General features: G+C 71.6%; 206 protein-coding genes and 6 pseudogenes (1 of these 212 cut by a window edge). 92 read left to right on the top strand and 120 right to left on the bottom strand.

Translation table 11 applies throughout. The features are described from left to right. Nucleotides 1–94: 94 nt before the first annotated feature. Nucleotides 95–1117 (bottom strand): 4-hydroxy-3-methylbut-2-enyl diphosphate reductase, encoded by a 1023-nt coding sequence (locus IEY56_RS17060; protein WP_189038080.1) that lies wholly within the window; start codon nt 1115–1117, stop codon nt 95–97. A gap of 248 nt (nt 1118–1365) precedes the next feature. Here IEY56_RS17060 and xseA point away from each other — a divergent pair, with 248 nt between their 5' ends. From xseA to IEY56_RS17075, 3 genes are all read left to right on the top strand, one after another. Beyond that, nucleotides 1366–2580, top strand: a complete 1215-nt coding sequence (gene xseA, locus IEY56_RS17065) for an exodeoxyribonuclease VII large subunit (RefSeq protein ID WP_189038081.1) — start codon at nt 1366–1368, stop codon at nt 2578–2580. Nucleotides 2581–2589: 9 nt separating this feature from the next. After that, entirely contained in the window at nt 2590–2934 is a 345-nt protein-coding gene (locus tag IEY56_RS17070; protein WP_189038082.1) for an exodeoxyribonuclease VII small subunit, read from the top strand. 136 nt (nt 2935–3070) lie between these two features. Continuing rightward, a complete protein-coding gene (locus IEY56_RS17075; RefSeq protein ID WP_189038083.1) occupies nt 3071–3664 on the top strand; it encodes a malonic semialdehyde reductase in 594 nt (197 codons plus the stop codon). A gap of 156 nt (nt 3665–3820) precedes the next feature. Here IEY56_RS17075 and IEY56_RS17080 read toward each other — a convergent pair whose 3' ends face one another. After that, a complete protein-coding gene (locus tag IEY56_RS17080) occupies nt 3821–4483 on the bottom strand; it encodes a DUF4245 domain-containing protein (RefSeq protein ID WP_268241332.1) in 663 nt (220 codons plus the stop codon). Between the two features lie 179 nt (nt 4484–4662). Here IEY56_RS17080 and glpX point away from each other — a divergent pair, with 179 nt between their 5' ends. Further along, entirely contained in the window at nt 4663–5697 is a 1035-nt protein-coding gene (gene glpX, locus IEY56_RS17085) for a class II fructose-bisphosphatase (protein WP_189038085.1), read from the top strand. A gap of 143 nt (nt 5698–5840) precedes the next feature. Here the strand turns inward: glpX and IEY56_RS17090 are convergent, their stop codons facing one another. Together IEY56_RS17090 and IEY56_RS17095 are read right to left on the bottom strand one after the other, a co-directional pair. Continuing rightward, nucleotides 5841–6212: a WhiB family transcriptional regulator gene (locus IEY56_RS17090; protein WP_045862824.1), complete on the bottom strand. Its 372-nt coding sequence runs from the start codon at nt 6210–6212 to the stop codon at nt 5841–5843. Nucleotides 6213–6519: 307 nt separating this feature from the next. Further along, a complete protein-coding gene (locus IEY56_RS17095) occupies nt 6520–7218 on the bottom strand; it encodes a DUF1707 SHOCT-like domain-containing protein (RefSeq protein WP_189038086.1) in 699 nt (232 codons plus the stop codon). Nucleotides 7219–7422: 204 nt separating this feature from the next. Here IEY56_RS17095 and IEY56_RS17100 point away from each other — a divergent pair, with 204 nt between their 5' ends. After that, nucleotides 7423–9126 (top strand): fumarate hydratase, encoded by a 1704-nt coding sequence (locus tag IEY56_RS17100; RefSeq protein WP_189038087.1) that lies wholly within the window; start codon nt 7423–7425, stop codon nt 9124–9126. 97 nt (nt 9127–9223) lie between these two features. Here IEY56_RS17100 and IEY56_RS17105 read toward each other — a convergent pair whose 3' ends face one another. Next, nucleotides 9224–9538, bottom strand: coding sequence for a winged helix-turn-helix domain-containing protein (locus tag IEY56_RS17105; RefSeq protein ID WP_229711958.1), 315 nt, complete (start codon nt 9536–9538; stop codon nt 9224–9226). Further along, on the bottom strand, nt 9531–10016 hold the full coding sequence (locus tag IEY56_RS17110; RefSeq protein WP_189038088.1) for a hypothetical protein: 486 nt from the start codon (nt 10014–10016) through the stop codon (nt 9531–9533). The genes IEY56_RS17105 and IEY56_RS17110 overlap by 8 nt, the downstream gene beginning before the upstream one ends. Nucleotides 10017–10220: 204 nt before the next feature. On the opposite strand from IEY56_RS17110, the gene IEY56_RS17115 reads away from it, so the two are divergent. From IEY56_RS17115 to IEY56_RS17130, 4 genes and pseudogenes are all read left to right on the top strand, one after another. Beyond that, nucleotides 10221–11615: a class II fumarate hydratase gene (locus IEY56_RS17115; RefSeq protein WP_189038089.1), complete on the top strand. Its 1395-nt coding sequence runs from the start codon at nt 10221–10223 to the stop codon at nt 11613–11615. 216 nt (nt 11616–11831) lie between these two features. Beyond that, a pseudogene (gene fomD, locus IEY56_RS17120) lies at nt 11832–12590 on the top strand (cytidylyl-2-hydroxypropylphosphonate hydrolase); the annotation flags it as partial. Between the two features lie 487 nt (nt 12591–13077). Continuing rightward, nucleotides 13078–13788 carry a class I SAM-dependent DNA methyltransferase gene (locus IEY56_RS17125; RefSeq protein WP_373292110.1) on the top strand — a complete coding sequence of 237 codons (711 nt, stop codon included), beginning with the start codon at nt 13078–13080 and terminating at the stop codon, nt 13786–13788. 63 nt (nt 13789–13851) lie between these two features. Then, the gene (locus IEY56_RS17130; protein WP_189038092.1) at nt 13852–16212 is read left to right on the top strand and encodes a SpoIIE family protein phosphatase; all 2361 of its coding nucleotides are present in this window, start codon (nt 13852–13854) and stop codon (nt 16210–16212) included. 178 nt (nt 16213–16390) lie between these two features. Here IEY56_RS17130 and IEY56_RS17135 read toward each other — a convergent pair whose 3' ends face one another. From IEY56_RS17135 to IEY56_RS17150, 4 genes are all read right to left on the bottom strand, one after another. Beyond that, complete coding sequence (locus IEY56_RS17135) at nt 16391–17092, bottom strand: response regulator transcription factor (protein WP_229711960.1); 702 nt, start codon at nt 17090–17092, stop codon at nt 16391–16393. Nucleotides 17093–17141: 49 nt separating this feature from the next. Further along, nucleotides 17142–18434, bottom strand: a complete 1293-nt coding sequence (locus IEY56_RS17140; protein ID WP_229711961.1) for a sensor histidine kinase — start codon at nt 18432–18434, stop codon at nt 17142–17144. 221 nt (nt 18435–18655) lie between these two features. After that, nucleotides 18656–19189, bottom strand: coding sequence for an alkyl hydroperoxide reductase (locus IEY56_RS17145; protein WP_189038095.1), 534 nt, complete (start codon nt 19187–19189; stop codon nt 18656–18658). Nucleotides 19190–19196: 7 nt separating this feature from the next. Next, nucleotides 19197–19751 (bottom strand): peroxiredoxin, encoded by a 555-nt coding sequence (locus IEY56_RS17150; RefSeq protein ID WP_189038271.1) that lies wholly within the window; start codon nt 19749–19751, stop codon nt 19197–19199. Nucleotides 19752–20391: 640 nt separating this feature from the next. On the opposite strand from IEY56_RS17150, the gene IEY56_RS17155 reads away from it, so the two are divergent. Then, nucleotides 20392–20595: a hypothetical protein gene (locus IEY56_RS17155; RefSeq protein ID WP_189038096.1), complete on the top strand. Its 204-nt coding sequence runs from the start codon at nt 20392–20394 to the stop codon at nt 20593–20595. A 140-nt stretch (nt 20596–20735) separates the two neighbouring features. Continuing rightward, complete coding sequence (locus IEY56_RS28515) at nt 20736–21092, top strand: ANTAR domain-containing protein (protein ID WP_229711962.1); 357 nt, start codon at nt 20736–20738, stop codon at nt 21090–21092. Nucleotides 21093–21139: 47 nt separating this feature from the next. Here IEY56_RS28515 and IEY56_RS17165 read toward each other — a convergent pair whose 3' ends face one another. The 4 genes from IEY56_RS17165 to IEY56_RS17180 form a co-directional block, all read right to left on the bottom strand. Further along, entirely contained in the window at nt 21140–22363 is a 1224-nt protein-coding gene (locus IEY56_RS17165; RefSeq protein ID WP_189038097.1) for an FUSC family protein, read from the bottom strand. Nucleotides 22364–22609: 246 nt separating this feature from the next. Continuing rightward, nucleotides 22610–23437, bottom strand: coding sequence for a SigB/SigF/SigG family RNA polymerase sigma factor (locus tag IEY56_RS17170; RefSeq protein WP_189038098.1), 828 nt, complete (start codon nt 23435–23437; stop codon nt 22610–22612). Nucleotides 23438–23836: 399 nt separating this feature from the next. After that, on the bottom strand, nt 23837–24334 hold the full coding sequence (locus IEY56_RS17175) for a hypothetical protein (protein WP_189038099.1): 498 nt from the start codon (nt 24332–24334) through the stop codon (nt 23837–23839). Between the two features lie 163 nt (nt 24335–24497). Further along, a complete protein-coding gene (locus tag IEY56_RS17180; protein ID WP_189038100.1) occupies nt 24498–24929 on the bottom strand; it encodes a hypothetical protein in 432 nt (143 codons plus the stop codon). 191 nt (nt 24930–25120) lie between these two features. Here IEY56_RS17180 and IEY56_RS17185 point away from each other — a divergent pair, with 191 nt between their 5' ends. The 5 genes from IEY56_RS17185 to IEY56_RS17205 all read left to right on the top strand — a co-directional run bounded on the left by IEY56_RS17185 (nt 25121) and on the right by IEY56_RS17205 (nt 27623). Beyond that, entirely contained in the window at nt 25121–25825 is a 705-nt protein-coding gene (locus IEY56_RS17185) for a hypothetical protein (RefSeq protein ID WP_189038101.1), read from the top strand. Between the two features lie 190 nt (nt 25826–26015). Beyond that, nucleotides 26016–26171, top strand: a complete 156-nt coding sequence (locus IEY56_RS17190) for a hypothetical protein (RefSeq protein ID WP_189038102.1) — start codon at nt 26016–26018, stop codon at nt 26169–26171. A 26-nt stretch (nt 26172–26197) separates the two neighbouring features. Then, on the top strand, nt 26198–26467 hold the full coding sequence (locus tag IEY56_RS17195; RefSeq protein WP_189038103.1) for a DUF4190 domain-containing protein: 270 nt from the start codon (nt 26198–26200) through the stop codon (nt 26465–26467). Between the two features lie 318 nt (nt 26468–26785). Beyond that, nucleotides 26786–27025, top strand: coding sequence for a DUF5133 domain-containing protein (locus tag IEY56_RS17200; RefSeq protein ID WP_189038104.1), 240 nt, complete (start codon nt 26786–26788; stop codon nt 27023–27025). A 112-nt stretch (nt 27026–27137) separates the two neighbouring features. Then, nucleotides 27138–27623 (top strand): DUF6098 family protein, encoded by a 486-nt coding sequence (locus IEY56_RS17205; RefSeq protein WP_189038105.1) that lies wholly within the window; start codon nt 27138–27140, stop codon nt 27621–27623. Nucleotides 27624–27859: 236 nt separating this feature from the next. Here the strand turns inward: IEY56_RS17205 and IEY56_RS17210 are convergent, their stop codons facing one another. The 6 genes from IEY56_RS17210 to IEY56_RS17235 form a co-directional block, all read right to left on the bottom strand. Beyond that, a complete protein-coding gene (locus IEY56_RS17210) occupies nt 27860–29203 on the bottom strand; it encodes a PP2C family protein-serine/threonine phosphatase (protein ID WP_189038106.1) in 1344 nt (447 codons plus the stop codon). Nucleotides 29204–29470: 267 nt separating this feature from the next. Further along, entirely contained in the window at nt 29471–29650 is a 180-nt protein-coding gene (locus IEY56_RS17215; protein WP_189038273.1) for a type II toxin-antitoxin system antitoxin, read from the bottom strand. 191 nt (nt 29651–29841) lie between these two features. After that, entirely contained in the window at nt 29842–30810 is a 969-nt protein-coding gene (locus IEY56_RS17220) for an SPFH domain-containing protein (RefSeq protein ID WP_189038107.1), read from the bottom strand. Nucleotides 30811–31061: 251 nt separating this feature from the next. Continuing rightward, nucleotides 31062–33437 (bottom strand): ABC transporter permease, encoded by a 2376-nt coding sequence (locus IEY56_RS17225; protein WP_308424148.1) that lies wholly within the window; start codon nt 33435–33437, stop codon nt 31062–31064. Then, a complete protein-coding gene (locus IEY56_RS17230; RefSeq protein ID WP_189038108.1) occupies nt 33434–34156 on the bottom strand; it encodes an ABC transporter ATP-binding protein in 723 nt (240 codons plus the stop codon). The genes IEY56_RS17225 and IEY56_RS17230 overlap by 4 nt, the downstream gene beginning before the upstream one ends. Then, entirely contained in the window at nt 34153–34677 is a 525-nt protein-coding gene (locus IEY56_RS17235) for a PadR family transcriptional regulator (RefSeq protein ID WP_189038109.1), read from the bottom strand. Before IEY56_RS17235 ends, IEY56_RS17230 begins: the two co-directional genes overlap by 4 nt. Before the next feature lie 321 nt (nt 34678–34998). On the opposite strand from IEY56_RS17235, the gene IEY56_RS17240 reads away from it, so the two are divergent. Further along, nucleotides 34999–36975, top strand: coding sequence for an alpha/beta hydrolase (locus IEY56_RS17240; protein WP_189038110.1), 1977 nt, complete (start codon nt 34999–35001; stop codon nt 36973–36975). Between the two features lie 52 nt (nt 36976–37027). On the opposite strand, the gene IEY56_RS17245 is transcribed toward IEY56_RS17240, so the two are convergent. The 4 genes from IEY56_RS17245 to IEY56_RS17260 form a co-directional block, all read right to left on the bottom strand. Next, a complete protein-coding gene (locus tag IEY56_RS17245) occupies nt 37028–38524 on the bottom strand; it encodes an AI-2E family transporter (RefSeq protein WP_189038111.1) in 1497 nt (498 codons plus the stop codon). Nucleotides 38525–38771: 247 nt separating this feature from the next. Next, a complete protein-coding gene (locus tag IEY56_RS17250; protein ID WP_189038112.1) occupies nt 38772–39461 on the bottom strand; it encodes an aggregation-promoting factor C-terminal-like domain-containing protein in 690 nt (229 codons plus the stop codon). Nucleotides 39462–40051: 590 nt separating this feature from the next. Further along, nucleotides 40052–41374 carry an RNA 5'-3' helicase PhoH2 gene (phoH2, locus tag IEY56_RS17255; protein WP_189038113.1) on the bottom strand — a complete coding sequence of 441 codons (1323 nt, stop codon included), beginning with the start codon at nt 41372–41374 and terminating at the stop codon, nt 40052–40054. A gap of 367 nt (nt 41375–41741) precedes the next feature. Further along, entirely contained in the window at nt 41742–42503 is a 762-nt protein-coding gene (locus IEY56_RS17260) for an isoprenyl transferase (protein WP_189038114.1), read from the bottom strand. Nucleotides 42504–42624: 121 nt separating this feature from the next. Between IEY56_RS17260 and mgrA the strand changes: the two genes are divergently transcribed. Further along, complete coding sequence (mgrA, locus tag IEY56_RS17265; RefSeq protein WP_189038115.1) at nt 42625–43695, top strand: L-glyceraldehyde 3-phosphate reductase; 1071 nt, start codon at nt 42625–42627, stop codon at nt 43693–43695. 278 nt (nt 43696–43973) lie between these two features. Here the strand turns inward: mgrA and IEY56_RS17270 are convergent, their stop codons facing one another. The 3 genes from IEY56_RS17270 to IEY56_RS17280 form a co-directional block, all read right to left on the bottom strand. Then, nucleotides 43974–44906 carry a prepilin peptidase gene (locus tag IEY56_RS17270; protein WP_308424149.1) on the bottom strand — a complete coding sequence of 311 codons (933 nt, stop codon included), beginning with the start codon at nt 44904–44906 and terminating at the stop codon, nt 43974–43976. Between the two features lie 483 nt (nt 44907–45389). Beyond that, nucleotides 45390–45599, bottom strand: a complete 210-nt coding sequence (locus IEY56_RS17275) for a DUF397 domain-containing protein (RefSeq protein ID WP_189038116.1) — start codon at nt 45597–45599, stop codon at nt 45390–45392. Further along, nucleotides 45581–46423, bottom strand: coding sequence for a helix-turn-helix domain-containing protein (locus tag IEY56_RS17280; RefSeq protein WP_189038117.1), 843 nt, complete (start codon nt 46421–46423; stop codon nt 45581–45583). Before IEY56_RS17280 ends, IEY56_RS17275 begins: the two co-directional genes overlap by 19 nt. A gap of 175 nt (nt 46424–46598) precedes the next feature. On the opposite strand from IEY56_RS17280, the gene IEY56_RS17285 reads away from it, so the two are divergent. Then, complete coding sequence (locus IEY56_RS17285; RefSeq protein WP_189038118.1) at nt 46599–46889, top strand: hypothetical protein; 291 nt, start codon at nt 46599–46601, stop codon at nt 46887–46889. A 35-nt stretch (nt 46890–46924) separates the two neighbouring features. Next, on the top strand, nt 46925–47140 hold the full coding sequence (locus IEY56_RS17290; RefSeq protein WP_189038276.1) for a hypothetical protein: 216 nt from the start codon (nt 46925–46927) through the stop codon (nt 47138–47140). Between the two features lie 64 nt (nt 47141–47204). Here IEY56_RS17290 and IEY56_RS17295 read toward each other — a convergent pair whose 3' ends face one another. From IEY56_RS17295 to IEY56_RS17365, 15 genes and pseudogenes are all read right to left on the bottom strand, one after another. After that, nucleotides 47205–47669 carry a hypothetical protein gene (locus IEY56_RS17295; RefSeq protein WP_229711963.1) on the bottom strand — a complete coding sequence of 155 codons (465 nt, stop codon included), beginning with the start codon at nt 47667–47669 and terminating at the stop codon, nt 47205–47207. A gap of 529 nt (nt 47670–48198) precedes the next feature. Next, on the bottom strand, nt 48199–48438 hold the full coding sequence (locus IEY56_RS17300; RefSeq protein ID WP_189038120.1) for a hypothetical protein: 240 nt from the start codon (nt 48436–48438) through the stop codon (nt 48199–48201). Nucleotides 48439–48488: 50 nt separating this feature from the next. Then, nucleotides 48489–49244, bottom strand: a complete 756-nt coding sequence (locus IEY56_RS17305) for an OmpA family protein (protein ID WP_189038121.1) — start codon at nt 49242–49244, stop codon at nt 48489–48491. Between the two features lie 4 nt (nt 49245–49248). Beyond that, nucleotides 49249–49830, bottom strand: a complete 582-nt coding sequence (locus IEY56_RS17310) for a hypothetical protein (protein ID WP_189038122.1) — start codon at nt 49828–49830, stop codon at nt 49249–49251. 32 nt (nt 49831–49862) lie between these two features. Then, nucleotides 49863–50414, bottom strand: coding sequence for a pilus assembly protein TadG-related protein (locus tag IEY56_RS17315; protein ID WP_229711965.1), 552 nt, complete (start codon nt 50412–50414; stop codon nt 49863–49865). Between the two features lie 35 nt (nt 50415–50449). Continuing rightward, complete coding sequence (locus IEY56_RS17320; protein WP_189038278.1) at nt 50450–50659, bottom strand: hypothetical protein; 210 nt, start codon at nt 50657–50659, stop codon at nt 50450–50452. 313 nt (nt 50660–50972) lie between these two features. Beyond that, complete coding sequence (locus IEY56_RS17325; protein WP_189038123.1) at nt 50973–51863, bottom strand: DUF5936 domain-containing protein; 891 nt, start codon at nt 51861–51863, stop codon at nt 50973–50975. 19 nt (nt 51864–51882) lie between these two features. Then, nucleotides 51883–52827, bottom strand: coding sequence for a type II secretion system F family protein (locus IEY56_RS17330; RefSeq protein WP_189038124.1), 945 nt, complete (start codon nt 52825–52827; stop codon nt 51883–51885). Nucleotides 52828–52957: 130 nt separating this feature from the next. After that, on the bottom strand, nt 52958–54310 hold the full coding sequence (locus IEY56_RS17335) for a TadA family conjugal transfer-associated ATPase (protein WP_189038125.1): 1353 nt from the start codon (nt 54308–54310) through the stop codon (nt 52958–52960). A gap of 138 nt (nt 54311–54448) precedes the next feature. Then, nucleotides 54449–54856: a TadE family protein gene (locus tag IEY56_RS17340; protein WP_189038126.1), complete on the bottom strand. Its 408-nt coding sequence runs from the start codon at nt 54854–54856 to the stop codon at nt 54449–54451. A gap of 5 nt (nt 54857–54861) precedes the next feature. Next, nucleotides 54862–55203: a TadE/TadG family type IV pilus assembly protein gene (locus tag IEY56_RS29210; RefSeq protein WP_444544893.1), complete on the bottom strand. Its 342-nt coding sequence runs from the start codon at nt 55201–55203 to the stop codon at nt 54862–54864. Between the two features lie 531 nt (nt 55204–55734). Then, nucleotides 55735–56915 (bottom strand): annotated as a pseudogene (locus IEY56_RS29215) (CpaE/TadZ family protein); the annotation flags it as partial. A gap of 14 nt (nt 56916–56929) precedes the next feature. After that, a complete protein-coding gene (gene cpaB, locus IEY56_RS17355; RefSeq protein ID WP_189038128.1) occupies nt 56930–57658 on the bottom strand; it encodes a Flp pilus assembly protein CpaB in 729 nt (242 codons plus the stop codon). A 3-nt stretch (nt 57659–57661) separates the two neighbouring features. Beyond that, complete coding sequence (locus IEY56_RS17360) at nt 57662–58687, bottom strand: hypothetical protein (protein WP_229711966.1); 1026 nt, start codon at nt 58685–58687, stop codon at nt 57662–57664. 285 nt (nt 58688–58972) lie between these two features. Beyond that, nucleotides 58973–60289 carry an Nramp family divalent metal transporter gene (locus tag IEY56_RS17365; protein ID WP_189038129.1) on the bottom strand — a complete coding sequence of 439 codons (1317 nt, stop codon included), beginning with the start codon at nt 60287–60289 and terminating at the stop codon, nt 58973–58975. Between the two features lie 205 nt (nt 60290–60494). Between IEY56_RS17365 and IEY56_RS17370 the strand changes: the two genes are divergently transcribed. Then, a complete protein-coding gene (locus tag IEY56_RS17370; RefSeq protein ID WP_189038130.1) occupies nt 60495–61532 on the top strand; it encodes a chitinase in 1038 nt (345 codons plus the stop codon). Between the two features lie 190 nt (nt 61533–61722). Here IEY56_RS17370 and IEY56_RS17375 read toward each other — a convergent pair whose 3' ends face one another. From IEY56_RS17375 to IEY56_RS17395, 5 genes are all read right to left on the bottom strand, one after another. After that, nucleotides 61723–62589 carry a S1 family peptidase gene (locus IEY56_RS17375; protein ID WP_189038131.1) on the bottom strand — a complete coding sequence of 289 codons (867 nt, stop codon included), beginning with the start codon at nt 62587–62589 and terminating at the stop codon, nt 61723–61725. A 193-nt stretch (nt 62590–62782) separates the two neighbouring features. Further along, entirely contained in the window at nt 62783–64252 is a 1470-nt protein-coding gene (locus IEY56_RS17380; protein ID WP_189038132.1) for a GntP family permease, read from the bottom strand. A 126-nt stretch (nt 64253–64378) separates the two neighbouring features. Then, nucleotides 64379–64792 carry a RidA family protein gene (locus IEY56_RS17385; protein WP_189038133.1) on the bottom strand — a complete coding sequence of 138 codons (414 nt, stop codon included), beginning with the start codon at nt 64790–64792 and terminating at the stop codon, nt 64379–64381. After that, nucleotides 64789–65553, bottom strand: a complete 765-nt coding sequence (locus IEY56_RS17390) for an IclR family transcriptional regulator (RefSeq protein ID WP_189038134.1) — start codon at nt 65551–65553, stop codon at nt 64789–64791. Before IEY56_RS17390 ends, IEY56_RS17385 begins: the two co-directional genes overlap by 4 nt. Then, entirely contained in the window at nt 65550–66626 is a 1077-nt protein-coding gene (locus IEY56_RS17395; protein ID WP_373292111.1) for a sugar kinase, read from the bottom strand. Before IEY56_RS17395 ends, IEY56_RS17390 begins: the two co-directional genes overlap by 4 nt. 98 nt (nt 66627–66724) lie before the next feature. On the opposite strand from IEY56_RS17395, the gene IEY56_RS17400 reads away from it, so the two are divergent. Together IEY56_RS17400 and IEY56_RS17405 are read left to right on the top strand one after the other, a co-directional pair. Beyond that, a complete protein-coding gene (locus IEY56_RS17400; protein ID WP_189038135.1) occupies nt 66725–68005 on the top strand; it encodes an alanine racemase in 1281 nt (426 codons plus the stop codon). A 58-nt stretch (nt 68006–68063) separates the two neighbouring features. Beyond that, the gene (locus IEY56_RS17405) at nt 68064–69668 is read left to right on the top strand and encodes an N-acyl-D-amino-acid deacylase family protein (protein WP_189038136.1); all 1605 of its coding nucleotides are present in this window, start codon (nt 68064–68066) and stop codon (nt 69666–69668) included. Nucleotides 69669–69770: 102 nt separating this feature from the next. On the opposite strand, the gene IEY56_RS17410 is transcribed toward IEY56_RS17405, so the two are convergent. After that, nucleotides 69771–70334: a DUF3291 domain-containing protein gene (locus IEY56_RS17410; protein ID WP_189038137.1), complete on the bottom strand. Its 564-nt coding sequence runs from the start codon at nt 70332–70334 to the stop codon at nt 69771–69773. Nucleotides 70335–70665: 331 nt separating this feature from the next. Further along, on the bottom strand, nt 70666–71262 hold the full coding sequence (trhA, locus tag IEY56_RS17415) for a PAQR family membrane homeostasis protein TrhA (RefSeq protein ID WP_229711991.1): 597 nt from the start codon (nt 71260–71262) through the stop codon (nt 70666–70668). A 487-nt stretch (nt 71263–71749) separates the two neighbouring features. Between trhA and IEY56_RS17420 the strand changes: the two genes are divergently transcribed. Continuing rightward, a complete protein-coding gene (locus IEY56_RS17420; protein WP_189038139.1) occupies nt 71750–73588 on the top strand; it encodes a phosphoenolpyruvate carboxykinase (GTP) in 1839 nt (612 codons plus the stop codon). A gap of 100 nt (nt 73589–73688) precedes the next feature. Here the strand turns inward: IEY56_RS17420 and IEY56_RS17425 are convergent, their stop codons facing one another. The 4 genes from IEY56_RS17425 to IEY56_RS17440 all read right to left on the bottom strand — a co-directional run bounded on the left by IEY56_RS17425 (nt 73689) and on the right by IEY56_RS17440 (nt 79109). Next, on the bottom strand, nt 73689–74099 hold the full coding sequence (locus IEY56_RS17425; protein WP_189038140.1) for an SCO4983 family protein: 411 nt from the start codon (nt 74097–74099) through the stop codon (nt 73689–73691). 403 nt (nt 74100–74502) lie between these two features. Then, nucleotides 74503–75714 (bottom strand): pyridoxal phosphate-dependent aminotransferase, encoded by a 1212-nt coding sequence (locus IEY56_RS17430; RefSeq protein WP_189038141.1) that lies wholly within the window; start codon nt 75712–75714, stop codon nt 74503–74505. 104 nt (nt 75715–75818) lie between these two features. After that, nucleotides 75819–77867, bottom strand: a complete 2049-nt coding sequence (locus IEY56_RS17435; RefSeq protein ID WP_189038142.1) for a thioredoxin domain-containing protein — start codon at nt 77865–77867, stop codon at nt 75819–75821. A gap of 78 nt (nt 77868–77945) precedes the next feature. After that, the gene (locus IEY56_RS17440) at nt 77946–79109 is read right to left on the bottom strand and encodes a hypothetical protein (protein ID WP_189038143.1); all 1164 of its coding nucleotides are present in this window, start codon (nt 79107–79109) and stop codon (nt 77946–77948) included. 112 nt (nt 79110–79221) lie between these two features. On the opposite strand from IEY56_RS17440, the gene IEY56_RS17445 reads away from it, so the two are divergent. Continuing rightward, nucleotides 79222–80400 carry a cystathionine gamma-synthase gene (locus tag IEY56_RS17445; protein ID WP_189038144.1) on the top strand — a complete coding sequence of 393 codons (1179 nt, stop codon included), beginning with the start codon at nt 79222–79224 and terminating at the stop codon, nt 80398–80400. Between the two features lie 96 nt (nt 80401–80496). Here the strand turns inward: IEY56_RS17445 and IEY56_RS17450 are convergent, their stop codons facing one another. The 3 genes from IEY56_RS17450 to IEY56_RS17460 form a co-directional block, all read right to left on the bottom strand. Then, complete coding sequence (locus IEY56_RS17450) at nt 80497–80745, bottom strand: hypothetical protein (RefSeq protein WP_189038145.1); 249 nt, start codon at nt 80743–80745, stop codon at nt 80497–80499. Beyond that, nucleotides 80742–81320, bottom strand: a complete 579-nt coding sequence (locus IEY56_RS17455; protein WP_189038146.1) for a sigma factor-like helix-turn-helix DNA-binding protein — start codon at nt 81318–81320, stop codon at nt 80742–80744. Before IEY56_RS17455 ends, IEY56_RS17450 begins: the two co-directional genes overlap by 4 nt. Nucleotides 81321–81384: 64 nt before the next feature. After that, nucleotides 81385–81918 carry a MarR family winged helix-turn-helix transcriptional regulator gene (locus IEY56_RS17460; protein ID WP_189038147.1) on the bottom strand — a complete coding sequence of 178 codons (534 nt, stop codon included), beginning with the start codon at nt 81916–81918 and terminating at the stop codon, nt 81385–81387. A 201-nt stretch (nt 81919–82119) separates the two neighbouring features. Here IEY56_RS17460 and ilvA point away from each other — a divergent pair, with 201 nt between their 5' ends. The 3 genes from ilvA to IEY56_RS17475 all read left to right on the top strand — a co-directional run bounded on the left by ilvA (nt 82120) and on the right by IEY56_RS17475 (nt 85475). Further along, complete coding sequence (gene ilvA / locus IEY56_RS17465; RefSeq protein WP_189038148.1) at nt 82120–83349, top strand: threonine ammonia-lyase; 1230 nt, start codon at nt 82120–82122, stop codon at nt 83347–83349. Between the two features lie 210 nt (nt 83350–83559). Then, nucleotides 83560–84612, top strand: coding sequence for an ATP-binding cassette domain-containing protein (locus IEY56_RS17470; RefSeq protein ID WP_189038149.1), 1053 nt, complete (start codon nt 83560–83562; stop codon nt 84610–84612). Continuing rightward, complete coding sequence (locus IEY56_RS17475; RefSeq protein ID WP_373292112.1) at nt 84609–85475, top strand: ABC transporter permease; 867 nt, start codon at nt 84609–84611, stop codon at nt 85473–85475. Before IEY56_RS17470 ends, IEY56_RS17475 begins: the two co-directional genes overlap by 4 nt. Nucleotides 85476–85629: 154 nt before the next feature. Here IEY56_RS17475 and greA read toward each other — a convergent pair whose 3' ends face one another. After that, nucleotides 85630–86127 (bottom strand): transcription elongation factor GreA, encoded by a 498-nt coding sequence (gene greA, locus IEY56_RS17480; RefSeq protein WP_045862885.1) that lies wholly within the window; start codon nt 86125–86127, stop codon nt 85630–85632. A gap of 132 nt (nt 86128–86259) precedes the next feature. Then, nucleotides 86260–86724, bottom strand: a complete 465-nt coding sequence (locus IEY56_RS17485; RefSeq protein WP_189038150.1) for a DUF4307 domain-containing protein — start codon at nt 86722–86724, stop codon at nt 86260–86262. A gap of 112 nt (nt 86725–86836) precedes the next feature. Here IEY56_RS17485 and mca point away from each other — a divergent pair, with 112 nt between their 5' ends. The 10 genes from mca (at nt 86837) to msrA (IEY56_RS17540) (ending at nt 97262) form a co-directional block, all read left to right on the top strand. Next, the gene (mca, locus tag IEY56_RS17490; RefSeq protein WP_189038151.1) at nt 86837–87706 is read left to right on the top strand and encodes a mycothiol conjugate amidase Mca; all 870 of its coding nucleotides are present in this window, start codon (nt 86837–86839) and stop codon (nt 87704–87706) included. A gap of 13 nt (nt 87707–87719) precedes the next feature. After that, the gene (locus IEY56_RS17495) at nt 87720–88019 is read left to right on the top strand and encodes a hypothetical protein (protein ID WP_189038282.1); all 300 of its coding nucleotides are present in this window, start codon (nt 87720–87722) and stop codon (nt 88017–88019) included. A 37-nt stretch (nt 88020–88056) separates the two neighbouring features. Continuing rightward, nucleotides 88057–88722 (top strand): peptide-methionine (S)-S-oxide reductase MsrA, encoded by a 666-nt coding sequence (msrA, locus tag IEY56_RS17500; protein WP_189038152.1) that lies wholly within the window; start codon nt 88057–88059, stop codon nt 88720–88722. A 323-nt stretch (nt 88723–89045) separates the two neighbouring features. Continuing rightward, nucleotides 89046–89828 (top strand): Crp/Fnr family transcriptional regulator, encoded by a 783-nt coding sequence (locus IEY56_RS29245; protein WP_189038153.1) that lies wholly within the window; start codon nt 89046–89048, stop codon nt 89826–89828. A gap of 117 nt (nt 89829–89945) precedes the next feature. Next, a complete protein-coding gene (locus IEY56_RS17510) occupies nt 89946–91022 on the top strand; it encodes a hypothetical protein (protein WP_189038154.1) in 1077 nt (358 codons plus the stop codon). Continuing rightward, complete coding sequence (locus IEY56_RS17515; protein WP_189038155.1) at nt 91019–93079, top strand: hypothetical protein; 2061 nt, start codon at nt 91019–91021, stop codon at nt 93077–93079. The genes IEY56_RS17510 and IEY56_RS17515 overlap by 4 nt, the downstream gene beginning before the upstream one ends. A gap of 25 nt (nt 93080–93104) precedes the next feature. Then, nucleotides 93105–93857, top strand: coding sequence for a hypothetical protein (locus tag IEY56_RS17520; RefSeq protein WP_189038156.1), 753 nt, complete (start codon nt 93105–93107; stop codon nt 93855–93857). 1015 nt (nt 93858–94872) lie between these two features. Further along, on the top strand, nt 94873–95865 hold the full coding sequence (locus tag IEY56_RS17530) for an alpha/beta fold hydrolase (protein WP_189038157.1): 993 nt from the start codon (nt 94873–94875) through the stop codon (nt 95863–95865). A 165-nt stretch (nt 95866–96030) separates the two neighbouring features. After that, nucleotides 96031–96357 (top strand): EthD family reductase, encoded by a 327-nt coding sequence (locus IEY56_RS17535; RefSeq protein WP_189038158.1) that lies wholly within the window; start codon nt 96031–96033, stop codon nt 96355–96357. Between the two features lie 266 nt (nt 96358–96623). Further along, complete coding sequence (gene msrA / locus IEY56_RS17540; RefSeq protein ID WP_189038159.1) at nt 96624–97262, top strand: peptide-methionine (S)-S-oxide reductase MsrA; 639 nt, start codon at nt 96624–96626, stop codon at nt 97260–97262. A 67-nt stretch (nt 97263–97329) separates the two neighbouring features. On the opposite strand, the gene IEY56_RS17545 is transcribed toward msrA (IEY56_RS17540), so the two are convergent. Continuing rightward, nucleotides 97330–98127 (bottom strand): class I SAM-dependent methyltransferase, encoded by a 798-nt coding sequence (locus IEY56_RS17545; RefSeq protein WP_229711968.1) that lies wholly within the window; start codon nt 98125–98127, stop codon nt 97330–97332. Between the two features lie 88 nt (nt 98128–98215). On the opposite strand from IEY56_RS17545, the gene IEY56_RS17550 reads away from it, so the two are divergent. From IEY56_RS17550 to IEY56_RS17565, 4 genes are all read left to right on the top strand, one after another. Beyond that, the gene (locus tag IEY56_RS17550; RefSeq protein ID WP_189038161.1) at nt 98216–98878 is read left to right on the top strand and encodes a TetR/AcrR family transcriptional regulator; all 663 of its coding nucleotides are present in this window, start codon (nt 98216–98218) and stop codon (nt 98876–98878) included. A gap of 106 nt (nt 98879–98984) precedes the next feature. Beyond that, a complete protein-coding gene (locus IEY56_RS17555; RefSeq protein WP_189038162.1) occupies nt 98985–99788 on the top strand; it encodes a MerR family transcriptional regulator in 804 nt (267 codons plus the stop codon). After that, on the top strand, nt 99785–100639 hold the full coding sequence (locus IEY56_RS17560; protein ID WP_229711969.1) for a hypothetical protein: 855 nt from the start codon (nt 99785–99787) through the stop codon (nt 100637–100639). Before IEY56_RS17555 ends, IEY56_RS17560 begins: the two co-directional genes overlap by 4 nt. Nucleotides 100640–100754: 115 nt before the next feature. Beyond that, nucleotides 100755–101129, top strand: coding sequence for a hypothetical protein (locus tag IEY56_RS17565; RefSeq protein ID WP_189038163.1), 375 nt, complete (start codon nt 100755–100757; stop codon nt 101127–101129). A gap of 334 nt (nt 101130–101463) precedes the next feature. On the opposite strand, the gene IEY56_RS17570 is transcribed toward IEY56_RS17565, so the two are convergent. Further along, the gene (locus tag IEY56_RS17570; RefSeq protein ID WP_189038164.1) at nt 101464–102012 is read right to left on the bottom strand and encodes a hypothetical protein; all 549 of its coding nucleotides are present in this window, start codon (nt 102010–102012) and stop codon (nt 101464–101466) included. A gap of 718 nt (nt 102013–102730) precedes the next feature. On the opposite strand from IEY56_RS17570, the gene IEY56_RS17575 reads away from it, so the two are divergent. Then, the gene (locus IEY56_RS17575) at nt 102731–103840 is read left to right on the top strand and encodes an MFS transporter (RefSeq protein ID WP_229711970.1); all 1110 of its coding nucleotides are present in this window, start codon (nt 102731–102733) and stop codon (nt 103838–103840) included. Nucleotides 103841–103983: 143 nt separating this feature from the next. After that, a complete protein-coding gene (locus tag IEY56_RS17580; RefSeq protein ID WP_189038165.1) occupies nt 103984–104517 on the top strand; it encodes a type 1 glutamine amidotransferase domain-containing protein in 534 nt (177 codons plus the stop codon). Nucleotides 104518–104714: 197 nt separating this feature from the next. Here IEY56_RS17580 and IEY56_RS17585 read toward each other — a convergent pair whose 3' ends face one another. After that, nucleotides 104715–105953: a L,D-transpeptidase gene (locus IEY56_RS17585; RefSeq protein WP_189038166.1), complete on the bottom strand. Its 1239-nt coding sequence runs from the start codon at nt 105951–105953 to the stop codon at nt 104715–104717. A 253-nt stretch (nt 105954–106206) separates the two neighbouring features. Then, complete coding sequence (locus tag IEY56_RS28540; RefSeq protein WP_229711971.1) at nt 106207–106689, bottom strand: hypothetical protein; 483 nt, start codon at nt 106687–106689, stop codon at nt 106207–106209. Nucleotides 106690–106828: 139 nt separating this feature from the next. Between IEY56_RS28540 and IEY56_RS17595 the strand changes: the two genes are divergently transcribed. Next, entirely contained in the window at nt 106829–107221 is a 393-nt protein-coding gene (locus IEY56_RS17595) for a hypothetical protein (RefSeq protein ID WP_189038167.1), read from the top strand. Here the strand turns inward: IEY56_RS17595 and hutH are convergent. The 3 genes and pseudogenes from hutH to IEY56_RS17610 all read right to left on the bottom strand — a co-directional run bounded on the left by hutH (nt 107194) and on the right by IEY56_RS17610 (nt 111302). Then, the gene (gene hutH, locus IEY56_RS17600) at nt 107194–108747 is read right to left on the bottom strand and encodes a histidine ammonia-lyase (RefSeq protein ID WP_189038168.1); all 1554 of its coding nucleotides are present in this window, start codon (nt 108745–108747) and stop codon (nt 107194–107196) included. The genes IEY56_RS17595 and hutH overlap by 28 nt on opposite strands. A 347-nt stretch (nt 108748–109094) precedes the next feature. Beyond that, a pseudogene (locus tag IEY56_RS17605) lies at nt 109095–110345 on the bottom strand (GGDEF domain-containing protein); the annotation flags it as partial. Nucleotides 110346–110492: 147 nt separating this feature from the next. After that, nucleotides 110493–111302 (bottom strand): enoyl-CoA hydratase/isomerase family protein, encoded by an 810-nt coding sequence (locus tag IEY56_RS17610; protein ID WP_189038170.1) that lies wholly within the window; start codon nt 111300–111302, stop codon nt 110493–110495. A 109-nt stretch (nt 111303–111411) separates the two neighbouring features. Here IEY56_RS17610 and IEY56_RS17615 point away from each other — a divergent pair, with 109 nt between their 5' ends. Further along, entirely contained in the window at nt 111412–111867 is a 456-nt protein-coding gene (locus IEY56_RS17615) for a VOC family protein (protein WP_189038171.1), read from the top strand. A gap of 103 nt (nt 111868–111970) precedes the next feature. Here IEY56_RS17615 and IEY56_RS17620 read toward each other — a convergent pair whose 3' ends face one another. Next, complete coding sequence (locus IEY56_RS17620) at nt 111971–113215, bottom strand: adenylate/guanylate cyclase domain-containing protein (protein WP_373292113.1); 1245 nt, start codon at nt 113213–113215, stop codon at nt 111971–111973. Between the two features lie 326 nt (nt 113216–113541). Further along, complete coding sequence (locus IEY56_RS17625; protein WP_189038173.1) at nt 113542–114465, bottom strand: biotin--[acetyl-CoA-carboxylase] ligase; 924 nt, start codon at nt 114463–114465, stop codon at nt 113542–113544. Between the two features lie 223 nt (nt 114466–114688). Here IEY56_RS17625 and IEY56_RS17630 point away from each other — a divergent pair, with 223 nt between their 5' ends. The 4 genes from IEY56_RS17630 to IEY56_RS17640 all read left to right on the top strand — a co-directional run bounded on the left by IEY56_RS17630 (nt 114689) and on the right by IEY56_RS17640 (nt 117618). Then, nucleotides 114689–116290: an acyl-CoA carboxylase subunit beta gene (locus IEY56_RS17630; protein WP_189038174.1), complete on the top strand. Its 1602-nt coding sequence runs from the start codon at nt 114689–114691 to the stop codon at nt 116288–116290. 12 nt (nt 116291–116302) lie between these two features. Further along, nucleotides 116303–116545 carry an acyl-CoA carboxylase subunit epsilon gene (locus tag IEY56_RS17635; protein WP_189038175.1) on the top strand — a complete coding sequence of 81 codons (243 nt, stop codon included), beginning with the start codon at nt 116303–116305 and terminating at the stop codon, nt 116543–116545. 195 nt (nt 116546–116740) lie between these two features. Then, nucleotides 116741–116869, top strand: coding sequence for a morphogenic membrane protein MmpB (gene mmpB / locus IEY56_RS28865; protein WP_268241334.1), 129 nt, complete (start codon nt 116741–116743; stop codon nt 116867–116869). Between the two features lie 71 nt (nt 116870–116940). Beyond that, nucleotides 116941–117618, top strand: coding sequence for a Maf family protein (locus IEY56_RS17640; protein ID WP_189038176.1), 678 nt, complete (start codon nt 116941–116943; stop codon nt 117616–117618). A 63-nt stretch (nt 117619–117681) separates the two neighbouring features. On the opposite strand, the gene IEY56_RS17645 is transcribed toward IEY56_RS17640, so the two are convergent. After that, nucleotides 117682–118149 (bottom strand): hypothetical protein, encoded by a 468-nt coding sequence (locus IEY56_RS17645; RefSeq protein ID WP_373292116.1) that lies wholly within the window; start codon nt 118147–118149, stop codon nt 117682–117684. Nucleotides 118150–118584: 435 nt separating this feature from the next. Here IEY56_RS17645 and IEY56_RS17650 point away from each other — a divergent pair, with 435 nt between their 5' ends. Further along, nucleotides 118585–120357: an acetyl/propionyl/methylcrotonyl-CoA carboxylase subunit alpha gene (locus IEY56_RS17650; protein ID WP_189038177.1), complete on the top strand. Its 1773-nt coding sequence runs from the start codon at nt 118585–118587 to the stop codon at nt 120355–120357. Between the two features lie 164 nt (nt 120358–120521). Here IEY56_RS17650 and IEY56_RS17655 read toward each other — a convergent pair whose 3' ends face one another. Beyond that, nucleotides 120522–121535, bottom strand: a complete 1014-nt coding sequence (locus IEY56_RS17655) for a DeoR/GlpR family DNA-binding transcription regulator (RefSeq protein ID WP_229711973.1) — start codon at nt 121533–121535, stop codon at nt 120522–120524. Nucleotides 121536–121692: 157 nt separating this feature from the next. After that, nucleotides 121693–123180: an NAD(P)H-quinone dehydrogenase gene (locus IEY56_RS17660; protein ID WP_189038179.1), complete on the bottom strand. Its 1488-nt coding sequence runs from the start codon at nt 123178–123180 to the stop codon at nt 121693–121695. Between the two features lie 265 nt (nt 123181–123445). On the opposite strand from IEY56_RS17660, the gene IEY56_RS17665 reads away from it, so the two are divergent. The 3 genes from IEY56_RS17665 (at nt 123446) to IEY56_RS17675 (ending at nt 126714) form a co-directional block, all read left to right on the top strand. Next, on the top strand, nt 123446–123883 hold the full coding sequence (locus IEY56_RS17665; RefSeq protein ID WP_189038180.1) for a gamma-glutamylcyclotransferase family protein: 438 nt from the start codon (nt 123446–123448) through the stop codon (nt 123881–123883). A gap of 248 nt (nt 123884–124131) precedes the next feature. Continuing rightward, complete coding sequence (locus IEY56_RS17670; RefSeq protein WP_189038181.1) at nt 124132–124950, top strand: purine-nucleoside phosphorylase; 819 nt, start codon at nt 124132–124134, stop codon at nt 124948–124950. A gap of 75 nt (nt 124951–125025) precedes the next feature. Then, nucleotides 125026–126714, top strand: a complete 1689-nt coding sequence (locus IEY56_RS17675) for a phospho-sugar mutase (protein ID WP_373292114.1) — start codon at nt 125026–125028, stop codon at nt 126712–126714. Between the two features lie 81 nt (nt 126715–126795). Here the strand turns inward: IEY56_RS17675 and IEY56_RS17680 are convergent, their stop codons facing one another. The 3 genes from IEY56_RS17680 to IEY56_RS17690 all read right to left on the bottom strand — a co-directional run bounded on the left by IEY56_RS17680 (nt 126796) and on the right by IEY56_RS17690 (nt 129573). Beyond that, nucleotides 126796–127698 carry a helix-turn-helix domain-containing protein gene (locus IEY56_RS17680; RefSeq protein ID WP_189038183.1) on the bottom strand — a complete coding sequence of 301 codons (903 nt, stop codon included), beginning with the start codon at nt 127696–127698 and terminating at the stop codon, nt 126796–126798. A 213-nt stretch (nt 127699–127911) separates the two neighbouring features. Further along, nucleotides 127912–128322 (bottom strand): hypothetical protein, encoded by a 411-nt coding sequence (locus IEY56_RS17685; RefSeq protein ID WP_189038184.1) that lies wholly within the window; start codon nt 128320–128322, stop codon nt 127912–127914. A 393-nt stretch (nt 128323–128715) separates the two neighbouring features. Next, a complete protein-coding gene (locus IEY56_RS17690; protein ID WP_189038185.1) occupies nt 128716–129573 on the bottom strand; it encodes a PH domain-containing protein in 858 nt (285 codons plus the stop codon). 179 nt (nt 129574–129752) lie between these two features. Here IEY56_RS17690 and deoC point away from each other — a divergent pair, with 179 nt between their 5' ends. The 5 genes from deoC (at nt 129753) to IEY56_RS17715 (ending at nt 134244) form a co-directional block, all read left to right on the top strand. Further along, nucleotides 129753–130742, top strand: coding sequence for a deoxyribose-phosphate aldolase (deoC, locus tag IEY56_RS17695; RefSeq protein ID WP_189038286.1), 990 nt, complete (start codon nt 129753–129755; stop codon nt 130740–130742). Between the two features lie 7 nt (nt 130743–130749). After that, nucleotides 130750–132189 carry an aldehyde dehydrogenase family protein gene (locus IEY56_RS17700; protein ID WP_189038186.1) on the top strand — a complete coding sequence of 480 codons (1440 nt, stop codon included), beginning with the start codon at nt 130750–130752 and terminating at the stop codon, nt 132187–132189. After that, nucleotides 132182–133180: an aldehyde dehydrogenase family protein gene (locus IEY56_RS17705; RefSeq protein ID WP_189038187.1), complete on the top strand. Its 999-nt coding sequence runs from the start codon at nt 132182–132184 to the stop codon at nt 133178–133180. The genes IEY56_RS17700 and IEY56_RS17705 overlap by 8 nt, the downstream gene beginning before the upstream one ends. A 123-nt stretch (nt 133181–133303) precedes the next feature. Next, complete coding sequence (locus IEY56_RS17710) at nt 133304–133447, top strand: prevent-host-death family protein (RefSeq protein WP_189038188.1); 144 nt, start codon at nt 133304–133306, stop codon at nt 133445–133447. A 161-nt stretch (nt 133448–133608) separates the two neighbouring features. After that, a complete protein-coding gene (locus IEY56_RS17715) occupies nt 133609–134244 on the top strand; it encodes a hypothetical protein (protein WP_229711974.1) in 636 nt (211 codons plus the stop codon). A gap of 394 nt (nt 134245–134638) precedes the next feature. On the opposite strand, the gene IEY56_RS17720 is transcribed toward IEY56_RS17715, so the two are convergent. Then, on the bottom strand, nt 134639–135454 hold the full coding sequence (locus IEY56_RS17720; protein ID WP_189038189.1) for a SigE family RNA polymerase sigma factor: 816 nt from the start codon (nt 135452–135454) through the stop codon (nt 134639–134641). 299 nt (nt 135455–135753) lie between these two features. On the opposite strand from IEY56_RS17720, the gene afsQ1 reads away from it, so the two are divergent. The 5 genes from afsQ1 (at nt 135754) to IEY56_RS17745 (ending at nt 139829) form a co-directional block, all read left to right on the top strand. Beyond that, nucleotides 135754–136431: a two-component system response regulator AfsQ1 gene (gene afsQ1, locus IEY56_RS17725; protein WP_078873923.1), complete on the top strand. Its 678-nt coding sequence runs from the start codon at nt 135754–135756 to the stop codon at nt 136429–136431. Next, a complete protein-coding gene (locus IEY56_RS17730; RefSeq protein WP_373292115.1) occupies nt 136428–138155 on the top strand; it encodes a sensor histidine kinase in 1728 nt (575 codons plus the stop codon). Before afsQ1 ends, IEY56_RS17730 begins: the two co-directional genes overlap by 4 nt. Next, nucleotides 138152–138898, top strand: a complete 747-nt coding sequence (locus IEY56_RS17735) for a hypothetical protein (RefSeq protein ID WP_229711975.1) — start codon at nt 138152–138154, stop codon at nt 138896–138898. The genes IEY56_RS17730 and IEY56_RS17735 overlap by 4 nt, the downstream gene beginning before the upstream one ends. A 58-nt stretch (nt 138899–138956) precedes the next feature. Beyond that, nucleotides 138957–139553 carry a VanZ family protein gene (locus tag IEY56_RS17740; protein ID WP_189038190.1) on the top strand — a complete coding sequence of 199 codons (597 nt, stop codon included), beginning with the start codon at nt 138957–138959 and terminating at the stop codon, nt 139551–139553. Nucleotides 139554–139631: 78 nt separating this feature from the next. After that, the gene (locus tag IEY56_RS17745) at nt 139632–139829 is read left to right on the top strand and encodes a PspC domain-containing protein (protein WP_045862923.1); all 198 of its coding nucleotides are present in this window, start codon (nt 139632–139634) and stop codon (nt 139827–139829) included. An 81-nt stretch (nt 139830–139910) separates the two neighbouring features. On the opposite strand, the gene IEY56_RS17750 is transcribed toward IEY56_RS17745, so the two are convergent. After that, on the bottom strand, nt 139911–140324 hold the full coding sequence (locus IEY56_RS17750; protein WP_189038191.1) for a hypothetical protein: 414 nt from the start codon (nt 140322–140324) through the stop codon (nt 139911–139913). 201 nt (nt 140325–140525) lie between these two features. Beyond that, nucleotides 140526–141647 (bottom strand): adenosine deaminase, encoded by a 1122-nt coding sequence (locus tag IEY56_RS17755; RefSeq protein ID WP_189038192.1) that lies wholly within the window; start codon nt 141645–141647, stop codon nt 140526–140528. A gap of 149 nt (nt 141648–141796) precedes the next feature. Here IEY56_RS17755 and IEY56_RS17760 point away from each other — a divergent pair, with 149 nt between their 5' ends. Continuing rightward, nucleotides 141797–142780, top strand: coding sequence for an alpha/beta fold hydrolase (locus IEY56_RS17760; protein ID WP_308424151.1), 984 nt, complete (start codon nt 141797–141799; stop codon nt 142778–142780). Nucleotides 142781–142893: 113 nt separating this feature from the next. Here IEY56_RS17760 and IEY56_RS17765 read toward each other — a convergent pair whose 3' ends face one another. Together IEY56_RS17765 and IEY56_RS17770 are read right to left on the bottom strand one after the other, a co-directional pair. Further along, the gene (locus IEY56_RS17765; RefSeq protein ID WP_229711976.1) at nt 142894–143820 is read right to left on the bottom strand and encodes a class I SAM-dependent methyltransferase; all 927 of its coding nucleotides are present in this window, start codon (nt 143818–143820) and stop codon (nt 142894–142896) included. Nucleotides 143821–144010: 190 nt separating this feature from the next. Then, complete coding sequence (locus IEY56_RS17770; RefSeq protein WP_189038193.1) at nt 144011–144952, bottom strand: LysR family transcriptional regulator; 942 nt, start codon at nt 144950–144952, stop codon at nt 144011–144013. Between the two features lie 91 nt (nt 144953–145043). Here IEY56_RS17770 and IEY56_RS17775 point away from each other — a divergent pair, with 91 nt between their 5' ends. Next, complete coding sequence (locus tag IEY56_RS17775) at nt 145044–146351, top strand: MFS transporter (protein ID WP_189038194.1); 1308 nt, start codon at nt 145044–145046, stop codon at nt 146349–146351. Between the two features lie 45 nt (nt 146352–146396). Here IEY56_RS17775 and IEY56_RS17780 read toward each other — a convergent pair whose 3' ends face one another. The 12 genes and pseudogenes from IEY56_RS17780 to IEY56_RS17835 form a co-directional block, all read right to left on the bottom strand. After that, nucleotides 146397–146987, bottom strand: coding sequence for a Uma2 family endonuclease (locus tag IEY56_RS17780; RefSeq protein ID WP_189038195.1), 591 nt, complete (start codon nt 146985–146987; stop codon nt 146397–146399). 104 nt (nt 146988–147091) lie between these two features. Further along, a pseudogene (locus tag IEY56_RS17785) lies at nt 147092–148344 on the bottom strand (thymidine phosphorylase). A gap of 164 nt (nt 148345–148508) precedes the next feature. Next, nucleotides 148509–148922 (bottom strand): cytidine deaminase, encoded by a 414-nt coding sequence (locus IEY56_RS17790; RefSeq protein WP_189038196.1) that lies wholly within the window; start codon nt 148920–148922, stop codon nt 148509–148511. Continuing rightward, nucleotides 148919–150262 carry an ABC transporter permease gene (locus tag IEY56_RS17795; protein WP_189038197.1) on the bottom strand — a complete coding sequence of 448 codons (1344 nt, stop codon included), beginning with the start codon at nt 150260–150262 and terminating at the stop codon, nt 148919–148921. Before IEY56_RS17795 ends, IEY56_RS17790 begins: the two co-directional genes overlap by 4 nt. Continuing rightward, complete coding sequence (locus tag IEY56_RS17800) at nt 150259–151344, bottom strand: ABC transporter permease (protein WP_189038292.1); 1086 nt, start codon at nt 151342–151344, stop codon at nt 150259–150261. Before IEY56_RS17800 ends, IEY56_RS17795 begins: the two co-directional genes overlap by 4 nt. 20 nt (nt 151345–151364) lie before the next feature. Continuing rightward, the gene (locus tag IEY56_RS17805; RefSeq protein ID WP_189038293.1) at nt 151365–153107 is read right to left on the bottom strand and encodes an ABC transporter ATP-binding protein; all 1743 of its coding nucleotides are present in this window, start codon (nt 153105–153107) and stop codon (nt 151365–151367) included. 253 nt (nt 153108–153360) lie between these two features. Beyond that, entirely contained in the window at nt 153361–154398 is a 1038-nt protein-coding gene (locus tag IEY56_RS17810) for a BMP family lipoprotein (protein ID WP_189038198.1), read from the bottom strand. A gap of 397 nt (nt 154399–154795) precedes the next feature. Next, nucleotides 154796–156091: an amidohydrolase gene (locus IEY56_RS17815; RefSeq protein ID WP_189038199.1), complete on the bottom strand. Its 1296-nt coding sequence runs from the start codon at nt 156089–156091 to the stop codon at nt 154796–154798. Nucleotides 156092–156187: 96 nt separating this feature from the next. After that, nucleotides 156188–157474, bottom strand: coding sequence for a hypothetical protein (locus IEY56_RS17820; protein ID WP_373292118.1), 1287 nt, complete (start codon nt 157472–157474; stop codon nt 156188–156190). A gap of 311 nt (nt 157475–157785) precedes the next feature. Then, on the bottom strand, nt 157786–158739 hold the full coding sequence (locus IEY56_RS17825) for an N-acetylneuraminate synthase family protein (RefSeq protein ID WP_189038200.1): 954 nt from the start codon (nt 158737–158739) through the stop codon (nt 157786–157788). A gap of 118 nt (nt 158740–158857) precedes the next feature. Next, nucleotides 158858–160195, bottom strand: a complete 1338-nt coding sequence (locus tag IEY56_RS17830; protein WP_189038201.1) for an acylneuraminate cytidylyltransferase — start codon at nt 160193–160195, stop codon at nt 158858–158860. Nucleotides 160196–160367: 172 nt separating this feature from the next. Then, nucleotides 160368–161732, bottom strand: a complete 1365-nt coding sequence (locus IEY56_RS17835) for a DUF6716 putative glycosyltransferase (protein ID WP_189038295.1) — start codon at nt 161730–161732, stop codon at nt 160368–160370. Between the two features lie 316 nt (nt 161733–162048). Between IEY56_RS17835 and IEY56_RS17840 the strand changes: the two genes are divergently transcribed. The 3 genes from IEY56_RS17840 to IEY56_RS17850 all read left to right on the top strand — a co-directional run bounded on the left by IEY56_RS17840 (nt 162049) and on the right by IEY56_RS17850 (nt 164952). Further along, nucleotides 162049–163035: a glycosyltransferase family 2 protein gene (locus tag IEY56_RS17840; RefSeq protein WP_189038202.1), complete on the top strand. Its 987-nt coding sequence runs from the start codon at nt 162049–162051 to the stop codon at nt 163033–163035. A gap of 125 nt (nt 163036–163160) precedes the next feature. Next, entirely contained in the window at nt 163161–164531 is a 1371-nt protein-coding gene (locus tag IEY56_RS17845; protein WP_189038296.1) for a polysialyltransferase family glycosyltransferase, read from the top strand. Between the two features lie 103 nt (nt 164532–164634). Next, nucleotides 164635–164952, top strand: coding sequence for a hypothetical protein (locus IEY56_RS17850; RefSeq protein ID WP_189038203.1), 318 nt, complete (start codon nt 164635–164637; stop codon nt 164950–164952). A 31-nt stretch (nt 164953–164983) separates the two neighbouring features. On the opposite strand, the pseudogene IEY56_RS17855 reads toward IEY56_RS17850, so the two are convergent. Both IEY56_RS17855 and IEY56_RS17860 read right to left on the bottom strand, forming a co-directional pair. Further along, nucleotides 164984–166388, bottom strand: a pseudogene (locus IEY56_RS17855) (GntP family permease). Between the two features lie 134 nt (nt 166389–166522). Further along, nucleotides 166523–167020: a gluconokinase gene (locus IEY56_RS17860; protein WP_229711995.1), complete on the bottom strand. Its 498-nt coding sequence runs from the start codon at nt 167018–167020 to the stop codon at nt 166523–166525. A 246-nt stretch (nt 167021–167266) separates the two neighbouring features. On the opposite strand from IEY56_RS17860, the gene IEY56_RS17865 reads away from it, so the two are divergent. Next, entirely contained in the window at nt 167267–167989 is a 723-nt protein-coding gene (locus IEY56_RS17865) for a FadR/GntR family transcriptional regulator (RefSeq protein ID WP_189038205.1), read from the top strand. A gap of 28 nt (nt 167990–168017) precedes the next feature. On the opposite strand, the gene IEY56_RS17870 is transcribed toward IEY56_RS17865, so the two are convergent. Both IEY56_RS17870 and IEY56_RS17875 read right to left on the bottom strand, forming a co-directional pair. Next, the gene (locus tag IEY56_RS17870) at nt 168018–170096 is read right to left on the bottom strand and encodes an elongation factor G (RefSeq protein WP_189038206.1); all 2079 of its coding nucleotides are present in this window, start codon (nt 170094–170096) and stop codon (nt 168018–168020) included. Between the two features lie 200 nt (nt 170097–170296). After that, nucleotides 170297–171742 (bottom strand): amidase, encoded by a 1446-nt coding sequence (locus tag IEY56_RS17875; RefSeq protein ID WP_189038207.1) that lies wholly within the window; start codon nt 171740–171742, stop codon nt 170297–170299. 119 nt (nt 171743–171861) lie between these two features. On the opposite strand from IEY56_RS17875, the gene IEY56_RS17880 reads away from it, so the two are divergent. The 3 genes from IEY56_RS17880 (at nt 171862) to IEY56_RS17890 (ending at nt 175071) form a co-directional block, all read left to right on the top strand. Continuing rightward, nucleotides 171862–172593, top strand: a complete 732-nt coding sequence (locus IEY56_RS17880) for an HAD family hydrolase (protein ID WP_189038208.1) — start codon at nt 171862–171864, stop codon at nt 172591–172593. A gap of 118 nt (nt 172594–172711) precedes the next feature. Further along, on the top strand, nt 172712–174034 hold the full coding sequence (locus IEY56_RS17885; protein ID WP_189038209.1) for an MFS transporter: 1323 nt from the start codon (nt 172712–172714) through the stop codon (nt 174032–174034). A gap of 146 nt (nt 174035–174180) precedes the next feature. Continuing rightward, complete coding sequence (locus IEY56_RS17890; RefSeq protein WP_189038210.1) at nt 174181–175071, top strand: L,D-transpeptidase family protein; 891 nt, start codon at nt 174181–174183, stop codon at nt 175069–175071. 565 nt (nt 175072–175636) lie between these two features. Here the strand turns inward: IEY56_RS17890 and IEY56_RS17895 are convergent. The 3 genes from IEY56_RS17895 to IEY56_RS17905 form a co-directional block, all read right to left on the bottom strand. Then, nucleotides 175637–176704: a hypothetical protein gene (locus IEY56_RS17895; RefSeq protein ID WP_189038308.1), complete on the bottom strand. Its 1068-nt coding sequence runs from the start codon at nt 176702–176704 to the stop codon at nt 175637–175639. Between the two features lie 299 nt (nt 176705–177003). After that, nucleotides 177004–177654 carry an RNA polymerase sigma factor gene (locus IEY56_RS17900; RefSeq protein WP_189038297.1) on the bottom strand — a complete coding sequence of 217 codons (651 nt, stop codon included), beginning with the start codon at nt 177652–177654 and terminating at the stop codon, nt 177004–177006. Nucleotides 177655–177950: 296 nt separating this feature from the next. Beyond that, nucleotides 177951–179543, bottom strand: coding sequence for a beta-N-acetylhexosaminidase (locus IEY56_RS17905; RefSeq protein ID WP_189038211.1), 1593 nt, complete (start codon nt 179541–179543; stop codon nt 177951–177953). A gap of 281 nt (nt 179544–179824) precedes the next feature. On the opposite strand from IEY56_RS17905, the gene IEY56_RS17910 reads away from it, so the two are divergent. The 6 genes from IEY56_RS17910 to IEY56_RS17935 all read left to right on the top strand — a co-directional run bounded on the left by IEY56_RS17910 (nt 179825) and on the right by IEY56_RS17935 (nt 185295). Then, nucleotides 179825–180475 (top strand): 2-oxo-4-hydroxy-4-carboxy-5-ureidoimidazoline decarboxylase, encoded by a 651-nt coding sequence (locus IEY56_RS17910; protein ID WP_189038212.1) that lies wholly within the window; start codon nt 179825–179827, stop codon nt 180473–180475. A 205-nt stretch (nt 180476–180680) separates the two neighbouring features. Beyond that, complete coding sequence (gene sdhC, locus IEY56_RS17915; RefSeq protein WP_189038213.1) at nt 180681–181061, top strand: succinate dehydrogenase, cytochrome b556 subunit; 381 nt, start codon at nt 180681–180683, stop codon at nt 181059–181061. Between the two features lie 5 nt (nt 181062–181066). After that, complete coding sequence (locus IEY56_RS17920; protein ID WP_189038298.1) at nt 181067–181555, top strand: succinate dehydrogenase hydrophobic membrane anchor subunit; 489 nt, start codon at nt 181067–181069, stop codon at nt 181553–181555. 26 nt (nt 181556–181581) lie between these two features. Beyond that, nucleotides 181582–183336 (top strand): succinate dehydrogenase flavoprotein subunit, encoded by a 1755-nt coding sequence (gene sdhA / locus IEY56_RS17925; RefSeq protein ID WP_189038214.1) that lies wholly within the window; start codon nt 181582–181584, stop codon nt 183334–183336. Further along, nucleotides 183336–184106 carry a succinate dehydrogenase iron-sulfur subunit gene (locus tag IEY56_RS17930; RefSeq protein ID WP_189038215.1) on the top strand — a complete coding sequence of 257 codons (771 nt, stop codon included), beginning with the start codon at nt 183336–183338 and terminating at the stop codon, nt 184104–184106. The genes sdhA and IEY56_RS17930 overlap by 1 nt, the downstream gene beginning before the upstream one ends. Nucleotides 184107–184323: 217 nt before the next feature. After that, nucleotides 184324–185295 (top strand): trypsin-like serine peptidase, encoded by a 972-nt coding sequence (locus IEY56_RS17935; protein WP_189038299.1) that lies wholly within the window; start codon nt 184324–184326, stop codon nt 185293–185295. Nucleotides 185296–185414: 119 nt separating this feature from the next. On the opposite strand, the gene IEY56_RS17940 is transcribed toward IEY56_RS17935, so the two are convergent. Continuing rightward, a complete protein-coding gene (locus IEY56_RS17940; protein WP_189038216.1) occupies nt 185415–186392 on the bottom strand; it encodes a GlxA family transcriptional regulator in 978 nt (325 codons plus the stop codon). Nucleotides 186393–186473: 81 nt separating this feature from the next. Between IEY56_RS17940 and IEY56_RS17945 the strand changes: the two genes are divergently transcribed. Next, the gene (locus IEY56_RS17945) at nt 186474–186710 is read left to right on the top strand and encodes a hypothetical protein (RefSeq protein WP_189038217.1); all 237 of its coding nucleotides are present in this window, start codon (nt 186474–186476) and stop codon (nt 186708–186710) included. A 96-nt stretch (nt 186711–186806) separates the two neighbouring features. Here the strand turns inward: IEY56_RS17945 and IEY56_RS17950 are convergent, their stop codons facing one another. Further along, nucleotides 186807–187724: a transglutaminase-like domain-containing protein gene (locus tag IEY56_RS17950; protein WP_189038218.1), complete on the bottom strand. Its 918-nt coding sequence runs from the start codon at nt 187722–187724 to the stop codon at nt 186807–186809. Between the two features lie 92 nt (nt 187725–187816). Here IEY56_RS17950 and IEY56_RS17955 point away from each other — a divergent pair, with 92 nt between their 5' ends. After that, nucleotides 187817–189112: an acyl-CoA thioesterase/bile acid-CoA:amino acid N-acyltransferase family protein gene (locus IEY56_RS17955; protein WP_229711978.1), complete on the top strand. Its 1296-nt coding sequence runs from the start codon at nt 187817–187819 to the stop codon at nt 189110–189112. Nucleotides 189113–189411: 299 nt separating this feature from the next. On the opposite strand, the gene rocD is transcribed toward IEY56_RS17955, so the two are convergent. Next, nucleotides 189412–190617 (bottom strand): ornithine--oxo-acid transaminase, encoded by a 1206-nt coding sequence (gene rocD / locus IEY56_RS17960; protein WP_045862957.1) that lies wholly within the window; start codon nt 190615–190617, stop codon nt 189412–189414. A 259-nt stretch (nt 190618–190876) separates the two neighbouring features. Here rocD and trpS point away from each other — a divergent pair, with 259 nt between their 5' ends. From trpS to IEY56_RS28545, 3 genes and pseudogenes are all read left to right on the top strand, one after another. Further along, on the top strand, nt 190877–191890 hold the full coding sequence (trpS, locus tag IEY56_RS17965) for a tryptophan--tRNA ligase (RefSeq protein WP_189038220.1): 1014 nt from the start codon (nt 190877–190879) through the stop codon (nt 191888–191890). Nucleotides 191891–191958: 68 nt separating this feature from the next. Next, nucleotides 191959–192582, top strand: coding sequence for a 2'-5' RNA ligase family protein (locus tag IEY56_RS17970; protein WP_189038221.1), 624 nt, complete (start codon nt 191959–191961; stop codon nt 192580–192582). 96 nt (nt 192583–192678) lie between these two features. Continuing rightward, a pseudogene (locus tag IEY56_RS28545) lies at nt 192679–193503 on the top strand (YihY/virulence factor BrkB family protein); the annotation flags it as partial. Between the two features lie 181 nt (nt 193504–193684). Here IEY56_RS28545 and IEY56_RS17980 read toward each other — a convergent pair. Further along, the gene (locus IEY56_RS17980; protein ID WP_229711979.1) at nt 193685–195115 is read right to left on the bottom strand and encodes a D-alanyl-D-alanine carboxypeptidase family protein; all 1431 of its coding nucleotides are present in this window, start codon (nt 195113–195115) and stop codon (nt 193685–193687) included. A gap of 108 nt (nt 195116–195223) precedes the next feature. Here IEY56_RS17980 and IEY56_RS17985 point away from each other — a divergent pair, with 108 nt between their 5' ends. The 3 genes from IEY56_RS17985 (at nt 195224) to IEY56_RS17995 (ending at nt 197915) form a co-directional block, all read left to right on the top strand. Then, nucleotides 195224–195508 (top strand): SCO4848 family membrane protein, encoded by a 285-nt coding sequence (locus IEY56_RS17985; RefSeq protein WP_189038222.1) that lies wholly within the window; start codon nt 195224–195226, stop codon nt 195506–195508. 12 nt (nt 195509–195520) lie between these two features. Continuing rightward, the gene (locus IEY56_RS17990; protein ID WP_189038301.1) at nt 195521–196969 is read left to right on the top strand and encodes a metallophosphoesterase; all 1449 of its coding nucleotides are present in this window, start codon (nt 195521–195523) and stop codon (nt 196967–196969) included. Between the two features lie 205 nt (nt 196970–197174). After that, entirely contained in the window at nt 197175–197915 is a 741-nt protein-coding gene (locus IEY56_RS17995; RefSeq protein ID WP_189038223.1) for an isocitrate lyase/PEP mutase family protein, read from the top strand. A 195-nt stretch (nt 197916–198110) separates the two neighbouring features. On the opposite strand, the gene IEY56_RS18000 is transcribed toward IEY56_RS17995, so the two are convergent. The 5 genes from IEY56_RS18000 to IEY56_RS18020 form a co-directional block, all read right to left on the bottom strand. After that, on the bottom strand, nt 198111–199070 hold the full coding sequence (locus tag IEY56_RS18000; RefSeq protein ID WP_189038224.1) for a glycine betaine ABC transporter substrate-binding protein: 960 nt from the start codon (nt 199068–199070) through the stop codon (nt 198111–198113). 54 nt (nt 199071–199124) lie between these two features. After that, complete coding sequence (locus IEY56_RS18005; RefSeq protein ID WP_189038225.1) at nt 199125–201173, bottom strand: ABC transporter permease; 2049 nt, start codon at nt 201171–201173, stop codon at nt 199125–199127. A 73-nt stretch (nt 201174–201246) separates the two neighbouring features. Then, nucleotides 201247–202350: a quaternary amine ABC transporter ATP-binding protein gene (locus IEY56_RS18010; protein WP_189038226.1), complete on the bottom strand. Its 1104-nt coding sequence runs from the start codon at nt 202348–202350 to the stop codon at nt 201247–201249. After that, nucleotides 202350–203924, bottom strand: a complete 1575-nt coding sequence (locus tag IEY56_RS18015) for a GMC family oxidoreductase (RefSeq protein WP_189038227.1) — start codon at nt 203922–203924, stop codon at nt 202350–202352. Before IEY56_RS18015 ends, IEY56_RS18010 begins: the two co-directional genes overlap by 1 nt. Before the next feature lie 58 nt (nt 203925–203982). After that, nucleotides 203983–205485, bottom strand: coding sequence for an aldehyde dehydrogenase family protein (locus IEY56_RS18020; protein WP_189038228.1), 1503 nt, complete (start codon nt 205483–205485; stop codon nt 203983–203985). A 421-nt stretch (nt 205486–205906) separates the two neighbouring features. On the opposite strand from IEY56_RS18020, the gene IEY56_RS18025 reads away from it, so the two are divergent. Next, nucleotides 205907–206497, top strand: coding sequence for a Uma2 family endonuclease (locus tag IEY56_RS18025; protein WP_189038229.1), 591 nt, complete (start codon nt 205907–205909; stop codon nt 206495–206497). Between the two features lie 28 nt (nt 206498–206525). On the opposite strand, the gene IEY56_RS18030 is transcribed toward IEY56_RS18025, so the two are convergent. From IEY56_RS18030 to IEY56_RS18060, 7 genes are all read right to left on the bottom strand, one after another. Continuing rightward, nucleotides 206526–207317: a serine/threonine kinase C-terminal domain-containing protein gene (locus IEY56_RS18030; RefSeq protein WP_189038230.1), complete on the bottom strand. Its 792-nt coding sequence runs from the start codon at nt 207315–207317 to the stop codon at nt 206526–206528. Nucleotides 207318–207339: 22 nt separating this feature from the next. After that, complete coding sequence (locus IEY56_RS18035) at nt 207340–207780, bottom strand: hypothetical protein (RefSeq protein ID WP_189038231.1); 441 nt, start codon at nt 207778–207780, stop codon at nt 207340–207342. After that, complete coding sequence (locus tag IEY56_RS18040) at nt 207777–209408, bottom strand: AbeC-like domain-containing protein (RefSeq protein ID WP_189038232.1); 1632 nt, start codon at nt 209406–209408, stop codon at nt 207777–207779. The genes IEY56_RS18035 and IEY56_RS18040 overlap by 4 nt, the downstream gene beginning before the upstream one ends. Nucleotides 209409–209752: 344 nt before the next feature. Beyond that, nucleotides 209753–210742 (bottom strand): malate dehydrogenase, encoded by a 990-nt coding sequence (locus IEY56_RS18045; protein WP_189038233.1) that lies wholly within the window; start codon nt 210740–210742, stop codon nt 209753–209755. Nucleotides 210743–211251: 509 nt separating this feature from the next. Further along, nucleotides 211252–212706, bottom strand: coding sequence for a DUF2690 domain-containing protein (locus IEY56_RS18050; protein WP_189038234.1), 1455 nt, complete (start codon nt 212704–212706; stop codon nt 211252–211254). Nucleotides 212707–212925: 219 nt separating this feature from the next. After that, nucleotides 212926–213342 (bottom strand): DUF3017 domain-containing protein, encoded by a 417-nt coding sequence (locus tag IEY56_RS18055; protein WP_189038235.1) that lies wholly within the window; start codon nt 213340–213342, stop codon nt 212926–212928. Nucleotides 213343–213388: 46 nt separating this feature from the next. After that, on the bottom strand, nt 213389–214261 hold the full coding sequence (locus tag IEY56_RS18060) for a bifunctional methylenetetrahydrofolate dehydrogenase/methenyltetrahydrofolate cyclohydrolase (RefSeq protein ID WP_189038236.1): 873 nt from the start codon (nt 214259–214261) through the stop codon (nt 213389–213391). A gap of 428 nt (nt 214262–214689) precedes the next feature. Here IEY56_RS18060 and IEY56_RS18065 point away from each other — a divergent pair, with 428 nt between their 5' ends. Beyond that, the gene (locus IEY56_RS18065) at nt 214690–215463 is read left to right on the top strand and encodes an RDD family protein (protein ID WP_189038237.1); all 774 of its coding nucleotides are present in this window, start codon (nt 214690–214692) and stop codon (nt 215461–215463) included. Nucleotides 215464–215638: 175 nt separating this feature from the next. Continuing rightward, a complete protein-coding gene (locus IEY56_RS18070) occupies nt 215639–216226 on the top strand; it encodes a hypothetical protein (protein WP_189038238.1) in 588 nt (195 codons plus the stop codon). Nucleotides 216227–216332: 106 nt separating this feature from the next. Here the strand turns inward: IEY56_RS18070 and purH are convergent, their stop codons facing one another. Further along, nucleotides 216333–218012: a bifunctional phosphoribosylaminoimidazolecarboxamide formyltransferase/IMP cyclohydrolase gene (purH, locus tag IEY56_RS18075; RefSeq protein WP_229711980.1), complete on the bottom strand. Its 1680-nt coding sequence runs from the start codon at nt 218010–218012 to the stop codon at nt 216333–216335. After that, the gene (gene purN, locus IEY56_RS18080; protein ID WP_189038239.1) at nt 218005–218679 is read right to left on the bottom strand and encodes a phosphoribosylglycinamide formyltransferase; all 675 of its coding nucleotides are present in this window, start codon (nt 218677–218679) and stop codon (nt 218005–218007) included. Before purN ends, purH begins: the two co-directional genes overlap by 8 nt. Before the next feature lie 285 nt (nt 218680–218964). Here purN and IEY56_RS18085 point away from each other — a divergent pair, with 285 nt between their 5' ends. Then, nucleotides 218965–219822 (top strand): hypothetical protein, encoded by an 858-nt coding sequence (locus IEY56_RS18085; RefSeq protein ID WP_189038240.1) that lies wholly within the window; start codon nt 218965–218967, stop codon nt 219820–219822. A gap of 79 nt (nt 219823–219901) precedes the next feature. Here IEY56_RS18085 and IEY56_RS18090 read toward each other — a convergent pair whose 3' ends face one another. Next, nucleotides 219902–221398, bottom strand: coding sequence for a cell division protein PerM (locus IEY56_RS18090; protein ID WP_189038241.1), 1497 nt, complete (start codon nt 221396–221398; stop codon nt 219902–219904). Nucleotides 221399–221514: 116 nt separating this feature from the next. On the opposite strand from IEY56_RS18090, the gene IEY56_RS18095 reads away from it, so the two are divergent. Next, entirely contained in the window at nt 221515–222630 is a 1116-nt protein-coding gene (locus IEY56_RS18095) for a sigma factor-like helix-turn-helix DNA-binding protein (RefSeq protein WP_189038242.1), read from the top strand. 102 nt (nt 222631–222732) lie between these two features. Here the strand turns inward: IEY56_RS18095 and sucD are convergent, their stop codons facing one another. The 4 genes from sucD to IEY56_RS18115 all read right to left on the bottom strand — a co-directional run. Then, nucleotides 222733–223617: a succinate--CoA ligase subunit alpha gene (gene sucD, locus IEY56_RS18100; RefSeq protein WP_189038243.1), complete on the bottom strand. Its 885-nt coding sequence runs from the start codon at nt 223615–223617 to the stop codon at nt 222733–222735. 40 nt (nt 223618–223657) lie between these two features. After that, a complete protein-coding gene (sucC, locus tag IEY56_RS18105; protein ID WP_189038244.1) occupies nt 223658–224830 on the bottom strand; it encodes an ADP-forming succinate--CoA ligase subunit beta in 1173 nt (390 codons plus the stop codon). Between the two features lie 490 nt (nt 224831–225320). After that, on the bottom strand, nt 225321–225821 hold the full coding sequence (locus IEY56_RS18110; protein ID WP_189038245.1) for a hypothetical protein: 501 nt from the start codon (nt 225819–225821) through the stop codon (nt 225321–225323). A 239-nt stretch (nt 225822–226060) separates the two neighbouring features. Next, a protein-coding gene (locus tag IEY56_RS18115; RefSeq protein ID WP_189038246.1) for a hypothetical protein crosses the window boundary here: on the bottom strand, nt 226061–227158 show its 3' portion. Its footprint extends 72 nt past the window's final position; the window shows 1098 of its 1170 coding nt (coding positions 73–1170); its start codon lies off the right edge, out of view — the gene reads right to left on this strand; it ends in the stop codon at nt 226061–226063.

A 227158-nucleotide genomic window follows, 5' to 3' on the forward strand; every position in this document is an offset into this window, starting at 1 on the left:
TTGCACCCGCACGCACCAGACGACGCGAGCCCCGCCCTCCGGGCGAACGGCGCCATTTGTCAGACAGCCCCTAGCCGGCGGGAGCTTGACGGAGTCAGCCCGCCCTGCGCGCCGCCGCTTCCGCGCGCAGGTCGCGGCGCAGCTCCTTGGGCAGGGAGAACTGCATGCGCTCCTCGACGGGCTGGACCAGCTCCACGTCCTCCCAGCCGCGTTCCGAGAGCCACTCCAGAACCTCGTCGACCAGGACGTCCGGGACCGAGGCGCCCGAGGAGAGGCCCACCGTCGTCACACCTTCGAGCCACGCCTCGTCGATCTCGCCCGCGTTGTCGATCAGGCGTCCGTCGCGGGCGCCGTGGGCGATGGCGGTCTCCACCAGGCGCACGGAGTTCGAGGAGTTCCTGGAGCCGACGACGAGGACGAAGTCGGCGTCCCGCGCCACCTGCTTGATGGCCGTCTGGCGGTTCTGCGTCGCGTAGCAGATGTCGTCGCTCGGCGGGGAGAGGAGGTTCGGGTAGCGGCCCTTCAGGGCGTCCACGGTCTCCATCGTCTCGTCCACGGAGAGCGTGGTCTGCGAGAGCCACACGACCTTCTCGGGGTCGCGGACCTCGACGTTCTCCACGTCCTTCGGGCCGTCGACGAGGGTGATGTGCTCCGGCGCCTCCCCGCTCGTGCCGATGACCTCCTCGTGGCCCTCGTGGCCGATCAGGAGGATGTCGTAGTCCTCCTTGGCGTAGCGCACGGCCTCCTTGTGGACCTTCGTCACCAGCGGGCACGTGGCGTCGATCGTCGCCAGCTTGCCGCGCTCAGCCTCCTTGTGGACCTCCGGGGCGACGCCGTGCGCCGAGAAGATCACGATCTCCCCCTCGGGCACCTCCGCCGTCTCCTCGACGAAGATCGCGCCCTTCTTCTCGAGGGTCTTCACCACGTACTTGTTGTGCACGATCTCGTGGCGCACGTAGACCGGGGCGCCGTACTGTTCGAGGGCCTGTTCCACGGCGATCACAGCCCGGTCGACCCCCGCGCAGTAGCCACGGGGTGCGGCGAGCAGGACACGGCGGCGTTCGTCGGGGGCGTCTGTGGCGGGCTGGCGGGAGGGCGTTGCAGACATGCGTCCCATCGTAAGGGCGAGCGGTGCGCCTCGATGTTGACGGCGGGCGACACCCCCCTTGCGGGGCATCGCGCACATGCCGGACGGGCGTCTCCGGTCCGTCCGGTCCGTCCGGGGCGTCCGGGCCGGGAGGGCGGCGGAGGGCCGCACCCGGAAGGACGCCCGGCCGCGCGGGTGCGGGGGCATCGCGCGGGTGCGGTCGGCGGCGGACAGGTCCGGCGGGTCCGGCTGTCCGAGGCGGCCGTTAGTGTCGTCGCATGGCTCTCATCACCTCACCCGAAGCCCCGGTTCCGGTCGGTGAGATCTCCCGGCTGATCGGCGGGTGGATCGACCGGCTCGGGGCGGTCTGGGTCGAGGGGCAGATCATCCAGCTCTCCCCGCGCCCGGGTGCGGGCATGGCGTTCCTCACGCTCCGCGACCCCTCGCGGGACGCGTCGATCAGCGTCACCTGCTTCCGCGAGGTCTTCGACCGCGTGAAGGACGTCGTCAGCGAGGGCTCGCGCGTCGTCGTGCACGCCAAGCCGGTCTGGTACGGGCGGGGCGGCACCCTGTCGCTGCGGGCCGCCGACATACGGCCCGTCGGCATGGGCGAACTGCTCGCGCGGCTGGAGCAGTTGAAGAAGACACTGGCGGCCGAGGGCCTGTTCGCCGCGGAGCGCAAGCGCAGGCTGCCCTTCCTCCCCCACCGGATCGGGCTGATCACCGGGCGCGCCTCCGACGCCGAGAGGGACGTGCTGCACACGGCACGCGAGCGGTGGCCCGCCGTCCGCTTCGAGGTGCGGAACACGGCGGTGCAGGGCGTGCGGGCGGTGCCGCAACTCGTCGAGGCCGTGCGGGAGCTGGACTCCCACCCCGAGGTCGACGTGATCATCGTGACGCGCGGCGGCGGGAGCGTGGAGGATCTGCTGCCGTTCTCGGACGAGGAGCTGGTGCGCACGGTCGCGGGCTGCACCACCCCCGTCGTCTCGGCCATCGGGCACGAGGCGGACTGCCCGCTGCTCGACCTCGTCGCCGACCTGCGCTCGCGTACGCCCACGCACGCGGCGAAGGACGCCGTGCCCGACGTCGGCGAGGAGCACGAGCGGGTGCGGGAGCTGCGGGCGCGGGCGTACCGCGTGGTCGACTCCCTTCTGGAGCGCGAGCACCGCGGTCTCACCGAGGTCATGAGCCGTCCCGCGATGGCCGATCCGCACTCGATGCTGGAGGAGCGCGACGCGGAGGTCGCCTCCCTGCTGGAGCGCGCGCGCCGCACGCTGGGCCACCGCCTGGACCGCGCCGAGGACGAGCTGACCCACACGCGGGCGCGGGTGCTGGCCCTCTCCCCCGCGGCGACGCTCCAGCGGGGGTACGCCGTGCTGCAGCGGGCCGACGGCACCGTGGTCCGCGCGCCGGAGCAGGCCGGCGAGGGGGAGCAGCTCCGGGCCAGGGTGGCCGAGGGGGAGTTCGGCGTCACTGTCGGTCCGCACGCTTAGGGTGGCCCCATGACCTCGCAGACGACCTCGGACACGACTTCCGGCACCGGGCCGGAGACGGCCGCCGCCGACGCCGGGAAGGCGCTGTCCGCGCTCAGCTACGAGCAGGCGCGCGGCGAACTGGTCCGCGTCGTGCAGCAGTTGGAGGCGGGCGGCACCTCGCTGGAGGACTCGCTGGCGCTGTGGGAGCGCGGCGAGGAGCTGGCGCGGGTCTGCAGGGAGTGGCTGGAGGGCGCGCGCGCCCGGCTGGACGCGGTGCTGGAGGCCGAGGCCGGCGAGGAGCCCGAAGAGCCCGGAGCCGGCACGTCCGCGGCGGAACCGGCCGATGCGGAAGACGCCGAAGAGGCGGACTGAGCGGGGCACAGGCGCGGCATCACGGTAAACGGAAGCCTGCTGGCTGGCGTCGGCCCCATGGAACGGGCGGCCGGTTCCCGCTTACGGTGGACCGTCCGTACTCGAACAACCGCGCGTAAAGGCAAGGCTTCCGCACATGACAGTCGCCCTCGACCAGGCCGCCCAGGATCTGCTCTTCCGTGAAGCGCACACGGCGCACACGTTCACCGACGAGCCCGTGACAGACGAGCAGATGCGGGAGGTGTACGAGATGGTGAAGTTCGCCCCGACGGCCTTCAACCAGTCGCCGCTGCGCGTCACTCTCGTCCGCTCCGCCGAGGCCCGGGCACGTCTCGTGCAGCACATGTCGGAGGGCAACCGGCCCAAGACCGGCACCGCGCCGCTCACGGCCATACTCTCCGTGGACCTCGAGTTCCACGAGCGCCTGCCGGAACTGCTCCCGCACGCGCCTCAGTTGAAGGACACCTTCTTCGCGGAGGCGGACACGCGGGAGGCGCACGGAACCTTCAACGCCACGCTGCAGGCGGGGTACTTCATCCTCGGAGTCCGGGCGGCCGGGCTGGCCGCCGGCCCCATGAGCGGATTCGACAGGGACGCCGTCGACAAGGAGTTCTTCGGCGACGGCAGGCAGAAGTCGCTGCTCGTGGTGAACATCGGCAGGCCCGGCGAGGACGCCTACAGGCCGCGCAACCCGCGGCTTCCCTACCAGGACGTGTGCACGACGCTCTGACGTCTGACACCTGACTTCTGACAGGTGACAGCTGGCATTTGGCGTCAGACATCTGACAGATGACGTCTGACAGGTGACAGCTGACAGCTGACAGCTGACGCCAGATGTCAGTCCGGCCCCGGCAGCCGGACACCGGGCGCCGGGCGCTCCGGCTGATCAGCGGGTGCGGCCCTTGCCCTCGTCCTTGCCGCCCTCGCCGTCGCCGTCGCTGAGGGCGGCGGCGAGGCGGCCGAGCTGCTCGAACGAGGCCGTGCCGGTGACGACGACGGTGTGGCCGCGGGCCCCGTCCTTCCGCGCGCCGGTCTCCGCCTCGCCCTTCTCCGCCTCGGCCGGGCGGCCCTTCCCGTCGCCGGCGGCGGGGACCTCCCGGACGAGCGCGTCGTACTTCTCGCCCTCGTAGCGCGTCCACTCGACGCCGTCGATGCGGCTCGTCGCACCGGTCTTGCGCGCACCCTGCGTGACGTCCGCCACGTACTTCTCCGAGCGTGCCGCGTCGCTCTGCTCGACTGCCGCGTACTCGGTGTTCGGCGTGACGAAGCCCAGGTGCCAGGTGGCGCTCCTGGAGGGGTCGCCGTCGTACCTCACGGACGTGGCGCGCCAGCTGTCCGGAAGCCCGGCAGGGGCCAGCACGGGGTACGGGGCGGCGCGGCGCGCCGACTCCAGCTCGACGTGGTAACCGACCGGCTTGACGGGGTCGATGTCCTCGTCGTGCGGGACGAAGAGGTAGATGAACCCCGCCGCGAGCAGGACGACCGCGAGCGAGGGCACCATGCCCCGCACCGTCCGCCTGCCTTGCCGCTTCTCTGCTTCTGCTGCCACGCCCTCATCGTCTCGTACGGCCGGGACGGGCCGGACGACGGGTCGGGCCTCGCCCGCGGCGGCCACCGCGAGGGCGCTCATCCGTGGGGCCCTCTGCTCACTCTGGCGGATGCTGGGTACCCTCGTAAACACCCTCAGTAGCCCGGCAGACGTCCAGCCGCGCAGAAAGGTGTGCCCCGATGACCGATCATCAGCACCTCCCCTCCCCGCTCGACGTCAGCCCCGAGGCCCCCGACCGGAACCTCGCCCTGGAACTCGTGCGGGTCACCGAGGCCGGAGCGATGGCGTCGGGGCGCTGGGTGGGCCGCGGCGACAAGAACGGCGCGGACGGTGCCGCGGTGAAGGCCATGCGCACGCTCGTTTCCACCGTCTCGATGAACGGCGTCGTCGTCATCGGGGAGGGCGAGAAGGACGAGGCGCCGATGCTCTTCAACGGCGAGCGGGTCGGCGACGGCACCGGCCCCGAGTGCGACGTCGCGGTCGACCCCGTGGACGGGACGACTCTGACGGCCAAGGGCATGGCGAACGCCGTGTCCGTACTGGCGGTCGCAGAGCGGGGCACGATGTTCGACCCGAGCGCCGTCTTCTACATGAACAAGCTGGTCACAGGCCCGGACGCGGCGGAGTTCGTCGACATCACCGCGCCGCCCGCGGTCAACGTGCGGCGCATCGCCAAGGCCAAGGGCTGCACGCCGGACGATGTGACGGTCGTCGTCCTCGACCGTCCGCGCCACGACGGGATCGTCAAGGAGATCCGGGAGTCGGGCGCCCGCATCAAGTTCATCTCGGACGGCGACGTGGCCGGCGCGATCATGGCCGTGCGGGAGGGCACGGGCGTCGACATGCTGCTGGGGATCGGCGGCACGCCGGAGGGCATCATCGCCGCCTGCGCGATCAAGTGCCTCGGCGGCACCATCCAGGGCATGCTGTGGCCCAGCGACGACGAGGAGCGGCAGCGCGCGCTGGACGCCGGACACGACCTGGACCGCGTACTGCACACCGAGGACCTGGTCAGCGGCGAGAACGTCTTCTTCGTCGCGACCGGCATCACCGACGGCGACCTCCTGCGCGGCGTGCACTACCGGGGTGAGCGGGCGTACACGGAATCGCTGGTGATGCGTTCGAAGTCCGGGACGATCCGGATGATCGACTCGACCCACAAGCTGTCGAAGCTGCGCGCGTACAGCTCCGTGGACTTCGACCGCGCACGCTGACCGTCCGGCCGCAGCCGACGCCGCACGCTGACCGTCCGCCGGCCGTCCGGCCGCTCTGGCACGCGGACCGCCCGGGGGCGGCATCGCCCCGCGACGAGCCCCCGGGCGGCTTGCGTGCCCAGGGGCTGTGAGCGTGCGGTGGATCAGGCGATGCGCGAGACCTGCCCGGCGTCACCGGCCGCGGCGGCGGCCTCGCGCCGCCTGCGCCGGGCCAGGACGACGCGGCGCTCCGCCGCGGTGAGCCCACCCCATACGCCGTACGGCTCGGGCAGCACCAGCGCGTGCTCGCGGCACTCGACCATCACCGGGCACCTGGCGCAGACGCGCTTCGCGGCCTGCTCCCGGGACAGCCGCGCCGCTGTGGGCTCCTTCGATGGAGCGAAGAAGAGTCCCGCCTCGTCCCGGCGGCAGACTGCCTCCGAGTGCCATGGCCCCGCCTCGTCCTCGCGCGCGGAGCCGCGTTGCGCGGGGACGGGAGCGGCAGCCTGAAGGGACTGATGCGGCGGTTGCAGCACGGTCTACTCCTGACGAGACGACGAGGGGGTCACTACACCCGACTTGCTGCGCACGGCAGTTCGCGCTGCCGCCGTACGAGAGACGATGCCCCAGCTCTACCCGCTGTACGCACCGGTATGCATACCGTAGGAATGCGCGCGGTCACTCACCGCTCAGCCGCTCGGCGCCCGTTCGCCGCGCCCCGTCGGGAACCCCTCTCAACTCCCTTTGCCAGGCCGGGAGTTGCCGCATCACCAGGGCTGGAGCCGTTCACGGAACCGTCCGTTCAGGAACCGCCCGTTCACGGAGCCGTCCCGTACTCGGAGTTCAGAGTTCCTTGCGCATCCGGTCGCGGAGATCGCGGAGGAACTTGCCGCGCTTCGGCTTCGCCTCGACGCCGCCGAAGACCGCCGCCCCCTGCACCAGCACCACGGGCGCGTGCGGGTCGTCGGCCTCCGAGGTCCGCACCTCGAAGCCTCCGAAGATCCCGGCGCCCTTCTGCCGGAGCGTGACGTTCTCCGGGACGCGGATCTCGATGCCGCCGAAGACGGCCGTCGCGTTGATCAGGAGGTGCTGCTGCTCGAAGACGGCCTCGGTCAGGTCGATCTCGATGCCGCCGAAGCAGGCGAAGGCGTTGATCTTGCGGGGTGCGCGGTAGCGACCCTTGCGGGTGGAGCCGCTGAAGATGGCGACGAGATTGTCCGTGGGCCCGCCCGCGGCGTCCCCCGGTGCCTCGGGGGCGTACGCCGGCGCGGGACGGTGCGCGGCATGGTGGTGGCTCTGCCCCTGGGGCAGGTCGCGGACCAGCGGCTCCAGCTCGCCGAGCGTCTTGGCGGCGTACACGCCGTCGAGGCGGTCCGAGTGCTCCGCCGTGTCGAGCCTGCCCTCCGCCAGGGCCTCGCGGAGGATCTCCGCGACGCGGTCGCGGTCGGCGTCCGAGGCGCGTACGGAGGCCACTTCCGCGGAGGGGGCGTCCTTGGCCTCGGGGCTGGTCGCGGGCTTCTTTTCCAGCGGAGAATCTGTCACACGAGCAGCCTACCCAGACGCGATAGATCGCGACTAGCCCACGGCTCGGACCGATGCCGCCCGAGAGCCTGGGCGGACCTCTCCTCCACGTGCCCGGCCGGGCGCTCTACGCTGGGCGGGCGCTCTCCTCCCGGCTCGTGTGCCCGGACCGGCCCGGCCGGGAGGTGCCGCAGTCGAGAGCCGTACGAGAGGGAGACTCCACCGATGGCCGCCAGCCCGCGCTCGTCCCGCCCGGACTTCACCTACACGGATCTGCTTCCGGTGGGCGAGGACCCCACTCCGTACCGCCTCGTGACGGCCGAAGGAGTCAGCACCTTCGAGGCCGGCGGGCGCACCTTCCTCCAGGTCGAGCCGGAGGCCCTGCGCAAGCTCGCCGCCGAGGCCATGCACGACATCTCGCACTACCTGCGGCCGGAGCACCTCGCGCAGCTGCGGCGCATCCTCGACGACCCGGAGGCCAGCGCCAACGACCGCTTCGTCGCGCTCGACCTGCTCAAGAACGCGAACATCGCCGCCGCGGGCGTCCTCCCGATGTGCCAGGACACCGGCACGGCGATCGTCATGGGCAAGCGCGGCCAGCAGGTCCTCACCGAGGGCGGCGACGAGGAAGCCCTCTCACGGGGCATCTACGACGCGTACACGGAGCTCAACCTGCGCTACTCGCAGATGGCGCCGCTGAACATGTGGGACGAGAAGAACACCGGCACGAACCTGCCCGCGCAGATCGAGCTGTACGCGACCGACGGCGACGCCTACAAGTTCCTCTTCATGGCCAAGGGAGGCGGCAGCGCCAACAAGTCCTTCCTCTTCCAGGAGACGAAGGCCGTGCTCAACGAGGCGAGCATGATGAAGTTCCTGGAGCAGAAGATCCGTTCGCTGGGCACGGCGGCCTGCCCCCCGTACCACCTGGCGATCGTCGTGGGCGGCACCAGCGCCGAGTACGCGCTGAAGACCGCGAAGTACGCCTCGGCCCACTACCTCGACGAACTGCCCGCCGAAGGCTCCGCCGCCGGCCACGGCTTCCGGGACAAGGAGCTGGAGGAGCAGGTCTTCGAGCTGACGCAGAAGATCGGCATCGGCGCGCAGTTCGGCGGCAAGTACTTCTGCCACGACGTACGGGTCGTCAGGCTGCCCCGGCACGGCGCGTCCTGCCCCGTCGCCATCGCCGTCTCCTGCTCGGCCGACCGTCAGGCCAAGGCGAAGATCACCGCTGAGGGCGTCTTCCTGGAGCAGCTCGAGACGGACCCGGCGCGCTTCCTGCCGGAGACGACGGACGAGCAGCTGACGGAGGACGCGGGCGCCGACAACACCGACGCCGTGCGCATCGACCTCGGCCGGCCGATGCCGGAGATCCTCGCCGAACTCTCGAAGCACCCCGTCAAGACCCGGCTGTCGCTGACGGGCACGCTCGTCGTGGCCCGCGACATCGCGCACGCGAAGATCAAGGAGCGGCTGGACGCGGGCGAGGAGATGCCGCAGTACCTCAAGGACCACCCCGTCTACTACGCCGGCCCCGCCAAGACCCCCGAGGGTTACGCGTCCGGCTCCTTCGGCCCGACCACGGCAGGGCGGATGGACGCCTACGTCGCCCAGTTCCAGGCCGCGGGCGGTTCGATGGTCATGCTCGCCAAGGGCAACCGCAGCCCGCAGGTCACCGAGGCGTGCGCGGAGCACGGCGGTTTCTACCTCGGGTCCATCGGCGGGCCGGCGGCGCGGCTCGCGCAGGACTGCATCAAGAAGGTCGAGGTCCTGGAGTACGAGGAGCTCGGCATGGAGGCGGTCTGGCGCATCGAGGTGGAGGACTTCCCCGCGTTCATCGTCGTCGACGACAAGGGGAACGACTTCTTCACCGACCCGGGTCCCGCCCAGCCCTTCGTCACCTCGATCCCCGTACGCAGCGGCTCGTAGGACGACTGCGCCCCGTCCGCACGTCCGTCCGTCCGTACGTTCGTCCGTCCGGCTCTCCATGCCTCTGGCCGGGGTCGGCGCCTGATCGCGCTCCGGGTCACGGAGAGCCGTCGGACGTGCCGTCGACGAGCCGCTGGAGCTGCGCCACGTGTCCTCGGTAACGCTCGCCGCCGAGCGGGGTGAGACGGAACCACGTGCGCGGCCGGCGCCCGACGCCGCCCTTGCGGACCTCCAGGTATCCGGCGTCCTCCAGGGTCCTCGTGTGCTTGGAGATCATCGAGTCGGACAGGCCGGTGGCCTCGCGCACCGAGCGGAAGTCGACCCAGCGCGGCCCCGCGGCCAGCAGCGCGCAGATGGACAACCGGGGCAGGGGGTGGATGAGTGGGTCCAACTCCGGGGAACGCTCAGGCACTTCCCGGCCGGCCTTCTCGGATGTCGGCCCGGATCTCGCGGTTGACGCGGCGGAGCTGCGCCGCGACCAGGACCCCGTGCAGGGCGGCGAACACCAGCGCAGCCCATGACGCGGCGATCCACCGGTCCCCGAGCAGATACAGCCCAAGCTCGACGACGGCGCCGCCGGCCACCACACCGGTTGTGCGCGCCTGCAGGCGCTTCAGCGCCGGGTAAGGAGTGCTGCGCCACAGCAGGTGGAGCCCGGACCGGCGGCGGAACACGACCAGCAGGACGGCGAGGGCCGTCGCCGCAACGAACGTGTAGGGGAACAGGGGGATTCCCAGCCGCTCGTGGTCGCGCGCGGCGGTCGTACCGCCGAGCAGCGCGGCCCAGACGACCGCGAACAGCGCCGGATACGACCACGGCAGACGCACCTTGGCGGCTGCCGCACCTCTCTGACGTGCGACTTCTGCGAGCGCACCGCCGGGGTCACTCATCACTGCACCTTCGGTCGGCAATTACTTTCCAATGAGAAAGTAGTTGCCGGACCATAGGAGCACAAGGGGCCCGCCGCGAGCGCACCCTGCGCCCTGTGCGTCCGGAGGGGCGCGCGCATCACTGCCTGCGCCCGGGCGGGGTACACGCCCCGCCCGGGAATGTCCTCCCCCGCGGAGGACGCCGGCCCGTACGGAGGTGCAGGAATGAGCGACAGCGAGGAGTTCCGGACCGAGCGGGACTCGATGGGCGAGGTGCTGGTGCCCGTGGACGCCAAGTGGCGTGCGCAGACGCAGCGCGCCGTGGAGAACTTCCCGATCAGCGGACAGCGCCTGGAGAGCGCCCACATCGCGGCGCTGGCCCGCATCAAAGCGGCAGCGGCCGAGGTGAACGGTGAACTCGGCGTGCTGCGGCCGGAGATGGCGCAGGCTGTGAGCGCGGCGGCGGAGGAGGTCGTCACCGGGCGCTGGGACGGCGAGTTCCCCGTCGACGTGTTCCAGACGGGATCAGGCACCTCCTCGAACATGAACATGAACGAGGTCGTTGCGACCCTCGCGAGCGAGCACCTGGGCGAGCCCGTGCACCCCAACGACCATGTCAACGCCAGCCAGTCGTCGAACGACGTCTTCCCCTCCTCCATCCACATCGCCGCCGTGTCCGCGATCACCTCTGACCTCCTGCCCGCGCTGGAGCACCTGGCCCGGTCGCTGGGACGCAAGGCGGACGAGTTCGCGGACGTGGTGAAGTCCGGCCGCACCCACCTGATGGACGCCACCCCGGTCACCCTCGGGCAGGAGTTCCGCGGCTACGCGGCTCAGGTCCGGTACGGCGTCGAGCGCCTGGAGTCCGCGCTCCCCCGGCTCGCCGAACTCCCCCTCGGCGGGACGGCGGTGGGGACGGGCATCAACACGCCGCCCGGCTTCGCCGCGGCCGTCATCGAGCGGATCGCCGCCTCCAGCGGCCTGCCGCTGACCGAGGCGCGCGACCACTTCGAGGCCCAGGGGGCGCGGGACGCCCTCGTGGAGACGTCGGGGCAGCTCCGCACGGTCGGCGTCAGCCTCACCAAGATCACGAACGATCTCCGCTGGATGGCCTCCGGCCCGCGCACCGGCCTGGCCGAGATCTCCCTCCCCGACCTCCAGCCGGGCTCCTCGATCATGCCGGGGAAGGTGAACCCGGTCGTCCCGGAGGCCGTCCTGATGGTCGCCGCGCAGGTCACCGGCAACGACGCGACGATCGCCGCGGCCGGGGCCGCGGGCAACTTCGAGCTGAACGTGATGCTTCCGGTCCTCGCGAAGAACCTGCTGGAGTCGGTCCGGCTGCTGGCCAACGCCTCTCGCCTGCTGGCGGACCGCACGATCGACGGCATCGAGGCGAACGTGGAGCGTGCACGCGAGTACGCCGAGTCCTCGCCGTCGGTCGTCACCCCGCTGAACAAGTACATCGGCTACGAGAACGCGGCCGCCGTCGCCAAGAAGGCGCTCGCGGAGCGGAAGACGATCCGCGAGGCGGTCCTGGAAGCCGGCCATGTGGAGCGAGGCGACCTCACGCTCGAAGAGCTCGACGAAGCCCTCGACGTCCTCCGCATGACGCATCCGTGACGCACCGGCGGGACGTCGGCGCGGCTCGACGCTCCACCCTCCGCGGCTCGAACCAGCGCCCTCGCGGCTCGACCCTCCGCCCTCCGCGGCTCGACGCTGCGCCCGCGCGGCTCGACCCTCCGCCCTCCGCGGCTTGACCCAGCGCCCTCGCGGCTTGACGCCGCGTACGGCCCGCAGCTCACGGCCGTACCAGGCACGCGCACCTAAGATCTGCGCATGACAGCGGAGACGGCAGGGACGACGGGACCGTCCGGCGCACACGGCGCCGGGCGTGCGGACCCCGGCGCGTACGACGACGGCGGCCGGGCCTCCGATCCCCGGGCAGCCCGCCCCGGCGGCAGCGGCGGACCCGCCGGACGCTGGGCGCCCGGCACCCGGGTCCTGTGGCGTTACCGGGCCAACGGCGCCGGTCACGCGCACATCTGCCGTCCCGTCACGATCGTCCGCGACACCCCCGACCTGCTGGCGGCGTGGGTGGCCCCGGGCACGGTGTGCGTCAAGCCGGAGATGGCGGACGGCACGCCCGTGCACCACGAGCCGCTGGAGACCCGCTACACCAAGCCGCGCAGGACCGTGCTGTCACAGTGGTTCGGCACCGGCGTGCTGAAGCTCGCCCGCCCCGGCGAGCCCTGGTCGGTGTGGCTGTTCTGGGAGCGGGACTGGCAGTTCAAGAACTGGTACGTCAACTTGGAGGAGCCGCGCCACCGGTGGGCGGGCGGCATCGACTCCGAGGACCACTTCCTGGACATCGCCGTCTACCCGGACCGCAGTTGGGAGTGGCGGGACGAGGACGAGTTCGCAGCCGCACAGCACGCCGGGCTGGTCGACGACGAGCTGGCCGCCCGCGTGCGGGCGGCGGGACGCACCGTCGTCGAGCGGATCGGAGCGTGGGCGGCCCCGTTCCGCGACGGCTGGGAGGACTGGCGGCCCGACCCGCGCTGGCCGGTCCCCCGCCTGCCCCACGACTGGAACCGGTGGTCGCCGCCGCCGGAGGCCCGGAAGGAGACGGCCGCGGCGGACGACGTCCTCGCCGGCGGGCGGGACCTCCCTGCGCACGGCACGTCCACGGGCCGCGGCGCGAGCCGCGAGGCCGGCCCGGGCACCCCCGCGGGACGGGCCGGAGACCGGCCCGCACGTCCGTGAAGCGGACCGGGGCACCGCGGCCCGTCCGGATTCCGGTGCGCCGGCGGTCGTCGGGCACCCCCTCGGCGGCCGGTCGCGGCGTCCCGGACGGGAGCGGAGGCCCCGGAGAGGCGGGCGTCGGGTCACGCCGAGCCCCTGTTGTTCCGTACTTGCGGGGATGTGCCGGATCTTTCGGACGACACGCGCCTGCTTCGACCTCCCGTTCCCCCTTGCTGCGCCCCCATACTGCAAACGTAGGATCAACCTCCGTAGGCGCACTGCTGCAACAACTCCCCTCCCCCCTCGGGGATTTGGCACGTGGCCAGAGAGGAGATCGATCGTGAGCAGCACGAACGGCAGTGGGAGCCCCCCGGAGCGGGGCGGAACCGGCGGCGCGTACCGGGACTTCGACTGGGACGGCGTGGACCGTACCGGTCAGGCGGAGGCCTTCGACGCGATCGGCGACCGCTACGACGAGGCCTTCCCGCACAAGGAGGGCCAGGTCGCGGGCGGCAGGTGGCTGGCGGAGCAGCTGCCCCCCGGATCCCACGTGCTCGACCTCGGCTGCGGCACGGGCCTGCCCACCGCCCGCCAGCTCGTGGAGGCGGGGCACCGCGTGACCGGGATCGACCTCTCACCTGAAATGGTGAAGCTGGCCCGCGAGCACGTTCCCGAGGGCGACTTCCGGCGGATGGACATCGCCGACGTCGAGAAGCAGGGGCTGGGGCCGTTCGACGGCGTCGCCGCCTTCTTCTCCCTGCTGATGCTCCCCCGGGTGGAGATCCCCTTCGCCCTGCGCATGCTCCACCAGCAGACGCGGGAGGGCGCCCCCCTGGCCCTTTCCATGGTGGAAGCGGACGTGGACGACTTCACGCTGCCGTTCCTGGGCAACACGATCCGGGTATCGGGCTATCTGCGGGACGAGTTGCGGAGGATCGTTCAGGACACAGGATTCGAAATCGTGGGAGAGGACGCCTATGCATACGCTCCGGCGAGCACGGACGTCCCACCCGAGATCCAGCTTTTCCTGCAGTGCCGGCGACGCTCGTAGCAGGCGCGGAGTGACTGCTACGAGCGGAAGACGCGCAGCCCCGGATGGACGGAAACCGAACGCGTGACGGAGCACGAACAGCCTGCGGCCGGTACAGCAGTGCCGCCGGTCCAGCCCGCCGGCCGGGCCACGCCGAGTGGCCCGGCGACGGGCCCCTTCGGCGTACCGGCGGGCGCACCGCCCCTCACCGGCGGTCCGGCGGCGGACAGCGCCGGCCCGGGCCCCGGCGACGGTCCCGCGCGGCCGGCCGGGCTCTCCGCCTCCCCCGGGGGGTTCGCCGACTCCGGTACCTCACAGGCCTCGCGTGCCGGCGACGGCGCGCAGCGGCAGGCGGCCGGTCCGGGGACCGGCGGGGCGGAGCAGGCACGCCCCGGCGGCCGGCCGCAGACGGGCTCCGCACGAGCGCCAGGGAAGAGGGGCGCCGCCGAGAAGGGCGCCCGTAGCAGTACCAGCAGGGCCGTGCCCGACCCCGCGCCCGGCGCGGACTCCGGACCCCAGCCGTCGCACGCGCCGCAGGAGGCGCGTCAGGCTCCGTCACCACCTACGACCGCGGAGAGCGGTGCCGTGTCACATCCCAGCACCGGCGAAATGACCGCCGCCGGAATCCCACCCGCCACCCCGACGAAGCCGGGCGGCGGCGCGCCGGACGACGGCGACGCCGCCGAGCGTGAACGCCGCGGCGGCGACCGTCTGCGCTTCGTCGGCGCCGCGACCCGCCGCATCGCCCGCGGCATGGACCTGGACGAGACGGTGCTCGGCCTGTGCCGGGCCAGCGTCCCCGCCTACTCCGACGCGATCCTCGTCTACCTGCGCGACCCGCTCCCCGTGGGGGACGAACGCCCGACGGGGCCGCTGATGCTGCGGCTGCGCCGGAGCGACCGCATCCCCGACGATCCGGCCGCCATGGTGGCCGCCGCGTCGGCGACGGGCGACCGCGCGCAGCGGGACGGCGGGGACGGCCCGTCCGGCGGGGGCCCGTCCCTGTCGGCAGTATCCGACGGCACCGCCGGCGCGGCCGAATACGTGGAGGTGCTCAACGGCGGCCCGCTGGCCGAGGTGCTGCGCGGGGTGCGACCCGTCTTCGCCGACGCGCCGGCCGCCCGTGACGCGCTCCCCGAACTGCTGGGCACCGACCCGGACGTGCCGTCCGGGCACCGCGCGATACTCGCACCGCTGCGGGGGCGGCGGCGGGTCATCGGTGCGGCGGTCTTCCTGCGCAGGCCGGAGCGTCCTGCCTTCGAACCCGACGATCTGCTCATCGCCGCGCAGCTCGCCACGCACACCGCGCTCGGTGTGGACAAGGCGGTGCTGTACGGCCGCGAGGCGTACATCGCCGACGAGCTGCAGCGCACGATGCTGCCGGACGAGCTGCCGCAGCCCACCGGCTGCCACCTGGCCAGCCGCTACCTGCCCGCGGCCGAGACCGCGCGGGTCGGAGGCGACTGGTACGACGCGATTCCGCTGCCCGGCAGCCGGGTCGCCCTCGTCGTGGGCGACGTCATGGGCCACTCCATGACATCGGCGGCCATCATGGGCCAGCTGCGGACGACGGCGCAGACGCTGGCGGGGCTCGACCTGCCGCCGCAGGAGGTGCTGCACCACCTCGACGAGCAGGCGCAGCGCCTCGGCAGCGACCGCATGGCGACGTGCCTCTACGCGGTCTACGACCCGGTCGCCCACCGCATCATCATCGCGAACGCCGGTCATCCGCCGCCCGTCCTGCTGCATCGCGACGGCCGGGCGGAGGTGCTGCGCATACCGGCGGGCGCCCCCATCGGCGTGGGCGGTGTCGACTTCGAAGCCGTGGAGCTGGACGCACCGGCGGGCGCCACGCTGCTGCTCTACACCGACGGGCTGGTCGAGTCGCGCCAGCGCGACGTGTGGACGGGCATCGAGCACCTGCGGGAGAAGCTGACGGCGACGGCACGCCTCACACGTCCGGACGCGTCCGCACCGCTGGAGCCGCTGTGCGACGAGGTGCTCGACATCCTCGGGCCGGGCGACCGCGACGACGACATCGCGCTGCTCGCGGCACGGTTCGACGGCATCGCGCCGAGCGACGTCGCGTACTGGTTCCTCGACCCCCGGGCGCAGACGGCCGGGCAGGCGCGCAGGCTGGCGCGGCGCGCGCTGGCCCGCTGGGGCCTGGAGGAGCTGAGCGACTCGGTCGAGCTGCTGGTGAGCGAGGTCGTCACGAACGCCGTGCGGTACGCCGAACGTCCCATCACGCTGCGGTTGTTGCGCACGGACACGCTGCGGTGCGAGGTCGGGGACGACGTGCCGCAGCTGCCGCGTCTGCGGCAGGCACGCGCCACGGACGAGGGCGGGCGAGGGCTGTACCTGGTGAACCGGCTCGCGCGGCGCTGGGGTGCCACCCGGCTGTCGACGGGCAAGGTCGTCTGGTTCGAACTGCCCGTGAACTGACGGCTGTCCGCGACACCGCGGCGGCCCTGCACGTGACAACGGCTGAGGCGGCCCCCTGGCCAGGGGGCCGCCTCAGCCGTTTCCGCGCCGGACACGCTTCCGCCGTGCGCCCACCGCACGTTCGAGACGGCCGAGCGTCACGTCCACTGGGCGTTCGCGTCCACCCGCGCACAGCGCGTCAGCCGGGCCGCTGCTCCTCCGCGTCGCCCGTCCCCGCGTCGTGGGCCAGGAGGGCGATCTGGACCCGGTTGTTGAGCCGCAGCTTGGTGAGGATGCGCGACACGTGCGTCTTCACCGTCGGCACGCTCATGTACAGCTCCGCCGCGATCTCCGCGTTCGACCTGCCCTTGCCGACGGCGACGGCGACCTCGCGCTCGCGGTCGCCGAGCGCGCCGAGCTGCCTGCGCGCCCAGATCGCCCGCTTGTCGCGGTCGTCGCCGCCGGACACCCGGGAGATCAGCTGCCGGGTGACCTCGGGCGACAGCACGGGCTCGCCCGCGGCGACCTTGCGCACGGCGTCCACGATCAGGGCGGGCGAGGTGTCCTTCAGCACGTAGCCGGCGGCGCCGGCCCGCAGGGCCCGTAGCACGTGCGCGTCCGAGTGGAAGGTCGTCAGCGCGATCACCTCGGGCGGCGACCGGCGCCTGCGCAGCGCCTCCGTCGCCTCCAGACCGTCGACCACCGGCATCCGGATGTCCATCAGCACGACGTCCGGCGCGTGCTCGTCGACGAGCGGCTGCACCTCGCTGCCGTCCGCCGCCTCGCCGACGACTTCGACGTCCGGCGCCCCGCCGAACATCAGCCGCAGTCCGGAGCGTACGAGGGGGTCGTCGTCGACCAGCAGCACGCGGACGACGGAGGGTGCGGCGGAAGCGTTCACCAATGCGGCCTCGGAATCCGTTCGTTCGGGCGGGACGGCACGCATCCGCTCACAGGGCGGGGTCCGGTGCCGGCGCGGCCGCCTCCAGCGGGTCGCGTCCCGGCGCCCACGGTAGCCAAGCCCGGACGCGGAAATCAGCGCCGAACCGGCCGTATTCCATCGTGCCCCCGGCGAGTTCCGCGCGCTCGGCGAGCCCGACGAGACCCTGGCCCGCGCCCGGGACTCCGGACACGACCGCTTCGGGGGCGAAGGCCCCCGGCTCCCCCGCGTCAGGTCCCGGCTGGCGGCGCGCGTCGGCCGGGGCGGGATTGCGCACCAGGACGGTCAGCCCTTCCCCGGGTCCGCCGGAGACCGTCACGGTGACGGGCGAGCGCGGGGCGTGCTTACGGGCGTTGGTGAGCGCCTCCTGCACGATGCGGTAGGCGGTGCGCCCGACGGCGGCGGGCGGCGCGGCGGAGCCGCCGCGTCCGCCGCCGGCCGCGCCTCGGGAGCCGTCCGCGCCGTCCCGCCAGGAGGCGGTCTCCACCCGCAACGTGACGTCCGTGCCCGCCGCCCGCGACTCCTCTGCGAGCCGCCCCAGGTCACCGAGCTCCGGCTGCGGTCGCGCCGTCTCCGACGACGCCGTCCCGCGCAGCACCCCGATGACCTCCCGCAGGTCCTCCAGCGCCTCGTGGGCGCTCTCCCTGATCACTCCCGCCGTGCGCTGCACCTCCTCGGCCGGCGCCTCCGGGTTGAACTGCAGCGCGCCCGCGTGGACGCTCAGCAGCGACAGGCGGTGGGCCAGCACGTCGTGCATCTCCCGTGCGATGTCCTCCCGCGCCGTCCGCCGCGCCTCCTCGTGCGCACGCTCCGCGCGCTCCCGCAGGGACGCGACGAGCTGCCGCCGCGAGCGCACGAACAGCCCCCAGCCGATCGCCGCCGCCAGCAGCGCGAAGTACGTCATGCCGGAGACGGTCCGGGGGTCGTCCAGCGCGGGCCCGGAGGCGAGGAAGAACGGGACGGGCGCGAACGCGACGCCGGCCACCAGACCCGTCGTGCGGAGCGGCCGTCCGGCGGCGACGGTGAAGACGGCGACGACCGTCGCCCCCGTGACGAAGTGTGAGAAGACTCCCGCCACCAGCAGCACCACTGCGAGCTGCACGGGCCAGCGGCGCCGCACGAACAGCGAGGCGCAGGCGAGGGCGCCCACGGCCTGGTCGACGAAGAGCGCGTCCGGGGAGGGGCGTTCGCCCGCGAGGACCGCGTCAGCGGTCAGGACGGCGAAGCACGCCGCGAAGAGGAAGAGACCGATGTCGGCGATCCGGTCGCCTGCTGCACCTGCGGTACCTGCTGTACGGGACACGGTCCGGAATGTACGCGCGGTCCGCGCGGGACGGCAGGGCCGGGCGGCTTCCATGGACCATCGGACGACATCCCCTGCGGCTTCCGCTACTTCCGGCGTACCGGCCCGGGCAGCACCCGGGCGGACAAGCGTGAGAGGGCCCGCGGAACTACCGCGGACCCTCTCCCCTACGGTTCCGGTGCTGCCCTGGGGCCACCCCGTACGTCCCGCGCCGCGGGCTCTCACGCGGCCAGTTGTGCCTCGGCCTCCAGCGTCGTGCCGACCGCCTGGACGACGGCAGCGATCTTGAACGCCTCCTGCACGGTCTCCCGGTCGACGCCCGCCTTGCGGAGCACCTGCTCGTGAGAGTCGAGGCACTGCCCGCAGGCGTTGATCGCGGAGACCGCGAAGGACCACAGTTCGAAGTCCGCCTTCTCCACGCCGGGGTTGCCGAGGACGTTCATCCGCAGACCCGCGCGGAGCGTGCCGTACTCGGGGTCCGAGATGAGGTGGCGCGTGCGGTAGAAGACGTTGTTCATCGCCATCACCGCGGCGGCGGACTTGGCCGCCTCGTACGCCTCGGGGCTCAGGTTCTCCTTCGCCTCCGGCTCCAGCGCCCGCAGGACGATGCCCGAACGCGACGCGATGGCGCAGGCCAGCACGGTGCCCCACAGCTGCTGCCGCGGGAGCTCCGAGTTGCCTATGACGGAGCTGAGGTTGAGCTTGAGGTCCTTCGCGTACCCCGGGAGGGCGGACTTCAGGTCGTCGAGAGCCATCGCCCGGTCACTCCCCTGCCAGCAGCTCGACGGGGTCGAGGGTGTCCTCGCCCTTCGTCCAGTTGCACGGGCACAGCTCGTCGGTCTGCAGGGCGTCGAGGACCCGCAGGACCTCCTTGGGATTGCGGCCCACGGAACCGGCGGTGACCATCGTGAACTGGATCTCGTTGTTCTGGTCCACGATGAAGACGGCGCGCTGCGCGAAGCCGTCCTCGCCCTGGACGCCGCAGTCCCGCATCAGCTCGTGCTTGGTGTCGGCGAGCATCGGGAACGGCAGGTCGCGGAGGTCCTCGTGGTCCTTGCGCCAGGCATGGTGCACGAACTCCGAGTCGCCGGAGACGCCGAGGATCTGGGCGTCCCGGTCGGCGAACTCCTCCTCCAGCTTGCCGAAGGCGGCGATCTCGGTGGGGCAGACGAAGGTGAAGTCCTTGGGCCAGAAGAAGACCACCTTCCACTTGCCCTCGTGGGTCTTGTGGTTGATCTGGTCGAACTCCTCGCCCTTCTCCAGCGAGACACAAGCGGTCAGTTCGAACTCGGGGAACTTGTCACCGACGGTGAGCAACGTGCACTCCTTGCGCGGAAGAATGCCCAACTTGCGCAGCATTCCTAGGGTCTTGTCGGAGCCCACAGTGCCACAGGGCGCGTTGATCGGAAAAATCGCGTCCAGCCCGCCCGTACGACACGCACACTCGGCTGACCAGGGGGAACGCGGCTCACCGCACTAGAAGGGCGACCCGGACGTGTGGTCTTTCCGACACCTTGCGCCCCAGACGTTTCACATGTCCCATACGCCCCCCGGACCCTTCTCCGAATGCGCGCCGCGTGCCGAATACGCCCCTCGCGCAACTCTTTCGACGATGGGAGGACCGGAGCCGGTCGAACGGGGCGCGCCCGCGCGGGAGGCAGGCAGGCGCGGCACGTCACGAATTCGCGCCCCGCGAGGGGATCACGAACGCCCGCATCTCCTCGCCGATGTGCCGAACCGGCCGGCCGACGTACCTGTCATGGTCGTTCTGGGTTCGAAGGCCGACCAGAAGCCCTGTCCTCGCCTCCCGCTGACAGGGCCCCGGAGCGGTGGCGCACGGCAGCACGCCGCTGCCGGGGACGTCATGGTCTTCCGGCAGCCACGCCTTCTTCGTCCCGCACGTCCCGCGAGCCCCGCTCCGGATGCGCGCCGACGCCGCGTGGAGCACGCTGGGCGTATGGCCGCGCCGATCGTCGTGCATCCCCCGAGCCCGTCCGGCGGGCGCCGCGTCACCGCCGACGGGCGGATCCTCGGCCTCGCCCACGACACCAGGGACCTGGCCGAGTTCCTGCGCCGTGCCGGCATGGACGTCGGCAGTGTCCGGCTCGACGACCCGGAGCTGATCGAGTGGCGCGGCGGCGGCCCCGAGGTCTGGCATTGAGCAGGCGGGGCCCCGGAGCGCGGGGCTCGGGTTCGCGCGGGTCCCGCGCGCCGGGTTCCGGCGGCGGGGACGGGGCCGCGCCCTCCCCCGCAGTGGGGCCTCACCGTGCCCCTCCGCCGCTACGCGGAGGGGACCTCGCTGTGAACCACCCGGCCGCACCGGCCGAGACGGCCGAGACAGCCGAGACGGGTCACGCACGAGAGCGGCCGGATCCGCGGGATCCGCGAAATCCGAAGGATCCGCGGACCGAGCTGGAGCAGCTGCGCAGGGCCATGGAGACCCGCCCCGTCATCGACCGCGCCCACGGCGTGCTGATGGCCACCTACGGATGCACGCCGGACGAGGCGTGGCAGGTGCTGAAGTCGGCCTCCCAGGAGACCAACATGAAGCTGCGCGCCGTCGCCGGGGAGATCACGGACACGACCCAGGGCCGGGCGCTCTCCCGCGCCGTGCGGAAGGCGGTCTGGGCCGCGCTCGCGACGCTCGGGAAACGCTGAACCGGCCGCGGGGCACAGGGCCGGGCACCGACCGGTCAAGTGGCAGGTCAGGTCCGGCAGGCCGGGGCGCCTTCCACGGCCTGCCGGAGGACGTCGCAGGTGTGCTGGATCTCGTCCATCAGCCGTGTCGCCTCCCCGATGAGGATCCCGTACGGCTCGGAGGGATCGGCCAGTGGCAGCGAGCTCTCACTGGCGAAGTCCGCGAGCTTGTCGTGGCTTTCCCGCGCCTCCTCCGCGAAGTTGCACAACTCCTCGGACTGCTGCGGCAGTTCCTCTTCATGGAGCTGGCTGAAGAGCTCCGTGATGCGTGCGAGGGAGGCGATGAAGTCCCCGTAGCGGGTGAGGAACTCGCGGTGCTCGGAGCTGTCCTCGCCGTCGTGCCACTGGTCGAAGCTGCGCGTCATCGACGCCACCTGGTAGGTCACGCGCTCCAGCGCGTCGACGAGGGCCTGGTAGCCGGTGAAGGAGGCCCGGCCGTGGTGCCTCTGCAGCCGGCGGCGGGGGTTGTAGTACGTGCTCTCCCAGGCCGTCCGCACAGAGGACTGCGCCTGTTCCGTCAGCGGGCCCAGATTCGTCGCACGGTGGCGCCAGTGCTTCGTGCGCTCCTCGTCCAAGTCGCCCTCGCGGAGGGCGGGATGGATGTCGCCGAACAGGTCGCTCAGCGTCTTCCCCAGCGTCTGGATGCCGCTCTCCGCGCTGCGGTACCGCATAGGCGGCAGCAGCAGGACGTTGACGAGCACGCCGACACCGCAACCGATCAGCACGAGCAGGACGATCTGCCCGAGTTGCATGAAGCCCTGCCCCGTGCTGGTGGCGGAGATGTAGGTGGAGAAGGAGAAGAAGGCCGCCGTGGCGACGTTGGAGCCCTGCGAGCCGAGCGGCCGCCACCTGCCGATCGCGAGCGCGGCCAGCGCCATCAGCACGAACGTCAGCATGTCGGGGCCGCCGAGGAGGCCGAAGGCCCCCTGGAGCAGCACGCCCAGCGCCACGGCGCCGACATAACGGAGTGAGTGCAGCAGCGACTGGTAGACGGTGACCTGCATGATCAGGACGGCGGAGAAGGGGGCGAACGCCGGACTCTGCGCATGCATGACGTCGTTGGCGAGGTACCAGGAGAGGGTGGCGGCCAGCGCGCTCTTGACGATGGTGATCAGCGCGTCACGTTCGTGACCGCCCGCTCCCCCTCGTGCTCTGCGGAACCACTGCCGTGTCCTGGCGACCCTCCCCTGATCCGCGGGCTCCTCCCGCTGCGGCGCCGCTTCCTCGGACACGTATGCCTCCCCTGGACCATGAGATGTGATGTGGATGTGGCCGGACGGTCTCTTGTACCCGTCACAGGGCGAACGAAGCCGGGACGGGACTCGCCGCGCGCAGTGCTCCTCGTCACGGTGGCCCGCGCCGGCCGCGCCGCTCCGGTGACCGCCGTCAGCAGGCCGGGAGGCGCTGGGCAGGCGCCGTCCGAGGTTCCTCCGTGAATCGTGAACCGTGCACGGAGGAACCCCGGGCGGTGCGGTGCCTCAGGCGGCGGCGAGCTCGCGCTCGGCTGCGCGGTCCGCTTCCGCTTCGCGGCGGAGCTTCTCGCACGTGCCGGAGATCAGCCGCGAGACGTGCATCTGGGAGCAGCCGAGCTCCCGGGCGATCTGCGACTGCGTCTGGCCGCGGAAGAAACGCAGGAAGAGGATCCGGCGCTCGCGCTCGGGGAGGCGGCGCAGCAGCGGCTTCGCCGTCTCGCGCCAGTCGGTCAGTTCGAATCCGGGCTCCGTGCGGCCCATCCCGTCGAGCATGGCGAAGCCGTCGCTGTCGTCGCCGCCCACGGGCGCGTCCAGGGACAGGGACTTGTAGCTTCCGAGCGCCTCCAGGCCGAGCTGCACGTCCTCCTCGCTGAGCCCGCTGTGCTCGGCGACCTGTGCGATCGTCGGCTGCCGCGCCTCCACGCCGGTGCTCAGGTCGCGGATGCTGCTGCGGACCCGGTTGCGCAGGTCCTGGACGCGGCGGGGGACGTGCACGTCCCAGGTGTGGTCCCGGAAGTGGCGCTTCAGCTCACCCATGATGGTGGGGATCGCGAAGCTTTCGAACGCCACGCCCCTGGACGGGTCGTACCGGTCCACCACCTTGAACAGGCCGAGCGCGGCGACCTGCTCCAGGTCCTCCAGCGGCTCGCCCCGGTTGCGGAACTTGGCGGCCAGGCGGTGTGCCATGGGCAGCCAGGCGGCCACCAGCCTCTCCCGGAGAACGTCGGCTTCGGGCCCATTCGGCAGGGCAGCCAGCCTCTCGAAGTCGGCAGCCGTGTCGGGGGCGTCGTCGTGCGGGTGACGGGACTGCGAGCGGAGCGTCGCGACGGTCATGATGATGCTTCCCTCCCTGGGTACTGCGAGCTCGTTCCGCGGGAGGACAGACCACACCGGCGGAGAATCCCAGATCAGGGATGTCGTCTCCCGCGGATGTGCCTGCTGTCCGAAGCACTGGGCGTCCGTTTGTCCATGGCCCCGGCACGCAAACATGCCGATTTTCGCCGGCTGTTTCGTGCCGGTTCCCCACCGGATGACCCGTGCCGGACTCGCGCCGGCCCGTACCGGTTCCCACCTGCTGACTCGCCCCCTGGACGCGGCCCGGCGCACGCCGGGAAGCCTTCGCCTCCGCCCGCAGAACGCCCGCAGAACGGCCGTGCCGCTCCGGTGTCGCTCGGGCCTCACTCAGGCGTTCGGTCCGATGTCAGTCCGCTGCCACTCCGCCGTCGCCCGCCGTCAGTCCGGCGCGGCCGGTACCTGCGGGGCGACTTCGCGCGCCCGCGTCCTGATCCAGGCGAGCTGCGTGCGGATCTCCTCGTCCAGGCCGGTGACCTCGTCGAGGAGTTCGCGGTCCCGTACGGCTCGCGCGGCCTGCTTCAGCAGCGCCAGATGGACGGCGGCGGGCTGGGCCTTGAGATGCAGATCCCTCAAGTCCCGCAGCAGGAGCAGCTCTTGGGGCGGACGGCTGCCGACGAGCGCGGCGAGCCCCTGCTGGAGCGAGTCGGCCGCCGCGGCCAGGGCGCCGGAGTCGCCGCGGTCCGGGAGCTCCTCGTCGTAGCGTCCGGCGAGCCGACGGACCCGTCCGGCGCACCGGTCGCACCGCTGGGCGAGAGTCCGGCACAGGCGGCGGGTCCGCTCGTCGGTCTCCTGGCGTCCGGCGACCCTGCGGAAGGCGAGGGCGAGGTCTGCTTCGGCGTCGTGGAGGCCGGCCAGGATCATGACGATCTTGTCCACCGCCGCTCACCTCCCACCGTCGCGCCGGACGCCCGGTCTCGCCCCGGCTTCACCGCCGAGGCCGGCAACCCCGGTCGCAGCGCGGGTGTTCAAGCCGGTTCCCCGGCCGCGGGAGGACAAACGCCCGCCGTTACGGAGGCCCGCCGTTACGGACGCGGGGCGGTTACGCGGCGAGCCGGGCGCCGACCGCCAGGGTGCTGCCGGACGCGAGCGCCTCCACCACCGAGGCACCCTGGACCTCCCCGCCGTCGCCGCACTGGAAGACGAGGAGGGCGCTGCCCGACGCGCGGACCATCTCGCACCACTCGGGCGGCGTGGTGACGGTGCCGGTGATGTGGGTGACGCCCCTGAAGTCGACCTCGTAGGTGCCCTCGGGGAGAAGGCGGACCGTCCAGTCGGGGTGGGGGACCATCTGGAACCTGCTGAAGTCCCTCAGCGGTTCGAAGCCCGCCTGAATCAGCTCCTGCTCGATGGGGGTCGGTGCTCCCCCGGCCCGGAAGGACGTGTACCGGGGACGCATCCCGACGACGGGGAGGGGCGTCCGGCCCAGCTTCAGCGCTATGGCCTTGGCTCTGAACTCGAGGTCTACTTCCATGGCGTGAGGTTAATCCAGGCGCGCGGCGCACGGGCCAGGCCCTTGTCGCTTCGTCCCTCGACCCTTTGTCTCTTGGCCCTTTGTCTCTTGGCCCTCTGCCCTTTGCTTCCTGGCCCTTGACCCATGCCCCTTGGCCTTCGTCCCTTGGCCTTCGACGACAGATGGTGCGGCCGGCGGTCCACAATGAGGTGGTGGCCCCTCCGCCCCGCAGCCCGCAGTCCCCCGCTCCGGCGGAGCTGCCCCACGGCCTGGAGCAGGCGCTGCTCGGGGCCGACCCGGCGCTGGGCCTGCTCGACGCCCCCGAGGAGACGTGCGCGGACCTGCGCGCCCTCGGCTACGCCGTCCGGCCTGGACAGTCCGGCGGCACCCACCTCACCCTCGCCGGCTGGGACGCCCGCGCCCGGCTCCTCGGCACGCCCCGTGCGGACACCTCCGCGTTCGCCCCCGCAACCGGCCACGAAGCCCTCGGCGACACGGAGGCGGCGTCCGCCGCAGGCGTCGCGGTGCGCGCCTGGGGCTCGCTGCTGGAGATCCGCCGCGTCACGGCGGGCGGCCTGGAACTGCCCGCCGAGTGGGAGCGGCGGCGCCCCCTGCACGCCGTCGCCCTCGCCCTGCAGGCCTCGGGCTCCCCGCCCGCGGCGGTCGGCAGTGGTCACCGCTGCCTCCGCAGCGGCTACCAGGTTTCCGAGGGCCCGGCTCCGCGGTCCGTACGCGTCGACTGGCGGCAGCAGCCGGGCAGCGACGGCCCCTCCCCCGGCGAGGGTCTAGACACGTGCCAGGAGGTGCTGGACGCCCGGGGCTGGGCGTCCGACCGGTACCTCGGCGCCCGTCACCGCCCCTACCTCGTCTCACGCCCCCGCGACGAGCGGGCGCCGCTCCTCGGCGGGTCCGCCTGACGCCTCCGCGGGTTCCGCCTCACGCCTCGGCGGCCCCGATCTCAGGCATCACATTCGTGAAGACCTCGCAACTACCGCGTGACGCAAGGCCGTTGGGCGCATCGACGCCGCCGGAGGGGTACCCGCGCGTCTAAGCGGCGCCGCCCGGAAGCGACCCGGAAGCGACAACCCGACGAGACAAGGGGTACCGATGATCCTCCCCCTCCTGGTCCCGCTCGCGCTCGAAGCGGTACTGGGCGCCTCAGCCCACCTCCCGCTCCCCGTGGCACTGGCCGCCGGCGCGGCCATAGGCCTCTGCGTCCTCGCCTTCACTGCCCGCGAGCGCGGGCGCAGTCGGCACGCCTGAGACGGGGGAGGCGAGGAAGGAGAGCCATGGAAATCACTGCCGACTCGCGAGCCCGCACGGGAGGGAACGACACCGACGGCATGGCCGTCACCTCGTTCGTGCTCGGCCTCGTGGGACTTCTCGTACTGAACGTCGTGCTCGGGCCGATCGCCGTGGTCCTGGCCCTGCGCTCGCTCAAACGCGGCACGGGCCGCCGCTCCCGCGCGATCGCGGGTCTCGTACTGGGCATCGCCGACGTGGTGGTCTACGCCGTACTCGTCGCCGCGGACGGCTCGACGGCGCTCACCGGGATGTGAACTCCCGCCGACAGACGACAGACGACAGACGACAGACGACAACTAACAGCTATCAGGTATCAGGTATCAGGTATCAGGTATCAGGTATCAGGTATCAGGTATCAGGTATCAGGTATCACCTAACAACTGACAACTGACAACTGACAACTGAGTGTCACCGCCCACCGCCCACCGCGGAAACCGCGTCGTGAAAAAGGCGTGGCGCCGCCGCATTCCCGCGCACCGCGCGGGCATGCGGGAGGGCGGTGCGCGGCGGATTTGCCGCCGGCCGCTCCCGCCGTGCAAGGTGCCCGAAGAACCGACCGAAGGAGGCAAGCCATGCTGATGGCCCACTCCGCCGTACTCGGCAAGACGCTCCAGCAGTACGAGATCCTCCGCGAACTCCACGCGGAGGAGGGCACGCCCGAAGCCCGGCGGCGCCTCGACGACGTGGCGTACAACCTGTGCATCGCCACCGGCACCAACGACATCGACGCGGCTCTCGTCGCGGCCCGGCACCGCCTGCCGGGCGCCCGCCCGCACGACGACTCCCTGCTCACGGCTCGCCGGGAGCGCTGAACGTCCCCGTCCCCGTGCCGCCGGCTGGCGGCACGGGCGGACGCGGGCACGGTGCCGCGGCGGGACGGCCCCGTAGGAGTGGGCCACCGCCCCCAGGGGTAGTCGGGGCGTCGTGGAGAGCGACCTGCCTGTCTACACCTCACTCGCCCAGCTCGCGGACCTCATCTCGCGGGGCGACCCGGTCTTCGTCAGGTGGTCCCGCGGACCCGAGACGGACCGGTACGGCTGCCCCGGCAGCAAGGACGAGCTGACGGGAACGGAGCTGCCCGGCCTGTCGGCCAACTCCCTTAACCCGGAGCCGTGGTGGGAGGGGCGGCCTACGCTGCTGTGGGTCGCGCGGAGGCTGTACGACTACAGCCACCTGCGGGAGGACAAGGGACCGGACGTTCACCCCTGGGTCCTCGTCGGCGAGGAGGCGGGACGCGGTCCGGACAACGAACCCCTCGTCCGCCGGATCCTGCCCGTCGCCTGGATCGGAGGGAGCGTGATCGAGGAGGCCGAGGCCGAGGTGGCCCGGCAGCGTGGTGCGTGGGGGCCTATGCGGAGGCCGGCCCGTTTCTCGGCCGGTGAACGCGGCGAGGGCTCGCAGACGGGGTGAGGGCCGCCGGCGCGGACAGGGTGAGGTGCCGTTGACGGACGGGACGCCGCCCGAGGCCGGGCGCATACCCCGTGGGCCGAGGTCCCGCCGGGCTCACGCCCCGCGTTGGTCGCCGTCAGGAGCCACGGCCTCACCCGGACTCACACCCCCGCCGGAGCCAGGCCCCAACCGAAGTCGAGACCCCACCGAAGTCGAGGCCCAACCGAAGTCGCGGCCCGCAGGAGGAACGCCGCGTCTCAGGTCGGCCGCCGCCCGTTCGGCGAGGTGTCCTGGTCGGACCAGGCCGTCCCCGACCACTCCAGGCAGAGCACCGTCGCGTCGTCACGCGGGTCGTGTCCCGTGGCGTGGAGCACGGACTTGGTGAAGGTACGCACCGCGTCGCGGGGGTGCTGCGCGGCCGTCTCCTCGATCAGCCGGCTCAGGGCCCGCGGGTCCCCGCCCGGTTCCAGCATCCCGTCGGTGATCAGCACCAGCCTGTCGCCCCTGCGCAGGTCGAGCGTCTGGAGCCGGTACTCGTGCTTGGGGTCCACCCCGAAGGGCAGGTCGACGAGGGGGGTGATCTCCCGGACGCGCCCTCCCCGCAGCAGCAGGGGCCATACGTGCCCCGCGTTGACGTACGTGGCGGCGCCCGTCTCGAAGGACACCCACATCATCTGCCCCGTCGCCATGGCCTGCGCCCCGTGCCGGGCGAGAGCGTTCTTCACCTTCGCCGGCTCCGTGACGACCGCGCGGTGCTCCTGCACGGCGTGCTCGGCCACGGCGACGTTGGCGGCGGACGCCTGCGCCACGAGGTCGAGCCCGGCGCGGCGCGCGTTGCGCAGGGCGCTGACGACGACGGTGGCAAGCTGCGCCGCCCGCACGTCGTGGCCCATGGCGTCGGTGAGCGACAGGTACAGGCCCGACTGGTTCAGGGCGTAGTCGAAGGTGTCCCCGCCGATCTCGGCGGCCGGCTCCAGCGACCCGGCGACGATGAAGGGGCCCGCGTCGCAGGTGAAGGACTCGGGCAGCAGCCGGTGCTGGATCTCGGAGGCCAGCGACATGCGAGTGCTCCGCCGTCCCCACTCGAAGAGGTCCGTGAACCGCCTGTTGACGATCACGACGTAGGCCAGCGCGTGGGCGGCCTCGGCGACCTGCTGCAGCATCTCGTGGTCCGGGCGGCCGGGGAGGGTGAGTTCGAGCAGGCCGATCGCGTCGCCGCGGTCGGAGACGGGCGCGACGATGTGCGCCGTCGGAGGCGTTTCCGTGGTGCCCGGCCCCTGCCCTTCCCCCTCCGGGCCGCCGTCGCCGCCGGCCTGCCGTGCGCGCACGTCGTCGTCGACCCAGAGCTGCTGGGAGCGGATCACCCGCTCGTAGAGGGTTCCGGCGAGGGCGAAGCGCTCGGGTTCGCCCCGGCCGACCTCGTCCTGGAAGCCCGTGAGGCGTACCACGGCGTTCCCGCCGAGGTCCGTGATCATGAAGGAGACGTCCAGGGCTGAGAACTTCTCCTTGAGGACGCGCTCCATCACCGCGACCGACTTCACCGGCGGCGCCGCCTGAACCGACGCCAGCAGGTCGCTCATCCACCCTCGGCCGTGGGTCACGGTGCGCGCCCTTCCTTCGCCGCCGGAACCGCCCAGCCGGTACGGACGGGCACGGCACCCGGTGTGACGGCCGCGACGCGAGTCCAAGATCGTGCGAGCGGTTCTCCTCCCCGCAGTATCGGCACCGGCCGGACGGGGCCGCCACGCTTGGTGGCCTGATCGGATGACCGTCGGGGAGTGGTGGTCCAGGGGCGGCACGCCTCACGCGGGTGTGCCGCGGGGGAAGCCGCTGAGCCGCCCGGGGGACGTGCGTACGTCCCGGGCGGCTCATTCGTCGCGGGGCGGGCGGCCTCGTGGCGGGTGGGGGCGGGCGTTCCCCGGCAGCCGCCGCGCGTCGGCGAGGGCCTTGCGCAGCAGGTAGTCGATCTGGGCGTTGCTGGAGCGCAGCTCCTCGGCCGCCCATCGCGCGATCGCGTCGTAGATGGCCGGGTCCAGCCTCAGCAGCACCTGCTTGCGCTGCCGCTGAGGCCGGCGGGCGGGTCTCTGGCGCGGAGCGTCCCCGGCGCCGGAGCCGTCAGCCGTGCCGGCGGGGTCCTCGCCGGGCGGCTCTCCGCGGGAGGAGCCCTTCGGCGAGGGCCCCTCCTGAGGCGGCACGGACGGCTCCGGTTCCGCGGCTTCCGCGCGTTCCGGAGGGTCGGTCACTGGTAGAGGGTCCCCGTGTTCATCACCGGCTGCGGCGAGCGGTCACCGCAGAGCACGACCAGCAGGTTGCTGACCATGGAGGCCCTGCGCTCCTCGTCCAGCTCGACGAAGTCCTGGGCGGCGATGCGCGTGATGGCGTCCTCGACCATGCCGCACGCCCCTTCCACGATGGTCTTGCGGGCGGCGACCACGGCGCCCGCCTGCTGGCGCTGGAGCATCGCGGAGGCGATCTCCGGCGCGTACGCGAGGTGCGTGAACCTGGACTCGACGATCTTCACACCCGCCGCGCTGACGCGTGCCGTCAGCTCGACCGCGAGCTTCTCGGTGATCTCCTCGGCGTTGCCGCGCAGCGACAGGCCGTCCTCGTCGTGCGAGTCGTAGGGGTACTCGATCGCGATGTGACGCACGGCCGCCTCGGTCTGCGTGGACACGAACTCGACGTAGTCGTCCACGGAGAACGTGGCCTGCGCCGTGTCCGCGACCTGCCAGACGACCACTGCCGCGAGCTCGATCGGGTTGCCGTACGCGTCGTTCACCTTCAGGACGGCGGTCTCGTGGTTCCTCACGCGCGTCGAGATCTTCGCGCGGCTCGTGAGCGGGTTGACCCAGCGCAGACCGTCCGTGCGGATGGTGCCCGTGTAGCGCCCGAAGAGCTGGACGACGCGGGCCTCGCCCGGCGCGACCATGTTCAGGCCGCACATCGCGAAGATCGATCCGATGAGGACGACGACGCCCACGACGATCAGCACCGCGCCGAGTCCGGTGTCGCCCTCCGCGGCGAACCCGCCGCCGAGGATTATCCCGCCCAGGCCCAGCAGGAAGCCGATGAGGCCGAGGAGCAGCGCCAGGCCGCCGGGGATGCTGTGCGCGGTGACCTCGCGGACCTCGGGAGCCGGCATGTCCGGCAGGTCCTGCGCGTCGGCCGCGTCGGGAGTGGGTGTGCGTGCGGGTTCTTGAGCGGACATCAGGGTTCCCCCGTTTCAAAGGTGTGTCGGCGAGCGCCCGCGGCGGTGTTCGCCGCCGCACAGGCGTTCTGCCTCTTCCTCGTACGGTTCCGGACGCACCGGCGGCCCGCCGGACCGTACGAGACTGTCTAGCAAAGTGATATCACTTTAACGCAGAAGCGCGGTTCCGGCCAGCATGGGGGCCTGACCGGAACCGCGAACCCGGGGACCGTCGTACGGTCAGAGCCTCGAGGAGCGCTTGTCGGTGCAGGTCACTCGGTGCGCAGTCCGTCGGGCCGCATCATCCGCCACAGGAACGGCAGGCTCACGAGCGTCACCAGCCCGATCACCCCGGCGCCCGCTCCGGCCACCGGCAGGAAGACCAGCCAGTCCCCGGCCGGGGCCTTCATCAGACGCAGCAGCCCCCAGCCGAGCCCCAGCCCGAAGACGACGGCCAGTCCGATCCCCAGGACGACGGGGACCGCCGTCTGCCACAGCACCGAGGCACTGAGCGTCGAGCGTCGCGTTCCGAACGCCACCAGGACCGACAACTGCCGCTTCCGCTCCCGCAGTTGCTCCACCATCGAGACGGCCATGCTGGCCCCGATCAGCAGCAGCACCGCCACGGCGGCGGCGAGCACCGCACGCCGGATCGTGACGAACTCCGCGCTCGTCTCCTCGTCCAGCCGCTCGAAGACGTTGTATGCCGGGTCCGCCCTGAACACGGCCGTGCGCAGCTTCTCCAGCGCGGCGGCGGTGTGGTCGGTGACGACCCACGCCTGGTAGTTCGGCGAGTCGAGCGCGTCGACGGGTACCGCCGACGGGGTCGCCAGCAGTCCCTCCAGCTTGCCGCCCTCGGGCCCCTCGATCCCCTCGACGGTGCGGGCGCGGGGCGTACGCCAGATCTGCTTGCCGTCCTCGCCGAGGACCGCCGTGCCGGCCGGCGGGGCGCCGGTCTCGCCCTCCTCCGGCGGGACCTTGTAGACCTCGCCCTCCCGGCAGTCGTCGATGCGGGCGATCCGGCGCAGCGTCGCGCAGTGGCCGACCGCGATGGTCATGCCGTCGTCGGAGCCCCGCACCTCCTGGTACGCCTGCAGGTAGCCGACCGCCTCCCGCACGCCGTCGGTGCGCCGGAGCTGTGCCGTGAGGGTGTCCGCGCTCCCGACCGTGGCGTGGGTTCCGTAGATGTTCACCACGCTCCCCTTCTCCGCACTGCTCTCGTCCTGCACCGTCTGGTCGGCCTCCACGGCCGAGAAGAGCATCTGCAGGGCGATGGCTCCGGCCACCGCGATCGTGATGCCGCTGACGGCGCGGGAGGCGTTGCCGCTGCTGAGCTGGAGCCGCCGGGTGGCGAGCTGCCATGACACCGGTCCGCCGCGCAACCACCCGACGATCCTCTCGACGAGCCAGGGCAGCAGCAGCGCCACCCCGCCGAGCAGGAGCACCACGGCGGCGGTGATCTGCACCCCGCTCACGGAGGCTCCCTCACCGGCGACCGACCCCGCGAGCGGCAGCAGCAGCGCGGCGCCCGCCGCGGGCGGGACCAGCCGCCACCACAGGCGCCTGGGACGCTGCTCCGACTTGCGGACGAGACCGAGCGGTTCGATGGCGACGCCGCGCAGCGCGAAGATCGTGACCGCCACGGACGTCACCGGCACGGCGACGACGATCAGCGCGCCGAGTCCGAGGGAGGGCGCCACGTCCGCCGGGTGGACGCTGAAGCCGAAGAGTTCGATCCTGCCGACGAAGACGCGTCCGAGGAGGAAGAACCAGCCTCCCAGCAGCACGCCCAGCAACGCCCCGACCAGCGCCTCGCCCGCGGCCATCCGCCGGGTCGTGGCCGCGTCGGCGCCCACCAGGCGGAGGGCGGCGAGCCTGGCGTCGCGCTGCTCTCCCCCGAAGCGCACCGCGGTGGCGATGAAGACGGCGACCGGCATGATGAGCACCGTGCACGCCACCACGATCAGCAGCACCAGCGCGGGGTCCAGCGGCCGCTCGTCGGATTCCGGCGCGCCGAACTCCTCTACGCGGTCCGCCCCTTCGCCGGCCGAGAGGTCGTCCGCCCCCTTGTAGAAGGCCAGTTCGGCCGGGCCCAGCAGACCGTCCTCCTCGATGGTCCCGGTGACGCGCCCGTCCAGCCGCTTCGCGAGCGCCCGGCCCTCCGGGGACTCCAGGAGTTCCTTCAGGGCGGGCGAGACGACCAGTTCGCCGGCGGCGGGGATCTCGCCGAGCCCCGGCGGCCTGACGGGGCTCGATCCGTCCGCCTGCAGGAGGCGCCCGTAGAGAGTGGTGCCCCGGTAGTGGGTGTTGGCGTTCTTCGTCAGGACGGTCTTCTCGGTCGGCTCGGCGTAGTGGCCGGCCGTGCCGAGCCCGCCGGAGCGTGCCTCCTCGCGGGCGTCGAAGGCGGCGGCGATCTGCGGCACCGCCGCGGCGAGCAGCAGTACTGCCACGCCGAGCGCGACGCCCACGGCCGTCAGCAGCGTCCGCGTCCACCCTTGCCGGCCGCCGCTGGTGGCGAAGCGCGCGCCCATGGCCAGGTCGCGGCCCCAGTCCGCGGGGCGGGCCCGCCCTGCCGGCCGGTCGCCGGGGCCGCTCCCGTCCTCGACCGGGGCCGGGGCGCCCTCGCGGGTCGCCGTCCCGGCGCTCACAGGGCACCGGCCATGCTGCGGGCGCGTCCGTCCCGGACGACGACCTCGCGGTCCGAGTAGGCGGCGACGCGCGACTCGTGGGTGACGAGGACGACCGCCGCGCCGGTCTCGCGGGCGGCCTCGGTGAGGAGCTGCATGACCCTCTCCCCGTTGAGCGAGTCGAGCGCGCCGGTCGGCTCGTCGGCGAAGAGCACGCTCGGACCGGCGGCCAACGCGCGGGCGACGGCGACGCGTTGGCCCTGCCCGCCGGAGACCTGGCCGGGACGCTGGCCGCGTACGTCGTCCACTTCGAGCCGCTCCAGCCAGGAGGACGCACGCGACTCGGCCTCCCTGCGACCGAGGCCCGAGAGCCGCAGCGGCAGGGCCGCGTTCTCCAGGCAGCTCAACTCGGGTACCAGCTGGCCGAATTGGAAGACGAAGCCGAAGTCGCGCCGGCGCAGCGCGCTGCGCCGGGCGTCGGGCATCCGCGAGAGCGTCTCTCCCCGGTACGTCACCGTGCCCGAGTCGGGCTGGACGATCCCCGCGAGGCAGTGCAGCAGCGTCGACTTGCCGGAGCCGGACGGCCCCATCACGGCGACGATCTCTCCGGCGCGGATCTCGAAGCCGGCGCCGTCGAGGGCGGCCGTCGAGCCGTACGTCTTGTGCAGGTCCGAGGCGGCGAGCAGGGATCCGGCGCCGGCTCCGCCGTCGTGCGGGCCGGCCGGTGCGTGGGCGGTCATGGCCGTACCTCCGAAGCGAGCTTGTCGAGTCGTGCGGCCGTCAGTTCCAGCCACCGCAGGTCGGCTTCGAGGTGGAACAGGGCGTGGTCGCAGATGAGCTGGTCCGCCAGGTCGCCGCCCTGCTTGCGCTTGGTCAACTCGCGCATGAGACGGAGGTGTTCGGCGCGCTGGCCGTCGAGCAGATCGCCGGCGTCCCGGCCGGTGAGGAGGGCGAGCACGACCTTGGTGTAGAGGGTGCTCTGCAGGTAGGGCTCCGGCTTCTCGGGACGGGCGAGCCAGCCGGCGACGTCGGTGACGCCCGCGTCGGTGATGGCGTACCGCTTGCGGTCGGGCCCGCCGCCCGCCTCGATGCCGTCGACCTCGACGAGGCCGTTCTTCAGCAGCCGCGACATCGTCGAGTAGACCTGCCCGTAGTGCAGGGGGCGGTCGTGGCCGAAGCGTTCGTCGAAGGCCCGCTTGAGGTCGTAGCCGTGGCGGGGGCCGGACTCCAGGAGGCCGAGCAAGGTATGGCTGATGGACATGGCGGAGACTATACACACTATGTATACCCCCTGTGTATAGAAAGCGGGATACCGCTCCGGCCTGCGAAGACAGTGCGCTCCCTTCCCCCCACGGCCCGCTCCGGGGCGTACGTCCGGCCCTGCCCGCCCGGGCGTCCGGGCACCCCGCGGCCCCGGTCGCGGCGCGCTCGGCGGGGAGGACACGGCCTCGTCCAGGTCCGGCCTCTCCCTGCCGCAGCCCCGTACCGCGCACCCGGGCAACCCCCGGACCCGCTCCTGCGTCAGCGATACCGGCACCGCTGTGGGTGCCGCGCCGTGATCGAGGACCGGGGGGTGCGATCGATGGCACGCACTGCGGAGGAGCGCGCTCCCGTCTCCGGGACGTATCCGCCTGAACGGGACGGGGCGACCGGCACGCGTGCGGCACCCCCGGGGCTCCGCCCCGTCGCGGCGCCTCCCCCGCCGCCTCACGCTCCCGCCCCCGCGCTCCCGGACGACCCCGGGCGGACGCCCGCCCGGCGCGCCCGGCACCTGCTCGCGGTGGTCCGGCGCCCGTACTGGCAGCGCCCGCACCCCACTTGGCTGGTGCGGCGCTGGCCGGACCTGACCGCGACGTGCGCCGCCACCGTCTTCTTCTGGCTCTCCCTCACGCCGTCACTGGTGCCGCGGCCCTGGCTGCTGCAGGGCGTCATCGGCGGCATCACGGCGGCGATCGGCTACACCCTCGGCTCGCTGCTGGGCTGGCTGGTGCGCGGCGCCCTCGTACGGCTCCGCCCGCGCCTGCCCGCGCCGTCCCGGCTTCCCGCGGCATCCCGCCTGCACGCGGCGGCCCGCATGCCGCGCGAACGGGCGCGGGCCCACGCCTGGCAGGCGTACTACGTGCTCGCGGCTGGCCTCACCGTGCTGGCCCTCTCGGAGAGCGCCCGCATGCAGCGCGAACTGCGGGCGCTGCAGGAGCTCCCGGAGACCCTCACCTGGCACTCGATGATGATCGCGCTGGTGGCGCTGGTCCTGTGCGGGACGCTGCTGCTCCTGGCCCGCACGGTCCGGCTGTGCACCCGCGAGCTGATACGCGGCCTGTGCCGGTTCGTTCCGCGGCCTCTGGCCGTGGTCGCGGGCGTGCTGATCAGCGCCTGCGTGGTGGTCGTCGGCACCCGCGACGTCGTCTTCGACCGCGGTGTGATCGACGTCGTGTCCCGGATCGCGGCGGCCACCAACGACCGCACGAAGGACGGCATGGTCCAGCCGGGCTCTCCGTACGTCTCCGGCAGCCCCGGCTCCCTCATCAAGTGGGACGAACTGGGCTACGAGGGCCGCAACTTCACCGCCTCGTCGCTCACCGCCGCCCAGATCCGCGAGGTGACGCGGCGCCCCGCCGAGGACCCGGTGCGCGTCTACGTCGGCAAGCAGAGCATCGAGGCGCAGACGGCCGACGGCGACGAGGCGTCGACGTACGAGGCGGGCGCCCAGATCGCCGTCGCCGAACTGGAGCGGACCGGCGCCTTCAGCCGGGAGGTGCTGGCCGTCGCCGGCACCACGGGCATGGGCTGGGTCAACTCGGCCGACGCGGAGCCCCTGGAGTACATGCACGGCGGCGACACGGCGATCGTGGCCATGCAGTACTCCTACTTGCCGAGCTGGGTCTCCTTCGTCGTCGACAAGGAGCAGGCGGGCCGGGCGAACCGGGCGCTGGTGAAGGCCGTCCGCGCACGCTGGCTGCGGGAACCGCCGCAGAGCCGCCCGCGGCTGGTCGTCTTCGGCGAGAGCCTCGGCGCCTACGGCATCGAGGCGGCCTTCGACGGGCCGCGCGACCTGCTGTCGAAGGTGGACGGCGCGGTGCTGGCCGGTTCCCCCAACTTCTCCCCCATCCGCCGGGAACTCACCGCGGGCCGCGACGCCGGCAGCCCCGTGTGGCGTCCGCAGTACGACGACGGACGGCACTTCCGCTTCGCGCAGTGGCCGCGGAAGGACCTCGCCCGGCCGCCGGGCCCCTGGCACGGTCCGCGCGTGGTCTATCTGCAGAACGCCTCGGACGCGATCGTGTGGTGGTCGTGGGATCTGGCGCTGGAGCGGCCGCCCTGGCTGCGGGAGCCGCTCGGCCCGGACATCACGAAGGAGGTCGGCTGGTTCCCCTTCGTCACCTTCTGGCAGACCACCGTCGACATCGCCGTCTCCTACGAGGTGGACGCCCCCCACGGCCACCGCTACGGCACCGGCTCGGTGGAGGCGTGGGGCGCGGTGGCGCCTCCCGACGGCTGGAGCGCCGCCGATCAGAGGCGCCTGAAGCGCCACATGGACACCCGCCAGGCCCCGTACTGACGCCGCAGCCGGGGAGAGCACCCCCGGCCCGCGGAAAACGTCACAACCGCCCCTACGGCGTCCCGCCGGGCTTCCCCGGAGAGTCCGGGCCGTCCTGGGGGCGGGCCGGCGGGGCGCCGTCCGCCGCCTCCGTGGGAGAGGCGCCGGGTTCCGCGGGCGTGGTCTGGCCCTTCTGCAGTGCGGGAGCCTCCCCGGCTCCGGCGCCCTTGCCGGCCGGCGCTTCCCCGGCGGGCCCCTGCGGCCCGCCGGCGACGGCGAGTACGCCCGGGCCGCGCGGGTGGGTCCCTTCCGAGAACGCCCGCAGATACCCGACCGCCGTGTTGAGCACGGCCACGAGCGGCACCGCGACGACCGCGCCCGGGATGCCCGCGATGAGGCTGCCGCCGGTGACCGCGAGCACCACCGCCAGGGGATGCACCCGTACGAGACGGCCCAGGATGAACGGCTGCAGGACGTGGCTCTCGATCTGCTGGACCAGCAGCACGACGCCGAGCACCAGCAGACCCGTGACGGGCCCGTTGGTGACGAGGGCGACGAGCACCGCCAGCGCCCCGGAGACCACCGCGCCCACGATCGGCACGAACGCGAAGATGAAGATGAGCACGGCCAGCGGCACCGCGAGCGGCACGTCGAGGATGTAGATGCCCACGCCGATGAAGATCGCGTCGATCATGGCGACGATCACGGTCCCGCGTACGTACCCGGTGAGCGTGGTCCAGGCACGCGGTCCGGCACCGGCGACTCCCTCGCGCGCCGCCGCGGGCACGAGCTTCAGCACCCAGTTCCAGATGCGGTCGCCGTCGTAGAGCAGGAAGAGCGTGATGAACATCGCCAGCGCCGCGCCGGAGAGGAACTCCAGCAGCACCGTGACACCTTCGAGCCCGGCGGAGGTGACTTCCTTGCTGTTGTCGCCCAGCCACTGGCTCAGGTTCTTCGCGACGTCGTTGACCTGCTGCTCGGAGACGTGGAACGGGCCCTGCACCGCCCAGCGCTGACCCTCGTCGATGGCCTGCTGCACCCGCTCGGTGAGGGTGGGCAGGTTCTCGGTGACCTGCCAGACCACGAACCAGCCGACCAGGCCCATCACCACGAAACCGGTGATGAAGGTGATCGCGGTGGCCAGTCCGCGTCCCACGCGGTGGCGCCTGAGGCGGGCGACGGTGGGCTGCAGCAGCGCCGTCACCAACAGGCCCGCGGAGAAGGCGAGTACGAGCAGGCTGATCGAGCTGATCACCTGTATCAGCACCCAGACGAGACCCGCGAGCACCAGCAGCCGCCAGGCCGACTCGCCCGCGACCCGCAGCCCCCACGGCACGACGGAGGCGGGCGCCGGCCGGCCCCCTCCGGACGCGGGTGCGGATTCCGGCGCCATCGGCGGCGGAGTACCGGGCGGCGCCTCCGCACCGGTCTGCGCGCCCTGCGAGGCGTACCCCCCGGCGCCCACGCCGGTGATCGCCTCCTGCCTGGCGAGCTGCTCCGCCCGCCTCTCCGCGATACGGGCCCCCAGTCGCGCCACGCCGTCGCGCAGCCTGTCCACCCTGTTCGTCATCCCGCGTCCTCCGCCCCCTGCTGAACTCTTCCGGGCCGCCTGCGGACCGGGAGGCGCACCCAAACCCGGCCGTCATCGCTGCCGTTGGATGACGACGTTACCGGCGTGGAGGTTGCTTGCGTCATGGACGCGCGATGACGTTCACCACCCGGGCACACCGCACGCTCACCCCCGGCCCGTGGATCCGGGCCGGGGGTGAGTCGCTGAAGCTTGTGGAGGTGTGAGGTTCAGCGCAGGGCGCTGCCGCTCAGTACCAGTTGTTGGCCTGCCAGAAGTCCCAGGCACCACAGGGGCTGCCGTAGCGGCTGTCCATGTAGTTCAGGCCCCACTTGATCTGGGTGGCGGGGTTGGTGCGCCAGTCGGCACCCGCGGAGGCCATCTTGGAACCGGGCAGAGCCTGCATGAGGCCGTAGGCACCGGAGGAGGGGTTGCTGGCCTGGTAGTTCCAGCCCGACTCGCGCTCGACGATCTGCGAGAAGCACTGGAACTGGCCCGCGCCGACGATCTTCTTGGCCATCGACTGGACTTCGGCCGTCGTGTAGGAGGCCTTCTGCGCGAAGTCTCCCGCGTCTGCACGCGCGGAACGACTCGCCGCCTCCTTCGCCGCACGCTCCTTGGCTGCCTTCTCCGCTGCGGCCTTCTTGGCCGCCGCGGCCTCGGCTGCCTGCTTGCGCGCGGCCTCCTCAGCGGACTTCTTCGCCTCCGCGTGCGCTGCGGAGGACGCGGAGTCCGCCTGCTGCGTCAGGGAAGCGGTCTGAACCTGGGCCTGCTGACCCGCCGGTATGTCTGCGAGGAGCGTCGCGTCAGCAGCGGTGGCCTCGACGTCGTTCGTCGTCTGGCCCTGCTGGCTACCGGAAGCCACACCGACGACGGCGCCGACGGTGGTGACCGCGGTGGCGGACGCCACGGCGAATCCCCGGACGGAGATCCGAGTCACACGTTTTCCTTCCAACGTGCCCGCTTGAGTGACCGCGCGGGCGCAATCGTGCCCCTGGCACTGACCCCCTCGGAACTTGGTCACCGGAGGTACTGGCCCGGTTGGGCTTCCCCGACGAACGGGAAGAGCCCGCGTGGTGCTCGGGCGGCATACGGCGTGACTGCTGTTCAGTTCTGTACTGCCGTGCGGTGCCGCACCTTTGGGGGTGCCGCTGTGCCGTATGCGGGGCCTGACAGGAACCACACCCTGCCGGACGCGAGCAGTCCGAGGCAATTCCGCACCGAGTGGGATAGGTCACAGGGAGTTTGGCTGTCACATTCCCCGGAAAGCAGGGCGTACCACGGGGCGCCCGGCTAGGCTGCTGGACCCTCTCGCGGCTCCCCCGCCAGTGGTGCGACCTATGGTCGACTCCCGTGTCATCGCCGCAGGTCAGGGCGGCACGGAGGGAGTCCGGAAGGAGAGCGCGGGCCGGCGGCGAACATCACCCGCACGAGGTATCAGCGGTCCGCCCCGCACTCGCGGCCCGCACGCCGACGCGACGGCGCCGGCCGTCCCGTGGGGACGACCGGCGCCGATCACCTCAACTGCCGTCAGATATTCACCTCTTCAAGCATTTCGGTCACAAGCGCCGCGATGGGCGACCTTTCGGACCGGCTGAGTGTGATGTGCGCGAAGAGCGGGTGGCCCTTCAGCTTCTCCACGACCGCGACCACCCCGTCGTAGCGCCCGACGCGCAGATTGTCCCGCTGCGCCACGTCATGGGTGAGTACGACCCGCGAACCGGAGCCGATCCGGGAGAGGACCGTCAGCAGGACGTTCCGCTCGAGCGACTGGGCCTCGTCCACGATCACGAAGGCGTCGTGCAGCGAGCGTCCCCGGATGTGCGTCAGCGGCAGCACTTCCAGCATCCCGCGCTCCACGACCTCGTCGATCACCTCGCGGCTCGTGACCGCCGAGAGGGTGTCGAAGACCGCCTGCGCCCAGGGGTTCATCTTCTCGGCCTCGGTGCCCGGGAGGTAGCCCAGATCCTGACCGCCGACCGCGTACAGCGGCCGGAAGACCATGACCTTCCGGTGCTGCCGGCGCTCAAGCACCGCCTCCAGACCGGCGCAGAGCGCGAGGGCGCTCTTACCCGTGCCGGCACGCCCGCCCATGGACAGGATGCCGACCTCGGGGTCGAGCAGCAGGTCGAGAGCGATGCGCTGCTCCGCGCTGCGGCCCTTGATGCCGAACGCCTCGCGGTCGCCGCGTACGAGCTTCACCCTCCCCTGCGGCGTCACCCGTCCGAGCGCTTTGCCCTTCTCCGACTGGAGCACCAGGCCGGTGTGGACGGGCAGTTCGGCCGCTTCGGGGACGAAGACGCTGTCCGCTGCGAAGAGTTCGTCGACGTCCTCGCCGGCGAGGGTCAGCTCGGACATGCCGGTCCAGCCCGACTCGGTGATCGCGAGCTCCGCGCGGTACTCCTCGGCGAGGAGCCCGACCGACGACGCCTTGATCCGCAGCGGCAGGTCCTTGGAGACGACCGTCACGTCGTACCCCTCGGCCTGCAGGTTGCGGGCCACCGCGAGGATCCGCGAGTCGTTGTCCTCCAGCCGGAAGCCTGCCGGCAGGACACCGGTGTCGGAGTGGTTGAGCTCCACGCGCAGGGAGCCGCCCACCTCCCCGATCGGAATGGGAGCGTCGAGCCGGCCGTACCGGACGCGGTACTCATCCAGCCTCCGCAGCGCCTGACGTGCGAAGTAGCCGAGCTCCGGGTGATGCCGCTTTGCCTCCAACTCGGTCACGACGACGACGGGGAGCACCACTTCGTGCTCCTCGAAACGGTCCATTGCCGTCGGGTCTGCGAGCAGCACGCTTGTGTCGATCACATACGTGCGCCGGTCGGAATCGTTGCGCTTCTTGCTTGTCACCACGGGTGGACGAACCCCCTCGGAAGAGGTCGGGGTGCGACGGCGTCGCAAGGGAAGAGACCGGTCCGGACCCGCGCGGAGCGGGCCGTGCACCGGCCCTCCGCGACATCCGCGTCGCCGCAATGCCTCTGCGGTCGTCCGTGGTCTGCAATCGGGCCTCCCGGCACCGGAGCCTGTGGAGGGCCCCGGCCATGAAGCTGATATTCCCCTGGGCGGCGACAAGCATGCAACGGCATATGCGGTGGTCCACGCGCGGGTGACCGAGGGGACCCGAAACGGGGATTTCCCTGCAGCTCCCGGCCCTGAGCGCTTTCGCAGAGCCCGCATATCCCTTACGCGCTCCCCCGGGCGCCGTGCGCGCCCGGCGGGGTCAGTTCCCGTAGCGCCGGTGGCGGGCCGCGTAGTCGCGGAGGGCCCGGAGGAAGTCGACCTTGCGGAAGGCCGGCCAGAACACTTCGCAGAAGTAGTACTCCGAGTGGGCGCTCTGCCAGAGCATGAAGCCCGAGAGGCGCTGCTCGCCGCTTGTGCGGATGACCAGGTCGGGGTCGGGCTGGCCGCGGGTGTAGAGGTGCTCCGAGATGTCCTCGACGGTCAGGCTCTCCGCGAGGGCGTCGAGGCTCATGCCGCGCTCGGCGCGGTCCGCGAGGAGCGACCGGACGGCGTCGGTGATCTCCTGGCGGCCGCCGTAGCCGACGGCCACGTTCACGAGTATCCCGTCGATGTCCCCGGCCTGCTGCTCGGCCTTCTTGAGCACCTGCTGCGTGCGGTCGGGCAGGAGGTCGAGCTGGCCCACGTGGTGGACGCGCCAGCGGCCGTCCGCCGCCAGGTCGCGCACCGTGTCCTCGATGATGCCCAGCAGCGGCAGCAGCTCCCGCTCCGGCCTGTGCAGGTTGTCCGTCGAGAGGAGCCACAGCGTGACGACCTCTACGTCCGTCTCGGCGCACCAGGTCAGCAGCTCCTGGATCTTCTCCGCGCCCGCCTGGTGGCCCTGCTCCGTGGTACCGCCCGATGCCCGCGCCCAGCGCCTGTTCCCGTCCAGGATGACGCCGATGTGCTTCGGCACCTGGTCGGTGTCGAGTCGGTCCTCCACCCGGCGGGCATACAGCCTGTACACCAGGTCACGAAGCTTCATGGGAATGGCCAGCCCCTCCTTGGCGAGTCCGGGATTCTTGAACCTTACTGCCGGTGAAGACCCCGGACGAAGCCGGGCGGCTCCCGGGGCCGGGCCGCGGGGAAACTGATAGTAAAGGCCCATGACGCACGACTCCTCCCTCCCCTCACAGTCCTCTCTTTTTCCCTACAGCGCCGACGAAAGCCGCTACGGCTCCATGGCCTACCGGCGCACCGGACGCTCCGGCCTGAAGCTGCCCGCCGTCTCTCTCGGGCTGTGGCACAACTTCGGCGACGACCGTCCCCTGGAGACCCAACGGGCCATCCTGCGGCGGGCGTTCGACCTGGGCGTCACGCACTTCGACCTGGCCAACAACTACGGACCGCCGCCCGGCTCGGCCGAGCTGAACTTCGGCAAACTGATGGCGCAGGACTTCCGCCCGTACCGTGACGAGATGGTCATATCGACCAAGGCCGGCTATCTCATGCACCCGGGCCCGTACGGCGAGTGGGGCTCCCGCAAGTACCTGCTGTCGTCCCTGGACGCCTCCCTGCGGCGCATGGGGCTCGACTACGTCGACATCTTCTACTCCCACCGCTTCGACCCGGAGACCCCGCTGGAGGAGACGATGGGGGCGCTCGCCTCCGCCGTGCGGCAGGGCAAGGCCCTGTACGCGGGCGTCTCCTCCTACAACGCGCGGCGCACGCGCGAGGCGGCGGGCCTGCTGCGGGAGATGGGCGTTCCGGCCCTCATCCACCAGCCGTCCTACTCGATGCTGAACCGCTGGACGGAGGAGGACGGGCTGCTGGACACCCTGGAGCAGGAGGGCATGGGGTGCATCTCCTTCGCCCCCCTCGCACAGGGCCTGCTCACCGACAAGTACCTGGACGGCGTTCCGGAGGGCTCGCGGGCCGCGCAGGGCAAGTCGCTGGACCCGGGGCTGCTGACCGAGGACGTCGTGAGCCGTCTCCGCGGGCTCGACGGCATCGCCCGTCGACGCGGGCAGACGCTGGCCCAGCTCGCGCTGCGGTGGGTGCTGCGGGACGAGCGGATGACGTCGGCGCTGATCGGCGCCAGCAGCGTGCGGCAGCTGGAGGCGAACGTGGCGGCGCTCGAAGGGCCGCCCCTCACGGAGGAGGAGCTGCGCGAGATCGACTCCTACGCCGTCTCCGAGCCGGGGACCAACATCTGGTCACGCAGCAGCGAGAGTTGAGCCTCGGCTGACGCGCGCGGAGCCGCGCCGGCGGCCCGTGGGGAGGGGCGCCGCGGCGGCTCACGGCGCGGGGAGGAGAAGCGGGACACGAAAAACGGGCCGGTCCGTGGGGGGATACGGACCGGCCCGAGGGGGGGTTTCCACCTTAGCCCCTCGCGCAAGGCCGTCCGGACAGCAACTACCTATTCGCCGTGTCGCGCCGGGGCCCACACGAGCCCGGGCGGGCCCGGACGGGTGCCGCCGCAGGGTGGTGAAGCGCCCTTTCGGCGGCCCTTCGCTCAGACTCCCGGAGCCGCCGCCAGCATCCCCAGCAGCGCGCCCATCAGCAGAAACGGCCCGAACGGCAGGGCAGTCCTGCGGTTCGCACGGCCGGCCGCGATCAGCGCGAAGCCGAAGAGCGCGTGCAGCAGGAACGCGAGGAAGGCGCCGGCGAGCAGCGGCTCCCAGCCGTACCACCCAAGAGCGATGCCCGCGGTGAGCGCCAACTTGACGTCGCCGAAGCCGAGTCCGCGCGGATGCACCAGGAACAGCACGAGGAAGCCGCCCCCCAGCACCGCGCAGCCGAGCAGCGCCCGCCCCCAACTCCCCTCCGCGGCAGGCGAGATGGAGGCCAGGCCGAGAAGGGCTGCGGTGGCTGCGGCCAGCGGGAGGGTGAGGACGTCGGGCAGCCGGCTCACCCGTACGTCCACCGCCGCGAGCAGCAGAGCGAAAGGCGCCGCCGCCAGCCAGACCGCCGACTCGGGGCGCGGGCCGCCGGTCAGAACGAGCACGGCGCAGACGAGGGCGCCCACGAGGGCCAGGGGGCCCGTGCGCGGCCCGTACGCCGCGTCGGGGGTTCCGGGGCCCACAGGCGGACGCGGGCGCGGACCTGGACCCGGACGCTCCGAAGAGGCGGGGCCGGAAGCGGAGTTCGGGGAAGGGTCATGGACGGGGTCGGTGTCCGTGGCGGTGCCCGCGGTGCTCTCCGCGGCGGGGTCCGCGGCCCTCTCCTGGGCCTCCTGCGGGGTGGTGCCGTCCGTTACGCAGTGCAGGCATCGCGCGGGGCCCACCCAGCCGCGCCACGAATCCGGCAGCGGGTGGCCTCCCGGGCAGCCCCGGGGCAGGGACCGCTCACGGGGGACCGCGAACCGGTAGACGGCGCGCGGCAGAAGCGCTCCGGCCACCGCCCCGTAACCGGCCGCGGAGAGGACGAGTGTCGACGTCAGCAGCACACCCGCGAGCCTAATTGCGAAAAGGCGCTGGTGAGGGGCCGATCGGACATCAAGAAGGCCCTCCGGCCCCTGGCTTTACAGAAGTTGAGCCGGCGTCACGTGACCTAAATCGCCCATTATTTGGCCGTGGATGTCAGTGGGAGGCTCTAATCTTGAGTCATGTCCTCGTCTTCGACTTCCCAGCCCTCTGGCCGCGGCGACCGCGCCGCCGCAGAGGCGAACGAAGCGATCCGTCGCTACGTCGCGGGTCGTACGATCTGGTCGCAAGCGGATCTCGCAGAGCTGGACCGTTTGCGTACCGACTGGCGGCGCGCCCTCCAGTCCGACGTCACTTCCGCGGCCTGACCCGTTTCCCCGCCCACCTCCGGTGGCCGAAAGCGGGAATGCCCGCAGAGGCGAGAAGCGCCTCACCGATGAACGCAAGACGGTCCCCGCAGATCAACTGATCGCGGGGACCGCCTCGTTGTGCGTGCGACCTGCGTTTCAGCCGCTCAGACGCCCGTTCTTCACGGCGGAGACGAATGACGACCAGCCGCTCGCGGGGAATGCGATCACCGGGCCCCGCGGATTCTTGCTGTCACGTACGGGAACGACGGCGGCGAAGTCGTCGGAGATCTCGACGCACTGACCGCCGTCAGGATTGCTGTAGCTGCTCTTACGCCAGGTCGCAGCGCTCAGGTCGACAGATCGCACGGCACTTCCTCCAGCAGGCGTAGGACGAACTTCCGCGACTCGGCCGGGGAGAGGGCCATATCGCGCACCACATCGTAGTCGCGCTGCAATCGCTCAACCTGCGCGCTTTCCTCGACGAGTTCGCCCTTGTACGTGTTCTCGATGTACGCCACAGGTCGACCGTCCAGGAGCCGGAGAAACATCACGTCCGCACCCACCAAGCCATGCAGTCCGGCACTCTGCGGCAGCACGTGGACCGTCACGCCCGGCCGCTCCGCGACCTCGCTCACGTACTCCAACTGAGCCCGCCACTCGTCCGGGTCCCGCAGGGGAGTCCGCAAGACCGCCTCCGACAGGATCGTCCGGAACGGCGGCGCGTCCTCACCGTCCAGCAGGACGCGGCGGCTCATGCGGGCCTCGACCTGCTGCGCCAGCTCCTCCCCCTTGAGGCCGCCCGCGGCGAGAACTTCCCGCGCGTACCCAGGAGTCTGCAGCAGACCCGGCAGGACGCTCACCGCGAAGTGCCACAGGCTGGTGGCCTCCGCCTCCAGCGCCATGTAGCGCCGGTACCGCTCCTTGAACTGGGTCTGGTCGCTCACGGCCAGCTCCCACAGCGCCAGCAGCAACCCCGGCGTCCCGTAGTGCTGGTCCAGCGCCTCGACGACCTCCGGCCCGCCCAGCGTCTCCCCGTTCTCCATCTTCCCGAACAACGACCAGTCCCAGCCCAGCCGTTCGCCCAGCTGCCGCAGGCTGTCGCCCCGTGCGGCGCGCAGTGACCGCAGCTCCTCCGCGAACCGCGCCCGCGGCTCACGACTGCGGCCCGTGACCGTTCGTCTCGTCGGCATGAGCCCTCCGTGGAAGGTGTGGAACTTGGACTGCTACCCGGGGAACCAGGCCGTGTCCGCGGCGTGGCCGTGACGTTCCGGCCGCATGCTCGTAATCCCCTCATCACGCACAGTAGTTCAGGACGCGTGACGAAGGCATGGAAACCGGATGAAGAACGGTCGACGGAGCATCCCCATGAGCACTCAGCGACACATCAGCCACGGCGACGGCCCGGCCGGAGCAGCGAAGATCAAGGAAGTGGTCCAGGCCCGTGACGCGCTCGCGGACGCGCTCCTGCGCGCCGGAGTCCAGCTCCCCGCCATGGACGTACGGACGCCCTGGCAGGACGTGGTCGACGGGAACGACGGCGCCGACGACGTGGACTGCGGGCGCGCCGCCCGCTACGCGCTCGTCCACCTCGGCGTGTGCTCCGCGCCGGTCGCCTTCGCGCTGGCCGCCGTCATCAACAAGGGTGCCGGCCGGTGACCACCGGCGCACAGCCCGGCCCCCAACTCCCACCAATGGAACCGGCCGTCGGCGCCGCTGTCCGCGACACCCGGCACGGACGCGTCGGCATCGTCATGGCGCACGACGGCCCCTACGTCCAGCTCCGCCCGCTCAACGGCGGACGGGAATGGGACGCCGACCCCGGCCGCGTCCAACTGCTCAGCCCCGCCGAGTTGTTGAGCGCCCGCCTGGCCGAGGTGAACGAACGCAGCCGGAGGCCTGACCGGTGACGTGCAGGGCAGGGAGGCAGCCACGTCCTCCCACCCTCCCGGCGGCTCCAGGAGAACTCCCCCTTCACGGCCGGCCTGCGATCTCAGCCGCCCACTCCTCAGGCCGCGCAAGCCGCGGCCCGTCCACATCCCTCGCACCTGCCGTGAAAGCGACCCAACGCAGATCACCGCAACCGAAGAACGACTCTCCCCAACTGTCGACCCAGATTCTGACCTTTGACTTGCCGACGACGGTGGCGTCCCACCAGGCCCACCCTCTCGTCTCGTCATCGGGCGCGAACCTGAACAGCCAGCCCTGCACACGCCAGTTCCCGCTCCCGCGCAGCTTGGAATGACGCTCCCGGCCGAGCTGTGCGAAGTCAGGAGCACCTTCGAACCGGTCACCGCTCACATCGATGAACCAGTCAGGCAATTCATCGGTCGGAAGGTCGTCATCACAGAATTCTTCCGTGAGGCCCAGTCTCAGACCTGCCTCGACCGGCTCGCGCAACCGCTCCAGATAGCTTGCGGGATCACCTGCTGTGGTCACGTCGAAAACGGACAGCACAGGAGGGGCGTCGCCGACTGAGGGGCGCTCCCGCAATCGCTGGAGTTCAAGAATCAGACTGTCAGCATCATGGAGCACGATCGAGTGTGCCTCTCATCCTTCATGCTCTACTCGCCCCGGACCGGGGGACGATGCTGTGTCATAGGTCGCTGAGCGTGCTGCCGGGGAGGCCGTAGAGACTTTCACGCAACCGCGATAGGGAGACAATCACCCGAACATCGACATCCAGTGAAGGATTTCACGGCTGTCCGCATCAGCGAGCAAGAGTCGCGTCCCAGCTCCCTCCCTGGGGCAACTGACCATATGCAGCTCTTCCTCCGGGCATTGCTCCAGAAAGGAGATCAGCGCTTCCGTCTGCGGTAGATGCGCAGTAGCGAATCCCGACTGACGGAACCATTGCTGACCGTCGCGTCATCGGGGACTGACCAGCCGGCCTCGCGGAATCTGGGATCGCGAGACTCGTAGTGACTCAACATCGCTCTCAACTCGGACGGGTCCATGGTCCCGCCCCTCACCCCGACGCCGGGACCGACCGTGGCTGCATCGTCTGTCCGGACATCTCTGCCTGACGAGCAGCCGGGTTCAAGTAAACCGAAAGAGCGTTGACGGCCAGAATCTTGACCTGCAACGGATAAAACTCCTGTCCGTGCGGGTCATCTTCCTGTTCGTCGTCCAGTTCCGCGACAACCTGTTCTACGATTTCAGCGGCATCGTCTTGCACGTTTACCCCGGCAGCTGCCTGCCAGTTCAAGGCCAGGACATCGTGGAACCTACTTATTCCCACTCCCGCCGGCGGGCGGCTCACTCCTGGCGGGGGAAGGACACCTCGACGCGGCGGTTCTTCTTGCGGCCCTCTTCGGTCCTGTTGTCCGCGATCGGATAGTCCTCGCTGTAGCCGCGGACGTTGAAGGTCACCGACGAGCCCAGCTTCTCCGCGAGTGCCTTCTGCACGGCGTTCGCGCGCTCCTTCGAAAGCTTCTTGCCGTGGCCGTACGAGCCGAGGTCGTCGGTGAAGCCGAACACGTTGATCTCGTCGGACTTCTGCTTCTCGATCTCCGAGGCGAGCTCGTCGATACGCGACTGGGCGCCGCCGTCGAGCTTCGAGCTGTCCTTCGGGAAGAGCACCTCCGCCTGGAGCGTGAACTTCGTCTTCGACGTGCTGTCCTCGCGCCGCTCCTCGCCGCCGAGGTCCTCGGTGACGAACTTGATGTCGAGCACCTTGGACGGGGCGAGCGCAGCACCGTCAGCGAGCCTCAGCCCCGCCGCCTGCGAATCGAGCTTCACCGGCGGCTTGGAGCCGCCCGCGATGTTGTCCGGCGGCTCGCTGTACTTGGGCGCGGGAGCGCCGCCCTCACCGGGGAGGGAGGGCGCCTCGGTGGGGATCGTGGTCGGGTCGTCGGCGCCGGGGAGGGCCGTGGGCCCACTGGGAACCGTGATCGACGGTTTCGGAGCCGGATCGTCCGCGCGCGCCCCGGTCGCGCTGAAGGAAGTGATCAGCACAGCCGATGCGGAAGTGCATACGACGGTTCGCAGCGCGTGAGCGCGGATGGCGTTCATCTAGTCATTCCCCCGACAGTTCGACAGTAGCGCTGGGCATGTCCGCCACCTGGAAGTCGACCGAGGTGGTGGACTCCGGCGGTGCGGGGAACTGAGCGAACCATTCCGTCGTCTCGCCTTGCTGGAAGCCTCCGGAGAACCTCGTGCACAGGCAGCGGCCGTTGGTGTCCCGGAGGATGAAGTAGCGCTTCTTGCCCTTCTTGTCGACCATGGTCGCGCCCGCCATGGAAAGGCCGTTGTCCTTGAGTTCCTTCTCTTCGCTCGCCCACCCGGGTAGCACCACCACGGTGGGACCGTCGTTCTTCAACGTCCCCTTGAAGGTGGTGAATCCCGAGGAATCCCGCTCCGCCGACGTGACGGTGAGCGTGAGGTTGCCGCCCTTCCCGCCCTTCACCTGAGCGAGCACCTTCTCCTCGCCGCCGGATCCCCCGCTGGTTCCGTCCTTCTCCTGCTTTTCGGACGAGCCGTCCGGCTTTCCGCCGCCGTCATCGCCGCTGCTGCAACCGGTCGCCACGAGCACCAGGCCGGTCAAGATCGCGGCCGCGGCCATTCGCGTGCGTGTCTTCCTGGTGCGCTTCACGGTCATCGATCGCTCGTCCTTAAGTCGTCGTACGTCCATCAGCCGACCAGCACCACCGAGAAGAGATCCGACGGCTTCAGATCAAGGTCGATGTCGTCCGGATCGATGGTGAAGTCCTCACCGTCACAGGTGATTTCGATAAGTTCAGCGTCGTCGTCGAACTCGCAGCGCGGTTTGATCACGGCGGTGGCGCTCGCCTGGGCCTTCTTGTTGTCGGCGCCGGGGACGATGGAGTCGCCCGTGTCGAATCGCGTACGGATCTTCACCGTGTAGCCGTCGTCACCGTCCTGCGTCACCGCATCGCATTCGAGTACGTCGGAGCGGTTCCTGCCGGCGAAGTACTCCGCCTCGCCGCATCCGTCGCCGGTGAGCGAGGCGATTCCGTCGAGCCAGTCCTGCCAGTCGTCCCCGTTGCCGAGATCGTCGAGGAAGCCGTCGAAGAGCTCGTCCCGGTCGTCCTGCGCGGCGGCGAGAGCGGCGGCGTCGGCGGCTGACTGTGCCCCGTTCCGCACCGTCCCGGCCTGGGCGACCGCGAAGAACGCGAAGGCGAGAAAGAGCAGACCGGCGATGACCGCGCCGTACAGGATCACGGACTGTCCCTCATCGCTGTGGGGGCGACGCCGCGTTATCCGCCGCCACCGAGGATGTTGTTCACCGCTGTCGCGATCCCCGCGGAAATAGCGGTGTCCAGACCCAGGCCGCGAATCGCCAGAATGATCCCCGCGACGATGATCACGATGCCCGCGTATTCGATGGCTCCGGCGCCGCTCTCCGACTCGCGGCCCTGCGTCCTTTCCGCGACGCGCTGGCGCCAGCGGAGCATGGCCTTCGACATCACGATCTCCTTCGCTGATGGCCGAGTTGTGCCCCGTGGGCGGATGTCCCCCTGCGCCCCCGGCCCGGTTGCTGTAGTTCTTGACACTCTCGCCGTCCGTGAAACGGGCGGCGGTTCCCCGGCAGTTCGACGGGCGGGTCGGGAAGAGACGGCCTGTCATTCCGGTCTCCCTCTCCTCCCGCGGCCCGCCGCCGTAGTCCGAATGCTGACTGTGCCACATCGGTCGGCGCCGACGAAGGGGGCGACTGGCCGCCCTTCGAGTTTGGCGTAAACGGCCGCCGTGCGCCGGGTGTTGGTCTCGTACGTCATGCCCTCATCCGCTCAGGACGGAACCGAAGTCCGTGTCGGAGCCCAGGACGAATGTGGCGACGATCAGCAGCAGCGTTCCCGGCAGCAGAAAGGCGATGGTCGTCATCGTCGCCTTGGGCACGGTCTTCGCCGCCTGGCGGCGGGCGTTCTGCGCGTCGGTGCGGCGCATGTCGGTGGCGATCTGGATGAGGGTGTCCGCGATGGGCGCGCCCAGTTCCTCGCCCTGCTGGAGCGCGGTGACGAACTGGTCGACCTGGTCGCTGGAGTTGCGCTTGCGCAGCTCGTCGAAGGCCTGGCGCCGGCCGACCCCGAGGTCCATCTGGCGCAGGGTGATGCGCAGTTCGTCCGCCCAGGGGCCTTCGTAGTGCTCGGAGACGCGTTCGAGCGCCTGACGGAAGCTCAGACCGGCGGAGACGACGACCGCGAGCACGTCGAGGAAGTCGGGCAGGGTGCGTTCGATGACGCGCTTGCGGTCGCGGATGGCCTGGAGGATCGCCAGGTCGGCAGCGGTGAACCCGAAAGCCAGCACGATCACCGCGAAGAGCACGCTGTCCGCCGAGAGCCCCACGAGTGCCATGAGGACGCCGAAGACTCCGTAGGCGGCGCGCCGGGCCGCGTAGCGCTGGACGGTGAGACCGCCGGGGTTTCCGGCCTGGTCGATCTTGCGGCGCTTCCTGTCGACGCGCCGGCTGCCCATCAGGCGCAGGACGAACGGTGCGAGCGGCATGCCCAGCCTGTCGACCGCGGCTTCCCGCGCGGTCGTGCGGGTCGCTCCGACCTCGAGTGCGACGGCGAGGTCGCTGGGGAGCTTCGTCTCGGCTCGGTACATCCGTATGCCCGCGATGGCTCCGTACACGGCGAGTCCGACGGCGGCGGCGAGGAGAAGGGGCAGCATGGCGGTTCGGACCTCCTTCTCAGATCTCGATCTTGCCGAGGCGGCGGATGACGAAGAAGCCGGTGGCGAAGAGCGCGACGGCGGCGAGGATCGCGATCTGCCCGAGCGCGGAGCCGGTGACGCGGGCAAGGGCGCCGGGCATCATCGAGTTCATCATCAGCATCGCTCCGAGGCCGAGCACCGGGACCGTGAAGGCCGTCGCGTTGACCTCGGCGAGCATCGTGCGCACCTCGCGACGGGTCTCCTTGCGCTCCTCCAGCGTGTCGGTGAGGTTCCGCAGGGACGCGACGAGAGTGCCTCCGGCACGGTTCGCGAGAACCAACGTCGTGACGAGCACGACGAGTTCACGCGACGGCAGCCGTTCGGCGAGCTCGCCCAGGGCATCGTCGATGGAGCGCCCGACGGCCAACTGGTTGATGACCAGCGTCAGTTCGTCGCCCGCAGGCGCCTCGAGCTCCTCCGCGGCCATGCCGAGCGCCGTGCGGAGCGCCAGTCCTGCCGAGGTGGCGTTGGCGAGGATGCGCGACAGCTCGGGAAGCTGGCTGATGAACTGCTCGGTGCGGCGCCTGCGTTGGTGGCTGAGGAAGGCGTTGGCGGAGATCGCTCCGAGGAGGCCCGCGATGGGCCCGAAGAAGGGGGCGAGGAGGGAGGCGGCCACCAGCCAGAGCCCCGCGACCGCGGCGATGACGTAGACGGCGAACTCCCCCGGCGTGATGTCCAGGCCGGTCGCCGCGAGCTTGAGCTGGACCCGGTGTCCCAGGCGGGTGCGGCGCAACCGGCGGTCCACGCCGGTGAAGCGCCTCCGGCGGCCCGAGGGCAGCTCGCGGACGGCGCCTTCGCCGGAGAGGCGTTCGATCACCGTCTGCCGCTGCGCACGTCCGGCCGCGTAGGTGAGCACTCCCACGACGGCGAGGGAGCTCGCCAGCAGGAAGGCTCCTAGCGCGAGTTGTGCGGTGGTGTCCATGGCGGGGTCCTGGGCTCCGAGGTCATGTGTCTGCCGGTCCTGTCTCGGCCGCGGCCCGCCGCTCTCCTCGCAGGGGCCGGGGCGGCGGGCGCGGTGCTCGTGGGTTCGTCCGTGCCGCACGGGCGGCGCGCTACCCCGCCTCTCTCGTCGTCAGCCGGTCGGCGTCGTCCGCGACTCCGAAGACGGGCGGTACGGTCTCGCTCGCCATCTGGAGTCTGACGGCGGCGCGCCGCGGCACGGGCAGGTGCTCGAAGCTGCCGTGCACCTTGCCGTCCGCGGACATGGGCCTGGAGTCGAACCGCGAGACGGAGGCGATGCGGAAGGTCTCGCGGCCGTGCGAGGCGAGCAGGACGATCTCCACGATCTTCCTCGAACCGTCTGCGAGGCGCGCGAGCTGGATGATGACGTCCACGGCCGAGTTGATCTGGTCCTGCAGCGCCGCGTAGGGGATCTCGACCTCCGACATGGAGGCGAGGGTCTGCAGCCGCATCAGCGCGTCCTCCGCGCTGTTGGCGTGCACGGTCGCGAGCGATCCGTCGTGGCCGGTCGACATCGCCTGCAGCATGTCCAGCGTCTCACCGCCGCGTACCTCGCCGACGATGATGCGGTCGGGGCGCATGCGCAGCGAGTTGCGTACGAGGTCGCGGACCGTGATCTGGCCCTTGCCCTCCACGTTGGGCGGGCGGGTCTCCAGGCGGATGACGTGCTGCTGCTGGAGCTGGAGTTCGGCGGCGTCCTCGACGGTGATGATGCGCTCGTGCTCGGGGATGAGCCCCGAGAGGGCGTTGAGGAGCGTGGTCTTGCCGCTGCCCGTGCCGCCCGAGACGATCACGTTGAACCGGGCGCGGATGAAGGCCGAGAGCAGCGAGAGGATGTGCTCGTCGAGCGTGCCGAGCGCTATCAGCTCGTGGAGGGCGTAGGCGCGGGGGAAGCGCCGGATGGTGAGGGTGGGGCCCGTCAGGGAGAGCGGCGGGACGATGACGTTGACGCGCTCGCCGGACGGGAGCCTGGCGTCGACCATCGGATTGGACTCGTCGACACGGCGGTTGACCGTGGAGACGATGCGCTCGATGGTCTGCATGAGCTGCTCTTCGGAGGCGAAGCGGACCGGCACCTGCTCGACGCGCCCGCCACGCTCGACGAAGACCTGCTCGGGTCCGTTGACCATGATCTCGGTGACGGTGGCGTCCTCCAGCAGCGGTTCGAGGACGCCGAGGCCGAGCGCCTCGTCCACGACGCGCCGGATGAGCAACTCCCGGTCGTCCGTGGCCAGTACGGGGCCCTCACGGCTGATGAGGTGCCCGAGTACGCGCTCCAGGCGCTCCCTGCGCTCCTGCGGCGCCAGGGCGGACATCTCGGCGAGGTCGATCTCTTCGAGGAGCTTCTGCCGGTAGACCGGCACGAGGTGGCTGGTCCCGTCGGCCGGCGCGGCTCCGTTGCGCGCGCGGGACTCCGGGGTGGTGATGCGGGCCCGCAGACTCATCTCCGGCCTCCTCTCTGTGCGTTCGGCTCTTGCGTGGGCTGTGCCCATTGCTCGCGGGGTCGGTCCTCGGTGTGCTGTTTCGGCTGTGCTGTTCTCGGCTGCGGGTGCGGCCCTCGTGCGCGGCGTACGTACGCCCCGTCAGTCGCGGGGCATGGTGGCCGAACGCGAGGCGTCGCCGAAGTCGTCGACTCCGGGTATGACGGACGGAATGGTGACGGTGGCGGTGACCTCCACCTCGTCCGCGCCACCGCCGAGGTCGAAGCTGCTGCGGGAGGCCGTCCAGCCGGACATGGCCGCCCTTCCGGTCGCGGCGTAGGCGTCGGCGAGGTCTTCCTGGCCGGCTGTGCGGGCCGCGGCCCGGGCGCCGGTACCGGCTTGCTGGACGGCGTAACCCGCTATGCCGAGCTGGATCGCCGCCACGGCCACCAGCAGGAGCAGCGGCATCATGCCCGCCAACTCCAGGCTGGACGAGCCGCGTTGGGGGTCCTGGCCGCGCACGGCACGCCGCAGAAGGGCCCGTGCGCCGAGCCTGTCCCGTGCGCCCATGCCGCTCACCCCTCCTCCGCGGCGCCGGCCGTGCCGTTGACCGTGAAGGGGAGCTTGCCCGCGCCGGGGAAGAGGACCGGTGCGCTGAGGTCGACGTCCGCCTTCCAGAGGTGCCCGGAGAGGCTGCAGTCGACCGACGAGGACTCGCGCCACTTCGCGGGCAGGTGCTCGGTCGCCGCCTCCTGGCAGGCGCTCTGCGCGTCGCCGCCGGACGCGGCCGCTGTCGCGGCTCGCGCCGCCTCGTCGGCCGCGTTGCCCGCGAGGGAGAACGTGTAGCCGATGAGCACGCACTGCCACAGCACGGCGAGGACCACCAGCACGATGGGGGCGATCCCGGCGAACTCCACGGTCAGGGCGCCCCGGTCGCCCCAGACGCTGGGTTCGCCGTCGTCGTCGTCCGGCTCGTGGCCGCCGCGGGCGGCTCCCGGCGGCGCGCCGAAGACGGAGTCCGTACGCGCCGGTCCGATCCCGTGGGTGCGGTCGGGGCGGGGAGCGGGGTCGGGGCGGCCGTATGCGGGCGCCGGCCTCCCGTAGGTGTCGTTGAAGGAGGTGCCCAGCGTCCGGCTCGAAGCCCCCGCGGGGGACGGCCCCGGCGGCAGCGCCTGCCGTTCGGCGCCGGTGCCCGCCTGCGGCCCGCCGTTGTACGCGCCGTCTCCGTAGGTACCGCCAGGTCCGGTGCCGGGTGCGGTGCCTGGTGCGGCGCCTCCCGCGCCCCCGGCCGGGCCCGTCCCCTGCGTGCCCTGGGTCCCCGCGCCGCCCGAGCCGCCGGCCGGCAGCGCCCGGCTGCCCGGGGCCGGGGCTATGCCGGCGGGTCCCGTGCTCCGCGCCGGTCCCTGCTGCTTGCCGGCGGACCTGGCGCTCCGTGCGCCCTTGCCCTGCCTGCCGCCGGGTCTGCCGGCGGCGGTCGTCTCCGCGCCGGTCACCAGGCCCAGCTCGCCGGCGAACCCCCAGAGCGCCTGCCGCACCGACCCCTTGGGGTCGAGGTCCTGCATGCGCCCCGCGTCCACGGCGCTCTGCAGCTCCTTGAAGTTGGCGGGGACGGCGGAGCGGGCCACCGGCGTACCGACGATGCGGGAGACCAGCGAGGGCTGGATCTCGCTCATTCTGGAGGTGCGGTTGACGAGGGTGACGGTCTCCTCGGCCTTGCGGATCTGCAGCCGGTCCCACATGCGCACCATGCGTTTCGCCGCGCGGACGGCCACGACGTCGGGCGTGGTGAGCAGCACGGCGAGGTCGGCCGTCTCGATGGCGGCGGCGTTGGCGGCGTTGAGCTGGGTGCCCGGGCCCTGAGCGCCGCGACGATCTGCCGTGACGCCCTGTCGTCGACGTCCTCGCCCCGCTCGCCCTCTCCCGGGGCGAGGAGCAGGCCCAGCCCCGACTCGTGGGTGTAGACGGCGTCCTGGAGTACCCGCGCGGAGATGTCCTCGATGCCCGCGAGGTCGGCGACCGACCGCCGGAACTGGACGTCCAGGTACGAGGCGACGTCGCCCGACTGCAGGTCCATGTCCACCAGGGCGCTGCCGCGGCCCGACGCCTGTGCGGCGAGGGCCAGTTGCACGGCTGTCAGGGTGGTTCCGACACCGCCCTTGGCGCCCGTGACCGCGACGACCGTGCCGCCCGGCCCTGCCGGCTCCTCCCCTCCTCCGCCCAGGTGGCGGCGGACGCCGGCCGCCCACGAGGCGGCCGCGCCGACCCGCGCCGCCAACTCGTCGTAGCTCAGCGGCAGTCCGAGGACGCCGCGGGCGCCGGCGTCCATGGCCGCCGAGTAGAGCGGGGGGCTGGTGTCACGGGTGATGAGGACGACGCCCACGGCCGGGAAACGGAGCGCGACCTCGCGGATGAGCTCCAACGCGGGCTGCGGACCGATGAGTTCGTGCACCAGCACGACCTCCGGCAGGTCCGCGCCCGTCCCCCCGCCCGCCTGGGCGAGCGCGTCGAGGAGCTGTGCGGAGTCGACCGCGGGCGGCATCGGTTCGCTGTCCGGGAGCTGCCGCAGCAGGCCGACGAGGGACCTGGCGGCGTCCGGGTCGCTGACTGCTGGCTGGATGCGGGTGACCATCGGCTATTCCTGCCTCACTTGTCCCCGGAGAGCGTGTACGTACGGTCGCTGTCGGGTATGTCGGCCGCGTCGCCGGGGGCCACCAGCGCGAGCCTGACGTGCTCGGCGAACGATTCGGCGTAGGCGACGCGCTGGGCGTCCGCCGCGGAGAGGGCGAAGGTGATCGGCACACCGTCCCGCTCGCGCCGGCGGGTGCGCTCGTCGTCGTCGCCCTCCTTGAACGGGGTGAGCTTGCCGACGTCGATGACCTTGGCGTCGCTCACGATGACCTTCGACTGGTTCGGCGCCCGGCCCTTGCCGCCGCTCTGCTGCTCGCCCTCGAAGGTGGCGAAGATGTTGACCCGGCTGCCGGGGTTGATCTTCCCGGCGACGCCCGTCTCGGCGTCGATCATGATGGCGATCTCCTGCTCGCCCGGCTTGAGTTCGGGGCGTTCGGACACCATGTCCGCCTGCAGGAGCGACCCCTTGCGCAGCTTGCTGGTGGCGACCTTGCCGCGCAGGTCGTCGAGGTCGGTGACCGCCGTCTCGGGCAGCCACCGCTCGGGGATCTCGACCTTGTCGAACTCGGCGCCGCTCAGGGAGGCGTAGGCGGGGACGTCCGACGTGAGCTTGTAGGCCGTCTTCTCCGGACCGACCTTCGACTCCACGTCACGTATGAACGCCAGCACGCCGGCGAACGCCGCCAGCGCGCACAGGACGGAGACGATGAGCAGGAGGACGCCGCGGCGCTGGCGTGAATTCATGGACTACAGACCTCGGGGATCGGCGACGACGGCGTGACGGGTGTGCGGGGCGGCGGGAGGGCCCGCCGATGCGCGGCGGTAACCGCCGAGGCCGCTGCCGCCGCGGCCCGCGGCAGGCCGGGCGGCGGCGTCCGGTCGGGATGAAACGAGGGGGCCGGGCGCGCGGCGGGACGCGGGTGCGGGCCCGTACGAGGCGGGTGCGGCGCAGAACGCGCAGCGGTCGCCGATGAGTTCGAGACCGCACCAGTGGCATTCGTCGCGCCGCACGGACGAGACGAGCTGGTAGAGGACGGAGACGTCGGGTATGGCGGCGGCGAACTCGATGAGCTTGCCGGTGCCCCACCAGCGGGCCGACTCCCCGGGCAGCTGCGCCTCCTGGACTCCGCGTACGTTCCACTGGGCGGCCAGCGTGCCGCTCACCCACTCGGAGTCGAGGGCGCCGCGGGCGACCGTGAGGTGCGTGGGGAACTGCGGCCCCGCCAGGCTCGCTTCGCTTCCGCCGCCGGCCGCCGCGCCGTTCGCGTCGAGCCGTACCAGCTGAGCGCTGGGGGCGGCGAGGACGGCGAACTGAGACCTGGAAATCCAGGACTTGGCGTGGGCGGTGAGCGGTACGGAGACGTGGTCGAGCTTGGCGACGGAGTTGAGCAGTGCACCCGCGTAGACGTAGTGCGCGAGCAGCCGCCCGGCGGCGGCGAGCACGCCGGGGCTGAAGTCGCAGAGCGAGAGCTGCCTCAACTGCCGTACGAGGACGGCCGTTCCGAGCGGCGGCAGCCGTGTCGGCAGCAGGGCGATCCGGTCGCTCTCCAGCACCGAGCGGATGGTGTGCAGCCGGTGCAGGAACGGCTTGTCGAGCGTCGCCGGATATACGACGACGAGGTGGCCGTGCTGGTTGATCAGGCGCTGCGTCTCGGCGAGCGCGAGCTCCAGCGGCTGGTCTCCCGGCGGGCGGTACACGTGCGCCCGCGGGGTCTGCCGGTCGGGTGGAGGCAGCACGTGACCATCGCTGGTGACTGCCAGCGCAGTTGGCATCCCGCCCTCCCGCCCCCGGAATCCGTTGCCGGGCCGACGACACCCGGGTTGTCGACCGTCATGCTGATCTGACGACATCACACCTTACGGCGGAGCTCCGGCGCCCGACACCTCGTCACGGCATCCGGCCGGGCCCGCTCCCCCTGCCATACCCCGGGCCGGGAGCGCGGCAATCGGTTTCACGGGTCCCGGCTCGCCGCAGCGGGCAGCGGAACGCCCCCGCCCCGGAGGGGGCGAGGGCGCCGCGGAAGTGCCGGAAGGCCGGTCAGCGGGATCTCCCGCCGGTCACCAGGGCAGTTCGCGCACCTGCTGCACGCACAGCACGATGAAGAGCATCCCCGAGAGGAAGAGCATCACGTTGCTCAGGACGCCGTTGCGCCACTCCTGGGGCGTACGGCTGGAGTTGAGCAGCCAAATGAGCGTCAGCGCGAGGAACGGCATGAAGAACGCGCCGAGCACGCCGTAGGCGACGACCAGCCCGAAGGGCTGCTCCAGCCACAGCAGCGTCATCGGGGGGAACGTCAGCCAGAGCAGGTAGCCGCGGAAGGGAAGCGAGCGCTCCCGGCTGCCGCTGGCCACGGCCGCCACGGCCTGCTCGTCGCCCCCGCCGCTCTTCCGGGCGGCCTGGATGCGTTCGACGAAGTCGGCGAACATCAGGCTCACGCCGTGCCACACGCCGATCAGCGAGGTGAAGGAGGTGGCGAAGAAGCCGATGAGGAAGAGCTTCGCGGTGAAGCCGCCGAACCGCTCATCGAGGACCTTGCCGAGGTCGGCGAGCCCCTTGTCGCCCTCGGCGATGGCCACCTGGGAGGCGTGCAGCAGCTCGGCTCCGACGATCAGCATGGCGACGACGAAGACGCCGGTGGTGATGTAGGCGACCCGGTTGTCGAGCCGCATCATCTTCATCCAGCTGCTGTCGGTCCATCCCTTCGCGTTCACCCAGTACCCGTAGGCGGCCATGGTGATCGTCCCGCCGACGCCGCCTATCAGGCCGAGCGTGTAGAGCAGGGAGCCGTCGGGGAGCACGGGGAGCAGCCCGGCGAAGCCGGCCTGCATGTCCGGCACGACGCGGATCGCGACGTACACGACGATCACGAACATCACGCCGATGAGCACCGTCATGACCTTCTCGAAGACGGCGTACCGGTTGAACCAGACGAAGACGAGCCCCACGAGCCCGGTGATGATGGCCCAGGCCTTGAGGTCGAGCACGCCGGGGAAGAGGGCGTCCAGCGGGAGGCCGGAGGAGGACATGGCCGTGCCGCCGTACACGAAGCCCCACACGACGACGTAGATCGCGAAGTAGACCGTGGTCCAGGGGCCGAGGGAACGCCAGCCGTCGAAGATCGTCCGGCCGGTCGCCAGGTGCCAGCGGCCCGTCGCCTCGGCCAGCGCGATCTTGACTATGCAGCCGATGACGGCGGCCCACATCAGCGTGTAGCCGTACTTGCTTCCGGCGATGAGCGTGGCGACGAGGTCGCCCGCACCGACGCCGGTCGCCGCGACGACGATTCCTGGCCCCACCAGCTTCCAGCTGGCCTTCCGGGCTGGAGGCGCGGCCGGGGCGGACTCCCCGCTGTGCGTGCTGTCTTCGGTTGCCATCTCCTACCGCCTCTGTACTCGTCCCCTAGTCAGGTGCTGCCCGGCGAATCAAATCCCCCGATGGACGATCAGCACAAGGCCTCGTCCGGCTGCCGGAAGTCTTGACAAGTGCATTGGTCTGGACCATGTTGTCTGCGACGCGACGGGCCCGGCGCGCCATGCTTCGCACCGCTTTCTCCCATCTCCCCCCACCACGGAGGCAGTTGTGGCACGCGCACAGACCCGATCCCACTTCCGCGGCGGCCCGCGCACGCTCGGCGCCGTCACAGCAGCGGCACTGACAATCTGCGGACTGCTCACAGGAACCGCGGCCGCCGCGGAGGCGCCGGCCGCCTCGGAGCAGCCCGCGGTAGGCGCCTCGGCCGTGCCGGCGCACGCGGTCACCGGCTACTGGCAGAACTTCGACAACGGAGCGGCCAAGCAGAAGCTCTCGGACGTACCCGGCGACTACGACATCATCGCCGTCTCCTTCGCCGACGCCACCGGCACTCCCGGCCAGGTCGACTTCACCCTCGACCCGGCCACCGGCTACGGCTCCGAGGACGAGTTCAAGGCGGACATCGAGGCGAAGCACTCGGCGGGCAAGTCCGTGATCGTCTCGGTCGGAGGGGAGAAGGGCGCCGTCAGCGTGGCGGACGACGCCTCCGCCACCGCCTTCGCGGACAGCGTCGTCGGCCTCATGGACGAGTACGGCTTCGACGGGGTCGACATCGACCTGGAGAACGGCCTCAACTCCACGTACATGACGAAGGCGCTGGACAGCATCCACAGCCGCAAGAGCGACGTCGTGGTGACGATGGCGCCGCAGACCATCGACATGCAGTCCACGTCGACCGAGTACTTCAAGACGGCGCTCAACATCAAGGACTACCTGACCGTCGTCAACATGCAGTACTACAACAGCGGTTCGATGAACGGCTGCGACGGCAAGGTCTACTCCCAGGGCTCGGTGGACTTCCTCACCGCGCTCGCGTGCATCCAGCTGGAGGGCGGACTCGACGCCTCACAGGTCGGCATCGGCACCCCCGCCTCCTCCAGCGCCGCCGGCTCCGGCTACGTCGAGCCCGGCGTCGTGACGGCGGCCCTCGACTGCCTGACCAAGGGCGAGAACTGCGGCAGCTTCAAGCCCGCGCAGACCTACCCGGGCCTGCGGGGCGCGATGACCTGGTCCACCAACTGGGACGCCTCCAACGGCAACAGCTGGTCCGGCACGGTGGGCCCGCACGTCGACGCCCTGGGGTGACACACGCACCACGCCACCCGCTGCGGGGCGTCCCCACCGCCCCGTACGCACGCGAAGCCCCCGGACGGCATGTCCGGGGGCTTCGCCCGTGATGAAGCGGACGCAGGCCGGTCGCGCCTCTCCCGAGGACCGACCCGGTGTCGTGGCACCGCCGCGCCACGACACCGGCCCGCCCAAGCAGGAGCTCTGCTTACGGCTTGGGCAGCTTGCAGTCGGGCAGGCTCAGGTCGACCTTGTTGCCAGCGGCGATGCAGCTGGTCAGGGTGTGGGTCTGCTGACCGTACGCGGTGCCCTCGTTGACGGTGACGTTGCCGTTCTCGTCAACCTCGCAGGGGTTGTTGAGCGTGCACTCCTGCCCGTTCTCGTTGCGGGTGTTGTTCACGCCGACGATCTTCCCGGAGGCGTCGTCGATGACCGGCGACCCGGACGTACCGCCCTTGGTGTCGCACTCGTTCGTGTAGCGCAGGGAGTCCTTCATCGTCCAGCCGTCCTCGCGCAGCTCGTGCACGAAGCCGTCGATGGAGCAGCTGTAGGTCTCCTTCCAGTAACCGGAGACGACGGTGATGGCCTTGCCGGCGTCGGGGTGCGCGGCCTGGACCTCCAGCGCGTCGATGCCCGTCTCGCTCTTGATCTCCTCGTACGTGGCGTCGAGTTCGTAGAGCGAGACGTCGGTGTCGGTCATCGTCGCGTAGCTGATCTTGGTGGAGGTCAGCTGGCCCGCCTCGGCGCCGGAGGCGTCGAGAAGGGAGAAGCTGCGCTGCGACGGCTGGTCGACGACGACCTTGCCGGGCTCCGGCATGCCCTCTTCGAGGCAGTGCCCGTTGGACAGCACGAGACCGGGGTCCGAGTCCTTGGACTCGGGCATCTTCACCAGCGAGCCCGAGCAGTTGCTGAGCGCGACCGTGCCCGCGAAGTCGGGGGCGGCGGCCGGCGCCGCGGACTTCGCGGAACCGGAGGACTGCTGCTCGGCGGCGGCCGCCGGCGTCGCGGCCGCTCCGGTGACTGCGACGGCCGCGAAGAGCGTCGCTGCCAGGGAGCCGACGAGAGGTCGTTTCATGGTGGGGGGTTCCTCTCCTTCACCGAATATCGAAGCGATGATTCGTGGGGGATGACGCCGTGCATTCTTGGCGCAGGAGAGGCGCCTCCACAAGACCCCACAGGACCGCAACGGCGCCCCCAGAAGCGGAAGATGAGGTTCCGGACGAGTCGGGCGACCTGCGGGGCAGGAGGGCCCGCCGCCTAGACACGCCCTAGACGACCAGGCTCACCAGGGCGGCCACCGCGAAGCCGGCGACCGAAAGGACGGACTCCAGCACGGTCCAGGACTTCAGGGTGTCCCGCTCCGAGATGCCGAAGTACTGGGAGACGATCCAGAATCCGCCGTCGTTCACGTGGGACGCGAAGATGGAGCCCGCCGAGATCGCCATGATGACGAGCGCGGCGTGCGGCTGCGAGAAGTCCCCGGCAGCCAGCAGCGGAGCGACGATGCCCGCGGTCGTGACGATCGCCACGGTCGCCGAGCCCTGGGCCACCCGCAGCACGAGCGAGAGCAGATACGCCAGCACGATCACCGGCAGGCCCGCGTCGTCGAAGGTGTCCGCCAGCGCCTGCGCGACACCGCTGCCCTCCAGGACCGCGCCGAAGACACCGCCCGCGCCGACCACGAGAAGGATGTTGCCGATGGGCTTCAGCGAAGCGGTCGAGACGGTCTCCAGGGACTGGCGGGACCAGCCGTGCTTGAGCCCGAGCTGCCAGTACGCGAGCAGCAGCGCGATCGTCAGCGCCACGAAGGGGTGCCCGAAGAACTCCAGGACGGAGCGGAGCGTCGAGGGGCCGAGCGCGATGGAGGAGAAGGTCGCCATCAGGATGAGCAGCAGCGGCGTCCCGATGATGGCGAGCACCACGCTCAGCGAGACGGGCCTCTCCCCCGTCACTCCCGCGGCCTTCTTCTCCGCCTCGACGGCCGCCTTGGACTCCTCGGCGGCCTCGACCATGTCCTGCGGGACCTCGACGAAGAGCCGGTTGCCGATCCACGTCGAGTACGCCCAGGCGGCCGCCACCGCGGGGATGCCCGTGACGACGCCCATCATGATCACCCAGCCGAGGTCGACCTTGAGCAGTCCCGCAGCCGCGACCGGGCCCGGGTGCGGCGGCAGGAAGGCGTGCGTCATGGACAGGCCGGCCAGCAGCGGCATGGCGTAGAGGATGATCGATTTACCGGAGCGCTTCGCCGCGGCGTAGACGATCGGTGCCAGGACGAAGATGCCGACGTCGAAGAAGACGGGAATGCCGAAGATCAGGCCCGTCAGGCCCATGGCCAGCGGTGCGCGCCTCTCCCCGAAGAGGGTCAGGAGCCGCCGTGAGAGCGCCTCCGCGCCGCCGCTGACCTCGAGTATCGCGCCCAGCATGGTGCCGAGGCCGATGATGATGGCGACGTGTCCGAGGATGCCGCCCATGCCCTCCTCGATGAGGGAGACGGCGTCCGACTTCTGCACGGTGCCGAAGAGTTCGGTCACCGAGAGGCCCGACGCGAGGCCCACGGCGATCGAGACGCCCAGCAGGGCCACGAAGGGCTGCAGCCGGACCTTGATGATGAGGAAGAGCAGCAGCAGGATGCCCAGCGCGGCGACGGTCAGCAGACCGCCGGTGCCGCCTATGAGTGCGAGCAGACCGCCTGTGTGCGGCGGCGCCTCCTCCGGCGCCGGAGCGGCGAGCAGCATGGTGGACCTCGTGGCTCTCGTGTCGACTGCGTGTGTGGGCTGGTGGCTTCGGGCACCGGGGCGTGTGCGGCGGCCCGGGGGCGCCCGCGGGGAGGGGCGGCCCGGCCGGAGTGGGTCGCCTGCTCCTCAGCCGAGGACGGCGAGGGCGTCGGCCTCGACGAGCAGTCCCGCGGGAAGGCCCACGTAGACGGTGGTGCGCGCGGCCGGGGCCTCGGTGAGGTCCGCGAAGTACTCGTCGTAGATCTCGTTGAACTCGGCGAAGTGCGCGGTGTCGGTGAGGTAGACGCGGATCATCACCACGTCCTCCCAGCTCGCGCCGCCCTCCCGGAGGATGGACTCGACGTTCGCGAAGGTCTGCAGGGTCTGCTCGCGCAGGCCGGGGCCGACGGGCCGGGGCGCCTGCCCGGGCTCGGCCGGGCCGAACCCGACCTGTCCCGCCACCTGCAGCAGGCCGCCCTTGCGGACGCCGTGCGAGAACTGCGCGGGCGGGGTGGTGTGGGTGGCCGGGGTGAGGGCCGTCTTGGTCAGCTTCTCGCTCATGATCGGGCTTCCTTGGGTGGGGTCTGTCCGGAGTACTCGGCGCTGACGGCGTCGGCGGTGCGGCGCACCAGCGGCAGCAGTTCGAGGAGTTCGTCCGCGCTGACGACCACGTTCGGCGCGGAGACCGACAGGGCCGCGACAGCACGCCCGTCGGGCCCGCGCACCGGAGCGCCGACGCAGTTGATGGACTCCTCGTGGCCACCGAGGTCGGTGGCCCAGCCCTGTTCGCGCACCCTGGCCAGCTCCTCCAGGAAGGCGCCGGCGCTGGTGAGGGAACGGGACGTGTAGCGGGGGTATTCGAGCCGCTCGGCGAGCAGGCGCCGCTCCGGCTCGGGAAGGTCGGCCAGGAGCAGTTTCGCGACGGCGGCCACGGTGATCGCCACGGGCTTCCCGATACGGGAGTACATCCGCACCGGGTAGCGGCTCTCGACCTTGTCGATGTAGACGACCTCGTCCCCCTCGTGCACGGCGAGGTGGACGGTGTGTCCCGTACGGGCGTTGAGCTCCACGAGATGGGGGTGGGCTATCTCCCGTACGTCGAGGTTCTCGGCGGCCTGCTGGGCGAGGGCGAAGAGGCGCGCGCCCAGGCGGTAGCGCTGGTCGGGCTGGCGGTGGACGATGCCGTGCTCGTGGAGGGTGCGGAGCAGCCGCAGAGCCGTGGACTTGTGCACGCCGAGCCGCGTCGCGACCTGCTCCAGATTCGCCGGACCCTCGGCCAGCAGCGGCAGGATCGTCAGGGCGCGGTCGACTGTCTGGCTCATGGTTCGTTCGCCTTCTGTGCGTTCACGGAGTCCCACCCGGGACCGAGGCGCAGTCTCCCCCACGCCTCGTCGTCCAGGGCGGCCAGCCGGTCCGCGAGCGGACGGGCGGGGGGCTCGGCGAGATCGCCGGGCACCGTGAGCGCGGCCGCGGCGGTGAGGTGCCCGTGCCGGAGCCGCTCCCGTACGGGCAGGCCGCGCAGTGTCGCGGAGATCACACCCGCGGCGAAGCCGTCCCCGGCACCGACGGGCCCCACGACGTCGACGCGCAGAGCCGGCACCGTGACGACGACGTCCGCCCCGTCCCCGTCGCTGACCACGTCCCCGCCCCGCCGCACGAACGCGGTCGCGCCCTTCTCGCCCTGCTTGACGATCAGCACTCCCGGCTCGGGCAGCGCCGCCCTGACGGCCGCGGGACCGTCGGTGACGCCCCAGGCCGCCGCGGCCTCGTCCTCGCCGACGAAGACGAGGTCGCAGCCGCGGGCGAGATCCAGCAGCACCGCCGGGTCGCGTCCCGCCCGCTTCCACAGCCCCACCCGGTAGTTGACGTCGAACGAGACGAGCGGACGTCCCGCGCGGGGCGCCGTCAGGACGCGCATCAGCTCCAGGCAGTCCTCGGAGAGCGCGGCGGTGATGCCGCTCACGTGCAGCACCGCGGTGTCGTCGATCGCCGCGACGTCCACGGTGCGGGGCGACATGGCGGAGGCGGCGGAGCCGGCGCGGTAGTACAGGACCTCGGCGACGCCCTGCGAGGCGTCCATAGTGGTGGGGCGCTCACCGTCCGTGCGGAAGTAGATGCCGGTGGAGCGGGAGCGGTCCCGTCCGACAAGTCCGACATCGACACCGCGCGCCGCGACCGCCTCCACGAGGTGGTCGCCGAAGCCGTCCACGCCGACCCGGCTGACCCACCTCACCTTCCATCCCGAACCCGCGAGCGCGCAGGCCACGTTGGACTCGGCGCCGCCGATGGCGCGCTCGAAGGACGGCACGTCGGCCAGCCGTCCGGGCTGCGACGGCAGGAACGTGACCATGGATTCGCCGAGACACACGACATCGGTGCTCGCCACTGTGCGCACCACTTCTCATCGATTGACGGGTATTCGCCGGGATGCTAGACAGCCGTAAGCGAAATACGCAATGCGGATTGCATTACTTGCAATGAATCGGAGTCGCCATGTCCAGCGCGGACCCGCAGGCCGCTCTCGCCGCCCTCGCCGAGGAGCGCGTCGACCACCGCTTCAAGGGGCTGCCGCCCGATGCGTCCGGCACCACCGTCGGCGCCCTCGCCGCGGAAGGCCGCAACCTGTTCACCGGCGGCTTCACCACACCCGTGCTGGCGCTCTCCGCGGAGCGCCTGGAGCACAACCTCGCGCTGATGAGGACCTACACCGAACGCCACGGCCTCGCGTTCGCACCGCACGGCAAGACCTCCATGGCCCCCCAGCTCTTCGCGCGCCAAGTCGCCCACGGCGCCTGGGGGATCACGCTCGCCGTCCCCCACCAGGTGCGCGTGGCGCGGGCGTTCGGGGTCCGGCGCATCTTCCTCGGCAACGAACTCGTCGACCCCGCGGCACTGCGCTGGCTGTCCCGGGAGCTCGACTCCGACCCTGACTTCCGCTTCGTCTGCTACGTCGACTCCACCGAAGGCGTCGCCCAGATGGACACGGCGCTGCGGGGCGCGGAACGCCCCCTCGACGTCGTCGTCGAACTCGCGGCGGGAGCGGAGGCCCGCACCGGCGTCCGCACCGAGGCCGAGTGCGCGGCGGTCGCCGACGCCGTCGCGGCCACCTCGACGCTGCGCCTCGTCGGCGTCGCGGGGTACGAGGGCGAGGTGCCCGGCGCCTCGCCCGCCGCGGTCACCGCCTGGCTCCGCCGGCTGACCGCCCTCGCCGCGGAGTTCGACGCCGCGGGCCGCTTCGACGGGCTGTCCGAGATCGTCGTCAGCGCGGGCGGCAGCGCCTGGTTCGACGCGGTGGCCGAGGTCTTCGAGGAGATGCCCGCCCTGTCGAAACCCGTGCTGAAGCTCCTCCGCTCGGGGGCGTACGTCTCCCACGACGACGGTCAGTACCGCGACAAGACGCCCTTCAACCGCGTACCCGAAGAGGGCGCGCTGCAGGCGGCGTTCACGCTCTGGGCGCAGGTGGTCTCCCGTCCGACGCCGCACCAGGCGTTCCTCAACGCCGGGAAGCGCGACGCGGCGTTCGACCTCCACCTCCCCCAGCCGCACACCGTCCGCGGCGCCGGCGGTGAGACGCGTCCCGCAGACGGCGTCACGGTCACCGCCCTGTCCGACCAGCACGCGTGGGTCAGCACCGAAAGCGCCGGCGACCTGGCCGTCGGGGACTGGGTGGGGCTCGGCCTCTCCCACCCGTGCACGATCTTCGACAAGTGGCAGCTCATCCCGGAGGCGACGGCGGACGGCACGGTCACGGACTACGTCCGCACGTTCTTCTGACCGACGCCAGAGCGACTTCTGACCGACTCCTGACAGACGGACAGCCGGAGGGGAAGCCATGGACAGCCTGCTGATCCGCGACGCCACCGTCGCCGACGGCTCGGGCGAGCCCGCCTACCGCGCGGACGTCGCCGTCGAAGGGGGACGCGTCACGGCCGTCGTCGCCGAGGGGACCGGCCCGCGCCCGGTGGGCACCGGCCGCACCCTCGACGCCGCGGGCCTCACCCTCGCGCCCGGCTTCATCGACATGCACGCCCACTCCGACCTCGCCCTCCTCCGCGACCCCGACCACTCGGCCAAGGCCGCGCAGGGCGTCACCCTCGAAGTCGTCGGGCAGGACGGGCTCTCCTACGCCCCCGTCGACGACCGCACCCTGGCGGAGGTGCGCAGCGCCATCGCCGGCTGGAACGGTCCCGGCGACGACGTCGACTTCGACTGGCGCACTGTCGGCGAGTACCTGGACCGCATCGACCGCCAGGGCACCGCCGTCAACGCGGCGTACCTCGTACCGCAGGGCAGCGTCCGCATGCTCGCCGTCGGCTGGGACGACCGGCCGGCGACGGCGGAGGAGACCGCCGCGATGCGCCGGCTCGTCGCCGAGGGCCTCGAACAGGGCGCCGTCGGGATGTCCTCGGGCCTCACCTACACGCCCGGCATGTACGCCTCAGACGCCGAACTCACCGAGCTGTGCCGCACGGTGGCCTCCTACGGCGGCTACTACTGCCCGCACCACCGCTCCTACGGCAGGAACGCGCTCCAGGCGTACGAGGAGATGGTCGCCCTCTCCCGGGACGCGGGCTGCGCCCTCCATCTCGCCCACGCCACCATGAACTTCGGCGTCAACGAGGGCAGGGGGCCGGAGCTGACCGCGCTCCTCGACCGCGCCCTGGACGGCGGCGCGGACATCACTCTCGACACCTACCCGTACACCCCGGGGTGCACGACCCTCGTGGCGATGCTGCCCAGCTGGGCCAGTGCCGGCGGCCCCGAGGCGGTCATGGAGCGCCTGGCCGACGACGGGACCTGCGCACGCATCCGGCACACCATGGAGGTCGAGGGCGCCGACGGATGCCACGGCGTACCGATGGACTGGTCGACGATCGAGATCTCCGGGGTGTCCGACCCCGCCCTCTCCGGTCACGTGGGCAGGACGGTGGCCGAGTCGGCAGCGTTGCGTGGCGAGGACGCCTTCACCACCGCACGCCGGCTGCTGGTCGAGGACCGCCTGGGCACGACGATCCTCCAGCACGTCGGCCACGAGGAGAACGTCCGGCACATCATGCGGCACCGGGTGCACACCGCGGGCAGCGACGGCATCCTGCAGGGCGACAAACCGCACCCGCGGGCGTACGGCACCTTTCCCCAGTACCTCGGGCGCTACGTACGGGAGTTGGGCATCCTCTCCCTGGAGGAGTGCGTCGCCCATCTCACCTCGCGCGCGGCCGCCCGGCTGCGTCTGCCCGACCGCGGCCTCGTCCGCGAGGGCTACCGCGCGGACCTCGTCCTCTTCGACGCCGATTCCGTCGCGCCGGGCGCGACGTTCGACAACCCGCGGGCCCTGCCGGTCGGCATCCCGTACGTGCTGGTCGACGGCCGGTTCGTGATGGACGAAGGCCGGCGCACGGACGTCCTCGCCGGACGCTCCGTCCGCCGCACGCCCTGACCTGCGGCGCCTCGCCGGCCCCGGCGCGGGCGCATCCCGTCCGCCGTCACGCGACCGGGGCACCGGACGGCGCACCGGGTCGTGGTCGTCCAGGCTTCCCTGTCAGCAGGCCGGGTGCTCCTCCACCCGATGCCCGACGCCCTTGGTCCTGGCCGGAGTTCCCTCCGGAGTGAACGGCTGCCGGAACGTGAAGGCGTGCGGCGCGGGGCGGTTGCCGTGGAGGTGCTCCAGCCTGGACACCCCGTCGTGCCAGGTGGGGGTCGCGTCGCAGGAGACCCACCAGAGGACGTGGTTCGGGTGGCCCGTCCCCTCGAACCAGTCGTGACGCCGCTTCAGCGCCTCACCGTGCAGACCGGTGTAGACGGCGTCGAAGGCGGCGCGCACGCCGGTCCAGAGGGAGAGGGTCCCGGCCAGGGCGGCCGTCTCCGCCGTACGGCCCTTGCCGTACCAGGCCGGGACGGCGAACTCGCCCCAGGCGCCCCAGTCCGCCTCGAAGAGCGCACCCCGCTCGCCTTCCACCGTCTCGGCACGGCCGATGTACCCCGGCTGCCGGCTCATCCTCCGGTAGACGGCCTCACCGGTGTCGTAGAACTCGCGCGTGAGAGGCGCGGGATCGGCGAGAGGCGACTTGAGGACTCCGAACGTGTACAGCGCGACATGAGGCATACGTCTCTCCCGGGCCGGGGTGCATGGTGAGGTGCCGCTTCGGCGGCGCACGGGAGGACGGAGCTCCCTGGGGCGCGGCCCGCCCGGCCCGTCGCGGGCGGCTCAGCCTGGACGGACTCCCGTGCGGCCGGGGGCGGTCGCCGAAGACCACGTGAAGGTAGCCGTCCCCGCGGGCCCTGTCGAAGTTGCGTTCTCGCTGCTCACGTGGCCTCCCGCAGGAAGCCTCCGAGCCCTGCCCGGTGGCCCCGGGGTGTTGCGGAACGAGTGATGAAGCTGGTTCGCGGTCCCGCAGTCGAGCGGTCCGCGGTCGTGCTGCTACGCGGCCGCGCCGCTATGCGTGCTGGTACGCGACCAGCGAGATCCCCACGTAGTGCACCGCGAAGGCCGCGAGCGTCAACGAGTGGAACACCTCGTGGAATCCGAACCAGCGCGGCGACGGGTTCGGCCGCTTGATGCCGTAGACGACGCCCCCCGCGCTGTAGAGCAGCCCGCCCACGACGACGCAGACGAGCACGGCGATGCCCCCCTCGCGCAGGAAGTCCGGCAGGTAGAAGACGGCCGCCCAGCCCATCGCGATGTAGCAGGGCGTGTAGAGCCACCGCGGGGCGCCGACCCAGAAGACGCGGAAGGCTATGCCGAGCACGGCGGCACCCCACACGCCCCACAGCAGCGGGGCACTGTGGCTTCCGGGCAGCAGCAGGATCGTGAGCGGCGTGTAGGTGCCGGCGATGATCAGGAAGATGTTGGCGTGGTCGAGGCGCCGCAGCACGGCGTGGGCGCGCGGCCCCCAGTCGCCCCGGTGGTACAGCGCGCTGACCCCGAAGAGAAGGCAGGCCGTGAGCGTGTAGACCGCGCACGCGATGCGGCCGCGGGTGCTGTCGGCCAGCGCTGTCAGGAAGACGCCGGCGGCGAGGACGGCGGGGAACATCCCGGCGTGCAGCCAGCCGCGGAGCCGCGGCTTGATGTACGCGGGCAGCGCCGCGGCCGCCGAAGTGACGGACGCCGCGGCCGATTCGAGGGTGGCGGCGGCGGACGAGCCGGCATGGTCCCGCTGCTCGGACCCGCCGGTGCCGTCCGTGAGGCCCGTCGAGCTCACGTGCTGGTCCGGCCGGGAGGCGTCAGTCATACGGCCCATCGTAGCTACGGGGCCGTAACCCACGAATGGCCGGTTGAACACCGAAGCCGGTCGATCGAGTGGCGATGGACACATCCTTTCCATCTGGACATGCAGCCGATACGCTCCCATGCTCAGAGGAGCAAGGGTGGCACCGGATGAGCGAGCCGCACGCACCAGCACAGCAGCACCCGCCACGAACGCATCCGGGCCGCGGCCCCCAAGGGGCAGAAGAGACGAGTCAGACCATCAGCGGATCGATGTGCACGATCCGCACGAACCCTCACAGTCTGGAGAGATCGTGGCGCGCAGTTCTGCGGCTCCTGTCATCAACACCGTTCCGACCCGCCACCAGGAGCTGGTCTCCTGGGTCGAGGAGATCGCCGCCCTGACCGAACCCGAGCGGATCGTCTGGTGCAACGGCTCTGAATCCGAGTACGAGCGCCTGTGCGAAGAGCTCGTGGAGAAGGGCACGTTCACCAAACTCGACCCGGTGAAGCGGCCGCACTCTTACTACGCCGCCTCCGACCCGACCGACGTCGCCCGCGTCGAGGACCGCACGTTCATCTGCTCCGAGAAGGAGGAGGACGCCGGCCCGACCAACCACTGGAAGGCCCCCGACGAGATGCGGGCCCTCTTCCAGGGCGAGGACGGCGAGGCAGGACTCTTCCGCGGCTGCATGCGCGGCCGCACGATGTACGTCGTCCCCTTCTGCATGGGCCCGCTCGGCTCCCCGCTCTCCGCGCTGGGCGTCGAGATCACCGACTCCGCCTACGTCGCCGTCGCCATGCGCACCATGACCCGCATGGGACAGCCGGTCCTCGACGAGCTGGGTGAGGACGGCTTCTTCGTGAAGGCCGTGCACAGCGTCGGCGCCCCGCTGGCACCGGGCGAGCAGGACGTGCCGTGGCCGTGCAACAGCACCAAGTACATCTCCCACTTCCCCGAGACCCGCGAGATCTGGTCCTTCGGCTCCGGCTACGGCGGCAACGCCCTGCTGGGCAAGAAGTGCTACGCCCTGCGCATCGCCTCCGTCATGGCGCGCGACGAGGGCTGGCTCGCCGAGCACATGCTCGTCCTCAAGCTGACGCCGCCGCGCGGTGAGGCCAAGTACGTGGCCGCCGCGTTCCCTTCGGCCTGCGGCAAGACGAACCTGGCCATGCTGGAGCCCACGATCAAGGGCTGGACGGTCGAGACCATCGGCGACGACATCGCCTGGATGCGCTTCGGCGAGGACGGACGGCTCTACGCCATCAACCCCGAGGCGGGCTTCTTCGGCGTCGCCCCCGGCACCGGCGAGCACACCAACGCCAACGCGATGAAGACCCTCTGGGGCAACTCCGTCTTCACCAACGTCGCCCTCACCGACGACGGCGACGTGTGGTGGGAGGGCATGACGGAGGAGGCGCCCGCCCACCTGACGGACTGGAAGGGCAACGACTGGACGCCCGAGTCCGGAACCCCGGCGGCCCACCCCAACGCCCGCTTCACCGTCCCGGCCGGCCAGTGCCCGATCATCGCGCCGGAGTGGGAGGACCCGAAGGGCGTCCCCATCTCGGCGATCCTCTTCGGCGGACGCCGCGCGACGGCCGTCCCGCTGGTGACGGAGTCCCTGAGCTGGCAGCACGGCGTCTTCCTGGGCGCGAACGTGGCCAGCGAGAAGACGGCCGCCGCCGAGGGCAAGGTCGGCGAGCTCCGCCGCGACCCCTTCGCCATGCTGCCCTTCTGCGGCTACAACATGGGCGACTACTTCGCCCACTGGGTGAAGGTCGGGAAGAACGCCGACCAGGCCAAGCTGCCGAAGATCTACTACGTCAACTGGTTCAAGAAGGACGAGGACGGCAAGTTCGTCTGGCCGGGCTTCGGTGAGAACAGCCGCGTCCTGAAGTGGATCGTGCAGCGGCTCAACGGCGAGGCCGAGGGCGTCGAGACGCCCATCGGCGTGCTGCCGACGAAGGAGTCCCTCGACCGGGACGGCCTCGAACTCTCCGACGAGGAGCTCGACTTCGTCCTGAAGGTCGACAAGGAGGTGTGGCGCGAGGAGGCGGCGCTCGTGCCCGACCACCTCAACACCTTCGGCGACCACACACCGAAGGAGCTGTGGGACGAGTACCACGCCCTGGTCGAACGCCTGGGCTGACGCCCGGACTTGACGCCCTCCCCCGGCCCGCGAGAGTGCCGGCCGGGGGAGGGCGTCGTGTGCGGTGTGGGGAACGGCGGCAGCCGTCCGTCCCGGCCGGTCAGGCGGCCGTGAGCCCGAGCGCCGAGGCGTGCCTGTCCCGGCACTCGGTGGCCAGGCGGACGGCTTCCTCGTCGTCCCGGTACGTGGCGATCACGACCGCGTGCCCGGCGAGGGTGTGCGCCCGGTGGTGGAGCGAGTCGATGTGCTCGGGGTCGGCCACGCGCACGGACGGGGCCGCGCGCAGCGGTGCGGCGCCGTCCCGGAGGCGGGTCACCTGCTCCGCCAACTCCGCGCTCGCCTCGTCCAGTTCGGAGCTCGGCGTGAGGGCACGCAGCTCGTCCGTCACCGTGAGCAGAGCAGTGAGGTGCCCTGCCAGCCGGATCTGCAGCTCCTCGGCCCGCGTACGGTGCGGGAAATCCGCGTCGGCAGCCATGGAGTGCACCGACTTGGCGCGGATCGGTTCGTACATGATCGGCCTCCTGGGTGACGTGGCCAGAAAACTATCCTAACTTGGACCAGGTCTAAAGTTGAGCCATGTACATGAAAGGCTGACGCGCTTTTCGGGGATGCCGCCGCGACCAGGGGCGCAGCGCGCACAACGGCGTCGACTCGCCATCGCGGGTTCGCTCGTACACCTCCGGGAACCACGGCCACGCGACCCACACGCAGAGGGGCCCCGCCCCGTCCGGCACAGCGCACAGGCAGGCGGGCAGCGCGGAACGACCCCTTCACCTGGGGCGTCACTCACCGTGTGACCGGTGTGCCCCCGCGGCACAGCTCGCCGGTGGCCCGGTCGGCGGGAACGGGCGCACCCTGCGCGGCGCCGCGACCGCGCAGCAGACGGTGCCGGCGGCGCGGCGTGCTTCCCGCCGCTACGGCTGCCCGTACCCGTCGAGGAAGGCGCCGATACGGGTGACCGCGTCCTCCAGTTCGTCGACGGGCGGCAGGTTGACGATGCGGAAGTGGTCCGGTTCAGGCCAGTTGAAGCCCGTGCCGTGGACGATCATGATCTGCTCGGCCCGGAGCAGGTCGAGCACCATCTCCCGGTCGTCCTTGATCTTGTAGACCTTCGGGTCGAGCCGGGGGAAGGCGTAGATGGCGCCCTTCGGCTTCACGCAGGTCACGCCCGGGATCTGCGTCAGCAGCTCGTGGACGGTGTCGCGCTGCTCCAGGAGCCGCCCGCCGGGCAGGACGAGGTCCTTGATCGACTGGCGCCCTCCGAGCGCCGCGGCCACGGCGTGCTGCGCGGGCATGTTCGCGCACAGCCGCATGTTGGCCAGGATCGTGAGGCCCTCGATGTAGCTCTGGGCGTGGTGCTTCGGACCGCAGACGGCCATCCAGCCGCTGCGGTAGCCGGCCACTCGGTACGCCTTCGACAGGCCGTTGAAGGTGACGGTGAGCAGGTCGGGGGCGACGACCGTGGTCGGCGTGTGCGTCGCGCCGTCGTAGAGGATCTTGTCGTAGATCTCGTCCGAGTAGACGATGAGGCCGTGCCGGCGGGCGATGTCGGTGAGGCCGCGGAGCATCTCCTCGTCGTAGACCGCACCCGTCGGGTTGTTCGGGTTGATGACGACGAGCGCCTTCGTCCGGTCGGTGACCTTGCGCTCCACATCGGCCAGGTCCGGCATCCAGTCGGACTGCTCGTCGCAGCGGTAGTGCACGGCCGTACCGCCGGACAGCGAGACGGAGGCCGTCCACAGCGGGTAGTCCGGTGCGGGGACGAGCACCTCGTCGCCGTCGTCGAGCAGGGCCTGCATCGACATCTGGATCAGCTCGGAGACGCCGTTGCCGAGGTAGATGTCCTCGACCGACAGTTCGACGCCCTGCGTCTGGTAGTGCTGCATCACCGCGCGGCGGGCGGAGAGCAGCCCCTTCGCGTCCCCGTAGCCGTGGGCCTCGCCCACGTTGCGGACCATGTCCTCGAGGATCTCCGGCGGGCACTCGAACCCGAAGGCCGCGGGGTTGCCGGTGTTGAGCTTGAGGATGCGGTGACCCGCCGCCTCCAGCCGTGTCGCCTCCTCAAGAACCGGACCGCGGATCTCGTAACAGACGTTGGCGAGCTTCGTCGACTGGATCACCTGCATATCGCCACCATACGGGCGGGTCCGGTGCTGCGCCTCGTGTTATTGCTCACCCCGGGGCAGGGGCCGGGCCGCACGGGACGGTGTGCCCGTCCCGCCGCGGCGTCTCACTCCCGCAGGGCCCGCTCCAGCACCGCCTGGTCCGAGGTCGGGGCGTCGCACGTGAAGTTGCGGCAGACGTAGGCCGTCGGCCTGCCGTCCAGCAGCGGACGGTCCCGCAGCAGCGGAACGTCCAGCGCGGCCGGGGAGTTGGGCTCGCCGAGCGCGACGACCGCGCCGGGAGCGGTGGACAGCAGGGCCGTCCGGTGCAGCTCCGAGGTGACGGTGTCCGTGCCCGGCCCGACCACGGCGACCTCGCGGGGGCCGTCGAGAGCGGCCTCCGCCGCGGCGAGGCCCCAGCCGATGAAGCGGGGCGCGCGGGCCGCCAGTGCCCGCACGATGCCCAACGCCCGTTCCGCGGCCTCCCGGTGGCGGCTGCTGCCGGTGAAGGCGGCGTAGGAGAGCAGGGCCTGCGCGGCGGCCGTCCAGCCCGACGGGGTCGCGCTGTCGGTGGGGTCCTGGGGGCGGCGGATGAGGACCTCGGCGTCGTCCGCCGTGTCGTAGAGCGTGCCGTCGGGCGCCGTGAAGTGGACGAGCACCGTCTCCAGCAGCACGCCCGCGCGCTCCAGCCGACTCGCCTCGCCCGTCACGGAGTAGAGGCTCATCAGGCCTTCCGCCACATCGGCGTAGTCCTCCAGGACTCCCGCGCTCGGACCGGCCGTCCCGTCGCGCGAGGTGCGTACGAGGCGGCCGTCCCCGTTCATGTGCACCTCCGTGAGCAGGCGTGCCGCCGCGGCGGCGGCGTCGACGAGGTCGGGGCGTCCGAAGTAGGCGCCGGTTTCCGCGAGGGCGGCGACGGCCATGCCGTTCCAGGCGGCCACGACCTTGTCGTCGCGCTCGGGCCGGGGGCGCTCCTCACGGGCGCGCAGCAGCCGCTCCCGTACGGACGCGGCCCGCTGCCCGTCGTCGTCACCGCCCGGCTCCCCCTCTCCCGCGGGGAGCTGGAGTACCGAGGCGCCCTCCTCGAAGGTGCCCTGCTGCGTCACTCCGTAGCGTTCCGCGGCCCAACGGGCGTCCTCCTCGCCGAGCACCTCGCTCAGCTCCGCGGGCGTCCACACGTAGTACGCGCCCTCGCGGTGGCGGCCGCTCCCGTCGTCGCTGTCGGCGTCCAGAGCCGAGGCGAAACCGCCCTGCGCGGTGCCCAGTTCGCGCACCATGAAGTCCGCGGTCTCCAGCGCGACGCGGCGCGCCAGCTCCGAACCGGTGGCCCGCCAGACGTGGGCGTAGACGCGGCACAGCAGCGCGTTGTCGTAGAGCATCTTCTCGAAGTGCGGCACGACCCAGCCGGCGTCGACGGAGTAGCGGGCGAAGCCCCCGGCGAGCTGGTCGTAGACGCCGCCGCGCGCCATGGCCTCGCAGGTGCGCTCGGCCATCTCCAGCGCCCCCTCCGCACCGGTGCGCGCGTGGTGGCGGAGCAGGAACTCCAGCGCCATGGAGGGCGGGAACTTCGGCGCCCCGCCGAACCCGCCGCGCGAGGAGTCGAATTCGCGGGTCAACTCCAGCAGCGCGCCCGCCAGTTCCTCCGGTCCCGGAGGCTCCGGCTGCTCGTAGCGGATCCCGCGGTTCGCGAGGTCCCGCGCGATGCGCCCGGCGACGTCGGCGACCTCCTCCCGCCGGTCGGCCCACGCCGTCGCGACGCCCTCCAGCACCTGCCGGAACGAGGGCATCCCGTGCCGGGGCGCCGGCGGGAAGTACGTACCGAAGTAGAAGGGCTCGGCCTCGGGGTTGAGGAAGACCGTCATGGGCCAGCCGCCCTGGCCGGTGGCCGCCTGCACGGCCTCCATGTAGACCGAGTCGACGTCGGGACGCTCCTCGCGGTCGACCTTCACGGAGACGAAGTGCTCGTTGAGGTACTCGGCGGTCGCCTCGTCCTCGAAGCTCTCGTGCGCCATGACGTGGCACCAGTGGCAGCTCGCGTACCCGACGCTCAGCAGCACCGGCACGCCGCGCCTGCGGGCCTCGGCGAACGCCTCCTCCGACCAGGGCCACCAGTCGACGGGGTTCTCCGCGTGCTGCAGCAGGTAGGGGCTGGTCTCGTCCGCGAGTCGGTTAGCCATCCCTCCATCGTGCACGACGCACGTCCGCGCGTGCCGCCCCGGCCGCCCGCGTCTCCTCCCCCGCGGGCCGGCGCCCGGTCAGAGCTGCGCGTGCGCGCCGCCCGACGCCTCCCAGCCCGCCACCGCCAGCGCGCGGTACGCCGCGTAGTGCTGGGCCGGGTCGCCCGAGTCGGCCCACGGCATCGCCCCGACGTAGCCGTCCACCACGCGCAGCGCCTCCATCGCCTCGCCGTACCGCTCGGCGCGTACGAGGAAGCAGACGAGCATGTGCAGGACGTGCGCCCGTACCGGGTGACGGTCCTCCACCTGGTCGACGGCGTACTCCGCCGCCTCCACGGCCTTCTCGACCTCCTCGCTCTGGTACAGCCCCCGCACGACGTTGACCTCCGGCAGGTGCTCGTACACCGCGAAGAGCGGCAGCGCGGGCAGGAGAGTGCCCTCGGGAGCCCGGGCGGCGGCAGCCTGCGCGAAGGCGTCGGCCTCGGCGCGGGAACCGCACCCCTTCTCCGACCAGTAGGGCAGCGCCGCCAGGTGCGCGCCCATGTGGTGCGGCGCCTTCCGCCGCACCGTGGCCCACAGCTCCTCGAAGTCCGCCCGCCGGTACGAGAGACGGCGGGCGATGAACAGTTCGGTGATGTGCGGCGTGGGGTCGGCGGGGGCCAGCCTGACCGCCTCCTCGCAGACGGTGCGCGCCTCCTCCAGGATGATGCGGTGGTCCGTGGACGAGGGGTCCGTCAGCGCCTGCCAGACGAGGAACTGCGCGTACACCTCCGCCCCGCCCGCGTCGTCCGCCTGCTGCGTACGCCACTCGCGCAGCCAGCGCGCGTCCCTCGCGGCGGCGTCCTTGCGGAAGGAGACACCGCCGCTCGCGTCACCCGCGGGGGCGTCCGGCACGCCCAGCTCCCGGGCCCGCGCCAGCTCCATCGCGGCGGCGCCCGCCAGCGACTGCACCCGCTGCCAGCGCAGCTCCCACTCGTCGCCGGTGAGCGCGAGCATGCGGGCGACGGGCTGCCAGTCCTGGGTGCGCTGGGTCTCCTCCAGCGCTTCGACGAGCTCCTCGTCCGGGCCGGGCAGCCGCACGTCGAGGTGCTCCGCGGGCACGAATCCGTAGCCGCCGCCGGGGTCGAGGGCCCGGGCGTAGCCCTGGGCGCCCTCCAGCCGCTGCCGGCGCCGGCGTATCGCGGGTGCGACGAGGACGCCGAAGATGGCGGTCAGTGCAACGAGTACGAGCAGGGCTTCCATGGGTGCGTTTCTCCCCGTGAGTACGCGTGTGCCGCGTTTGAGGCGGCGCTCGGAGGACGCGGTTCGTCGTAGCCGCTCCGCCTCCACCGTACGGCGCATTACCCTTCGCCCCATGACCGACCAGCACCTCGACGGGCCGACGCCCCAGAACTTCGAGACCCTCGCGATCCATGCGGGGCAGACCGCGGACCCCGCCACCGGGGCGGTCGTGCCGCCCATCTACCAGGTGTCCACGTACAAGCAGGACGGGGTCGGGGGGCTCCGCGGCGGCTACGAGTACAGCCGCTCCGCGAACCCCACCCGCACCGCCCTGGAGCAGAACCTGGCCGCGCTGGAAGGCGGGCGCAACGGCTTCGCCTTCGCCTCCGGCATGGCCGCGGAGGACTGCCTCCTGCGGACGCTGCTCGTGCCGGGCGACCACGTCGTCATCCCCAACGACGCCTACGGGGGCACCTTCCGCCTCTTCGCGCGGGTCGCCGAGCGGTGGGGCGTGGAGTGGTCGGTCGCCGACTCCTCCGACCCCGCCGCGGTACGCGCCGCGCTCCGAGACCGCACGAAGGCCGTGTGGATCGAGACGCCCTCCAACCCCCTCCTCGGCATCAGCGACATCACGGCGCTCGCCGAGGTCGCACACGGTGCGGGGGCCCGGCTGGTCGTCGACAACACCTTCGCCAGCCCGTACCTGCAGCAGCCGCTCGGCCTGGGCGCGGACGTCGTCGTGCACTCGACGACGAAGTACATGGGCGGGCACTCCGACGTGGTCGGCGGCGCCCTCGTCGTCGACGAGGCGGAACTGGCGGCGGAGATCGCCTTCCACCAGAACGCCATGGGCGCCGTGGCCGGCCCCTTCGACTCCTGGCTGGTGATGCGCGGGACGAAGACGCTGGCCGTACGGATGGACCGGCACAGCGCCAACGCGACCCGCGTCGCCGAGATGCTCACCGCGCACCCCAAGGTGACCCAGGTGTACTACCCGGGGCTCCCCTCCCATCCGGGGCACGAGACCGCCGCGAAGCAGATGCGCGCCTTCGGCGGGATGGTCTCCTTCCGCTTGGCGGACGGCGAGGAGGCGGCCGTGCGCGTGTGCGACAGCACCGAGCTGTTCACGCTCGGGGAGTCGCTCGGCGGCGTCGAGTCGCTGATCGAGCACCCGGCACGCATGACGCACGCGTCGGCGGCGGGATCGGCACTGGAGGTCCCCTCCGACCTGATCCGGCTCTCGGTCGGCATCGAGTCGGCGGAGGACCTGCTGGCGGACCTGCGTCAGGCACTGCAGAAGGCCCTGGGCTGAGGCGGGCGGGGACCGCCGGGCGGCGGTCCCCGTCAGCCGCCGCGTGCGCCGCCGGCCTCACGAAGCCCCAGCGCTCACAGGCGTCGACGGCCGCCGCTACCAGCCGAGAGGCGGCGTCGTCTGCTGCGGCGGCCCCACCCAGGGTTCGGTGACCGCTGCCCACACCGCGAAGGCGACGGCGGCCGCGAAGAAGATCCACAGCAGCCACTGCGCCGTGCGCCGGCGGTGCGCCGTGCGGAGCCCGAGCAGCATCGCGCGCTCGGCGAGGTCCGTCGGTACGGGGCCGGGTGTGCCGCTCTCCAGCATGGCCCGCACCTCGGTCTCCTTGCGGTCGGGAAGTCTCATGCGACGCCCTCCGGGTCCCGTCCGGCACGCTCGCCTCTCCTCGCGCCGCCCAGGCCGCCGGAATCCGGCGCCCCCGCCTCGCGGAACACCGCGCCGGAGACGAGGCGCCGGATGCCCTGGCGGCCGTCGCCGCCCGCCTCCGCGCTGCTCAGCATCGCCGCCATCCCCCTCTTGGACAGCTCGCGTACACGCTCGACCGGAAGTCCCAGCGTGGCGGCGACCTGCTCCTCCGCCACACCCTCGTAGAGCCGCAGCACCAGCATCAGCCGCTCCTGCGGCGGCAGCCGCCCCAGCAGCCCGCCGCGCGGCCGCCGGTACCGCCAGGCGTGGTGCGCGAAGTGCACCGCCAGGTCGTGCCGCGTGTGTTCGTACGGATCCTCGCCGCGCAATCGGTCCCAGTCCGCGTACGTACGGGACAGAGCCCCCACGAGGAGCTGCTGCGCGGCCGGAGCGGCTCCGGACGGTTCCGCCGTGAGCAGCGTGGCGGCATGCAGCAGCCTGCCTGCCGCGCCCGCGACGAACGACTCGAACTCACGGACTCGGCGGCGTTCCCGTCGTTCTCGCCGGTCACCCACCGTGTGCGCCTCCCACCCGCCCTGCGGCGCCTATGGCCATAGGACGGCAGCAGGGCTGATCAAATCAAGAGGCGGGCGTGCTCGGAACGGCGGACGGCTGTATCCCCTCTATCGCCGCGTTGAAGCGGGTCAGCAGCAGGCAGAACGTCTCCCGCTCGTCCTCGCTCCAGTCCTCCGTCAGCAGCGCCATCAGCTCGCGGCGCGAGGACCGCACCTGCTCCAAGCGCGAAGAGCCGTGCGGCGAGAGCCTGAGGACGACGGCGCGGCCGTCCTCCGGGTGCGTGGTGCGCGTGACCAGCCCGGCGTCGACGAGGGGCGCGACCTGCCGGGTGACGGTGGAGGAGTCGATGCCCATGCCCGAGGCGAGCGCCTTGACCCCCATGGGGCCGACCTGGTCGAGCCTGTTGAGCAGCAGGTAGGCCGCGCGGTCCATGGAGTTGCGCGCCTGCCCGAGCCCGCCGAGCCGCGTCTGCTCCGCGCGGCGCGCGAAGACGGCGACCTGATGCTGCATGGCGTCGAGGACGGGGCCCGCGGCCTCGTGTTCCCCGGAGGCACCGTCCGGGCTGTCGTGAGTCATCGTGTCCGGTTGCGTGGGCATACCGAGGTGCTCGCTTCTTAGGAAGTGTCCAAGGGCACGTAACGAACTTGGCTGACGAGGTCCTGACCGACTTCGCTGACGTACTCGGTCTGTGCTGACCAGCCTACGCGGCGACGGCGCGGGCCGTGCCTCCGCTGCGTGAACCCGTGCGGGGAGGTATCCTGCGGGGCTCTTCCGGCGTCGAGCTGCGAGACTGGCCGCATGGTCTCCCCCTCCGATGCGCCCGCGCTGTCCGTCGAGGACGTACGGGCCGCGCAGAAGACGCTCTCCGGCGTGGCCCGGACGACGGCGATGGAAGGCAGCCGCCACCTCACGTCCCTGGTCGGCTCGCCCGTCCACTTCAAGTGCGAGAACCTGCAGCGCACCGGCTCCTTCAAGCTGCGCGGCGCCTACGTGCGCATCGCGGGCCTCACCCACGAGGAGCGCTCCCGCGGAGTCGTGGCGGCCAGCGCGGGCAACCACGCGCAGGGCGTGGCCCTGGCGGCCTCGCTCCTCGGCGTCGCCTCCACCGTGTTCATGCCGGAGGGCGCGCCGCTGCCGAAGGTCGCGGCGACTCGCGACTACGGGGCGGAGGTCCGGCTGCACGGCCAGGTCGTCGACGAGACGCTGCACGCCGCGCGCGAGCACGCGCAGCGGACGGGCGCCGTCTTCATCCACCCCTTCGACCACCGCGACGTCGTGGCGGGGCAGGGCACGCTCGGGCTGGAGATCCTCGAGCAGTGCCCGGAGGTCCGCACGATCGTGGTCGGCGTGGGCGGCGGCGGGCTGCTCGCGGGGATCGCGGTGGCCGTCAGGGAACTCCGCCCGGACGTACGGCTGGTGGGCGTGCAGGCCGAGGGCGCGGCCGCCTATCCCCCGTCGCTGTCCGCGGGCGCGCCGGTGACCCTGGAGTCGGTCTCGACCATGGCCGACGGCATCAAGGTGGGCCGCCCCGGGGACGTGCCCTTCAAAATCATTGGCGACCTCGTCGACGAGGTCCGTACGGTGTCCGAGGACGCGCTGTCCAGCGGACTCCTGCTCTGCCTGGAGCGCGCCAAGCTCGTCGTGGAGCCCGCCGGCGCGAGCCCGGTGGCCGCACTGCTCTCCCAGCCGGACGCCTTCGAGGGGCCCGTGGTGGCGGTGCTCTCGGGGGGCAACGTCGACCCGCTGCTGATGCAGCGGACTCTGCGGCACGGCATGGCGGCGGCGGGCCGCTACCTGTCGTTGCGGCTGCGGCTGACGGACCGTCCGGGGGCCCTGGCGGCTCTCCTCCAGGAGTTGTCAGTGGTGGACGCTAACGTCCTGGACGTCAGCCATGTACGGACCGATCCGCGGCTCGGGCTGGACGAGGTGGAGGTGGAGCTGCACTTGGAGACCCAGGGCCCGGAGCACTGCACCGACGTCGCGGACACCCTGCGCGCGGCCGGTTACAAGGTGGTCCCGACCCGCTGAGACACCCGCCCGCGGCACCCGGAGAGCGCGCCGGACCGAGGGGGGAACTCGCGCCACACTCGCGACTGTCGCGATTGCTTGACGCGATGTATCGCGTTCACGGATACTGCTGCTCTGCGTAGTCCGCAGAGACAGCTGTTCACTTCGCGTGCCGGACATGTCCGGCACCCACCAGTCACCACTCGCCTCTCCACACCTGGGAGCCCACTTATGCCAGGCGCCATTTACGCCGAGGGTCTGGTCAAGACCTTCGGCGAGGTAAGGGCACTGGACGGCGTCGACCTCGACGTCCCCGAGGGCACCGTGCTGGGTCTGCTCGGCCCGAACGGCGCCGGCAAGACCACAGCCGTGCGGGTGCTCACCACCCTCCTCACGCCCGACAGCGGCAAGGCCGTCGTCGCCGGACTCGACGTCCTCAAGCAGCCCCACGAGGTGCGGCGCTCCATCGGCCTCTCCGGCCAGTTCGCCGCCATCGACGAATACCTGACCGGCAGGGAGAACCTGCAGATGGTCGGGCAGCTCTACCAGCTCCCCGCACGCGAGGCGAAAGCACGCGCGGCCGAACTGCTGGAGCGGTTCAACCTCTCGGACGCGGCGGATCGCACGGCCAAGACGTACTCCGGCGGCATGCGCCGCCGGCTGGACCTCGCCGCCGCCCTGGTCGTCCGTCCGCCCGTGATGTTCATGGACGAGCCGACCACCGGCCTCGACCCCCGGAACCGGCTCCAGCTCTGGGAGGTCATCGAGGACCTGGTGGCCGGGGGCACGACGCTGCTGCTCACCACGCAGTACCTGGAGGAGGCCGACCGCCTCGCGCACGACATCGCCGTCGTCGACCACGGCAAGGTCATCGCCCGCGGCACGTCCGACCAGCTCAAGGCACAGACGGGCGGCGAGCGGATCGAGGTCGTGGTGCACGACCGCGGCCAGATCCCCACGGCAGAGGCTCTGCTCGCCGCGCACAGCGTGCAGGGCGCCGCGCAGAGCGGCGTCACCGTCGAACAGCACACCCGCAGGCTCACCGTCCCCGTGACCGGCGGCGCCAAGCTGCTCGCGGAGGTCATCCGCGAACTCGACTCGCGCGGCATCGAGATCGACGACATCGGGCTGCGCCGTCCCACCCTCGACGACGTCTTCATCACCCTCACGGGACACGGAGCCGAGGACGAGGAGACCGCGCCGGCCGAGGGCGACGCCACCGAGGCGGCCGGCGGCAAGAAGAAGCGGAAGTCCAGGAAGCAGAAGAAGGAGGCCGTCAAGTGACTGCCACCAGCACGGCGCCGACGGCCCCCCGTCCGGCCGCCCCGGCCGGCGGCGGCCTCCGCCAGTCCGTCACCGACTCGCTGACCATGGCGAAGCGCAACCTCATCCGCATGGTGCGCATCCCCGAGGTGGTCATCTTCGGGCTGTTCCAGCCCATCATGTTCGTGGTGCTCTTCAGCTACGTCTTCGGGGGCTCCATCAACCTGCCGGGCGCGGGCCTCGATCCGGGCCTCTACCGCGAGTTCCTGATGGCCGGGATCTTCGCCCAGACCGTCACGTTCGCCACCGCCGGGGCGGGCGCGGGCATCGCCGAGGACATGCACAAGGGCCTCATCGACCGCTTCCGCTCGCTGCCCATGGCGCGCGGCGCGGTCCTCACGGGGCGGACGATCGCGGACCTCGTCCAGACCGCCCTGACCTTGATAGTGCTGGCCGTCGTCGCGGCGCTCGTCGGCTGGCGCACCCATGAGAACGGGCTGAAGGTGCTCGCCGGGTTCGGCCTGCTGCTTCTCCTCGGCTACGCCTTCACCTGGATCGGCGCGCTGATCGGCCTGTCGGTCCGCACGCCGGAGGCGGCGACCTCGGGCGGGCTCATCTGGCTCTTCCCGCTGACGTTCATCTCGAACGCCTTCGTGCCGTCGCAGAACATGCCGACGGTCCTGCGGCACATCGCCGAGTGGAACCCGTTCAGCGCCACCGTGCAGGCCTGCCGCGAGCTGTTCGGCAACCTCCCGCCGAACTACCCGGTGCCCGACGCCTGGCCGATGCAGCACCCGGCGTGGGCCTCGCTGATCTGGTCGATCGCGATCATCCTGTTCTTCCGGACTCTCGCGGTGCGCAAGTACAAGTCCGCCACGGCCTGAGCGCCGGACAGACCGGAGGGCGGCCGGCGGGCCGCCGGAGCAAGACCGGCGGAAGCCTGAGCGTCCCCGAGTCGCCCGGCGGGCATGGCAGTGGGCCCCGGCCTCGAGGCCGGGGCCCACTCGCGTGCGGTCCCGGGCGGCAGCCCGCGGGCGCTCAGCCCTGGTAGGGCTTGGCCTGGAGGATCTTCACCGAGGCCATCTTGCCGTTGGGGAGTTCGTACTCCGCTTCCGTACCGACCTTCTTGCCGTTCACGCCGCTGCCCAGCGGCGACTGCGGGGAGTAGGTCTCGATCTCCGAGCTCGCGTACTCGCGTGAGGCGAGCAGGAAGGTCACCGTGTCGTCCTCGTCGCCGTCGAAGGCGATCGTCACGACCATGCCGGGGGCCACCACACCGGTGTCCTCGGGAGCTTCACCGACCTTCGCGTTCTCCAGGAGCTGCTCCAGCTGCCGCACGCGCAGCTCCTGCTTGCCCTGCTCCTCCTTGGCCGCGTGGTACCCGCCGTTCTCGCGGAGGTCACCCTCCTCGCGAGCCGCCTCGATCTTCTTGGAGATCTCGGTGCGTGCAGGACCCGACAGGTACTCCAGCTCGGCCTTGAGCTGGTCGTACGCCTCCTGGGTGAGCCAGGTGACGTTGTCGCTGGTCTGGGTCACAGGTGCTCCTCGTCGGTACTGGGAATAAAAACATCGCCCTGCCCATGAGGCTGCGCCTTCAGGGTGGGGCGGAAACTACGAGCCTAACAATTCAGGCTCAAAAGGGAAGAAGGGCGGACGCTGCGTGCGGCCTCAATGACCTTCGGTTCCCCGGGGTTCGCACCCCATGAGTTCGGCGCTGGTCGCGCGCGTCGTGGTGCGCACGGAGGCCACGGTGTCCACGCGGTCCTCACCGGCCGCGAAGGGGACGTCCTTCCGCCCCACCTCGGCGCCGTCGGACGACAGCGCCCGCAGCGTGCAGACGCCTTCGGTCTCCGCGTCCTTGCGGACCTCGACGTGTACTTCCACCGTACGGCCGGAGACCACCTTGAACTTGATCATCTCGCCGCTGACCTTCTGCGAGGAGATGTAGCCGGCGCCGATCCAGGCGAGGACCGCCAGGCCCAGCACCCCCAGCACCGCGCCGACGGCCTTGAGCCTGCGGTCCGTGCGCGCATCCCGCTCCGCGGCCGTTCCCGTGCTCCCGTACCGGCCCGCGGGCGGCACCGCAGAACCGGGGGCGCGCTCTTCGCCCGCGTCAGCTCGCAGGTCAGCCATGGCCGGGTCCACTTCCGTCGCTCGGGGGCGGTCAGCAATCGGGAATACATCGGGGTGCCGATTCGGTCACTATAGGAGTCGCCTGCCGTGACGAGTTAACGAGGACCGAGTCTTGACTGACCAGCTGCGACTGATGGCCGTGCACGCGCACCCCGACGACGAGTCGAGCAAGGGCGCCGCCACCATGGCCAAGTACGTGTCCGAGGGGGTGGACGTGCTGGTCGCGACCTGCACAGGAGGCGAGCGGGGCTCCATCCTCAATCCCAAGCTCCAGGGCGACTCGTACATCGAGGAGCACATCCACGAGGTACGGAAGAAGGAGATGGACGAGGCCCGGGAGATCCTGGGCGTCAAGCAGGCCTGGCTCGGCTTCGTCGACTCCGGCCTCCCCGAGGGCGATCCCCTGCCGCCGCTGCCGGAGGGCTGCTTCGCCCTCCAGCACGTGGACGTCGCGGCGGGCGCCCTGGTGCGCCTCATCCGCGAGTTCAAGCCGCACGTGATGACGACGTACGACGAGAACGGCGGCTACCCGCACCCCGACCACATCATGACCCACAAGATCTCGATGGCCGCCTTCGAGGCCGCGGGAGACCCTGACAAGTACCCGGAGGCGGGTCCCGCCTGGCAGCCGCAGAAGATCTACTACAACCAGGGGTTCAACCGGCCCCGCACCCAGGCGCTCCACGAGGCGCTGCTCGAGCGCGGTCTGGACTCTCCCTACGGGGAGTGGCTGGAGCGGTGGAAGTCGATGGGGCGCGAACGCGAGATCACCACGTACGTGCCCTGCGGGGACTTCTTCGAGATCCGCGACAAGGCCCTGATCGCCCACGCCACCCAGATCGATCCGGACGGCGGCTGGTTCCGGGTCCCCATGGACGTGCAGCGGGAGGTCTGGCCGACGGAGGAGTACGAGCTGGCGAAGTCGCTCGTGGAGACCTCGCTACCCGAGGGCGACCTCTTCGCGGGCATCCGGGAGAATTGAACACATGACCCTGATGAGTCCGACGCACAACGCCGCGGCCCAGCTCCTCCCGCTGGCGAAGGAACTGGACGAGAACAAGGTGACGCCGGGCGTCCTCGGCTTCCTCGTCTTCGCCGCGATGGGCCTCGCGGTGTGGATGCTGATGAAGTCGATGCACCGGCACATGAACAAGGTCGACTTCGAGGAGCAGCCGGCAGGGGCGGACAAGGCCGAGCGGTCCTCCGCCTCCGCCTCCTCCCCGGCGCCCGCGGGCCCGTCCCCCGCCCCGGCTTCGCCGTCCGGGGGCGGGGAGCGGCGCAACCCGGGCGTCTGACCGCACGAGACCGCGTACGTACGACGGGAGTTCCGCCATGTTGTTCGGCAGCCGAAACCATCACCTCCCGACGGCCGAGGAGGCCCTCCCGGGCCGCCCGGAACGGGAGTTCTCCGTCCCCGACCGCCACACGGTGCTCGGCAATCCGCTGCTGGGCCCGTACCCGGAGGGCCTGGAGGTGGCGGACTTCGCCATGGGCTGCTTCTGGGGCGCTGAGCGCGTCTTCTGGCGGACGGACGGCGTGTGGACGACGCTGGTCGGCTACCAGGGCGGCCACACCCCGAACCCGACGTACGAAGAGGTCTGCTCCGGCAGGACGGGGCACACCGAGGGCGTACGCGTCGTCTTCGACCCCGCCCGCGTCTCGTACGAGACGCTGCTCAAGCTCTTCTGGGAGTCGCACGACCCGACTCAGGGCTTCCGGCAGGGCAACGACACCGGCACCCAGTACCGCTCGGCGATCCACAGTCACGGCCCCGCCCAGCAGGCGGCGGCGGAAGCGTCGCGCGACGCCTACCAGAAGGTCCTCACCGCGTCCGGGCACAAGGAGATCACCACCGAGATCCTCCCGGCGCTCGACCGGCCCTTCTACCCTGCGGAGGGCTACCACCAGCAGTACCTCGACAAGAACCCGGCGGGTTACTGCGGCATCGGCGGCACGGGCGTGAGCTGCCCGGTCGGGGTCGCGCCGAAAGGCGACTGAACGGCCAAGAACCGCGCTTCATCGGTTCGCGCCGCCTTCTCTTAGAACTCCAAACCGCCGCCGCGCGTGATGAGTTGGCGCCTGCCGACCGGGCAGAGGGACTACCGGCCAGATGAACTTCTGGGAAGACCTCGACGACCGCTGAATCCCGCGGCGCAAAGCCACCACACCCGACGGCGCCGCGCCCCCTGAGCACACCTCTCCTGACCGGCCGGCCATCACTCCATGGCCGAATGTATGCCCTTGTTTGCGCATCTGATGACTGCTGTCCTGGACTTGCCAGCATCGGATGCACCTGGCCGGTTCTGAGCACCAGTCACGCAATGGGTGCTGTTGGGGGGGCAGCGTTGGTGTCAAGGTACGACTCCCCGAGTGATCCCCCCAGAACAGGCAAGCCTAGGTGCACCTCTCCTTCCTTCGATAACTGGCCCACCGGTACCTTCCTCGGCGACTTGCCGAGCCGCCTCCGTGCTGAACTCCTGCGACTCGGCACGAGCTGCCGCTACGTAGCAGACGAGACCGTGATCGAGGAGGGCGACCTCTCTAGTCACGTGGTGCTAATACGCTCCGGGTTCGCGAAGGTCACGGCCCGACGGGACAACAGCGACGAGGCTCTGCTAGCCATTCGCGTGGGTGGTGACGTAGTCGGGGAGATGGCCGCCATGGATCACGCCCCGAGGTCCGCAACAGTGACGGCATGTGGCGAGATCACGGCCTCCGTAGTCCAGAGCTCCGACCTGCAAGGCTTCCTCCAAGATCACCCCGATGCAGCTATGACCCTCGCCGGAATCGTGGCCCAGCGGTTGCGGTGGGCCAATCAACGTCGAATCGAGTTCGGCGGTTATCCGGCCAAAGTACGGCTGGCCCGAGTACTCGCAGAACTCGCCGCGTCATATGGACATCCAGTGCTTCGAGGCCTGGTCATCGGTGTCACCCTCACTCAGCCCGAGCTGGCGGCGTTGACGGGTTCCCGCGAAGTGACCATCTACAAGGCACTGCGCGAACTACGCCAGGAAGGTCTGCTCACGACGGGGTATCGGCGGATCACCGTGCTCAACCTTCAGCGTCTACGCAAGATCGCTCAGCTCCCCCCCAGCCTCTCGTAGCGTCTCCGGAAACCGTATTAATACGGTTCGCTCACTGTTTCCCGCTGTCTGGTCGCACAGTTGACGCCCCGAGCCCGTGACGAGCCACGGCCCAGCTCACGATCAGACAGGTGTCTCATGACGTCACACGACATCCTCACGCGCCAGTTGTGTATGGCGACCGACGTAGAGAAATACAGCAGGTTGGACACCCTCCAGCAGGAGGTCGTGCAGGCCGACCTTCTACGTGTACTCGAAGAGGCTGCCTTACTAAGCGGGCTGGACCGTGCCTCATGGGAACGCCAGGCACAGGGTGACCAGGAGTTCGCCGTACTTCCTCCTGACACACCGGAATCAGTGGTGCTCAGTGACTTCATACGGCACCTTGATGCTGCGCTGAACGAGCGCAACGCATTCCGGCCTGAAAAGGAACGCATGCGCCTCCGGCTCGCAATTGAGATCGGCGTGGCACGTACAGCCCCGCTCGGCCACAGCGGTCCCGCTCCGGTCTTCGTTGCTCGCTTCCTGAATGCACCGCAGCTCAAGAGTGTCCTGAAAGCCACCAGCTCGACGAATCTCGCCGTCATCCTTTCCGACCGCGTCTATCAGGACGTGGTCCGTCTGCGTGGGCAAGGGCTCGATCCGGAGCAGTACATGAAGGTGCACATCCAGCAGGACGATTTCACAGGTTACGCATGGATCCACTTGCCAGGACATAGTCCAGCCGAGATCCGAGGCTTGACGGAGGAGGTCGACAGCTGCACGTCGACTGCAACAACACTGGAGGGAGACTCACGCATGCTTACGCCAACTGAGATCGCCGCCATGGCTGGTACTGCCGTTGTAGGCGCTATGGCAACAGACACCTGGGGCTATGTACGGGCCCGATGTAAGGCGCTGTTCTCTCGACACGAACCGGAGAAACGCAAAGATCTACTCGAAGAACTCGATGCGTTCCAGCAGGCGTTGACTGCCACAAGCCCTGCACAGCGCAAGGCCCTCACCACAACCTTCGCAGAACGCGCAACAGCGGAGCTTACTTCTATTGCAAGTAAGTCCGCAGAGGCCAGCAAGGCCGTCCGCGCCCTCGCCGATGAGGCAAGTTCGCCTCCCCCTCAGAAAACCCCTCACAACAACCTCACCAACATCCGCGCTGGAGGCGACTTCATTATGAGCGGCCGCGACAGCTATGTGACCAAGGAGGAGGGAAAGTGACTTACGAAAGCGACGAATACACCCCCTCCCAAGACCCACGGGAGGCGCAGTCAGAAACCAGCGGCCAGACGTCCGGGATCCGCCTGGAGGATGTCAGTGCAGGGCGCGATGCGTTTATCGCGGGCCGCGACAACTACATCTACTACATCACCGGGCTGGAGCAGCTGCGTCCACACCCCGTGGCCCGTCACAGCGTTCTGAGTGAAAGACTCTTTGTACAGCCACGTATGCGCAGTACAAATCCCACCCCTGAACCCTTCAGCGCAGACTCGATGTCCGGTCCCGGAGTCCTCGTGATTACGTCAGATGGATCGAGCGGCCGACGTACGGCAGCGCTCAAGCAGCTCGACCGCTGGCTACCCGCGGACCGGCCGATCTTTGAACTCTTCCCGGACTGGGAACAGCCGGAAGTGTCGCGCATTCCATGCAGGCCCGGTGTGGGATACCTGCTCAATCTCACCGGCGTCCAGGAACCATTGGACACTTCCTTCTTCGAGAACTTGCCCGATTACGCCGAGAAGGCGCGTTCTTCTGGCACCTGCTTGGTCATCATCGCCGGCGAGCATCTCAGCAACGGCGCACTGGCTGCCACGAGCGAACTGGCAACAGTACCTGTCTTGCAGCTCCTGCGGCCCCCCGCCTTGGACGTCGCACTCCGCCGTATAGCCAATCACCCTGAACGACACGCACGAACTGCATGGCTGCGGGAAGGAGAAAGCATATTTGCCGGGAAGTTGGGTGGCGACCAATCTCCAGAAGAAGCGGTTCGCTTCGCCGACATTGTGATCCAGTCCAAGGGGCCAGAGGACACCGAGAGCCTGGACCGTTACCTCGGTTGGGAGCACAAACTGGCCCAATGGTTCGGAGGCAGCGATTCAGACGCGCCGGAAAAGCGCGCCCAGCAGATCTCTGCTGCGTGTCTCGACGGCGCACCAGCTCGGGTAGTTCTGGACGCAGCTGATGCCCTACTGGCCTCACCGAGTCTCAATTGGCCTGCGCGAGTGGGCGGGCCACTGGCCGGTGCTGACGATACTCAACGCTGTAAGGCGGCAGAGATTGATTTCGCACAGGACGGTACGGTATCGATCAGTGCCTCTCGTCCCGGCATCAGTCATGCCCTGCTGAGGCACCTCTGGCGCAACCGGCCACAGCTGGTTCCCGTTCTGTCGGATTGGTTTTCCGAGATCAGCAAGCCAAGGGGTATTGCGGAGGGTCATCTCAGCCGGCTAGCCGAAGTGCTAACAGCAGTGGCCGCTACTGAAGGGCCCGACGCTGTACTTGAACTCACGCAGGAGTGGCTGCGCGCAGACCGTGCCCGCTACACGGATCTCGCCGTCGACGTGCTATCCCGTCTAGCCGTCAACCCTGCGACAGGCTCACGCGTTCGCCGGGAGTTGAGTGGCTGGGCGAGAGGTCACACTATGCCTGAACGTCAGCGCGCCGTTGTATCGGTGTGCCGTGGAGCGCTCGGCCGTGACTACCCGAGTATTGCTCTGAAGCGGCTGGAGTACGTTCTAGACGAGAACACTATTCCTGAGGTGCGACAGGAAGCCGTCGCATCATTGAGGCATATGCTAGCCGACTGGGAGTTGTCTGCTCGCGCGCTGAAGACGATCGTTGAGTGGGTGTGCGCACCCCAGGCCAGTGAGCGAAGCGGGAAGATGTTTCTGGAAATCTTCGATCACACTACCGCTACGGACTCTCTTGCTCCGATTCGGGGGCTTCTCGCTCTTGAAGGGACTGCCGGCCGCAGCGTGCGACAGCTGCTTTCGGACGGGTGGCGCGCTGTCTGGCGCCGGGTGGAACTTCGTCACCAGGCTTCCCACATCTTGGACAGGTGGTGCGAAGCAGCCGACGCAAATGAACTTCCTCCGGTGGCAGTTGAAGAAATCATAAGCGTGATCTTCACGGAGCACGCCGATGCATTGGGTGACGACCTCGACAGGGTCATAGGCGGGTCCAGTCCGTTCCGTGCCAATTTGCGTACTCGGTTCGTAGAACAGGTTCGTGAGTCCGCCGCACGTCGGTCCTATGGCGACACGCAACAGGTTGCGTGAGGGGGGAATGTTGTTCCGTCGAGGTATGACCGAGAGAAGCGCTCGGCACCATAAGCCGAGTCGGCCACCCTTCAGTTCCTTCCCCACCCACCTTGAAAGTGCCGAGAGCAATCTGAACTTCGAAGCCATCTTCACCTACAGCTGGCGCTGCTCGACAGACCAAGGTGCGCTTCTGCACGGGGACGAAGTCGCTCGCACCCTGCTCAGGGATGCCGCGGCGGAGGTCACAGGGCGCTACAACCTGCTCCTCATCAAGGAAGCACAAGACGCGGTCAACAGCAGGCTGTCGGAGGAGATCGACTCCGATCCCCGGCTGGTTGTCTCCGGGCGTGTACAGCTGAGTGCTTCGGAGCAAATGCTGGCTTCAGCCCATCAACGAGCGGTTGCAGCAAGGGACTTGCAAGTAAGTGAGGCAGCTGAAACCGCTCGACTTGAGGTGCTCAGGGAGCGCTTGCTCGACAAGCGACTCGGGCCCGTCTGGTGGATTGACCGCTTCGCCGACCTTCAGTTCTCCACTGGAGACCCTGCGTCCAAGGCCGAGTCAGTGCTTCAAGCCTTCCATCTGATGGTTGGAGTCATACGCACGGAGGCAGCGCAGGTTCAAACGGATGAGATCTCCGTAGTTCGGGCACGAGTGAACGAACTGCTGAGCTCGTTGGAAGCCCCAGAAACACGCAAGCGTGCGGCAGACCTCTTGGAGACCGTCATACATACGCTCGCGCCCGAGGGCGGATCCAAGGCGGCGGTGGACCTGCACGATGGCCGGCAGGGCGGCTGACGGATGGAGATGGACTCCGAGGAGGTCGCTGGCGGCCGTACGGCCACGCCGAGACAGCGCGCGTCGTCTTCGACCCCCTCGCGGGTCCCGTACGAAGTGTTGCTCAGCCATTTGGGAGCCTCACACCCCCACTCAGAGTTTCCGACAGGGCAACGAAATCGGTACGCACGGCAGCTCGAAGGTCTTCTCTGTCGCTCCCCCGTCCAGCGGGCCGTCGCGGAGGAGGGCCGCGTCGTCTACCGGCACGCCCTGCAGGAGGCGGAATAGAGCGGGATAGCCACCGAGATTCTCTCAGTCGGGGACTTCCCTTCCCCTTCTACCCCGCGGAGGGCTACCACCAGCAGTACCTCGACAAGAACCCGGCGGGTTACTGCGGCATCGGCGGCACGGGCGTGAGCTGCCCGGTCGGGGTCGCGCCGGCGGACGGCTGATCGTCCCTCGGCCGAGCCGGTGGACGCCGGCGCCGACTGCGCCGCGTTCCTGGGGCACGGACCCCGTCCTGGGCATGCCCGTCCGGTACGGCCTGGGCTACGGACTGTTCGGCAACGCCTACGGGTGGGGCGACGGGCTCACGGGTCTGCGGGCCTCAGCCGCCGGGTGCCTGCCCCCGGTTCACGGGCAGGGGTGTGAGCTGCCGTCGCGGGGGCGCGTCCACGTTCGGGCGCGCGGGTGACCGCCCGAACGCCCGGACGTGGACGCGAAGTCCCGGACGCGGACGCGAATCCCGGACGCGGACGCGAAATCCCGGACGCGGACGCGAAATCCCCGATCCGGAACGGGTGTTGCGCGCCCGTGGATCCGAACCGGCTGCCGGCCCGTACGGAGGGGGCCGGGCGTCGCGGGGTGGAGCCGGTGATCGGCTCCGGACCGTGCGAAGTTGCCGACACGGCAACGGAATGCGGGAACTCCCCGGCCTCTGCCCCATGCTCGTGGCCGAGCCCGGGGCACGCGAGCCGCCGTCACCGGCGGGGCCGCCCCTCGGAGCCGCCACACCGGCCATCCACGGGAGGAAACCATGCCGCAGCCCGCCCGCGTCACCGGCGCCGAACACCGCCTGGTCCCCTCGCCCGCGGGCCGGACCCACCTGGTGGAACAGGGCGCCGGGCCCCTGGTGCTGCTGGTCCACGGCTTCCCGGAGTCGTGGTACTCGTGGCGCCACCAGCTGGGGGCGCTGGCCGCGGCGGGATTCCGCGCCGCCGCCGTCGACGTGCGCGGGTACGGGCGTTCGTCGAGGCCCGCCGACGCCGCCTCGTACGGGATGCTCGACCTCGTCGAGGACAACGTCGCCGTGGTGCGGGCGCTCGGTGAGTCGACCGCCGTGATCGTCGGGCACGACTGGGGCTCGACGATCGCCGCGCACTCCGCTCTCGTCCGGCCGGACGTGTTCCGCGCGGCCGGACTCCTCAGCGTCCCCTACGCGCCGCCCGGCGGCCCGCGGCCCAGCGAGATCTTCGCGGAGATGGGCGGCGACGACGAGTTCTACGTCTCCTACTTCCAGGAGCCCGGCCGGGCGGAGGCCGAGATCGAACCCGACGTCCGTGGCTGGCTCGGGGGCTTCTACGCCGCGCTCTCCTCCGGCACCATGCCCGGACCCGGCGCGCCGGACCCGCACTTCGTCAGCCGCGGAGGGACGCTGCGCGAGCGCTTCCCCTCCGGGCCGCTGCCCGCCTGGCTCAGCGAGGACGATCTCGACGTATACGCCGGGGAGTTCGAGCGGACGGGGCTGACCGGGGCGCTGAACCGCTACCGGAACATGGACCGGGACTGGGAGGACCTCGCCCGGTTCCGCGGCAGTCCCCTCACCCAGCCGTCCCTGTTCGCCGGCGGGGCGCTGGACGCCTCCACCACCTGGATGTCCGAGGCGATCCAGGCGTTCCCGACGACGATGCCCGGGCTGGTCTCCTCGCACGTCCTCGACGGCTGCGGCCACTGGATCCAGCAGGAACGCCGCGACGACGTCAACGAACTCCTCACCTCCTGGCTCACCTCCCTGCCCCGGCCCGCCTGAGCCCGGCCCGCCTGCGTCCCGGCTGAGGACACCCCTCGACAATCAGCCATATCCACGCAACGAGGAGTAAGCCGTCGCTGTCCGGCACATACACGCAGGCATGGGTGCGCCGGCCTGTCCGCGGACCGGCGCCGGCACGACGACAGGCAGGAGCGAGCACACCGCATGTACCGGCTGACCGTCCTCTACGGACACCCCGAGGACCCCGCGGCCTTCGACGCGTACTACGCCGAGACGCACATCCCCCTGGCCCGGAAGATGAAGGGGCTCACGGGGTGGACGATCGGCCACTGCGAGGCGGCCGAGGACGGCGGGAAACCGCCCTACTACATGATCGTCGGCCTCTACGCGGAGTCCCGTGAGGCCCTCGAAGCGATCCTGGCCAGTCCGGAGGGCCGGGCCACCGTCGACGACGTGCCCAACTTCGCGACCGGCGGCGCGTGGTTCTTCTTCGACGACGAGCAGGCGATCATCCCGGTCAGCCTGAGCTGAGCGGGACGGACGACCCGGGGGTTTTGCGTAAGTTGGCGGTAAGCCGGCGGCGCGCCGGGGCGCGGCGCCCAACGCGCCTGCTTGCCATGGCGGTTGGAGCACGGGACGGTTCAGGGTACGGGGCTTCGGGGGCCTGCCGGGCGGGGTAGGAGCCGGACGGGCACGAGACCGGGTTGGACCCCTGCCGCCGGGCCGCTCCACCGCCCGACGCCCCATCGACCCGCTGCCCCGATGCCGCCCCACACGCGACCTTCGACGGAGATGCCATGCTGAGCGACTTCACCCTTCGCCTCCCCGGCCCCGGGGAGGCGCTGCCCGGGCGCAGCGAGCCGATGTTCTCCGTCCCGGAGCGCCACGCAGTGCTGGGGACCCGGCTGCTGGGCCCCTACCGGGAGGGCCTGGAGGTCGCCGAGTTCGCACTCGGCTGCTTCTGGGGCGCCGAGCGCCGCTTCTGGCGGACGCCCGGGGTGTCGACGACGCTGGTCGGCTTCCAGGGCGGCAGCACGCCGCACCCCATCTCTGAAGAGGTCGCCGGGGGGCGTACCGGTCACGCCGAGTCGGTGCGGGCGGTGTTCGACCCGTCCGAGGTGACGTACGCGGCCCTGCTCAAGTTGTTCTGGGAGTCGCACGATCCCACCCAGGGCTTCCGCCAGGGCAACGACATCGGGACCCACTGCCGGTCGATGATCTTCTGGCACTCCCCCGCCCAGCGGGAGGCGGCGGAGGAGACCCGCGCCGCGTACCAGGAGGCGCTGCGGCGGGCCGGTTACGGCGACATCACCACCGAGATCGTCCCCGCCGGGTCGTTCCCCTTCTATCCGGCGGAGGCCCGGCACCAGCAGTACCTGGAGCGGAATCCCGGCGGGTACTGCGGTCTCGGCGGGACGGGTGTCGAGCTGAGGTGATCCGCGGCGGCGCGTGCGGGAAGCGACGGGTACGGGAAGCGGCGCGTACGGACACGGCGTGTGCCGTTCAGGGGCAGTCCGCCGTGACCGCCACCGTCGTGTAGCGCATCGTGAAGCTGCCGCCCACCACGTCGACGGCGGCCCCCGCGCCTTCCAGCACCTGCGCGACCTTGTCCGGGGGCAGCGAGGTGAGGAGCCCGAGGGTCGGAAGCTGATCGAGCCACGCGTCCCTCGTGCAGTGGTACTCCCAGTCGAAGCGCCACTCCTCCGGTTCGGTGAAGGCGCCCGTCTCCCAGAGGCCGTCGGCCACCTTGGCGAACAACGTCTCGTACCCGCTCATCAGCTGCTCCGCCGACGGAGGTTCGGCCGGGGCGTGGGGCACGGCGCGCTGATAGGCGGCGGCGAAGCCCTCCGCGACCTCGGGCGGAAGCTGGAAGACGTGCCAGAACGCGGCGAACCGGCCGCCCGGGCGCAGCACGTCCACGGCCTTGTACGCACCCTCGAGGGGGTCCACCCAGTGCCATGACTGGCCCGCGACTACGGCGTCGAACAGCCGGCCCGCGGGGTCCCAGCCCTCGAACGTCGCGACCTCGGTCTCGAGTCCGCGGTTCCGCGCCGCCGCGGCCATGCGCGCGTCCGGCTCGACCCCGAGGACCCGGCAGCCAGCGCCCTGGAACTGCCGCGCCGCGATGCCGGTCCCGCAGCCCACGTCGAGGACGTCGGTGCCGGGGCTCTCGGCGACGATGCGCCGCACCATGCCTTCGGGATAGCGGGGGCGGGCCCGGTCGTAGCGTTCGGTGTCGACGCCGAAGGACGCCGCGACCTGGGGGTGGGATTCGTTCCCGGAGTGCGAGAAAGTGGGCACCCGCCCACTATCGTGGGCGGGTGCCCACTCGTCAACAGGCGCTCTGGGGACGGGAATTGGACCTGGACCAGGACGAAGGGTGTGCGGCATGCCGACCGGCGTGGCCATGCGGGACGTGCGCCGACAGCTCTTCGGCGCCACCGAGCGCGTCCTCCTCCGGGACGGCCCGAACGCGTTGACCAGCCGGGCCGTCACAGCCGAGGCGGGATGCGCGAAGGGCGTACTGCACCGGCACTTCGCCGACTTCGACGAGTTCCTCGCGGAACTCGTCCGGGACCGAATCGCCCGCATGGACGGCCAGGCCTCCGCGCTGCGCGGCTCGGCCGGGACCGGCACCGTCGCCGGGAACCTCTCGGCGGCGCTGACGGCCCTGTTCGAGCCGGTCGCCGTGGCGGTCGTCGCCCTCGTCACCTCCCGCGACGGCCTGCGCGCCCGGCTGCGGACGGCGACACCGGCGGGCGTGCCCGTCCTGGCGGAGGCCGCCGCCGCGCTGGCCGCGTACCTCGACGCCGAGCGCGCCCTTGACCGCCTCGCGGCGGACGCCGACGTCCCCACGCTCGCCTCCACGCTGATCGGCGCGGTGCATCTGCTCTTCGCCGACCGGGAGGGGCCGCTTCCGGAGCAGGCGGCGGTGCACAAGGTGGTCACCGCGGTCCTGGCGGGTTCGGCGGACACGACGGGTGCGGCGGACACGACGGGTGCGGCGAGTTCCGCGGGTACGCCTGGTCCGGTGCCGCGTTCGCTGCCCTGAGGGGCTCCACACTGCGCACGCGGCGGCCTTCCCGCCGGCGCCCCGGCCGCCGCTTCCCGCACCGGCCTGTTGACCTTCTCGTTGCGTCAAGGTCTTCAATCGGGACATGCGAATAGGCGAGCTCGCCGCCCTGGTAGGCGTCTCCACCAGGACAGTGCGGCACTACCACGGTCTCGGGCTCCTCCCGGAGCCCGTCCGGCTGTCCAACGGATACCGCGACTACCGGCTGCGCGACGCCGTCGCCCTCGCACGCGTACGGCGCCTGGCGGAGCTCGGCCTCTCCCTGGACGAGATCAGGGACGTACTGGCGGACGACCGCGGCCGCGACCTCCGCGAGGTGCTCATGGAGCTCGACGCCGACCTGGCGAGGCAGCAGGAGACGATCGGCGCGCGCAGGAAACGGCTCGCCGCCCTCCTCGCGGAGGCGGAACCCCGTCCGGACGTGGCGGTCTCCCCGGAGATGGCCGAGGTGCTTCGTGAACTGCCCGCCGGAGGCTCGCAGTTCGCCGAGCTCGACCGCGAGATGCTGACGCTCGTGTGCGGCCTCGCCGGGCCGGAGGAGCAGGAAGGGCTGATCGGCATGCTCCGCCCGCTCACCGCACCCGCGGCCGTCGCACGGGCCCAGGCCCTCTACGAGCGGCTCGACGGACTCGCCGGAGCCGCACCGGACGATCCGCGCGTCGCCCGGCTCGCCGACGACCTGGCCGCGCACATCCCGGACGAGGCGGCGGACCTCATGAGGCAGCACCTGGCGGACGGGGGCTTCGGCGACGCCGGGACGGAGACGCCCTGGAACATCGGGCCGGCCGACGGCGAGGCGGCGTGGCTGGAGAGCCTGTCCGAGGAGCTGGACCCGGCCCAACTCGAGGTCTTCCGCCGCTTCGTGGCCAGAATCCAGGAGGGGGCATGATGCTGCGGCTCTCCCGGGCGGCCCTGCTCGCCGTACTCCCCGTGGAGCTGCTTCTCGGGGTGCTGCTCGTCTCCGGAGTCCGGCTTCCGGCTGCGGCGACCGTGGCGGCCGAAGCGGCGGTCGCGCTGGTGCTCCTGGCCGAACTGGCAACCGGCCGACGCGAGTTCGCCCGCGCGCGCCGGCGGGGCGAGGACCGCCGGGCGGCGCTGCGGACCACCGTGCGTCAGCTCGTACCGGTGCAGGTACGCAGGATCCTGTCCTTCGAACTCGCAGGGGCAGGCGCCCTGTTGCTCTGGACCGCCCGCCGCAGGAACGGGGTGCCTCCCGGCGCCGTCGCCGTGCCGTACGCGAAAGAGCAGTTCTCTACCCTGCTCGCCTTCGCGTTCGTGATGGCGGTCGAGGCCGCAGGCATGGAGGTCCTGCTGCTGGAACTGGACGCCCCGGCCGGGCTCCGCGCCGTCTTCCTGCTTCTCGACGGCTACTCGCTGCTCGCGGTCCTCGCCCTGCTCGCGGCACGGGTGACCCGTCCGCACGTCGTCACCGCACATGAACTGCGCGTCAGATCAGGGGTGTTCGTGGATCTGCGCATCCCCCGCACCCTGATCTCCTCGGTCCGGACGTCGCGCAGGTACGACGAACAGGGCCTGCTCTCCGTCGAGGACGGACGGTGTGCCGTGCCGGTCGCCTCGCAGACCAACGTCACGGTGGAACTGACCGGGCCGGTCACCGTCGTACGTCCTCTCGGCCGCCGGACACGGGCCGCCGCCGTCCGGTTCTTCGCCGACGCGCCCGCGGCCGCCGTCGAGGCCCTGCGGATTCCGGCCCCGGTCACCGGCCGGGAGCGCCCCTGAAGCCCGCCCGCTGCCGCACCCCCGCGACCGGGAGCCCTCGAGGTCCTGTGAATCCGCCGGTCAGGGACGGGTAGACGCCCGGCCACAGCCTCCGGCACGGACAGGACGGACGACCATGACACTCCAGCATCCCGCTGAGCGCGGGGGCGACCGGCGGGGCCGCTTCGAGCGCATGGCCGAGTCGGCGTCGAACGTCACCGGCTCACCTGCCTTCTACTGCTTCTGCGTGCTGCTGATCGGCGCCTTCGTCACCGTGCACTTCGTCCCCGTCCCGGTGCCCTGGATGATCTTCGTGGGCGACATGATGGCCGCTGTGAGCCTGTTGCTGCTCGCCCTGCTGAAGAACACGGAACGGCGGGCCGAGCACGCTCTGCAGCGCAAGCTCGACGCGATAGCCGCGGTGCTGCTCGAACTGGACGAGGACGGGCCGAACTCCCGCAAGGCGCACGAGAGCCTGAGGTCGGCCATCCGCATGGACGAGGACGTCTGACGAGGTTCGAGGCGCCGCCCGCGAAGGGCCGGGAAGGGGTTGGGACCCCGGAGAAGGGCCGAGGGCGGGCGGAGGCGGCGGGTCCCGCGGGGCCCCCTCGGCGGACTGGCCGGAAGGGCCCGGCGGAGGGAAGCGGCCACGGCCGCGTCCCGCCCGCGCACCGAGCCGCGGGCAGGACGGACACGCGCCGCCGTCGCACAGGAGGGAGACCCGCGTCTCCCCGCCCGGGTTCACGTGCTCCCGGGTGTCTCACGTTGCCCGCCCGCCGGTCGTCGCCCCGGGCGGGGTGCCCGGCCGGTGAGCGGTACCGGCCGGGCGGGAGATGGTTCCGGGGTCAGCTGCCCGCGGCCTCGGCGATCATCTCGCGAGCCTTGCCCTCGGCCTGGTCGTAGCGCTCGGGGAAGGCGGAGCGCTGGACGCTCTGCGCGAGCTCACCGGCGGTGAAGCCGGGGTTGTTGGCGTCGTTCGGGATGGCCTGGTCCAGGAACGCGTTGGTGGCGTAGACCGGGTCCAGGATCTGCTCGGGGGTACCCCAGCCGGCGCTCGGACGCTGCTGGAAGACGCCGAGGGAGTCGCGGTCGCCACAGTTGAGGTTGTGCATGTGGGACTCGACCCAGCCGGCCTCGAAGGCCGCGAGCATGACCTTCTCGGTGACCCCGCGCTGCGTCGCGACATCGTGCACGGTGTTGATGATCGCCGGGTCGTGGTTCGGCGGAACGGCGCACTTCTCGTCGAGGATCTGCGCGTTGGAGCGGTGCTCCTTGGCGGGGGTCTCGCCGGCGGAGGCGTTGACCGCCAGCCCGCCCGCGACGAGCATGCCCACCGCGAGGGCGGTGGCGCTCCGGACGACCGTCTTGCGTCTGATCTTCGTGGTGATCGACATGGGGAATCTTCCTTCCAGGTGGGGACAGGTACGCGCGTAGATACGCGTCCCTGCTGGTGCGGAACCCTGTAACGCTCGCCACTCCGATGGCCTTGGGGTGACCGGCGGCTGAGCGAGCAATCGATTTCGTGCGGGACCGTACAAGCCTGACGCTGACACGTCAATGAACGCCGGTTTTCCTACTCTGCGCACAAAGGTGCACGTCAGAGAATCCCCTAACTGAAGGGGACAATTGCAGCTTTACGCCCCGCCCGACGGAACCGCTCTGGACCACTGAAAACTCAACAACGTGCGCACTTCTTCACGAAATCGATTTCAGAAACTCGGTCCCCGCACCGACCGATTCGAGCCGCCTCCCCCGCACTTTCGCCGCAAGCCGGCCAGGGCCCGATTGAATAGATGTAATGGGCACCCATATATTCCGTTGGTGCGTACACATATATGCGCGGCCGCCGCGGCCCCGACGGCGGGCACCCATGACGTCGAAGGGACGCCCCTGATGCACAGGCCGGAGACCTCCGCCCCCGGGCCGGCCCGGGACACCGCCCCTCCCGCCCCGCCCCGGGCGGACGCGAAGCCGCACACCGAACCCGGGCAGAGCCGGCCGGGTCCGCAGAGTCCGGCCAGTCCGCCGGGTCAGGGGCGTTCACCGGGTCAGGGGCGTTCGCAGAGCCCGTTCCGCCAGCCGAAGGCCGTCTGGGCAGTGGCCTTCGCGTGCGTGATCTCGTTCATGGGCATCGGACTCGTCGACCCCATCCTCCCGGCGCTCTCCAGCCGGCTCGACGCGACTCCCAGCCAGGTGACGCTGCTGTTCACCAGCTACCTCGTGGTGACGGCCGTGGCGATGCTGATCACCGGATGGGTCTCCAGCCGTCTGGGCGCCAAGCGGACCCTCCTCGTGGGGCTCACCCTCGTCGTCGTCTTCTCCGCCCTCGCGGGAGCGGCCGGCAGCATCGACGGGATCATCGGCTTCCGCGCGGGATGGGGCCTGGGCAACGCGCTGTTCATCGCGACGTCCCTCGCCGTCATCGTCGGCTCCGCCAGCGGCGGCTTCGCCGGTGCGATCGTCCTGTACGAGACGGCGCTCGGCGTCGGCATCGCCACGGGACCGCTGCTGGGCGGGCTGCTCGGCGACGTCAGCTGGCGGGGCCCCTTCTTCGGGGTCGCCGTCCTCATGGCCGGTGCGCTCGTCGCCACGGCCGTGCTGCTTCCCGCCTCCCGCTCGGCGGAGCGCCCCGAATCCCTCAAGGAGCCGCTGGCCGCGCTGCGCCACCGTGCGCTGGCCACGACGAGCGTCACCGGGCTGCTGTACAACTGGGGCTTCTTCACGATGCTCGGCTACGCGCCCTTCCTGATGCACCTCTCCGCCATCGAGCTGGGCTGGGTCTTCTTCGGCTGGGGTCTGCTCGTCGCCGTCTTCGCGGTCTTCGGCGCCCCCGCGCTGCGCAGCCGCTTCGGCACGCCCGGCACCCTCTACGGGAACCTCGTCCTCATGGCGGCCGATCTTGCCCTCATCGGACTCTTCCCCGACGAGCGGTGGGTCGTCGTCGGTGCGGTCATCGTGGCGGGGGCGTTCATCGGCGTGAACAACACCCTGGTGACCACGGCAGTGATGAGCATCGCCCCGGTTCCGCGGCCCGTCGCCTCGGCCACGTACGGCTTCGTGCGCTTCATCGGCGGCGGCCTGGCCCCGTTCGCGGCGGGCAAGCTCGTCGAGCACTACAACGCCCATGTGCCGTTCCTGCTCGGGGCGGTGAGCGTCGCGGCCGGCGCGGCGCTGCTCGGCACCGTGCACCGGCCGCTGGCCGAGGCCGACCGTACCGCCTGAGCCGCACCGCGCCCGGCTCGGCTCCGCTCAGCTCCCGCAAGCCCGGCACGCTCTGCCTGCATGAGCCCTCCCGCGCTGGGGACCCGGAACGGGCAAGTGAAACGACGTTTCGCGCCCAGACGCGTGGAGGGAAGTGGCGAGAGATGCGCATCGCCTTTCTGGTGGCCCCCGAAGGAGTCGAGCAGGTCGAGCTGACGGACCCGTGGAAGAGCGTGGAGCACGCGGGGCACACCCCGCGCCTCGTCTCCACGACAGCGGGACGCATTCAGGCGTTCAACCACCTCGACAGCGCGGACACCTTCCAGGTGGACCAGACCGTCGACGAGACGTCGGCCGACGAGTACGACGCCCTGCTTCTGCCCGGCGGTGTCGCCAACCCTGACGCGCTGCGGATGGACGACGACGCCGTACGTCTGGTGAAGACGTTCTGCGAGTCCGGCAAGCTGGTCGCCGCGATCTGCCACGCCCCGTGGACGCTCATCGAGGCCGACGTCGTGCGGGACCGCACGCTCACGTCGTGGCCCAGCCTGCAGACCGACCTTCGCAACGCGGGCGCCCACTGGGTCGACGAGGAGGTCGTCGTCGACGACGACGGACCGTTCCCGCTGGTCACGAGCAGGAAGCCGGACGATCTCAAGGCGTTCTGCGAGACCGTCGTGAGCCAGCTCGGCGGCTAGGGGCTGTCCCTCGTACCGGCCCCGCGCGGTGCCGCGCGCCCTCAGGGGCCCGCGCCCGCGAGGCCGAGGGAGAGGGACATGCGGTCATGGCACGAGGGCGGGGTACGGGCTGCCCGCCCGTACCCCGCCCTCGTCGTTGAGTTCGTTCAGCTCTTCAGCTCGTCACGCGGCTTCAGACCGTGACTCAGACCGCGGCTTCAGACCGCGGAGCCCGCCTTCCACTCGGCCCAGCTCATGTTCCAGCCGTTGAGCCCGTTGTCGGGCTGGACGGTCTTGTCGGGCGAGCCCTTCACCTCGACGACGTCGCCGATCATCGAGTTCTCGTAGAACCAGGCGCCGTCGGTGCCGGAGTCGTTCGCGCCGCGCTTGTCCTTCAGTCCGACGCAGCCGTGGCTGGTGTTACCCGAACCGAAGGGCGCGCCCCAGTAGTTGCCGTGGATGAATGTGCCGGACGTCGACAGCCGCATCGCGTGCGGGACGTCCTTGATGTCGTACCCCTCGGCGCCCTTCCGGCCGAAGCCGACCGTGTCGCCGTCCATGCGGGTCTCCTTGTGCTTCTCGGAGATCACCATCTTGCCGTTGTACGTGGGGTTCTTCGCGCTGCCGGCGGAGATCGGGATGTCCTTGAGCTCCTTGCCGTCCCGCACGACCGACATCTTGTGGCTCTTGACGTCGACGGTGCTGACCTGCGAACGGCCGATGTTGAACGTCACCTTCTTGTCCTGCACGCCGGTGATGTTCTGTGCGCCCTTCACACCGTCGAGCTTGAGGTCGAGGGTGACCTTGGAACCGGACTTCCAGTACTCCTCGGGGCGGAAATCGAGGCGCGTGTCGTCGAACCAGTGCCCGACGACCTCCTGGCCGCTGGTCGAGCTGACCTTGATCGCGGACTGGACGGCCCTCTTGTTGCTGATGGCCTTGTCGAAGTTGATCGACACCGGCATGCCGACGCCCACGGTGGCGCCGTCCTCGCCGGTGTAGGTGCCTATGAAGCTGTTCGTCGGCGAGACCGTGGTGAAGGTCGAGTTCTCGACCGACTTGCGGCCCTCGCCGTCCTCGGCCTTCGCGGTGATCTTGTACTGCGTCGCCCGCTCGAGCTGGTCGTTCGGCTTCCATGAGCGGCGGTCGCCGGACATCGTGCCCTCGACGGTCGTGCCGGACTGAACGGCGGTCAACTTCACGTCGGTGAGCTTGCCTTGGCTGACGACCACCTTGCCGGCGGTGTTGATGCTCGCGCCCTCGGAGCCGTCCTTGCCGGCGATCTTTATTCGGGCCACCGAGCTCTTCTTGCCGCGCGTCTCGGACTTGGCCTTCTCCGCTCCGCCACCGCCGTCCGACGTGCTGCAGCCACCCAGTGCCAGCACCCCGCCGAGCACCGCAGCCGTCACGGATATCGCTTTGCGGTGCGTACCCAGCGTCGTCACAGACTTCTCCATCGCGTCAGAATCCAAGCTCCCCGAATGACCGCGCACTCCCCCGTGCCGGACCAAGGGGACATGTGCGGACCCAGCTCTACGGAACAGAACGCACAGAGGCTGGTGACCGGTTCCACACGTGATGAAACTGTGGCCCAGCACACGTGGCCCTGGGGAAGAAGCCTGCCACCACTCCGCGCCCAACGGCGAAACGCCTGGTCAGGGCGGGTGGGGAACGGCGCTCCGACGCGTGTTCGGGCTCCGGCGCCGCCTTTCAGCCCCGGCGCCCGCCCGAGGCGTACCCGGCGGCGTCGACGGCCTCGCGGATCCCGCGGGCCTCGCCTGGGTCCTGCTCCGGCTCGCCGTCCAGGTCGCCGCGGAGGCCGCCGTCCGCGTCGTCTTCAGGGTCGTCTTCGAGGTCACCGTCGAAATCGGCGAAAGGCGGAAGCGCGCCGAGCCCGTCCTGCCGGACCTCCTCGCTGCCCCAACTGGCGTGCGCCAGCTCCACTCCCGGCAGCTCGCGCACGAGGTCGAACGGGTCGACCAGGTAGGCGATGGCCTCGCCCGCGTCCCCGGCGACGGTCTCCCTCGCGTGCTCCCGCTCCTCGTCCGGCATCAGCTCGTCGCCTTCCACCCGGGCGAGGGCGGACCTGGTCAGCGCGTGGGAGTCGGCGATCTCGACGACCAGGTCCACGTGGAGCCGGATGTGCGGCCCCGAGCCCGTGGGGTCGGTGCGCGGTGTCTCGTCAGCGTCCATGTACGGAGCGTAAGCGCAGCGGAGGCGCGGGTTCCGTAGGACCCGCGGCGGTCTATAACATCGGCCACCGCGCCGTCAGTTCGTGGCGTGCGCACCGCTCGTCGCTCGTCGCACCACAGCACTCGGAAGGGGCTATCCAGTGCCCGCAGCCGGACTCTCGACCGTGTCCGCACACCGCCGGTCCCTGGTGACCGCGACTGCCGCCGGCGCGGTGCTCTGCGCCCTCTGGTTCGTCCCCACGGCCAAGGCCGTCCCGGACGGCACGGGCACAGACGTACGACAGGCCGGCCACTCCGCCGTGACGCACGGCGCGGCCCGGGACAGCGGCCCCCACTCGGGAGCGGGCGCGCCGGAGCACACCGCGGGACGGCCCGCGGGCGTCAACTCCTCGGACCCGGGAGCCGTCGGCTCCCCTTACGTGCTGGGCGGCCTGGCGCTCGCGGGGGCCGGCGGCGCGCTGGTCGTCCGCTCGCGCCGCCGGGCGGCCGGTGCCCGCGCGGCGTCTCAGGCGAGTGCGCCCGTCACCGACTGAGCCGCGCCCACCAGGGCCCCCGTCCTGACGAACTCCTCGCACGCCGCCAGGTCGGGTGAGAGGAAGCGGTCGGGGCCCGGGCCCTCGGCGCCCGCCTCGCGGAGCGCTCTCACGATCGCCGCCGTGGCGTCGCCCGGGGTCAACCGGCCGCCCTCCGCCCGCAGTTCGACCGCACGCGTCGCCGCGTAGAGCTCCACGGCGACGACGCGCGTCAGGTTGTCCACAGCTGTGCGCAACTTGCGCGCCGCGGACCAGCCCATCGAGACGTGGTCCTCCTGCATCGCCGAGGACGGGATGGAGTCCGCGGACGCCGGGACCGCCAGCCGCTTCATCTCGCTGACCAGGGCCGCCTGTGTGTACTGGGCGATCATCAGCCCCGAGTCGACTCCCGCGTCGTGCGCGAGGAACGGCGGAAGGCCGTGCGAGCGGTTCTTGTCCAGCAGCCGGTCGGTGCGGCGCTCCGCGACGGAGGCGAGATCGGCCGCGGCGACGGCGAGGAAGTCCAGCACGTACGCCACGGGGGCGCCGTGGAAGTTGCCGTTGGACTCCACGCGCCCGTCGGGCAGTACGACGGGATTGTCGACGGCCGCGTCCAGTTCCCGCTGCGCGACGGTGAGGGCGTGCGCGAGGGTGTCCCGGCCTGCGCCGGCGACCTGAGGCGCGCACCGCACCGAGTAGGCGTCCTGCACGCGGGGCGCGTCGTCCTGGTGGTGCCCCGTGAGGCCGGAACCCGCGAGCACCTTCCGCATGTTGGCGGCCGACGCGGCCTGTCCCGGGTGCGGGCGTATGGCGTGCAGCTCGGGCGCCAGGACCTTGTCGGTGCCGAGCAGCGCCTCCAGGGTGAGGGCCGCGGTGATGTCGGCCGAGGTGAAGAGGCGTGCGAGGTCGGCACCCGCCAGGAGCAGCATGCCGAGCATGCCGTCGGTCCCGTTGAGGAGGGCCAGCCCTTCCTTCTCGCGGAGTTCGACGGGGGCCAGTCCGTGCTCCTCCAGCAGTCCGGCGGCCGGGGCCACCGTGCCGTCGGGTCCCTCGGCGTCGCCCTCGCCCATCAGGGCGAGCGCGCAGTGCGAGAGGGGGGCGAGGTCCCCGGAGCAGCCGAGGGAGCCGTACTCGTGCACGACGGGGGTGATCCCGGCGTTCAGCAGGTCGGCGATGGCCTGCGCGACTCGCGGGCGCACACCGGTCCGCCCCGAGGCGAGCGTCTTCAGGCGCAGGAACATCAGCGCCCGCACGACCTCACGCTCGACGCGCGGCCCCATGCCCGCCGCGTGCGAGCGGACGATGTTGCGCTGGAGCTGCGCGCGGAGCCCGGGGCTGATGTGGCGGACGGCGAGGGCGCCGAAGCCGGTGGAGACGCCGTAGACGGGTTCGGGCCTCGCGGCGAGGTCCTCGATGTGGCGCCGTGCGGCCTCCAGTGCCGCCACCGCCTGCGGCGACAGCTCCACGCGTGCGCCGTCCCGGGCGACGGCGATGACGTCCTCGGGGGTCGTGCCGGACTCGCCGAGCACCACGGTGTGCATAGTCATATTCAGGCACCCTAGAGAGTGAATCGATTCCTGTCACGACCGGGGCCTCGAACCGCTTCCCCCGCCGGCACGCTCCCCGCCCCGCCTCCGCAGGAGGCACGGCCCGCCCGGTGTCCGGCTCAGCGACGCCCGCCGGCCCGCCACGGCACGTCCGGCCCGCCGGCGGTCCCCGGCTCCCCGGCCCGCGGACGGACTTCCCCAGCGTCGCCCCGTACCCCGTCGCCGCCGCCTCCGCCGTTGCCGCCGGCCCGGCCTCCGTCGGCGGGACGGAGCCCGTCGCCCCTGCCCGGGCCCCCGCCCTGTGACGGCTCGCCCGGTGGCGGCTCGTCCGCTCCGCTCGTCGCGTGCCCGCGGAAGTGCCGGCGGTCGCCCGGCGGTGAAGCCGCGACGGGCGCCTCGGCTCCGGCGCTCCCGGCCACCGCCTCGTCCGCCTCGGACGCGTCGGCGAGCCGTACGACCGGCCCGGAGACACCCCCGTCCCGCCCGGCCACCACCGGACGGCGGGCGCGCGCCGCCTTCGCCCGGTACTGCGCGGCGTCCGCGAGCCGGAAGAGGCGCGCCGCGGAGCGCACCGGCCCGATGGGGTCCCCCGTCGACGCCACGCCGCAGGCCACACCGTCCCCGGCCTGGAGCCCGGCGGCCATGCGGCAGACCTCCTCGGCCGCCCGCACCACCCGGTCCGCGTCCGGTCCGACCGTCAGCAGGCAGAACTCGTCGCCGCCCAGCCGTGCCGCGAGTGCGCCCGGCAGGGTCGCCCCGCACAGCGAGAGCACTATCCCGAAGCGCTCCAGCAGCCGGTCGCCGGCGGCGTGCCCGAGTTCGTCGTTGACGCGTTTGAGGCCGTTGACGTCGCAGACGACGAGGCTGACGACCGTCCCGTCCTCGCGGTGCCGCTGAAGGCCGTCCTCCAGCTTCCCCTCGATGGCACGGCGGTTGGCGAGTCCGGTCAGCTGGTCCGTGAAGGCGAGCCGGCGGACCTCTTCGAGCTGCTCGTTCTGCGCGATCCCGGCGGCGATGATCTCGGCCAGTATCGTCGCGAAGTGGGCGTCCGACTGGTCGAATACGGGTTCCCCCACCCCCCTGGCGACGTACAGCTCACCCCAGGCCCTGCCGTGCAGCACGATCGGCGCCACGACGCAGCAACCGCGCCCCCTGCGGCGCAGGGCCTCCACGCGCGGATGGACGCGTATCGCACGGCCGGCGGCCCCGCCGCCGGCGGTCTCGCCACTCGCCGTCTCGTCGCCCGCCGTCTCGATCCAGGCGTGCGGCTCGTCCTTGCCCTCCACCCGCCAGCGTTCACGGAGGGACTCGGTGATCTCGGGGAAGTCGTGCACCGGGTAGGACTCGTCGTCCGGGAACTCGCTCTCGCCCGCGGCCAGCTTCCCGACGTTGACCAGGACGTCCAGCCGCCCGCGCGCCCTGTCCCAGGCGGATATCGCCGCGAACACGCCGTCCATCGCCGCGCACGCCCGCACCGCGGCGGCGTGCGCGACCTCGCGGTGCGCGGAGTCGCGGGGATGCGCGTCGCAGAAGCGCTGCGCCGTCGTCATGGCCTGAGCCAGCTCGACGACCGCCCGCAACCGTGGGTCCTCTCCCATGAGTGCCAGGCTAGAAGCGTTCCGCCCGGACCGCCGTCCGGCTTGCTCCCGGTACGGGTCGTCCGCGGGACCGCTCCGCGGCGTCCTTTCCCCGGGGGATCGCGGGACGGGGCGGCCGAGGCGCCGCCCCGGTGCGGTGGACGTCTTTCACTCCCCTGGCCACTGCGGCTTCCGCTTCTCGTTGAACGCCGCGACGCCCTCGGCCCGGTCCCCGGAGAACGCGACGGTGCGCCAGGCGGCGTCCTCGATCTCCAGGCCGGCGCTCAGGTCCAGGCCCCAGCCCGTACGGAGCGCGCGCTTGGCGGCCCGCAGCCCGACCGGGGAGTTGCGTGCGATGCGTCCGCCCAGCGCGAGCGCCTCGTCGCGGTCGCGGCCCTCCTCGACCAGCTCGTCGACGAGGCCGAGGCGGTGGGCCTCGGCGCCCTCGACGCGGCGGGCCGAGAAGATCAGTTCGGCGGCGCGGGCCGCGCCCACGCGGCGCGGCAGCAGCTGCGTACCGCCGCCCCCGGGGATGACGCCGACCGAGACCTCGGGCAGTCCGACGACGGCGGTGGGGTCGGCGACGATCACGTCGCAGGAGAGCGCCAGCTCGAAGCCGCCCCCCAGCGCGTAGCCGTGCACGGCCGCGACGGTCGGCATCGGAAGCTCCAGGACACCGGTGTAGGCGGCGCGCGCGGTCGGCCGCTGGCGCCCGAGTTCGGCGTCGCTGAGCGAGTTGCGCTCCTTGAGGTCCGCGCCCACGCAGAAGGCCCGCTCGTGCGTGGAGGTGAGCACGGTGGCGCGTACGCCGCGGTCGGCGGCCAGGTCCGCGCACGCCTCGGCGAGACGGGCCGCCAGCTCGCTGGAGACGGCGTTCATGGCGCCGGGCCGGTCCAGGACGAGTTCGGCGACGTGGGTCTCCGCGTCCTTGCGGACGGCGATCCACTCCCCGTAACGCTCTTCGCTCACGCTGCTCATCGACGCCTCCGGTTAACGCTCGCTCACCAGTGTCCGCGGGTCACTGTACGGTCCGCCCGGAGGACTGAGAACGCCCGCCCTGTCAGACCCGTCTGCGATGCTCCCGGGCATGGAAGCGACGCTGCAGCTGACCGTCGACTGCGCTGATCCGCAGCGGATGGTGGCCTTCTGGACCAGGGCTCTGGGCTACGTGCCCGAGCCTCCTCCCGGGGGCCACGCCACGTGGCGCGAGCACTGGGAGGCGATGGGCGTGCCGGAGGAGGAGCTCCCCGAGGGCGCCGGTGAGACGCCGGAGTCGGCCGTCGACCCGGAGGGCCGGGGGCCGCGCCTGTGGTTCCAGAAGGTCCCGGAGCCCAAGACGGTCAAGAACCGGGTCCATCTCGACGTCCTGGTCGGTGGCGGAAGCGGCACCCCGCTGCCCGACCGGACCCGCCGGGTCACGTCGAAGGTCGAGGAGCTGACAAAGGCGGGCGCCGCGGTCCTCCGGATCATGGACGAGCCGGGCATGGACTACTACTGCGCCGTGCTGCGGGACCCGGAGGGGAACGAGTTCTGCGTCGCCTGACGCGGCCTGCGGCGAGGCGTACCAGCACCGGAAGCACCACCCCGGGCCTGGGAGATCCGCGCCCCGGAGCCCGCTCCAGCCGTGGCGGCGCGGGTACCCGGGCTCAGCGGCGCGCCAGCATCCAGGGTTCGACGACGCCGAGGCCGCGGACGGGCCGCTGGTACAGCGGCTGCAGCGCGAAGCGGTAGTCGGAGAGGTCCTCGGTCTCCTTCTCCGACTCGGGGGCGTCGCCGGCGGCGACGAGCTCCGCCCGGAAGTCGCCGTCCACGAGCACCCGGTCCTTGGGAGCTATCGACGTCAGCCTGCTGGCGAGGTTGACGGTGTTGCCGAAGACGTCGCCCATGCGGGTCGTCATCGTGCCGAAGGCGATGCCGACGCGCAGCTCGGGCATCGTCGGATCGTTGGCCATGGTCTCGATCAGGCGCAGGCCGATCTCCGCGGCGGTCCCCGCGTCCTCCGCGACGTAGAGGATCTCGTCGCCGAGCGCCTTGATCAGACGTCCGCCGTTGGCGGCGACGAGGTCGGCCGCCGTGGTCTCGAAAGCCTCCACGAGCTCGCCGAGTTCGTCGTCCTCCAGGCGGCGCGTGAGACGCGTGAAGCCGACGAGGTCGGCGAAGGCGATGGCCTGCCGCCGGTCCACGGTCTCCTCGTCGTCGAGGGCCTGGACGACGCGTCCGGTGGCCGCGGCGAGCTGCCGCCGCCACACGTAGACGAGGAACTCCTCCAGCTCCGGGAGGAGCAGCTGCACCAGCGGATAGGTGACCTCGTTGCGGGTCATGCCGGGCTCGGGAGGCTCCGTCAGCCCCATCAGGAACGAGTCGATCTGCCAGTCCGCCAGCCGCGACGTGGTCTGCCCGGTGGAGCGGGCGACCTGAACGGCCGTCGCCTCGCTGAGCAGCCCGGCCTCGACGAGGCCCGCGAGGCGGCGCAGCGCCAGCACATCCGCCTCGGTGAGCGCCCGGGCCTGGCCGACGTCGGCGAAGCCCATGGCCCGCCAGAAACGCGAGGCCAGCTCCATGGAGACCCCGGCGGCCCGTGCCGCCTGGAACGGGGTGTACTGGCGGGAGGAGCCGAGGATCAGCTCCTCGATGCGCAGGGCGCTGGGGTCGTCGTCGCTCTCGCCGCTTCCGCCCTGCACGCGGGGCAAGGGCTGGCCCGAAGGCTGCGGCGGCCCGGCGGGACCGTCGGATCCGGGCGCGGAGGCCTCTGCGGGACGGGCGGCGTGAGCGGGGGGCGCCGCCCGTGGGACCGGCCGCTCCGGTGGCCGCGCCGCGTCTCCCGGCTCCCCGTCCGGTGCCGGCTGCGACCCGGACGCACGGGCGGGCGTGTCCGGTTCATCGTCGGCCACTGTCCGCCCCTCGCCGGGCCCGGTCGTACCTGCGCACTGCCCTTCCGTTCTCTTGTCGAGATCTTCGGGGATCACCGGGACGCGCCGCATCCGCATCCCCTCCGCCGCGTGCCAACAATACGGCAGCGGTCCGCTGAACAGGCCCCTCTGTGGACGCTCCGGCGCACTCGTGCCACCGACTCGGCACATCGCCCGACCGCCCGTCACCGACGGCGATCCGGCGTGCACCCACCGCCGATCCGCGCGCGTTCCCGGGGCCCGCTGCGGCGTGACCGCGCCGCCCGGCGGCCACTCGGCACGACCGCCGCGTCATCGCCGTCCGGCGGTCACGCCCCCGTGCCCCCGGCCCCGCGCAGATGCACGATGTCGCCCGCGGCGACGGGGCGCTGCACGCCCTCCTCCGTGCCGATGACGAGCCGCCCGTCGCTGTCGACGGCCACCGCTTCGCCGACCAGCTCCTCGCCCCCGGGAAGCTCCGCCCGCACCGGGCGTCCGAGCGTCGAGCAGCCCGCCGCGTACGCCTCGAGCAGGCCGCTGCCCAGCGGATCGCCGTCGGCGGCGCTCCAGCGCCCGTACCAGTCCTCGACCGAGCGGAGCACCGCGCGCAGCAGCGGGTCGCGGTCGGTGCACCGCGCGCCCGCGAGGACGAGCGACCCGGCAGCGGGGACGGGGAGTTCGGAGCCGCTGAGGGAGACGTTGAGGCCCATGCCGAGGACGACCGCGCCAGGCCCCTCCGGGGTGCGCCCCGGGCCGCCGCCCTCCCGCGTCGCGGGCAGCGAGGTGCGCTCGGCGAGGATGCCGCCGATCTTCCGCTCCGTGCCGCCGGTCTCGACGAGGATGTCGTTCGGCCATTTCAGGCCGGTGTCCACTCCCGCGGTGCGGGAGAGCGCGCTGGCCACGGCCACCCCCGCGAGGAGCGGCAGCCAGCCCCAGCGCTCCTGCGGGGCGGGCGGCTGCAGCAGGACCGAGACGAAGATCCCGGAGCGCGGCGGCGCGTTCCAGCTGCGGTCGAGCCGGCCGCGGCCGGCCGTCTGCTCCTCCGCGACGAGTACGGCGCCCTCCCGCGCCCGTCCGTCTCGTGCGCGCTCCACGAGGTCGGAGTTGGTGGAGCCGGTGCTCTCGACGACGTCGACCGAGGTCCACAGGCTGTCGGCCCGTGTCAGCGCACGGCGCAGCGAGGCGGCGTCGAGAGGGGGGCGGTCGAGGTCCGACCAGCGGCTGCCTGAGCTGTCGGGCGAGTTGGGCGTCATGACGTCAGCGTAGATCCGCGGGCGGGGGCGCCGCCCGCGCGGCGGCAGCGGGCCCCGGCCGGGGAGTCCCGCACAGGCGGGGCGGACGCCGCGCGTCTCGCGCCCGGGGTTCCGCCTGCCGTTCGCAGGCCGCGAGTGTGGCCAACGCCGCACCGACGAAGACCTGCTTCGCGGATAGCCTACGAACCGGTAGCCGCACGCGACGAGTAGGAGCCGCACCCTGATGTCCGAGCAGTCCGAGCAGGCGAGCCCTGACATCCACACGACCGCGGGAAAGATCGCGGACTTCGAGCGCCGGGCCGCGGAGGCGACGCACGCGGGCTCGCAGCGGGCGGTCGAGAAGCAGCACGCGAAGGGCAAGCTGACGGCGCGGGAGCGGATCGACCTGCTGCTGGACGAGGGGAGCTTCACCGAACTGGACGAGTTCGCCCGGCACCGCTCGACCAACTTCGGGCTGGAGAAGAACCGTCCGTACGGTGACGGTGTCGTCACCGGCTACGGCACGGTGGACGGGCGTCCCGTCTGCGTCTACTCGCAGGACTTCACGATCTTCGGCGGTTCGCTGGGCGAGGTCTACGGCGAGAAGATCGTCAAGGTCATGGACTTCGCGCTGAAGAACGGCTGCCCGGTCATCGGCATCAACGACGGCGGCGGCGCGCGTATCCAGGAGGGCGTCGTCGCGCTGGGCCTGTTCGCGGAGATCTTCCGCCGCAACGTGCACGCCTCCGGCGTCGTGCCGCAGATCAGCCTCATCGTCGGCCCCTGCGCGGGCGGCGCCGTCTACTCCCCCGCGATCACCGACTTCACAGTGATGGTGGACCAGACGTCGCACATGTTCATCACCGGCCCGGACGTCATCAAGACGGTGACGGGCGAGGACGTCGGCTTCGAGGAGCTGGGCGGCGCCCGCACGCACAACACGACGTCCGGCGTCGCGCACCACATGTCGGGCGACGAGAAGGACGCCATCGAGTACGTCAAGGCGCTGCTGTCGTACCTGCCCTCCAACAACCTCTCCGAGCCCCCCGCCTTCCCGGAGGAGGCGGACCTGGAGACGTCGGACGAGGACCGCGAGCTGGACACACTGATCCCCGACTCCGCGAACCAGCCGTACGACATGCACTCCGCCATCGAGCACGTGCTGGACGACGGCGAATTCCTCGAGACGCAGGCGCTGTTCGCGCCGAACATCATCACCGGCTTCGGCCGGATCGAGGGCCGGTCCGTGGGCGTCGTGGCCAACCAGCCGCTGCAGTTCGCCGGTTGCCTCAACATCGACGCCAGCGAGAAGGCCGCGCGCTTCGTGCGCACCTGCGACGCGTACAACGTGCCGGTGATCACCTTCGTGGACGTGCCGGGCTTCCTGCCGGGCACCGACCAGGAGTACGACGGCATCATCCGGCGCGGCGCCAAGCTGATCTACGCCTACGCGGAGGCGACGGTGCCGCTCATCACCGTCATCACGCGGAAGGCGTTCGGCGGCGCCTACGACGTCATGGGCTCCAAGCACCTCGGCGCCGACCTCAACTTCGCCTGGCCCACTGCCCAGATCGCAGTCATGGGTGCTCAGGGAGCGGTCAACATCCTCCACCGGCGCCGGCTCGCGGCCGTGGAGTCGGACGACGAACGCGAGGCGCTGCGCGCCGAGTTGACGCAGGAGTACGAGGACGCGCTGCTGAATCCGTATGCCGCGGCCGAACGCGGGTATGTGGATGCTGTGATCATGCCGTCCGAGACGCGCCGGCACATCACTCGTGGTCTGCGTACGCTCCGCTCCAAGCGCGAGCAGCTGCCCCCGAAGAAGCACGGCAACATCCCGCTGTAAGGAGGCCGTCGCATGCTCGACTCGACGTCAGGGGAGCACCCGCCGTTCCCGCCCATCAAGGTCGTACGGGGCAACCCGACTCCGGAGGAGCTGGCCGCCGCCCTAGCGGTGGTCAGAGCGCGCGCAGCCGCGATGGTGGAGGCCGGGCCGGCCTCCGTGGCCGCCGACGAGTGGTCCGACCCGGCACGCACCGTGCCGCGCAGAGTCCCGCACCCGGGGCCGAAGGCATGGCGCACGACGTACTGGCCCGCCTGACCGCCCCGCACGCCACGGACGAACCGTCCCCAGCCGGACGCGAAAGCCCCCGGACCGGACGCGGAACGCCCTGCCCGGCAGTCCCGCCGCGCAGGGCGTTCCCATGCCGTCCGAGCGCCTCCCGAGTGCCCGGTCCGGCACGAATGAGTACGCGTACTCAGGTGCTCGCCCCCGCTGCGCCGCACCATGGAATTCATGCTGTGGACCGACCCCCGCGACGAGCCTCCGAAGGAGATGCGCGCCACCCTGGCGATGCTGGGACGTCTCAGCTGGCTCCTGCCGATCGTGGTCGTGACCATGCTGCTCCTCGTCAGCGTCCGCTGACCCGGGCCCCGGGCCTCCGCAGCGGGCAGACGAGCCCTCCGGCGGCCCCGCCGGGTCCCTACGATGGCGTCATGACCTCTGATCCCTCCCCCTCCTCCCAGCCGCCGGCTTCCGCCGGCTCCGGCGAGTCCACCGCGTCCGGCCCGGGCCGGCCCGTCCGCCGGCTTGTGCTCGCCTCCGCCTCGCCAGCGCGGCTGGGGCTGCTGCGGCAGGCCGGGTTCGACCCCGAGGTGGTCGTCAGCGGCGTCGACGAGGACCTGCTGGACGCGCCCACCCCGGCCGCGCTGGCGAAGGTTCTGGCCGAGGCCAAGGCCGCCGCGGTCGCGGACCTTCCGAAGGCGGAGGACGCCCTCGTCGTGGGCTGTGACTCGGTGCTGGAGCTGGACGGCAGGCCGCTCGGCAAGCCCGCGGACGCCGAGGAGGCGACAGCCCGCTGGAAGGCGATGCGGGGTCGTTCCGGTGTGCTGCAGACCGGTCACTGCGTCATCGACGACCGCACCGGCGCGCGTACTTCGGCGACGGCTTCGACGACCGTCCACTTCGGCGAGCCGTCCGACGAGGAGATCGCCGCGTACGTGGCGTCGGGCGAACCGCTCCACGTCGCGGGCGCGTTCACGCTCGACGGCCGCTCCGCGCCCTTCGTCGAGCGCATCGAGGGCGACCACGGCAACGTCATCGGCCTGTCGCTGCCGTTGCTCCGCAAGCTGATGGCCGAACTGGACGTGCGGATCACCGATCTGTGGACGTGATCCGCTGAAGCCCGCTGGCGCGGGGACGGCCTCGTCCCGAACCGCCCTGCGGGCGCGGCCCGTTCAGGGAGCGGACGGCCTCGGGTCCGGCGCCGCGGGGGCGGCGGGCCCGCTGCCTGCCGGGCCCGGCGGAGGGCTCTGCCGCTCCGCGGTCTCCTCGACGCTGTAGGAGACGAGCGACCAGACGATGAGCCCCAGGACGACCATCATGAAGAGGAACGCGGCCCAGCCCACGAGTCCGACCGTCGCCGCGCCGAGCAGTCCGTGCACCACGGCAGCACTGATCAGGACGATGCGCAGCAGTCCGGTGGGCGCCCTGTCGCGCACGGCCGTACGCACCAACACCGCGGCGCACAGCAGCAGATAGCCGCCGAAGAGCCCCCCGGCGACGACCGCGGAGAGCGACATCGAGCGGGGTTCGAGTCCCGCCATGGACATCTGCTGCTCGTCCACGACCATGCTCAGGAAGACATGCAGCAGAACGATGCCGACCGCCTCGACGGCCAGTATCAGCGCCGCGGCCCCGGCCACCCAGCGTCTGAGCCCCACCCCGCCCACCCTCTTCCGCTCCTCATATGTCCGCCGCCACGGCGATGCTCCCGGTTACCTGGAGTACGTCGCTATGGCACCGCGAACGCTACTTACGGGTATCACAGCGGGCAAGAGGATCGACGCGAAGCAAAGTTTCCCTCCCGCTTTCATAGGAATCCCACAAAGACCTGCCGCCGGGGCCCGCGTTGCGGGACGGAGACCTTGCCCACATCGCCGGTTCGCCGAGCTTCCCGGGGAACCCGGCGTACCTTGGGGTGGCAAGGCACACGGAGGCTCGTGACGACCGCGAGTAACACTCCGTGTGGGCAAGCTCACGCCCGGGGGCGACTCGGCCTGGGGTGTCGTCAGTACCTAAACTTTCACCACTCAGCACATCGAATCTTGTTGCGGAGCAGCGCCAAGTAGGGAGACATCGTGCGCAAGGTGCTCATCGCCAACCGCGGCGAAATCGCTGTTCGCGTCGCCCGCGCCTGCAGGGACGCGGGAATCGCCAGCGTCGCCGTCTATGCCGAGCCGGACCGGGACGCGTTGCACGTCCGGGTGGCCGACGAGGCATTCGCCCTGGGCGGTGACACTCCGGCGGCCAGTTACCTCGACATGGACAAGGTGCTGAAGGCGGCGGCCGATTCGGACGCGGACGCCGTCCACCCCGGGTACGGATTCCTCTCGGAGAACGCCGACTTCGCGCAGGCCGTCATGGACGCGGGGCTGACCTGGATCGGCCCCCCGCCGGACGCGATCCGCGGCCTCGGCGACAAGGTCGCCGCCCGGCACATCGCCCAGCGCGCCGGCGCCCCGCTCGTCGCGGGCACCAAGGACCCAGTCTCCGGCGCCGACGAGGTCGTCGCGTTCGCCGAGGAGCACGGCCTCCCCATCGCCATCAAGGCGGCGTTCGGCGGCGGCGGACGCGGCCTGAAGGTGGCCCGCTCGCTGGACGAGGTCGCGGAGCTGTACGACTCGGCGGTACGCGAGGCCGTCGCGGCGTTCGGCCGCGGCGAGTGCTTCGTGGAGCGCTACCTGGACCGCCCGCGCCACGTCGAGACCCAGTGCCTGGCGGACAAGCACGGCAACGTCGTCGTGGTCTCCACGCGTGACTGCTCCCTCCAGCGCCGGCACCAGAAGCTCGTCGAGGAGGCGCCCGCGCCGTTCCTGAGCGAGGAGCAGAACGCCGAGCTGTACCGCGCGTCGAAGGCCATCCTGAAGGAGGCCGGCTACGTCGGCGCCGGCACCTGCGAGTTCCTCGTCGGGCAGGACGGCACGATCTCCTTCCTGGAGGTCAACACCCGTCTGCAGGTGGAGCACCCCGTGACAGAGGAGGTCACCGGGATCGACCTCGTCCGCGAGATGTTCCGCATCGCCGACGGCGAGGCCCTGGAGTACGACGACCCGCAACTGCGCGGCCACTCCTTCGAGTTCCGCATCAACGGCGAGGACCCGGGCCGCAACTTCCTGCCCGCGCCCGGAACCGTCACCAGCTTCGCGCCGCCCTCCGGCCCCGGCGTCCGCCTCGACGCGGGCGTCGAGTCCGGCTCCGTCATCGGTCCCGCCTGGGACTCCCTGCTCGCCAAGCTCATCGTCACCGGCGCCACCCGGCAGCAGGCGCTGCAGCGGGCGGCCCGTGCGCTGGACGAGTTCACCGTCGAGGGCATGGCGACGGCGCTGCCGTTCCACCGCGTCGTCGTACGCGACGAGAAGTTCGCCCCGGAGGTCAACGGCCGTCCGGACGGACCCTTCGACGTGCACACCCGCTGGATCGAGACGGAGTTCGTCAACGAGATCGAGCCCTTCGCCGGTGCGGGTGCCGACGCCGACGAGGACGAGTCCGGCCGCGAGACCGTCGTCGTCGAGGTCGGCGGCAAGCGCCTCGAGGTCTCCCTGCCGTCCTCGCTGGGCGTCACCGCGGCCCCTGCGGCGGGCGGCAGCAAGAAGCCCAAGCGCAAGGCGTCCAAGAAGGCGGGCAGCGCCGCCTCAGGCGACGCCCTCGCCTCCCCCATGCAGGGCACCATCGTGAAGGTGGCCGTCGAGGAGGGGCAGCACGTCGAGGAGGGTGAACTCGTCGTCGTCCTGGAGGCGATGAAGATGGAGCAGCCCCTGAACGCGCACCGCTCCGGCACCGTCAAGGACCTGCATGCGGAGGTCGGCGGCTCGCTCTCCGCGGGCACCGTCATCTGCGAGATCAAGGACTGAGCCGGCGGGGCTGCCGGGGCGTACGCGTCCGGCAGCCCGTCAAGAGAAGGAAGCGTGACGGGCTGCTCGCCGTGGGGCGCTCGTGCAACGGGCGCGCCACGGCGAGCAGTTCCACGTCCGGACGGCTCATGTCCGCCGGGGGCTCCCGGCGGACGGAGGCCCGCTCAGCGGCGCCTGGGTGCCAGATCGGCCACACGCCCGCCGCCCTGCCCCTGGTCGGGCGGTGACGGAGCGCTGCGCAGCTGCGGCGGGCCCGAGGCACCCGGGGGCCCCGCACTGCCCGCGCCCTGCGGATGGTTGCGCCGCTGCCCGGGCATCGGCATCTCCCGGCGGCCCTTCTCGCCGCCGCGTCCGGGCTCACCTCCGCGGCCTCCCGGGCCGCTCCCGCCTCCGCCGTGCGCCTGCGCGGCGCCCTCGGCACCTCCGGTCTGCGCCACCCCGGCCACGGTGATCTGCACGCCCTGGTCCGCGAGCGCCTGCAACTCGGTGCCCGCGCGGTCGTTCTGCGGCGGGGGCTTGTCCGTCACCAGACGCGTCATGACGTCGGCCGGAACGGTCTGGAACATGGTGTCGCGGCCCAGCTTGGTGTGGTCGGCGAGCACGACGACCTCTGCGGCGGCCTGCACCAGGGCGCGGTCGACGCTCGCCGAGAGCATGTTGGACGTCGAGAGGCCGCGTTCGGCGGTGAGACCGCTTCCGGAGAGGAACGCGCGGGAGACCCGCAGGCCCTGGAGCGACTGCTCCGCCCCGCTGCCGACGAGCGCGTAGTTCGAACCGCGCAACGTGCCGCCGGTCATGACGACTTCGACGCGGTTGGCGTGTGCCAGCGCCTGTGCGACGAGCAGGGAGTTGGTCACCACCGTCAGCCCCGGGACGCGCGCGAGTCTCCGCGCCAGCTCCTGCGTCGTCGTCCCCGCGCCGACGACGACGGCCTCGCCCTCCCCGACGAGCCCGGCGGCGATGTCGGCGATGGCCGTCTTCTCCGCACTCGCAAGGTGGGACTTCTGCGGGAACCCGGACTCGCGGGTGAATCCGCCGGGCAGGACGGCGCCGCCGTGCCGGCGGTCGAGCAGCCCTTCTGCCTCCAGCGCGCGGACGTCACGGCGCACGGTCACTTCGGAGGTCTGGACGACGCGTGCGAGCTCACGGAGCGACACGGCTCCGTTCGCTCGGACCATTTCCAGAATCAGTTGGCGACGTTCTGCAGCGAACACGGAACTGACAGTAACCCCAACGACCGTCTGCTTTCAGCAGTTTTCGTCGATTATTGGAAGTTGTCCATAGCTGCACGGGCCGCATGGTATACCCACGAAGCGGACGAACCGGTCGGCCGGTTTATGCGTCCTCGGCGGTCTTCCGGGTGTGCAACTGCCGCGCCACCTCGCCGATCGAGCCGGTCAGCGACGGATAGACGGTGAAGGTGTTCGCGATCTGCCCGACCGTCAGGTTGTTGTCGACGGCGACGGAGATGGGGTGGATCAGCTCGCTCGCCCGCGGCGCGACGACCACGCCGCCCACCACGATCCCGGTGCCCGGGCGGCAGAAGAGCTTCACGAAGCCGTCCCGGATGCCCTGCATCTTCGCGCGCGGGTTGCGCAGCAGCGGCAGCTTCACGGACCAGGCGTCCATCCGGCCGCTGTCCACGTCGGCCTGGCTGTAGCCGACCGTGGCGATCTCCGGGTCGGTGAAGACGTTCGCCGAGACCGCCTTGAGGTTCAGCGCCGTGACCGTCTCCCCCAGCACGTGGTACATCGCGATGCGGCCCTGCATCGCGGCGACGGAGGCGAGCGCGAAGACTCCGGTGCAGTCGCCGGCCGCGTAGATGCCGGGAGCGGAGGTGCGGGAGACCTTGTCGGTCCAGATGTGCCCGGACTCCTTCAGCCGCACGCCGGCCTCCTCCAGGCCCATGCCGGAGGTGTTGGGCACCGCGCCGACCGCGACGAGGCAGTGGCTGCCGGTGATCGTGCGGCCGTCCTGCAGCGCCACCTCCACGCGGTCGCCGACGCGCTTGGCGGAGGCCGCGCGGGAACGGGACATGACGTTCATCCCGCGGCGCCGGAAGACGTCCTCCAGCACCGCCGCGGCGTCCGGGTCCTCTCCCGGCAGCACCCTGTCGCGGGACGAGACGAGCGTGACGTCGGAGCCCAGCGCCCGGTAGGCGCCCGCGAATTCGGCACCCGTCACGCCGGAACCGACGACGATGAGCTCCTCCGGCAGCTCCTCCAGGTCGTAGAGCTGCTTCCAGTTGAGGATGCGCTCCCCGTCCGGCTGGGCGTCCGGGATCTCCCGCGGATGCCCTCCCGTCGCCACCAGCACGGCGTCGGCGGTCAGCCGCTCCTCGGCAGCGGGCTGCGCGGACGTGCCGCCCGCACCGGAGGAGCCGTCACCCGTCGGCGTGACGACGACCTCGCGCGAGCCTCCGGGCCCCTGCCCGGGCTCCACACGGCCCCGGCCCCGCAGCACGCGCACGCCCGCGCGCGTCACGGACGCGGCGATGTCGTGCGACTGCGCCAGGGCGAGACGCTTCACGCGGCGGTTGACCTTGCCGAGGTCGACGCCGACGACGCGGGCGGGGTCGTCCGGGTCGTGCGTGCTGTCCTCGACGCGGATGCCCAGCTCCTCGTACGAGGAGTCGAAGTTCGTCATCACCTCGGCGGTGGCGATGAGCGTCTTCGAGGGGACGCAGTCGGTGAGCACCGACGCACCCCCCAGACCGTCGCAGTCGACGACGGTCACCTCCGCGCCGAGCTGCGCCGCCACGAGGGCGGCTTCGTAGCCGCCCGGTCCGCCACCGATGATCACGATCCGAGTCACATACCCCATTGTCCCGCACGTGTATGCGACCGGTCCCGCACCCCCCTCCGGCTGCTCCGGCAGCGGCGGCCGGCCATGTCGGGGCGCCCCGGCAGGGCCCGCCCGCGGTCGTCCTCCACGCTCCCGCCACGGCCGTCTCCCCTCCCTCCCCCACGGGCCGTACGCCCGACGCCGCACCCCTCGGAGCGCCCGCTTCCGCTCCCGGCGCGGGCAACCCTCCACGCCCCCCTGCGCCACCGCCGGCGCGGCGGTGGACTCCCGTACCCTCGTCGTCATGTCGCTCTACGCCGCGTATGCCGCGAACCTCGACGCGCGGCTGATGTCGCGCCGCGCCCCGCACTCCCCGCTGCGCGGCACGGGCTGGGTGACCGGCTGGCGGCTCACCTTCGGCGGCGAGCAGATGGGCTGGGAAGGGGCGCTGGCGACGGTCGTGGAGGCGCCCGTCTCGCAGGTCTTCGTCGCGCTGTACGACATCGCCCCGATGGACGAGGACTCCCTCGACCGCTGGGAGGGCGTGGGCCTCGGCATCTACCGCCGCACGCGGCTGCGCGTCCACACCCTGGACGGCGAGGCCACGGCCTGGTGCTACGTCCTCGACGGCTACGAGGGCGGCCTGCCCTCCGCCCGCTACCTCGGCGACATCGCGGACGCGGCCGAGTCCGCCGGCGCACCGCACGACTACGTGATGGAGATCCGCAAGCGGCCCTGCTGATCCGCGCCCGCTCACGGCCCCTGTTCCGGCGTTCGTTCCGGCGTTCCGCGCCTCCCCGCACCTGCCTCCCCTTCCCCTAGGGCGTGTCGCGGCGCCGTGACCAGGCCCGCCGCCGGAGCGCGGCGGCGCGGGCTCCCCGTCCCCGGTGTCCGGGGAACCTGTTCCGGCGCGGTGCCACCCCTGTGTGGATCCCGGGTAATTCCGGGGGCCGTCTACGCGCGTAGGGCCAAAACCGCTACGCTCAACGCGTGAACGCATCAGCCTCGAACACCGCCGACGATCCGTACCGTTCCGCCGACAGCGCAGCCGAGCGGCTACGCGAGTTGACCGGTGCGGACAGCCACGACGTGGTCCTCGTGATGGGCTCCGGCTGGGTGCCCGCCGCCGACGCGCTCGGAGAGCCCGACTGCGAGTTCCCGGTGACGGAGCTGCCCGGCTTCCCGCCGCCCGCAGTGGAGGGGCACGCGGGCACGGTGCGTTCCCACGAGCTGGGCGACAAGCGTGTCCTGGTCTTCCTCGGGCGCACCCACTACTACGAGGGCCGCGGCGTCGCCGCCGTGACCCACGGCGTCCGCACGGCAGTCGCGGCCGGGTGCAAGACGGTCGTGCTCACCAACGGCTGCGGCGGCCTGCGCGGCGGCATGGTCCCGGGCCAGCCGGTGCTGATCAAGGACCACATCAACCTGACCGCCACCTCCCCCATCGTCGGCGCCAACTTCGTCGACCTCACCGACCTCTACTCCCCCCGGCTGCGCACTCTCTGCCAGGAAGTGGACTCCTCCCTCCAGGAGGGCGTCTACGTACAGCTCCCCGGCCCGCACTACGAGACCCCGGCCGAGATCGGCATGGTCCGGGCCATCGGCGGGGACCTCGTCGGGATGTCCACCGTGCTGGAGGCGATCGCCGCCCGCGAGGCCGGCGCCGAGGTGCTCGGCATCTCGCTCGTGACGAACCTCGCCGCCGGCATGACGGGTGAGCCCCTGAACCACGAGGAAGTCCTCCAGGCCGGCCGCGACTCGGCCGCCCGGATGGGCTCGCTGCTGGCGCAGGTGCTGAACCGGATCTGAGGGCGCAGGGTGGGCACAGGCCCGCCCGCCCGCGGGTCGCGTACAGGGAGAGAGGCTGGAGCCGTGCAGGACGTTGTGAGTGAGCCGATCGGCCGGGCCCGGGCCTGGCTGGACGAGGACCCCGACCCGGAGACGCGCGAGGAGCTCGCCAAGCTCATCGAGGCCGGGGACGGGGAGGAGCTGTCGGCCCGCTTCTCCGGCACCCTCCAGTTCGGCACGGCCGGGCTGCGGGGCGAACTCGGCGCCGGGCCCATGCGGATGAACCTCGCCGTCGTGATCCGCGCCGCCGCCGGACTGGCCGCCTACCTGCGGGAACGCGAGCAGCACGGCACGGACTCGGCCCCCGGCCTCGTCGTCGTCGGCTACGACGCCCGGTACAAGAGCTACGACTTCGCCCGCGAGACGGCGTCCGTCATGACGGGGGCCGGCCTGCGGGCGGCGCTGCTGCCGGGGCCGCTGCCCACGCCCGTGCTCGCGTTCGCGATCCGGGAGCTGGGCGCCGTCGCGGGGGTGATGGTCACCGCGAGCCACAACCCTCCCCGCGACAACGGCTACAAGGTCTACCTCGGCGGCGGCTCGCAGATCGTTCCCCCCGCCGACGCGCAGATCGCGGCCCGCATCGACGCCGTAGGCCCGCTCGCCGGCGTGCCGCGCCCCGCCTCCGGCTGGGACGTGCTGGACGGGGACCTCCTCGACGGGTACCTGGCCCGCACGGGCGCGGTGCTGACGGAGGGCTCGCCGCGCGGCGTCCGCGTCGTGCACACCGCCCTGCACGGCGTCGGCTCCGCCACTCTGGACGCGGCGTTCCGCCGCGCGGGCTTCCCGGCTCCCGTCCAGGTGGCCGGACAGGCCGAGCCGGACCCGGACTTCCCGACCGTGGCCTTCCCCAACCCCGAAGAGCCCGGCGCGATGGACCTCGCCTTCGCCACCGCCCGCGAGGCGTCCGCGTCCGAGCCGGTGGACCTCGTCATCGCCAACGACCCGGACGCGGACCGCTGCGCCGTCGCCGTCCCCGACGCGACGTCCGCGGAGGGCTGGCGGATGCTGCGCGGCGACGAGGTCGGAGCGCTCCTCGCCACGCATCTCGTGCACAAGAGGGCGCGGGGCACGTTCGCCTCGACGATCGTCTCCTCGTCGCTGGTGTCCCGGATCGCGCGCGCGGCCGGCCTCCCGTACGAGGAGACGCTGACGGGCTTCAAGTGGCTGGCCCGCGTCGAGAACCTGCGCTACGGCTACGAGGAGGCGCTGGGCTACTGCGTCGACCCGGACGGCGTGCGCGACAAGGACGGCGTCACGGCGGCGCTGCTCGTCGCCGAACTCGCGGCCGAACTCAAGCAGGCGGACCGGTCGTTGACGGACCTGCTGGACGACCTCGCCGTGAAGCACGGGCTGCACGCGACCGACCAGCTGTCGGTGCGCGTCGAGGATCTCTCGCTGATCAGCGCGGCCATGCGGCGCCTGAGGTCGGACCCGCCGAAGGTCCTCGCGGGCCTGTCCGTCCTCGCCGCGGAGGACCTGGCAGAGGGTAGCGAGAGCCTGCCACCCACGGACGGGCTGCGGTACCGGCTCGCGGGCGACCCCGAGGCGGGCGTGGAGCAGGCCCGTGTCGTGGTGCGGCCGAGCGGGACGGAGCCGAAGCTCAAGTGCTACCTGGAGGCCGTACTGCCGGTGCGCGACCAGGCGGCGCTCGCCGGGGCCCGCAGCCGGGCGGCCACCGTACTCGCCGCGCTGAAGGCCGACTTGGCGGCGGCCGCGGGAGTGTGACCGCCCCCTGCACGCGCCCCGGGTGACGGGCCCGGACGGCGGGCGGGGCCCGCCGCCGGACGCTCACCGGTGACGCGTCCGTCAGGTGCCGGCACGCTCCAGGTCCGCCCGGAGCGCGCCGCCGAGCCAGGCCAGGTCCTCGTGCCGCGGTGGCCGCGGCCCATGACCGCGGACCTCGGCCATGAGCAGCCGGAACCGCTCGGCCTCCGCGTTCAGGCCCGCGTCCAGGCACTCCAGCAGCTCGGCCCGGTCCGCCTCCCCGAACAGGCCGGCCAGCACGGCGGACGCCCGCTCGGATGCCGGGCCGATCCCCTCCTCGCGCGCCTCCGCGACGGTCGCGGTCACGTGGCCCGCCCACCAGATCGAGCCTCCGGGACGTCCCGGCACGGTGAGCTCCAGCATCCGGCGCATCCGGGAGCGGAAACCGGGATCCCGGATCAGCTCCGCCAACTGCAGCCAGGCGTCGACCTGTTCGACAGTGGGATTCTCGGGCAGCCGGACCGGGGAGCGCCGCAGCCTCTCCTCCATGTCCGGGGCGTCGTCGATCCCTCCGGCCACGTCCTTCATGAAGTCCTCGATGATCTGGGCGCGTTCGTCGACCGAGAGCCGGGCGAGCCTGTTCATCAGCGCTGTCTCCTCTGCGGTGGAACCGCGTTCCGCGACGGTGGACAGGACGGCCCGGTTCAGCTTCAGAGCACGGATGCGGGCGTCGATCGCGGCCACGTGCGTGGCGGCTGTCTCCGCCAGCGTCGCCTCGCTGCTCAGCACCTGTCTGATCTCCTCCTGCCCGAGACCCAACTCGCGCAGGGAGCGAAGCAGTTCGAGACGCGCGACGGCCTCGGTCCCGTACAGCCGGTAGCCGCCTCCGCTCCGGCGTCCGGGCGGGAGCAGTCCGATGTCCGACCAGTAGCGGACAGTGCGTACGGCCACACCGGTGCGGTCGGAGAGCTGTCCGATCGTGAGTGGCTCCGGTTCGTCCTTCATGCGGCGAGTCTCGGCATTCCAGCCGCTGGAGACTCAAGCCTTTTCCGACGGCGGACTCCCGCAGGGCCACCGCGCACCGGGCACGAAACGGCCGGGCCCGGAAGTCCCGGACCCGGCCGTGCGGTGGTGCGCTGCGGTGTCGTTCTGCTGAAGTCCCGTCGGTGACCCGGAAGTTCAGCTCCCGGACCGCTCGTCGTTCAACCGCTCACGGGCTCAGCGGCCCCAGGCGCCGCCGTCCATGGCCTGGCTGCCCAGCGGGCACGTGATGCGGACGCGCTTCGCACCGGCCAGCGGACCGACGACGTAGCGGCGGTCGTTCGTGCAGTCGGTGTAGACGTAGTACCGGGAACCGGAGCACGAGACGGCGAACGAACGGCCCGAGAGAGACGGGTTCCAGCAGCGCAGGCTGGCGGAGGCGGCCGGCGGCAGCTCGTCCGCCGCGCTCAGGGAACGCCGGGCCGTCCCGTGCTGTACGGCACCGGTGTTGAGGCTGGTCGCCGAGTAGCTGGCGTGGCCGCCCCACCTCGGAACCTCCGCCTGCGCGGCGGGCGCCATCGCTCCGCCGAACCCGAGCGCCAGCGTGGCGCTTGCCCCCAGAACTGCCAGAGACTTTCGAATCTTCACTCTGAGTTCTCGCTTTCTCTGTTCTCGGCCAGCTGGCCGGTCGCCCGTTGACGGACGACGTCAGCAAGATTCGCCAGTTGACGCTTCAGGGACAAGAAGATTCGACTCTCATGAAGATATGGATTCCGCTAAAAAGTCTGGCGATGACCTGCGTCAACGCGGAGAGAATCGATTCGCCAGGCGGTCGCTCCCGTTCGGGGAATTCACCCGTGCGATCCAGCGCACAATGCGGCTCGTTTCTTCACTGAACGAGCCGCGGACGGATATCCGATTTCCCGTGCGCGCAAATCGGCGGCCCTTGCGGTCAGGCCGTCCGGCCAGAAGACCGCAAGCACACCCCGTCGGAACATCTGAAAGAAGGCGTCGGCAGGACACCCCTGCCGGAACACCCGGTCAGAACACCCCGAGCAGGACCGCCAGCGCGATGCCGCCCGCCAGAGCCGGGACAGCGATCTCGTACGCCCAGCGCACCGTCACCTCGCCCTGCGCCGCACCGCGTTCGCCGTTCTCCAGGGCGAGGGCGCGCAATTCGTCGATCGCCTGGTCGGACGGCGCGCGCTTCGGCGTCGCGTCGTCGTCCCCGCCGGAGACCCCGCCGAGTCCGAACAGACCGGTGGGCCGCGCCGGAGCGGAACCCTTCGAGGCGGCGCGCTCAGCCCGCTCGACCTGCCGCGCGGCACGCTTGCGGGCACGCAACGACACGGGAATCGACCACAGTTGGTACTTGGTGCCGTCGGCGACGACCTCGCTGGAGTATCCGGACTGCAGTGACTCCACCGTCCCCCACGGGACGGTGATGGTCCGGAACGGATTGCGCACACGCATCCGCTGCGCGTTCGCGTACACGGCGGGCCGCAGCGTGAAGGCGACGACGAGGGGGACGCCGCAGAGGAGCCCGGAGAGGGCGATGACCCGCGTGCGGCTCACCCCTTCGATCAGCGCGTCGGTGCCGAGCCAGGCGGCCAGCAGGAGCAGCATCACGCCGCCCGCGAGGGCGGCCGGCGAGCGGTAGCAGCGGTCGGCGTAGACGGGCCCCTCGGGTTCGGCCCCGGCGGCTGTCCCGGGAGCCGGCGCACCCTCCGGCGCCGCGGCCTCGGCCTGCGCTGACCCCGCTGACCCCGTCCCCGCAGGCTCGGTCTTCGCAGGCTCGGTCTCCGCGGGCTCGGTCTTCGCAGCCTCGGTCTTCGCAGGCTCTGCCTCCGGCTCGCGTCGCTGCTCGGGCTCGCGTTCACGTCGGGACTCGCTACTCATGGGGCTTGATTCTGCCGGAGGCTCCGGAGGGCCGACATTGCGGCTCGGCATCGATCCGCCGCCGTCGCCGCGGGGTGCGAGGAGGCGACGGGCCCCGGATACGGGCGTGACCGTCGCATCCTGGCCGCTCTCTCCCCTACCGACGAAGCTACGCGTGTAGATATGCTCCTCTGGTGACCATGTCTTCTGCCTCCACCGCACCCGCCTTCGCGGACGTCACCGCGTCGGACGCCGCGTTGCGCCGCTACCTGCACGGCCTGCCCGGAGTCGACGCGGTCGGACTCGAAGCCCGCGCCGCCACGCTCGGCACACGCTCGATCAAGACCACGGCCAAGGCGTACGCCCTCGACCTGGCCATCTCGATGATCGACCTGACCACGCTCGAAGGGGCCGACACCCCCGGCAAGGTCCGGTCGCTGTGTGCCAAGGGCAGCAACCCCGACCCGACCGACCGCACCACGCCCCAGGTCGCCGCGATCTGCGTCTACCCCGACATGGCGTCGACGGCGAAGGAGGCGCTGGCCGCGAACGGCGGTGCCGGGATCAAGGTCGCCTCGGTGGCGACCGCCTTCCCGTCGGGGCGTGCGCCTCTCTCCGTCAAGCTGGCCGACACCCGGGAGGCCGTCGCCGCCGGCGCCGACGAGATCGACATGGTGATCGACCGCGGTGCGTTCCTGGCCGGCCGGTACGGCAAGGTCTTCGAGGAGATCCAGGCGGTGAAGGAGGCGTGCCGTCGTCCCGCCGGCTCCGGGGACGGGGAGGCCGCTCACCTCAAGGTGATCTTCGAGAACGGCGAGCTGTCGACGTACGACAACATCCGGCGCGCGTCCTGGCTCGCCATGCTCGCGGGAGCGGACTTCATCAAGACCTCGACGGGCAAGGTGGCCGTGAACGCCACGCTCCCCAACACGCTGCTGATGCTCGAGGCGGTGCGCGACTTCCGCGCGGCCACCGGCACGCAGATCGGCGTGAAGCCCGCCGGCGGCATCCGCAACGCGAAGGACGCCCTGCGCTACCTCGTGGTCGTCAACGAGACCGTGGGCCCGGACTGGCTGAGCCCCGACTGGTTCCGCTTCGGCGCCTCCAGCCTCCTGAACGACCTGCTCATGCAGCGCCAGAAGCTGAACACCGGCCGCTACTCCGGTCCCGACTACGTGACGGTGGACTGAGGCAGAGATGACAGACCAGATTTTCGAGTACGCCCCTGCTCCCGAGTCCCGCGCGATCGTCGACATCGCCCCGTCCTACGGGCTGTTCATCGACGGCGAGTTCCGCGAGGCAGCGGAGGGCAAGGTCTTCAAGACCGTCTCCCCCTCGACCGAGGAGGTCCTCTCCGAGGTCGCGCAGGCGGGCACGGCGGACGTCGATGACGCGGTCCGCGCGGCGCGTGCCGCCTTCACCGGCTGGTCCGCGCTACCGGGCACCGAGCGGGCCAAGTACATCTTTCGCATCGCCCGCATCCTCCAGGAGCGCGCCCGCGAGCTGGCCGTCCTGGAGACGCTGGACAACGGAAAGCCGATCCGCGAGACGCGGGACGCCGACCTGCCGCTGGTCGCCGCCCACTTCTTCTACTACGCGGGCTGGGCGGACAAGCTGGAGCACGCCGGGTTCGGCCCCGCGCCGCGGCCCCTCGGGGTGGCCGGGCAGGTCATCCCGTGGAACTTCCCGCTGCTGATGCTCGCCTGGAAGATCGCCCCGGCGCTGGCGACGGGCAACACCGTGGTGCTCAAGCCCGCCGAGACGACGCCCCTGTCCGCCCTGTTCTTCGCGGACGTCTGCCGGCAGGCGGGCCTGCCCAAGGGCGTCGTCAACATCCTCACCGGGGACGGCGCGACGGGCGCCGGACTCGTCGCGCACCCCGGCATCGACAAGGTCGCCTTCACGGGCTCCACCGCCGTCGGCAAGGAGATCGCCCGCACGGTCGCGGGCACGCGCAAGAAGGTCACCCTCGAACTCGGCGGCAAGGGCGCCAACATCGTCTTCGACGACGCCCCGATCGACCAGGCCGTCGAGGGCATCGTCAACGGAATCTACTTCAACCAGGGGCAGGTCTGCTGCGCGGGTTCGCGGCTGCTGGTGCAGGAGTCCGTGCAGGACGAGCTGCTGGACGCGCTGAAGCGGAGGCTCGGCACTCTGCGCGTCGGCGACCCGATGGACAAGAACACGGACGTCGGCGCGATCAACTCCGCCGAACAGCTCGCCCGCATCACCGAGCTGGCCGACTCCGGCGAGGCGGAGGGCGCGGAGCGCTGGTCCGCCCCCTGCGAACTCCCGTCGAACGGCTACTGGTTCGCGCCGACCGTCTTCACCGGCGTCAGCCAGGCGCACCGCATCGCGCGCGAGGAGATCTTCGGGCCCGTGCTGTCCGTCCTGACCTTCCGCACCCCGGACGAGGCGGTGGCGAAGGCCAACAACACGCCGTACGGCCTCTCCGCCGGGATCTGGACGGAGAAGGGCTCGCGCATTCTGGCGATGGCGAACAAGCTCCGGGCGGGCGTCGTCTGGGCCAACACGTTCAACAAGTTCGATCCGACCTCGCCGTTCGGCGGCTACCAGGAGTCGGGTTACGGCCGTGAGGGCGGTCGTCACGGTCTGGAGGCGTACCTCGATGTCTGACGAGTCGCAGAAGGCAAAGGCGAAGAAGACCGCGGCGGCGCCGAAGGCGGCCGGTTCCGGGAAGCCCGCTGCCACGCGTACGCGCAAGCCCGCTTCGCAGGCGGCCGGCGCGTCGCGGATCCCGGCGCGCGTCGACGTGCTGAAGACCTACAAGCTCTTCGTCGGGGGCAAGTTCCCGCGCAGCGAGAGCGGACGGGTGTACGAGGTGACCGACTCCCAGGGCCGCTGGCTGGCCAACGCCCCGCAGTCCTCCCGCAAGGACGCCCGCGACGCGGTCGTCGCCGCCCGCAAGGCGTTCGGCGGCTGGTCGGGCGCGACTGCCTACAACCGGGGCCAGATCCTCTACCGCGTCGCGGAGATGCTGGAGGGCCGGCGCGCGCAGTTCACGGCTGAGGTCGCCGCCGCGGAGGGGCTGACGGAGGCGGCCGCGGCAGCCCAGGTCGACGCCGCCGTCGACCGCTGGGTCTGGTACGCGGGCTGGTCCGACAAGGTGGCTCAGGTCGTCGGCGGCGCCAACCCCGTGGCGGGGCCGTTCTTCAACCTCTCGACGCCCGAACCGACCGGTGTGGTGGCGGTGCTGGCACCGCAGGAGTCGTCCTTCCTGGGCCTGGTCTCCGTGCTCGCGCCGGTGATCGTCACCGGTAACACGGCCGTGCTGGTCCCGTCCGAGAAGGCGCCGCTGCCGGCGCTGTCGCTGGCGGAGGTGCTGGCGACGTCCGACGTGCCCGGCGGCGTGGTCAACGTCCTCTCCGGACGTACCCGCGAGGTCGGCGCGACGCTCGCCGCGCACCAGGACGTCAACGCGATCGACCTGACCGGTGCGGCGGGCGACCCCGGCCTGGCGAAGGAGCTGGAGGCCGCCGCGGCGGACAACCTCAAGCGGGTGCGCCGCCCGGAGGAGCGGGAGACGGACTGGTCCGCCGACCCGGGCACGTCCAGGCTGCTGTCCTGCCTGGAGACGAAGACCGTCTGGCACCCGATGGGCGTCTGACGGCTCAGAAACCCGGCTGACGGGCCGCTGTGCGCAACCCCTGCCCCTGAGCAGGACGCGCGCAGCGGCCCGAGCCTTTGCGCAATCGTGCACATTTCTTCACATGAGCGACGCTCGTACCCCATGACTGAAGCGCGTGCCCAGGACTTGATAGACCTCGAGGACGCGTTGGCCGTGGCCCAGTACCGGGCGAAGGTCGCGGCCGGCTCCGACGAATACGTCCCGCACGAGGAGTTGGGCCGGCGCCTCGGCCTGGTCGGTGAGTGAACTTCCAGATCATCTGGGAGGCAGAGGCGGTCAGTTCCGCCACCCGATTCATCAAGGACGACCCGGACGGCCTCCGTGAGGTCTTCCTCGCAGTGGACCGTATCCGCATCACACTCCCCGCCGGGTTACGCCGGCGGCGGGATGACCGACAATGGTCTCTCGTGACCGCCCCCCACGACATATCCCGCTCGCCTCGCGTCATCCTGCTGACCGGACCGTCCGGCGCGGGCAAGTCCCGCCTCTCCGCACGCAGCGGCCTGCCCGTCATGCGTCTCGACGACTTCTACAAGGAGGCCGGGGACCCGACCCTGCCGATGCTGCCGCACGGCACCGGCGTGGACTGGGACTCCGCACGCTCGTGGGACGCGGAGGCGGCCGTCGCCGCCGTGCAGGAGCTGTGCGTCAAGGGGCGCACCACGGTGCCGCTCTACGACATCTCGCTCAGCGCCCGCGTCGGGACGGAGACGCTCGACCTCGACGGTGCGCGGCTGTTCATCGCCGAGGGGATCTTCGCCGCGGACATCGTCGCCCGCTGCCGCGAACTGGACCTGCTGGCCGACGCGATCTGCCTGCGCGGCCGCCCCACGACGACGTTCCGCAGGCGTCTCCTGCGCGACCTGCGCGAAGGACGGAAATCGCCGCCGTTCCTGCTGCGCCGCGGATGGCGGCTCATGCGGAGCGAGGGCGCGATCGTGCAGCGGCACCGGGCGCTGGGCGCCCACCCCTGCGGACGGGACGAGGCGGCCGAGCGGATCAGGCTGCTGTCCACGGCGGGTGAGGCCCGAACGGCCCGGTGACGGCCCGCCATCACCGCGAACCGGCCGCAGCACGGGCTGAGACGCCGGGCTGACCCGGCGGGCTTAGTCGGCGGACTGAGCAGCAGACCGGCCCGCGGCCGTCCTGAGAGGAAGCGGACCGGAAAAGGGGGAGAGCGGGTCGGGCAGACCCCCCGGTTGCCCGAACCCGCTCTCCCGGACCCGTCCCCCCGGACGGATCCTCGTTCCCCCGTTTCCCCCTGCTCCCCCGTGCTTCCCCCGTATCCGGGACGACCCGTGTCCCGTCCTGCGGCCCCCGCCGAGGGCCCCCAGCCCTCGCCTCAGGTTCTGTGGAACTCCGTCCTCGTGAACTCAGTGCTCTCGAGCTGGAATTCGTGAGACGCCCTGCTTGTGGACGTCCCGCTCGTGGACGCCGTCAGGCGACCAGCTCGCCGAAGGACTCCTCCTGGTCCCGGCCGAAGCTGAGCACCTCGTCGTCGCGCAGCCGGCGCAGCGAGCGCCAGATGCTGCTCTTCACGGTGCCGACGCTTATGTCGAGGATCTCCGCGATCTCGGGATCGGTTCGTCCCTCGTAGTAGCGCAACACCAGCATCGTGCGCTGCAGTTCGGGAAGCCGGGCGAGCGCCTGCCAGAGCACGGTGCGCAGTTCGGTGCCGCGCATCGCGTCCTGGTCGCCGGCGGTCTCCGGCAGCTCCTCCGTCGGGTACTCGTTCAGCTTGCGGCGGCGCCACGCGCTGATGTGCAGGTTCGTCATCGTGCGGCGCAGGTAGCCGCCGACCGCCGCCTTGTCGCTGATGCGGTGCCAGGCGCGGTAGGTGGAGAACAGCGCGCTCTGCAGCAGGTCTTCCGCTTCGAAGCGGTCGCCTGTCAGGTGGTAGGCGGTGGCGTACAGGGAGGCGCGGCGCTCACGTACGTAGGCGGTGAACTCCGCCTCGGACGTGCCCTCTTGCCGCGCTCCCGGCTCCTCCCTGTACTCACCGTCCCCCGTGCGGGCCTCCCCTCGAAGGCCCTCAACCGCAGCGATGTGCTGCGGACGCACGCGCCCCGCGCTTCCCCCGCGGCCGGCCGTGTGGCCGGTGCCGCCGGCACACCCCCGTCCGCCGGCGGCGTTTGCCTTGCTCTGGCCCTTGGTGAAGGCGCCGGGCATTTCAGCGTGACCGGACGGAACCGCCGGGGTGTGCAGACGCGTGTGGATAACTGCGCTGACGTTGCTGCTGTGCAGTGTGTTCATCCCGCGCCCCCCTCGGGCCGACCTGTCGCCTGCTGATGACGTACACACTGCACGGCCAGTTTCATCGCGGCGTCCCCCGTCTGTCACAGCGGTGTCACAAGGGTCGTCGAGGGCGTGTCCTCCCCTCTGAGCTGCGGCCCAGCACCGCCGGAAGGTGCTCGCGCGGCCTTGGCGGATCTCCGCGGGCCGTCCCGGCGCCTCTCGGTGAGCGGTTATCCCGGCGGCTGCGCGGGGGGCCGGGGGACCGTGACGCACAGCACGGTCGAAGTAGGAGGGGGGCATGGGACAGAATGGCCGGCGTGGCTTTCCTGTTGCTGATCGAGGACGACGACGCTGTACGTACAGCCCTGGAGATGGGTCTCACCCGCCAGGGCCACCGCGTGGTGACCGCCGCGTCCGGCGAGGACGGTCTCAAACTGCTGCGTGAGCAACGGCCGGACCTGATCGTGCTGGACGTGATGCTGCCGGGCATCGACGGCTTCGAGGTGTGCCGCCGCATCCGGCGCACCGACCAGTTGCCGATCATCCTGCTCACCGCCCGCAGTGACGACATCGACGTGGTCGTGGGGCTGGAGTCGGGCGCCGACGACTACGTGGTGAAGCCCGTCCAGGGCCGCGTGCTGGACGCCCGCATCCGCGCGGTGATGCGGCGCGGCGAGCGCGAGTCCAACGACGCGGCGACGTTCGGCTCGCTCGTCATCGACCGTTCCGCGATGACCGTCACCAAGAACGGTGAGGACCTCCAACTGACGCCCACCGAGCTGCGGTTGCTGCTGGAACTGAGCAGGCGGCCCGGACAGGCCCTGTCCCGGCAGCAGTTGCTGCGACTGGTGTGGGAGCACGACTACCTGGGCGACTCGCGGCTCGTGGACGCCTGCGTCCAGCGGCTCCGCGCGAAGGTCGAGGACGTGCCGTCGTCGCCCACGCTGATCCGCACGGTGCGAGGCGTCGGATACAGGCTGGACGCTCCGCAGTGAACGACCCGGCACAGCCGAGGTCGCGGGAGGGCGGGGGCAGCAGGGAGCGCGGAACGCGCCACGGCGAGGGACGCCCGCCGCGCCGGCCCGCGCAGGGCGGCGCGGCGGACAAGGGCCCCAATCCCCAGCAGAAGGCGCGGAGTTGGTTCGCAGGCGTGCTGCCGACGCTCCGGCTGCGGCTGGTCGTCGTGTTCGCGCTGGTGGCGCTGACGGCGGCCGTCTCGGCGTCCGGCATCGCGTACTGGCTCAACAGGGACGCCGTGCTCACCCGCACCCAGAACGCCGCGCTCAACGACTTCCGCAAGTCGATGGAGGACAACGCCGGCAGCCTGCCGCGGCGTTACGACTGCCGCCAACTGCGGGACGCGGCCGAGAAGATGGCCAGCACGTCGCAGAACTACGAGGTGATCCTCACCGGTGAGGACGCACGTGGCCTGATCTGCACCGCGACGTCCGACCAGGACGCCTTCACCACGTCGGACGTCCCCGCCGAGCTGCGCAACGCCGTCGCCAAGCGGCGGCCCGTCGACGTCGGCAACAGCCATCCGTACCACCTCTACTGGCAGCGGACGTCCGATGGCGGCGGCAGCGAGCCGTTCCTCGTCGGCGGCGCGAAGATGATCGGCGAGGGGCCCACCCCGTCGGGTTTCATGCGCAAGTCCCTGGGGCCCGAGCGGGACGATCTGAACTCCCTTGCCTGGTCGCTGGGCATCGCCACGGGGCTCGCCCTCGTCGGCGCCATGCTCCTCGCGCAGGCGGCGGCGACCACCGTGCTGCGTCCCGTGAGGCGGCTCGGGGACGCGGCACGGCGGCTCGGCGAGGGGAAGCTCGACACCCGTCTGAAGGTCTCTGGCACGGACGAACTGGCCGAACTGTCCCGCACGTTCAACAAGGCGGCGGAGTCCCTGGAGAACCGTGTCGCGGACCTCAGCGCCAGGGAGGAGTCCTCGCGCCGGTTCGTCGCCGACATGTCGCACGAGCTGCGGACCCCGATGACGGCGATCTCCGCCGTGACAGAGGTGCTGGAGGAGGAGCAGGACAACCTCGATCCCATGATCGCGCCGGCGGTGCAGCTGGTGGTCAGCGAGACCCGGCGGCTGAACGACCTGGTCGAGAACCTGATGGAGGTCACCCGCTTCGACGCGGGCACGGCGAAGCTCGTCCTCGACGACGTCGACGTCGCCGACCAGGTCACCGCCTGCATCGACGCGCGTGCCTGGCTCGACGCCGTCGAACTCGACGCGGACCGCGGCCTGATGGTGCGCCTCGACCCCCGCCGGCTCGACGTCATCCTGGCCAACCTCATCGGCAACGCGCTCAAGCACGGGGGTTCGCCCGTGCGGGTCTCCGTGCGGACCGAGGAGACGGCGGACGGCAGGGGCGAGCTCGTCATCGAGATCTCCGACCGCGGCCCGGGCATCCCGGAGGAGAAACTGCCGCACGTCTTCGAGCGGTTCTTCAAGGCCAGCGCCTCCCGGCCCCGTTCGGAGGGCAGCGGGCTGGGCCTGTCCATCGCCCAGGAGAACGCCCACATCCACGGCGGCTCCATCTCGGCCCGGAACGACCCCTCGCCGGAGGGCGGAGCGGTCTTCACCCTCCGCCTTCCGCGCGACACCGACGCCCGGCGTCCCGAGGAGGCGGACGACGCGGACGGCGGGACGGCGGAGAGCGGCGGGAACGGAACGGCCGGCGGAGAAGACGACGGCAGGAAGGACGGGCGGTGAAACGCGCGCAGTTCCTCGCGGCGTCCCGGCGGAAGCAGTACGTCCGTACGGACCGTCCGCGGCGTCCCGGCACGTCACGGCGCCGCACGGACCGGCTGCTGCGGGTGCCCGCGTCCCTGCGTACGGGGCTGCGCGCCGCCTCGGGGGCCCTCGTCGGGCTGGCCTTCCTCGGCGGCCTCGCCGCCGGCTGCGGCATCCGCTCCACCTCCGTACCCGTCGACGCGGGAGCCGCGCCGTCCCGGGTCGGCTGCGTACTGCCGGGCGACGGGGAGACGGCCGGCCGCGGCGGCAAGGGAAACCTGCCGGTGCGGGTCTACCTCGCCTGCGGCAATCGGGTCTCCCCCGTGGAACGCCATGTGGCGCTGCCCGACGGGGACGACTCGGAGAAGCTGCCCGTGGCCCGCGGCCTGCTCGACGCGCTGCAGGCGGAGCCCGACTCCGAGGAGGAGTCGGCCGGGTTCCGTACCGCTGTCCCCCGCGACCTGAAGGTCGAGGGCCCCGCCGAGGGCGATCCCCCCGGCGCGCTGCGGCTGAGTTCGCCGCTGGAGGAACTGCCGTCGTTCGCGCTGGCGCAGATCGTCTGCACGTACGCCGACACCGCCGCGAGCGGCAGCGACCGCTCAGTGATCCTCGGCGGCCCCGCGCGCGGCGGCGGGGACGGGCAGCGACTGCGGCGGTACGAGTGCGGGCCGGCGCTGCGGACCAGTCCGGAAGCCGCCGAGACGGCGGGAACACCTGCCTGACCCGGTACGCGGCGTGCCGACCGGAACCGCCGGACCCTGCCGCCGCGTCCGTGCTGGTGTGCAGCACCATGGCCGCGGCGGCGGAAGCGCCGCTCCCACATCCCGTATCCGCGTCGCAGGAGCCGTCCTGCTGACCGCGTATCTGGCGTTCGCCGGATGGGTCTCGCTGCGCCCGCTGTCGGTGCCGTGGGTCGCGCCGGCCAATCTGACGCCCTTCGCGACGATCCGCCCCGCTCTGCTCAGCGGCTCGCCCGGCGCACTGGCGGGGCTCGCCGAGGGGCTGCTGCTGCTCGCCCCCCTCGGGGTGCTGATGCCGCTGGCGGCGGGACGTCTGCACCGCTCCCTGCCGGGGACCTTCGCCGGCACCGTCTCTGCCGGAGCTCTCCTTTCGTCCCTGCTGGTGGTGCTCCAGTCGGGCGCGCCGGGCCACGTGCCGGACGTCGACTCGGTGCTGCTGAACACCGCGGGGGTCGCTCTCGTGTCGCTGCTGGTCTTCCCGCCGGTACGCGCCGCGCTCCTCAGGCGCTGCGAGGAGGGGCCGGCGCCCTTCGGGGAGGTCCTGGCGGGGCCGGGAACGTGCGATGCCCTCCACCGCCGGGAGGAGGCGGGTCAGGGTCCGACCCCGAGGACAGCGGGGGTCGGAATCGCCCCGTAGCCCGAGGCCGGGGGTGTGAACGGCCCCTAGCCTGGAAACTCGATACGTCGTAACGATCCGGAGTGAAGGAGTCGCGTCATGGCTGCACTTGCCCGTCCGCGTCAGGAACGGATGATCGGCGGTGTGTGTGCCGGGCTGGCACGCCGCTTCGGAATGAAGCCCAACACCATGCGGCTGATCTTCGTGGTGTCCTGCCTGCTGCCCGGACCGCAGTTCCTCGTCTACCTCGCGTTGTGGATCCTGCTTCCCAACGAGGGCGAGCGGACAGCCTGGTAGAGGAGCCGTCCCGGGAACGGGACACGAAGACGGCGGGCCCGCGCATCGAGTCGATGCGCGGGCCCGCCGTCGTGGGGCCTGTCAGAGACCCAGCCCGGAGGTGAGCGGGGAGCTGATCGGAAGGCCCAGCGGGCCCTTCTTGCTCTGCGGCTTCTGCGGGGCCTGCGGCGACTGCGGGTTCTGCGGCTTCTGCTGGAGCAGCCCCTCCGGGGTCTGCGCCTGCGGCTGGGCCTGCTGACCCTGCGGCTGGGACGTCTTCCCCTGCGGCTGCCCCTGCTGACCCTGCGGCTGGGCCTGCTGGTCTTGCGGCTGGCCCTGCTGGCCTTGCGGCTGGGACGTCTTCCCCTGCGGCTGCACCGCCTGGGTCTGCGGCTGGCCCTGGCCGGGGGCCGAGGGGGTGCCGGAGGTGTCGGCGGAAGCGACGCCCATCCCGGCGACGACGACGGCGGCGCTGATCACAGCGACGCTGAGGAGCTTCCTGGTTACCTGCTGCATGAGTTTCCGTCCTCATCGTTGGGGCTTGTTCAGCTCGGCGAACGTAGCGATCACCGCAGAACGCCACAAACACCCAGAGATGCGCGGAAGTCGGGCAGGTGATCCGATGAGCTTCTGTCACCGGCGCCTTGCCCGGACTCCCGCGATCAGCCGCCCCGGCGGCCCCGGCGGAAGACTTCGCAGGTCATACCCTCAGCGAGGTCAGTTGCTGAAGAGCCACTCGGACTTCAGCTCCGCATAGCCGGGCTTGATCACTTCATTGATCATGGGGAGACGTTCATCAAAAGGAATGAACGCGGACTTCATCGCATTGACGGTGAACCACTGCATGTCGTCGAGCGTGTAGCGGAACGTCTCCACGAGGTGCTCGAACTCCTGGCTCATGCTGGTGCCGCTCATGAGCCGATTGTCGGTGTTGACCGTCGCCCTGAAGTGGAGCCTGCGCAGCAGCCCGATGGGGTGCTCGGCGTACGAAGCGGCCGCCCCCGTCTGCAGGTTGGACGAGGGGCACAGTTCCAGGGGAATCCGCTTGTCACGGACGTACGAGGCGAGGCGGCCCAGCTTCACCGTCCCGTCGTCGTCGGCCTGGATGTCGTCGATGATGCGCACCCCGTGGCCGAGCCGGTCCGCGCCGCACCACTGGAGCGCCTGCCAGATCGACGGAAGACCGAAGGCCTCCCCCGCGTGGATCGTGAAGTGGTTGTTCTCCCGCTTGAGGTACTCGAAGGCGTCGAGGTGCCGGGTGGGAGGGTGACCCGCCTCCGCGCCGGCGATGTCGAACCCGACGACGCCCACGTCGCGGTACCTGTTGGCGAGTTCGGCGATCTCCAGGGCGCGCGCCGCGTGCCGCATCGCGGTGAGCAGCGCGCCGACGCGGATGCGGCCCCCCGTGGCACGGGCCCGCCGCTCGCCCTCGCGGAAGCCCTCGTTGACGGCCTCCACGACCTCTTCGAGCGTGAGGCCCTTCTCCAGGTGCTGTTCGGGCGCGAAGCGGACCTCCGCGTAGACGACGCCGTCCGCCGCCAGGTCCTCGGCGCACTCGGCCGCGACGCGGAAGAGCGCGTCACGTGTCTGCATGACGCCGACCGTGTGCGAGAACGTCTCCAGGTAGCGCTCCAGCGAACCGGAGTCGGCGGAGGCGCGGAACCAGCTCTCCAGCTTGGCCGCGTCGGTCTCGGGGAGGGCTTCGTACCCCGTCTCCCGGGCCAGTTCGACGATGGTGGCGGGCCGCAGGCCACCGTCGAGGTGGTCGTGCAGCAGCACCTTCGGGGCCCGGCGGATCTGCTCGGGTGTGGGAACGGTGTTGAGGGTCTGGCTCGTCATCTGCGTACTGTAGCTCCTACGCGCGTAGACGGCATCTGCACCACAACTTCCTTTTCGCCGCACCTGGTTGTGGCCGCGAAGCTGTTCGATATCCAATGGTGATCCAGTAGCGCCGTTCGCCCACTCGCGCTTCTGCCATCGTCTTCCCCATGGCTCAGCAAGCTTTGCCCGAGCGGGAGGCCCGACTGGGGCGGGCGATGGGCGCCGACGAGGACGGCACGGCACCGCACGCCGTGGTGGTGCTGCTGCCCGGGAGCGGGCTGCCCCGCAGCACCCGGCGGCCGTCGGCGGTCGCCGCGGCGGCGTTACGGCCTTTCGCACGGCGGCTGGTGCGCGCCGCGCTGCAGGGCGAGCCGGACTCCTCCCTGGTGGTCCACACCCTGCACTACCGCTACCGCGGCTGGAACGGGCAGGCGGCGCACCCCGCGCACGACGCGGAGTGGGCCGTCGCCGAAGTGGTGCGCCGCTACGGGGACGTTCCCGTCTGCCTGGCCGGCTTCGACGTCGGCGCGCGTGCGGCGCTGCGGGCCGCCGGGCACCCGATGGTGGAGTCCGTGCTGGCCGTCTCACCCTGGCTGCCGGAGACGGAGGACGGCCCGCCCGGCGGGACGGAGGAGCCCGGAGCCCGGGCGGCTCCCTCCGGTGCCGACGCGGAGAGTCCCGGTGTGGAGAGTCCCGGCGTGGAGGTGGGGGCCGCCGGCCGGAGGACCGCGGAGCAGCCCGGGAAGGTCGCCGCGGACGACGCCGGCGCGGAGCCGGACGGCCCACCGCGTGGCGCCCGGGCAGCGAACCGGGCCGCGTGCGAGTCCGAACCGGTCAGGCAACTGATCGGCAGGCACGTGCTGATGGTGCACGGCTCGGACGACGAGCACACAGCTCCGGAGCTGTCGTACCGGCTGGCGGAGCGGGCGAAGAAGTCGAACGCGAACGTGTGCCGCTTCGAAGTCCACACGGACGGCCACAGGTTGCGTCATCACCAGGCCGAAGTCGCCGCCCTGGCCGAGAACTTCATACTCGGCACGCTGTGCGGCAGGGAGTTCGCCCGGCCGCTCGTCGACGCGATGGCGGCGCCGCCCCCGCTCGGCCTCCGGATGCCGCTCGCCTCGGGCTTCGGGCGCAGCCTCCGCCGCTGACGGACCCGCCGGGACGGCCGGAGCGAGGAGCCCCGGTCCGTCCGGCAGGGTCCGGCGGCGGCTGAAGACCTGCCGACCGGGACCGCCCGCCGGGACGGCCGCGCGGCATGGCTTCAGGACGCGCGGCCCGTATGGACGGTGGTGGCCGTCAGGTAGAAGGCGTCCGGGCGGTGCATGATCCCGGTCGGGGCCTCCTCGTCGAGCAGGGCGTCCAGGGTGGCCCTGTCCTCCTCGTCCAACTCCTCCTCGAAGGAGGCGCGTTCACGCGACAGCCTGGCGTGCAGATGGCTGCGGGCGGTCTCGCCGAGCGGGGCCGGCAGCTCCGTGAGGAAGCTGCGGGTGCCCGCGGGGGTGAGACCGGCGCGTGCCAGCATCGCGGGCCAGTCCTCGACGCTTCGCGTGTGGCCCGGCAGGCCGGCGCGCATCGCACTGAACCAGTCCTCGGTCAGCGCCTCCAGACGTGCCGGCAGTCCCGGACGTCCGAAGCCGATGTCCCGGGGAAGGTAGCGGGGCGCGAGCCCGCGTTCGACGACGGCCAGCAGCCCGCCGGGGCGCACGGAGGCCGCCAGCGCGTCCAGAGCCGCCTGCTGGTCGCCGATGTGGTGCACGACGTGGCTGGTCCAGATGACGTCCGCACTGCCCAACCGGCCGAAGTCGTCGGGAAGTTGCGCCTCCAGCGTCGCCACGCGGCCGCCCACGCCCTCCCGTTCGGCGCGGGCGCGCGCCCGCTCCAGGAGGGCCGGCGTGCCGTCCACGGCGACGACCTCCGCCTGCGGGAACTCGCGGGCGAGCAGCGCCGTGTAGACGCCGGGGCCGCTGCCCACGTCCAGCAGCCGCCGGGCGATCTCGGGCCCGCACCCGCCTTCCAGAAGCAGGCCCCGCAGCCAGGCCGCGGCCTCCTCGGCGAAGGGGATGCGCATCTCCCCTTCCTGCTCGATGTAGTCGGCCATCGCCTCCCAGTCGACGTCCTCCTCGCCGTGCCCGTGCCCCTTGTCGTGTACGTGCCCGTGCCCGTGTCCCGCGTGTGTCCCGGCTCCCACGTCGTCCTCCTCGTCGTTGCGGATCCGTCGGCTGCACTGTTGCGGAGGGTGCGGCGTGCCGGGCGTCGGTGACAACTCGTGTTGCTGTTTCCGGGAAATAGAGCGATGAGATGGACGGCCCGGTCCTGCCACGGGGCCGGACCCCTGCCCCGCCGCCCGGGTCCCCGGCCCACCGGGCGCCGGGTACGCCTCAGCCCGAGAGCAGCCGGCCCCGCCGGCTCAGCAGGAAGTCCCTGAACGCCGCCACCGGGGGTGTGTCCGGCCGCCCCGCGGCCCAGGCGAGCCCGATCTCGCGAACCGCGCGCGGCGCCGAGACGGCCAGCTCTCGCACCCCCGGACGCGGGACCGCCGGCGGCGGAAGCAGGGCGACGCCCAGTCCCGCCGCGACGAGGCCCCGGATCGTCTCCGCCTCCTCCCCCTCGAACGCGACCCGCGGGGTGAACCCGGCCTGCGCGCACAGGGTTTCGAGGATGCGCCGCATCCCGTATCCCTTCTCCAGGGTCACGAAGTGCTCGTCGGCCGCCTCGGCCAGCCGGATGCGGCGCCGCGAGGCCAGCGGATGGTCCTCCGGTACGACCAGGCGCAGCCGCTGCTCGTCCAGGCGGCGGGCGACGAGGTCGGGGGCGTCGGGGACGGGCGAGGTGAGGCACAGGTCGAGGTCGCCCGCGCGCAGCCGGTCCAGCATGGCCTCGCCGTAGTTCTGGACGAGAGCGAACCGCACTCCCGGATGGCCGGCGCGGAAGGCCCGGATCAGCCCGGGGACGGTCTCCCAGCCGAGCGTGTGCAGGAACCCGAAGGCGACCTTGCCCTTAGACGGGTCGGCGTCAGCCCGTACCGACTCCGCCGCCTGCTCGACCGCGGCGAGCGCCCGCTCCGCTGACGCCAGGAAGGTCCGGCCCGCCGGTGTGAGGGCGAGCGCGCGGCCGCGGCGGGCGAACAGCGCGACGCCGAGGTCGCTCTCGAGACGGGCGATGCCGCGGCTCAACGTGGACTGCGGTACACCGAGTTCGGCCGCCGCCCGCGTCAGGTGCTCGTGCCGTGCCACGGCGGCGAACTGCGCCAGGCGCGGGGTGAGATTCGCCCCCCAGTCGGATGTGACCGGGATGTCTTTCTCGTTACGTACTGGTGACATGTCCCGCCCTAGCTGCCGTGATGCATGAGGGGAACGATTATCGCTGTTCTGTGCATTGGACGCATCAACGCCCCGTACGTAGCTTCGAAGCATGCCCACTGCCGATACCGGGGCGCTCACCAAGGTGCGCGCCTCCTCCGAGACCGCCGCGGCCACCCCCGCACCGGTCACCCACGTTCCCGACGCGTCGAAGCTCAGCCCCGGAGACCCCGGGCACAGCCGGATGCGTCTCGCCCTCTTCGCCGCAGGACTCGCCACCTTCGCGCTGCTGTACTCCACGCAGGCGCTGCTCCCCGAGATCTCCCGCGACCTGCACGCCGACCCCGGCCTCGCGAGCTGGACGGTCTCGGGCGCGACCATCGGCCTCGCCGTGGCGGTACTCCCCCTCGCCGCGCTGTCGGAACGGTTCGGGCGCCGGCGCCTCCTGACGATCTCGATGGCAGTCGCCGTCGCGCTCGCGCTGGTGATCCCCTTCGCGCCGGACCTCGGCACCCTGATCGCGCTCCGCACGCTCCAGGGTGCCGCCGTCGCGGGCGTCCCCGCGTCGGCGATGGCCTTCCTCGCCGACGAGGTGCGCGGAAAGTACCTGGTCGGCGCGACAGGGCTCTTCGTGGCCGGCAACAGCGTGGGCGGCATGAGCGGCCGCGTCCTCAGCGGCTGGGTGACGGAGGCGTGGGGCTGGCGCGCGGGTCTGGCGTCGGTGGCGCTCGCCTCGCTGGTGTGCGCGGTGGCGTTCCTGCTGCTCGTCCCCAAGGCCCGGCACTTCCGCCCCTCGCCTCTGAACGCGCGGGGTCTCGCCCGTACGGTCTCGGCGCATCTGCGCAACCCGCTGCTGGTGCGTCTCTACGCCATCGGCATGCTGTTCATGATCGTCTTCGGTGCGGTCTACACGGTGATCGGCTACCGGCTCGTGGCCGGACCCTTCGGGCTCTCGCAGGGCCTCGTCGGCTCGGTCTTCGTCATCTACCTGGTGGGGACGGCCACTTCGGCCGCCGCGGGCCGGATGAACGCCAGGCTGGGACGGCGCGGCATGCTGTACGTCGGCATCGGCACGGCCTCGGCGGGCCTGCTGCTGAGCCTGGCGGACAACCTGGGCGCGGTGGCCGCGGGGCTCGTCCTGATCACCGCGGGATTCTTCGCCGGACACGCCGTCGCGTCCGGCTCGGTCAGCCGCACCGCGACCGAGGGACGCGCCCAGGCGTCGGCGCTCTACCAGATGGCGTACTACACCGGCAGTTCGCTGGGCGGAGCCCTGGGCGCCGTCGCGTTCGCCGCGGGCGGCTGGAGCGCCACCGTCGTACTGGCGCTGACCGCGATGGTGCTGGCGGGCGCGGTGACGCTCTACGGCTCGCGGGCGGCCGCCGTACAGCGCCGCCGCCCGGTCGCCGCTCGGGCCTGACCCGCGGCCGGTCCGGTCCGGTCGGGACCGGACCGGGCCGGGCCGTCAGTCCAGCGGGAAGTCCGCCGTCTCCAGGGTGAGTTCGAAGGGCGCCGGAAGCCGGACGTCCTCGCCGGCCTTCACCGCCGTGTGGACGCGGTAGACGTCACCCGCCGGCTCCCCGAACACGGTGACGGTCGGACCGGCCGGGGCGTGCCCGTCCACCAGCAGGTAGAGCGGGACGCCGGCCTGGGCGTAGCCCGCGGGCTTGCTGATGCGGTCGTGCCCCGCGTTGGAGGGCGAGGTGATCTCGACGATCAGCTCGGCCGCGGCGGCGGGGATGTAGTTGCCGGGTTCGCGCAACGCGGCTTCTGGAACGACCACCAGGTCCGGGATGTAGAGGCCGCTCCGCGAGGGGACGGCGACCCCCAGCGTCTGGTAGATGCCCCAGTCCTCCGGGAGGGATCTCGTGAGGGCGCGCTGAATCTTCCAGGCGATGCTGTTGTGGTTGTTGGCGGGTGGCGGCGACACGGTGACGATCCCCTCGATGATCTCCACCCTGCTGCCCTCGGGCCCGTCGGTCCGGTCCCAGATCCGGACCAGATCGTCCCAGTCCCGGCCGTCAGCCGGGCCGTGGTCGACGGTGAGTGCGCTCATGGCGGTCTCCTTCTCGGTACGTCACCGACTCCAGCATGCCCAAGAGCTCCGCCACGGCGCTACGGACAAGCCGTCACCCGAAAGGGGTTGCGAGGTCAGCGGGGTCACACCACGCGTTCCAGAACGATCGGCGTGACCGCGAACTCCGTGCCCTGAGGTGCGATGTCGTACGCCCCCTCCAGCGCCTGCAGCGCGTACGCGAATTTCTCCGGGGTGTCCGTGTGCAGCGTCATCAGCGGGCGGCCCGCCGTGACCGGGTCACCGGGCTTGGCGTGCATCTCGATACCCGCCCCCGCCTGCACCGGGTCCTCCTTGCGGGCCCTGCCCGCGCCGAGCCGCCAGGCCGCGAGGCCCACGGCGTAGGCGTCGAGCCTGGTGACGATCCCGGACGCGGGCACCGTGACGGTGTGCTGCTCGCGGGCGGTGGGCAGCTCCGCGTCGGGGTCGCCGCCCTGTGCGGTGATCATCCGACGCCAGTGGTCCATGGCGCTGCCGTCGGCGAGTGCCTTCGCCGGATCCGCGTCGGGGAAGCCCGCCGCCGTGAGCATCTCCCGGGCCAGGGAGAGCGTCAGCTCGACGACGTCCGCGGGGCCGCCGCCCGCCAGCACCTCGACCGACTCGCGGACCTCCAGTGCGTTGCCCGCCGTGCCTCCCAGCGGGGTGGCCATGTCGGTGATCAGCGCCCGGGTGCGCACGCCGTGGTCGTTGCCCAGCCCGACCATGGTGGAGGCTTCATGAACGCGCCGGAGCCGACCTTCACGTCGAGGACGAGCGAGCCCGTGCCCTCCGCGATCTTCTTGCTCATGATGGAGCTGGCGATGAGCGGGATCGACTCGACGGTCCCGGTGACGTCGCGCAGCGCGTACAGCTTCCGGTCGGCGGGGGCCAGCCCGTCCCCGGCGGCGCAGATGACGGCCCCGGTGTCGCGGAGGACGCCGAGCATCTCCTCGTTGCTGAGCGCCGCCCGCCACCCCGGGATCGACTCCAGCTTGTCGAGGGTGCCGCCGGTGTGGCCGAGCCCGCGGCCGGAGAGCTGCGGTACGGCCGCGCCGCAGGCGGCGACGAGCGGGGCGAGCGGCAGCGTGATCTTGTCGCCGACGCCGCCCGTCGAGTGCTTGTCGGCCGTGGGCCTGCTGAGGGAGGCGAAGTCCATCCGCTCGCCGGAGGCGATCATCGCCCCGGTCCAGCGGGCGATCTCGTCCCGCGACATGCCGTTGAGCAGGATCGCCATCGCGAGCGCCGACATCTGCTCGTCGGCGACCTCGCCGCGCGTGTACGCGTCGATCACCCAGTCGATCTGCTCGCTGCTGAGCGCTCCGCGGTCGCGTTTCGTACGGATGACGGAGATGACGTCCATGGACATATAGCGGGAGTCTCCTTCACGCGGGGGCGGGAAACCGGACGGGGGCGAATGTCACGGACGTGGGCGTGGCAGACGTCCGTGGCGAAAGGGATGGAGGCGGCGAACCGCGGGCCGGCCGGATCCCTGTGTGGGCGGCCGGCCGGCCCGCGGGCGTCCCGTCAGCGTTTCAGATCGGAGGCGCCGAAGGCGCCGGGCAGCAGGTCGGCCAGCGTGCGGATGCCGTCCTCCGTCTCCATGAGGAGTTCCGGACCGCCGTGCTCCCACAGCAGCTGACGGCACCGCCCGCAGGGCATCAGCACGTCCCCGTGCCTGTCGACGCAGGTGAAAGCGGTCAGCCGGCCGCCGCCCGAGGCCATCAGCGACGAGATCAGCCCGCACTCCGCGCAGAGGGCCACGCCGAAGGCGGCGTTCTCCACGTTGCAGCCGACGACCGTACGGCCGTCGTCGGCCAGGGCCGCCGCGCCGACGGGGAAGCCGGAGTAGGGGGCGTAGGCCCGGGACAACATGTCCCGGGCCGAGGCACGCAGCGCGGCCCAGTCGACGTCCGTACCGCCGGCCGGGTCGTGCGTCATGTGCCCTGCCCCCGGCGATAGGAGCGTCCGATGGCCTTGGGCGGCCTGAGCCGCTGCGCGGCAAGCGAGAGCACCAGCAGTGTGGTGATGTACGGGCTCATCTCGACGAACTCCAGGGGAACGGTGTCCGTCACCAGATACCACACGAGCAGGCCCGCGGCGGCCACCCCGGAGAGCGCCGCCTGGATCACGCCGCCCTTGCGCAGCTTCCACAGCGCGAGTGCCGCGAGCAGCACCGCGACGAGCAGGAGCAGCGCGTGCACGGTCGGGCCGCCGCCGCGGAGCTGGAGCGCGTCCATGAAGCCGAAGAGGCCGGCGCCCATGGCGACACCGCCCGGCCGCCAGTTGCCGAAGATCATGGTGGCCAGGCCGATGTACCCGCGGCCGCCCGTCTGCTGGTCCTGGTAGATGTGCACGCCGATCGCCAGGAAGGCGCCGCCCAGGCCCGCGAGCGCGCCGGAGACGACGACGGCGGCGTACTTGTAGCGCAGCACGTTGACCCCGAGGGTCTCCGCGGCGATCGGGCTCTCGCCGCAGGAGCGCAGCCGGAGCCCGAAGGACGAGCGCCACAGCGCGAAGAAGCTGCCCACGAAGAGCCCGACGGCCAGCAGCGCGAGCCACGAGACGTTGCTCACCAGGGCGCCGAGGATGCCTGCCAGGTCGGATACGAGGAACAGGTGCTGCTTCTCGACGGCCTGCAGCCCGTCGGCCAGGCCGGGCACGCTGAACGTCGGCATGTCCGCCATGGGCGGCGACTGCTTGTCGTTGCCGCCCGCCTGCGCCGCCGCGCTGCCCTCCGCGCCGAACCACAGCTTGGCGAGGAACTGCACGACGCCGAGCGCCAGGATGTTCACCGCGACACCGGAGACGATGTGGTCGACGCCGAACGTCACCGTCGCGACGGCATGGATGAGCCCGCCGAGCGCGCCGCCGACGATCCCGGCGAGGGCCGCGACCCACGGGCCGTGCTGCCAGCCCATCCAGCCCGCGGCGAAGGCGCCGAGCATCATCATGCCTTCCAGGCCGATGTTGATGACCCCCGCGCGTTCCGACCACAGCCCGCCGAGGCCGGCCAGCCCGATGGGGATGGCGGCGCCCAGCGCGGCCGAGTACTGGCCGCTGGAGGTGACCTCGTTCGATCCTGTGACGATGCGCAGCAGGGAGAGCGTGACGAGCCCGACCGCGATGATCAGCAGGACCACCGGATAGGACAGCTTCCGCCCGCCGGTGAGCTTCGTCTTCAACGAGGGGCGGTCGCCCTTTCCGCCGCCCCGGCCACTGGGTTCTTTCCGCGTGCCGGGGGCCGATCCCTCTGCCTCGGCAGTGATGTTCGTGCTCATGCGGACACCTCCGCCTTCTTCTCGCGCTTACGGGCCTGCTTGGCGAGCTGCTCGCCGACTTGACGCTGCTGCATGCGGAGCCCGTAGCGGCGCACCACCTCGTAGGCGATGACGACGCAGAGGACGATGACGCCCTGCATCACGCCGACGATCTCCTGCGCGTACTCCTCGAACTCCAGCTGCGTGCCCGTACGTTCGAGGAAGCCCCAGAGCAGCGCGCCGAGCGCCATGCCGACCGGGTGGTTGCGCCCCAGCAGCGCGATGGCGATGCCGGTGAAGCCGATGCCCGCGGGGAAGTCGGTGCCGTAGTTGAAGGACTTGTTCAGCAGGGTGGGCATTCCGACGAGGCCCGCGACCAGGCCGGAGAGCACCATCGACGTGACGACCATCCGCTTCACGCTGACGCCGCTCGCGGAGGCCGCGGACTCCGAACGTCCCACCGCCCGCAGGTCGAAGCCGAAGCGGGTGCGGCCCAGCACGAACCAGTAGGCGGCGCCCGTCACGACGGCGAGGATCAGGGTTCCGTCGATCGGGTCGGGCGTCGTCGGGATCGTGAAGAAGTGGCTGGACGCCGGGATGTCCGGCGTGTGGAAGAGGTTGCCGTCCTTCACGGCCAGCCTGCCGTCCTGCAGGAAGTAGCCGATCGTCGAGGCGGCGATGAAGTTCAGCATGATCGTCGTGACGACCTCGCTGACCCCGCGGGTCGTCTTCAGCAGACCCGCGATCCCCGACCACACAGCGCCCACCAGCATCGCGACCAGGAGGATCAGCGGGATCTGGATGAAGCCGGGAAGGGTGAGCGCCCCGCCGAGGACCGCCGCGCAGAACGCGGCGATGCGGTACTGGCCGTCGACGCCGATGTTGAACAGGTTCATGCGGAAGCCGATGGCCACCGCGACGGCCGCCAGGTAATACGGGATCGCCTTGTTGATGATCCAGACCTGGCTGTCGCTCTTGATGCCGAAGTCGAGCATCACGTAGAAGGCGTGGAACGGGTCCTTGCCGGTGACGCCGATGACGCCGGAGGTGATGACGAGCGCTGCGACGAGTGCGAGCAGGGGCGCGCCGATCGCCAGGACCATCCGGTCCTTGTCGAACTTCTTCACCGCGCGTCGCCTCCTTCCGGTGCGTCGGAGCCCTCGGAGGCGTCCGCGGACGCCTTCCGGAGCCCGTCGGGTATGGCGTCCTGCCGGGGAACGGCGGCCTCGGCGGCCGGCCGGGGGGCGTCCTGTGCCGCGCCCGCGCCGTCCCCGCCGTGGTCGAGGTGGCCGCTGGCCGCGCCGGTCATGGCGGAGCCCAGCTCCTCCGGGGTGACGGTCGCCGGGTCCGCGTCGGCGACGAGCCGTCCGCGGTACATCACGCGCAGCGTGTCGGACAGGCCGATCAGCTCGTCCAGGTCCGCTGAGATCAGCAGGACGGCCAGGCCCTCACGCCTTGCGGCGCGGATCTGGTCCCAGATCTGCGCCTGGGCGCCGACGTCGACACCGCGGGTGGGGTGCGCGGCGATCAGCAGCTTCGGGTGGTGGCTCATCTCCCGGCCGAAGATCAGCTTCTGCTGGTTGCCGCCGGAGAGCGACGCGGCCGTGACCTCGATGCCGGGCGTGCGCACGTCGTACTCGTGGACGATGCGCTGCGTGTCGTTGCGGGCGCCGCGCAGGTCGAGCAACTGGCCCTTGCTGTTGGGGTGTTCGGTGACGTGCCCCAGGATGCGGTTCTCCCAGAGGGTGCCCTCCAGGAGCAGCCCGTGCCGGTGCCGGTCCTCGGGGATGTAGCCGATGCCGCCCTCGCGGCGGGCCCGGGTGGAGAGCGCCGTGATGTCCTCGGCGTCGAGCGTGACCGAACCGCTCTCCAGCTCGCGCATCCCCATGACGGCCTCGACGAGTTCGGCCTGGCCGTTGCCCTCGACGCCGGCGACGCCCAGGACCTCGCCCTTGTGGATCGTGAACGCGATGCCGTCCAGCACGGCGCGTTCCGCCCCGTCGGTGTCGGTCGCGGTGAGACGCAGATCCTTCACGCGCAGCACGGGCGTCGACGTCACGGTCGACTCGCGGGTCTCCGGCGACGGCAGTTCACTGCCGACCATGAGCTCGGCGAGCTGCTTCGGCGAGGTCTCCGCGGGCTTCACCGACGCGACGGTCGTGCCGCGCCGGATGACGGTGATGTCGTCGGCGACGGAGAGGACCTCGCCCAGCTTGTGCGAGATGAACAGCACCGTCAGGCCTTCGGCCTTCAGCTCCCGCAGGTTCTCGAAGAGCGCGTCCACCTCCTGCGGCACCAGGACGGCCGTCGGCTCGTCGAGGATGAGGGTCCGCGCGCCCCGGTAGAGGACCTTGAGGATCTCCACGCGCTGCCGGTCGGCGACTCCGAGCTCCTCGACGAGGACGTCCGGGCGTATCCCCAGCCGGTAGGCGTCCGAGAGCTCCATGATCCGGTCGCGGGCGCGGCCGCTGATCCCGTACAGCCCCTCGGCCCCCAGCACGGTGTTCTCCAGCACCGTCAGGTTGTCCGCGAGCATGAAGTGCTGGTGCACCATGCCGATTCCGCGGGCGATGGCGTCACCGGGAGTGGAGAAGGAGACCTGCTCGCCGCCGACGGCGATGGTGCCCTCGTCCGGCTTCTGCATGCCGTAGAGGATCTTCATCAGGGTCGACTTGCCGGCGCCGTTCTCACCGACGAGGGCGTGCACGGTGCCGCGCCGGACGGTGATGTCGATGTCGTGGTTCGCCACGACGCCCGGGAACCGCTTGGTGATGCGGCGCAGTTCGACCGCGGGCGCGGAATCCGTGCCCTTCGCCGGGTCCGCCGCCGCGCCGGCCGCCGGTGGGCTGCTGCTGGACGTTGAAATGACGCACTCTCCTGAAACGCCGCTGCTCGGTGGGGGGTTCGGCGGGCCCCGGACACGCCGGGCCGGCCTCGGAGTCGGTTCCTCGTGCCCGGGCCCGGCGCCGCGGCGGGGCCGTGGGACGTCATCGGGCGCATCCGCAGGCTGCCGCCTGTGAACGCGCCCGATCACGAACTCCCGGCCGGCCCTCCCGCGGACGGGGGCCGCAGCCGACGGCCGGTCCCCGCCCTCGGACGGGGACCGCCGGCGGCCCCGGTCACTTCTTCGGGGAATCCGCGACCTTGATCTTGCCGTCGACGATCTCCTTCTTGGCCTTGTCGATGTCCTTCTGGATGTCGTCGATGAAGCCGCCGGACGTGGCGAGCGAGACGCCGTCCTCCTTCAGGTCGAAGGAGGTGGTGCCGTCCATCGGCTTGCCGTCCTTGACGCTCTTGACGAGGTCGTAGACCGCGACGTCGACGTTCTTCACGGCCGAAGTGAGGATCGCGTCCTTGTACTTGGCGAGGCCGGGCTGCTGGTACTGGTCGGAGTCGACGCCGATCGCCCAGGTGCCCTTCTTCTTGCTGATGACCTCGATGGAGCCCACGCCCGACTGGCCGGCGGCGGAGTAGATCACGTCGTTGTCCGCGTCGAGCATGCCCTTGGCCTTGGCCTTGGCCGCGGCGGGGTCGTTGAAGCCCTTGGTGTTGGTCGGGTACAGGTACTGCGAGGTGACCTTGACCTTGGGGTCGGTGTCCTTCACGCCCTGCGCGAAGCCGGCCTCGAACTTCTGAATGAGGGCGTTGTTGACGCCGCCTATGAAGCCGACCTTCTTCGTCTTCGTCTTCTTCGCGGCGGCGACGCCCGCCAGGTAGGACGCCTCGTGCTCGGCGAACACCAGGCCGGCGACGTTCTTCTGCTTCGACGGGGAGTCCACGACGCCGAAGGTGGTCTTCGGGAACTTCTCGGCGACCTTGTTGATCGACTTGCCGTAGTCGAACCCGACGCCGATGACGGGGTTGTAACCCGCCTCGGCCAGCGAGGTCAGCCGCTGCTCGCGGTCCGCCTCCGTCTCGTCGTTCCCGGCGGTCATCTCCTTGGACTTGACCCCGAGTTCCTTCTCGGCCTTGTCCACGCCGCGAGCCGCCGCCTCGTTGAAGGAGTGGTCGTCACGGCCGCCGACGTCGAAGGCCAGGCCGACACCCTTGTCCTTCTTGCCGGCGGAATCAGTTGAACTCTCACCGCACGCGGTGGCGGTCAGGGCGAGGGCCGCGGTGGTGGTGACCGCGGCAGCAAGCTTGGTTACCCGACGCAAGAGGACGTCCCCTTCGGCTCTTGGAAGCGCCTCTTCCGGCGCTGGTTTCCGGCACACATTAACGCGCGTAGATTTCACGTAAAGACTTGCCGGAATGCTGTTATCGGATCGGTGCCAAGGGCCGCTTCACACCCGCCTCCAGGCGGGCTCCTCGCTGCTCAGCGTGTACGCGCACGCGCCCCGTGTGACAGTCGCGGAGCGTCTGCCGGCGGGCTTCGGCACATATGGCGGGGCGGACGGCCGGAAGCGTCTCGCGCGGCACACGGCACGCGCGGTCCGCGGCACATGGGTCCGCGGGAGGTTCGGCGGTGCGGCCGGTCAGTGGCGCACCGCGCCCGGCGAGGTCTGGGCGCCCGGCTGGGGGACCGGGCGCCGGAGCGGGCGGGGGTGCGGCCGGTCAGCGGCCGGTGCGGTGCGGCTCCGGGGTGTCGAGCAGGGCCGCCGCCGTGAAGAGCTCGACGCCGACCTTGATCGCGTGCTCGTCCGCGTCGAAGTCACCCTGGTGCAGGTCGCGCGCGTGACGCTCGCCGGGCGTACGCACGCCGAGCCGCGCCATCGCACCGGGAACGTGCTCCAGGTACCAGCTGAAGTCCTCGCCGCCCAGGCTCTGTTCGGTGTCCTCGACGGCGGGGGTGCCGCGGCGGGCCGTCATCGCCGTGCGCAGCAGCTCGGTGGAGCTCTGCTCGTTGACGACGGGCGGGACGCCGCGGACGTAGGTGATCTCGGACTTCGCCCGGTGCAGCGTGGCCGTCTCGTCGATGGCGGCGTGCACCAGGTCCGGAGCCTCACGCCAGGTGTCCAGCTCCAGGCAGCGCAGGGTGCCGGAGAGTTCCGCCCGCTGCGGGATGACGTTGCAGGCGTGGCCCGACTCGATGCGTCCCCAGGTGAGGGCCAGCCCGGCACGGGCGTCCACCCGGCGGGACAGCAGCGCGGGCACCTCGGTGACGAGCTTCGCCGCGGCTGTGACCAGGTCCGTGGTCAGGTGCGGGCGGGCGGTGTGGCCGCCGGCTCCGTTGAGGGTGACCTCGACGCGGTCGCAGGCCGAGGTGATCGGACCGGGTCGCAGTCCGATTCGGCCCGCGTCGACGCGGGGGTCGCAGTGGACGGCCAGGATGCGGCCGACGCCGTCGAGGGCGCCGCCGTCGATGGCATCGGTGGCGCCTCCGGGCAGCACCTCCTCGGCAGGCTGGAAGAGGAGCCTCACGGAGCGCGTGAGATGTCCGCCGCGGGCCAGGTCCGCGAGCACGAGCCCTGCCCCGAGCACGGCCGTGGTGTGCACGTCGTGTCCGCAGGCGTGGGCGCGGTCGGGGACGGTCGAGCGGTAGGGCACCGACTTGGTGTCCGGGATGGGCAGCGCGTCGATGTCCGCGCGAAGGGCCAGCATGGGGCGTACGCCGTCCCACCGCTCCGCGAGTCCGGGGTGGACGTCGCAGACGAGGCCGGTGCCCATGGGCAGGATGCGGGGTTGAAGTCCAGCCTTCTCCAAACGTGACTTGATCGCGGCTGTCGTACGGAACTCCTGGTTGCCGAGTTCCGGGTGCATGTGCAGGTCGCGTCTGAACGCGACGAGCTCTTCGCGAAGCTCTTCGGGCAGTCTGCCGGGCAGCTCAGGTACCACACCCAGCAGGGCGGCCTCGACTGCTGCTTCGCCGGTCGGGTCCACCTCCGGCTCGGGGGACAGGACTCTGTTCATATGCGCAGGGTAGGCGCATTCAGGCCACCGCAGACAGCGGATCCCGCAAAGTTCAGCCCCTCAGGCGACCAGAAATCTCGGGAGGCGGAGATTATGTCAGTTTGCCGGTGGGTATAACTGTGCGCTCGCTCTCCCGGCTGGGCCCGCCCCCGGAGCGATGGCGGGACGCGGAGGCGTGCGGGCCCCGCTCCCCGGGTCGCTCTCCCCGTGCCCGCCGGCGGCGGAGGACGAGGCAGCGGGGGCGGCGGACGGGGCAGAAGGGGTGTCGGCGGGGCGGGACGCGGTGGAGGCGGCAGGTCCCAGCCGGCGTACGTTCCGGGCGCTGCCCGTCACACCCGAGAGGAACCCCTCCGCGCGAGGAGAAGCGCCCGCTGTCAGCCACGTCCGGTCCACGTCGCACACCGCCACCGTGACCGGCGTGCCCGCGAGAGCGAGCGGCAGCGTGTGCACCACGGTCGACGGAAAGCTCAGGATCGTACGGCCGACGGGGCCCCTGCGTGCCACCAGCTCCAGGGGAAGGTCCGGCCGGACGATCTCCAGACCCGTCACGGCGGCGACCCGGGCGAGCTTCTCGCCGCTCTCGCGCCGGTGGGCGAAGTAGCGGGCGGCCCCGTGCGCGCGCGCCAGCTCTGCGACGCCTTCGAGGTACCGCTCCAGATCCACGACGCCGGTCTCCACGAGGGACGTCCCGACGAGGTCGGTGCCGCGGGTGAGCCGGGGCGGACCGAAACGGGACCGGGTCCAGGCGAAGTCGTTGGCCCTCACGGTCACGCCCGTCCCACGGAGCCGGCCGGCCGAGGCGTCGACCGGCATGGAGCTGAAGATCTCGACGCTGCGCCGCGCCTCCTGGGCGCTTTCCCCGCTCCCGCCGGCCGGCGGGCGGGGCGTGAGACGGGAGCGGGCGCGCCGCGCGAAAGGCGCGAAGAGCACGTCCTGCGCTCCCCCCGCTCCCTTGCGGTGCCAGCGCACGAGGCGCTCCCCCTGGGCGAGCTGGGAGACGAACTCCATCGTCGCCGTGCCGTCGTCGACGACGACGACGCTGCGGGCGGCCGTCAGCGTGAGCATGAGCTGCACGTAGCGGGAGAAGGGGTCGCCTATGACGACACGGCGCGCGCGGCGCAGCTCCCCCGCCAGCGAGCCGACGGTCTTCAGCGGCGCCGCCGGGCCGCCGCGGGCCTCCTCCCAGCGCACGGCGATCCCCTCGTCCCGGGCCAGCTCCGCGACGCGGCGGAGCTGGCCGCGGGTCATCGGATCGCGGGGCGAGAGGACGACGACGGTCAGCAGGCGCCCGTCCCCCGCCTCGTCCGCTGCGGGGAACGGCGTCACGGCGGCGGGCGGCGGGGAACCGGCGTCCCGATGCGCCCACTCCAGGACGTTGAGCATCTGGACGGGGCTCTCCACGAAGGCGAGCGTCCCGCCGTGCCTTTTCCGGGGCAGGCCCCGGGGGCGGCGGGACGCGGCACCCGGCTTCGCCGCCACCGCCTTCCCCCCGGCCTGCTCCGCCGCCTTCTCGGCTGTATCCGTCGCCCCTTCCGAGGGGCTCCCCTCGGCCTGCTCCGCCGACGGTTCGCCGTGCACCGGCGCGGGCTCGTCCGGACTCGCGTCCAGGGGCACGTCCGGGTGCACGTCCCGGTGCACGGACTCGGGCACCTGCCCGTCGGGTGGGCTCACGGCACGGCTCCGTACTCCCCCGGTCAGACGGAGACCGGCTCGCGGCGGACGGACCCGGATTCGGCCCCGGTCCCGGTCTCCGCCTCGGCGACGACGCCCTTGACGCGGCGCAGCTTCTGCATCGGCTTCAGCTCGCTCTCGTACACCTTCTTCACGCCGTCGCCCAGCGACTCCTCGATCGTGCGGATGTCGCGGACCAGCCGCTGGAGGCCGCCCGGTTCGACGGACGCGGCCTGGTCGGAGCCCCACATGGCGCGGTCGAGAGTGATGTGCCGCTCGACGAAGCAGGCGCCCAGCGCCACGGCGGCGAGACTGGTCTGCAGCCCGGTCTCGTGGCCGCTGTAGCCGACCGGGACGTTGGGGAACTCGTTCTGCAGCGTGTGGATCATCCGCAGGTTGAGCTCGGCCGCCTTCGCCGGGTAAGTCGAAGTGGCGTGGCAGAGGACGATGTTCTCGCTGCCCAGCACCTCCACGGCGTGGCGGATCTGCTTCGGCGTCGACATGCCGGTGGAGAGGACCACCGTGCGGCCGGTGGCGCGTACGGCCCGCAGCAGCTCGTCGTCCGTGAGCGAGGCGGAGGCCACCTTGTAACAGGGGACGCCGAACTTCTCGAGGAACGCGACGGACTCCACGTCCCACGGCGAGGCGAACCAGTCGACGCCGCGCTCGGCGCAGTGCTCGGCAATCGCGCGGTAGCCGTCCTCGTCGAACTCGACGCGGTGCCGGTAGTCGATGTAGGTCATCCTTCCCCAGGGAGTGTCCCGTTCGACGTCCCACTGGTCGCGCGGAGTGCAGACCTCGGGGGTGCGCTTCTGGAACTTCACGGCGTCGCAGCCGGCTTCGGCCGCCGCGTCGATCAGAGCGAAGGCGTTCTCCAGCTCGCCGTTGTGGTTGATGCCGATCTCGCCGGTGACGTACACGGGGTGGCCGGGGCCCACGGTCTTCGTGCCGAGGGTGCGCAGACGGTCGGTGCTCATCTGGTCCGTTCTCTTTCTGTTTCGGGTTTCTGTTTCGGGTTCTCTTCGGATCGTTTGGGGGTCGGTTTGCGGGTTCCGGTGGGCGGGCCGTGCGCGGCTCGCGCCGCGACGGCACGGGTCAGAGGGAAGGCCCGAGCAGCCAGGCGGCGACCTCGCGGACTGCGCCCGCTCCCCCGGGCGCGGTGGTGACTGCGCGCGCCGCCTCGCGTACGGCGGCGTGTGCGTCCGCGACCGCGACGGGCCAGCCGACGAGGCCGAAGCAGGGCAGGTCGTTGGCGTCGTTGCCGGCGTAGAGCACGCGCTCGGGGGCGATGCCCTTCTCCTCGCACCACTGCTTGAGGGCGAGGTCCTTCCGGTCGATGCCGTGCAGCACGGGGACGCCGAGCTTCCTGGCCCGTGCGGCCACGACCGGGTTCGTCTCCGTGGAGAGGATCAGCAGCTCCACTCCGTCGCGCCGGAGCGCGGCGATGCCGAGGCCGTCGCCGCGGTGCACGGCGACCAGCTCCCGTCCCTCGGAGTCGATCAGCACCCTGTCGTCGGTCTGGGTGCCGTCGAAGTCGAGTACGACCGCGTCCACGTCGTCGCGGGACGGCAGCGCGTGCGGGCGCGCCGCGTCGAGGAGCGGCGCCAGGGCCCGGGCGCGGGCCAGGTCGTGCGGGTCGTCGATCTCAAGGACCCGTGCGGGGTCGGTTCGTACGAGCTCCGTACGCCCGAAGAAGCGGTGCCCGCACCTGCGGAAACCGGCGGCGTCCATGGCGTAGGCGGCGCCCGTCTCCAGCAGGTCCTGCGGGCGGTCCTGGCGGCGCGGGCGGAAGGCCTTGTCGTGGTTGACGCCCACTCCACCCGCGGGAGCGGGAGCGGAGGACCGCCCGGCATGGTCCGCGTCGGTGTCCGCGACGGGGACGGCATCCGCGCCGGCGACAGTGCCCGCGGCGTCCTCGCCGTCCGTGCCGTCCTCGGCCTCGCGCCACACGAAGCCGTGGAACGGGGCGACGGTCAGTGCGCTGTCGGCGCCTCCCCCGGCGACCGCCCCCGCCACCCCGTCCACGTCCTCACGCGTGACGAAGGGGCTGGTGCACTGCACGAGCAGGACCACCTCGGCGGTACGTCCCGAGCGGGCCTCCCAGACGTCGACGGCGTGGAGCACGGCCGCCTCGCTGGACGCGGTGTCGCCGGCCATCTCCGCCGGACGATCGACGACCTGGGCTCCCGCCGCACGGGCCGCGGCGGCGATGCCGGAGTCGTCGGTGGAGACGACGGCGTCCGTCACGAGCCGTGCCGCCAGGCACTCGCGCACCGCCCGCGTCACGAGCGGCGCGCCGCCCACCGTGGCGAGGTTCTTGGCCGGGACTCCCTTGGACCCTCCGCGGGCCGGGATGACCGCCACCACGCGGGGAGCAGCTCCCGCGCCGCCTCCGCCCGCCGCGGGCGTCCCCTGATCGAACGACTCGGTCATGTCGGCTCCTCGGCGGTGCGGTTCGGGGCTGGGCGATTGCGGGCCGGGCCGTTCCGGGCGGTGCGGTCCCGGGCCGGGCGGCGGTCCGGGGTGCGGCTCTGAGCGCCGGGAGTCGTCGGCGTGCGGGGGAAGGCGACGGAGGCCGCGCTGCCGGCGCGGTGCGGGCGGGTGCTCACAGCTCCCCCATGCGGCGGATGACGGGGGCCACGCGCTGGACCCCGTGCCGGTAGGCCCCGCGCGCCGCCTCCCGGACGGCGCCGCGTACCGCCGCGCGCAAGCCGCTCGCGCTCTCGCCGCCCGCGGCCTCCGCCCCGGGAAGAGGGGCGCCGCCGGGGTCGAAGCCGTAGCGGGCGAGGATCCCTGGCAGGTAGCCGGGGGCGGTCGCCTGCGTGTAGTACGGGGCGATCCCCGGGAGGCGGTCGCGCGCGGCGAGTTCGGCGACGCGTTCGCGCGCGGCGTCGAAGGCGTGCTCGTACGGACCGCCCGGCAGCACGCCCTGGTTCGCGGTCCACTCCGGGGAGGCCTCCGGCAGGAAGCCGGCGTCGAGCTGGTCCCACGAGGCGAGGCAGCCCGACCCGAGGAAGTGGTGGTTTCCCAGCGCCTCCCGCACGCCCAGATCGGTCAGCACGGCGGTCGGCACGCCCCGGTGCAGCGCTTCGAGGGCGGCCGTGGAGCTGACCGTCACCAGCAGGTCCGTACGGTCGAGCACCTCCCCCATGTGCCCGTACACGAGGCGGCAGTTGGCGGGGAGCCCGCCGGGAAGGCGCCCAGCGAGCCGCTGGTAGGGCTGCTCCTCGACGTGCGTGGTGTGCTCGCCCGGGCGGCTGCGCAGCTTGACGAGAACCTCGCGCCGGGGGTGTGCGCGGGCGTGCTCGGCGGCCCGCCTCAGCAGGTACGCGCGGTCCGTTCGGCTCGCCGGCACGGAGGGCTGCGCGGCGAAGACGACGGTGAACGGCCGTTCCTCACCCGGCTCGCGGCCCGCGCGGCGCAGCGGGCCCTCGTACGGCGCGCCGCCCAGGAACGGCAGGGCGACCTCCGTGACGGACGAGCCGTCGGCGCCTGCCCCGGCGTAGACGGAGCGGAAACGCCCGGCGTCGTAGCGGGAGTTGGCGAGGACGACGTCGGCGCCGTGCCGCAGCAGCAGCCCGTCGGCGAGCTTCTCGTAGACGACGCCCACGTAGCCGGTGACGATCACCGGGCGGCGTACGGGACGTCCCGCCTGCTCGCCGTCCGCGCCGCCTTCCGGCCGCGCCGCGCGGGCCATCCCGTGCAGCATCGCCTGCACGGCGCCGCCGACGCATGCCAGGACGATCACGTCGTACGCGTCCCGGCCGGCCGCCTCCCGCACGAAGCGCACACCGGTCGTCTCGCACAGCGAGTCGACTCCGACGCCGACCTCGTCGAGCTGGCGCGGCGTCGGCGTGGCCCGTCCGCGCAGCAGCAGGCCGTCGATACGGGCGCCGGGCGTGAGGCGGCGGGCCGTGAGCGCGCCCCATTTCCAGCGGGTGTCGGAATCGGCGAGAACCGCTGTCCGCAGTACGGGCGCGGAGCCGGAGACGCTCGCGGGAAGAGGGGATTCCGCAGAAGCCGCGGAATCCGGGGAAGCCGGGGAAGCCGCGGAATCCGGGGAATCGGACGGAGGGGCGGAACGATTGGTTGATGGCACGTCTCGAACGCTAGAAAGCAATTCCTGAGTACGGCCCAACGCGAATACAACAGCCGGTTAACAGCGCACCGCCGTACGGCCAACCCGTCGGCCCGCCGGGCCCGTTCACCACCTCGCCATACGCCGTTCACCAGCGCGTACACCGCAGGCCACAACGCGGGAGGCGGCCGCCTCTAATGTCGGCCGGGTGGTCAAGCTCTCCGTGATCGTGCCGTTCTACAACGTGCAGTCATACGCCCCGGAAACCCTTCGCAGTCTCTGCGCGAACGCGCGCGAGGACGTCGAATTCATTCTCGTCGACGACTGTTCGACGGACAGTACGCCTGAGATTCTCGCGGGCGCCGAAAAGGACCTCCGCGGGGCCGTCCTCGTCCGGCACGAGCGCAACGGCGGACTCGCTACCGCCCGCAACACGGGGCTCGACGCGGCTCGTGGCGAGTATCTGACCTTCCTCGACGGCGACGACTGGGTCGCACCGGGCTACTACGCCGAGCTGGTCGCCGCCGCCGAGCGGCTGGGCTGCGACTTCCTGCGCACCGACCACGTCCGGTGCACCGCCCGCGCCCGCACCGTGTCCCGAGTGCCGCACGGCCGCCGCGGCACGGTCATGGACCCCCGCGAGGCGATCCTCCCCGCAGGCCGCACCACTTCGGTCGACTACGCGTACGCCTGGGCCGGCGTCTACCACCGCCGGCTGCTGGACCGTGGCCTGCTGCACTTCACGGACGGACTGCGCACCGCGGAGGACCGGCCGTGGATCTGGCGTCTGCACAGGGAGGCGGAGTCGTTCGCGGTCGTCGGCCTGCTCGGTGTCTTCTACCGCCGCGGGGTCGCCTCTTCGCTGACGCAGATCGGGGACGTACGCCAGCTCGACTTCATCCGCGCCTTCGACCAGGTCGTCGAGGAGACCGCGCGCGACCCCGACGCGGAGCGGCTGCTCCCGAAGGCCGTCCGCACGTACTGCGCGATCATCTCCCACCATCTGACCAGCGGCAGGTTCGAGCCCCGCGTGGCCCGCAGGCTGCGCGCGCTCAGCGCCGGCGCCCTGCGGCGGCTGCCCCCTGACGTCCTCGCCGGCGCCCTGGACTCCATGGACGCCGAGCGGGCCTCCCGGCTGCGCCGGCTGCGCCGCCGTCCCGCCGCCATGCGCGCCCGCACAGGTGAGGCCGCGTGAGCGCGGAGCGGCTGCCCCGGGAAGCGGCTGCCCCGGACCCCGGGACAGCCGCCGGAACGGCCCGGAAGGAAGCCCCGGAAGCCGCCATGCCCTCCCCGACGACGACCGGACGAACGACGGACCCGATGCGCACGCAGATCTTCTTCGCCTCGACCCTGTACGGGGCCGCGACGCTGGCCGCCGCCCTGGACGCCGGCCGCTTCTCCACCTCCCGCCGCCCCGGCGGCGAGCCGCCCCGCAGGCTGCTGCTCGTCAGCAACAACGCGGCCAATCCGGAGACTTCACCGCCGCTCGACGCCATGCCGGGCTTCGAGCGGCTGCGCAAGCGGTTCGACGGCGTCCTGTCCTGGAACGAGACCGTCCGGCCGTTCCATCCCGGGGGGTGGTCGCCGCGCGCGGACGACGTCCCGATGTGGGAGCGGTACCTGCGCCTGCTGTGGGGGCTCGGCGACGGCGGGGTCGAACTCGTCCTGGAGTCGATCCAGGTCGAACCCGCCCTGGCCGTCGCCCGGTTGTTCCCCGACGCGCCCATCGAGGTCTACGCCGACGGGCTGATGAGCTACGGCCCGACCCGCAACAAGCTCGACCCCCTCGTCGGCGCCCGCGTGAGGCGGCTTCACCATCTCGACCTGCTGCCGGGCCTGGAGCCGCTGCTGCTGACGGAGTTCGGCGTCGGGGGGCAGGTGGTGCCGGCCGGTGCCTTCACCTCCGTACTGTCCGAACTCGCCCTGGACGCACCGCCGTCGGTGGCGGCGCTGCCCTCCGGCTCCGCCCTGCTGCTGGGGCAGTACATGTCGGCCCTCGGCATCCTCACCCCCGAAGAGGAAGAGGACCTGCACGTGGGCATGTTGCGCGGTGCCGTCCGGCTCGGGCACCGCAGCGTGGTCTTCAAACCGCACCCCGTGGCCCCCGCGCGCACGTCGCGCGCGCTGGAGAAGGAGGCGGGCGAACTGGGCGTCGAACTCCACGTGCTGACCACGCCGGTGCTCGCGGAGGTGCTGTACGAGCGGACGCGTCCGGCCCTGGTCGCCGGCTGCTTCTCCACGGCGCTGCTGACGGCGGCCTCCCTCTACGGGCTGCCCGTCGCGAGCACAGGGACGGACCTTCTGCTGGAGCGGCTCGCGCCCTACCAGAACAGCAACCGCGTGCCCGTCACGCTCGTCGACGCGGCGCTCCCCCGGCTCGACGACCCCGCGTCCGTCGGTGCGTGGCGTGCGCCCGACGCGGCCCGTGTCGACCGCGAACTGGCCGGTCTCGTACGGGCGGTGGGCTTCTGCATGCAGCCGGAGATCCACCCCGGACTGCGCGCCGACGCCGAGCGCTACCTCGCGCGCCACTACGGCCCCCGCACGCGCCGCTACTTCAAGCGCCGCCGCCTCACCGCGCTCGCTCTGCCGGGCGGGGTGCCGCGCCGGCTCGCGTTCGTGCCCCGCAACCGCACGGTCCGACGGCTCGCCCGGCGCGTACGGGCCCTGAAGCGCGCGGCGTCCGGATGATCCGCGAGGGCACGACGGTGCCGCGGAACCGGGCCGGCCGGGACTCACGGACCGGCCGGGCTCATGGGAGCGGTCGCATCCCAACGCGTCGTAATGTCGCGATATGCGCCAGATGCCGTCCGCCGACATGGTCAGCCTGATCTCCTTCCTCGCCGTGTTGCTGATCTTCTTCAGCATCGACGTGCGCTCCAGGGATCCGGCGGCCTCGAAGCCCTGGCACGCGCGGCTCTTCGAATGGGCGTCCCGGGTCGGCGGGATCGCCACGGCCCTGGCCCTGGCGCTGGGGTGGGCGGACCTCTTCCTGCCGGACGAGAACAGCCCGATCCATGTGGCGCTCGTGGCCGCCCCGGGGTCGGTGGCGGTGCTGTGCGCCATCGTGCTGGGGCTGGAGATGCTGTGGCAGCGGGCGGAGTCGCCGTAGCGGGACGATCGGGTCCGGACGTCCGCCGGCCTCAGACCACCGGCCAGAGCAGCAGCAGGAAGACGAGTGCGACCACGGAGATCAGCGTCTCCATGACCGACCAGGTCTTGACGGTCTGGCCGACGCTCATCCCGAAGTACTCCTTCACCAGCCAGAATCCCGCGTCGTTGACGTGGCTGAAGAAGAGGGAACCGGCACCGATCGCCAGCACCAACAGCGCGGACTGCGCGGAGCTCATGTCCGCGGCGAGCGGAGCGACGAGGCCCGCGGCAGAGATCGTCGCCACGGTCGCCGACCCCGTGGCGAGGCGGATGCCCACCGCGATGAGCCAGCCCAGCAGCAGCGCCGGGATCGACCAGTCCTCGGACAGGTCCAGGATCATCTGGCCGATGCCGACGTCGACGAGCGTCTGCTTGAAGCCGCCGCCGGCCGCGACGATCAGCAGGATGCCCGCGATCGGCAGCAGGGACTTCTCCACCGTCGACGTGATGCGTCCCGCCGTGAAGCCCGCGGCCCTGCCCAGCGTGAACATCGCGACGACCACTGCCGCGAGCAGCGCGATCATCGGCGATCCGGCCACGTCCATGAAGCGCCTCACCGGGTCGGCGGGGTCCGCGACCACGACGTCGGCAAGCGCCTTGGCGAGCATCAGCACGACGGGCAGCAGCACGGTCGCGACCGTCACGGCGAAGCGGGGACGGCGTTCCAGGTCCTCCGACGGACGCTGCGGAACAATGCCCTCCGGCGGTTCCACGTGCACGTGCCTGCCGGCGATGCGCCCGAACAGCGGCCCCGAGATCACGAGGGTCGGGACGCCGACGAGCACGCCGAAGGCGAGGGTCACGCCGAGGTTGGCGTCGACGGAGTCGATCGCAGCGAGCGGACCGGGGTGCGGGGGCACCAGGCCGTGCATCACGGAGAGCCCCGCGAGCGCGGGGATGCCGAATCCGCATCAGCGAGTAGTTGCCGCGCTTCGCGACCAGCAGCACCACGGGGATCATCAGGACGATGCCGACCTCGAAGAAGAGCGGCAGGCCGATGATGCCGGCGATCAGCGCCATCGCCCACGGCATGGCCCGTTCGCTCGTCCTGGCGAGGATCGTGTCGACGATCTCGTCGGCCCCTCCGGAGTCGGCCAGGAGCTTCCCGAGGACCGCGCCCAGCGCGATGAGGACGCCCACCCCGGCGACGGTGTCGCCCAGGCCCGTGGAGAAGCTCTCGATCGTCTTGTCCAGCGGGGCGGCCGCGGCCATGCCCAGCACGAGGGTGCCGAGGGTCAGCGCCAGGAACGCGTGGACCTTGAAGCGGGTGATGAGGACGACGATGACGGCGATGCCCGCCAGGGCGGCGAGCCCCAGCTGGACGGTACCGGCCGAGCTGATCGGGTCGACAGGCTCCGGGCCGGCCGCGAGTATCCCGGCGCTGAGGTTGGACACGGCTGATGCTCCGCTTTCTGGTTCCGGTCCGCGCACCGGACGGACGGGGGCAGTCCGGTGCGCGGGGCATGCAGGGGACGGGGGGCGGCCCGGGGCCGGGCCGCCGGCGGGTCGGAGGACAGGGCCGACGCGCCCTAGGGGCCTGCCGGCACCGGGCCCCGCTCGCGGATGACGTCGAGGGCGCGCTCGGTGACCGTGCCGGGGCCGACCCGCACGGAGACGGCCGCTCCCCGCTCGTCGTCCTCCAGCGGTTCGAGCGTGGCGAACTGGGAGTCCAGCAGGCTCGGCGGCATGAAGTGGCCGGGCCGCTGCTCCATGCGCCGCGCGATGAGCGACCGGTCCCCGGTGAGGTGGAGGAAGAACACGTCCGGAGCGGCGGCGCGCAGCCTGTCGCGGTACGCGCGTTTCAGCGCGGAGCAGCTGACCACTCCGCCCAGGCCCGTTCGCGCCGCGGCCCAGCACCCGATGGCGTCCAGCCAGGGCGCGCGGTCGGCGTCGTCGAGCGGGGTCCCGGCCGTCATCTTGGCGACGTTCGAAGCGGGGTGGAAGGCGTCGGCCTCCGCGTAGGGCACGTTCATCGCCTCGGCGAGGAGCGCGCCGACGGTGGTCTTGCCCGTGCCGGCCACACCCATGACCACCACGACCGCGGAGGAACCCGGCCCCTCGGCCGAAGCGCCGCGCGCCGTCGCTTCCGCCGCTGCACTGACCTCGGCACCCATCGCACACCTCGCTGTCCGTCCTCGTCGACCGGGCGCGGGACACTCAACCTCATTACGTCATACGTATTCAATAGCAAGCCGCTAAATAGTCATACTTAATTGGGGTGACGGTCACCACGTACGCTGAGTCCCCGGGGCGGCGACGACGTACGGAGACCCATGACGAGCCAGGCGGAGAGCCGGGGAAGCCGGGATCAGGGCCTGCACGCGCACCTGCTCGCCGCGCTGGGGCCCGCGATCACCGCCGGCGAGTTCCCGCCGGGCACCGTGCTCCGCACCGACGAACTCGCCGACCGGTACGAGGTCTCCCGCACCGTCGTACGGGAGGCGGTCCGCGTCCTGGAGTCGATGCACCTGGTCGAGTCGCGGCGCCGCGTCGGGGTGACCGTGCTCCCCACCGAGGCGTGGAACGTCTACGACCCGCAGGTGATCACCTGGCGACTCGCCGGAGCCGACCGGCCGCGGCAACTGCGCTCGCTGACGATGCTCCGCTCGGCCGTCGAGCCCGTGGCGGCCCGCCTCGCCGCCGAGCTCGCCACACCCGAGGAGTGCGCCGAACTCACCGAGCACGCGCTGGGCCTGGTGCGTACCTCGCGCGGCGAGCAGCTGCCCGGCTACCTCGTGCACGACATCGCGTTCCACCGCGTGATACTGCGCGCCTCCCGCAACGAGATGTTCGCGAGGCTCGGCGACGTCGTCGCCGCCGTCCTCACCGGCCGCACCGAGCACGAGGTGATGTTCCGCGACCCGCGCCAGGCGGCGGTCACGTTGCACGTGCAGGTCGCCGAGGCGGTGCGCGAGGGGGACGCGGCGACCGCCGAGCGCCTGATGCGCACGATCACAGAGGACGCCATGGCGGAACTGGACGTCCTCGCGCCCTGACCGCGACGGCCTCCGCGCCCGTCGCGCGTCAGGCCCCGGCCACCCGCCTCACCACCCGCAGCAGGTACTCCTTCCGGTTCAGCGGGTCGTGGTCGGTGCGCGGCCGTGAGGGGACTGCCCCGCCGGCGACCGGCCGGTAGTGCGAGAAGACGCACTCGAGGACGCCCTCACCGCCGGCCAGCGCGGGCAACCGCTGCTCCAGGGTGTGGATGTTCGCGGCCGGGATCTCCCCTTCCAGCAGGTACGCGGGCCCGTCCGCGGCCGGGACCCCCGGTACGGCGCGCAGCCGCGACAGCACCGGCAGCACGGTCCCGAACGTCTCCGCCGGGATCTCCAGCCGGAAGCGGTGCACCGGCTCGTGGACGGTCGTGCCGGCCCGCTTCAGCGCCTCTATCAGCACCAGCGGCGTCAGCTGGCGGAAGTCCGCGCCGGTACTGGACATGCTCTTGTCGAAGACGGCGTGCGCGTGGCTCTGCCGCGGCGCGTAACCGGAGTGCGTCATGGTCACGGTGCAGTCGGTGACCTGCCAGCCGTGGAGCCCCTCCCGGAGCGTCTCCCGCACGGTCTCCTCCACGGCCCTCATGAACGCGTAGGGCATGGAGCCGAGTTCGACCTCCAGCCCGTATGTGACGCCGCTGCCCTCCGGCGCCGGATCGACGCGCAGCCCGACGGTCGCCAGGAACGGGTTGGGCTCCTTCTTCATCGTCTCGACGGCCGCGCCGGTGCCCGCGGGACGCTCGACACAGATCGTCGTGGACTCGCGGAACTCGACGCCGACTCCGTACTCGTCCGCCAGGGTCGCCTGCACGACCTCTTTCTGCACCTCGCCGTAGAGCGACACGGAGACCTCACCCCGGAGTCCGTCCTGGCGCAGGCCGATCAGAGGGTCCGCCTCTGCCAGTTCCGTCAGCGCGGAGTGCAGCCGTCCCCTGTCCTGCGGGCGGCAGGGGCTGACGACGGTCTCCAGCGTCGGCGGGGCGAAGTGACGGGCTCCGCCGGCGTTTCCGCGCTCCGGCCCGACGGCGTCGCCGATGCGCACCCCGTCCAGCCCGCTGAGCCTGCCGATCTGCCCCGCGGTGACCGATGCGCGGCGCACCGCGGCGCCCCGTTCGAAGACCTCGATCTCCGTGACCTTCCCCTCGGAGCCGCCACCGCTCCCGTTGCCCCCGGCGTCCTCGCCGCAGCCGTCCCCGCCGCGGCCGCCGCTCCCGCCGAAAGGGAGCCGGTCGCGGACCCGTACCGTCCCCGCGTACATGCGCACGTACGCGAACTGCCGGCCGCCCGCGCCGCGTTCGACCTTGAAGACCGTGCCGGAGACCGGGCCCTCACCGTCCCCGGGCGAGGACGGCAGCAGCCCCCTGATGCCGGCGGTCAGCGCCTCCACGCCGGCGCCGGTGATCGCGGAGCCGAAGAAGAGCGGATGGACCAGGCCCTGCCGGGACTGCGCCGCGAGCTGCTCCCGGAGCCGGTCCCGGGGGAGCCCGGCCCCGTCCTCCACGTACGCGGCCAGCAGCTCCTCGTCGTTCTCGGCGAGGAGCTCCGCGGGCTCCCGGCCGGATTCCGCCCCTGCTCCGTCCCAGAGACGCTCGCCGTACGGGACGAAGCAAGCCTCACGGGTGCCGGGCGCGCGGACCGCTCCCATGGGCAGTACGGCCGGGGTCAGCCGTTCACGGACGGCCCGCACGACGTGCCCGTCCTGCGCGCCGCGACGGTCGATCTTGTTGACGAAGACGAGGACGGGGATGCGGAGCCGCTGCAGCGTCCGCATCAGGATGCGTGTCTCCGGCTGCACGCCCTCGACGGCCGAGACGACGAGCACGGCGCCGTCGAGCACGTCGAGGACGCGTTCGACCTCCGCGATGAAGTCCGGATGCCCAGGGGTGTCGATCAGGTTGACGGTGACGTCGCCATCCAGCACGAACGAGACGACCGCGGACTTGATCGTGATGCCGCGCCGCCTCTCCAGCGCCAGGGTGTCCGTCCGGGTGCTGCCGTGGTCGACGCTGCCGACCTCGTCGATGACGCCCGCGGAGTGGAGCAGGCGCTCCGTCAGGCTCGTCTTACCGGCGTCGACATGGGCGAGGATTCCGAGGTTGAGCGTTTTCACCGAGCGTCATGTCCTCTGCGAGAGCGGGAGTTCCTTCCTTCTGGGTGGACATGAACGCTCGCCGCATCTTCGCTCCTCGCTCTCCCGCCGCACGCACGTGCCGGCTCCGTGAGCCCAGCAGAAGGCAGCCGCCGGCGGCAACCGGATTTCGGCGTCCCCGGACGGCTGACGGACCGGTGGCGTGCCGGCCGGCTGAGCGTCTACAGGCCGGCTGGACCGGCTGCGTCCTCGGGCGGCCGGTGCTCGAACCACCGCCGGTCCGCCTCCAGTTGCGCGGCGAGCCGGACGAGGAGAGGCTCGCTGCCCGCCGGGCCGAGAAGCTGCGCGCCGACGGGAAGGCCCGTTCCGGTGAATCCGGCCGGGACGTTGACGCCCGGCCAGCCCAGCACGTTCCACGGCCACGCGTACGGGCAGTGCGCGATCATCGTGCGGTCCGTCTGCCAGCCCGAGAGGTGGGCGAGGTCGCCGATGCGAGGGGGTGGCGTCGCGGTCGTCGGGGCGAGGACGACGTCGAAGCGGCGGAAGATCTTCCCGACCCTGCGCTGCAGCGGAGCCTCCGCCGCACGGGCCGCGCGCAGCGCCGCCCCGCCCAGCAGCTTCCCGGAGCGCGCCGCGCCCCGCGTCCGGGCGTCGAGCAGGGAGAAGTCGGGCGCCCGGAGACTCCATTCGCGGATACCGGCCGTGGCCCGCGGCACGAAGGCCAGCCCGACCGGCCCGTACGCCGGCTCGGCCTCCTCGACCTCGTGCCCGAGTTCCGCCAGCCGCTCCGCCATCCCGGTGACCGCCGCCCGTACCTCGGGGTCGAGCGACTTCCGGGTCGCCGTCCAGGGCGGGCGGACGGAGAGCGCGACACGCAGCCGCCCCGGGTCCCTGCCGGCCTCGGGCAGCACCTGGACCGGAGCCGGACGGTGGAGATCGCCCTCGGCGCTGCCCGACGCGACGTCCAGCAGCAGCGCCGCGTCCTCGACGGTGCGGGCCAGCGGGCCGAAGACGGTGATCCCCTTGAACGCCTCGGGTTCGGGCCACGTCGAGATCCGGCCGCGCTGCGGTTTGATGCCGACGAGATGCGTCCACGCGGCGGGAATGCGGATGGACCCGGCTCCGTCCGAGCCCAGCGCCGCCGCGACGAGCCCCGCGGCGACCGCGGCCGCCGAGCCTCCGGACGAGCCGCCCGGCGTGTGGTCCCGGCTCCACGGGTTGCGGGTGTCGCCGAAGGCGGGGCCCTCCGTGAAGGGCCACTGACCCAGCTCGGGCGAGTTCGTCTTGCCGACGACGACGGCTCCGGCGGCACGCAGCCGCCGCACGCACTCGCTGTCCGCGTCCTTCGGCGGGAAGTCCCCGGGGCAGCCGAAGGCGGTGGGCTCACCGGCGACGTCCACGTCGTCCTTCACGGCCACCGGCACGCCCAGCAGCGGCAGCCGCCCGCCGCGCGCAAGCTGCCTGTCGGCGCTGTCCGCCTCCGCCAGAGCCGCCTCCTCCCGCACGCGCCGGAAGGCGTTGAGCGTCGGCTGGGTCGCGGCGATCCGGGCCAGAGCGCGCTCGGTCAGCTCCCGCGCGGTCACCTCACCGGCGGCCAGGGCGGCCGCCTGCCCGGCGAGACCGCGCGACTCCCGCGGTTCCGCCTTCGGAAGAGCGTCCGTGCTCACAGCACTCCCTGTCCGGGGCCCTCCGCCGGGGAGAACCCCTTACTCGCCGGTAATACGCTCTCTCATCCTGCGCTCTCCAGCCGCGCAGGGCAACGGCGCGGTGCGATAGGAAGCAACGCATGACCACACACGTCGTATGCGGGCCCGAAGGGCCCCTCCGCGCCCGCACGTCACCGCCGCCCCCGCCCCTGCGGGCCGTGCTCTTCGACTTCTCGGGGACGCTCTTCCAGATAGGCGGCTATGCGGACCGCATCCGTGCCGCGCTGCCGCGGCCCCTCGGCGAGCGGGAACTGGACACCGTCCTCACCGAACTGGAGAAGGGCCTCTCGGACCCCGCCGTGGTCGAGGCCCAGCGCGGACGGGACGTCTCCTCGGCGGCCCACCGGCACGCCTTCACCACCTGGTACGCCTCCGCGACCGCCCTCGCCCCGTACGCGGACGCGCTCTACGAGCAGCTTCAGGCTCCCGAGCACTGGCGCCCGTACGCCGACACGGAGGCAGTCCTGACGCGCCTCGCCGAGGAGGGGACGGCCATGGGCGTGGTCAGCGACGTCGGCTGGGACCTGCGCGGCACCTTCGCCCACCACGGCCTCGCGCACTACTTCTCGGCCTGGGTGCACTCCTACGAGCACGACACGGAGAAGCCGGACCCGCGCCTCTTCCGTACCGCCTGCGCGACGCTGGGCGTACCGCCCGAGGAGACGCTGATGGTCGGCGACCATCCCGCCAAGGACGGCGGCGCCGCGGCAGCCGGTCTCCGCGCGTACGTCTTCCCCGCCGGGGCGTCCCCTGGCGGGGAACGCGGCCTCGACGCGGTGTTGCACCTGCTGGAGGGGAGCCGGAGATCCTGATGCGGTGAACTCCCGCCCCGGCGGCGTCCGTTTCACGGCACCGCCGGGTCCGGCGGACCCGCGCACATGGCCGGTCCTCGTCTCACCGGCGGCGTACGCGCTGCCGAAGGATGGCGCCATGGAGAAGACGGACGGGTCGGCCGTCGCCGGTGCCGCCCGGACGGAGCGGGGCCGGCTGGGGGTGCTGAGGCAGCGGGAGTTCAGACTTCTGTGGCTGGGCGAGACGGCCAGCGGCCTCGGCACCGGCATGACGCTCGTCGCCCTGCCGCTGGTCGCGGTGGTCGTCCTCCGCGTCGACGCCACGGCGGTCGGAGTGCTGAGCGCCGCGCTCTGGCTGCCCTGGCTGCTGATCGCGCTGCCCGCGGGCGCCTGGGTCGACAGGCTGCGCAAGCGGCCCCTCATGATGGTCTGCAACGTCGTCAGGGCGGTCCTCTACGCGAGCATCCCCGTCGCCGCCTGGCTGGACGCCCTCACCTACGCCCACCTCCTCGTCGCCGCTCTGGGGTCCGGCGCGGCGACCGTCCTCTTCAAGACCGCCTACCAGGCGTTCCTGCCGGAGGTGCTCGACGGCCCCGACCTGGTCGAGGGGAACGCGAAGCTGCAGGGCAGCGAGGCGGGGACGCAGGTCGTCGGCCGGGGAGTCGCCGGGCCGGTCGCGCAGGCGTTCGGCGCGGTGCTCGGCCTGCTCCTCGACGCGGTGACCTTCCTCGTCTCGACGGCGTGCCTCGCCGTGATGCGCGTCCGCGAGAGGCCGGCTCCCGGCCAGGAGAACGGCACGCGCACGACGCTCCGCCGGCAGATCGGTGCCGGACTCCGCTTCGTCTTCGCCGATGCGTACCTGCGGACGCTGGTGACGTACGCGGCGCTGGTCAACCTGGCCGTCATGGGCGCTCAGGCCGTGCAGGTGGTCTTCCTGGTGAGGACCGTGGGCGTGGGCCCGACCACGGTCGGCCTCCTCGTCATGGCCAGCGCGTTCGGAGGGGTGCTGGGCGCGTTGCTCGCCGTGCCCGTCTGCCGGCGGCTGGGCACCGCCCGGGGGTTGCTGGTCACGCAGATGCTCACCGGGCCCTTCGCGCTGCTCGTCCCCCTGACCCGGCCGGGAGCGGGGCTGCTGTTCTTCGGCGCGGGCTGGTTCGCCGTCTCCGCGGGAATCGTCGCGGGCAGCGTGGTGGTCGGCACTTTCCGCCAGCGCTACTGCCCGCCCCCGCTGCTCGGCCGCATCACCGCGACCTCGCTCTTCCTCAACCACGGCGTCATTCCCGTGGGTTCGCTCCTGGGCGGCGTTCTCGGCGACGTGCTCGGCCTGCGGCCCACCATGTGGATCATGACGGCGCTGCTCGCACCGTGCTGGCTCGTCCTCGCGGCGGGGCCGGTCCGCGGGCAGCGCGAACTGCCGGAACGCAGCGAGGTGTTGCCTGCCGCGGGCAAGGCGGACGGGTGACCGGCCGCCCCCGCACGCCTCCGCCACCCCCAGCCACGCCGCGCGAGGTTCGTTCACGTGCCGCGCTGGGAATGCAACGGACGGTCGGTGTCGAGTGTTTCGGTCCGTAGAGGTCCGGAATGTCCTTGAGAGTTCCGGGGGTTCGGATGGCGGGGGTACAGCTCAGGAAGCGCGGCGGCCTGGCGGTCACGGCGGCCGTCCTCGCGGGGACGGGCCTCGTCGTCGGCACGACGGCGGGCTGCAAGGCGCAGGCGACGGACGGCGCGCCCATCCGCGTCACGAAGACCTCGGTACCGCCGGAACCGCCGGTCAAGACGGAGCGGCCCGCACCGGACGCCAAGCCCCCGGAGAAGGACGCGTCCCGCGCCGGCGAGACGCAGCCGCCGAAGCGCGCCGCCGTCACCGACCCGGTGCTGATGAGCACCGGATCGCAGGGCGCCAGGGTCCGTGAACTACAGGCGCGCCTGCGGAAGCTGGGTCTCTTCGACCGCAACCCCACCGGCTACTACGGGCCGGTGACCAGCGCGTCGGTGAAGGGCTTCCAGCGGCAGCAGGGCATGAGCGTCACGGGCAACGCCACGTCCCGCACCTGGAACACACTGAGGGCCCGCACCTCGCCGCCCGTCCGCGACGAGATGTACCCGCCCACCACCCGCCCGCTCGACGACCCGGACCCGCGCTGCCTCACCGGGCGCGCCCTGTGCGTCAGCAAGAAGAGCCGCACCCTGGCCTGGTACGTGGACGGCAAGCTGCGTTCGGCGATGGACGTGCGCTTCGGCTCGGCGTACACCCCTACGCGGGAGGGGAAGTTCGGCGTCACCTTCAAGAGCAAGGACCACGTCTCGACGATCTACGACACCCCCATGCCGTACGCGCTCTTCTTCAGCGGCGGCCAGGCGATCCACTACTCCGCGGACTTCGCGGCGCGCGGCTACCAGGGCGCCTCGCACGGCTGCGTCAACGTGCGGGACAAGAAGAAGATCGCGGCACTCTTCGCTGAGGTGAAGAAGGGCGACAGGGTCGTCGTCTACAAGTGACGGACCGGGCCGGAGGAGGGGCGGGGCGCCGCAGGGAGGGCCTCCACGCGGGAGCCGCTCGGCATGATCCCCGATGGGGCGCGGGCGGGACCGGGGGAACGTGTCCCGCCCGCGCCATTGCGCGAGCCCGAAGGTACGGGGGGAACCTCGGACTTGTCGCGCAGCCGATGACCAGTCGGCTCACTTCTCACTGCGTCGTGCAGCTTGAAAATGTCACACCAGTATTCAACTAAATCGTGTGACGTACATCACAACCGCCCCTGACCTCGGAGACCCCCCTGACCGGCGGTAACACGCGGCTCGTAAAGGGGTCTCGGAACCGGTCCGCACGGGGCCGCCCGGGCGGGCCGGAAAACACACGCTGCCCCAGCCCCCGGGGTGCGCGGAGGGCTGGGGCAACCAGCGAAATTCGCCATGGAGAAGCCTCCCGCTGCCCGGAGCGGGCGCTCCCGGCGCGAACCGGACCGTCCGCGCGGAGACTCGCGCGTGACACCGGGCGCCGAGCCGGAGCGTGTCACGGCGTACGCGTCACGGAGGACGTGTCATGCCCTCGCGACGGCTCGGCTCAGGTCTGCGAGGGGGCGCCGAGCGGCTCGTCGGTGCCGCTCGGGACCGAGTCGCCCGAGTCGCCGTCCCCGTCGCCGCCGCTGGAACCGTCGGCGCCGCCGTTGCTGGGCGTACCCACACCGCCGGAGTCGCCGCCGGAGTCGCCGCCGTCCGAACCTCCGGTATCACCACCGGAGTCGCCGCCCGAATCACCGCCGCCCGGACCGCCGCCGCCCGGGCCACCGCCGCCGGGGCCGCCGCCCCCGCCGACGTCGCCGTTTCCGCCTGAATCCCCGGGGGTGCCGATGCCGCCCGAGTTCCCGGGACCACCGGACTGCGAGCCGCCGCCGTCGTGCTTGTCGCAGAACTTCTGCACGCCCGCCGGGCCGCCCGCGACGGCCTCCAGCTTCAGCCGGTCGCTAAGGGAGAGTTCGTGGTCCTCGTAGGCCGCGCAGAGAGCTCGCGCGATCGCCTTCTTCTCGGCCTCCGACAGCCCCTTGCCGTCTTCCGGCCACTTGCCGTTCTTGCCCTTGCCGTCCTTGCCTTTGCCCTTACCCGCGAGGTCCTCGCCGCTCGGCGAATCCGACGGCCCCGACTTGCCACCCTCGCGGGTGCCGCGTCTTGGTCCGTTGTTCTCGTCGGGGCTGCCGTCGCCGCCGCCCAGGGCGGCGTCGCGGTCACCCCCGCTCGGGCTCGCCAGCGGTGACACACTCGCCGCGGGCGTACCGCCCCCGCCGAACGGCGTCGGCAGGACGCCGGTGGTGGCGGCGACCGCGACCCCGCCGAGAGCACAGCCGGCCACGGCCATGGCGAATCCCGCGCGCAGGGGGCGTCCGCCGAGGGACACGAGGCGGCCGGCGCCCGGCCTGCGGCCGCGGCGCTCGCGCGCGGCGAGCCGGCCCACGACTGTTCCGGATTCCGCCGGCCCGGCCCCGATCTCGACGGCCCCGCTGCGCACCGTCTCGGCGTGTGCCGCACGGAAGGCCGCGAGCGCCGCGGCCTCGCCGGGAAGCTCGGCGGGAGCGCCGGCATGTACGCCGTGCGCCGCGCCCGTACGGTGCCGCGCGGAGGAGGAGATGTGGGGCATCGCTGTCTGCTCGGCCGCCAAATCACCGAGCAACGACGCGAGCCGATCGGCGGGATGGCGTTCCGGCTGGCCCGCCGGCCGCGTCACACCCGCTTCGCTGAGGGCACGGCCGTCGGCGGCCCAGGAAGGTGCCGTCTTGCCGGGCCGTGCAGAAGTGCTGGTGGGGGACGGTTCAACGTTGTCATGGGCCTCGCCCCGGCGCCCGTCGTCCTGCGCGCTACGCGCATTGACCGACGCGCCGCGAAGCAGTCTCTCCGCAACTTCGTCGTCCAGCCACCTGTACCGGTCGTCGTCCGCCATCACGTTTCCCTCAGCGTTCGCGAGGCCTTATGCGTCACACCGCGGCCCGTGTCCCACTGGGACGCTCCCCGGCCCTCCGCCGGTTCTGCGGAATCCCCGCCGGTTTCGTCGAGAAGTTCGGCGAGCTTGCGAAGGCCCCGGTGAGCGGCCGTGCGGACCGCCCCCGAACGCTTGCCGAGGACCTGCGCGGCGCTCTTCGCGTCGAGGCCCACGACGACCCGCAGCACCACCGCCTCCGCCTGGTCCTGGGGGAGGCGGGAGATCAGCGCCATCGTCCGTCCGGTGCCGAGCGCCTCGAGAGCCTCGTCGGCGGTGTCGACGCCCGCCGGGAGGACGGCCAGGTCGCTCTCGTCCCCGCCGATGGCGGGCCGGCGGCCCCGAGAACGCAGGTGGTCCAGGGCGCGGTTGCGCGCGATGCGCGCGGCCCACCCCCGGAAGCGGTCGGCGTCGCCGCTGAAGCGGCTGATGTCGCGCGCGATCTGCAGCCAGGCCTCCGAGGCGACGTCCTCGGCGTCCGGCTCGCTGACGAGGGTGCGGACATAGCCGAGCAGCCGCGGGTGCACAGCCCGGTACACAGTGCGGAAGGCGACTTCGTCCCCGCCCTGTGCCGCGCGTACCGCGGCGGTCAACTCCGCGTCGTCCCCCTGCACGCCCGTGTCTCGCCCCACTCCGCGATGTCCCAACGGATCTGGTCACGCCCCTGGTCGGGCGCCTCTCTGCCGTGTCGCTCTTGCCTGCGATTTCTGTCCGCACCGACCAGCATCGATGCGAGAGCACGCTAAGGCCAAGTGTGCGTCATCGTCCACGTAAGTTGACCACGTAACAGAATGAGGGCCGCGAACGCTGTTAGGAGTACGGGCCTGCCCCTGGCGTGGTGCGCCCGTTCTCGAGGGCGATCGGGGTCTCTCCTGTGGGGGGTGGCGACCCCGGTCGCCTTCGCATTTCCTCAGCTCGCGCGCATGGCGAGCTTCTTGAAGTCCTCCCAGCTCAGGGCCGGTTTCCCGGGATTCCAGAGCTTCTGCGCCGTGGCGGCGAGAGGCATCCGGATGCCGTCGGCCACCTGCTGCGGCGTCTGCGCTCCGGCCCGGTCGCACCAGACCGCGAACCGACCGCCCGGGATGTGCTCCGGTCCGGACAACGATTTGGGTACCGGCTTGGTCCCGCGAAGGACCGCGGGCGTCCACTGTTCGTAAATGCGGCGACCTGTCGGATATGTGAAGTCGTTCGGCTGCCCCAGCACGTAGTAGAGGTACTCGTCGTTGAGGTTGATCAGCTTCCACCCCTCCTTCAGGTACTCCACGGGATCGCGCTCCCCGGCCTCCTTGCCGGTCCAGTACGCGATCTGCCGGTCCCGGTGCACCTTCACCTCGCCGCCCGCGTGGACGCCGTCGTTCCACACCTGGGGCTTCTTGCCCTCCTTGCGTACGGTCTCGGCCCGGTCGTTGAGCCACTGCGCGGCGAGGTCCTGGACCCCGGCCTTCTTTCCGTGCTCCTCGCGGGCCTTCTCGGCGAGCTGCGGATAGGACTCCTCGGGGTCCTCCTTCGCCAGGGCCAGGTACTCGTCGCCGCCCAGATGCCAGTACTTGCCGGGGAAGAGGTCCGCATACTCCCGCAGCAGATCGTCGACGATCTTCGCCGCGCCGGGGTCGGAGATGTCGATCGCGCCCTCGGTCGGCTGCCCCGACTCGTCCTTCAGCTGCAGCTCCGGATGGGCCTTCAGCACCGCTCCCAGATGCCCCGGCGAGTCGATCTCCGGGATGACGGCGATGTGCCGCGACTCGGCCAGCTTCACGATCCGCCGCATCTGCGCCTTGGTCAGCCGCGGCGAGGAGACGACCTCCGGGTGCGACGTGCTCTCCACGCGGAACGCCTGGTCGTCGGAGATGTGCAGCTGCAGCTGGTTGAGCTTGAGGTCGCCCATCTCCCGGATCCGGTCCTCGATCCACTCCGCACTGAAGTGCTTGCGCGCGATGTCGAGCATGAACCCGCGCTGGGGACGGTCCGGCCTGTCGCGCACGGTCCCGTCGGCCACCCCGCCCTGGGCCCGCACCGACTGCAACAGCGTGCGCGTGCCGTAGAAGACGCCCGCGTGGTCGGAGGCCGAGATCTTCACCTGCCCCTTCCGGCTGGACAGTTCGTACGCCTCGCGCCCGCCGCCCACGCCATCGTCGAGAGCCAGCTCGACGTCCGCGGTGCGGGCGGGCCCCTTGGTGAAGGGCACGTTGAGCTCTCTCGCGAGCAGCTTCCCCTCGTCCGCTAGGGGGCCCTCGGGGTCGGCGACGACGCGGGTGTGGCGTGAGGGGTTCCAGCCCGGTCCGCGCACCGGCTTCCAGTCCCGCACGGAGGGAACGGCCGCTGGAGCGGGCCCCTTGCGGGACGGCCCGGTGGGGGTGGGCACCGCGGAACTCTCACCGCCGTCGCCGCCCTCGCCGGCGCCCGATCCGTCGTCGGAGCAGGCGCTGAGAGTGAGAACCATCACCGCACTCGTCGCGAGTGCCATCACGGAGACCGCTCGATTCCTCTGCCGCTTATGTCCCATGTGGATAGGCTATGACCCCTTTCGATCGGCACTTATTCGGCATCCGATGCGGAAGATTCCCGTCCGGGTGAATTTCGCATACTCGTCGTATCGCTCCCCCTCTCCGTCGTTACGGTGTCCCGCGGGGCCGGCCGCACCGCCGGAACGGGCGCCGCACGGGGCCCGGTCAGGCGTCCGGCCGCGCCGCACGGCCGCGGCGGCGGCTCCCGCAGTCCGCTGTTCGCCCGTACCCAGCACTCCGACTCCGTACGTTCATTCGCGCGTCACCGTCCGAGGAGCCCATGCCTCTGCCCACCCAGCGAAGCGACGAGCAGGCGCCCGATACCGCCGGCGGCGTGGACGCGGTGCCTCCGCCGGCGGGGGGCCCGCTGCCCGTCCAGCCGGCTGCGCCGCGCCCGGCACCGCTGCCGCTCCCCCTCGGCCGGTTCAACGCCACACCCCGCGACGAGACGACCGCCCTGCTGCAGCACTGCTGCCGCAACCCGCGCTGGGCCGCCCGGATCGCGGACTGCCGCCCCTACCCGGACATGGACGCGCTGCTGGCGGCGCTCGACGAGGCCAGCTACGACATGACGCCCGGAGACCTCTCCGAAGCGCTCGCCGCGGAGACGCCGCAGCTCCCCTCGCCGCTCACACCGCCGTCCGCCGCCGCTCCCGGCACCGGGTCCCAGGAGCGCTCCGCCGACCAGCGCGGCACCCTCGCCGCCCACACCGCTCTGCGGGCCGCGCACTCCGCGTACGAGGCCAGGTTCGGCCACCCCTTCCTCATCTGCCTCGACGGGCACGACCCCGGGGAGCGGCTCGGCCAGGCGCTGGAGAGCGTGCGCTCCCGGCTCGGCAGCGACCCGGAGGAGGAGCGCCTCGTGGCCGCCGAGGAGCTGCGCCGGCTCGCGCGGGGGCGGCTCCTGCGGCTGGTCGCGGCACCGCGCTGACCTCGGAGGTGACACACCCCGGGACCGCTGTCCCCGGTGCCTGATTGATCACACCCGCCCCACCCGGGACGTTTGTACGGGGAAAGCGTCGCTACGATGGCCCAGGCCGGTGGACCGTACCCGGCCGAGCCCGACCGACACCGCTCCACTTCCGAGTCGAAGATGGCGGCAGGCTCTTACATCCGCTCCCGGAGGGTTTAGTTCCGTGCCGGCTGGAACGCTGTATCGCGGCCGGGAAGGAATGTGGTCCTGGGTGGCTCACCGAGTCACCGGCGTCCTCATCTTCTTCTTCCTGTTCGTCCATGTGCTCGACACCGCGCTTGTCCGCGTCTCTCCTGAGACGTACGACGAGACGGTGGCGATCTACAAGACACCGCTCGTCAACCTCATGGAGTACGGCCTCGTCGCCGCCGTGCTCTTCCACGCGCTGAACGGCCTGCGGGTCGTCGCGGTGGACTTCTGGTCGAAGGGCGCGAAGTACCAGAAGCAGATGCTGTGGACCGTGATGACCATCTGGGGCGTGCTGATGGCGGGCGCCTTCTACCCCGTCCTGCGGCACACCCTGCACACGCTGTTCGGGAGCTGATGACGATGTCGACAGAGACCGCAAACGCCGGCACCGGCGCCGCCGGGTCCGCGGACGGCGAGCGCACCTACAGCGTGGACAACCCGGCCCCCGTGATCGCTCCGCCCCGGGCCCGCACCGGCAAGACGCCGAAGGCGACGCGGGGCAACTTCGAGATGCACACCTGGCTGTTCATGCGGCTGTCGGGCATCGTGCTGGTCGTGCTCGTCCTCGGGCACCTGCTGATCCAGCTCGTGCTGGACGGCGGCGTGACGAAGATCGGCTTCGCCTTCGTCGCCGGCCGCTGGGCGTCGCCCTTCTGGCAGGTCTGGGACCTGCTGATGCTGTGGCTGGCGATGCTGCACGGAGCGAACGGCCTGCGCACGGTCGTCAACGACTACGCGGAGCGGGACAACACCCGCTTCTGGCTGAAGATGCTGCTGTACACCGCCACGGTGTTCACGGTCCTGCTGGGCACGCTGGTGATCTTCACCTTCGACCCGAACATTCGCTGACGTACGTACGGGGCTGAGGTAACCCAATGAAGATCCACAAGTACGACACGGTCATCGTCGGCGCCGGCGGCGCCGGCATGCGCGCGGCCATCGAGTCGACGAAGCGCAGCCGCACCGCCGTGCTGACGAAGCTGTACCCCACGCGCTCCCACACCGGCGCCGCGCAGGGCGGCATGGCCGCGGCCCTCGCGAACGTCGAGGAGGACAACTGGGAGTGGCACACCTTCGACACGATCAAGGGCGGCGACTACCTGGTCGACCAGGACGCCGCGGAGATCCTCGCGAAGGAGGCCATCGACTCCGTCCTCGACCTGGAGAAGATGGGCCTGCCGTTCAACCGCACCCCGGACGGCACCATCGACCAGCGCCGCTTCGGCGGCCACAGCCGCAACCACGGCGAGGCGCCGGTGCGCCGGTCCTGCTACGCAGCGGACCGCACCGGCCACATGATCCTCCAGACGCTGTACCAGAACTGCGTGAAGGAGGGCGTGGAGTTCTACAACGAGTTCTACGTCCTTGACCTGCTGCTGAGCGAGGTCGACGGCATCCGCAAGACGGCGGGTGTCGTCGCGTACGAACTGGCCACCGGCGAGATCCACGTCTTCCAGGCCAAGTCGGTCGTCTTCGCCTCGGGCGGCAACGGCAAGTTCTTCAAGGTCTCCTCCAACGCGCACACGCTCACCGGCGACGGCCAGGCGGCCGCGTTCCGGCGCGGGCTGCCGCTGGAGGACATGGAGTTCTTCCAGTTCCACCCCACCGGCATCTGGAAGATGGGCATCCTCCTCACGGAGGGCGCCCGCGGCGAGGGCGGCATCCTCCGCAACAAGGACGGCGAGCGCTTCATGGAGAAGTACGCGCCCGTCATGAAGGACCTCGCCTCGCGTGACGTCGTCTCCCGCGCGATCTACACCGAGATCCGCGAGGGCCGCGGCTGCGGCCCGGACAAGGACCACGTCTTCCTCGACCTGACGCACCTGCCGCCGGAGCAGCTGGACGCCAAGCTGCCCGACATCACCGAGTTCGCCCGCACGTACCTCGGCATCGAGCCCTACACCGACCCGGTGCCGATCCAGCCGACGGCGCACTACGCGATGGGCGGCATGCCGACCAACGTCCGCGGCCAGGTGCTCTCCGACAACAACACCCCGGTGCCCGGTCTGTACGCGGCGGGCGAGGTCGCCTGCGTCTCCGTGCACGGCGCGAACCGGCTCGGCACCAACTCGCTGCTGGACATCAACGTCTTCGGACGCAGGGCCGGCATCGCTGCCGCGGAGTACGCCTCCACGGCCGACTTCGTCGAACTGCCGGAGAACCCGAGCGCGTTCGTCGAGGGCGAGGTCGAGAACCTGCGGGACGCCACGGGCAACGAGCGCGTCGTGGAGATCCGCAGGGCTCTGCAGGAGTGCATGGACAAGAACGTGATGGTCTTCCGCACCGAGCAGACGCTGAAGGAAGCCGTCGAGGAGATCGGCGAACTGCGCAAGCGCTACCGGGACATCAGCGTCCAGGACAAGGGCAAGCGGTTCAACACCGATCTGCTGGAGGCCCTGGAGCTGGGCAACCTGCTGGACCTGGCGGAGGTCACCGCCGTCTCCGCGCTGGCCCGCAAGGAGTCGCGCGGCGGCCACTACCGCGAGGACTACCCGAACCGCGACGACGTCAACTTCATGCGCCACACCATGGCGTACCGCGACGTCGGCGACGACGGCACCGAGTCGATCCGGCTGGACTACAAGCCGGTCGTGCAGACCCGCTACCAGCCGATGGAGCGTAAGTACTGATGAGCACCGCAGTCATGGAACAGCCCGGCCAGTCCGGGACGGCCGAGCCCACCACGTCCGGCATGATCACCGTGACGTTCCGGATCCGCCGCTTCAACCCGGAGGTCTCCGCGGACGCGTCCTGGGAGGACTTCACCCTCGAGATCGACTCCAAGGACCGGGTCCTGGACGCGCTGCACCGGATCAAGTGGGAGCAGGACGGCACGCTGACGTTCCGGCGCTCCTGCGCGCACGGCATCTGCGGCTCGGACGCGATGCGCATCAACGGGCGCAACCGGCTGGCCTGCAAGACGCTGATCAAGGACATAAGCCCGGAGAAGCCGATCACGGTCGAGGCGATCAAGGGGCTGACCGTCCTCAAGGACCTCGTCGTCGACATGGAGCCGTTCTTCCAGGCGTACCGGGACGTCATGCCGTTCCTGGTGACCTCCGGCAACGAGCCGACGCGGGAGCGGTTCCAGTCCGACGAGGACCGGGCGCGCTTCGACGACACGACGAAGTGCATCCTGTGCGCGGCCTGCACAAGCTCGTGCCCCATCTACTGGAACGACGGGCAGTACTTCGGCCCGGCGGCGATCGTCAACGCGCACCGCTTCATCTTCGACAGCCGTGACGAGGCGGGCGAGCAGCGTCTGGAGATCCTCAACGACAAGGACGGCGTGTGGCGTTGCCGCACCACCTTCAACTGCACGGACGCCTGCCCTCGCGGCATCGAGGTCACCAAGGCGATCCAGGAGGTCAAGCGCGCGCTGATCACACGCCGCTTCTGAACCCGGGGCGCGTACGCGCCCGTTCGGCACCCCGCACACGACGGCGCCCGGAGCTCGCGCTCCGGGCGCTTTCGTGTCCGCGGGCCCGACTCCCGTTCAGCGAGGGTCATTTCGGGGCACGCTATCGACGCACAACAGCAACTTGCACGTCTACCCGCACCACTCGTCTGCACCACCCCACACAGCAGAAGGAGTACGCGTGAGACGCACCAGACGTATGCGCACCGGAGCGGGCGCCCTCGCCGCAATAGGCGCACTGCTCGCCCTCACCCTCCAGGCCACGCCGGCGAGCGCCGACTCCGGCAGCCCCGCCACCAGCCAGAAGGTCTCCGAGTCGGCACGTGCCGACGCCGCGGGCCACTGGACCGCCGAGCGGATGCGCGCCGCCACACCGGTCGAGGAACTCCTCGGCCTCGGCGCCCGCGTGACGGACCGCGCCACCGAGGAAGTGCGGCGCGGCGCCGAGTTGAAGGTGCCGCCGCGGGCGCCGGAGAGCGGCACCAAGGCCCTGCCCGAGCCGGGCGGCCCCTGGTCCGGCGGCGGTGACGTCGTACAGACCTCGGGACGGGTCTTCTTCAAGATGGGGGACCGGGACGCCTCCTGCTCCGGCAACTCCGTCACCAGCGACAACGGCAGCACGGTCATGACGGCCGGGCACTGCGTGAAGTACCAGGGCGCCTGGCACACCGACTGGGTCTTCGTCCCCGGCTACCACGACGGCGAGGCCCCGCACGGCAAGTGGACGGCCGCGGAGACGCTGACCACCCCCCAGTGGGAGGCCAGCGAGGACATGAACTTCGACATCGGGGCCGCGGTGGTGGACCCGCTGGACGGCAAGAAGCTCGCCGACGTCGTCGGAGCCCAGGGCCTGTCCTTCAACGCCGCGTACAACACCACCATGTACTCCTTCGGCTTCCCCGCCGCCGACCCGTACGACGGCGAGAAGCTGGTCTACTGCAGCGGCACGAGCTTCCAGGACGTGCTGCTCACCAAGGACCACGGCCTCTCGTGCAACATGACGGGCGGCTCCAGCGGCGGCCCGTGGTTCACGGAGTTCGACGAGGCCACCGGCACGGGCCTCCAGTCGTCCGTGAACAGCTTCGGGTACGTGTTCCTGCCCGACACGATGTTCGGCCCGTACTTCGGTGCGGAGGCCCAGGAGCTCTACGAGAGGGCGCAGGCGGGCTGAGGCCGCCCCGCCACCGCAGCTGAACCCACGCAGGCAGCGCCGGGAGCCCTGAAGCCCAGGGGTTCCCGGCGCTCCGGCGTCCGGGCCCCGGCACCCTGAGCGGGAGCGGCTCCGCGGGCCTACCCGAGCACTTCCGAGCCGGACGGGCCGCGGAAAGTGCGGCGGTAGGCGTGGGGGGTCGTGCCGAGGCGGCGGACGAAGTGGTGCCGGAGGGCCGCGTCGTTTCCGAACCCGGCCCGGGCCGCGACGGCGTCGACGGTCAGATTCGTCTCCTCCAGGAGGTGCTGGGCGCGGAGGATGCGCTGGCCCAGCACCCACTGGTGCGGGGTCGTGCCCGTCTCCTGCTGGAAGCGGCGCGCGTACGTGCGGGGCGCCATGTGGGCCCGGTCGGCCAGCTGCTCCACCGTGACCTGCTCTGTCAGGTTCTCCTCCATCCAGTGCAGGGAGGCACCGATCGCGTCGTCGCTCCGTTCGGACGGCACCGGCTGCTCGATGTACTGGGCCTGACCGCCTTCGCGGTGCGGCGGCACGACCATGCGCCGTGCGATCGCGTTCGCCACCTGGCTCCCCTGCTCCCGGCGGACCAGGTGCAGGCAGGCGTCGATACCGGCGGCGGTGCCCGCCGACGTCACCACGGGGCCGTCCTCGGTGTACAGGACGTCCGGCTCGATCCGCGCCTTGGGCCAGCGCTGGGCCAGCTGCCGGGTGTAGCGCCAGTGGGTGGTGCAGCGCCGCCCGTCCAGCAGGCCGGCCGCGCCGAGTACGAAGGCGCCGGAGCACACGCTGAGCACCCAGGCACCGCGCTCCGCGGCGGCGCGCAAGGCGTTCAGCAGCTCTTCGGAGTACTCCCGCTCCACGTAGCCCTGTCCGGCCGGCACGACGACCAGGTCGGCTTCGGCCAGCCGGCCGAGGCCGTGCTCAGTGCCGATGGTGAACGCCGGGTTGGCGCGGATGGGCGGGGGCTCGGCGGCGACCAGGGCGAAGTCGTAGACCGGGAGCCCCTGATCGCTGCGGTCCATCCCGAAGACCTCTGCCGCGACTCCCAGTTCGAACGCGTTGACGCCGTGCGTGAGCGCGACCGCGACGTTTTTCAGCACACCACGAGTATGGCAGTAATTCGATGTTCGGTGACAGTCCTGCCACTGACCTTCCGGGCGCGGATCGGCCACCGTATTGGCATGAACTCCGCATTCCACACCCTCATCGGGATCGCCCTGCTGACCCTCCTCCTGCTGGCCCCGGTCGCGGGAGCCCTCCGCGAGCGACGCATCGACCGTCAACTGCGCGCAGCCGAACGGCCCTTGGACCACGGCCGCACCGCGGGGCGCGCGCGGCCGCGCGCCTCACGGAGGGAGAACCGGGCCGCGGCGCACGTCCGGGCGCCGGCGGCGCCGAACTGCACGGCCGGCGCGTGAGAGCACGGGCCGCGGGGCCGGTCCGGCGGTACGAACGAGCCGGGCGGCAGCGGGACCGGGCCGGCAGCAGGATTGCGCCGGGCGCCCGGCCCCACGTCAGGAACCCGGCCGGTCCCCGCGCAGCCGCACCTCGCACTCCCCGTCGTACGACTGGTACGAGGTGATCGTCTCCGGCACCCGGAGCCCCGGGGTCTCCAGGAACAGGGAGCGGACGCGTTCGAAGTCCGCCTCCACGGTTGCCTGGGCCGCCTCGTCCAGCAGGGCCAGCTCGGCCTCGCCGGGCTCCTCGTCGCCGCGACGGCCGCCGTCGCCGACGCCCCAGGCGTCCCACGGCAGCACCTCGGCCTTGTTGAGCGCGGCGAGGTCCCGTACGACGTTGCCCCGCACCATCCACAGCCCCATGAGGCCGAGCGTGCTGACGCCGAAGGTCTTGGGGTCCGCCTCCCCCGTCCGGCAACGGCGCCAGCCCTCCCCCGCGAGCAGGAAGCGGTCGCGGGGTACGTCCAGGGGGTCGAAGTCGAGCTCGTACGCGGACTCTATGCGGGTGTCCGGCACGAACTGCGGGTCACTGAGGACCCAGCCGCGCTCCGGGTGCACGTACTCCGTCACCCAGTGGTCGTCGTGGAAGCCGGGCGCGAAGTAGGTGGCGTAGCCGCAGCGGACGCGGGCCGGAGTGCCGGTGTGGCGGAGCAGCGCGCAGTGCAGGAGCGCGAAGTCGCGGCAGGTGCCCGCGAAACGGTCGAGCGGGCGGCGCGGTGCGGTGAGCGGCGCCTTGTCGAGCTGGGTGACGATGTCCAGGATGTCGTCTATGTAGCGGGTCTCGGCCTCGGAGCGGTAGCGCGATTCGGGCAGAGCGCAGCCGAAACGGCCGGCCTCTTCGCGGTGGATGAGCAAGTGTCGTACTAGCAGGGCGAGTTCGTCGGGGCCGCCGGGCAGCTCCGCGAGCCTGTCCGCCATACCCGGATCGCTGTGGACGCTCTGCGTCGAATAGAAGTCACGCTCTGCTGGCAGCATGCGCGACAGCGTGGCGGATTTCTCATCGGATTTCCAGCTGGGAGGAACGTCTGATTCCGCGGCCGCGGCAGATGGTGCGTATGGTGCCCGGCGTGGCACTTACAGGCAAAGCACGCGCAGTCCTCGGAGTCCTCCTGCTGGCCCTCTCATCGGCCTGTTCGGACGGGGCGGGCTCCGACGACGCCCGCAAGCCCGACACCGACCGAGCGGCGATCCACGTCGACCGCCCGTCCGCTCTCGCCGACGAACGCATACGCGTCCGCGTCAGCGGCCTCGGGGCGCACGACCGGGTCACCGTCACCGCCGGGGCGCGGGACCAGCGCGGCCAGCCCTGGGGCGCCCGAGGCCAGTTCACCGCGGACGGCGACGGGGAACTCGACCTCGACGACACGGCACCGGCCCGCGGCCGCCCCTACGCGAAGCCCGACAGCATGGGCCTGATGAAGGAGATGCTGCCGCAGCGCGGGCCGGGCGTGAAGATGATCGGCAGCGGCGACGCCTTCTCGTACCACCCCCCATCACCCTCCGAACAGCGCTCGTACCAGGTGCGGTTGACGGTGACGAAGGACGGCAGGCAGCTCGCGGGCCGCACAGTCGAGCGCCGCTGGCTGACGGAGAAGGTCCGGCACCGCAAGCTGACCGTGGCCCGCGACAAGGTCGACGGAGAGATGTACACCCCGCCCGCCGGTGAGCGCAGGCGCCCGCCGGTGCTGGTCTTCGGCGGCAGCGAGGGCGGCAACTCCGGCGAGTACGCGGCGGCGCTGCTCGCCGCGCGCGGCCATCCGGCGCTCTCGCTCTGCTACTTCCGCTGCGGCAAGGGCTCGGGACGGCCCAACGCGATCAACATGATCGAGCTCGGCTACTTCACGCACGCCGCGGGCGTGCTGGGACGCGAGCCCGGAGCGGACCCGGAGCGGCTGGCCGTGATGGGCAACTCCCGCGGCAGCGAGATCGCCCAGCTCCTCGCGCAGCGCCGTCCGTCCGTCTTCCGCGACGTCATCGCCTACGCACCGTCCGACAAGGTCAACGGCCCCTATCTGGCCGGGGCTTCGGGGCGTGCCGCGTGGGCCGACCGGGGACGCCCCGTACCGGCCGGGCCGATCGCGCTGGACCGGGTGCGCGGGAAGGTGCTCGCCGTGGCCGGCGGCAACGACAAGATGTGGGGCGCCGCCGGCGCCGCCCGCACCATCTCCGGCCAGCGCAACGCCCGCGGCGAGCGCCACGAGCGGGCCACCTACCCCCGCGCGGGGCACCACGTGAACTGGTTCCCCTACGGGCAGCCCGGCCAGGAGGGCGGCGCGGACGGCAGCATCGTGGCCACCTCGGAAGCGGATCAGGCGGCGCGGCAGGACAGCTGGGCGAAGGTGCTGAAGCTGCTCGGGCACTGAACCCGCCGCGAGCCCGCCCCTCGCCACCGCCCGTGGACGGGACACGGGCCTCCGCTTCGCCGTGAACGGCGAAAGGGGCCCTGGACGCGGTCTCCCGCGCCAGGGCCCCTTCGCGCTCGTACGGGACGGCTACCGGACCGCGCCGGCCGAACAGGACCGCGCGGAGGGCCGGTTCATGGGCCGGTTCATCTCCTGCGGACGACCTGCCGTCTCCCGCCGCCTCTTCCGCGGACGAACTGCCGCCGCCTGCCCGGCAGTCGGGCGGCCCGTCCCCGGACGGCCGGGCCGCTCCCGCCGGTTCAGCCCCCGAGCACGGCCCTGAACTGTTCCAGGCCCCAGTCGAGGTCCTGCTCCGACACCACGAGCGGAGGCGCGATGCGGATCGTCGAACCGTGCGTGTCCTTCACCAGGACCCCGCGTGCCATCAGCTTCTCCGACAGCTCCCTGCCGGTGCCGTGCGCCGGGTCGACGTCCACGCCGGCCCACAGGCCGCGCCCCCGCACCTCGCGGACCGCGCCGCCGCCCACGAGCGCGCCGAGCTCGCGGTGCAGGTGCTCGCCCAGCTCCTTCGCGCGCTGCTGGTACTCGCCGGTGCGCAGCATCGCGACGACCTCCAGCGCCACGGCGCACGCCAGCGGGTTGCCGCCGAAGGTGGAGCCGTGCTCGCCGGGCTTGTAGACGCCCAGCACGTCCCGCGAGGAGACCACCGCGGAGACGGGGACGACGCCGCCGCCGAGCGCCTTGCCGAGCACGTACATGTCGGGCAGCACGCCCTCGTGCTCGCAGGCGAAGGTCGCGCCGGTGCGTCCCAGCCCCGACTGGATCTCGTCGGCGATGAACAGCACGTTCCGCTGCCGCGTCAGCTCGCGCACGCCCGCGAGGTAGCCGGACGGGGGCACCAGGACGCCCGCCTCGCCCTGGATGGGCTCCAGGAGCACTGCCACGGTGTTGTCGTCGAGAGCGGCCTCCAGCGCGCCGAGGTCGCCGTAGGGCACGATCTCGAAGCCGGGGGTGTACGGGCCGAAGTCCGCGCGCGCCTCCGCGTCCGTGGAGAAGGAGACGATCGTCGTCGTACGGCCGTGGAAGTTGTTGTCCGCGACGATGATCTTCGCCTGCCCGTCGGGCACGCCCTTGCTGCGGTACCCCCACTTGCGGGCCGTCTTCACCGCCGTCTCGACGGCCTCGGCCCCGGTGTTCATGGGCAGCACCATCTCCATGCCGCAGAGCTCGGCGAGCTGCTCGCAGAAGTCGCCGAAGCGGTCGTGGTAGAAGGCGCGGGAGGTGAGGGTGACGCGGTCGAGCTGCGCCTTCGCGGCGTTGATGAGCCGCTCGTTCCCGTGCCCGAAGTTGAGCGCCGAGTAACCGGCGAGCATGTCGAGGTAGCGGCGCCCGTCGGCGTCCGTCATCCAGGCGCCTTCGGCCGAAGCGATCACGACAGGCAGGGGGTGGTAATTGTGGGCGCTGCGCGCTTCGGCGGCTGCGATCAGCCCTTCCGAGGTGGACATCCGGGGTCTCCGTTCGTCTCGTGTGGTCCCGCGACCGCCCGCCGGGGCGCACGTTTTCCGTACGGGCGGCGGGTGTGGCCTCTTTCTATCGTCCACCCGGCTGCCGACGCAGAAACCTTGCACTTCCGGCAGGGGTCCGGCGGACGGGCGTGACAGGCCGTAAGACCGTACGGGAAGGCCCCAGCGGCGGGCGACACGGTGCCGGAGGTCACTGCACAACCGTGCACTCCGGGGCTCGCGGACCTGAGACAATGGGCACATGGCCAATGACCGTCCGCGTGTGCTCTCCGGTATCCAGCCGACATCAGGCTCGTTCCACCTCGGCAACTATCTCGGTGCCGTACGCCAGTGGATCGCCCTGCAGGAGAGTCACGACGCGTTCTACATGGTCGTCGACCTGCACGCGCTGACCCTCCCGCAGGACCCGGAGGAGCTGAGGGCTAACACCCGCCTCGCGGCGGCGCAGCTCCTGGCCGCGGGGCTGGACCCGGAGCGCTGCACCCTCTTCGTGCAGAGCCACGTCCCCGAGCACACGCAGCTGAGCTGGCTGATGGAGTGCATGACGGGCTTCGGCGAGGCGTCCCGCATGACGCAGTTCAAGGACAAGTCCTCGAAGCAGGGCAGTGACCGCACGTCCGTCGGCCTCTTCACCTACCCGATCCTGCAGGTCGCCGACATCCTCCTCTACCAGGCCCACCAGGTGCCGGTCGGCGAGGACCAGCGGCAGCACATCGAACTCACCCGCAACATCGCCGAGCGGTTCAACGGGCGCTACGGCGCGACGTTCACCGTCCCCGAGCCGTACATCCTGCGCGAGACGGGCAAGATCTACGACCTCCAGGACCCGGCGATCAAGATGAGCAAGTCGGCGTCGTCCCCCAAGGGCATCATCAACCTGCTCGACGAGCCGAAGGCGTCGGCGAAGAAGATCAAGAGCGCCGTCACGGACACCGGCAGCGAGATCCGCTTCGACCAGGAGGAGAAGCCGGGCGTCAGCAACCTGCTGACGATACTGGCCACGCTCACCGACACCGGAATCGCGGAACTTGAGCAAAGGTACGCGGGCAAGGGTTACGGTGCGCTGAAGACGGACCTCGCCGAGATCGTCAGCGACTGGGCGGCCCCCTTCCGGTCTCGTACGCAGGCTTACCTGGACGACCCGGAGACGCTGGACTCGCTGCTGGCGAAGGGCGCGGAGAAGGCACGGGCCGTGGCCGTGGAGACACTCGCCCAGGCCTACGACAAGGTGGGGCTGCTCCCCTCGAAACACTGACGGCACTCACGGCGTCCGCCCCGGCAGACCGGCACCGAACGGCAGAGAAGCGCAGAAGGGAGAACAAGGTGGGGACCGTCACGCTCGGCGTATCCATCGCCGTCCCCGAACCGCACGGCAGCCTGCTCCAGCAGCGGCGTGCGAGCTTCGGCGACCCGGCGGCCCACGGCATCCCCACCCACATCACCCTGCTGCCGCCGACGGAGGCCGACCCGGCCGACCGCCCCGAGATCGAGGCGCACCTCGCCCGGGTCGCCGCCGCGGGGCGCCCGTTCGAGCTGCGGCTCTCGGGCACCGACACCTTCCGTCCGCTCTCCCCCGTCGTCTTCGTGCAGCTCGTGGAGGGCGCCTCGGCCTGCTCCTGGCTACAGGAGCGGGTCCGGGCTCCCGAGGGGCCGGTGGCGCGGGAGCTGGCGTTCCCGTACCACCCGCACGTCACGGTCGCGCACGGCATCTCCGAGGAGTCGATGGACCGGGCGCAGGAGGAGCTGGCCGAGTTCGAGGCGTCGTGGACGGCCACGGGCTTCGCCCTCTACGAGCAGGGCGCCGACCTGGTCTGGCGGCTCCAGCGGAAGTTCACGTTCGGCGACAGCGACGACTCGGGCGCCGCGTTCTCCGCAGTGCCCCGGCAGGTGCCGCAGCCGCTGCCCGCCTGCGGCGGCGAAGCCGGATCCTTCGCCCCGCTCTCCTGACGCCACCGCACGCCCTCCCGGGCCCCTGCCCGGGGCCGGCGCGCTCCCGTCGCGGGACTCCCGGATGAGTGCCCGCGCAGGGGGTAACCGCTGAGCGTGGAATGGCTCAGGAAGCTGCCGGTCATCGGCCCCGCGGTCACATGGTTCCTCGGTACGCGGCTGTGGCGCGTCTACCGGCACCTCGACGAGCGCAAGTGGGACCGGCTCGCGGCGTCCGTCACCTTCACCAGCTTCATCTCGCTCTTCCCGATGCTCGCCGTCTTCGCCGCCGTCGGCGCCTCGCTGCTGTCGCCGGAGCGCATGCGCACCGTCCAGCACACCATCAGCCGCCAGGTGCCCGGCATCTCCAAGCAGCTCGACCTCCAGTCGTTCGCCGACAACGCGGGCACGATCGGCCTGATCGCGGGACTGGCGCTGATCGTCACGGGCGTCAACTGGGTGGGGACGCTGCGCGAGAGCCTGCGCTCCGTGTGGGACCTGGAGGAGGACCCCGGGAACCCGGTGCTGCTGAAGCTGAAGGACTTCGGTGCGCTGGCCGGGCTGGGAGCGGTCGGGCTCGTCTCGCTGGGCGGCTCGGCGTTCGCGGTCAGCGCCGTCAGCTGGGTCGCGGGCCAGCTCGGCCTCCGCGAGGGCGGGCTCGGCTCGGTGCTGCTCAGCGCGGCCGGGTACGGAGCCGCCGTCGCCGCCGACTTCGCGCTCCTGTGGTACGTGCTGACGGTCCTGCCGGGCGTCCGCCCACCGCGGCGCCCGACGCTGCTCGCCTGCGCGATGGGCGCCGTGGGCTTCGAGCTGCTGAAGCTGCTGTTGGGCGGATATCTGCAGTCCGTCGCCACCAAGAGCGTCTACGGGGCGTTCGGTACGCCCATCGCGCTGCTGCTGTGGATCAGCTTCATGACGAAGCTGATGCTCTTCTGCGCCTCGTGGACGGCCACGGAACGCACTCTCAAGCCGATCGAGCGGATCGACGCGCTGGGCAGCGGGGCGCCCGAGCCGCCCGAGACGGAACGTGCCGCTCCCACGCCGGGGAGCGGCACCGACGAGCCCGAGGGGACGGACGGGACCGAGGGGACGGACGGGGCGACCGCGAAGGACGGAAGGCCGGTCAGTCGGACTTCTGAGCAGTCACCCGGTCCTCCTCCGGGTCCTCACCGCGAGCGGGCTTCGGGCTCTCGGACTCGCCGGCTGCGGGACCGGAGCGGGAAGGGGAGGCGCCGGAGGTTCCGTCTTCCGTCCCCTGGGCGAAGGGAAGACGGCGCAGCCGCGTCAGATCGGGCATCGGCCAACGGCGGTGAACCGCGTAGGCCAGACCCGCCACCAGGACGAGACACGCGCCGGTGATGCCGACGGCGACACCGGCGCCGCCCGAGTCGCCGCCGCTCCCGTCGGCGACGCCGCCGGCCTGCGCCCCGGACTTGTTCCTGTCGGCGCTGTCGCCGGACTTGCCGGAGGCGCCGGCGCTGCTCGGTGCGACGAGCTCACCGACGGGTTCGACCTTGCCCGCGGACTCGAAGCCCCAGTCGAGGAGCTTGGCGGTCTCCTTGTAGACCTCCAGGCCGCCGTGCTCGTCGTCCGGATGCATGCAGGTCACGAGCAGCACCCGGTCGCCGCGCTGGGCGACGCCCGTGAACGTCGCGCCCGCCTTCGACGTCGAGCCGTTCTTCACACCCGCGATGCCCGGGTAGGCGTCGAGGCCGATGTCGCCGGTCAGCAGCCGGTTGGTGTTCTGGATCTCGTACGTCTCGCGCTTCTTCCCCTTCTTCTTCTCACCGGGGAACTGGGCACGGGCCGTGGCCGCGTACTCGCGGAAGTCCGACTTCTGCATGCCCGACCTGGCGAACAGCGTCAGGTCGTACGCCGAGGAGACCTGGCCCTTCTCGTCGTAGCCGTCGGGGCTGACGACGTTGGTGTCGCCCGCCCGCAGCTTCTTCGCGTGCCGGTTCATCTCGCGGACGGTCTTGTCCTTGCCGCCGTTCATCGCGGCGAGCACATGCACCGCGTCGTTGCCCGAGCGCAGGAACACTCCTCGCCACAGGTCCTCGACGGCGTAGGTCTGACCCTCCTTCACACCCACGAGGCTGCTGCCCTCACCCATGCCCTCCAGGTCGGAGCGTTCGACCTTGTGCTCGGCGCTCTTGGGGAACTTGGGCAGCAGCGTGTCCGCGAACAGCATCTTCAGCGTGCTGGCCGGAGGGAGCTTCCAGTGGGGGTTGCGGGCGGCGAGCACCTTGCCCGACTCCGCGTCGGAGACGATCCAGGAGCGTGCGGTGATGCCCTCGGGCAGCTTCGCCGGCTTCTCACCGCGCTTGGCCCGCATCTGCGTACCCGGGACTCCGAGCCGTTCGCCGCCCACCGTCGACATCTTCCCGGGGGGCTTGGGGTCCTTGTCCTCGACCGCGTCCGTGCGGGCGCCGAGCGTTCCCGCGGCGGGGGACGAGGCGTGAGCGGTGCCCGCGAGCAGCGCGGGCACGACGAGCGCGACGGACAGAGCGGCGGCGGCGGGCAGACGGACGGCCCGTGGCGAGGTAGTCGACACAGAGCGAAGTTACATGGCCCACGCACCCGTGTGGACCGCGAGTCCCCGCCATAACAGCCGGATGGCCCCACTCCGTTATCTCTTTAGCCCGATAGCCATACTGGCCTCATGTCGCAGCCCTCCGGGACGCGCTCCTCGCGCCCACTCACCCTCAGCCGTCCCGTGTCCGTCTTCCTGCTCGCCTTCGGGATCTGGTCCTGGTTCGTCTGGATCACGTTCGTGAAGAACCTGTGGAAGGACAGCAGTGGGCTTGCTTTCGACGGTGCCGGCGAGCCGACAGGTTACTTTTGGGTTCATCTTCTGCTGGCCGTCGTGTCCTTCCTGCTGGGCACGGCGATCGGCGTCATCGGTCTCCGGGGGCTGAGAGCTCTCCGGCGCTCACCCGGAGAGTAGGGATTGGTGACCGTGCCTGTGGTCTTCGTACTGGTCGTGCTGGCGATCTTCTGTCTGCTCGGAGCTGCTCACTGGTACCTGTGGCGGCGCCTCGTGCGGGACGTCTCGGTGCGCGGCAGCGCGTGGCGGCGCGCCGGCACGGTGCTCGCCTTCGCGTTGCCGGTGCTGGCCGTCCTGAACTTCGTCCTCGGACGAAGCGACATCCCCTTCGCCGCGCAGCGGGTGCTGGCGTGGCCGGGCTTCATGTGGCTGGCGCTGCTGCTGTATCTGGTGCTCGCGCTGCTGGTGGGAGAGGCCGTACGGCCGCTGCTGCTCCGGTTCCTGGAGCGCCGGGCGGCCGCGGTGAGCGCCCCGGGCGAATTCAGTACGGACGGTGCGTCGGCCCGGCCCGGTGCGGAGGACGCGTCCTCCGGCGCAACGGCGGACGGGGACGCGGTCACCGGCTCCGGCACGGCTGAGGCGGCGGGGGCCGAGACGGGCGGCGGGGTCGCCTGCGCTACGGCCACCGGCACGAAGGCCGCTGCGGGCGGCGGGAAGAGCCCGGGGGCCGGTCCGGACGGCGATCCCGACGGTGAACCGGACGGCGGCACGGCCGGGGACGGCGCCGGGAGGCGCGGCAGAGCGAAGCCCGCGGCCCTCTCCAGACGCCTCTTCGTCGCACGCACCGTCGCGGCGGGCGCCTCGGTCGCCGCGGCGGGAACCGTCGGGGCGGGCGCGTACAGCCTGCTCAACGGACCGACGCTCAAGCGGATCACCGTTCCGCTCACCAAGCTTCCCCGCGCCGCACACGGCTACCGGATCGCGGTCGTGAGCGACATCCACATCGGTGCGGTGCTCGGACGCGGGCACACGCAGCGCATCGTCGACACCATCAACAACGCGCAGCCCGACATGATCGCGATCGTCGGCGACCTCGTCGACGGCGACGTCGAGGACCTGGCGCCCGCCGCGGAGCCGCTGCGCCGGCTCCGGGCCCGGGACGGCTCGTTCTTCGTCACCGGCAACCACGAGTACTTCGGCGACGCCGGCGAGTGGGTCGACCACGTCCGGGAGCTGGGCGTCCACCCGCTGGAGAACGACCGCCGCGAGATGCCCGGCTTCGACCTCGCGGGCGTCAACGACGTACGGGGCGAGGAGACGGGCGAGGGCCCGGACTTCGACAAGGCGCTCGGCGACCGCGACACCTCCCGCGCCTCGGTGCTCCTCGCCCACCAGCCGGTCCAGATCCACGACGCCGTCGACCACGGAGTCGACCTCCAGCTGTCGGGGCACTCGCACGGCGGGCAGATGTGGCCCGGGCCGTATCTCGCGGCGCTCGCCAACCCCACCGTCGCCGGACTGGAGCGCTACGGCGACACGCAGCTGTACGTCACCCGGGGAGCGGGGGCCTGGGGGCCGCCCGTCCGCGTCGGGGCCGAATCCGACGTGACCATCGTGCAGTTGGCGTCCAGGAAGGCGTGACGGGGCCCGTCCGCGCGCCCCTGTGAGGGCCGTCCACGCCCCCGGTCCGGGGCGTACGCGTCAGAGACCCGCCCCCGGCCCGGCGGCGTCATAGGCTCGGAGCCATGACGACGACACCCCAGCGCGTGGACGCCCCAGAGCCCCTGCCGGGGGCGGAACAGCGGCGCCCCGGGCCGCTCCCGTTCCGGCCGGACGAGGACGCGCGGTGACCGCCGCGGGTCAGGACAGCGGAGTCGAGAGGCTGCGCGCGCTGCACCGGGGACGGGCCTCCGGCGATCCGCTCGTGCTCCCCGGCCCCTGGGACGCCGCGAGCGCGCAGATCTTCGCCGAGGCGGGTTTCGAGGCACTGGCCACGCCGAGCCACGGCGTCGCGGCCTCACTCGGGCATGCCGACGGCGAGACGCCGGCCGACGAGATGTTCGCCGCGGTGGGCAGGATCGTGCGGGCCGTCGCGGTGCCGGTGACCGCGGACATCGAGCGGGGCTACGGGCTTGCGCCCGGCCGGATCGTCGAACGGCTTCTCGACGCCGGTGCCGTGGGCTGCAACCTGGAGGACTCCGAGGACGGCCGGATGGTCGGCACGGAGGAGCAGGCCGGGTTCCTGTCCGAGGTGATCCGGGCGGCGGAGGGCCGGCTGCTGGTCAACGCCCGCATCGACAGCTACCTGCGGCCGGTGGAGGACCCGCTGGCGGACGCGCTCGAGCGGGGGCGGCTGTACGTGGAGGCGGGAGCGGAGTGCCTGTACCCGATCGGGGCGCCCCCGGCCGACATCCCCGTGCTGGCAAGGGAGTTGAGCGGGCCCCTCAATGTGCTGGCCACCCGGGACGGGCCCACCCCGCACGAACTGGGCACCGCCGGCGCCACACGCATCACGTTCGGCGGCGGGCTGATGGAGCGCGCGAGCGACGCCGTACGGGACATGGCACGCGAGCTCCGCGGCGTCTGAGGCCGGATACCGTCCGAGGCCGGATATCGCGCCCTCGTCGGCCCCGCCTGCGCCCGCGGCGTTTACGAGGCCGTTCCGGCGGACAAGCGTCACTTTGGTACTGCGAGTACAGAACCCGGCGGGGCCGGGACACCCACGCTGGTGTCCCGGCCCGTCGGTTCGCTGTACGGACCGCGGCGGTCCGCGGTGCCGCGGCTACTTCTTCGGCAGCCACTTCTCCCAGGTGGACTTGTTGGCCTTGATCCACTTCTCGGCCGCGTCCTCCGGCTTCATCTTCTTGCCCGCGATGTCACCGGCGACCTGGTTCTGGTCCTTGGTCGTCCACTTGAAGTTCTTGATGAACTTCGCGGCGTCGGTGTCGCTGTCCGCGAAGTCCTTGTTCATGAACTTCTCGAGCTGGTTGGTCTCGTACCCGCACTTGGCCTCGGACTCGGGCGTCTCACAGCCAGGCGTGTGCTTGGGCAGCTTGACCTCGACCATGTCGATCTGGTTGTTCATCCACTGCGGCTCCCACCAGTAGGTGAGGAAGGGCTTCTTCGCCTTGTACAGCCGCTGGATCTCCTTCAGCTGCGCCGCCTCGGCACCGCTCGGGATGTGCTTGAAGTCGAGCTTGTGGTTCTTGATGAGGCCCTTGTCGTGCTGCGAGTACGACGGTGCCGCACCGATGAAGTGGCCCTTGTCGCCGCTCTCGGACGTACGGAAGTCCTTGGCGTACTTGTTGAGCTTCTTCAGGTCCGTGACGTCGGGGTGCTTGTCGGCGTAGTACTTCGGCACGAACCAGCCGATGTGCCCGACGACGCCGAGGTCGCCGCCGGAGACGACGGTCTTCTTCTCCTCGACGTACTTCTTCTCCTTCTTCGGGACGCCGTGCCAGTCCTCGAGGATGGCGTCGGCCTTGCCGGAGTTGAGCGCGTCGAAGGCGACGGGCTCGTCCATCTGCTTGGCCTCGACCTTGACGTCCAGCTCGTCCTCCATGAGCTTCTTGACGACCGCGGCGTTGGCCTGGGCGCCGACCCACGAAGGTTCAGCCAGGACGACCTTGTCGTCCTTGCCGCCGCTGCTGCTCGTCTTGGCCGCCCCGCACGCGGAGAGGGAGAGCACGCTGATGACGCCGATACCGGCGATGACGGAATTGCGTATGCGTTTGCTGTTCATTACGGGTCCTGTCTTCTCTTCTCGGAGGGGAACTCGCTTCGGGGGGTGACTGGGTTACTGGTCGCGGCGGCGTGCGCTCGCGGGCTGGGTGAGGCGGTCGAGCATGATGCCGAGGCAGACGATGGCGATGCCGGCGGGCAGACCCTGCGAGAGGTTGCCCTTCGACAGGCCCTGCACGACGTCGTAGCCGAGTGCGCCGCCGCCGATGAGACCGGCGATGACGACCATCGACAGCACCAGCACGACGCCCTGGTTGACGCCGACCAGCAGCGACTTGCGCGCCAGCGGCAGCTGCACCTGCAGGAGTTGCTGCTTGCCCGTGGCGCCCAGGGAGAGCGACGCCTCCATCGCGGCCGCGTCCACGTAGCGCAGTCCCTGCGCGGTGATGCGGATGACGGCGGGAGCCGCGTAGATCACGGCGGCGATGATGCCCGCGCTGCGGCTGAGACCGACGAGCGCGATCACCGGGATCAGGTACACGAACTGCGGCATCGTCTGCATCGTGTCGAGCACGGGGCGCAGCAGCCTGTCGACGCGTTCGACGCGGGCCGCCAGGACGCCGAAGGCGAAGCCGACGACGACGGTGAGCAGCAGGCCGCCGATCACCTGCGAGAGCGTGTCCATCGACACCTCCCACAGCCCCATCACACCGACCAGGGCGAGGCAGACGAGGCCCGTCGCGGCCGCGCGCCAGGTGCCGACGATCCAGCCGACCACGGCGACGAGCAGAGCCAGCGCCCACCAGGGCGTGGCCAGCAGCCCGGACCGCAGCGGGTTGAGCATGTACTCGGTGAATCCCTGCGCCCAGGTCACCGTGCCGCCCAGCACCGGGACGCCGGAGCCGAGGTGGTCGGTGAACCAGCCGACGGCGCTGTCCAGTTGGCGCGTGATGTCGACCGTCCACGCTTCGGGCCATTCGCTCTCGCTGAACACGGAGCCCTTCGCCGCGAAGACGCCGAAGAGGACCAGGACGAGACCCCACACGCCCGCGCGCACCCGCCTCATCAGCCGGGTGGTGCCGGCCGTGGCGACGGCGTCCAGCCGCTCGCCGGCGGCGGAGGTCGTGCGGTCCAGGAGGACGGCGATCAGGACGACGGCGGTGCCCGCGGTCAGGGCGGTGCCGATGTCGAGGCTGCCGAGCGCCTGGTAGATCTCGTCACCCAGGCCCTCCGAGCCGATGAGGGACGCGAGGACGACCATCGACAGGCACATCATGATCGCCTGGTTGAGGCCGAGCATCATCTGCCTGCGGGCCAGCGGTACCCGTGCCGTCCGCAGCCGCTGCCAGGGGGTCGACCCCAGCGACGTGGACGCCTCCAGCGCCGCCGGGTCGGCGCTCCGCAGGCCCAGCGACGTCAGCCGGGCCATCGGCGGGGCCGCGTAGATGACGGTCGCGATCAGCGCCGACGGCACGCCGATGCCGAACATCAGCAGCAGCGGCAGCAGGTAGGCGAACGCCGGCATGACCTGCATCGTGTCGAAGACCGGGCGGAGGAGCCTCTCGCAGCGGTCGGAGAGGCCCGCCGCGAGGCCGAGCAGCGCGCCGAGCAGCGCCGAGGCGAAGACGGCCGCCGTCATGAGGGCGAGCGTCTCCATGGTGGCTTCCCACATCTCCAGGACGCCGCACACGATGAAGACGCCCAGCGCGGTGCCGCCCGTGCGCAGCGCGCGCCGGGAGAGGTCGGCTCCGCCTGCCGCCCAGGCGATCAGCGTGCCCACGAGGGTGACGCCGAGCCAGCCCATCGACTCCAGCAGACCCGTGATGGCGTCCACCGAGGTCTCGGCGAAGTTGCTGATGTGGAGCAGGAAGTAGAGGAAGATCGGCGACGTCTCGCGGTTGTCGACGAGCCAGTTGTCCAGGTCGTTCAGCGGCGTCTCGATGTCGAGCGTCCAGCCGCGCGGCCACGCGCCGGAGCCGGTGACGGCGGCGCTGACGACGACGACCAGCAGGCTGACCAGGACCAGCAGCGCCCGGGGATTGGCTGCCAGGCGCTGCAGGGGGCCGGGCCCGTCGTCCGGCCCGGCGCCGGAGGGCGTCTTGTCGAGGGCGGCGGCGTCCTGGGTGCGCTGCTCGCCCTTGTCCGGGATCGTGGGCGTGCTCATATCAGCCTCCCCGTCCCGTCGCCGGAGTCGCGGCCCTGCCCGCGGGGTGCGGGTGCCACGGCGAGGTGCGTGTTCATACGGCCGCCACCTCCTTGTCCTTGTCCGCCTCGCCCTCGCCGTCCTGGTCGATGCCGGCGACGACCTTCAGCAGCCGGTCGTGGTCGACGACGCCGATGGTGCGTCCGCCCTCCACGACGCGGCAGCTCTCGCCGCTGCGGGCGACGGCCTCGATGGCGTCGGAGACGAGCGTGTCCGGGGCCAGGGCGGGGCCGCCGGCGGCGTCGGCCTTCCCGGCGGGGCGCATGGCCCGGCGGACGGAGATGACCTGGTCGCGCGGGACGTCGCGGACGAAGTCCCGTACGTAGTCGTCTGCGGGCCTTGCGACGATCTCCTCGGGCGTGCCGAGCTGCACGATCTCGCCTGCGCGCATCAGCGCGATGCGGTCGCCGAGGCGCAGCGCCTCCTGCAGGTCGTGGGTGATGAAGACCATCGTCCGGCCCTCGGCGCGGTGCAGGCGGATGACCTCCTCCTGCATGTCGCGCCGGATCAGGGGGTCGAGGGCGCTGAACGGCTCGTCGAAGAGGAGGACTTCGGGGTCGACGGCCAGCGCACGCGCCAGTCCGACGCGCTGCTGCTGTCCGCCGGAGAGCTGGCCCGGACGGCGGTCGCCGAGGCCCTGCAGCCCCACCTTCTCGACCATCTCGGCCGCCTTGGCGCGGCGTTCACGCTTGCCGATGCCCTGGATCTCCAGGCCGTAGGCCACGTTGTCGGTGACCGAGCGGTGCGGCAGCAGGCCGAAGTTCTGGAAGACCATGGCGGCGCGGTGGCGGCGCAGCTCGCGCAGCCGCGTCCGGTCCATGCCCAGCACGTCCTCGCCGTCGATCTCCAGCTGCCCGGAGGTCGGTTCGATGAGACGCGTCAGGCACCGGACGAGGGTCGACTTGCCGGAGCCGGAGAGGCCCATGACGACGAAGACCTCGCCCTTGCGCACGTCGAAGGAGACGTCGCGCACAGCGGCGGTACAGCCGGTCCGCTCGGTCAGTTCGGAGCCGGAGAGGCCGGTGAGCTGCTCGTCCCCGGGGACGCGGTTCGCCTTGCCCTTCGGGCCGAAGACCTTCCACAGATTGCGTACGGAGAACACCGGGTTGACCGGGGCGGACTCGCGGGTCTCTGACATCACGCAACACCTCCCGGTGCCGTAGTCGTAGGGGACCGATCGTCGGATCGGATGAGGTCGGCCGCCTTCTCGCCGGTCATCAGCACGCCGATCATGGGGTTGACGGCGGGCATGGTCGGGAAGACGGAGGCGTCCGCGACCCGGATGCCGTCCAGACCGCGGATCTTCAACTGGGGGTCGACGACGGCGAGTTCGTCGTCCGGAGCTCCCATCCGGCAGGTGCCCGCCGGGTGGTAGACGGTGTGCGCGACCTTGCGCGCGTACTCGCTGATCTCCTCGTCCGAGGTGATCCCGGGCCCTGGGCAGACCTCCCGCTTCAGCCACTTCGCGAGGGGTTCGGTACGGGCGACCTCGCGGGCGGCCTTGATGCCGTCGACGAGGGTGCGCCCGTCGTAGTCGTCCTCGTCGGTGAAGTAGCGGAAGTCCAGGGCGGGTTTGACGTCCGGGTCCGCGGAGGTGAGGTAAAGCCGGCCGCGGCTGCGGGGCTTGGGGATGTTCGGCGTCAACGAGACGCCGTGCGGCGGGCGTTCGTAGCCCAGCCGCTCCGGATTGTCGGTGAACGGGATCTGGTAGAAGTGGAACATCAGGTCCGGCCCGCCGGCCTCCGGCTCGCGGCGCAGGAAGAGACCGGCGTCCGAGTCCATCGCGGAGTTGTCGGGGATGGGCCCGTCGGTCTCCCAGACGATGACGGACTCGGGGTGGTCGAGCAGGTTCTCCCCCACGCCCGGCAGGTCGTGCGCCACCTCGATGCCCAGGGCCTCCAGGTCCGCGCGCGGGCCGATGCCCGAGTGCATCAGCAGCCGCGGCGTGTCCACCGCGCCCGCGCAGAGCAGCACTTCGCGACCGGCGGATATCAGCCGTTCCGCGCCGTCCTTGCCGCGTATGTGCACGCCCGTCGCCCTGGTGCCGTCCAGCTCCAGGCGGTACGCCCAGGTCTCCAGCAGGATGTGCAGGTTGGGGCGGTCGCCGGCCTCGATGTGCGGGTGGAGGTAGGCGACGGAGGCGGAGGAGCGCTTGTTGGTCTCCGGGTGGTAGGAGAGGTCGAAGAAGCCGACGCCCTCGTGGAAGGGCTCCTTGTTGAAGCCGTCGATCTCGGGTACGCCCAGGGCCTCCTGCGCGGCGGTGACGAAGTCCCGCGCGATGGCGTTCCGGTCCTGCTCGCCGACGGGGACGATGTTGTTGCGGAGCTTGCCGAAGTAGGGGTCCATGGCGTCCGCGCCCCACCCCTCGGCTCCGGCCGTCTCCCACTCGTCCCAGTCGGAGGGCAGCGGCTTGAAGGAGATCAGCGTGTTGTGCGAGGAGCAGCCGCCGAGCACCTTCGCACGGCTGTGCCGGATGTGGGAGTTGCCGCGTGGCTGCTCGGTGGTGGGGTAGTCGTAGTCGAGCTCGCCGCCGAGCAGTCCGAGCCAGCGGCGCAGGGTGAGCACTTCCGGCCGGTCGACGTCCGACGGTCCGCCCTCGATGAGGGCGACGGTCACGTCCGGGTCCTCGGTGAGCCGTGAGGCGATCACCGACCCGGCCGTACCGCCACCGACGATGACGTAGTCGTAGCTGGTCCTGTCTTGCTGGGACATTGCCGTCTGGTGCTCCTTGAGGTCACACGTTCTTGCGGAGGGTGTGTGCGGTGCTCCGTCAGCCGGAGAACCAGCGGACCGGTTTCGGCCGCAGGTTCTCGTACACGTGTTTCGTTTCGCGGTACTCGGCCAGTCCGTGGGGGCCGAGCTCGCGGCCCACTCCGGACTTGCCGAAACCACCCCACTCCGCCTGCGGCAGATAGGGGTGGAAGTCGTTGATCCACACGGTTCCGTGCCTCAGGCGCGCCGCCACGCGGCGGGCCCGTGCGGTGTCCGAGGAGAACACGCCGCCCGCGAGACCGTATTCGGTGTCGTTGGCCAGGGCCACTGCCTCGTCCTCGGTGCGGAAGGTCTCCACGGTCAGCAGCGGGCCGAAGGTCTCCTCGCGGATGACCTTCATGCCGCGGTGGCAGCCGTCGAGGATCGTCGGGGCGTAGAAGTAGCCGTCGGCCGGGCGCACGTCCGACGGCTCGGGGCGCCGCCCGCCGCAGCGCAGCACGGCACCCTCCTCCAGCGCGGACGCGACGTACGCCTCGGTCTTCGCGAGCTGCTGCGCGGAGACCAGCGGACCGCACTCGACGCCTTCCTCTGTGCCGCGGCCCAGCCGGATCCGCTGGGCACGGGCGGCGAGCTCGGCGACGAAGCGGTCGCGCACCGGCTCCTCGATGATGAGGCGTGCGCCCGCGGAGCAGACCTGGCCGCTGTGGATGAAGGCCGCGTTGAGCGCCTGGTCGACGGCGGTGTCGAAGCCCTCCTCGGTGTCGCAGGCGTCCGCGAAGACGACGTTGGGGTTCTTGCCGCCCAGTTCCAGGGCGACCTTCTTCACGCCGGGGGCCGCGGCCTGGGCGACCTTGGTGCCGGAGACGAGGCCGCCGGTGAAGGAGACCAGGTCCACGTCGGGGTGCTCGGCCAGGCGCGCGCCGACCGGATCGCCGGCGCCCGTCACGAGGTTCGCCACACCGGAGGGCAGGCCCGCCTCGGCCAGCAGCCTCACCAGGTGGACGGTGGTGAGAGGGGTGATCTCGCTGGGTTTGATCACGAACGTGTTGCCCGCCGCCAGTGCGGGAGCGATCTTCCAGCTGGCCTGGAGCAGCGGGTAGTTCCAGGGCGTGATCATGGCGCAGACGCCCACGGGCTCGTGCACGACGACGCTGTGCACGTCGGGGTCGCCCGCGTCCACGACCCGGCCGCCGGACTCCCCGGCGGCGAGGTCCGCGAAGTAGCGGAAGGCCGCCGTCACGTCGTCGACGTCGACGCGGCCCTCCTCCAGGGTCTTGCCCGCGTCCCGCGACTCGGTCAGCCCGATCTCCTCGCGGTCCCGCTGCAGCAGGTCCGCGACGCGACGCAGCAGGGCCGCCCGCTCGGCGACGGGCGTACGGGGCCACTCCCCCTCGTCGAAAGCGGCTCGTGCGGCGGCGACCGCCGCGTCGGTGTCCTCCACGCCGCCCTCGGCGACGACGGCGAGCGTGGTGGCGTCCGCCGGGTCCAGGACGTCACGCGTCCCGCCTCCGGCGGAGGACCGCCACTCACCGTCGATATGAATGCTCTCGATTTCGGACACCCTCTGCACTGCCTTCCGGGCTTTCGACAACGCTGTGTGCCACGAGGAGCGCTCCTCGTGACCACGACGGAACTGCTGCCATGCGCTGGGCACATGGCAAGAGCGAACCCTGCCCCGTCTCGGCGCTTACATGTCCGTGAAGGGGTAACAAGTGGGCTTCCTCACTGGCCGAAGTGCGTCGGACACAGACGAAGCGCCCGCTCAGTCCTGCTTGTGGGGGTTTCTGGAGATTTTCCCGTCCCGTATTGGCAGGCTTTGTCGGCATTACGGCACGAGTGTGGCCGGTGACGCTGTGTGAGCGCCTCGCGCTGCTGCACTGCTCGACTGCAAACCCGATCATCGGCGTGACCGTCGCCCCGTGCGAATCGTTACGCATCGCGGCTGCAGGCGTGGTTCTACGCTGCAGCGAGGAGCAACAGTGATGACCATCGCACTCACCGACAGGACCGCGATGGCCGAGCGATACGAGCCGAGCTTGGACGACCTGTTCGAGCGACTGGAGCGGATGCCCGTCCCCGAGGGCTACAAGACCGAGATCGTCGAGGGCACCGTCTTCATGTCGCCGCGACGGGGCACTCACTGGCAGATCATCTTGAAGATCGTCGTCCAACTGCTCAAGCGCTACAACGACGAGCAGATCATGTCGGACGTGCGCTTCGACTTCCCCGGGCACCTCAACGGCTTCGCTCCCGACGTGGTGGTGCTCGCCAAGGACGCGCGGAAGAACGATCGGGGCCGCTGGCAGCACGGCGACATCGAGTGCGTGGCCGAGGTCATCTCCGAGGACACGGCCGCCAACGACTACCGCAAGAAGAAGCGCGCCTACGCCCTCGCCGGCATCCCCGTCTTCCTGATCGCCGACCCGTACGCCGCCGAGTGCCACGTCCTCACCCACCCCGGGGACGGCGCGTACAAGAGCGAACTCACCGTCGCCTTCGGGGAGAAGATCGATCTCACGGGCACCGTCGCCGGCCTCGTCCTGGAGACGGGGGACTTCCCCACGGAGGCGTGACCCCGCACGGCCCGGCGGCTTCACCCTGTTACGGCGCGTCGGTCTCTCCGTTCGCGCACTGTGCGCCCGAGGGGCAGAAGAAGGCCAGCGCGGTCTCCAGCATCTCCTTCTCGTCGTCCTCGTCACCGTCCTCTTCGGGGCCGTAGGCGACGAGCGCGTACAGCTCGCCGTCCTCGGCCTCGAACCGGTGGTCGATGACGTGCCGGGTGCCGCCGTGCTCTGCCGAGTCGTACGTGTACTCGAGCCGGGCGGCGGCTCCCGCCTCACCGCCGTCGAGGTGGTCGAAGCCCTTGCGGTCGTAGCCCTCGTTCTTCTCGGCGTTCTTCTCCGCCAGTTCGAGCGATTCGTCCGGGTCGGAGTCCTCCACGCCGAAGATCTGCAGCTGGCGGGCGCCGCCCATCGCCTCGTAGAACACGACCTGCGAGCCGTCCTCCCGGCTCTCCGTCCGGCGCTGCCAGCCCTCGGGGACGGCGAGGGTGAACCCCTCGGAGTCCTCCGTCAGCTCGTATCCCGAAGGAGGCTCCGACGAGCCGGAGGGGGACGGCTCCTCCTCGGGCTCCGTCGGCACCTGCGCCGCGGGCGAGGAAGGGGACGGTTCCGACACCACCGGGCCGTGCCCCGCGCTGTCGACGGGGTCCTGCGGCTCGTCCTTCCAGCCGAGCGCCCACGAGCCGAACGCGAGCCCGCAGACGGCGAGGACCGCGAACACGCCCTTCAGGGCCTGCCGCTGCTTGCGGACGGACTCCGTCTGCCGCTGCGAACGCAGCGCGTACGCCTCGTCGTCGACCCACCGCTGGTGCTCCGCGTCGAAGCGGATCATCCCGGTTCACCCCTCACCCTTCTCACCCCAGCACTCCCGCGACCGCCTGCACCACCGTCGCCGCCGAAGCCAGCGCCCCGACCGCCGTCGAACCGGACTCCAGCCGCTCCCGCAGGCGTTCCAGACGTCCGCGGTCCGCCTGCCCGGTGCGGGTGATCTCCCCCTCGATCCGGTCCAGTTCGCCGCCGACGTCACGGGTCTCGTCGCTGGCAGCGAAGACCTCCATCTGCCGGCGGAGGTCGCGTACGGCTTCCAGCACGGCACGCGTCGCCTCGTCCGTCTGCGGAGGCGGGGCGGTGTAGGAGTGCGAAGTGGCCTGGCCGTACCGGCCCGTGGCGACCGCCCCGCCCGACATGCTCCCGATGTGGACGCTGCCGCCCGCGGCTTCCGGCACCCGCTCCCCGCTCCGTCCGCCGACCGTCGAGTCGTCCGGGCTGCCGGTCGCCGCTTCGCCGGATGTCATGTGAAGCTCCCCTCCCTGTGCTCCGCCCGGCCGTGCTCACCGGTGGCGACCGCCCCGCCGCTCATCTCCTTGATGAACACGCCGCCGTCGCGCACGTTCACGATCTGCTGCTCGAAGCGGTCCGTGCGGTAGCCGTGCTGCTCCAGGGCGTCCCGCACTCCGCTGGCGATGCGGTCCTGGACCGTCTTGATGTAGCGGCTGACGTCCATCTCCTGGAAGAGCGACAGCTCGGACGTGCCGGCCAGCTCCCGGATGGAGACGAGCGGCGCGTCCGGAGCGGCGTGCTCCGGCGAGGAGAGCCACACGCGGCAGACCGAGAACAGCGCCCGCATCGCGGCGATCCCCGCGGCGGCAGTGACGGCCGGCGCCGTCAGAAGGGCGAAGACGCCCTCCCTCAGCGGCCCCTCGGCATGGCGCTCGACGACCGCGTCCACCTCGCGGAAGCTCTCGGCGATCGGACCGAGCACGTGCGGAACGACCTCCAGGACGAGCATCCCGCCCTGCGTGTGCACCCTGACCAGCAGGGTCACGACCACCTGCTCATCCCACGCCCCCACGCGCACGCGGATGAAGTGGCGGCGCGCCTCCCCGCCTTCGTCGACGGACTCCGCCAGATGCGCCTGCACGTTCTCGGCGCTGTAGACCCCGCCGTCCCGGCGCACGCCGGAGGGCAGATAGACGAACTCCCCGATCTCGAGCTCGCGCAGCCGGTCCCTGCTGGTGCGGGCCGCGGACTCGCGGAGCGCGACCAGCCGCGGCATGATCATGCCCAGGACGTGGCGGTTGGACAGGTGCGTCTCGCCCTGGCTCGGTACGCCGTGCTCGAACTCCTTCTTGCGGCGCAGCTCCAGCGCGAACGACCACGGCTTGTACGGCACGCCCGCCCCGACGAAAGGCCGGTTGGCGTCGTACAGGGCGGCCTGGGCGTGCTGTTCGCGGTCGAGGGCCTCACCGACCAGGTGGTAGCGCTGCGTCAGCGGGAGGTCGGGCTGCACCGCCGTGGCGAACTTCTCGCGGCTGAGCTGCTCGCGCAGCACGCTCGTCACCCGGACCCGGTGCCACCACACGACGGCCGCCAGCAGCAGCGGGAAGATCACCGGGAGGGGGTTCTCCGAGACGCCCGTCACGGCGGTGACCCAGTACACGGCGGCGAACAGCCGGGCGGCGAGGGTGACGACCTTGCCGAGCATCCGCCGCGCCCCCGAGCGGGCCCACCAGCGCGGCGCCCTGGACTGCATGTACACCAGCGTCTCGCGTCCGGACACGGCACGGCCGGCCCACAGGGCGAGGACGACGGCGGCGTAGAACAGCACCCACGCCGTGGGCTGTTCGGAGAGGGACGTCCCCGAGCCGAAGTCGGAGAGGAAGACCAGCCGGAGCATCTCGTCGAAGGGGAGGCCGGTGCCGCCGAACCTGTCCTCCATGGAGTCCCACGTCAGCACCGCGGAGGCGGCGAAGAACGCGAGCCACACCCCCGCCATGGCCAGGGCGGTGCGGACCTCCTGCTGACGGGCTCTCAGTGCGTGGGCGAGGACGGGGCGCAGATCGACGCCGAGCGACGGCGGCACCGGACGCTCCGCGTGGCCGATCAGCTCGTCTATGACGCGCTGCCGGAATGCGGAGTTCAACCGCGCGCCCGCGCACAGCAGTCGGGTCGCCTCGCTGTGAGCAGGCGTGTGCGCTGCGTGACTCAAGACAGTCCCCCGATTTCCCCTAAGGTCTGGTCCAGGGAGGTCACGAACATACCCGAGGATGCGGGCGGCGGGCCACGTCGGAGGGTCGCCCTGTGGATAACTGTTAGGGAACAACGGTGACTTGAGGGCCGGTCAGCGCGCGGAGGGCCTCCGCGGGCCGCGGATCCCGCGCGGGGAGCAACGCGGCGGGCCCGCGGTTCGGGAGCTGATCGCTCCCGAACCGCGGGCCCGCCGGATCCGGTCTGCTGCGGCCGTCGCGCAGACGGCCGGCCGTCGCGTCAGAGCAGCCCGAGGCCCCGGACCGCTTCGCGCTCCTCGGAGAGCTCCTGGACGGAGGCGTCGATGCGGGTGCGGGAGAAGTCGTTGATCTCCAGGCCCTGCACGATCTCGTACGACCCTCCCGAGCAGGTCACGGGGAAGGACGAGATCAGGCCCTCGGGGACCCCGTAGGAACCGTCCGAGGGGATGCCCATCGAGGTCCAGTCGCCGGACGGGGTGCCGTTGACCCAGGTGTGCACGTGGTCGATGGCGGCGTTGGCGGCCGAGGCGGCCGAAGATGCGCCGCGTGCCTCGATGATGGCGGCGCCGCGCTTGGCGACGGTCGGGATGAACTCCTCGGCCAGCCACTTCTCGTCGTTGACGGTCTCGGCGGCGTTCTTGCCGGCGATCTCGGCGTTGAAGATGTCGGGGTACTGCGTGGCCGAGTGGTTGCCCCAGATCGTCAGCCTCTTGATGTCCGCGACCTGCGTGCCCGTCTTCTTCGCGAGCTGGGTGAGCGCGCGGTTGTGGTCGAGCCGCGTCATGGCGGTGAAGCGCTCCGCCGGCACGTCCGGGGCGGCGGCCTGGGCGATGAGCGCGTTGGTGTTGGCGGGGTTGCCGACGACGAGGACCTTCACGTCGTCCGCCGCGTGGTCGTTGATGGCCTTGCCCTGCGGCTTGAAGATGCCGCCGTTGGCCTCCAGCAGGTCCCCGCGCTCCATGCCCTTCGTGCGGGGACGGGCGCCGACGAGCAGGCCGACGTTGGCACCGTCGAAGGCGACGTTCGGGTCGTCCGTGATGTCGATGCCCTGCAGCAGCGGGAAGGCGCAGTCGTCGAGCTCCATGGCGGTGCCCTCGGCGGCCTTCAGAGCCGGCGTGATCTCCAGCAGCCGCAGCTTGACGGGCACGTCGGCACCGAGCAGCTGGCCGGAGGCGATACGGAAGAGCAGCGCGTAGCCGATCTGGCCGGCCGCTCCGGTGACGGTGACATTGACGGGGGTGCGGGTCATGGCGGTCTCCGTAGTACCTGGCGGTGGCAGTTCCGAGGCGGGGTCCTTCCCCGGCACACCTCCCCGGGTCCTCCTCCGCGGCGAAGCGTGCGGGGAAGCCAGGGGAAGAAGCCTGTGGGAACGCGCCCTGCCCGATCCGGGAAGTCTCTCTACGTCAAGAGACCCCGCGCCAGGCTATCCGACGCCCGATACGCGCCGGCAGCCGCCCGCGCAAGGAGGGGTTGCGCGGGAGGCTGCCGGTCGCCGCCAGCCCGTGGGGGGAGCTGGTATGGCGCCTGCCCGGAATCGCACAACCCATGCATGCGCATTCATCCGAACTCGAACGGCCCGCGGCGCGGTTGGCGCGCGGGGCGACGAACCGCTGGTCCGGGGCGTGCGGAGGGGGCGGAGCGCCGCGCATCGCACCCGCGAGACGGCGCGGATCACGCCCTCCGCGCGGGTCCGGCGGGCACGGGCCGCACGGCCTACGTCGCGCGCCCGCGCCCCTGTTGGGCCTGCCGCCCCGCCCGTCAGGGGGTCGACGGCTGCGCCGCCGGCGCCGAGGGTTCCGTCCCGTCGCCGGACTCGGCGGCGCCGCCGGTCTCCGCCACGCCACCCGGTTCGGTGCATCCGGTGGTGCCCGCCGCGAGGGTGGCGCAGGCGCGCGCCTCCGTCGCGGAGCTGACGGCCACCATCTCGGTGTAGGCGTCGTTCGTCGAGCCGACCTCGTCGCTCTCGGCGTGCCCGCCCGCGCTGATCTTCAGCCCGTCCCCCTGGGCGGCACCGGTGATCCGGCCCCAGGCGGCCTTGCACACCTTGCTGTAGCGCACCTCGACCATGCTCGGACCGACGAAGGCGGAGCTGCTGCTCTTGACGTTCTGCCCGCCGCAGCCCATCTCCTCCGGGTCCTTGCCGATGCAGTCCTCGCCCTGGCACTTCACGCCCGCCGGCAGGTTCGGAGCGGTCTTGGAAGGCGAGGGCTTCGGCGAGGCTTTGCTGTTGTCCGTCACCCCGGGAAGCCCGAACATCAGCACCCCGACGGCGATCACGGCGAACGCACCGGCGGCACCCGCGAAGAGAGCCGCGTACCGCACCTTGCGGGAAGCCCCCTCGGGATCCTGCGGAGCCGCCTGCGGCGCCGGGCCCTGGGAGCCGCCGGGAGGTACGGAGACCCCGGGCGACGCCGCCGCGCCGGGAGCGGCGGCACCCTCCGCGGCCTCGCGCAGGGAGGCGACGCTGCCCAGGACGTACGTCCCCGACGAGTCGCTCTCCGCAGCGGGTGAACGCTCCTGCGTCGCGGGCCATGCGCCCAGGTCGACCCGCTGACGCTCCCTCGCCGCTCCCCTGCGGGGAAGCGGCCGCAGCATCGCCGTGTGGTCGTCCCCCGGCGGCTTCTCGAAGTCCGGGCGCCCGGCCCGGCCGGAAGCGGCGCCGCTGCCCGAGAGTTCGGACGCGGAAGGCGGAGCCGCCGAAGTGGCGGCGGGTCCGCGGGTGTTGAGAGGCTCGGCGTCGTTCCCGCCCGCGGCAGGCGCGTCGCCGCGTGACGCGCCCTTGCCCTTCTTGCCTGCCTGCTTCCCCCCGTCGGCCTCGCCCTTGGCCTTCGTCTTGTTGCGGGGGCGCTTCTTGCCCTTGGCGGGCTCGTCCCAGAACTCGCCGAGCGCCTCACGCGCCTGGGCGACGCGGATGGCCTCCATCGTGACGTCGTGCCGCATCTCCGCGCGGCTCCACGCCCGTTCGGCCAGTTCCCACATCGTCTCCAGGTGACGGATGTCGGTGTCGGTCACCTCCGCCAGAGCGTGCGCCGCGCCGCGCGGCGGCAGCAGCCGGCCGCCCAGGTACTTCTCCCAGGACGACTTGCTGTAGCCCGTGCGGTCGGCGACCGTCGCGACGCTCATCCCGCTGCGGTCCACCAGCCTCCTCAGCTGGCTGGTGAACTCGCGTATCTGCGGGTCCAGTTCCTCCGGTAGCGGCCTCCACCGAGGCATGTGCCTCCCCCTCGTCCCCCGAATTCGTCGACATTCCCCGCGCTTGGTCGTCACTAGTCTGCCACCACGACGCGCCGGTGCGGCCATGGCGGGGGCCCGCACTTCACCGTGGAAGTACGGGCCCTCTCCCGGCGTCACCCGGTGTGTCGGCGCACGTGCCCTACGCCGTCGACGGCGCCCCGGAATGCCGGAGTGGCGGCTCTCCGCGGCGCTTGTCCGCTACTGGGTTCCTTCGCTGCCTCTGATCGTGAAGTGGAGGATGTCCTCCAGGATCGGGATGCTCAGTATCGGGTCGGGCTGCGCCATCAGCGCCAGCAGGAAGATGGCCAGACCGAGCAGCCCGTACGTCAGCATGTCCGTGAACGCGGAACGGACCGCGAGCATCCCCACCGACGGCATGAACCTGCGCAGTACCGCGCCGCCGATCAGCGAACCTCCGATGATCAGGGTCCCCGCGCGGAACTCCCCGATCGTCACCAGCAGTCCGATCAGCACCCCGCAGCACACCGCGAGCAGCGGCCATTGGCGGTAGGGCGCCGCGTGTCCGGCTCCCATCGCCCGCCGGCCGCCCTCGGGGCGGGCCGTGTCCCGCGTCACCGTGGGGAAGCGGCGCGTGCCGCGTGCGTTGACCTTCATACCCTCACCACTCGAGATCTCGACGGCCCGGCGGCCCCGTCCGGCCTCACCGGGGGTCCTGGACGGGCTCCACGCCCCGCTCGGCCGCCTCGACGACGTTGACGAGCAGCTGCGCGCGGGTCATCGGGCCGACGCCGCCGGGGTTCGGTGAGATCCATGCCGCGACCTCCGCCACACCAGGATGCACGTCGCCCACGATCTTGCCGTGCTCGTCCCGGCTGACGCCCACGTCCAGGACGGCCGAGCCGGGGCGCACGTCCTCCGGCTTGATCAGGTGGGGCACCCCCGCCGCGGCCACGACGACGTCCGCCTGCCGCAGCAGCGCCGGCAGGTCGCGCGTACCGGTGTGGCACTGCGTCACCGTGGCGTTGACGCCGCGCCGGGTCAGGAGCAGCGGGATGGACCGTCCGACGGTGATACCGCGCCCGACGACGACCACGTGCGCCCCGTTCAGCTCGACCTCGTGGCGGCGAAGAAGCTGGATGATGCCCTGAGGCGTGCAGGGCAGCGGGCCCGGCTCGTTCAGCACCAGGCGGCCCAGGCTCGTGGGGTGCAGCCCGTCCGCGTCCTTGGCCGGGTCCATGAGCTGGAGCACCCGGTTCGTGTCGATGCCCCGGGGGAGCGGCAGCTGCACGATGTAACCGGTGCACTCCGGGTCGTCGTTCAGCTCGCGTACGACAGCCTCGATCTCCTCCTGGCCGGCCGTCGCGGGCAGCTCGCGCTGGATCGAGTTGACGCCGATCTGCCGGCTGTCGCGGTGCTTGCCTGCGACGTACTTCTGGCTGCCGACGTCGTCGCCGACCAGCAGGGTGCCGAGGCCGGGCGTGACGCCCCGCTCCCTGAGCGCCGCGACGCGCTCCTTCAGGTCGGACTTGATCGATGCCGCCGTGGCCTTGCCGTCGAGAATCTGGGCCGTCATGGGTCCCATACTCCCGGATACGGGGCGCCGGGCAGAAATCCGTATCGCTCCGCAGGACGAGGTACGCCCGGCGGGCACCCCGGGCCCGGGTCCGTTCGCGCCCCGCCCTGTGTGCAGACCGTGTGACGGAACGAGGGCGGGAGGGCGCACCGGATAACGGGGCCCTCGGGCATCACATTGCGGATTCGCCACATTCCCGGATCCAGCTGGACAGCGTCGCACTTCGCCGACCACCATGAAGCGGCGGCCCCACGCCCGGACTTGGAAGACAGTCCGCTGGGCGCCGCAGCATCGGGGGAGGCACATCGTGCATAACCGCACACCTCACGCAGTCCGCGTCCACGTCGGCGTCTGCGGGGGCGGAACTGTCGTTCCCCCGAGAACTTCGGCCCATTCCGCTCCCAGACGAAGCACGTAGGAAGGCACCCGTGAGCTACCCACCGCCTCCCGGTCAGGACCCGAACAACCCCTACGCCCAGCAGCAGCCGCCGCAGCAGCCGTACGGCTACCCGCAGCAGCAGCCGCAGCAGGGCGGCCAGCCCGCGTACGGCTACCCGCAGCAGCAGTACGGGCAGCCCCAGTACGGCCAGCAGCCCCAGGGCGGCGTCCCGGGCCAGCCCGCGTACGGCTACCCGCAGCAGCCCGGAACGGTGCAGGCCAACAACGGCTACATAAACATCAACAACATCGGCATGGCCCAGCTGGCCACCATGGGGCAGCGGTTCCTGGCCCGCCTCATCGACGGCCTGATCATCAGCACCGTCCTCACCGTCGTCATGATCGCCGGCCTCGGCAGCGCCATCGGCCTCGGCAACGACCTGGAGGAGTGCGGCACCTACGCGACGCCGGGCTACAGCCAGTGCGTGCAGGACGCTCAGGAAGCCAGCATGGGCGCCCTGGGCGCCATGATGGTCATGATGCTCTGCCTCGCCGTCTTCCTCGCGCTGTACGAGTGGCTGATGATCGCCTTCAAGGGCGCGACGGTCGGCAAGATGGCCATGGGCCTGCGCGTCGTGAAGGAGGCCGACGGCCAGCTTCCGGGCGCCGGCGGCGGCTTCGTCCGCTACATCATCCCGATCGCGGGCGCGGTCGCGTGCTACATCGGCGCGCTCCTCGTCTTCCTCTCGCCGTTCTTCGACAACAGCGGGAAGCTGCAGGGCTGGCACGACCGCGCCGCGGGCACCGTCGTCATCAAGAAGTAGCGGACGGCCGCGCGCCTCGCGCGGCGCACCCGTCCGGGACCTCGGCACCACCACGAAGGCCGCGCCGCACCTCACGGGGGCGCGGCCCTTCGTGCGTCACGGGCACGGGCCGCGCCCGCCCGGCCCCGTCCGCACCGCCCGAACCGTCCGCGCCCCAGACCGAAAGGCACCGACCATGAGCTACCCGCCGCCCGGGCCTCCCGGCAACGACCCGTACGCGCAGAACCCGTACGCCCAGCAGCCGCCGCAGCCCCCGACGGCGCCCTACGGCTACCCGCAGCAGCCCCAGCCGGGCGGGCAGCCCGCGTACGGCTACCCGCAGGCCGCGCCCCCGCCCGGCCCCGGAGGATTCCCCGGGCCGCCGCCCGGAATGATGCCGAGCAAGATCAACGGTGTCCGCGTGATGATGTTCATCGCGGGCGGCCTGCAGACCCTGGTCTCCATCACCGTGATGATCGGGCTGGGAGTGGCGGCGGGGAGCCTGCACGGCATGCCGGGGTACGCGAGCGCGCACACCCCCATCGGCGTGCTGTACATCTTCTTCGGCGTCTGCCTCGTGCACGCCGTACTGGGGATCGTCCTGGGCGTCTTCGTCTCGAAGGGCGGCAGCTCGACCCGGACCGGCGGCATCGTGTGGGCCTCGTTCCTCACCCTCTTCGGGCTGCCGTTCGTGCCCCTCGGGCTTGTGTGGATGGCGCTGGGGATCACCTGCATCGTGCTCCTCGCGCAGGAAGGCGCATGGTTCAACAGGCCGCGTTACTGACGCGGTTCACCCTCCTTCGAGGCACCGCGCAGCACCGTGAGACGGCATGCACCCCGGCCGCCCTTCCAGGCGCCCGGGGTGCCGCGTTCCAGGCCGGTGCCCGCCCTCAGTGGAAGAAGTGCCGCGTCCCCGTGAGGTACATCGTGACGCCCGCCGCAGCCGCCGCGTCGGTCACCGCCTCGTCGCGTACGGAGCCGCCCGGCTGCACGACGGCCCGTACCCCGGCACGCCCCAGCACCTCCAGCCCGTCGGGGAAGGGGAAGAAGGCGTCGGAGGCCGCGTAGGAGCCGCGCGCCCGCTCCTCCCCCGCGCGCTGCACGGCGAGCTTCGCGGAGTCGACGCGGTTGACCTGGCCCATGCCGACGCCGACGGTCGCGCCGTCCTTCGAGAGCAGGATCGCGTTCGACTTGACCGCGCGGCAGGCCCGCCAGGCGAAGGCCAGCTCCTCGAGCTCCGCCGCGCCCAGCGGCTCGCCCGTCGCCAGCCGCCAGCCCGCGGGGTCGTCGCCGGCCGCCTGCAGCCGGTCCCTGACCTGGAGCAGCATGCCGCCCTCGATGGGCCTGGACTCGACCGTTCCGGACGGCTCCCCGGGACAGCGCAGCACCCGGATGTTCTTCTTGCGGGACAGCACCTCGACGGCGCCCTCCTCGTAGCCCGGCGCCACCACGACCTCTGTGAAGATGTCGGCGACCTGCTCGGCCATGGCGACGGAGACCGCGCGGTTCACGGCGATCACCCCGCCGAACGCGGAGAGCGGGTCGCACGCGTGCGCTTTGCGGTGCGCCTCCGCCACGTCCGGACCCACCGCGATACCGCACGGGTTGGCGTGCTTGATGATCGCCACGCAGGGGCTGCCGGCGTGTTCGTAGGCCGCACGGCGCGCCGCTTCGGTGTCGACGTAGTTGTTGTACGACATCTCCTTGCCGTGCAGCTGCTCGGCGTAGGGCAGTCCGGCGCCGCTTCCGTCCGTGTACAGGGCGGCGGGCTGGTGCGGGTTCTCGCCGTAGCGCAGCACGCGGCGGCGGGTGTAGGCCGCGCCGGCGAAGTCCGGGAGAGCGGGCGGCTGTTCGCCCTGCCCGGCGTCCGTTTCCTGCGGCGCTCCGGTGCCGTTGCCGTCCGCGGCCCCGTTCTCGTCCCCGTCCGCGCCGGTGTCCGCGTAACCGCCGGCGAACCAGTTCGCCACCGCCACGTCGTACGCCGCGGTGTGCTGGAACGCCTCGCCTGCCAGCCGCTTGCGCTCCCGGAGGCCGAACCCGCCGCTCTCCACGGCCTTCAGCACGTCCCCGTACCGGTCGGGATCGACGACGACGGCCACCGAGTGGTGGTTCTTGGCCGCCGCGCGGACCATCGACGGACCGCCGATGTCGATCTTCTCCACGCATTCGCCGGGCGTGGCTCCCGAAGCGACCGTCTCCCGGAAGGGGTAGAGGTTGACGATCACCAAGTCGAAGGGCTCCACGCCGAGTTCGGTGAGCTGCTCGCGGTGGGAGGCGAGCCGCCGGTCCGCGAGGATGCCCGCGTGCACGCGCGGATGGAGCGTCTTGACTCGTCCGTTTAGGCACTCCGGAAAGCCGGTCAGCTCCTCGACGGCGGTCACCGGCACGCCCGCCGCCGCGATCCGCTCCGCGGTGGAGCCCGTCGAGACGAGCTGGACGCCCGCCGAGTGCAGACCGCGGGCCAGCTCGTCGAGGCCGCTCTTGTCGTAGACGCTGACCAGGGCCCTGCGCACGGGCAGCCTGCCGCCCCCGGCGCTCGTGCCGCCCTCGCTCATGCCGCCTTCACCCATGTTGCAGCCGTACCTTTCGTCCTTCGATGCGGTAGCCGTCGCGGGAGAGACGTCCCACGACATCGACGAGCAGCCGTCGCTCGACTTCCTTGATCCGCTCGTGCAGAGCGGCACCCCCGTCGGCGTCGTCCTCGTCCAGGACCTCCACCACGCCCTGCGCGATGATCGGCCCCGTGTCGACACCGTCGTCGACGAAGTGGACGGTGCACCCGGTCACCTTCGCCCCGTAGGCGAGCGCGTCGCGCACGCCGTTCGTCCCGGGAAAGCTGGGGAGCAGGGCGGGGTGCGTGTTGACCACCCGCCCGGCGAAACGGGCGAGGAACTCCTTGCCCACGATCTTCATGAAGCCCGCCGAGACCACGAGATCCGGCTCGTGCGCCGCTGTCGCCTCGGCCATGGCGCGGTCCCACTCCTCCCGCGTCGCGTAGTCCCTCACCCGGCACACGAAGGTGGGGATCCCGGCACGCCGCGCGCGCTCCAGCCCCTCGATCCCGTCCCTGTCGGCGCCGACGGCGACGATCCGCGCGCCGTACGCCTCCTCCCCCTGCTCCGCGACGGCGTCGAGGAGCGCCTGCAGGTTCGTACCGGACCCGGAGACGAGGACCACGAGACGGCGGACGGGTCGGGAAGCGGAGCGGGAACGGCCCGGGCTCTGGTGCGCAGCCACGACGAGGCTCTCTCTCGGGGAATCCCCCGGCACCGCGGGACGGTTCGGGGAAGCAGCGGTTTGTGTGGTCGTACGAACTCGTCGAGCACCGGTTTCGGGGAACTCTACGAAGCGTTCGACCGTCGGCAACGATACCGGCCCCTCACACGGCCCCCACGGGACGGGGGCGGGCACGGCAGGTAGCGTCAGGAGGGACAGACCCGAGCCTGCGCCGAGGCACGCACCGGCACACGAGGCACGACCGGCAACCGGCACGACAGGACGCAAGGGGAAGACACACAGCACATGACGGACCGAAGTCGCCGCCGCGCGGCAGCCCCATCCGACAGCTCCTCTCGCGAGGACAACCCCTTCGCGGCACCGCCGGAGGGGCAGCCGGACCGGCCATGGCAGCCGCGCCGCGGGACCGGCTCACGGCCCGGCACCGACGCGGGCGAGGCCGGCGGTGCGGGAGGACGCGACGGCTCGGAGCCGGGTGCCGAGGGCTCGGACCAGGGGTCCGGCGAGCGGCCCTCGTCCTGGGGCGGCCAGTGGAGCAGCCGCCAGCCCGGCAGGCAGAGCGGCGGCTTCGGCGGTTCCGGAGGGGACGGCAACGACGGCGGCAACGGCCGGGGCGGACCGCGGGGAGGCATGCGGTGGGACCCGACGGACCCGCTGCAGCGCCACGCGCGCTACTCCCTGCACAGCGGCATCTGGGCGCTCTTCTTCGCTCTCTTCAGCCTTCCGGAGGTGGCCCTGCTCCTGGGCGCCCTCTCCCTGTACTGGGGCATCGACGCGCTGCGCAACAAGTCCCGCCCGCGCGGCGCGGGTTCGGGCAGGCGCGGAGGCCGGTCCGGCGCCGCGGCGCGTGCCGAGGACGTCGCGGGAAGCGACCGCCAGGAGACGGAGGAGAGGCCGAAGGCGGCCTCCCCGATCCCGGTGTCCGTGACGCCGGCGCAGGCCGCCAAGTCCCGTACCACGGCGGCGGTCAGCGGTCTGATCACGGCGTCGCTCGCGCTGGCCGTGGTGGCGGCGACGTTCGCCTTCCAGTCCGTGTACCGCGACTACTACACCTGCACGCAGGACGCCCTCACGCAGTCCTCGCGCGAGGACTGCAAGGACCTCCTGCCGAGCAACCTGCGCCCGCTCCTCGAAGACCGCTGACCCGGCGCGGCCCGCTCCGCGCGGGCGTGCCGGGGCGCAAGACGAGGGCGGCCGTGCACCGGTGCTCCGTCCGGCCGGTTCAGTACCTGCGCGGCTCGAAATCGGGCATGAGCCCGCCCGACGCGCTCTTCAGCGCCGCCCAGCGCGCTTGCCGCGCGGACGTCGCGTGCCAGTCGTCGTCCGGTCCGGGGTCCCGCAGGCGCCACGCCCGTACGAGCAGCGCCGTCGGCGTCCCCACTACCGTGGCCCAGACGGCGGCCGACGAGCCGGCCAGCCACCAGCTCGGCCCGAACACCGCCAGCGCCCGCGTGCCGAGCGCCCCTCCCGAGGAGGCGGCGAGCACGGCGAGGCCCGCGCCGCAGCAGCACGCGACGACGGCGACGGCGCACACCGTGCTCCGCCACCCCGCGGCCTCCGGCCGCCGGCCGCCGTCGGGAACCGCCGCACGTCCCACGAGCCAGCCGGCGGTGACGCCGGCTGCCAGCGGTACGGCGCCGGACAGAACGCAGGCGAGGATCCCGCCCGCGCCGTCAGCGGGGACGGCCGCGAGCAGGGGGAAGGGCGGCAGCCCGGGGTCGCCCCCCGGGGAGAACGGACCCACCGGCGTCCCGGCTCCCAGTACGAACCCGGGGCCCAGCCCGTACGACGCGGCCCAGACGGCGGCGTTCGGCAGCAGCGCGACCACGAGCAGCAGCACGGCGAACCGGCCCGGCCACGCCTTGGCGAGCGCGGGGAACGACTCGCGCACGCCGTCCAGGTTCCACAGCAGCGCCCCGGCCGTCAGCAGCAGGCCGCCGCCGCAGAGAACCGCCAGGGTGACGAGCGCGGCACGGAGGGGGCGGAGGCGCCGCACCAGCTCCACGGTCTCCAGCAGGTACGAGGGGCGCGGGCGCCCGGCGGGCGCCGCCTCACCGGGAGCCCCCGCTGGAGTGGCACCGCCCGCGCCGCCCGCGCCTTCCGCGGCCCGCTCGGGCGCCGTCCCGTCGCCATTCGGCGCGCTGCGCGCTCCCCCCGTCAGCGTGGCCGCCGCCGCCACGCACAGCACGAAGAGCGGCAGGCGCACCACGGCGCTGAGGACGTCGGCCCGCACCGGCGCGGCCGAGGTGAACAGCACCGCGAGGGCGCCCGTCAGCAGATACCCCGCCGCGACCCAGCCCACGGGGGCCAGGAAACCCGGCTCCGGGCGGTCCGTTCCGCCTGGAACGCCGAGGCGCTGCTCGCCCGCCGACAGCGCCCGCACACAGGCCCGGTGGAGCAGCCAGACGGGAAGCACCATGAGCAGCAAGGGCGTCAGCGCGACGGGTGCGGGCGCTCCCGACAGGGTCTCGGTGCGTACGAGGCTGCTTCCGTGTCCCAGCACCCACAGGTCGGCCGCCACGTGCAGGGCGGTGTCCGCACCGGTGTCGGGGTACGGGGTGATGATCCACAGGAACAGCACGAGCACCGTCAGCGAACCGAGGCCCAGCCCCGCGGCGATCACGCCTTCGAAGAGCCACGCGGCCTGTGACGGCTGCGTCCGCGCGCTCGTTCGGCTGTGCGGGGACAACGTCGGGCTGCGATGCGTCACTTGGCTCACGTCGACATGCTGTCAACAACACCCGTTCTGATCTGGTAACACGCTTTTTGTCGCTGTGTCGCCCACTATGTCCACATGCACTTTGTCACACTAACCGCGCGCCGACGGTGGAACGCATGAGCGGGGAACGAGAGGGCGCGCCCCAGTCCGACGGCGACGGGCAGGCGCAGAGCGGCCGTTCGGAGCCCGCGGAGTCTCCGGAACCCCAATCCCCGCCGCCGGAGCCCGCGTCCGGACCCGGATCCGAACCCGAATCCGCCGAGGCCGCGTCCGCGGAGGCCGATCGCGGAGAGGCCGCCGGCGAGGAGACCGACTCCGAAGAGGCCGCACCAGCAGAGGCCGTGCCAGCAGAGTCCGCGTCAGCAGAGTCCGCATGCGCCGCGCCGACATCCGGAGAAACCGCCGTCGCCACCCCCGAAGAGGCCGCCCCCGCGACTGCCGGCTCCGCGGAGACAGCCGCCGTGCCGGACGCCCGCGGGAGCGCCGCCGACGCCTTCGACCGGCTCCATGACCGCCACGCTCCGTCGCTCACGCGTCAGGTCTTCCTGCTGTGCGGACGGCCGTCCCTCGCGCGGCGTTCCGTCGGGCACGCCTTCCGGCTGGCGTGGCAGCGCTGGCCCGAAGTGGCGGTCGACCCCGATCCGGCGGGCTGGGTCCGTGCGGCCGCGTACCGGTACGCCCTCGCTCCGTGGCGCAACTTCCGCCTGTCCGGCCCGTTCCGTCACGCGCGGGCGATGCGCAACGTCCCGCCTGGCGACCGCGGGCTGTTCGACGCGCTGCTGCGCCTGCCCCCCTCGTACCGCACGGTCGTCCTGCTGTGCGACGGGCTGGGGTTGGACCCCGCGGACGCGGCGGCGGAAATGGAGGCGAGCAGCGCCGCGGCCGCGGGACGGCTCCACCGCGGACGCGCCGCGCTCGCCGAGCGCGTGCCCCTGCTCCGCGACGCGGCGGACGGGGAGCTTCCGGCCCTGACCGCGGCCCTGCTGGGGCAGTTGGCGGCGCCGCAGCCCGTGACCCTGCCGCCCGCACCGCGCGTGCGCCGCCACGGCGCACTGCGCTCGTGGGGCGCGACGGCCGCGGCCCTCGGTCTGACGGCCTCCGTGGCGGCGGCGGGATTCGCGCTCGTCGCCTCCGACGACGAGCGGAACGTGCCCCGGCTGCCCGTCCCCAAGAAGCCCTCGGCGACGCTCGCTCCGGACCGGCAGCCGGGACGTCTGCTGCCGGTCATCTGACCGGACGGCACCGTCGGGTACACGTACGGGCCCGGTCCTCCGAGTCGGAGGACCGGGCCCGTACGAGGCTGGAGCGTGCGCCGCCCCTGGTGCCGGATTACGTCAGCCGGCGAGCAGTTCGCGAGCCAGGCGGGCGGTCTCGGACGGCGTCTTGCCGACCTTCACGCCCGCGGCCTCCAGCGCCTCCTTCTTCGCCTGGGCGGTGCCCGACGAACCGGAGACGATGGCGCCCGCGTGACCCATCGTCTTGCCCTCGGGGGCGGTGAAGCCGGCGACGTAGCCGACGACGGGCTTGGTGACGTTCTCCTTGATGAAGTCCGCCGCCCGCTCCTCGGCGTCGCCGCCGATCTCGCCGATCATGACGACCAGGTCGGTGTCGGGGTCGGCCTCGAACGCCTTGAGCGCGTCGATGTGCGTCGTGCCGATGACCGGGTCACCGCCGATGCCGACGGCCGAGGAGAAGCCGATGTCGCGCAGCTCGTACATCATCTGGTACGTCAGCGTGCCGGACTTCGACACGAGGCCGATGCGTCCGGCCTGCGTGATGTCGCCCGGGATGATGCCGGCGTTGGACTGGCCCGGAGTGATCAGGCCGGGGCAGTTCGGGCCCACGATGCGGGTCTTGTTGCCCTTCTGGCACGCGTAGTCCCAGAAGTACGCCGTGTCGTGGACGGCGATGCCCTCGGTGATGACCACGGCGAGCCCGATCTCCGCGTCGACCGCCTCGATGACGGCGTCCTTCGCGAACTTGGGCGGTACGAAGATGACGGTCGCGTCGGCGCCGGTGGCCTCGATGGCCTCCTTGACCCCGCCGAAGACCGGCACGTCGGTGCCGTCGAAGTCGACGCTGGTGCCCGCCTTACGCGGGTTGACGCCGCCGACGATGTTGGTGCCGGAAGCAAGCATCCGCTTGGTGTGCTTCTGGCCCTCGGAGCCGGTCATCCCCTGGACGATGACCTTGCTCTCCTTGTTGAGGAAGATAGCCATGGTGTGTCGATGTCCTCGTCAGATCTCGGTCTCGTCCGGCTTACTTGGCGGCCAGTTCGGCAGCACGGTCCGCCGCGCCGTCCATGGTGTCCACCTGCTGCACCAGCGGGTGGTTCGCGTCGTTGAGGATCTTCCGGCCCAGCTCCGCGTTGTTGCCGTCGAGGCGGACGACCAAGGGCTTGTTCACGTCCTCGCCCTTGCTCTTGAGCAGTTCGAGGGCCTGGACGATGCCGTTCGCGACGGCGTCGCAGGCGGTGATGCCGCCGAAGACGTTGACGAAGACCGACTTGACGTCGGGGTCGCCGAGGATGATCTCCAGGCCGTTGGCCATCACCTCGGCCGAGGCGCCGCCGCCGATGTCGAGGAAGTTGGCGGGCTTGACGCCCTTGTGCGCCTCCCCCGCGTACGCGACGACGTCGAGGGTGGACATGACCAGCCCAGCGCCGTTGCCGATGATGCCGACCTGGCCGTCGAGCTTGACGTAGTTGAGGCCCTTCGCCTTCGCCGCCGCCTCCAGCGGGTCGGCGGCGGCCTTGTCCTCGAGGGCCGCGTGGTCGGGCTGGCGGAACTCGGCGTTCTCGTCGAGCGTGACCTTGCCGTCCAGCGCGATGACCTTGCCGTCGCCGGTCTTGACGAGCGGGTTGACCTCGACGAGCGTCGCGTCCTCACGGATGAAGACGTCCCACAGCTTCTGCAGGACGTTCACCACCTGGTCGGTGAGCTCTGCCGGGAACTTGGCGGCCTCGGCGATCTCGCGCGCCTTCGCATCGGGGACGCCCTCGATGGCGTCGACGGGGATCTTCGCGAGAGCCTCGGGCTTCGTCGCGGCGACCTCCTCGATCTCGACGCCGCCCTCGACGGAGGCCATGGCCAGGAAGGTGCGGTTGGTGCGGTCCAGCAGGAAGGAGACGTAGTACTCCTCCGCGATGTCCGCGGTCTGGGCCAGCATGACCTTCTGGACCGTGTGGCCCTTGATGTCCATGCCCAGGATGGCCCCGGCCTTCTCGACGGCGTCGGCCGGGTCGGAAGCCAGCTTCACACCGCCGGCCTTGCCCCGGCCACCGGTCTTCACCTGCGCCTTGACGACCGCGCGACCGCCGAGTCGCTCGGTCACCTCGCGCGCCGCCTCGGGCGTGTCGATGACTTCGCCGGCCAGCACCGGTACGTCATGCTTGGCGAAGATGTCCCTCGCCTGGTACTCGAACAGGTCCACGCGCGTACGTCCCCTTAATCAGTGGTTCGCGGTTGTCAGCGTGAGTGTGGGCGTGCCGCGTGGCCGCGGCATAACGGATGGCGCGCGGCATGTCCGCCTTGCAGGTTAGCCCTGCGGGTGAGCGGTGCATAAATCCGGGCTCACACCAGCGCGGTGACAACCGTCACAGATCCGTGATCCCGGTAGCGCACCGACGCCTTCACGCCTGCCGCCCGCTCTGCGCGCCGTCGGGGGCGCGGCCGAGCGGGTCGAGGATCTTCGAACGGCGCCCGGGGCACTGCGGGGTTCGTCCCACTGCAGCGCGATACCCGAGCAACTCCGTTGCGGCGGCGGCGAGTCGGGCCGGAGCCGATCGCACACGCCGGTCCCGGCACCGTGCCGTTCCCTGCTCGAGGGCGGGACGAGCGCCAGGCCCGCGCGCGGGCGGGCCGTCGGGGCGTACGGCGGGCGGACCTCCCTCATAGGGTGGGTCCCTCAGAGGGTGGGTCCCTCAGAGGGTGGGGACCTCCGGTGTGACGGGAAGCGCGGGCAGCGACAGGGGCACGACGCCCACGCTCGGAACCCCCGGCACCGCCTCGGGGACCTCGATCACCACGTCCTCCGGCAGCCCCGGCGCGGACGGCGCGGCGGCCGTAGTCGTGACGCCGGACACAGCGCCCAGATCCGCACGCGCGGCACCCGGAGGCGCCGTGGGCACGGTCTTGCCGGTCTCTTCCGTGACATGTTCGGCCGCCTTCCCCGCGCCATCCTTCATGTCGTCGGTCCGTCCGCCCGAACCGGCCTTGCCGCGGGTCCCGTTGCGGTCCGCGTCGCCAGGGGCGTTCTTGCCCATAGAGCGCTCCATGACCTCGGTCAGCTCCGATATGTCTCCCGAAGTCCCCTGTCTGGAGGGCGGATCGTCCGCCTGCACGCCGACGTTGCCGAGCACCCACAGGCCCGCGGCTGCCGCTACGAGGAGGAACCCACGGGAGGCGTTGTTACTCCTGTGCATCGCTGTCTCGATTCAGTAGTTCGGAGTTGATGAGAGGTGGACGGTGAACCGTGAACGGTGTGACCGCTGTTGAGTGAGCGGTGCTGTTCAAGCGGTGCCGTGCGCGGGGGCGTGCGCGTCTCGTGACGTGCCGCGCCCCGCGGAGGCCGGACGGCGGTGCGGGCCGCGGGGTGGCCCAACCCCCTTGCTGAGCCACCCCGCTCCCGCTGTCCGCCGTCCGGCGACCGGGCGGCGGAAGATCAGACCGCGGGGACCGCCGGGACGGCCGGAACGTTCACCGGCAGCTGCGAGGCGCCGGGCAGGCCGGGGATGTTGGCCGCGTCCGTCAGGTCGCGCGTGCTGGGCACGACGTAGATCTGCACCGCGGAGGCGGCGTCCGCCACGGTGGTGTCCACGTTGCGGTGCAGACCGGCAGCGGTGGCGTGCGCGTACGGGACGGCGTCGGCGGCGACCCCGTGGCCGAAGTGGAGGACGGCGCCGTCCACCTCGTGGACCAGGCAGTGCGTACGGCCCAGGGTGCTCTCGGCGAACGGCGCGCTGGTGGCCGCGGCGTCGTCGACGGTCACGGCGACGTCGGAGGCGAGCTGGTCCGCGGCCAGCTGGACGTGGACGATGACGCTGCCGACGTGCTCCGGCAACACGGACACGACGCCGGAGCCGCTCACCACGGGCTGCGCGGCGGAAGCGGCCGTACGGACGGTGCCGAGGGCCTGCTGTGCGCGGTCGCCCTTGAGCGCGCCGGTCACCGGCTCGGGACGGACACTCGCGGCGGCCAGGCCGTTGACGAGATCACCCGTGCCGGGAGCCGACGGCAGGGCGGGAACGCCCGGGACGCCCGGCAGGTCGACGGCGGGGAGGGTACGGGCCGGCAGCTCGGTGACGGTCAGGTCCGTCAGGTCGTGGGCGGCCGGGGCGGGAAGCGGAGCGGTCGCGGGACGGACGCCCTTCTGGGCCTCCTTTATCGCCTTGGAGGCGCGGCCCGTCTCGTCGAGGGCCTTGCCCGCGGCACCCTGCGCGGTCTCTACGGCGCCGGAAGCGGCGTCGGCGTCCGGCAACCCGTCCGTCACTCCGTCCGTCCGGCCCTCGGTGACGGCGCCGAGGGTGTCGCCCAGGGCCTCGGAGACGCCCGCGGTGGGCAGGGTGTTGGTCGGCAGGCCGTTCTCCGGGATGCCGTTGGTCGGCAGCTTGCCGACGACGCCTTCCGTCACGCCGTCGGTGGTCTTCTTCAGCGTGCCGGCCGCACCGTCGACGGTGCTCGTGAGACCGCCCTTGCCGGCCTCGTCCACGGCGCCGGTGACGGTTTCGGTGGAGACGGGCAGCTCCGCCGCGTTGGCGCC

Origin of the sequence: Streptomyces daqingensis, from assembly GCF_014645895.1 — a bacterium.
Lineage (GTDB): Bacteria > Actinomycetota > Actinomycetes > Streptomycetales > Streptomycetaceae > Streptomyces > Streptomyces daqingensis.

Excerpts from the sequence above, each read along its gene's own strand:
- IEY56_RS17060 (WP_189038080.1), bottom strand. The coding sequence starts at position 1,117 with ATGGGACGCATGTCTGCAACGCCCTCCCGCCAGCCCGCCACAGACGCC.
- xseA (WP_189038081.1), top strand. The coding sequence starts at position 1,366 with ATGGCTCTCATCACCTCACCCGAAGCCCCGGTTCCGGTCGGTGAGATC.
- IEY56_RS17070 (WP_189038082.1), top strand. The coding sequence starts at position 2,590 with ATGACCTCGCAGACGACCTCGGACACGACTTCCGGCACCGGGCCGGAG.
- IEY56_RS17075 (WP_189038083.1), top strand. The coding sequence starts at position 3,071 with ATGACAGTCGCCCTCGACCAGGCCGCCCAGGATCTGCTCTTCCGTGAA.
- glpX (WP_189038085.1), top strand. The coding sequence starts at position 4,663 with ATGACCGATCATCAGCACCTCCCCTCCCCGCTCGACGTCAGCCCCGAG.
- IEY56_RS17100 (WP_189038087.1), top strand. The coding sequence starts at position 7,423 with ATGGCCGCCAGCCCGCGCTCGTCCCGCCCGGACTTCACCTACACGGAT.
- IEY56_RS17110 (WP_189038088.1), bottom strand. The coding sequence starts at position 10,016 with ATGAGTGACCCCGGCGGTGCGCTCGCAGAAGTCGCACGTCAGAGAGGT.
- IEY56_RS17115 (WP_189038089.1), top strand. The coding sequence starts at position 10,221 with ATGAGCGACAGCGAGGAGTTCCGGACCGAGCGGGACTCGATGGGCGAG.
- IEY56_RS17145 (WP_189038095.1), bottom strand. The coding sequence starts at position 19,189 with ATGGCTCTCGACGACCTGAAGTCCGCCCTCCCGGGGTACGCGAAGGAC.
- IEY56_RS17155 (WP_189038096.1), top strand. The coding sequence starts at position 20,392 with ATGGCCGCGCCGATCGTCGTGCATCCCCCGAGCCCGTCCGGCGGGCGC.
- IEY56_RS17170 (WP_189038098.1), bottom strand. The coding sequence starts at position 23,437 with ATGACCGTCGCGACGCTCCGCTCGCAGTCCCGTCACCCGCACGACGAC.
- IEY56_RS17180 (WP_189038100.1), bottom strand. The coding sequence starts at position 24,929 with ATGGAAGTAGACCTCGAGTTCAGAGCCAAGGCCATAGCGCTGAAGCTG.
- IEY56_RS17190 (WP_189038102.1), top strand. The coding sequence starts at position 26,016 with ATGATCCTCCCCCTCCTGGTCCCGCTCGCGCTCGAAGCGGTACTGGGC.
- IEY56_RS17195 (WP_189038103.1), top strand. The coding sequence starts at position 26,198 with ATGGAAATCACTGCCGACTCGCGAGCCCGCACGGGAGGGAACGACACC.
- IEY56_RS17200 (WP_189038104.1), top strand. The coding sequence starts at position 26,786 with ATGCTGATGGCCCACTCCGCCGTACTCGGCAAGACGCTCCAGCAGTAC.
- IEY56_RS17220 (WP_189038107.1), bottom strand. The coding sequence starts at position 30,810 with ATGTCCGCTCAAGAACCCGCACGCACACCCACTCCCGACGCGGCCGAC.
- IEY56_RS17230 (WP_189038108.1), bottom strand. The coding sequence starts at position 34,156 with ATGACCGCCCACGCACCGGCCGGCCCGCACGACGGCGGAGCCGGCGCC.
- IEY56_RS17235 (WP_189038109.1), bottom strand. The coding sequence starts at position 34,677 with ATGTCCATCAGCCATACCTTGCTCGGCCTCCTGGAGTCCGGCCCCCGC.
- IEY56_RS17240 (WP_189038110.1), top strand. The coding sequence starts at position 34,999 with ATGGCACGCACTGCGGAGGAGCGCGCTCCCGTCTCCGGGACGTATCCG.
- IEY56_RS17245 (WP_189038111.1), bottom strand. The coding sequence starts at position 38,524 with ATGACGAACAGGGTGGACAGGCTGCGCGACGGCGTGGCGCGACTGGGG.
- IEY56_RS17260 (WP_189038114.1), bottom strand. The coding sequence starts at position 42,503 with ATGAAGCTTCGTGACCTGGTGTACAGGCTGTATGCCCGCCGGGTGGAG.
- mgrA (WP_189038115.1), top strand. The coding sequence starts at position 42,625 with ATGACGCACGACTCCTCCCTCCCCTCACAGTCCTCTCTTTTTCCCTAC.
- IEY56_RS17280 (WP_189038117.1), bottom strand. The coding sequence starts at position 46,423 with ATGCCGACGAGACGAACGGTCACGGGCCGCAGTCGTGAGCCGCGGGCG.
- IEY56_RS17285 (WP_189038118.1), top strand. The coding sequence starts at position 46,599 with ATGAGCACTCAGCGACACATCAGCCACGGCGACGGCCCGGCCGGAGCA.
- IEY56_RS17290 (WP_189038276.1), top strand. The coding sequence starts at position 46,925 with ATGGAACCGGCCGTCGGCGCCGCTGTCCGCGACACCCGGCACGGACGC.
- IEY56_RS17305 (WP_189038121.1), bottom strand. The coding sequence starts at position 49,244 with ATGAACGCCATCCGCGCTCACGCGCTGCGAACCGTCGTATGCACTTCC.
- IEY56_RS17310 (WP_189038122.1), bottom strand. The coding sequence starts at position 49,830 with ATGACCGTGAAGCGCACCAGGAAGACACGCACGCGAATGGCCGCGGCC.
- IEY56_RS17320 (WP_189038278.1), bottom strand. The coding sequence starts at position 50,659 with ATGTCGAAGGCCATGCTCCGCTGGCGCCAGCGCGTCGCGGAAAGGACG.
- IEY56_RS17325 (WP_189038123.1), bottom strand. The coding sequence starts at position 51,863 with ATGCTGCCCCTTCTCCTCGCCGCCGCCGTCGGACTCGCCGTGTACGGA.
- IEY56_RS17330 (WP_189038124.1), bottom strand. The coding sequence starts at position 52,827 with ATGGACACCACCGCACAACTCGCGCTAGGAGCCTTCCTGCTGGCGAGC.
- IEY56_RS17335 (WP_189038125.1), bottom strand. The coding sequence starts at position 54,310 with ATGAGTCTGCGGGCCCGCATCACCACCCCGGAGTCCCGCGCGCGCAAC.
- IEY56_RS17340 (WP_189038126.1), bottom strand. The coding sequence starts at position 54,856 with ATGGGCGCACGGGACAGGCTCGGCGCACGGGCCCTTCTGCGGCGTGCC.
- cpaB (WP_189038128.1), bottom strand. The coding sequence starts at position 57,658 with ATGAATTCACGCCAGCGCCGCGGCGTCCTCCTGCTCATCGTCTCCGTC.
- IEY56_RS17360 (WP_229711966.1), bottom strand. The coding sequence starts at position 58,687 with ATGCCAACTGCGCTGGCAGTCACCAGCGATGGTCACGTGCTGCCTCCA.
- IEY56_RS17365 (WP_189038129.1), bottom strand. The coding sequence starts at position 60,289 with ATGGCAACCGAAGACAGCACGCACAGCGGGGAGTCCGCCCCGGCCGCG.
- IEY56_RS17375 (WP_189038131.1), bottom strand. The coding sequence starts at position 62,589 with ATGAAACGACCTCTCGTCGGCTCCCTGGCAGCGACGCTCTTCGCGGCC.
- IEY56_RS17380 (WP_189038132.1), bottom strand. The coding sequence starts at position 64,252 with ATGCTGCTCGCCGCTCCGGCGCCGGAGGAGGCGCCGCCGCACACAGGC.
- IEY56_RS17385 (WP_189038133.1), bottom strand. The coding sequence starts at position 64,792 with ATGAGCGAGAAGCTGACCAAGACGGCCCTCACCCCGGCCACCCACACC.
- IEY56_RS17390 (WP_189038134.1), bottom strand. The coding sequence starts at position 65,553 with ATGAGCCAGACAGTCGACCGCGCCCTGACGATCCTGCCGCTGCTGGCC.
- IEY56_RS17400 (WP_189038135.1), top strand. The coding sequence starts at position 66,725 with ATGTCCAGCGCGGACCCGCAGGCCGCTCTCGCCGCCCTCGCCGAGGAG.
- IEY56_RS17405 (WP_189038136.1), top strand. The coding sequence starts at position 68,064 with ATGGACAGCCTGCTGATCCGCGACGCCACCGTCGCCGACGGCTCGGGC.
- IEY56_RS17410 (WP_189038137.1), bottom strand. The coding sequence starts at position 70,334 with ATGCCTCATGTCGCGCTGTACACGTTCGGAGTCCTCAAGTCGCCTCTC.
- trhA (WP_229711991.1), bottom strand. The coding sequence starts at position 71,262 with ATGTTCCCCGCCGTCCTCGCCGCCGGCGTCTTCCTGACAGCGCTGGCC.
- IEY56_RS17425 (WP_189038140.1), bottom strand. The coding sequence starts at position 74,099 with ATGTACGAACCGATCCGCGCCAAGTCGGTGCACTCCATGGCTGCCGAC.
- IEY56_RS17430 (WP_189038141.1), bottom strand. The coding sequence starts at position 75,714 with ATGCAGGTGATCCAGTCGACGAAGCTCGCCAACGTCTGTTACGAGATC.
- IEY56_RS17435 (WP_189038142.1), bottom strand. The coding sequence starts at position 77,867 with ATGGCTAACCGACTCGCGGACGAGACCAGCCCCTACCTGCTGCAGCAC.
- IEY56_RS17440 (WP_189038143.1), bottom strand. The coding sequence starts at position 79,109 with ATGGAAGCCCTGCTCGTACTCGTTGCACTGACCGCCATCTTCGGCGTC.
- IEY56_RS17445 (WP_189038144.1), top strand. The coding sequence starts at position 79,222 with ATGACCGACCAGCACCTCGACGGGCCGACGCCCCAGAACTTCGAGACC.
- IEY56_RS17450 (WP_189038145.1), bottom strand. The coding sequence starts at position 80,745 with ATGAGACTTCCCGACCGCAAGGAGACCGAGGTGCGGGCCATGCTGGAG.
- IEY56_RS17460 (WP_189038147.1), bottom strand. The coding sequence starts at position 81,918 with ATGCCCACGCAACCGGACACGATGACTCACGACAGCCCGGACGGTGCC.
- ilvA (WP_189038148.1), top strand. The coding sequence starts at position 82,120 with ATGGTCTCCCCCTCCGATGCGCCCGCGCTGTCCGTCGAGGACGTACGG.
- IEY56_RS17470 (WP_189038149.1), top strand. The coding sequence starts at position 83,560 with ATGCCAGGCGCCATTTACGCCGAGGGTCTGGTCAAGACCTTCGGCGAG.
- IEY56_RS17485 (WP_189038150.1), bottom strand. The coding sequence starts at position 86,724 with ATGGCTGACCTGCGAGCTGACGCGGGCGAAGAGCGCGCCCCCGGTTCT.
- IEY56_RS17495 (WP_189038282.1), top strand. The coding sequence starts at position 87,720 with ATGAGTCCGACGCACAACGCCGCGGCCCAGCTCCTCCCGCTGGCGAAG.
- msrA (WP_189038152.1), top strand. The coding sequence starts at position 88,057 with ATGTTGTTCGGCAGCCGAAACCATCACCTCCCGACGGCCGAGGAGGCC.
- IEY56_RS29245 (WP_189038153.1), top strand. The coding sequence starts at position 89,046 with ATGGGTGCTGTTGGGGGGGCAGCGTTGGTGTCAAGGTACGACTCCCCG.
- IEY56_RS17510 (WP_189038154.1), top strand. The coding sequence starts at position 89,946 with ATGACGTCACACGACATCCTCACGCGCCAGTTGTGTATGGCGACCGAC.
- IEY56_RS17520 (WP_189038156.1), top strand. The coding sequence starts at position 93,105 with ATGACCGAGAGAAGCGCTCGGCACCATAAGCCGAGTCGGCCACCCTTC.
- IEY56_RS17530 (WP_189038157.1), top strand. The coding sequence starts at position 94,873 with ATGCCGCAGCCCGCCCGCGTCACCGGCGCCGAACACCGCCTGGTCCCC.
- IEY56_RS17535 (WP_189038158.1), top strand. The coding sequence starts at position 96,031 with ATGTACCGGCTGACCGTCCTCTACGGACACCCCGAGGACCCCGCGGCC.
- msrA (WP_189038159.1), top strand. The coding sequence starts at position 96,624 with ATGCTGAGCGACTTCACCCTTCGCCTCCCCGGCCCCGGGGAGGCGCTG.
- IEY56_RS17550 (WP_189038161.1), top strand. The coding sequence starts at position 98,216 with ATGCCGACCGGCGTGGCCATGCGGGACGTGCGCCGACAGCTCTTCGGC.
- IEY56_RS17555 (WP_189038162.1), top strand. The coding sequence starts at position 98,985 with ATGCGAATAGGCGAGCTCGCCGCCCTGGTAGGCGTCTCCACCAGGACA.
- IEY56_RS17560 (WP_229711969.1), top strand. The coding sequence starts at position 99,785 with ATGATGCTGCGGCTCTCCCGGGCGGCCCTGCTCGCCGTACTCCCCGTG.
- IEY56_RS17565 (WP_189038163.1), top strand. The coding sequence starts at position 100,755 with ATGACACTCCAGCATCCCGCTGAGCGCGGGGGCGACCGGCGGGGCCGC.
- IEY56_RS17570 (WP_189038164.1), bottom strand. The coding sequence starts at position 102,012 with ATGTCGATCACCACGAAGATCAGACGCAAGACGGTCGTCCGGAGCGCC.
- IEY56_RS17580 (WP_189038165.1), top strand. The coding sequence starts at position 103,984 with ATGCGCATCGCCTTTCTGGTGGCCCCCGAAGGAGTCGAGCAGGTCGAG.
- IEY56_RS17585 (WP_189038166.1), bottom strand. The coding sequence starts at position 105,953 with ATGGAGAAGTCTGTGACGACGCTGGGTACGCACCGCAAAGCGATATCC.
- IEY56_RS28540 (WP_229711971.1), bottom strand. The coding sequence starts at position 106,689 with ATGGACGCTGACGAGACACCGCGCACCGACCCCACGGGCTCGGGGCCG.
- hutH (WP_189038168.1), bottom strand. The coding sequence starts at position 108,747 with ATGACTATGCACACCGTGGTGCTCGGCGAGTCCGGCACGACCCCCGAG.
- IEY56_RS17610 (WP_189038170.1), bottom strand. The coding sequence starts at position 111,302 with ATGAGCAGCGTGAGCGAAGAGCGTTACGGGGAGTGGATCGCCGTCCGC.
- IEY56_RS17615 (WP_189038171.1), top strand. The coding sequence starts at position 111,412 with ATGGAAGCGACGCTGCAGCTGACCGTCGACTGCGCTGATCCGCAGCGG.
- IEY56_RS17625 (WP_189038173.1), bottom strand. The coding sequence starts at position 114,465 with ATGACGCCCAACTCGCCCGACAGCTCAGGCAGCCGCTGGTCGGACCTC.
- IEY56_RS17630 (WP_189038174.1), top strand. The coding sequence starts at position 114,689 with ATGTCCGAGCAGTCCGAGCAGGCGAGCCCTGACATCCACACGACCGCG.
- IEY56_RS17635 (WP_189038175.1), top strand. The coding sequence starts at position 116,303 with ATGCTCGACTCGACGTCAGGGGAGCACCCGCCGTTCCCGCCCATCAAG.
- mmpB (WP_268241334.1), top strand. The coding sequence starts at position 116,741 with ATGCTGTGGACCGACCCCCGCGACGAGCCTCCGAAGGAGATGCGCGCC.
- IEY56_RS17640 (WP_189038176.1), top strand. The coding sequence starts at position 116,941 with ATGACCTCTGATCCCTCCCCCTCCTCCCAGCCGCCGGCTTCCGCCGGC.
- IEY56_RS17655 (WP_229711973.1), bottom strand. The coding sequence starts at position 121,535 with ATGGTCCGAGCGAACGGAGCCGTGTCGCTCCGTGAGCTCGCACGCGTC.
- IEY56_RS17660 (WP_189038179.1), bottom strand. The coding sequence starts at position 123,180 with ATGGGGTATGTGACTCGGATCGTGATCATCGGTGGCGGACCGGGCGGC.
- IEY56_RS17665 (WP_189038180.1), top strand. The coding sequence starts at position 123,446 with ATGTCGCTCTACGCCGCGTATGCCGCGAACCTCGACGCGCGGCTGATG.
- IEY56_RS17680 (WP_189038183.1), bottom strand. The coding sequence starts at position 127,698 with ATGAAGGACGAACCGGAGCCACTCACGATCGGACAGCTCTCCGACCGC.
- IEY56_RS17690 (WP_189038185.1), bottom strand. The coding sequence starts at position 129,573 with ATGAGTAGCGAGTCCCGACGTGAACGCGAGCCCGAGCAGCGACGCGAG.
- deoC (WP_189038286.1), top strand. The coding sequence starts at position 129,753 with ATGTCTTCTGCCTCCACCGCACCCGCCTTCGCGGACGTCACCGCGTCG.
- IEY56_RS17700 (WP_189038186.1), top strand. The coding sequence starts at position 130,750 with ATGACAGACCAGATTTTCGAGTACGCCCCTGCTCCCGAGTCCCGCGCG.
- IEY56_RS17705 (WP_189038187.1), top strand. The coding sequence starts at position 132,182 with ATGTCTGACGAGTCGCAGAAGGCAAAGGCGAAGAAGACCGCGGCGGCG.
- IEY56_RS17710 (WP_189038188.1), top strand. The coding sequence starts at position 133,304 with ATGACTGAAGCGCGTGCCCAGGACTTGATAGACCTCGAGGACGCGTTG.
- IEY56_RS17720 (WP_189038189.1), bottom strand. The coding sequence starts at position 135,454 with ATGAACACACTGCACAGCAGCAACGTCAGCGCAGTTATCCACACGCGT.
- IEY56_RS17745 (WP_045862923.1), top strand. The coding sequence starts at position 139,632 with ATGGCTGCACTTGCCCGTCCGCGTCAGGAACGGATGATCGGCGGTGTG.
- IEY56_RS17750 (WP_189038191.1), bottom strand. The coding sequence starts at position 140,324 with ATGCAGCAGGTAACCAGGAAGCTCCTCAGCGTCGCTGTGATCAGCGCC.
- IEY56_RS17755 (WP_189038192.1), bottom strand. The coding sequence starts at position 141,647 with ATGACGAGCCAGACCCTCAACACCGTTCCCACACCCGAGCAGATCCGC.
- IEY56_RS17760 (WP_308424151.1), top strand. The coding sequence starts at position 141,797 with ATGGCTCAGCAAGCTTTGCCCGAGCGGGAGGCCCGACTGGGGCGGGCG.
- IEY56_RS17770 (WP_189038193.1), bottom strand. The coding sequence starts at position 144,952 with ATGTCACCAGTACGTAACGAGAAAGACATCCCGGTCACATCCGACTGG.
- IEY56_RS17775 (WP_189038194.1), top strand. The coding sequence starts at position 145,044 with ATGCCCACTGCCGATACCGGGGCGCTCACCAAGGTGCGCGCCTCCTCC.
- IEY56_RS17780 (WP_189038195.1), bottom strand. The coding sequence starts at position 146,987 with ATGAGCGCACTCACCGTCGACCACGGCCCGGCTGACGGCCGGGACTGG.
- IEY56_RS17790 (WP_189038196.1), bottom strand. The coding sequence starts at position 148,922 with ATGACGCACGACCCGGCCGGCGGTACGGACGTCGACTGGGCCGCGCTG.
- IEY56_RS17795 (WP_189038197.1), bottom strand. The coding sequence starts at position 150,262 with ATGAGCACGAACATCACTGCCGAGGCAGAGGGATCGGCCCCCGGCACG.
- IEY56_RS17800 (WP_189038292.1), bottom strand. The coding sequence starts at position 151,344 with ATGGTCCTGGCGATCGGCGCGCCCCTGCTCGCACTCGTCGCAGCGCTC.
- IEY56_RS17815 (WP_189038199.1), bottom strand. The coding sequence starts at position 156,091 with ATGAACAGAGTCCTGTCCCCCGAGCCGGAGGTGGACCCGACCGGCGAA.
- IEY56_RS17820 (WP_373292118.1), bottom strand. The coding sequence starts at position 157,474 with ATGCTCAACGTCCTGGAGTGGGCGCATCGGGACGCCGGTTCCCCGCCG.
- IEY56_RS17825 (WP_189038200.1), bottom strand. The coding sequence starts at position 158,739 with ATGAGCACCGACCGTCTGCGCACCCTCGGCACGAAGACCGTGGGCCCC.
- IEY56_RS17830 (WP_189038201.1), bottom strand. The coding sequence starts at position 160,195 with ATGACCGAGTCGTTCGATCAGGGGACGCCCGCGGCGGGCGGAGGCGGC.
- IEY56_RS17845 (WP_189038296.1), top strand. The coding sequence starts at position 163,161 with ATGCGCACGCAGATCTTCTTCGCCTCGACCCTGTACGGGGCCGCGACG.
- IEY56_RS17850 (WP_189038203.1), top strand. The coding sequence starts at position 164,635 with ATGCGCCAGATGCCGTCCGCCGACATGGTCAGCCTGATCTCCTTCCTC.
- IEY56_RS17860 (WP_229711995.1), bottom strand. The coding sequence starts at position 167,020 with ATGGGTGTGGCCGGCACGGGCAAGACCACCGTCGGCGCGCTCCTCGCC.
- IEY56_RS17865 (WP_189038205.1), top strand. The coding sequence starts at position 167,267 with ATGACGAGCCAGGCGGAGAGCCGGGGAAGCCGGGATCAGGGCCTGCAC.
- IEY56_RS17880 (WP_189038208.1), top strand. The coding sequence starts at position 171,862 with ATGACCACACACGTCGTATGCGGGCCCGAAGGGCCCCTCCGCGCCCGC.
- IEY56_RS17885 (WP_189038209.1), top strand. The coding sequence starts at position 172,712 with ATGGAGAAGACGGACGGGTCGGCCGTCGCCGGTGCCGCCCGGACGGAG.
- IEY56_RS17890 (WP_189038210.1), top strand. The coding sequence starts at position 174,181 with ATGGCGGGGGTACAGCTCAGGAAGCGCGGCGGCCTGGCGGTCACGGCG.
- IEY56_RS17895 (WP_189038308.1), bottom strand. The coding sequence starts at position 176,704 with ATGCCCCACATCTCCTCCTCCGCGCGGCACCGTACGGGCGCGGCGCAC.
- IEY56_RS17905 (WP_189038211.1), bottom strand. The coding sequence starts at position 179,543 with ATGGGACATAAGCGGCAGAGGAATCGAGCGGTCTCCGTGATGGCACTC.
- IEY56_RS17910 (WP_189038212.1), top strand. The coding sequence starts at position 179,825 with ATGCCTCTGCCCACCCAGCGAAGCGACGAGCAGGCGCCCGATACCGCC.
- IEY56_RS17920 (WP_189038298.1), top strand. The coding sequence starts at position 181,067 with ATGTCGACAGAGACCGCAAACGCCGGCACCGGCGCCGCCGGGTCCGCG.
- sdhA (WP_189038214.1), top strand. The coding sequence starts at position 181,582 with ATGAAGATCCACAAGTACGACACGGTCATCGTCGGCGCCGGCGGCGCC.
- IEY56_RS17930 (WP_189038215.1), top strand. The coding sequence starts at position 183,336 with ATGAGCACCGCAGTCATGGAACAGCCCGGCCAGTCCGGGACGGCCGAG.
- IEY56_RS17935 (WP_189038299.1), top strand. The coding sequence starts at position 184,324 with ATGCGCACCGGAGCGGGCGCCCTCGCCGCAATAGGCGCACTGCTCGCC.
- IEY56_RS17945 (WP_189038217.1), top strand. The coding sequence starts at position 186,474 with ATGAACTCCGCATTCCACACCCTCATCGGGATCGCCCTGCTGACCCTC.
- IEY56_RS17950 (WP_189038218.1), bottom strand. The coding sequence starts at position 187,724 with ATGCTGCCAGCAGAGCGTGACTTCTATTCGACGCAGAGCGTCCACAGC.
- rocD (WP_045862957.1), bottom strand. The coding sequence starts at position 190,617 with ATGTCCACCTCGGAAGGGCTGATCGCAGCCGCCGAAGCGCGCAGCGCC.
- trpS (WP_189038220.1), top strand. The coding sequence starts at position 190,877 with ATGGCCAATGACCGTCCGCGTGTGCTCTCCGGTATCCAGCCGACATCA.
- IEY56_RS17985 (WP_189038222.1), top strand. The coding sequence starts at position 195,224 with ATGTCGCAGCCCTCCGGGACGCGCTCCTCGCGCCCACTCACCCTCAGC.
- IEY56_RS18000 (WP_189038224.1), bottom strand. The coding sequence starts at position 199,070 with ATGAACAGCAAACGCATACGCAATTCCGTCATCGCCGGTATCGGCGTC.
- IEY56_RS18005 (WP_189038225.1), bottom strand. The coding sequence starts at position 201,173 with ATGAGCACGCCCACGATCCCGGACAAGGGCGAGCAGCGCACCCAGGAC.
- IEY56_RS18010 (WP_189038226.1), bottom strand. The coding sequence starts at position 202,350 with ATGTCAGAGACCCGCGAGTCCGCCCCGGTCAACCCGGTGTTCTCCGTA.
- IEY56_RS18015 (WP_189038227.1), bottom strand. The coding sequence starts at position 203,924 with ATGTCCCAGCAAGACAGGACCAGCTACGACTACGTCATCGTCGGTGGC.
- IEY56_RS18025 (WP_189038229.1), top strand. The coding sequence starts at position 205,907 with ATGACCATCGCACTCACCGACAGGACCGCGATGGCCGAGCGATACGAG.
- IEY56_RS18030 (WP_189038230.1), bottom strand. The coding sequence starts at position 207,317 with ATGATCCGCTTCGACGCGGAGCACCAGCGGTGGGTCGACGACGAGGCG.
- IEY56_RS18035 (WP_189038231.1), bottom strand. The coding sequence starts at position 207,780 with ATGACATCCGGCGAAGCGGCGACCGGCAGCCCGGACGACTCGACGGTC.
- IEY56_RS18045 (WP_189038233.1), bottom strand. The coding sequence starts at position 210,742 with ATGACCCGCACCCCCGTCAATGTCACCGTCACCGGAGCGGCCGGCCAG.
- IEY56_RS18050 (WP_189038234.1), bottom strand. The coding sequence starts at position 212,706 with ATGCCTCGGTGGAGGCCGCTACCGGAGGAACTGGACCCGCAGATACGC.
- IEY56_RS18055 (WP_189038235.1), bottom strand. The coding sequence starts at position 213,342 with ATGAAGGTCAACGCACGCGGCACGCGCCGCTTCCCCACGGTGACGCGG.
- IEY56_RS18060 (WP_189038236.1), bottom strand. The coding sequence starts at position 214,261 with ATGACGGCCCAGATTCTCGACGGCAAGGCCACGGCGGCATCGATCAAG.
- IEY56_RS18070 (WP_189038238.1), top strand. The coding sequence starts at position 215,639 with ATGAGCTACCCGCCGCCCGGGCCTCCCGGCAACGACCCGTACGCGCAG.
- purH (WP_229711980.1), bottom strand. The coding sequence starts at position 218,012 with ATGGGTGAAGGCGGCATGAGCGAGGGCGGCACGAGCGCCGGGGGCGGC.
- IEY56_RS18085 (WP_189038240.1), top strand. The coding sequence starts at position 218,965 with ATGACGGACCGAAGTCGCCGCCGCGCGGCAGCCCCATCCGACAGCTCC.
- IEY56_RS18095 (WP_189038242.1), top strand. The coding sequence starts at position 221,515 with ATGAGCGGGGAACGAGAGGGCGCGCCCCAGTCCGACGGCGACGGGCAG.
- sucD (WP_189038243.1), bottom strand. The coding sequence starts at position 223,617 with ATGGCTATCTTCCTCAACAAGGAGAGCAAGGTCATCGTCCAGGGGATG.
- IEY56_RS18110 (WP_189038245.1), bottom strand. The coding sequence starts at position 225,821 with ATGCACAGGAGTAACAACGCCTCCCGTGGGTTCCTCCTCGTAGCGGCA.